This is a genomic window from Maribacter sp. MMG018, from assembly GCF_018100785.1.
GTDB lineage: Bacteria > Bacteroidota > Bacteroidia > Flavobacteriales > Flavobacteriaceae > Maribacter.
Genome location: NZ_JAGJEC010000001.1, coordinates 1,672,472 through 1,903,157 on the forward strand (window position 1 = coordinate 1,672,472; position 230,686 = coordinate 1,903,157).

A 230,686-nucleotide genomic window follows, 5' to 3' on the forward strand; every position below is an offset into this window, starting at 1 on the left:
GTAAAAATAGTACGTTTTTGTGTGAAATTTTTTCTGTATAAAAATGTAAGAAGACAAAATAGCACTAGCCTTTGATGATGTGCAAAATAGTAATTTTTTTGTTAAAATTTTAACATGTATTTAGTTTTATATATATTTAAGAATATTATATTTTATAGTGTTTGAGCGCGTTTATTGGTCCTATTTTTTATTTTTGACCCGGTAACAATAGCTTCTGTTTACTTTAATCTAGTTTTCCTACAATTATCTATTTTTATTTTATTTTGTTCAGAATCAGAATGTTGTGTTAGGCTTTTCAATTCTGTTTATTCCGAATAAATTCTTTGATGATAATGGTTGGCTTTAGTTCAATAAGAAGGTCTGTTTTTTATAGTGTTAAACTATTACGATGCATCACAATGCTATTTAATTCTGCTGTCAATTTTAGATTTATCTTTTTAGGGTAAAATGACCTGAGGTTTTTCTTTTCGAATAGACGCAATAATCATGGCATGGTGAGAACATAGACTTGTTTAGGAGTTAAAAGTAAATAGCGGCATTTTTATAGGGTTTGTTGATCAATATCATATTTCCTTTTTACCGTACTGACTAGTTTTGGCAATACTATTTTAAGATAGGTGTAAAATGAGAGACAGTTCAAATACCATAATTTATGTAATAGCCGGCATTATTATACTTCATTTTGTTGTCGGTATAATTTGGCTCGCTATTAAAATGAACAAGAAAAAGGAAGATTAAATTCTCTCTATGCCGTTATTTTAAAGGTTTTTTTCCAGCGTTAGCAATTCGGTATATGGGTCGCCTTTCAATCCCAATAATTTTGCAAAGGCCGGTTCTGTTTTTATCCCGTCCGCCTTTAATTTTTGTATTCGTTGTTTAAAGTCCGTTCCTTTTTGGTTTAAAATGTGGTTTTCGATAACCATATGTCGATAGGCGTTTTGCTTTTCGGTCGGAATGTTTTGGCCAAAAATCTCAAATACAAAATTATCGGTCTTAAACTCGGCAACAGTTGATTCTATTCCGTTTTGCTTTTTAGAGTATACCTTAAAGTCCTTTTTTTCGAAAAACTGTTTTGTTAGGTACCGTGTAAATTCGAAATGATCCTTACACTCACATATAATATCTAGATCGCTTTCGGGGGTGTCTATACCGATAGGGATCGTTCCGGTTAGGATCGGATCATATTTTTCGAGTATTTCAAAAATTTTATGTTTTTTAATTTCAGAAAAAGCGAGTTTCTGTCTTTCGTTCCCGCGTTTTAAATATTCGATATTTCTAAAATTTTTGATCAAACTTCAATGTTCTTTTACGTTATGTTTAACGGTTTTGTGCATAAAGCATGGTGTATAAAAACCCTTTTTTTCTAATTCGCACGGGGCCGAACATTTCTGTTGGCGTAGCTGTTTTTTCTTAAAAAGCCCATTTCAAAAACTTGAAGAGTCTCGCCGATATAACAAAAAAGTTGGTTTGCTACCCATGGGCCCAGTGCTGTGTACCTTGTGGTACATGGCCTTTATTTGTTTTCTTTGTGATACTTTTTAAGTATTTTTCTTAGTCGATTGCCAGACTCTTGGTCAAAAGACCCGTTGCACTTCAAATTATTATGGTTGCAATAATCCATAAATTTTGCATAGCTCTCCGAGTTATGTCTTATAATTTTAGCATAGCCGGGTATAGTGTCCATTTTCTGATGGTGTATTTTGTTATCGCGAAAAGTATAGACGATTTTAAATGCTCTTACTTTTCTTTTTAGGGCAACATCAAGATAATTGCTGTTTTCTTCAATTGTGGTAACAGTTGTTCCGTCAGATGTAATATCCAATAGCTTAATATGCGAATCAAGTTCTTTTCCCCATAAAATGGCATCCATCAATTTCTCTTTGTTTTCTATCTCCTTATTGCCGTCGATAAACATTTCAAAATAATCTTTGTCGGTTAGGGCATCTACCTTTTTAAGGTCATACGTATTTCTGGCCTTTATATACGATGTAACAATGTCCTCGTTCTTCAATGATTGAAAACCGGTGGTAGCGCACGAAACAAATACTAAGGTAGCTATCGAAAAAAGTGATTTAAAAAATCTAGTTGTCATATTTTAAGAATTAAAAACAGTGGCACCACTATGCGTAGTTGCGCAATTTGTAATTGACCTGGCTGGTATGTACCTCCGTGAACATTTAAAGATGTTTTCGGAAGCGGGTGATAACAAGCGTTTTTTTACTGCTATTGTCAGCGGTTTTTATTTTAAATATTGCAATGTGTTCACCATTTCAAACTTCGGACTTCTTTTTATAAACTCTCGCAAAAAAGCAGTGTGGGCCGTTCCCATAATAATAAAGACCCTGTCGTTTTTTGTCATAGGAATCCGGTTCAGGTTAGAATATATTTTCATATTCCTATGGTAAAATAGCGCTGCGTTATCGGCACCTTCAAACCCATCGTCTATTCCCACGTACAGCAATTTGTCGGCATTGGTGTTTATGGAATAATCTAGGTGTACGGGCTCATTGATTAGTTTTAATTTTTCTAATAAAGACAGTTGGTCGTAGTTCTTCTCGCGTTTCGCAATTTCCGGATACTCTTTAAAAGGCTCGTTCGTGAGCTGCAAATATGTTTTTGGGTCAATAGAGTTTTCTAGATCCGGACTGTTTTCTATAAAATCGCCCACACTGTAATTGTACCCCATATGGTTGTCTATACCATATATTTTTTTCACATGGCTCAACCTGCCTACGTCAAATCCTATCATGCTACTTTCACCATAATTGGTGTTAAGTATGGCCGGGTCGCTTAAAAACTCTTGATAGGCCTTGTTTATTTCGTCATTATATTTTGGTAGGTTTTCAATACATATTATTGTGGGCTTAAACTCGGCCAGCATTTTAGAAATTTCCCTGATCTCTTTCTGTGCTTCCTCACTTTGCTCGTCAAACTCCGTTTTGTTGGCATCGGGCGTATATCCAAAGTGAAATGTTCCAAAATTTAGAACTTTTATCTTGTCGTTCTCTTGGGCCAGTGGTATTGGATCTTCTATATCTTGTGTTTTGTTTTCTGTGTTACAGCTAAAAAATAAGACGCATAAAAGTAAAATAGTTTGTTTCATTATCTTTTTTGATTGTTATGGTTTTGCTGGGTTTGGTGCGAAGGCACTCCGTCTGAGAAGGCGACCACGGGCAGCGGTATTGGCCTGTTTTCTTATAACGATCGGGCCAATGCTTGGTTTGTTATATTTTTTGGTTTTACGACTGTATAAATATACACAGACCTTTTTATTTTGCCCAAAGTAAGGCATTGTGTTCCGGCTTTGTGGTGGGTGGTTGTGTTGTACACTTGCGTGTTTTATTTTTTACATAGCTATGTAGTGCCCCAAAATACAATCGACAACATTATAATGTTCTAGAAATTAGAATTAAGAACCTTTGGGCCTAAAATACCAATGTTTCGGGTGAAGAAAGCATTTGTTGGTTTTTTCACCTCGATTCTTTGTTATCTGGTGGCTTATCTTACCACTTGTTTAAATTCTGAACAAATCTTTTCAATGCTATTTCCGTGTTCTTATCCGATATTTTATGGTCTTTCCCTATTTTACCTTTTACGCCTTGGATCAAGAGAGTTGTTTCGTCCGTAAATTTAGTTTGTACGGTTTCCATTATCAATTTCAGTTCCTCGTGTCCTTTTTTACCACTTGCCGAAGCCGTAATAAGTCCAACTGGCTTGTCAGAGAAAACAGTTGTAGATACGCACCATTCAATCATATTTTTTAAACCACTCGGAATACTGAAAACATATTCAGGGGTACAAATTATAATTCCGTCTGCATTTGCAATTTTATTTCGAAAATCAACAATTTTTTTAGGTACATTTTTGTCGGTCAGTTCCGTTTTAAAATGTGGTAATTCGGTCAGGTCATCTATGATCTCTAAATCGAAATAGGCCGTATCCAATTCCGCTATCCACTTTAGAATTGACAGATTTGCAGAATTTCGACTGGCACTTCCACAAATTCCGATTATACGTTTCTTTTTTTTCATTCAATTCGTATTCGAGTAGTTCTCTCAGCTTGTTGTCAACGGCTCGGCTATAATTGGTTACGTACGTTGGTACTAACTTTTGCAAGCATATGTTAAGTTAGAAAATCTGCAAGACTTTTTAGAAGTAGGCGAGAAAGGCACCATTACTTATAGCCATTGTTTGTACGTTCGTATTTCTAGCAATTAATGTCCACTATCGATTAAAGCTCTTTTGTGTGCAGCTGATAACAGCTTATAAAATTTTTCGTCCCTATCTTTAAACCTTTCAAGTTCGCTGGGCACGTTTTTATATTGGGGGTGAATCTCATTAAAAAAGAAGTAGAAAAAAGACTCAATTTCTTCATCCGTACATTTCTTCAATAGTTCATAGGCCAAATCGGTTTTTTTCAAAACAATAGGTCTTAAATTGTGCTGAAAGTAATTAACCGCATCGGCATCCCAATAACCATCAATGGAAATATTTATCCATTTTTTCATTTGTTGACTTTCTGATATACTATCTATTGCGAATAAAGCCTCTACGTATTCAAATCCATCGTAAAGAGGGGCTTCTTTTCCATTTTCAAATCCGAACATTTTTAAAAAGTCCTCAAACGAATCAGGAAACAATTCGAAATATTTTTTTTGGGCCTTTAAACTCTTGTCCTTTTTTAGTTCCATTAGCGCATTTTTCAACTCTATGGATTCTACAGACTGTCCGTTTACTTGACAAAGAAGTAAAAGAAATATGATAACTATTGTATTTTTCATAATGGGTATAACGGTTGGGTAATGAATAGTACGGGATTTAAAAGTAGTGGATTTTCGATAAAGGATTTGGCGGACCTGCAAATATGATTTTAACTTTAAATTTGGCAACTAATTGTCCGTAAGCTATATATGTTGTTGTCCTTTGGCTTTTTTGCTGATTGTTTCCAATGTTTCGTTCACAAAATCTGTCTTTCCAAGTACGTAAGCACCTCTGTCGTTCTTAAATTTAGTTGCTAATTCGAGTTTTAGTTTTTCATACTGTTTCGCTCTTTCAAGGTTTGAGTTTAGATAGTCTCGAAAGTCAATTTGTTTCCACATTATATTATCTTTTGGACACATATGAATATGAAAAATCTGCTCTTTCTTTCCATCAACATTGTATCCTTTTCCGAAAGATGAATAAGCCTCAATATTTTCTCTTGCCGGTACCACAAAATGAGTATAGCCTAATTCCGTAAAATTCGCGATTAGATTTTCGTCAAATAGCCTTTTTTTTGGGATTTCTATCATTACATCGATGTATGGTTTTGATTTTATACTCGGAATTGATGAACTGCCAAAGTGCTCAATTCGTAAGATTGTTTCATTTCCCACCTTATCAATAATTCGTTTTCTTTCGTTTTCGTAAATGATTTTCCATTCAGGATCGTGGTCAACCAATTTAATCGGAAAGAGTCGATTCCAATCCTCTTTGGTTAAATCATTTAATGTCTTTTTCATTGGTGATTTCGATTATTTTTTTCAGCTCGCGCACAATGGTTGGTATTAAGAATAGTAGCGTTTTTGCGTGTGGTGAACTACCGAAGGAAGTTTAAATGTAGCAAATATGCAACTATCTTTGTTTTAGTACTAAACCGAATTTATTTTTATACATTGCTGTAAACGGTTATTTTTTCATTTTATTCATTTCGGAAATCCGTTTTTTATACATTCCAATAATGGAGTCAGGATTCCAATTTTCGTCTTCTGTTTTTCCGTGTCCTAACGAAATATAGGTCATTAACTGTCCATTTTCGAAAAAGAATTCGCAATTCCATTTCATTTCTGCAAATCCATTTTTTGGATTATAATTTTCCGTTTCTTTTGCGTATCGTAATTTTCCGTTCAGTTCAAAATAAACTTCTTGATAAAAGACTTCATTTTCATAAGATTCAATTCTGATAATTCTATTTCCATTCTCCAATTTACAAACACTCCAAATTTCAGTTTTCCCATTAAATTCCGAAACTCCGTTTTCAGTCCAGAATGGTTGACATTCCGAATAGTTTTTCATTAATTCTAAATTGACTTTTTCTCGGAAATAATCTTCTTGAAATTCGTCGTCTTGGGCAAGTATAAAATTACTTGTCAGAGTTAAAATTACAATTGCAAATAGGTTTTTCATATAGGCACAACGGTCTCGGGTATGCGTGGTAGCGGATTTTTACACACTAACTTTTCGGATAAACACAGACCTTTTTTATATTTACTTAAATTCGTTTTAGCGATTAAACCGCTGTTTTTTTATATACGTTGTTAGTTACTGGCATTATTAGATTTATTTACTTTTTTTAAGATATTTGGATCCATATTTTAGTGAAAAATAAGTTAGTCCAATATATAATCCAAAAGACTAATTTACCAAATATTTGGCCTATTTCATTCGCGCTCAAATCCTGAGAGTATATCTTGCCTAAATCCAAAATCGCGGTCAAAAACGACATAAATCTCCCTAAGAAAGCTAGAATTAAAATTGTCCCAATTAGTAATAAGATTATTCCAAAAATTTTCTTCATAGTTTGTGCCTAACGGCTCTGTATATGAAAAGTAGCGTGTTTGTGTGCGAGGATTTTAAGTGAGGAAAATCCCTAGCAATTAATTCATAGGTTTTGTTAGCCTACGAGCTTTTTTCTTGAATAACATAGCCAAGATAATAATCCAAAAAATTCCATGTGTTAAGTATTTGTAGCTATCGGGAATCAATCCATTAGAATTCAGAATTAGACAAAAAACCGACAGTACCACAAAGGTTACTTTTAAAAAATCAAGTAGTGTTTTAGTTTTTTTTCTGAGAAAATGATACGTATAAACACCAACTATAATTAAAAAAGCAAGACTCGAATAAGAGTCAACAGAACTGATTTTTATAACCTCAAACTCAACCAATAAGTTTATACCCAATAATGAGAGGAAAACGATTCCAACTGTTATAATAAAAACATTAAACTTCTCTGTCAAAAATGAACTTTCATAGAATAAGAACAGAATTGCAACCAAAAGTGTTAGTTTATAAATGTTCTTAAAAAGATAGTCATAATCTTCGCTTAAATAGCCCAATCGGATTAAAATAGATCCAAGAGTACAAATTACCAACCCTGACGGAATTCCATATTTAAATATTTTATTTTTCATATTTTGGAGGGTATTTAGGCTAACGGTTTGGCTATGATTTCGTTGCGAGGATTTTCAGAAGTAGGCGAGAACAAGCAATGAATTATAGCCATTGTTGGCAATAGTTTTAGTTTCAGTCAAAATTTATTCTGTTAGTTTAACTTTTAAATTTCCGTCCATATTGTCATATCCAGTTACTTTTCCATTCTGGAATTCAACAGAACTTAATCCGAAATACATTGTTCGAAATGGTCCGATTTCATTATAACTACTTGGATTTCCCATTACTTCTATTACTTTTTTTTCAGTAGAGCCAAGTGTAAAATAATCGTTGTTCTTAACCCCTTCGGATTTAACTGACTCAACGTTTTTGGAATTATTTTTTAAATCAATAATTTCTTGTTCCAAAAGTCTATTTTTTTCTTCGAGATTCTTTATGTACTCCTTTTCAGATTGATTGAATGAATTACAGCCTACAATCAGAATAAGCAATGGAAGAATTAAACAAATGCATTTAATAATATTTTTCATTGATTTAAAGTTTTAATCATTTTCAAGCTCTGATTTCAAATTACACACAACGGTCTCGGGTATGCGTGGTAGCGGATTTTTACGCACTAACTTTTCGGTTTGGCACAGACCTTTTTTATATTTACTTAAATTCGTTTTAGCGATTAAACCGCTGTTTTTTTATATACGTTGTTAGCAACAGTTTTTTATTATTTCAATCCTAATAACTTCTCAAGTTGTTTCTCATGTTTAGCATAAGAAGAACGTCCAAGTTGAATCATTTTTCTCAATTTCTTTAAATCCGACTCCAGCATATTTGTTCCATGTTTTGGTTCTGGAAAAGAATCACTTATCCGTAACATATTCAGGTTTGGAAATAAGAGCTTTGATATAATTGTATTACTGTTTGTGTTGGCAGTCAAAACCTTTTCAACGAAATTATAAATGCCAAATAGCTTTAAAAACTTGTGTTTTATTCCAGATGATTTTTCGACATATTGTCCAACTCCTACATTTAACAAGTTAATATTAGACTCATCATAGTTTAATGCTTTATATGCATCTATCATAGAATATAAAGTCGAGTTATTAGCTATAAATCCACCATCTACAACTTCAATTTCTCCATGATTTTCGGTTTTGATTTTTACTTTTTCAAAAAAAGGATATGCTGCACTTGAACATCTTAAAGCGGTTTCAATTGTACAGTCAAAACCAGGTTTAAATGACTGTTTCATTCCATGCGCTTGTTGAATGTCTGTTTTAAAAACTAAAGGCATTTGAGTCTCAAAGTTCAATGCTACAATTCCAATGTTTGTTTTAAAGGCATCGAATTTTTGCGAACCAAAGATTTTAAGAGCTTCTTCCTGTAATGCTTTGCTTCTCCCTCCTTTTGAATTCTTATTCATTATTTTGGGGATTAAGGATAGATAAAGCTCTTCAATTTCGGGAATCTCGTAGCCAAGTGCAATTAGTGCCGCAATTATTGAACCTGTGCTTGTTCCAAACACTAAACCAAAATGTTCATGAAGAGGACTTCCTAATCTTAACTCAAGTTCTTTTAAAACGCCAATAGTATAAACTCCTTTAGAGCCTCCACCATCTAAAACAAGTATATTTAATTTTTTATCGCTCATTAATATTCATTCCAGAATTTAATTAATTGGGTAACAAAAGTTGTTGCGTCAGCAATGTTCCATTGTTGGTCTTCGCTACCAAAAAGTTTCCTTTGTTCATTTTGAACTAAATAGGTCGCCATAGTTCCATCATTATTATCATTGTAAAATTGATTTATTATGGAAACCATAATGTCAGAATAAGTGCTTTTTCTGTAGTTTGAGTTTTTAGAATTATACATTAAGCACTCCAGAAAATAAGATGGTGCTAATTCTTTTGTAATGTAGCCTCTGTTTACCATTGTTGCTTTCATATTCTTTAATACTCTTACAGAAGGCTTGAAATTTCCATTTGTGTTCTCTTGTCGGTTTTTTAAACTACCATTTTTTAAGTGGACTTTTGGATAGTTTATAATCGTGTTTTGAGGTACATCATGTTCTGTTTTAAAAATAATTCCCTCGATATAATCTGACTTATTTAATGACGAATATGAATTATATTTTCTGTATGGATTGCACACAACCACATCACAATCAAGTCTACTGCCATCTCCCTTTACAACAACAGCTTTATTACCAATCTCCACATTGTTGTCACCATAGCACTTTTTTAATTGTTCAATAACTGCTTTCTTAAAAGAGGCTAATGAATATTTTGCATCATCATAGTCAGAATCAAATTGTCTTTTTTGTTCTTGTGTAAGTGCTGACAAATTTTTTGAAAAAATTGAGCGAAATTCAACAACTAAATCGACATCACTATTGCCGTAAATATTTGTATAATTTGGATAGGAACCTTGCAGATAAGTTACATAGTTTACATCGTCATTCCAACTCACTTTCTTAATACAATTTTCAACACTTTTGTGAGTAGCTGCCGAAGATTGAACTGCTCCTTGATTCGACCATGTTTGTAATTGTCTTTCAGGTATTGCCATGTTTGTCTTAAATTGTTGCTAACAATTGTGTAAAGCAACTAGTTGCTTTACATCTTTTTATGCGTAATGTATTCAATAGCAATACATACACGTGTTCTATACGGTTTTAAGGTGTACTATACGTATAGTATACCGTTTTAAACAATCAGAAATTTAAACCAAATTAAAATAATTTAAAAGAAAAGTATTACAGAAAGGCGTAAGATCCACTACAAAGTACTTTGGTTAGGGTATTTGTATGGTTTAAGATAAATGGCCCCGGAGACGCCCGAGCGTACAGAAAAGGTCTTACAGACCTTTTTAGCGAAGGGGCGAGTTGGCGGGTTGGCCTTCGAAGCCCGTAGGCGAAACAAAAAAACTACGCAAAAGGGGGCTTTTAAAAGTTGTGTCTAATTGTAATTGAAGCGTTATGAGTTTCAAGAAATTTAAAATATGGTAAAGACATTATCTCGAACGCTATTGATATAAACGAGATTTGACTTATGACTGCAAAAGGATTCTTTCTACGTGTGTTATTAAGTAGGATTAATGCCTTCAATTTATAGAGCTAAGAAAAATCGTTTGGTCTCTAATTCTACAAATACAATAACAATTGGTTGATACTGATTTATATTATTGAAAAAACCTTAAATTGGTTTTAAATTATTAATTATTACATATGGTATTTAAGAAAAACACAAATTATTCTATATAAAGATATATATATGATATTTGAGGGTGGTTTCTGTTTTAATATTGATTTATGATATTTTATCGATTACCGATTGTAAAAAACTATAAAAAAAGTTTCCTGAAAATACATCTAATCCTTTAAAAAAAAGTATGTCTATTTCCAATATCAATGACCGACGAAAATTTCTTAAATCGTCAACTGTAATAGCTACAGGAGCCTTCATGTCCCCTTTATTTGGTAAAACAACACATCAAATTGGCCCAGAAACTGAAGTTTATGCCTTTGACGATAGTAGAATAATTGGTCACGGTGATTTCAAATATCGTATAAACAAAGAATGGGGTACCCAAAGCTTAAGCAAGTACCCTGTTATGGATTGCCATGAAATGGTTCAGGATAAAGCGGGTCGTCTATTGCTTTTGACCAACCATCCCAAGAATAATATTATCATTTACGACAAGTCGGGAAAGGTGTTGGATACATGGACATTAGGCCTAAAGGGTGCACATGGTTTGACCTTGTCTCAAGAAGGTGGTAAAGAGTACTTATACATTGCTACGACCTCTGACCACAAGGTTTTTAAAACAGACCTTAACGGTAACGTAATTATGGAGCTTGGCTATCCCAAGGAAACGGGGAAATATGAATCGGAGGAAAAGTATCATCCTACAGAGACGGCTATAGGGCCAAATGGAGATATTTATGTCGCGGATGGGTATGGTCTAGATTATATTATTCAATATAATTCAAAAGGGGAGTTTATTCGTTATTGGGGAGGTAAAGGTGATCAAAAGGACAATTTTGATTGTTGCCATGGCATTACTTTAGATGACAGGGACTTTGGTAATCCATGTTTGCTGATTACATCTAGGTCTAAGCAAGAATTTAAAAGATTTTCATTGGATGGGCGTCACCTTGAAACAATTCCATTACCTGGATGTTGGATTTGTAGACCGGTGATAAAAGGTGAATATTTATATTTTGCGGTGCTTGTTACAAAAACTTGGGGCGAGTATGATGGGTGTATTGCCATATTGGATAAGGACAATAAGGTAATATCCTTTCCTGGTGCCGATGCTCCGGTATATCAAAATGGGGTGTTAAAAGCACCTGATTATGATGATTTGTCCTTTTTAAATCCACATGATGTCTGTATTGACGATGATGGTAATATTTATGTAGCGCAATGGATGTCTGGAAGGACTTACCCTTATAAGTTGGAAAAGATTTAAACAGGTAAAAGATGGAAATTTTAAATACGCTCATTCAAGAAGTCATATCTTTTTTAGGTATTGCCAATGCTTGGGATATTCTGGAAAAAGGTGATTATGAAGCCTTTACAACCTATGAAGGTATAACTTCGCTGATATATCCTATCATTCCTTTGTTATTGATTTTAGAATTTGTCTTAGGTCTGATTTATAAAAAACCAAGTACAAAAGTTTATAAAGTCAACTTTTTGATTTATGTATTCAATAGATTCGTAGGTAGGTTTATTGCTATAGCAATGGTCACTATTTGTATTGGAATATTTCAAAAATATGCTATCGTTCAAACCAAGATGACTTGGTATTGGTTCATATACGGGTATATTGTATGGGAGTTCGCCCATTTTTTATACCATTATTGGGGGCATAAAGTTCGTATCTTATGGTGTTTGCATTCTACTCACCATGCGCCTGAAAGTATGAATCTATCGGTTACATATGCCCACTTTTTCTTGGAGGCTCCCTATGCTGATACAATAAGGACAACAATTTGTATTTTGATGGGAATACAACCAGAAATGTTGTTCTTGATAATGTTTATAGATGGAACTTATGGGGCTTTTATACATGTCGGAGATAATCTTATTAAGAACGCTAAATTTGGCCCGCTTAATAAATTACTTCTTACTCCTTCTCATCATCGTGTACACCATGCCAAAAATCCACTATACATGGATATGAACTTTTGTAATCTCTTAAATATTTGGGATCGTGTTTTTGGAACGTATCAAGAAGAGAAAGATGATATTTCCATAGAATATGGTATAACCAGAGAAATGAATTCGGGTAGCTTTATTGATGTGTATTTTGGAGAATTTATTGCACTTTATAAAGATATTTTAAGGGCACCTCGATTGACAGATAAAATTATGTATGTTTTTATGCCTCCAGGTTGGAGTCATACGGGAGAACACAAAACATCAGAAGTTGCCAGAGAAGAGTTTTTAAAGAGTAAAGTTAAGGTTGCCGATTTTAACAAGTGATATTACCCTTAAAGTTTTGTAACAGACCTCTATTAATATTATAACTGGCCTAAACTTTTTTAGTTAGAGAAACTGGGCAAATAAATGTTTGATTTTAGACAAGTATGTCGTCCTGAAATAATAGTATAGCAAGACTAAATTGAAACGTTTTGTGCATGACATGAAACTTGCGGTATACTTTTTAAATGTAGTCTACAGATTTGTTATTAAATACGAGGACTCTTTGAAAGGAATTAAAAGTAAATTTAGCTGGATACACGATATTAACTTAATCTCAACATAAACGCGATATAAAAAGGCATAAAAACACCCGACCTCTATGAAATCGGGAGTAAATTCGGCTGTTTTGTTGGTAAGTAGCAGATAGTCAAGTTATATAGTGGAGTCGGAGACGCCCGAGCGTACAGAAAAGGTCTTGCAGACCTTTTTAGCGAAGGGGCGAGTTGGCGCGTTGGCCTTCGAAGCCCGAGGGCGGAACAAAAAAAAGCACCCTAAAGGTGGCTTTATACCGGAGCGGGGATTACCTGCGGTGTTCCCTTGAGCTTCCGTTCTGCAAATACAACTGCCTGTCTTTTTAAGCCAGGTGCCTAAAAACAACAAGACCCGATCAAGTGAACTTGTCGGGTCTATTTTATTTTTATTCACAACGCAGTTGTGAGTGATCGTGGAGCCGGAGGGATTACCTGCGGTGTTCCCTTGAGCTTCAGTTCTGCAAATAAAAAACCACGAAGCTATCGCTTCTCGTTTTGCCTTTTATATCATTTACAAAACTTTGTTTTGACATTTTATAAAACACAAAACCACGCCTTTAAGCGTGGTTTCTTGAGTGATCGTGGAGCCGGAGGGATTCGAACCCTCGTCCAAACAAGCAACGCCAGTGCTTTCTACATGTTTAGTTTCTGCTTGGTTTTCGATGTACACCTGACCAGAAACTGCCTAATGTACACTTATCTTCTTAAGGTTTTAGTGGTACCGCCGAAGCAAGCGGGTACCCTTGTGTTGACTTTTCTGGTGCTCCTAAATGAATCGCCGTCAACAAGGGCTATTCAGGAACATCTCGCTTCCCTACCTTGTAGAGACGAGGCTAATCTTACTATGATTCAGATTAAGCGGCAAGAGCGTAATTATTTTCGCCAATTAAAAGTGTGAAGTATGATATTAACGAGCTGTACCCCAGCGCTCGACATGCTTACAATGCCATTGGTCTCGCTGTCAAAACCAGTCGGCCCCAATATGTTAAAGAACTTTTATCTTTCTGGATCTTCCCGTAAAAGAAAATCCAGGGCAGCAAAACTAACAAAAGTTTGTGAACCGATATAATTCCTTTTACATTTAGACAATAATTATACCAAATTAACTCAATGAAGTTCGGAATTATAAGAGAACGTAAAAACCCGCCCGATCGCAGGGTGGTGCTGTCTCCCAAGGCATGTCAAAAAGTCTTGAAAACATATCCACAGGCCGAAATTATTGTAGAACCGTCACCCATTAGGGCGTACGATGACGACAGTTACAAAGAGGTCGGTATTGTGGTGGCCGATAAAATGAACGAATGTGATGTGCTGCTGGGGGTAAAAGAGGTGCCCATAGAGGCCCTGATACCCAATAAAAAGTATTTTTTCTTTTCGCATACCATTAAAAAACAGCCTTACAACAAAAAGCTGTTAAGGGCCATCTTGGATAAGAACATAGAGCTATACGACCACGAGGTCATTACCAATATCAAAGAACAACGATTGGTCGCCTTTGGTAGGTACGCCGGTATCGTGGGGGCTTATAACGGGTTTAGAACGTACGGTCTTAAATATGGTTTGTACGAGTTGCCAAAAGCGAACGACCTTCCGGATCAAGCAGCGTTGATATCGGAATTGAAAAAAATAAAACTACCGAATATAAAAGTACTTTTGACCGGTAGGGGCAGGGTAGGTAACGGCGCCAGGGAAATGTTGGACGGTATGGAAATGAGAAGGGTCAACGTTACCGAATACTTGGAAGAAGAGTTTGACGAACCGGTATATTGCCAGATAGATACCGGGGAATACAATAAGAGAAAAGACGGGGTGCGTGGCAACAAGGCCGATTTTTTTGCCCACCCAGAGGAGTATAGATCTAACTTCTTTAGGTTCGCCAAAGTGTCGGACCTATATATTGCCGGGCATTTTTATGGTCAGGGGGCGCCCTATCTTTATACCCGCGAAGATGCCAAACATCCAGATTTTAAAATCAAGGTAGTGGCAGATATCAGCTGCGATATAGATGGGCCCGTGGCCTCTACCATCAGGCCTTCGACCATTGCAGATCCCATTTATGGCTATGACCCCGAGACCGGGGAAGAAACCGATTATAGAAAAGAGTCGGCCATTGCCGTTATGGCGGTAGATAACCTGCCCTGCGAATTACCTAGGGATGCCAGTGAGGGTTTTGGAGAGGCTTTTATGAAAAATGTAATCCCTGCTTTTTTTAATGACGATAAAGATGGGGTGTTGCAACGTGCACGTATGACGCAGCAGGGCAAACTCACCGAGCGTTATTCTTATTTAGAGGATTACGTTTCCTGATTTTTAATACCTAAGAAGAATGTATCTAGGGGCATTGGTTAGTCGATGTTTACTTTATAGGTAACGATCGGTCGGGTTTTTGGTGCGGTGAAGCATCCCAATGCCTTTAGTTTTAGGTCTATGGAAGTTTTTCTGTCTAGCGTCTTTACCAATAATCGTTTTGTTGTTCCCGCCTCAATTTCAAATACCGGAGAACTGTTGTAAAACGTATAGTCCGACGCATTTTCAAAAAGTAGGTCACTGCTGGTGATGTTGGTCAGGTTTACTTCCAATACATTGCTTTTTCCGGCATAGGTAGCGTTTTCTATAGTGATGCTTGCCTTTAACAAGGGCAATAGAAACTCTTCTTTACCTACCAAAAGGTCGTTGTAGACGGCTACCGTTCTTCCTGCGAACAGTGCCTCTTTTAAAGAGGATAGGTTTTTCTCTTTCGCAAAAACCAAGGTAATGGGCCTATTGTTTCCTTTTTCGGTATAGTCCCAATCTATAAGTCCGTGTATATCACTGGTACCCATAATGGTAAGATTGTTCTCCAAGGCCAGGGCCAAAGACTCTTCGGCGTAATCGGTGGTGTTGATAACCTCGATACCATGTAGTTCACCTTTTTTGATTCTTTCTTTTTGAAAATCGCTCAAGATCGGATTTCCCTGTGGATTTTGGGCATACCACGCCGGATGGTTCCAAAAAACAAAGGCGCCCTGTTTTTTTGCTTCCGAGAAAGAATCTTCGGCCTTGTCTTTTAATACCTTATTGGCATCTGCTATAAAAACGGCATTGTTGTGTCCCATGGGGGCACTTCTGGTAATTTCTGAACCGTGTACGATTAACAGGTCGTGGTCTTTGGCTTCTTTTAAGGCTATTTCGTAAGACCGGTTTCTGTTCGGGTGTGGAATATCTTCTTTATGTGGTTGGTACTCTAGATGCTCTGTTAGAGAAATAACATCCAAATTGTCCCTAAGTGCTTCGGTAACCCTAATAGTGGGCCAAACTTTACCATCCGAAAAAACCGTGTGCATGTGTAGGTCGGTTTTAAGGCTCTTATAACCAAGTATATCCGGAAAACTCAAAGGCCTAGAACTACTATGGGTATGATACTGGGCATAAGTTGTTACGGATAGAAGAAGAAATAGACTGGCAAGCGTGGTTTTCATGGTCGGATATTTTTTCAAATGTACTATTTGATATTCTTCAGTATGTATTTCTATATTTAAGAAATGGTAAATATATAGTGAATATGAACCCTGCCGAAAGTTACATTTTTGATCAGCCCGAACCCTACCGGGAAATTTTATTGTACCTGCAATCCGTAATCGAAAGAAATGTGCCCTCGGCCAACTTAAAATATAAATATAGATTGCCCTTTTATTATGTGGAAGGAAAACCTTTTTGTTACATGAATGCCTCACATAAAAAGCGTTATGTGGACTTGGGGTTTTGGAACGCCGCCCATTTGACGGCCCATTTGGATAAGCTAGAGGATAAGGATAGAAAGGTGATGAAATCGCTCAGGTACACTTCTTTGCAAGAAATAGATGAGCAAGTATTAATAGACGTGCTGTGTGATGCCTATGCGGTAAGGGGAAAAGGATTTTATAAATAGATATAAGATATTCTTATTCTTGTCAAGAATCCCTTTGGTTGGGTTTTACCCTGTACTTAGCCAAGGTGGCATCCATATTCAAGATAAATTGGGTGCCTTTCAATAGGTCTTCCAAAAGATCTAGTTTTTCTCCTTCTACCTTTAAACAGATATCGATAGACGGGTTAGAGCACCATATTTTGTTGCAGGGGTTGCCGCCGCAATCCAGACAATTACAGGGTTGCCCGGTACCCGCTACAATGTTCAACAAATGTGCTATATCTCTTTCGCTCATAAAAATACCGATAGAGTCGACCACCAACTGTATTTTGCAGTTGGGGTTTGGGGCATCTTCTAAAAGCAGCGTGGCACCATAGTTATTTTCGTATATAGTTTCCATGATCATTGATTTTTAGCTGTTTGTACTGTAGGCTTCTGTTGCTTGTTCATTTTATAGAGAACCCAAAAACCGGTAAGGGCCAAGAGAATCCAAAAAACATCTATGAATAAAATTTGCTCTAACCTTTTGGAGTAACTGACCCATAACCAATTTCCGGTGTATATACCATTTACGATAGGTATGGCCAACCCTAAAATACTTCCGGATAGCAGGCTGTATTTATTGGTGAAATAGTTGTCCTTTTTTAGAATGAACAAAATACTGATCAGTAGCCATCCTATAAAAAAGAACTTATAGAGCATGCTCATTCCTGCTGGGTTTACTACTTGCACCATAATAAACGAAAGGGCCGTTATGGGGTACATGCTCAGGCAAATGGCCAAATAATACCTGACCACACCTTCGTTGAACTTTCTTTTTTTAAGGGGGATGTTTTTTTTGTCCCTGGCGGTGAGCCAGATCAAAACACCGCTCAGGATCACGAAGCATCCTATAAGGCCCATTATAAAAGAGATGATGCGAAGGCCGTAACCGCCATAGTCCCCAAAATGCAACCTAAAGAATATGCCTTTTACAACATCTAGGTACGATGTTTTTAGGGTAGGGTCTTTAACGCTATGCACGCTCTGGTCCGCTACCTTAAAAATTGTATATCCGTAACCGTTCAGTTTGTCCTTATAATCGAGGTTTCCACTGACCGAAACATGCATGTTGGTGTCCCCGTAATTAAAAATATGAACTTCGGTCACCTTAAAGTCTTTCCATTTTTTCTTAACCCGATCAACATAGTCGTTAATGCTTACGGGGGTAGGTAAGGGGGTGTTGTCGAATGCAAATTCTGGATGCGAATATTCCAGGTCTTCGTACAGTTTTTTATCGTCGCCATCGTACAGGGCAAGTACACTAGGGGCTACCAGTAAAAGCTTTAACATAAAAAAGGCCCCGGTAACGGCATATACGAATTGGAAGGGAAAACCGATAACGCCCAATGCGGTATGGGCATCGGTCCATAAGGTCTTTAGCTTGGCCCTTGGCCTAAAAACATAAAAGTTCTTAATAATCTTGTCCCAATGAACAAGGATACCCGTAAATATGGCAAAAAGAAAAAAGAAGGCTACAAAACCCGATAGGTAATACCCATAGGGGTGCGGTAGTTGTGCAAAAAAGTGCAAACGATATAAAAATTCACCTAGCGTATAAGAACTGGCATAGTCCGTAGTTGTATTGTCTTTGGTGTCTAGATAGTAAAAAGATCCGGCAGCAAGGTCTTTTGAGAGCAAGGTGTCTTTTGAAGCTCCTAGATTTACCCCGATACGCTGCTCGTTATAGTAATGTCTTAACTCTATATCTCTACCGAATAGGGACTGTTCTTTAGATAGGTTGTTAACGGTCTCATCTAGATCCACCGTAATTTCATCCGGTGCCTTAACGGTATGACCCCTTTCCCAATTCACGATTTCATCCCTGAAAAAGGCAAAGGAACCGGTGAAAAATATGACATAAAGGGCCACACTTATTACGATACCGCTAACGGTATGTAAATGAAATAATATGTTATAGGTTCTTTTGCTCATTATACGATCGGGTTTAACGATTTTCCATAAAACATAATGATCGCCAATATGGCGGACGCCAGTAGGTAAATGGCCCATATACGCCAACCATTCTTGGCCAGGAAGGCAAATATCATAAGGGCGGCCCAAAGTATAAAAGAGGTATAGGTGCTGGTGATGATTACATCTACATGGTTGAACCAACTGGCAATGGCCAAATGAAAAAAGATGGATACCATAAACCCGCCAATGATGGCGGCCGTAATTTTAGAAAACCGGGACCAGAAAGATGGATTTAAATATTTGGGATTGGCGGGCATATTAAAACAATAAAAATTCACAGATGAGACATGAGGCCAATACCACACTTACCGTTTTATAGGTAATCAGTTTTAAAGGCTGTAAGAGGATAATAAGACTTGCAATGGTCATTAGTATTATGGAAAAAGTGAAAATACCCGAACCCCAGCCGTAGCGTATAATAGATAGTGTACAACTTGCTAGCAGGGCCATACTTCCACAAATATTGGCCAAGAAACTATGTTGTTGTCCCCAGCTTTCTATCTTTAATGTATTGGTGATTTCCTGTCTTTTAGAAGTGGAGTAACACAGGTAAAACCCTAAAAAGGTGAGTGAAAGAATTAACGCTATCATACAAGTGGCTTATTGGTTTATACAGTAAGTGGCACAGTGCCAGATAAATTCATATTCCTTTCCGTTATAACTACCGGGAACCCGCTCTTCAAAGGTTGTTTCCATGGTGTATTTAGCCTTCCAAGGTAATAAAAAGTGCACGATTCCCTGCGCATCGGTTTCTATGGTTTTGCTCCATAGGTCCGACACATATATCTTAAATTCGTTCTTGGCCAATGGCCGCCCTTTGTAAAATACCTGTAGTCTTATTTCTTCGTTATCGCTGTTCAGTTCTTTGATAGCGATGCCTTGGTCGTTGGTTATTTTTGTATCGGTGAAAAGGGTACCTACCTGAACCTTTGCGGTGGCATGGTATTGGGGTTTAAAAATTCCGAAATCCCATTTCGTATAGTCTAATACATCAATTTGGTCATTGTCTAGGGCTACGGTATAAGTTCCATTGGTATTTGGGGTAAAGTAGGCTACGTAATGGTCTTTTTGGGCCGTGGTCTTTAATGTGGTCCGGGATCCATCGGGCAGCACAAGCCATAGTTGAAAATTTGATACTTTCGGAAAATTATCACCCTGTACGGTTTCTATAACACCGTAGGTATATTCCCCATAATAGACCCTTACTTCTTGTTCTTGGCCTATGTTGCCCGTTCTATCGGTTTCTAGCCAGAGGTAATGGGCAAAAGAAGGGGTGGCCGTTATTACTAGTAAAGTGATGGTGGTTATTAATTTTTTCATTTTTTTTCTGGTAAGGCAGGTTCTTGGTATTCGCCAAGAACCTGCCGATTAAACTAACTCAAATACTAAACTTGAACTTAACAAAGTCTTTAAAAGTTATAGGTTAGGGAGACCCTACCGTTGATTCCGGGTTCAGATTGCCAGTAGAGATAACTACCGTAATTGGCCCCGGCATACAGGTATTCGTCCAATATATTGTTGATGTTCAACTGTACCCTAAAATGTGGGTTCTGCCACGAAAGCGCCCCATCTAACCTAAAATAGTCCGGAAGGTCGGATTGGTTGTCGGCCGCCCAGGCCCATGTGGAACGATCTACCTGGTACTGGTACCCCATAGAGATACCAAAACCTTTCAGTTTACCGATTGGATCGAAACTATAGTTGACCCATCCGTTGGTCACGTGCTTGGAATGGCCGGCCTGTAGATCGCCCGATTTGTCCTTTACATCGGTGTTGGCATAGTTAAGGATCAGGTTTAGGCCCGTGGCTATTTCCCCTTGCAGGTCAAATTCGATTCCTTTAGATTCTATTTCGCCCGAGTAAATACTGAAATTGTCATTGGGGTAGGCGGGGTCTCCAATCAATATTTTATCCTTGTTGATCTTGTACACCCCGAGCGAGGTTCGCAATCTTCCGTCAAAGAAACTGCCCTTAAGCCCTCCTTCCAGATCTTTCCCGTTTACGGGGTCGTTCAGTGCTTCGCCCGAGGCACTTATACCGCTTTGGGGCAAAAAGGATTGGTCGTAAAGGGCATAGAAGGTCAACGAAGGAATAATGTCTGCGCTGATTCCTATTCTTGGGGTGACCACATCATCGGTTTCGGCCTTGCCCTGGGTGTACAGATGAGAGTACCTGCCCGCGAGGGTAACCCTGATTCTTTCTTCGAACAAGCCTATTTCATCTTGTGCGTAGTATGATCTTAAAATGGAGGCGCCGTAAGGTGTTCCGCCGTTTCTTTCCTGTATCGGTAGGCTGCGGTTAAAGTTTGTGGCCGGACTTTCGCCGTACACGGGGTTGTAGATGTTAAAAGGTGTGGAGGTATCGACGATGGATAGTTCGTTCCAATCGGCCCAATAGCTCTTGTCGCTATAATCGAACCCGCCCATTACCTTATGGCTCAGCCCAAGGGTGTTGAACTGGCCGTTGACGTACAGCTGGGCATATTTTCCTATAGATAAGGCATCCCATTTAGAGGTATACCTCACCGCATCGCCGTTTTCGGCCATTGAGATCAGCCAAGTCGAATTGCCCACTTGATCGTACCTTAGGTAGGCCAATTGCCCATGAAGACTCCAGTTTTTAGAAAATTGATGGTCTAGGTTGGTAAAAAAGGTAACCTCTTGTATATCGGTTACGGGGTAGTCGTTGTTGGTAAATTTAAAATCCCTGTCCAAACTGGCATACCCGGCATCGGAGGGTGCAAAAATGTAGGCAGATCCTATGTACGACTCGGCCTGTTGCAGGTTCATTTCGGTAGTGATGGATGTTTTATCTGAGAACCTGTAGGTAAGTGAAGGGGCAATACCGTAACGGGTAACATCTTCGTTGCCCCTATGTGAGTCGCTCGTTTGGTACATGGCATTGAACCTTCCCAAAAGCTTTCCGTTTTTAGATAATTTTCCGCCCACGTCTACCGTTCCCCTATAAAAATCGAAGCTTCCTGCGGTTATAGAGGCATTGGCTATAAAATTTTCGGTGGGCTTTTTGGTAACTACATTGTAGAACCCGCCCGGTTCACCGGCGGCCATCATAAAACCTGCGGGGCCTTTAACAAATTCAATGCGTTCTACGGTGTTCATGTCTTCGGATAAAGGCCCCCAAGAATCTTGTACGTTGATACCGTTTCTAAAAGCCGGAAGGCGAAAGCCCCGCATATTTATACGTGCAAAATGACCCCAATGTTCTAGCATGGTAACCCCGCTTACGTTTCTTGTCAGCCCGTCCATGATCGAGGTTACCTGTTGGTCTTTTAAAAGATCGTCGCTTATTACCTGAATGTTCTGAGGTAGTTTTACCAGTTCGGTCTGCAGTCTTAGTGATCTAGAAGGTTCCCTTTCTAGGTATTTGTTTTTATGGCCCTTAACAACGACCTCGTTGAGCTGTTCCTGTTTTTCGGAGAGTACCATCGGTTTTAAGGTCGTTTCTTTATTTGCGGATATCGTAACGGGTATGGTTTTAGAGTCGTACCCGATCATAGAAAAGGTAAGTGCGTATTTGTCGGGCGCTATATGTTGTATGTGGTAATTGCCATTGGTGTCGGTAGTGGTGCCCAGACTGGTTTTTATAAGGGCAATGTTTACGTTCGGCAAGGGCTGGCCCTGTGGGTCGGTTACCGTGCCCGATATGCTTCCCGTTTGCGCCATTGAAACGGATATGCCGAAGAGTAAAAGCAATATTGTATAAAAATTCTTCATATAAAATTAGTTATTTTTAATTAGTCTAAATAAGTTTGAAGCGAAATTAAGGAGATGTGCTCAATAAGAAATGACGTAAAATGGTAAAAAAAAGACGTGATTTTAAGAAGGTGAACAAGGTAGATTTAACATTGTCGAACAAAGCCATTTATGAGGAAATCGGGGAGCTTTCCGAAACAAAAAATGTTAATGAGACCAGGGTCGATACCTTTGGAATTAAGAGCATGTATGGAAAAGGGAACGTGACCCGTATAGGTTTTGAAGATATTACCATCGTTATATGTTCGTTTAAATTGGGCTGTGATCTTGTTTTTAAACAAAGGTTTAGTGAAGACTTTGTAGCGTTGTGTTTTTTAATGGATGGTGAAAAGGTTGTTTCTGTCAGGGATTTTGGGGATGTTTTTTTCGAGAGTGGCGATGCATACATGGCCCGTATGCGATGTTTTGATTGTGATTGTAAAATTGCCGCCCATAGACCTTGTAAAGAAATGTGCATTAAACTGTCCGCATCCTTTTTGGCCAAACACGGGTTCGAAAATGATATTATGGTCAAAGAGTTTGTAGACGACAACTTAATAGTGCCCATTACCAATGAGGCGCTCGCGATTATAGAATCTATTGAGCGATTAAATATAGGGGGTGTCGCCATGAGAATATTTTTAAAGGCAAAGGTTTTTGAGCTATTGGCGATTCTGGTTTCCAATTACAAAAGTGGGGGTGTGGGGCTAAGTGCGTCAATTGGCAGTAACCTGTTAAAAAAGCTATTTACCGTAAAAAGGATAATTGACGAAAATCTAAAGATGAACTATTCAGTAAATGGACTGTCTCGAGAAGTGGGACTTAACAAAACCATTTTAGATCGAGAATTTTTAAGGGTTTTTGGTCTAACGGTACATCAATATAGTATTGCACAAAAGATTAAAAAAGCACAATCACTATTGTCAAATACAGATCTGCCCATTTACGAAATTGCAGAGGAAATAGGTTATAAAAATGCGACCCACTTTTCTGCGGCATTTAAGCGCGAGGTGGGTATGGCCCCAAAAAATTATAGAATAAACTCCCTTGATTAGCTGTAGGGTAAGGTAACTTGTAGCCGTTGTTACGTGAATGTTGGCTAAAACTCGTTGATCGTTTTTCGTATGGCTACCAAATTGGTCAATAAGCCCTTAAGTAAGCCTAGGTCCAGCATATTGGCGCCATCACTTTTGGCGTTGGCACAATCAAAATGGGTTTCTATAAAAAGTCCGTCCGCACCGGCAGCGATACCTGCACGTGCCATGGTGCCGATCAAGGCGGGCCTGCCTCCGGTAACGCCCGACGATTGGTTGGGTTGCTGTAAAGAATGGGTGACGTCCAATACCACAGGTGCATACTGTTGCATGGTAGGGATGCCCCTAAAATCTACGATCATATCTTGATACCCGAACATGGTACCACGATCTGTAATGATAGCTTGTTGGTTGCCCGTTTCGGTAACTTTGTTTACGGCATGCTTCATACTCTCCGGACTCATAAACTGTCCTTTCTTTATGTTTACCGTCTTTCCGGTTTTTGCAGCGGCGACCACCAAATCCGTTTGTCGTGCGAGAAAAGCGGGAATCTGTAGTACATCTACATATTCGGCCGCCATGGTGGCATCTTGTTCGGTATGAATATCCGTAACCGTGGGTACATGAAAAGTCTCGGATACCTTTCTTAATATTTTCAAGGCCTTTTCATCTCCGATACCTGTAAACGAATCTAACCTACTACGGTTGGCCTTTTTAAAGCTCCCCTTAAAAACATACGGAATCTTAAGCTCGTCGGTAACTTTTACGATATGTTCCGCAATGCGAAGTGCCATTTCTTCACCTTCAATGGCACAGGGGCCAGAAAGTAAAAAAAAGTTATTGGCATCGGTATGTTTTATTTGAGGAATTAAAGAAAGGTTCATACACTAAATTTTTTAGATGCAAAGATACTATTTTAAGCAGCTTTCTGTTGTATATAGGAACGTTTGTACGTACCCAATCTTAAAAAAATGAACCTACTGAAGCATATAACCTGTGTTTTGTTATTGATTATGAGCTTTCAAATGAATGCTCAATTTGGTAAGAATTGTGAGTTAAGGCAAATGAAGATCAATCTTATAAACCCGGGCTTTGAGTATGAAATGGCCTTGGGCGCGAATACTACATTCGATGTAAAGGCCGGTTTACAGGTAGCCCTGGATCCATTGTTGCCAGACGTATATGAGGAGTTGGCATTTTTGCCTGCCGTAGCCGCACAATACCGGTATTATTACAATTTTGAGAGCCGCCAAAGAAAAAGAAGACAGATCTACGGTAACTCGGCCAATTACATAGCACCTGCGGCCGCCGTCTTTTTTCCCGGTACGCGTACCATAGAAAATGAAGTGGTGAAAGGCGCTTTTGGTTATGCGGGGTTGGTTACGGGATTGCAACGTAGCTATGACTCGGGATTCAATTTTTCTGTTGATGTGGGGGCCGCCTATTACGCGGGGCAATTTGAAGGGGCTATCTATCCGGTGGCCAATCTTAGTATTGGTTGGATCATCAGCGAAAAGCGATGGTGCGTGGGACGGTAACTTTTATACTTTATTTCTTAATATTTCATTAAATCAGCTGGTTACCTGTTATTAAAACTTTAGTTTTAAATGCAATTTCAATCCGACCATATGAGGAAAATTACGCTGATACTCCTGTTTTTTGCCGTTCAAATAGTACAGTCTCAAGTAAGGGGGATAACCGAAAAAGGCTCCGGACTCATAAATTTGGAACAACATCAGTTCAAGTTCAATTTTTTTAACCCCGGCATTAGTTATGAATTTGGATTGTTCAGAAACCAAAGTGTTTCGGTAGATGTTGGCCTAGGGGCCGCCATATATGAAGAAGGTTATACCTATGGTTTGGCGTTGAACAATAGATATAGATACTATCATAATTTTAATAGGCGTTTGCGAAAGGATAAAAATGTTTCTGGAAACTCTGGAAATTACATAGCGGCCGCACAGGCCATTTTCTTCTCGCAAGTACGGCTTGCCACAGATATCAACGGGCCGGATGATTTTAATCTAGGCTTCTATGGTATGGTCTACGGTATACAACGTACCTATCCGAAAGGGTTTAATTTTAATGCAGAGCTAGGTGCCGGTTATTATAAAGGAGACGGTGTGCCCAGTGGATATGGACCTATGGTGAGTTTTAAGTTTGGATGGGTGGCTACCAAACGAAAATCTAGAAAGCCTGTCTTCGATTAAATTCCATAAAGCGTATTATCAACGAAATTAGGGCGGTTTTGGGGCTTTAGACATAGATTGGCCTTGGTTCGGGCATGGGTAGGATAAAAAAGTAGCTCTGGGTTTAAGGAACACTCTCAAAATCAATAAGATAAAAATAACATAAGATTAAGTGTAGCTATTATAATTTGAAGTATCTTTGCACGCTTAAAATAGACCTTATGTCCACTACAAAGAATATTGCGATCATTGCGCACGTTGACCACGGTAAGACCACCTTGGTAGATAAAATAATGTACCACTGTAGCTTGTTTCGTGAAAACGAGAATACAGGTGATTTAATTTTGGATAATAACGATCTGGAAAGAGAACGTGGTATTACCATTACTTCTAAAAACGTTTCTGTCGTTTATAAGGATACTAAGATTAATATTATAGACACTCCCGGTCACGCCGATTTTGGTGGTGAAGTGGAACGTGTATTGAATATGGCAGACGGTGTTTTGTTGCTAGTGGATGCTTTTGAGGGCCCCATGCCACAAACACGTTTTGTATTGCAAAAGGCCATCGACTTGGGTCTTAAGCCCTGTGTGGTCATCAATAAAGTGGATAAGGAAAACTGTACACCGGAAGAGGTGCATGAAAAGGTATTTGACCTAATGTTCGAATTGGGTGCCGAAGAATGGCAATTGGATTTTCCTACCGTGTACGGCTCGGCCAAAAATAATTGGATGAGCGAAGATTGGCAGAACGAAACCGATAATATCGAACCTCTTTTGGATATGGTGATCGAGCACATACCCACCTTTGAGCCAGAGGAAGGAAATACACAAATGCTGATTACCTCTTTAGACTATTCCTCTTTTACAGGTAGGATCGCCATTGGTAGATTGCAACGTGGCACCTTAAAAGAAGGGCAACCTATTTCTTTGGTAAAAAGAGATGGTAGTATCGTAAAATCTAAAATTAAGGAGCTTTTTGTTTTTGAAGGTCTTGGCCGTAAAAAAGTAAAAGAAGTGGAGACAGGTGATATTTGTGCCCTTGTAGGTGTAGAAGGATTTGAGATCGGTGATACCGTTGCAGATTTTGAAAGCCCAGAAGGTCTACAGACCATCGCCATAGATGAGCCTACCATGAGTATGCTCTTTACCATTAACGATAGTCCATTTTTTGGTAAGGACGGTAAGTTTGTTACCTCTCGCCATATAAAGGAACGTCTAGAGCGCGAATTGGAGAAAAATTTGGCCCTAAGAGTAAATGAAACCGATAGTGCCGATAAATTTTTGGTCTTCGGCCGTGGGGTATTGCACCTTTCTGTATTGATCGAGACCATGCGTAGAGAAGGCTATGAACTACAGATAGGACAACCACAGGTTATTATTAAAGAAATCGACGGTGTTAAATGTGAGCCTATTGAGTTCTTGACCATCGATTTGCCAGAAGAAGTATCGGGTAAGGCGGTAGAGATGGTGTCTATGCGTAAAGGAGAAATGACGAGTATGGAAGCCAAGGGAGATCGTATGGTATGTGAGTTCCAGATTCCATCAAGAGGTATCATCGGATTAAGAAACCAATTGTTGACCGCAACGGCAGGTGAGGCCATTATGGCACACCGTTTCTTGGAATACCAACCTATGAAAGGCGATATACCACAACGTCAGAACGGATCTTTGGTTTCTATGGAAACCGGTAAGGCAATACCTTATTCTATCGATAAATTACAGGATAGGGGTAAGTTCTTTGTAGATCCGGGAGAGGATATCTATGAAGGTCAGGTAATTGGTGAGAACTCTCGTGGAGATGATATGACGGTTAATATTACCAAAACCAAAAAACTTTCCAATGTTCGTTCTTCGGGTGCCGATGATAAGGCCAAGATCGTACCTGCCATTAAATTCTCTTTGGAAGAGGCGTTGGAATATATTCAGAAAGATGAGTATGTTGAGGTTACGCCCAAGCATTTAAGGTTGCGTAAAATTTTCCTTACCGAGAACGAGCGTAAACGAAACAAAATAGCATAATCAAGTCAATAATTAAGAAGCCCCGATCTGATCGGGGCTTTTTTTTTGCCTCAATTCTTGGTGTATAATGTTGATTTTGTTGTAATTGGTCTGGCTGTATTTTTCTTGTAGGCCATTTTACGGCCTAAATGTTAAAACATCATTAAAAAAAAGGTAAAAAATTAATAGTTTTTTTTCTGTTTTTGCATAATAACAACGCTAATGGTAGCAGTTTCATAATAATGTTGTAGGCTTCAACTTTCTTCTGAAGTAACTTGTTTTTTTGACTAATTTAATGACAACAAACAACTGAAATTCAACAAAAACTCAACCAAAAAAAACAACATGCAACTAAAAGGAAAAAAAGTACTGATTACTGGTGGTACTAGGGGAATCGGAAAATGTATGGTGCAAGAATTAATTGATCAAGGTGTAACGCATATTGCAATTATTGCCCGAGACAAAAAAAGTATCAAAAACCTTTCTGAGGAGAACGAGGGTGTCGAGTTTATCCGTGTAGCGGGCGATGTTGGTAATATTGATGTGCTAAGAGAGGCCGCGGCCCATATAGAGGATAAGTGGGGAACTTTGGATATTTTGATCAATAATGCAGGGGTGGTTTCCGCCGGACCTTTAGAAGATCTACCGGATGAGGAAATTTACGATCAGGTAGCGGTTAATTGTACCGCCGTACTATTATTGACGAAATACTGCATTCCCTTGCTAAAATCATCGGAAGAAGGGGCCATTCTGAATATATCTTCTGGTATGGGACTGATAGGAATGCCCTTTTATGCCGTCTACGGTAGTACCAAGGCTGCCATACGTCAATTTTCGGATGCTATGAGAAGAGAACTGGCTCCTTTTAACATTAGTGTAACCTGTGCTTTTCCAACGGCCACGGCCACCGATATGATGCAAAAATTTAATGGTATGCAAATGGATTCACCCGAATTTGTGGCAAAACGTGCTATCGAAGGTATGGTGAACAAAGAGCTGCATGTCATATTCGGAGGTGAAAAACGTGTGAAAGAAAATGTACTTAACTTTGAAAACCCAGAAAAAATGGACGCTGAAATTGCCAAGCTCTACGAACAAAAAAAAGAGGCAAGTTTAAATCACAAAGCAATGTAACAATTGCCAAGGGTATAAAAAACAATCAAATATAATTTATGAAAAACAGATATTCTTATGCCCTTTTGGCGCTAATGGCCTTTATGGTTTTTTCTTGTAATGAAAAACAAAAGCCTAAACCCGAAAAAGTGAAGGCGGAGGTTAAAACGGCCAACAACCCAGCTATGGTGCCCCCGGCATGGATTCGTAAAAGAGTAGAAAAAGCACAGAAAGAATTATTGAAGACAGAGGCCGGTTCCATTTTATGGAAAGGTATGGAAGCACATGGTGGTTTGGCTACATGGTTTGGAAATGGAGCTTTAAGTTTTAGGTTTAAATATATGCCTTTGGATGGTGGAACGGTCAGGGATAGTTACCAGACCATAAATACCTGGAGCAACAAAGCAAGGCATTATAGTGTAAAGGACAGTACGGATCAGTTTGGATGGACAGGAGAAAAAGCGTGGATAAAGACTAAAGACAGCACTAGTTTTGCCTATGACACCAAATTTTGGGCATTGACACCTATTTATTTAATGGGGCACCCTTTTGTTCTTGATGGTGAAGGGGTGAACCTAGAGCTTCTGCCACAAACGGAATTTAAAGGAAAGACGAACGATGTGGTCAAAGTAACCTTTGCCGCCGGAACCGGAGATGCCCCCGACGATTATTATATATTACAGTTCGATGCCGAAAGTCATTTGTTGACGGCGACAAGGTATATCGTATCATACCCGGAATACTTTAAGGATGGTGGGCACGCTCCTGAAAAAATCATGGAAGTAGGAGAATTGGTAAGTGTAGATGGTGTGTTGTTGCCAAATTCGTTAAAGACCCACTGGTTGTCCGATGAAGGTGGACTGGGCGAACATATTACCACTATTGAGATAACCGATATAAGCTTTGTAAAAGAATTGCCAGAGGACTTTTATGAAGTTCCTGAAAGTGCCAAAATATTGGAATAGGAATATAAGGCCTTGGCCATGGGTCAAGGCCTTATATTTTATATGTTGGCCGCTATACCTTAGGGGCTTTATGAAGAGTGGCTGCCGCGGCACCTATAATGCCGGCATGGTTTCTTAATTCTGCAGCGATAACAGGTGTTTCTATCTTGATTTTATTCTTGAACTGGTCAAAATCCTTAGAAGCACCACCTCCTAGAATAATAAGGTCTGGAGAAATAATAAGTTCTACATAACGCAAGAACGTATTAAAGCGTTTTCCCCATTTAGCATACGAAAGATCTTCTCTATCTTTCGCCGAACCTGCCGCCCAAAGTTCTATCTTTTTATATTTTTTGTACGGAATCTGTCCCAATTCAAAATTAGGGATCAATTTACCGTTAAAGAAAGCTCCGCTTCCTAAACCGGTTCCAATGGTAATCATAACTACAAGTCCTTGTTTCCCTTTTCCGATGCCGTAGTTCATCGTAGCATATCCTGCAGCGTCGGCATCGTTGATGACCGTAAAATCAAGTCCTGTTTTTTTCTCCAAGAGCTCTTCTACGTTTACGCCCAACCAACTGGGGTCTAAATTTCCGGGAGATTTGCAGATTCCTTTTTTTATGATCGTAGGAAACCCGCAACCAACTTTTCCCTTATAATCAAAATGCTCGACGATTTCGGCAATAACATCTGACATTGCCTCTGGGGTTCTCGGTTTTGGGGTCGGTAGGCGAAATCTTTTCGTTAACATTTCTCCGGTCTCTACATTAACCAAAGCTCCTTTAATACCAGAACCACCTACATCAATACCAAGTATAGTCATTTCAAAAGTTTAGAATAATCACAAAGAAACAAAAAAGATTTGGCTCTGTGAATTTTGATTTAGAACCTGTTTTATATAGAAAATTGCAATAATTGTGCACGGCAAAAATAGATATAGGGTCTTTTTGTGTGCCCCAAACGGTTTCTGTTACTGTAATTTTATAATGTTCGTAATGGTATTGTACTCTATTTTGTTCGGAGTCTCTTTTAACTCGGAATTGTAGGTAATGGCGAATAACAGCCCTACATTTTCACTGCCGCTAAAGTCGTATAGTTTTGATGCCTCTTCCGTGATTTCCTGAAACTGGTAGGTATCTCCTTCGTAGGTAGAAAAGTAATACACGCCATTTTCATATTTATCGAAAAGACCGTTCAATTTCATGGTTTCTTGGGTAGCACTTCCATTTAAACCAGATAGGGCAAATGTTAATATCAGCAATATTGTTTTCATTTTAGTGAATTTTTAATGTAAATAGTGTTTAAATATAAATTAGATATCATCGGTATAACACCCAAAACAGGTATCATAAATAAAAATGACTCTTTCATATAACAAGGTTTTGTACCTTTTTATTTTATGATCTGTAATAATTGTTTTTTTGAATAATTTGGTGGTAATAAGATTCTTTGGCCGCTTGAACCGAATGTTCTTTTTATCTTTCAAATGGACATTTTTTAACTAAACTCTAAACCGGAAGTATTTATAATGAATTTAGCACAGAGATTGGGTTTCCCCGAAAACACCAAATTATTGATGGTACACGCAGATGATGCCGGGCTTTCCCATTCTGAAAATAGAGCTACCATGCAATCTTTAAAAAACGGAATGGTAAACTCTTGCAGTATAATGGTTCCGTGTCCGTGGTTCTACGAAATGGCGGTTTTCGCCATTGATAATATGCGATTTGATTATGGGGTTCATTTGACATTGACCTGCGAATGGCAGCATTATAGGTTTGGGCCCGTATTGCCTGTAGATGAGGTTCCCAGCTTGGTAGATGATCATGGTTTTTTCTTTAAAAAAAGAGAACAGCTAAGAAAAAATGCCAAAGTCGAAGATGTAGAAAAAGAGCTGAGGGCACAAATAGATAGGGCTATTGAATTTGGACTGAAACCTACGCATTTAGATTCGCACATGTACAGTGTTGGGGCAGACCCAAGATTCTTTGAGGTGTATAAAAAATTGGGCAGTGAGTATAAGATGCCGGTAATGATCAATCCCCAATTAATGCAAATGGTCGGGCTGGATGTAAGAGCGAACATCGATACACATGATTTCGTGGTAGATAAAGTCCATTATGCTGTATATGATTATTTTGAATCCGGAAATATGAAGCAGTATTATTCAGGGGTTTTTAATGATTTGGTGAACGGTCTGAACATTGTTTTGATACACCCAGCCTTTAACGATGAGGAAATGAAGGGGATTACGGTGAACCATCCTAATTTTGGTGCGGAATGGAGGCAATTGGATTATGAAAGTTTCACCGACCCGGAAAATATGGCCAAGCTAAAAGAGCACAATATACAATTGGTTACTTGGAGAGATGTAAGAGCGGTGCTGCCCTTTTAATTTACTACTTATTATTGGTAATTGGTTCAAAACCAACATGATATTCTTTTGTAAATAAATTTCTGAATAGAAATTTCACTAACTTGTGTACCTACGTACAAGGAAGATGTGGGCTTCGTAGCCGTTCATATTATGGTACTCAGTTTTTATTGACACCATCTAGTTAAGTAGATAACCATTAAATATATCATTATGAAAAAACTAGTAGCAGAATTTATTGGAACGTTATGGTTGGTGTTGGGGGGATGTGGAAGTGCCGTATTAGCAGCGGGGTACCCAGAATTGGGAATCGGTTTTGTTGGGGTGGCCATGGCCTTTGGTCTAACGGTACTTACGATGGCATATGCCATAGGACATATTTCTGGGTGTCACTTAAATCCGGCAGTATCCGTTGGTTTATGGATAGGTGGCCGTTTTGATAAAAAAGAGTTAGTGCCCTATATTATTGCCCAAGTATTGGGGGGTATTGCAGGTGCAGGTATTTTGTACCTGATCGTGAGCGGTAAACCCGGATTTGATATTGGAGGCTTTGCGGCCAATGGATACGGAGAGCACTCTCCCGATGGTTATAACATGGCTTCGGCGCTTATCACCGAAATTGTAATGACCTTTATGTTTCTGATAATCATATTAGGGGCCACCCATTCAAAGGCTCCCAAGGGGTTTGCCGGTCTGGCGATTGGTTTGGGACTTACCTTGATCCATTTGATCAGTATACCTGTAACCAATACTTCTGTAAACCCGGCAAGAAGTACCAGCCAGGCATTGTTTGTAGGAGGGTGGGCGACAGAGCAGTTGTGGTTGTTTTGGGCAGCCCCGATCGTCGGTGCCATTTTAGCCGGTTTGGTTTACAAGTTTATTTCTTCAGAAAAATAGGTAGAACTAAAAACTACAGTATATAATAACAAGATAGTGGAAGTAGATTGCTAACTACATAATTTGGCTATCAAAACAACTGTTTTTAAGAATAGTAAAGAGGGGGCGTAATTTCTGGCCCCTCTTTGTTTACGGATAAAAAGTTAAAGTCCTTTTTGTTTCTAACCAATTGTTTAGTTTTGCTGTGTATTATAAAAAATGGCAAGAAAAAAGAAATATGATGAAGCCGAGGTCGTAGAGAGGGCCATGAACCTTTTTTGGAGAAATGGGTACGTAAATACCTCTATGCAGATGCTCGAAAAGGAAATGGGGATCAATAAGTTTTCTATCTATGCCAGTTTTGAGAACAAACACGGATTGTTTCTTAAATGTTTAGAACGTTATAAAACTAAGGTTAGAGGTATACTGGAAAAGTTGAAAAATGCGAACAATGGGGTAGCGGATATCAAACAATTTTTCTACGATTCTGTAAGTTCCGATTTTAAAGACGACCATAGTAAAGGCTGTTTTATTACAAACACCTATAACGAGTTTTCTCAAATAGAAGATCAGGTTATCAAAGAACAGGTAAATTCATTTATGACCGAGCTTAAAAAGCTGATTATCGAAAAGCTTAAGATGCATAAGGGCAAAGATGAGGAAACCATTGTAAGGGAAGCCAATTATTTACTATTGGCCAAGCATGGTTTAGCGGCGGCCTCTAGGGTGAATACCGAGAAAGAAATTGAAGATTACATAGAATTGACCTTTAAGAATATCTAACATTTTTTTTATCTTAAAACTAAACGATTGTTTAGAAATAACGAATAATAATAAATTAAAAATAGAATAGCATGACGACATTAAAAGTCCACAACATTGAGACGGCTCCCGAAGGAAGTAAGGAACTATTGGAAAAATCACAAAAGGCATATGGCATGATTCCCGGTTTGCACGGTGTATTGGCCGGGGCGCCAAAAATTCTTGAGGCCTACCAAACATTGCATGGGCTATTTACAGAGACTTCTTTCAATGAGGAAGAATTGACCGTGGTATGGCAAACCATTAATGTAGAGCATGCATGTCATTATTGTGTTCCTGCACATACGGGAATAGCAAAAATGATGAAAGTGGACGACGCCGTTACAGAGGCATTACGTAACGAAACACCTCTTAACGATCCAAAACTAGAGGCATTGCGTACCATGACATTGACGATCGTTAGAAACCGTGGGCATGTAACCCAAGAAGACCTAGATGCTTTTTATGCGGCCGGTTATGGCGAGGCACAAGTGTTGGAAATTATTTTGGGCCTATCACAAAAAACAATCAGCAACTACGTAAACCATATTGCCAACACTCCCGTAGATGCCGGTTTTAAAAAGTTTGCATGGTCAAAAGAGAATGTAGTTTCATAGGTGACTACAGGTTGATTGATTGTTATGAGCCTTCCGTTTATTCGGAAGGTTTTACCAATATCCAAAATTAGTTGACAGTGAATTAATACCCTTTTTACATGAAAGAAAAATTAAAAATAGATATTGTATCCGATGTAGTGTGCCCTTGGTGTACCATTGGTTTTAAACGACTACAAAAAGCTATTTCTGAATTAGGTATCGAGGACCAAGTCGAAATCGAATGGCAACCTTTTGAGTTAAATCCCGATATGCCGACAGAGGGACAGAACATTATAGAGCATATCACTGAAAAATATAGGGCTACTCCCGAACAACAGAAAGAGTCGCAAGAGCATATGACCGAAATAGGAAAGGAACTGGGTTTTACCTTCGATTATTTTGATGAAATGCGCATGGTGAACACCTTCGATGCACATGTTTTGTTGGATTATGCCCATGCTTTTGGAAAACAGACCGAATTGAATATGCGGTTGACGACTGCTTTCTTCAGTGAACGAAAAGATGTTTCCGATAGAAATGTGTTAAAACAGGCTTTATTGGATGTGGGTCTAAATGCCGAGGAGGCACTGGCTGAACTGGATAAAGAGGAAGCACGCTATAACATAAGAAGCAAACAAGGCTATTGGAAGAATATGGGGGTCAATTCGGTACCAACCATTGTGTTCAATAACAAAAGTGGCATTACCGGAGCCCAGCCCGTGGACACCTTTAAACAAGTACTTTCAGAATTTATCGCCGAACAATAATAGTATATGGAAAATAGAAACGCTGGGGAGTTGAATGCCCTATTGGACATAAAGCGAAAGGCTGGTGCCGCAAAATTTACCGAAGAAAAAAATAGAATCTATGCCGCCGGCATTAAAAGTGTAAAAGATTCTGGAGTACTGGACAGGGCATTGAACGTGGGCGATAAAGCGCCCGATTTTACTTTAAAAAATGCCTTGGACGAGCCGGTCGGTCTATACGAAGAACTAAAAAACGGACCTGTAGTAGTAACGTGGTATAGAGGGGGATGGTGCCCTTATTGCAACATTACCTTACATTATTTACAAGATAAATTGCCCGAATTTAAGAATGCCGGGGCTACGTTAATAGCGATAACACCCGAATTGCCAGACAATTCACTGAGTACCTCCGAAAAACACAATTTGGAGTTTACCGTATTAAGTGATGTTGGTAATAATGTTGCCAAAGCATATGGGGTGGTATTTAAACTTACCGATGAGGTGGCCTCCATTTACGAAGAAGCGTTTGGCTTGCATGGGGTAAATGGGGACGACAGCAATGAATTGCCTTTGGCCGCCACTTATGTGATAGACACCGACGGCATTGTGCAATATGCTTTTTTAGACGCGGACTATAGAAAAAGAGCGGAGGTGTCCGAAGTATTGGCGGCTTTGAACAACTTGCCATAAGAGCCTAATAAGAAAACTAGTTAAAAGATCGGTCTTGGATTACTAAGTCGGTATGTGTACAAAAAGAACAAATTCTAATAATGAAAAACAACAGAAGAAAATTTATAAAAAACTTGGGACTAGTTGGTGCAACAGGTGTAGTAATGCCTAATGCCGCAATCGCCGGTACGCAAGAAAATAAGAATGATATGGCAGACAAAACAAGACCCAAAGTATTATTTTTTGATGTAAACGAAACCCTTTTAGACCTTACCGATATGAAAAAACAGGTAGGAGAGGCCTTGGAAGGAAGGGAAGATCTGTTATCGCTTTGGTTTACGACCATGTTGCAATACTCTTTGGTTACCACGGCAAGTGGGCAGTATGAGCATTTTGGATATATAGGTGCGGCAGCATTACAAATGGTAGCGGCCAATAATGGTATTACACTTACCGAAGAAGAAGCTAGAAATGTCATAGTAAAAGCATTGCGAGGTTTACCGGCGCATCCAGAAGTGAAAGAAGCTTTGTCACTATTAAAGGAGGACGGATACAAACTTGTATCATTTACCAACTCATCTAACGAAGGGGTCAAAAAGCAATTTGAAAGTGCCGGATTAACGGCCTTTTTTGATGAAAGGCTTAGTGTAGAGGATATTGGGAAATTTAAACCTTTTACGGATGCCTATGCTTGGGCAGCTCGCAAAATGGGGTTGAAACCGGAGGAATGTATGTTGGTCGCCGCCCATGGCTGGGATGTTGCAGGAGCACTCTGGGCTGGCTGGAGAGCGGCGTTTATTGGTAGACCGGGGCAACAAATATTTCCGTTGGCACCAAATACAGAAATTTCGGAGCCCGATTTAAAAAAGGTGGCGGATATTTTGGTTACCTATAAATAACCGCTAAAGAATTGAAAAACGGCAAGTACGATTCTTGTACCATATATGTATGGGATATTCGTAGACCTGGTTGTTAATGGGGGCCTTTTTGTTGTTCGTCATTATAGGAATATGTTTTTACGCGTCCCCTTTTTTAATCGACTCGCAATGAGTATGTTTACTGTGTAATAGCTGTATTGTAGTGGTCCGCAACTCGTGGGTGTTTATACAGAAAAGCGGAAAGCATGCATAGAAATATTATTTACTTACTTCTTTTTGTGGTATTCGTACAGGCAAGATTGGGGGCTCAAGAGCAGGATATATATATTAAGGCGGGGCAATTTTATGACAGTAAGAACAATGAACTTCTTAAGAACAAGGTAATACGGGTAAGCGGAAAACAAATTGGGTCCATTGAGGATTTTGATAAACTGCCCAAGAATAGTAGGGTGGTGGACCTTTCCGATTATACCGTGTTACCGGGTTTGATAGATGCACATACGCACGTTCTTTTTTCTCAGGATGCCAATGTTGATTTTAGTGAGCATAGCGTGCAGTCACTTACCATGGAAAGGGACGGGCTAAGAACCCTTCGTGGAGCCAAAAGGGCCAAATCGTATTTAGATGTGGGCATTACCAGTATAAAAGACCTAGGGAATTCCGGTCTTTTTTTGGATGTGGGACTTCGCGATGCCATTAATGAAGGTACGATAGAAGGGCCGCGTATTTTTGCATCCGGACCTATTATGGCTGCTACGGGCGGACAAATATATGGGGTGTTGCCCGATCATCAAGATATCATAGATTTAGAGTATAGGATTATAAAAGGCGTGGACGACGCCAGAAATGCGGTTAGGGAACACGTAAACCAAAACGTAGATCTTATTAAGATCTGTGCGGACAACCTGCCCAACAACACTCGTCTTACGGTCGATGAAATAAAGACCATTGTTGAAACGGCCCATTCGTATGGTCTTACCGTAACGGCGCACTGTGTTACCGATGCATCCGCAAGAAATGCCATATTGGGTGGGGTAGATGGTATTGAACACGGGTTTAACATAGCCGATTCCACATTGGCTCTAATGGCACAAAATAAAGTGTTTTTAGTGCCCACGGAAAACAGTAGTGCCTATATGGATACCTATGTGCAATTGGCGGGTTACAAGAAAGAGAATACGGGTTGGATACCCAAATATATGGGCAATATGAAAAAAAGGCTCATAAAGGCCTTGGATGAGAAGGTAACCGTGGTGGCTGGGTCCGATAATTATACCGATATTGGTACAACACGTGGAGAATCGTCCAGAGATATGTTCCGTACCTACTTTGAGGCGGGTATGAAGCCTTTGAATATTCTACAATCGGCAACGTATCTTTCTGCATTGAGCCTTCACAAAGAAAAGGAAATTGGTTATTTGACCGAAGGGGCAAAAGCCGATATCATTGCGGTAAAAGGAAACTTGACAAGCAACTTTGTACAGACAATGGAGAATGTCGTGTTCGTAATGAAAGAAGGCCATATATATTTAGACAAGGCACAATAGTTTTCGTTGTCTTATGCGTATTTAGTTGGGTGCTCGTAATTTAGTTGTCAACCCTTTATCCCTTGTAAAAAAGATCAACGGGTTGTTTTTTACACGTTATCAAGAACATTGGCTGGTTTTCGTGTACCGCTGTTATTTCTAAAAGACCGTATTCCTTAAATTCCGACATTACCGATGCCTTGTCGTAATAGTAAATTTTAGCTCCTTCATGAAATTCGTATCGGTCTTCACCAACCCGTTTTCCCTTTCCATAATTCGGGGCTTCTTTTGTGATGGCGGTAAAAACCATGAGTCCGTTATCGGTCAATTGATCGTAGCAATCTTGGATCAATTTTTTTCTTTCGCTCTTGCTCAACAAGTGAATAAGGGCATAGCAGAAAATGCCATCGTATTTGTTGTTATCAAAAGGCATATCGGTTACCGAGCCATGGTAAAGGCTTATTTGGCTACCGTACTTTTCTTTGGCCAGTTCAATAGCTGTTTTCGATATTTCTATTCCGGTAACCGTTAGCCCGTTTTCTATAAAAGGTTGTGCATTTCGGCCATAGCCTATTCCGGGAATTAGAACGTTCTTTACTTTATTTTCAACAAATAGGTCCTTCGTCAATACGGCGGAATTTGCAGGTTTTGAACCCCACATTTTTTGTTTGTCCCTAAAAGTGTCTTCCCAGAATTCGTCCATATCAATTACATATTTTGTCTTCTAATATTTGGCATTTTATTCCTTCGGATTTTAGTTGTCGTAAAACGGAATAGGTATCGATAAAAGAGCCTTCCATTCTTAAAACCGAGTGCCCACAGGGGTATGGGGCATTAAAATCTTCCAAATCAAAATTGACCTCTAAATCTGGATGGTCCTTTTTTAATGATGCGAGCACCTTGTTCGCATCACTCTCTAATCGTATGTCGGTTATAAATACTTCTACCATTTTAAAAAGATTCTTCTGTCAGTTCGTTGTTTAACATGGCACCCGTAACGTTACCTCCATAGACCGCCGTAGCTACCGATCGGAACATAGAACTAGCGTCGCCACAGGCGAAAATACCTGCTTGCGTTGTTTTATACATAGGGTTTACTTCTATATATCCGTTTTCTGTAATGTTACAGCCCAGTTCTTGCGGAATAGTCGTGTTTTGTTCAAAGGGGATAGCGGCATAGGCTGCCTCAAAATCTTCTTTGCTACCATCATTAAAGATGAGGGTTTTCAACTGCCCGTTCTCGTGTTTTATTTCCATAACTTCTTTTTCGATGATGCTAATCTGGTTACGTTGTAGCTTGGACATTTGCTCTGTATTAAAGTCAGGTTTTCCAGCAGTTATAATAGTAATGTCATCGGTTAGGTTTTTTACCAATTGTGTTATATGAAAGGCTCTTTCCCCATTGGCCAAAATGGCGGTTTTCTTATTTCTTATTTCATATCCGTGGCAATAGGGGCAATGTACGACCGAAATTCCCCAACATTCGGAAAAGCCCTTTATATTGGGCATTATGTCTTTGATGCCTGCGGCAAAAACCAGTTTTTTAGCCGTAAAAGTATCTTTGTGCGAAGTGGTGATTTCAAAACCTTCTGAAGTTCTCTTTCCATTAATGGCAAGTCCGTCATAAAATTTTACACGGTCGTATTTTAAAACTTGTTCTTTTGCCAGATCTGATATTTGCTGTGGCGAGTTTCCATCTTGGGTCAGAAAATTATGTGAGTGGGGCGTTTGGCGATTGCAGGGTTTGCCAGAATCGATGACCAAAGTTTTTCGTAACGATCGCCCTAAGGTCAACGCTGCTGAAAGTCCGGCGTAGCTTCCGCCGATGATGATGACGTCAAATTCGTTTTTATCCATTTTGTTGTTGTATTGTGCAAAGAGCGATAATGGGCCGGGTAGTGTAAGTGCTAAACCTGAAACTCCCAATAGCTTATGTACGTCTCTTCTTGTCATTAGATTCTATAAATGCGAAATTGTCGCAATAGTGATTTTGACAAATATACATGGATTTTGTATTATTGCAACTTATTCGCAATAAATAATGAACAGAAGAAATACACCTACTAAGGAAGCGGTGCTTAATTTGCTTTCAAATTCGAAAAAAGCATTAAGTCAAGATGCCATAGAAAAGCAACTCGACATTAAGATAAACAGGGCTACCATATACCGGGTATTGAATAGGTTCTGTGAAGACGATATGGTGCATAGGATCGTAGCGGAAGATGGCAAGCAGTATTTTGCCATTTGTAAAAAATGTGAGAAACCCGAAGATGTGCAATATCATTTTCATTTTCGGTGCTTGTCTTGCGACACTATAGAATGTTTGCAGGTTCCGGTAAACTACGCTGTTCCCAACGGATACCGGGTGCAGGGCGCCAACTGTGTTTTAACGGGCACGTGTAGCGATTGTTCGCAGGTAGTTGGGTAGAAGAAGGTGTTTGATTTGTAAAGTCTTTAAAATCGGTATTTTATATTTAAAAGAAAATATCGTGGTACTATTCTATAACTTGTTTCGTTTCTCTGAAATTCAGAGATAAATACATCTCTGAATTCGGTGATGTTAAATACGTTGTTAGCGGACAATCTATAAGAAAACCTGCTTTTTTTAGGATTGTAATTTAAGGTGGCATTGGTAAACAAATAGTTTTTACCGTTTATGGAATAGTAGCTGTTTTGTAGCTTAAATAGCCATGGGTCCGATAACTTTAAAACCGCATCCACATTGCCTTCCAAGTAATCGTTTGTTGAGGTTTGGTTGTCAAATTGCCCCTTAAGGTGGTTGTACTGAAATCCGAATTTGAAGTTTATTGGTAGTTTAAAATAGGTGGTGCCTTGTACTCTATAATTTGCATCATAGTTAATGACTTCGTCTATAATGTTGTTTATGGTTATTGGGGTGTTGGACCACGATTGTTGCATACTTATTTTGAAGGAGCTGGAAATTGCTTTTAAGTATCTTGTTATACCTAAATTGTAGTTGGTGAATTTGGCTCCATCGATAATTTGATATTGATTAAAATTTGTACGTTCAGAAACGATCGTGTTTGCCCCATAGCTGTTATCGGCAAAACTATGTACTAAGAAAGAATTGATTAGAAACTGTTTTTTGTAATTGTTAAAGGTGTAGAAGAAACCAAAACTATGATTGTTGGTTTGTTGTATACTGGTAGCACCTTTGTTGAAAGTTCTATAATTTTTAATGATAAAGTGTTCCGTTAAATATTGGGACTGGGGTAAATTGTTCTGATAACTGTAGCTTACACCTAAATTTCCCATTTTTGTTTTACTGGTATAAAGCTTAATTTTTGGGTTGATAAAAAAGAATTCATTTTTGCTATTGTTCAAGTCTATATAGTTTTTAGAAATACTTAGCGAACTACTTATTTTAAACAATCTAGAAATGTCATAGTTGTACTTACCTGTGACGGCAAGTTTAGAGTTTTTGTACGCCATATCGTTAGATAGGGTATCTATTGGTGCTTGGTCATCAAACCTAAAATTAGTTTCAATTTTATCATTGTCCACTGTTGCGGAAAGTTCTATGCCATATTCTGATTTTCTTCTTTTTGTAAGCAGTTCAGATTGTATACCGTAATAGTTGCGCGGAGTATTGTTGGTTTGATGAATGGTTAGCTCTTCATTATTGTTAAACAAAGCACTAAGCGTATTGGGTTGTATTGTGTAATCTTGTTTGGTGTTGTTGATGCCAAAATAGGCATAGGTCAATAGAAGTGTGTTGTCCGTGATTTTTTTTGTGATATTGAAGTGGTTGTAGATATTATGATTTTTATCGTCTTGGGTCTGTAAAATTTGATCGTCGTTAAAGATTAGATCGCTTCTTGTTTTTGTGGGGTTGTTCTCAAAAGTAAAGTCGTAGACGAGATAGGTGTTTTTTTTGGAGTAATGTTTTAGTTCAACTTCGGTCGAAAAATACAGGTCTTTGATGTTTATTGCGTTTTGTTCGGAGAACTGGATGGCATTTGGCTCTATAAAATATTCTGTTAGGTTTTTGTGTTGTTTTTTAATTTCATCATATGTGAAGTATGTTAAGCCTCTTACCTTGGTTTGTTCGGAAAGATTACTGACAAAACTCAAGGAATTTAAAAATGAGTTGTTAAAAATATCTTCGTTGTTCGAAAAATTTGAAGATGAAACATTATCGATATCCACAAGTGTATTATTGGTTTTTTCGATTTTTTTATCGGAGTTGAAACTATGAATGTTCAACCTCTCTGTATTTTCAACCTGTTCAAGGCTCTTATTTCCTATACTGTTGGCATTGCTAAGGTTAAAAAGTTTTAGTTTCTTTTTTAATAGGCCGATATTAATTGTAGAGTTGTAACGATTATTGGATCCATAACCTAAATCCATGTTGCCGAACCATACATTTTTTTTATTCTCTTTTAACTTCAGGTTCAAGGCTACTTTTTCAGATTCCTGAAAATTTTTTAAAATAGGATTATCCTCAAAATTGTTAAGTATCTCAACTTCGTCAATGTAGTTGGCATCTAGGTTTTTTGTCAGTAATTTATACTTGTCGTCAAAAAGATCGTCCCCTTCAATCAGAAGCTTGTCTATAGTTTTGCTGTTAACCTTGATATTGCCGTCAGATGCTACTTCTATTCCCGGAATTTTTTTTAGCAAGTCCTCGACCACACTTTCCGAACCATCTTCAAAAGCGGAAACCTTATAGGTTATGGTATCGCGTTTTACCTTTATTTTTTCCCAAGCTTCTAGCACAACTTCGTTAAGCTGTTCTACTTTTTCTTTTAAGACAAAATTTACGGTATATGCCTTTTCGTTTTCAATTGTAATTGTTTTCGCTTGTTCTTGAAAACCTAATATATTGGCAACGATCTGTAGGTTAGGGCTCTTTTTACTGTCAAAGTTAAATGCTATCTCAAATGCTCCCTTAGAGTTTGAATATGTGTAGGCTATTAGGTCATCTTCTTGATATAGTACTATTGTTGCATTTTGGATCGGTTCATTTTGGATCGAAGACAATACGCCGGCAATTTTATATTCTTGTGCTTGGCATATATAAGAGATGATAAACAAAAAGAATACTTGAAATTTGGTCATTTATTTATCAAATATTTCCATAAAATAGTTTTTCATTGGCATTCTATTTTCTGTGGTCTCAATGGCATCATAACTCTCCGCGACCATTCTACCGTTTTGAATGTTTTTTTCATGAAGATTTTTTAATACGTTTTTATACTCTTCCAAGGTTATCCAATTGTAACTGTTGTTTTCATGTTTTGGATTCGGAGGGGTGATTTTTATTTTTTTATCCAAGGGATACTGTATGGATTTAAAATAAAAATAGACTTCTTTATCGGTGTCGTAGGCTTCTAGTATTAATCCTGGCAACCCCTGTAATTTCCACGGACCATACGGTAAAGGAACAGACAGGGTAAACCAAGCCGTGTATTCTCTTCCCCTAAATGTGCCTATTGCTTTTATACATTCAAAATTTCCTATTCGCTTTTTTTCCTTTAAGATTTTCCATGCTATTTTGGGTATTTTTTCTTTTACATAGCTATACCCTTTATTGCTAGATAACATTTGATCGTTTAATGCTGCATAGACTTCATAACCCTCTTTAGAAGTTCTCTTGGGTTTTACGAACACATGGTCTTTATCCTTTTTTATTACGATGGGTTTGTTGACAGCCCCACCTTCTAAAGATTCTTTGGCATATGTATATTTTGAATGTTCGTTATTAAAGATTAAGACTGCGTTGTAATCAACACCTATTGGTGCGCCTAGCCCCATACTTTGTTTGTGACCGTAATGTACTATGCCTGTTCGGCTTTGAGGATAAAGGGGTAAATGGAATATGAATAGAATACTAAAACTTAGAAGTAATCTCATATTTGTGCTTTTTATAAAAGCGGTTCTACAGTTTTATTTATGTATGTTATCGTGTGGATGAAATGTTTGCATATGCCTCTAATTTAACAAATACGAACAAAATGCAAAAAAACACCTACAAAATATAAGGCCTTGGTCAATAGGTTGTTGAAAATGGTTTTGGTTGCTTAAAATTGGGTGTTCGCTATAAAAAAGCCCTTAGAATCGCTTTGTCAGATCTAAGGGGCAGAAGAATAATTTTATGGCAGAAGAAGAAACAGGTTTGGTTTTGGGGCAGGTTCTATATTCGTTTAAATTTGGCTTTACATCTTTTCAAAAATGTTTTTGGCCGCTCGTATGGCCCCTTCCATATAACCGCCATATTCGGTTGCGCTTTCGGTACCTGAAAAGAACAATTTACCCTTCATGTAGTTTTCTTGCAGTAGGGGATGACCGTTGTTTTGGTGTGGTCGGTGAACGGTCTGGTCTTCACTTATCACAAACTCGTCCGACCAAATCTTATCAAAATAATTCACGGGATGTAAGGCTTCCTCGCCCATGAGTTCCGATAATTGCTTCAATACAAATTCCTTTCTTACTTCTTGCGAATACGATGCCGCACCCCCGTTTAAAAAGCCCGTAAAACCATATTTGTTTTCTTCAAAGTTGGTATGGTCGTACATTTCCGTGACAATACCACAGTGGCTGAACAACATGCCCGAATAGTCTTTCTTTCTCCAGAACGGTTCGGCATATTCCAATACAAATTTTATGGACCCTGCCATCCAGGTTTGAACGCTTGGCAAAATGTCGGACACCGCCTCTGGCAATGGGGGCGAAAACCTAATTTGCGAGCCCGCCAATTGGGGGGGCAAGCACAGAACCACTTTATCGGCATGCAACTTTTCCCCTTGCCCAGTCTCCACCAACAAGCCATTTTCATGTTCGGTAACCGCGGTAACTTTTGTGTTTAGATGTATGTTTTTCGGATTCAGTTTTTCTGCCAGTGCATCGATGAGGTTTTGTGTACCATCTTTTAACCGGTACGAGGGGGCTTCGGCTTCGGGTACAAAAAACTTTTGGGGCGGCTCAAACGATTTGGTCTGAAACAAGGAAATGCCTTTTGAAAACTGCGGGTATTTTGTAAGTCCCAGTTCATCGATGAGGGAAAGCAAATTCCCGTGCATATCGGAAAACCACGTGGCGCCCAGCTCCAAAGGAGTTTCCAAGCTTCCTTTTAGGGTTTGTATGCGTCCGCCCAATCGCGACGATGCTTCAACAACTGTTGCCTCTTTATTGTTTTTGGTCAGTAAATAGGCCAAAGTCAATCCGCTCAATCCTCCACCTACGATTACAATCCGTTCTTTCATGTATTCATTTTTTAAGGCCTAAAAGCCACGGCAAAAATACGACAGCTTTATATTACATACCTTGTCTCGCTTTGCGGTATTTGAAAATACGGGTACGTTTACTCCATAAGAAGGGCTAGCGCAAGCGTTCTTCTTATTGGGTCATTTGAAAGACGATATCTTGATATACCTGGGCATTTCCCTTTTTTAGGTATTTTGTTTCCATAGCGCCGCCCATGGCCAAAACGGGGGCGAAGGTGAATACTTCATGCTTGCCCAGACCCCCAAATTCAGCGATCGCTTTTTTAAACAATGATTCCCTTAACCATTCTTCCCTGTTTTCATCGTTGGTAATAAAGTCGGTAAAGAACGACTCAAGGCTCCATACCAAGGTCTCTATTTTTCGGTATTGAATGTCTATCATACAGACATCCTCATCGGTTTCCGTCAGTTTTCTATAATAGAACAATTCACCAAAACCACTGATCGCAAACGGGACATAATTTTCCACTTCCTTCCCCAACCAGGTCCATAAAGAAGTTTCAAAATCTTTGGGGTTTACCAAGGTGATCAATCCGTCGTCGTATTTTTCAAAACCGTTCGATTTCCATAGATCGATCAAATATGGGGACACTTTGTGCTTGTATTCCTCAATGATATCCTCAGGTACGGGAACGGTAGTCCTTTTTGTTCCCCCCGTTTCGTTGTTCTTTTCAGTGTTTTTATGGAATAGTTTTTTAAAAAAGCTCATTTAGGGATTGATTTTGGGTGAAGCCTTGTCTTAGCGGCATGTTGTATTATTTAAATGTTCCAGGGGCGGTTTTATTGTCCTTAGCGTCCAAATTATCCGATTCGGTAGTTTGTTTCATGAGGCTATTTACCAGATGGTCGGCTTTTCTGGTGGTTTCGGGCAACCTGTATTTAGGACATAGTTCCAAGACCAAGGAGGTGGCGAATTCTAAATTCACCTTGTGCCCTATACTTACAAAAACCGGTTTGGTGTCCTTTTGGGTTCTAAGAACATTGCCGACTATCTTTTCTTCGGAATATAAGGGAACGGCGGAACCTCTTCGGGCTTCCAATTCCTCTTGGGCCCAAACGCCGACCAGTCGTTTTTTGGCACACCCTATGGTCGGTACATCCAACTTAATACCCAAATGGGTCGCCATACCTACTCCCTTTGGGTGGGCTATGCCGTGCCCGTCACAAACAATAAGGTCCGGCTTGATCTTTAAATGATTGTAGGCCTCTATTAGGGGCGGAATCTCCCGAAACGAAAATAGGCCGGGCACATAGGGGAAGGTAATGTCCATCTCGTGGTAGGCTTCCTCTACCACTTCTAAGGTGTCTTTTTGTAGTACGACGATCGCACCGATCATTGGGTGTGCGCTTTCGTTATAAGCTACGTCCACTCCGGCAACGAAGCGTATCTCCCCAGGCAGGCAGTTTTCCTTGATTACCTGTTGCCTCAATTCGTTCTGTTCAACCAAATAGGGCCATAAATCCTTATCGTTGCCGTTCCAATCTTTTTCCATTCTATAGGTACTTCATAAATCGTGAATGCATTATTTACTCAAGGTCACGGGGCCAATATTATTTTTTGCGTTTATCGGCTTTAGTGCATACATCCCATATAGATCCGGCTGTTTACGATAAATGCCTTGTCGGCATATTTTTTTAAACGCACCAATTTCTGGTCCGCCTCTTCCTTGTTATCGGTGATGGCCGTGACCAATGCCATGGTGTTTTCCCTTGTTTTCTGCCCTTCGGTGTAATAAGCCAAATACTCCAAGCTTAAAGTTTCTGAAGGATAGCGCCTTATAAAATATTGACCGGCATAAATTTCATCTTCATCGTTTTCGGGTAGGCAAATACGGTTTTTCTCTTGGTTAAAACCCCTTCCCATGGTATCTATCTCTATTTTTAGCTTTTTGTGCAGGTCGAACATTTTTTGCCTTAGTTCAAAATAGTTTTGCGAAGTGTCAGATACCACAACATAGGCGTTCATATATTCCCCTTCGGAAATTGCTTGTGCACTGGAGTTTAAGGTCCCTAATAAAAAGAGCAATAAAATGTAGATCTTGTTCATATTAGAATAACGTATTTGATGGGTTCTTCTTATCCGTTGATTCGTATCGGGTAGTTTTGACCATTAATTTAAACTTTCTTTTTTAACCGGGATGAGGGGCTCGATGTACTTAAGACTTGTTCACGATTTTTAATATAAGTAGCACCACCTGGGCGATTACGCACAGCGGAAGCAGGATCATATAGAGCCATAATATGGCCCCGGGGCCGTTCTCGTCCCACATGTTGCCCCCTTTTGGGGTATTAAAATAGGCATAGCAAATGGGGAGCAGATATATAATGGCATTTAGGATCAAAAGGCCGTTGAGAATCAGCTTTCTTTGGGTGTTGGAATCGTTAACAAAAAGCAAGGCAATACTCGAAATCGGCAGGATCAGAAATAGAATCAGTGCAATCATATTTTTCATCTTAATGCAAGCTTAGTTCTTCTACGATAAGAACGATTGTTTGGTCAAAATTGTTTTAAGACGGTTCGCTATAAGTTGATCTGGCAGTCGATTTTTATCGAATTTCCCTTGTCATCGTCGGTGACCAAGGCCACTTTATATGTACGGGGTCCTATTTTATCGGACATGGTCACGGATTCTACCTTTAACGGTTCCCCGATATTCGGAATTCTGGTCGACCTGTATGAATTAAGCACCTTATGGTCAACGATGGGGATCGTACCGATAAAACTGCCCAGTATCTCCCCGTCGTCATAGGAGTTGGACGAGTTTTCTACCGAAGCGGTAAAGATGATCAGCGAGGAGTCCTTTAAGATGGTAGCCCCCGAAAAGCCAGACTCCATTCCATTGATCTTTGGTAGGGTAAATTCGGTCAACACTGGCTTAGGAAAAGGCGCGGAACCCTCTAAATAGGCCAAAAAATCTTTATAACCGAATTCAAAAATGATGTTTTTACCCCGGTTGAAAAGATAGATCTTATCATTTTGGTAGGCGACGGCCTCTATGTTGAGGTCTTCGTTTTCCATTGCTTTCAGCGCTCTCAAATTATCGTAGAAAGGGGAAATGTTATAGGTTTTAATGCGAATGCTATCTTCCAGAAAAATATGAACAAAGACATCTCTTTGAGGTGATTTTGAGCCAGACCCAAAGACGACCATTTCGTGTGGGCCGATCATTTCCATTGATTCAAAATCGGGCTTGTCCGTTTTTGGTATCCTACCGTTATTTGTCTCTTGGGCGGCATGGATCTGTGATTTGGAAACGACCTCGTTCTCGGTGTTGAGTTGAAATAGAAACGGTGAGTCGTCACCAATGGCATAAAAGTGGTTTTCGACCGCAACAATACCCGAGCCACTGGGAAAGTCTTTTATGGTTTTACTGTTTAGAACCTCAATGGCCAAGGGGTGGTTTTTACAAGAAGCCATGATCAAGATCAAGGCCAATAGTAGAATGGTTCTTTTCATTTTTATTTTCCAATTTTCTACAGCTAAAATACATATTGAAAGTAGGAAGACCTGACGAACACCTGTAAAGCTTTGCTAAAATCTATGATGTGTACTGTTCTTAATGCCGATGGTGAATATGGATCGTATGGTGGGTGGTGTTAATGCCCTTTCAGGTGGTTTAAAGGGATTTTTCCTCGTGTGTATTAGGCTGGTGTGATACTTAAAAAACATAACCGCTTAAAAAAGCGGTTATGAAGGTCATTGTTTTCCATTATTTTGGGGTTGAACAAGGGCTGCCATTGTTCTACACCGTTTGCTGTTCGTATCTAATAAACCGGTGTTGCATAGGCCTCTACGGTTTTCAAATCTTCTTTATACTCCGCTACAAAGGCATCAATTTGGTCTTTGGTAATACCAGGAACACAAATAATATGGGCAATATTATCTTCTGAGGCCAATTGATATTTTGAACATATGTTATCACTAGGTTTGTCGAATACAATGGTCAAAGCTTGTGGGTTTCGCCATACGTTAATGCCAAGTTCTTTGATTTTTTTCTCGGCATAGTCGGCTATTTCCATTGATTCTTTTACTCTTTTCGCCAAACCATCTTTGCCATGTTCTTGAATAAATTTCCATAAAAACAAAGGTGTTAACCCATTTCTTGATCCTGTAATCGTGGTATCTAACGTGCCAACATAGGAAACGGAATTTACAATGCGGTTTCTATGTTTTCTTTTTACCAAAACAACGCCACAGGGTAGGGGACTACCAATAAATTTATGGCCAGATATGGCAATGCTATCTACACCTTCTAAAAAATCAAATTTAGGTTTAGGCTCCCTAAATGGAGCTATACAGCCCAAAAATGCGGCATCACAATGAATGTAATAATCTTTAATGGAATACTTTCGAATTGTTTGTTTGATCTTGTCTAAATCGTCAATAGCCTCTTTCATGGTACTACCTATGTTCAAAAAGAATATGGCAGGTCTGTGCCTGTTCATTGACAATAACATTTCTAGATCTTCGTAATCTATTTCTCCGTTGTTTTGACTGCGAACAACAATACTGTCAATATTCAAAAGGTGTAAATTCTTTTTAACGCTATAGTGCGAAGCTTCACTGTAATATACAATTGGATTTCGAAAACTTTCCCTTGCTAAATAAAGCCCGTACAGATTGCCTTCGGTGCCACCATTGGTTACATAGCCCCACGCTTTTTCCATGTCCGTAGACAAAATATCGGCAAAAAATGCAACGACTTCTTTTTCAATGCTTTTTGTGTTGAATAAAAGTGTAGAAGGTGATTCTGGGTCGCCTATATTGTTGAGGCATACGTTTAAAAATGGCGCAAATTCTCTATAATCAAAATCTTTTGCCAAGGGGTAGCCCAAAAAATTCTTTGAATTCTCATCTATCTTTTGATAAATCTCTTCTATCAATTTCATATTTTAATTATTATTTTCGACTATAAAATTATATTTAATTAGTCATTTAGTCTATTAGAATGATTAATTTGGTATATATAACTATATTGAAGAAATATGATAGTTGAAACAACTTTAGAAGTGATGTTCACCGACTATTAATGGTTAGAAAAACTATGCAAAAAATAGATAGAATTGATTTGGAGATACTTTCAGAGCTTCAAAGAGACTGTAAACAACCGATTAAGGTGCTTTCTGAAAAATTAAACCTTTCTATAACCCCTATTCGTGAAAGAATTAAAAAGTTGGAAGCCTCTGGAGCCATCGATAAATATGTTGCTGTTGTAAACCCAAGGGTTTTAGGAAAAGGACTCACTGTGTATTGTATGGTAACTTTGGTAAAGCACCAAGAAAAGTATTTTGAGGAATTTGAAGAATTTACCTCCACACTGCCTGAAGTTGTTGAGATTGTATATGTAAGTGGATCATATGATTATTTGTTGAAATTGGTATTGGACGATATGAAGGATTTTGAGAATTTTATTGTGAGGAAAATTTCTCGGTTAGATGTTATTTCAAACATTCAAAGTTCGTTTGTAATTCATCAAAAAGATAAGAAGCTTTCTTTTTTATAAATGGGGTGGAACATAGTTACATGTGTACAATTACACAGATACCTCTTTATTCGAATATAAGAGCCATAGCTAGTGCTACCCAAACCCGCATGAATATAAAAATTCTTACAATGCTGTTCTTGAAGAAAAGCCCAGTTCTATTAAAAAGATGTGGTTTTGTGTTCGGTAGAAGAGGGGGTAAAGGGTTTTGTTGAACATCCCCCGCCCTTGTTGGCTAATCGTTTTTTATTCAAGTTCTTTTTTCTTCATTGGAACTTTTATAAACTCATAAACCAATGGATATTTTTCTTTTAAAATTTTGTCTATTTCTTGATTCCTATAATCGTACTTACTCATATATTCTTCTCCTAAAACTTCTTCAATTATGTCATTAATATACCAATCCTCAAGATATTCTTTGTTTTCGTATTCCCAATGATTTATTACTGATTTGGGAATATTTAAATCGTCATTGCTAATATTAACTCCATCTTTTCTGATTTCGTCAACTTCTATGTAAATATTATAATCCCTGTTGAAGGTTTCGAGAGTTTTGTTTTTAAGAATCTTTTCGTTGGTGTAGCTTGCTTCCCAATATCTGACAACTGGTTTTGAAAACGGGCTAGTTGTTAAACACCAAGATTTATCTAATGCAGAATAAATTGATGAATATATGTCTTCTTCGTCTTTTTCATTGATTTTTGCCTCAATTTTATAGCCAAACCTTAGTTGTTCAATTTTACCTTTTAAAGGTGTTAGTCTAAATCCAAGATTTACGTTTCTTATTCCACCAGAATAACTATAATATTCTTTGTCAATTCTCGCAAGCTCAACTTTGACGTACTGTTCTATAGAATTCTCTTCTTTATACTTTTTCCAGTAATCTGAAATCGAGTCCACTTTTTGTTCATAAATTCCATATTTTTCATTCCATTCTTTTTCAATTCGTTCGTTTACCGGTTTGAAGTAAACTGTGTCAGAAGAAAATTTTGCGAAGTCAAACACTTGTTCATAGGTCAAGTCCGCAAATTTAACTTTTTCCATATCCGTTTTTAAAATTGTATCTCTTATGTAGACAATATATTCGTATGTGTCTTTAAACAAAGAATCGCTATCTATTGATTCTTTAAGTTCATTAACAGTCAAAGGTTCAAAAATTGGTTTGTCAAGATGAGAATTACAGCTAAAAAGTCCGATTGCTGTAAATAGAAGTAATAATTTTTTCATCCTTTATGTTGGTTAGTTTTCTTTTTGTTCAAATTACTGGTAACAACTGTATATATGTACAATTACACATACCTTTTTATTCTGGTATAAGAGCAATAGCTTCAGCTACCTCAAACCCACACGAATATAAAAGTTCTTACAATTTTGTTCTTACAGAAAAGCGTAATCCTTTTAAAATGAGGTGGTTTGTGTTTATTTGGTTTTCATCATTTTTAAAATGCTAATTAGTATAGCTATACCTGAAATCACAGTTAGTAAACTAACCATCAATTCCATGAAATTCAGTACATAATAATTTTCATAAAAACTTATCGTAATCCTTTTTCCGCCAAAAATGTGTGTCACAAGTAAAATTGAAAACAATAGTATCTTTTGTTTTAAATTCATATCTAAAAATTTTGACTATTAAAAAAGGCATTGAAATAAGTGTAATTATCCATTACAATATCATCAAAGTTGACATCTTTTAATTTCTTTAGCCAAACCCATACGAATATAAAAATTCTTACAATTTTGTTCTTACAGAAAAGCGTAATCCTTTTAAAATGAGGTGGTTTTGTATTCGGTAGAAAATAGGCTCTAGGTGGTGTTGTTTTAATGATTTTGTAAGGTCTCAAATACTATTTTCCAAGAATCATCCGATTGTCTTTTCCAATTAATAATATAGGTGCCGGTGTTTTTAATGGTATCCAAACTTTCTTTATTAATAAAAATTTCATTAAAAGTGTTGTAAGATATGGCCATGTCTTCCGAAGGTATAATTGTGGGCCTTCCGCGGTGAATGAGCTGTACATCGTATTTTTTGTAGATCTGTTCCCATTGTGTTATTAAAGAGTCTTTGGTCAAATTTTGAATGGGCGAATCTGGGTAAATAGCTACGTAGTTGTCCGCATAAAAATCTATCCAATCGTACTCGAACCTTTCATAGACGGCGTAAAGGCTGTCTACCTGCTCGGTTATTATGGCCGTTATCTCAGCGTCGGATGTTTTGGTAACGGGCACGGGCTTTTCATCATTTTGGCATGCGATGATTACAAATGTAAGTAGGATCAATAGTGCGAATCGTAATTTTAGGTTTTTCATACTGGTTTGTTTTAATGGTCCGTAACAGAACGTGGTTGTTGTTGTTAAGTTACTGATAATTAGCGATATGAAGAAAAAAATATAAAGGGGAACCAACAGGCGGTTTTGGTAAGAAGCCATCATCAATATCAAGGTTGAGAGTACTAGGGGGCAATTTTATTTTTAATGTAGGGTTTTACCACCCTCAAAAATGCATATTGAAAATTGGAAGCCCTCGCAAAGACCCATTAACCTTAGGTTAAAATTATGGTGAACATATAAGACCGGTGGGGCTATCGATAAAATGGTCTATTCTTAATAAAAAAGAAAGTGGTTTAAGTATACGGCCCAAACCACTATTTCTTTTATACGCTTTAGCTATTGGTATTAGACAAAGCTAATTCCGTATTTAGCGCAAATCCCCGTTACTTTTTCAAAATCTGGCGGTCCTTCCGGAAGTGCTGCCAATTCTTCGAACATGCTTTCTATGCCTGCCGGAAAAGCGGATGCGATCATTTTTGCCTTTTCCGTTCCGACCACCTTCCAAGAATGTGGTTTCCCTTTTGGGGCAAAAGCTATGTCCCCTTTATTTAGAACGGTCGTTTCTCCATCTACCATTATTTCGACCTGTCCTTCTATAACCCTGAATATCTCATCTTCCTTGGTATGAATATGAGGTGGAATTCCTATTCCTGGATCAACATTGGAGACCCATTCCATTATTTGGTTGCCCGTATCACTACCGATGAGTTTGTGGGTCTGTATATCGCCGATTACGTTGAATACACTTCCTTGGTCATCTGTGACAATTTTAGGTATGGCTTCATTTGATGCGAACACATCGTTATCGTTTGTTTGACATCGCGTCATTAAAGGAAACATGGTGAAACCTGCCACCAGTCCCGAAGTTTTAATAAATTCTTTTCTGTCCATGATTATGTTTTTACGACAATTTATATGTAACCTATTGACGTAACAATGTGAAAATCACGGTAAATACATGGATTTTGCGAGCAGTTAACTTTTTCTGAGGGCCGAGGGGGTCATTCCTGTGTGTGTCTTAAAGAAATAACTAAAATAATCAGGGGAAGAAAAACCTAGTTCAAAGCTGATTTCCTTAATGGTCTTGTCCGAAAACTTTAATGCGTGCCTAGACCTCATGAGCAATTGTTCTTTTATGATACTTTTTGAACTTACGCCCAGCACCTCTTTTACACATTCATTTAAGTATTTTGGGGAAAGGTTAAGAAGTTCCGCATAATCGGCTACCTCATGTTGTTTGTCTATATGCTTGTCTACCAGTTTTTTGAATTTATAGACGACATTCGTTTTCGAATTGTTGTTAGATACTACCGATTTAATGTTGCATTGTCCGTCGCAGTAGACAAAAAATGTGTTCAATAGCGATAATATGGCATCGTCTTTATGGTTAAGGTGCGTGCCTAAAAGCTCATCTATCATTTCTAAGATGGCCTGTGTTCTTTTTTCAATACCTGGGCTCAGTTTAAACAAGGGAATCTCACCTGAATTAAAAAGCCTTATTTTATTGATGTGAAGTTTGCTTAAAATAGGATTGTTCAAAACCTCATTGGACAAGTACAGTACATAACCGGAAGAAGATGGAGCGTCTTTCTTGAAAATCTTCCATTGATATTGGGGGTCTAGAAAAAAAATGGAATTCGATACATTTTTATAGAGAACACGATCTATTTCAATTCCTTCTACCTCATTCTTGATCCAACAAACGGCATATGCGTCACCGGGTTGCTTTAAAGTAGTTTCTTTGTTTATTTGCGTAATGTTAATAGAATCGGATCTCATACGGTATTAATGCCAATGCAAGGTGCTGTGCCTTAACGTGTTCGGTACTTCAATACTGACTAAGTTACATAAAAAGAATATACAGGGGCACCGATCGGGCGGCCTTTTACTGTATATATGCGCATTTATTTCTTTATACCGTCTAAAAGTAATTTACGGCATAGGCCGTACGGGTTTTGTATGTATTGTAATAAAAAAGGCACTGTATTGTTACAGCGCCCTTTACTGAAAAATAGTAGAACCTAACTAACTTATAATTATACCCCGAACTTATAGCCAAAAGTGACCAATAGGGCCGTATTTTTTAACACATTGTTCTCGTTGCCCGAAAAATCCAAAAAGCCGCCTTCATACGATAGGCCCAATTGAATTTGATCGTTGAAGAGCACTCCAAAGCCTACATTTAGGCCAAAATCAAATGCCTTTACATCTTCGCCTATCGTGTAGGTAACGTTTCCTTGTTTGGCCCCTATGGGCATTGCTAGGTAAAATCCCGAAGCGGCGTAGAAAGACCCCGAGCGGCCCAATTCAAAAATGTTATATCGGGCACTGAGTGGCATTTGTACGTAGACCATGCTTAAATTATCGCCCGTGGTGGATGCCCCTTTTTTTGCGAGCGACAATCCAGAACCCAGATAAAGATCGTCGGTAATGTCGAACTCAATGGTACCGCCCAGCTTGGCACCTAAAGTTCTACCGTAAAGGTCGTTTACATAGGTATCGGGCGAAACGGCATTGCTGAGTCCCACACCGGCCTCGATTCCGAAAATTTGGGCATTAGATGAAAACCCTACCAATGCCATTACTACAACAACTAATACTTTTACAGAATTTCTCATATTTTAGTTTTAATGTTTACGGATGTTCGTGTTCTCGAAAACCCCGATTATTTATAGGTAGCAAGGTATTGGAACACTGTAGGTTATGAAATACCGTGTTATTTGTATTTTTTTCTACCTGATTTCCTTTAGGAATGTATTTCGCGAGGTCAAAAAAAGCCCCACTGTAACAAGGTGGGGCTCCAAACAATAAACCAACTTAAAACTATGTTTATTCCCCTCGATAATCAGAAGGGCCAAAAACCCCATTTTCTGCGATAACGAGCGGTGCTATATGGGCACCATATCTAAACAGGGGGTTTAGCCATAGTGTCTTACCGGTATTGGCATCTATGGCCATTAACCCTACATTGTTGTTCGGATCCGAACTATGGAAAAAATCGTGGCCATACGTAAACAAAATACCGTTTGCGTATACGGGGCTATGCGCTACGCTACTATTATTGTTGTGCCATAACCGTTCTCCATTTTTTAGGTTTACGGCAAAAGGTCTGGCACTGGAGGTATCAGCATTGCTAGAACCATTGTCATAATTGCTATAGACGACATTCTCTACTATCAACGGGCTCCATAGGGTATTTACCCCGGTAGCAACCTGCCAGATATTCTTTTTGGTACGTATGTCTATGCAATAGAGCACCGACCGCTTCTCTTGATCGGCCGGTACGGCATTTACGACCAGTTTGTTTTCTGAAACAGCGGGAGTTCCCACTTTTTTCGCCTTAAACTGCCAGGTGATTTCAAAAGTTTCCATATCAACGATATAGAGGTTCTGGGCAGGTAAATAAAGGGTGTTTTCCACAAACAAAGGGGTTCCGGATATTTGGTTCGGTAATTCCCATTTTTTTAATAACCGGCCTGTTTCCTTATCTAAAATATGAAGATAGGCCGGTAAGTCGCTTATAAAACCCTTGTCGGAAAAAACATAAACCTTGTTGTTACGCACTATAAGTGTGCTGTTATCGTTTAAGATATCATCTAGCTCCCCATTTGGCTCAGTGCTATAGTGCCATTTTAAATCACCGGTGGTTTCCTCTACGGCTACGACCACGCCCGATCCCCCAGATGCATAACATACACCATCGGCACATACAGGTTGGGTGGCCCCGATCGTGCCAAAATTGTATTGAAGCATATATTGTTCCCATAAAAGGCTTTTGTTGTTTATGCTCAAGGCGTTTATAGAATTGTTGTCCGAGGTTACATAGATCGTACCGTTCTTATAATCGGGCATTACCTGAAGGTCGGTAAGATCGGGAAAGTTGTAGATAGATGTTTCTTTTCCCGTTTGGGCATTTACCGTATACACGGTCTCATCTTGTGCGGCTATTAAAAAACAATTTAGATCTGCTTTGCCAGATACCAATGTCCGCCCCATTTTGGGGTTGCTCACTTCTCCCTTTTTATTGTATTTGGTACGATTACAGCTATTGCAGCCGATCAAGAAAATGGTTGTGGCGGACCAAAGAAGAATGTTTAAAAACCTTGTTTTCATTTACTGTACCTAATTAGATATCTGCCGCCTTTATACGGTAGTACTATACACCGTATAGGGGGCGTTCTTAAAACTTGAAAAAGAAACGGAGTTTGTAAAACCCTTGGTTTTGCTTACCCCGTTTCTGGCCAGTGTAGCTGTATAGCTATTTTTATGATCCGTCATTTAATATGACTTCTCAGTTCTTTATAAAACTCCAAGCGATCTTTGGAAAGCCGTTGGTCTTCTGCTCCCCAAACAATTCTGTTCTTGAGGTTTTTGTTTACTTCTTCCAAAAAATAATAGTTGTTGCCTGGATGGTTAAAGTCTATATCAGAAAGCGATAGTACTTTAATACCATGAAAATAGGCTTCGGCCTGTTCTGTGGAGAGCGGTTTCAACTCTACGGTCGTATTGGTAATGGAATTGGTATGGAACAACTGTCCGTTTTCTAGAAGAATGTAGGTGTCCACAGCTCCTGTAACACCATCGCCATTGCCAAATACCAATTGTTTGTCCGGTAATTCTTTAGAAGAATATTGTTGTGATCTGCATCCCAATAACAAATAAAAAAGTAAACTGAAAAATAGTAGTGTCCATTTCATTTATTATAAATTAGATCTGTAAAAGGCCTAATGCAACATACTGTTACCATGTACTATTTTAGGTCTTTCATGGCTATTGTGATCAATAGCGTTCGGTATGTTGCAAGTTATTTTTAAAAGCATGACCAAGAAATACCATGATCAGGGTATTTTTTTCTACTGGTTTTCCGGTATATTGGTAGGGTGTATTTATAGTGCGGTATAGTTATGGTATATTGGCTAATGATAAATTTAATCGATTAAATGCGTGTAATTGTACTTGTTTTTATTCTTTTTCTGCCGTTTTTGGGTCAGTCGCAAACGGGGCGCGAAACACGTATAGACAGTCTTGAAAATGCCCTGAAAATGGCGGAACACGACACCACACGTGTTCTTGTTATGAGCGAGCTGGCCAGAAGCTATGGCGGTGTGGATTCCGTAAAGTGTTTTGAAAATGGTTTTAAGGCGATCGCACTAAGTAAAAAGATAAATTACTTGAAGGGTATGGCCGATGCGAATATTAACGTAGCGGGTGGTTATCTGGATTATTTTGATGTTGAAAACGCCAAAAAGTATTTTGAGATAGGAAACAGTTTGGCCGATAAGCTCATTGTTAAAGACTCTTCGAAGGCGAATATGAAAATATGGCTGCGAGGCTACTATAATTTAGGGGTGGCATACGGCTATGAAGGCAATGTGGCCAAAGAAATTGAATTGGCGGCAAAGACAATACCCATTGCCCAACAAATGGGCGATAAGATGTTCGTAGCCAACGGCAACACCAATCTGGCCATAAAATATAGTAATATGTCGTTGACCGATAAGGGATACGAGATGTTCAAGATCAGCCAAAAACAGTTTCAGGAAATAGGTTCGCCCGAAGATATGCTATACCATAGCCTCGCTTTTTCTTCGTGTTTGGCGAGTATGGATTCTTTAGATCAAATGAAATCTGTGCTTGATATTGCAAAAACAAACCTAGACAAGATTCCCAACTCGTTCTATCGGGGGCCTTATTATACAGAGTTAGGACTCTATTATGGAAGGGTAGAGGAATATGACAAGGCCTTAAAGGCACTTGATAGGGCGTATGATTTTTACAAGGATAAAAAGACACATTACTACTTAAAATTGCTCTATCAACGGTATGCCAAAACCTATGAAAAAATGGGCGACTATAAAAAGGCGAAAGAGTACACTTTAAAATATGTCAACTTTTCCGATGACCAACATTCCTTTACGGATAAGATCAATGCTTATTTTATGCTGGCGCGATATGAGGCCAAGCTGAATAATTATGAGGATGCCTATAATTATTTGCAGGGTTATGTAACTGCCATAGACAGTGTTCGCGTAACGGAATTGGGCAACGACATGCAAAAATTGGAGGTACGTTATAAGACGGCAACCAAAGAGAAAGAGATCTTAACGCTTAAGAACGAAAAGACCGAAACGGCCCTTGCCCTAGAAAAAAAGAGGTCGCAGACCTATATGCTCGGAGCCATAGCCAGTATTCTTGCATTGCTTTTGTTCATTGGGTTTTATGCGTACAACCAAAAACTTAGAAGGGCGCGTAAAAAGGAAGAGCAGCGCGAAGCAGAGGTGTTACTTTTAAAACAAGAGCAACAGAACAAGATATTTTCTGCCATGATAGAGGGTCAGGAAAAAGAGCGAAAAAGGCTGGCCATAGACCTGCACGACGGTTTGGGCGGAAGGTTGTCCGGTATTAGTCTAAACCTCTCTAAACTAAACAAGGACGAGCCGAAAGAATACCCGAAAGCACAATTACAAAAAGTGATGAAAGATCTTGATGATTCTTTGGCAGAGCTGCGCTCCATTGCCCGTAATATGATGCCGGAAACTTTGGTGAAATTTGGTTTGCAGGCAGCTCTTAAGGATTATTGTAGTAGCATGACCGGTAGTGGTACCAAAGTAACCTTACAGTTCTATGGAACGGAAGAAGGTATTAGCCTAAACCAACAAGTTACCATGTACCGCGTTATTCAGGAGTTGATCAACAACGCCGTTAAACACGCCAAAGCTTCTGAAGTATTGGTGCAATATATGAGAGATGGCAATAAGGTAGATATCACCGTAGAGGATAACGGTGTGGGCTTTAAAAAAGAAGATATTAAGGACAAGGAAGGTGGTATGGGGTTATTAAACCTTAAGACAAGGGTAGCCTATTTAAAAGGCGACCTAGAATTTCAGTCAGAAGAAAATGAAGGAACCACAGTGAATGTTCAAATTAAACTAGATGCAGCATAAACCGATACAGATATTAATAGTCGATGACCATCCTATGGTGATCGAAGGCCTAAAAACCTTGCTGAGCGATGATGACCGTGTGGCCGTCAAGTGCCATTTTATGAACGGTACCGATACACTTTCGTTTTTAGAAAAGGACACGGTCGATGTTATTTTGTTAGATGTAAACCTACCCGATATCAACGGGGTAGAAATGGTGCCCAAAATATTGGATATTAGGGCGAACATTGGCATTATCGGACTTAGTACCTATAGCGAACCCAGTATCATCAATCAAATGATAAAAAACGGGGTAAAGGGATATTTGCTGAAAAATGCCACGGCCGATGAGTTGGTGAATGCCATTTCGCAAGTGCACCAAGGTAATTTCTATTTTGGGAGCGAAGTTCAAAAAATATTGGTCGATTCGGTAGCGCAAGAAGGTAACGAACTGCCAAAGCTTACCCGAAGGGAAAAACATGTACTAACCTTGATCGCCGACGGAAAAACCACCAACAACATAGCCGAAGAGCTCTTTATTAGTCCACTTACCGTAGAGACCCACAGGCGAAACCTGATGCAGAAATTAGAAGTTTCCAATGCGGCATCACTTATCAAAGTAGCTGTAGAAAAGAAATTGATATAGTTGCCGTTACTTAAAAAATGCCTTTACCGAGATAGGGTTTTCTATCGCTAAGGTATTCTATAAATATACCGTGTAATGATACCCGAATACTGCAAGGTAAGGTGGTAAACCTTGCCCAAAAGGTATGATATTGGTCATTTTAGGCACCATAGTATTACGTTACATTTGATTGGCTTGGCATCGCATTATATAGGGCGTAACCGCAGCAGTTATGTTCTGCGATTCTTTATGTGGCCGATATTTTTTGTAGAAAAAACCAGACTATCGCTATAGGTAGTATAAATTATAGAAAACAAGACCTGAATGTATAGTAAAGTAATTTTTCCGTTTTCAATATTGTTTTTACTACTCTTGTCCTGTAATCAAAAGGATGCATCGATAACCCCTGAGATTAGGGATATAACCGAAAGTGTCTACGCATCGGGCTTTGTAAAGAGCAAAGATCAATACGAGGTTTTCAGTAAATACAATGGCGTTATAGAAAAGATTTTGGTAGAAGAGGGGACGCATGTAAAAAAGGGGCAGGCCCTTTTTCAATTGGACAATGCGGATTCTAAAATAATGACTGAAAACGCCAGGCTTTCTTCCATAGCATCAGACTTTAAAGTGAATGCCGATAAATTGGAAGAATTGGAAAACAATATTGTATTGGCAAGAAAAAAGCTTGCCAACGATTCTTCAATGTATGTTCGGCAAAAAAGACTATGGGCCAATAAAATTGGTAGTAAGGTAGATCTTGAACAAAGGGAATTGAATTATCAAAATTCGAAACTTGCCCTGAAAAATGCCAAAATCAGGTACGATGATGTAAAGCGCCAGCTACAGCTTGCATCCAACCAAAGCAAAAACAATCTGCAGATTGCGGAACTGCAAGAAGATGATTATGTGATCAGGAGCGAAGTGGACGGGGTAGTGTATAAAATAGATAAAGAAGTAGGGGAGCTCGTAAATGGTCAACAGCCCATTGCCGTCATAGGTTCCGATGAATTTATTGTTGAGTTGACCGTTGATGAGTTGGACGTGGTAAAAATAAAGAAAGGACAGCAGGTTATAATTAGAATGGATAGTTACGGGTCTGAGGTGTTCGAAGCACATATTACCTCTGTAGACCCCATGATGGACGAAAGAACGCGTTCGTTCAATACTGAGGCCGTTTTCGATAAAAAGCCAACGGTACTGTATCCTAACCTTACGGCAGAGGCCAATATTGTTGTTCAAACAAAACAAGATGTATTGACCATACCAAGAAATTATTTGGTAAACGATACCACCGTGTTGCTGGAAAGCGGAGATGTAAGAAAGGTGGAAACAGGCTTAATGGACTATAGCCTGGTGGAGATAAAAAATGGTATTGACGAGAATACCAGAATAGTGTTACCAGAGCAGTGAAAACAAGACACATAACAGAAATTGCAGGGGCGCTTTTGCTCGCTCGGTGGAAACAAACTTTGGTAGCCGCCGTGGGGGTAACCTTCAGTATTGCCCTTTTTATAACCTTATTGGGCTTTATGGAGGGGTTGAATCAATTGTTAGACGGCCTAGTGTTGAACCGTACGCCCCATATTCGTTTGTATAACGATATTAGGCCATCTGATTATCAGCCTATTGACTTGTCCGAAGAGTATAAACAATATTACAACTTTGTAAGTTCTATAAAACCTGCGAATTCACGTAAAGAGATTCATAATGCACAACGGATCATCGAAGATTTAAGAAAAGATCCATTGGTACTAGGGGTGGCGCCCAAGATAACGGCACAAGTTTTTTATAACCTCGGCAATGTGGATGTAAACGGCATCATTAACGGTGTGGATGTGGAACAGGAAACCAAGTTGTTTTCCTTTAGCGATTATGTGACGCAAGGCAATTATTATGATCTAAAGAATGTTGCCAATAGTATTGTTCTAGGAATAGGCGCGGCCAATACCATGATGGCGAAAGTGGGTGACGTTATTACCGTGACCACGACCGAAGGAGAACAGTTTACACTTAAGGTAGTCGGTTTTTTTCAGTCGGGTATTTCTGAAATTGATAAGACCCAAAGCTATGCCAGTGTAGCTACCACACAGAAATTGTTAGGGGAAAGCAGTAATTATATTAGCGATATTCAGGTGAAACTGAAGAATATGGATCTGGCCCCTTCTTTGGCTCCCCAGTACAAACAAGTATATGGGGTAGATGCGGAAGATATACAAACGGCCAATGCCCAGTTTGAGACGGGTAGTAGCGTGCGTTCCATTATTTCATATGCCGTAGGGCTTACCTTGTTGATCGTATCCGGTTTTGGGATCTATAATATTCTGAATATGTTGATCTATGAAAAAATGGATACCATCGCAATACTAAAGGCTACGGGGTTTGCAGGTTCGGACGTTAAGAAAATATTCACGGCCATATCATTAAGTATCGGTGTTTTTGGAGCGATAGCAGGGGCGATTTTCGGATTTCTCTTTTCAAAGATCATAGATGCCATTCCGTTTAATACCGATTCGTTGCCCACGATAGAGACCTATCCGATAGATTATGGTGTACAGTATTATATGATTGCAGTGTTGTTTGCCTTGGTCACTACCTATTTGGCAGGATGGTTTCCCGCAAGAAAAGCAAGTAAAATTGACCCTGTAGAGATTATTAGAGGAAAATAATGGAGAATAATATAGTATTAGAGGCCCGTGCCATATATAAATCGTTTTACGATCCTGTTAAGATAGATGTATTAAAAGATATATCTTTTAATGTAAAACGGGGAGAATTCGTGTCGGTCATAGGAAAATCAGGATGCGGAAAATCTACCTTGCTCTATATTCTTTCTACAATGGATACCGACTATCAGGGAGAGCTTCTTATAGATAACATAAGTATGCACGGAAAATCTGAAAAGGAACTTGCCGCCATCCGAAACGAAAAAATAGGTTTTGTTTTTCAGTTTCATTACCTGCTGAATGAATTTACGGTATTAAAGAACGTGATGCTTCCCGGTTTTAAGCTTAACAAGTACAATGAGGCCGAGTTGGAAAGCAGGGCGCTCTCTTTATTGAAAGACTTGGGCATAGAGCATTTGGCACATAAAATGGCACATAAAATATCTGGGGGAGAAAAACAACGGGTGTCCATTGCCCGGGCCATGATCAATGACCCCCTTATAATCATGTGCGACGAGCCTACCGGTAATTTAGACAATTCGAATACCGATATGGTTTTCGACATCTTCAAAGAACTGACCGAGGTGTACCATAAAACACTATTGGTAGTGACCCATGACATGACCTTTGCCCAAAATACGCAACGCACCATAGAAATGGAGGATGGTAGAATAGTGCCATAATCTATTTTTTCAAATTTCCATGTAATTCAAGAACGTATGTAGCCCATATTCGTGATAGTGTATATAGGTGGTATGATCGCAAGAAAATTAAATTGTTACTTTTAGAGGTGAAACTGTGTTACTTTTTTAACACTCTGTGATTATTTGGTCACATGAAAAAAACGAACATCAAATACCGTTTAAAAAATGAAAAGAATTCTACTAACTGCCTTAATGTCGATTTACATATGGCCTTGTTTTTCACAGGCCATTCTGGAAGATGAAAGATACGTGCCCGAAACAGATCCGCTTGTACTTGAAAAATTAGATCAATGGCAAGACATTAAATTTGGGCTCTTGATGCACTGGGGGCCATACAGTCAGTGGGGTATTGTTGAGTCTTGGTCCATTTGCCCGGAAGATTATGGTTGGTGCGAGCGTAAAATGGGTAGTAATCCACAGAATTATACCGAATACGTAAAAGAGTACGAAGGACTCAAAAAAACTTTTAACCCAACAAAGTTCAATCCCCAAAAATGGGCTAAAGCGGCGAAGGAAGCAGGCATGCGGTATATGATATTTACCACCAAACATCATGATGGTTTCTCTATGTTCGACTCAAAGTACACCGATTATAAAGTTACCGATCCCGAATGTGCCTTTAGTTCAAATCCGAAGTCGAATATTACGGCTGAGGTTTTTAATGCCTTCAGGGCCGAAGATATGTGGGTCGGGGCTTATTTTTCTAAACCAGATTGGCATCACGAAAACTATTGGGATCCTTATTTTCCGCCATTTGATAGAAATGTAAATTATGATCCGGCTTTATATCCTGAAAAATGGGAAAAATATGTGCAGTTTACCCATAACCAATTAATGGAATTATTGACAGATTATGGTAAGGTAGATATTATTTGGTTAGACGGGGGCTGGGTAAAAAAGAGGGATCAACAAAATCTAGAGGAAAACTATGCGGAAAAGTTTGCCGAGAATACTGCTGGCAACGGTTTTATTAAGCATAGAATGGTGTCTCAAGACATTAGAATGGACGAGTTGGTAGCAAAAGCACGTAAAAAGCAACCTGGTTTAATTGTGGTGGATAGGGCGGTTTACGGTAAAAACCAAAATTACCTTACACCAGAAAATAGAGTGCCGGAGAAAGAGCTTCCCTACCCTTGGGAATCTTGCATCATATCTGGAGGAGGATGGTCTTACACCCCGGATGCAACTTATATGACGGGGTATCAAGGAATACAGATGTTAGTGGATATTGTGGCCAAAGGAGGGAATCTTCTTCTTAATATAGCACCCTCCCCAGAAGGGGAATGGCAAAATGGGGCCTATAATTTACTTTCGGAATACGGAGATTGGATGAAAGTGAACGCCGAGGCAATATATAATAGTAAGACACTTGCGCCTTACAAAGAAGATAATATATGTATGACCCAACAAGATAATGGCAACACCTATTTTTTCTATATGGCTAAAGAGAATGAAACTAAAATTCCTTCTGAGATAACGGTCCGTTCTCATCAACCAATTAAAAATGCTACCGTACAGTTGTTGGGAGATGATACCTTGTTAAAATGGAAAAACACGGGTGAAGGGTTTACGGTAAAAATACCGGAGAAATTAAGAAAAAACCCGCCTAGCAATTATGTTTGGACGATAAAAGTTTCTCAAATAAAGAGGTAGTAGCTGTTTTTTATAAAGATTAGGTGTAGCAAAACCTAACAGATGTATTAATTGCCCATAACCTTAAAATTGAAATTTTTTTAAAAAGAACAAGTTTCTGTAGGCTGTTGGTTTGGCAATTATCGGGGCTTTTTTTGATTAAAAAGAAATCGAAGCCTATCAATAATATCAATACGGTAATTGTATTCTTTACCTTCCTCAATTGTACGAATAAATGCTATTTTTAGTTTTGTTCCACCTGTAATCAGGGGGCTATTATAGTGTGTTGTGAGTGATATGACACCTGTAATAATCATCGTTCAATTAAAATAGTATCAAATCGTATGTCGCATAAAGATTCCGAAGAACAGCGTTTGGCTGTTGGGGATACCTATAAAAATTGGAAAAGATGGGGGCCTTATCTTGCGGAAAGACAATGGGGTACCGTAAGGGAAGATTATAGTGAAGATGGGAACGCATGGAGCTTTGTGGATCACGACAAGGCGCGAAGCAATGCCTATAGATGGGGAGAGGAAGGTATTGGTGGTTTTTGTGATTCTAGAGAAATACTTTGTTTGGCCCCTGCATTCTGGAACGGTAAAGACCCTATATTAAAAGAACGTTTGTTCGGACTTACAAATAATGAGGGCAACCATGGGGAAGATGTAAAAGAACTATATTTTCACCAAGCATCTACACCTACACATTCCTATGCAAAGTATCTGTACAAGTATCCCCAGAAAAAATTTCCGTATGCCGATCTGGTAAGAAAAAATCGCTCTCGTAACAGAAATGAGCCCGAATATGAGATGTTGGATACCAAGGCCTTTAAAAGAAGTGCTTATTTCGACTGTTTTATAGAGTATGCAAAGGCAGATGTAGACGATGTTCTAATGAAGGTTACGGTTGCCAACAGAGGGGCAAAAACGGCTACGGTACATGTGCTTCCACATTTGTGGTTCCGTAATTTCTGGAAACATAACAAACGGTTTGAGCGCCCCAATATGAAGGCTATTTCAGATAATTGCGTACAGTCTAGAAGTGTAAGAAATGGCAGGTATTACCTGTACCATGAAAATGGGGAACAGCTCTTTTGTGAAAATGAGACGAACAATAAACGAATTTACAATGTACCCAATGAGGTGCCGTATGTAAAAGACGGCATTAACAATTATGTAATAAACGGGGAATCTACGGTAAACCCAGAAAAGAACGGTTCAAAATTTGCCGTATGGCATAAGTTACGTCTTAAGCCAGGGGAGGAGAAATCGGTAAAAATTAGGCTTAGCAAAAAAAAATTAAAACAACCTTGGGAAGAATTCGATACAATTTTTGAAAATAGAATTGAGGAGTGTAAAGAATTCTATGAGGGTGTTTTGTCTAAAAAGAAACTGTCGGAAGCTCATAAAGAAGTAGCGAAAAAGGCCTTTTCAGGGTTGTTGTGGAGCAAACAATTCTACTATTATGATGTGTTTAAATGGCTTTTTGGAGGACCAGGAGAACCAAAACCTTATCGTACTAATGCCAGAAATTATAGTTGGCAACATTTGACCAATCGGCATGTAATCTCTATGCCGGATAAATGGGAATACCCATGGTACGCCGCCTGGGACCTTGCCTTTCATATGGTCTCTTTTGTAGAGATAGATCCTTATTTTGCGAAAGAACAGTTGTTGTTGGTGCTTAAAGAGAGCTATATGCATCCCAATGGGCAAATACCGGCCTATGAGTGGAATTTTAGCGATGTAAACCCTCCGGTGCATTCATGGGCGGTATGGAATGTTTATGAAAAAGATAAACAGCGTACGGGGGTTGGCGATACCTCTTTTTTAGAAAAATCCTTTCAAAAGCTATTGCTCAATTTTACGTGGTGGGTAAATCAGAAAGACAAAAGTGGCACGGATCTGTTCGAAGGTGGTTTTTTAGGATTGGACAACATTGGGGTCTTTGATCGAAACCATATGCCACCGGGCATAAATAGAATGCAGCAAGCGGACGCCACCAGTTGGATGGCCATGTTTACGTTGAACATGTTGCGAATGTCATTGGAATTGGCGGAGACCAATAAAGTATATGAAGAGAATGTCGCAAAGTTTTTTAGACATTTTTTAAATATAGCTTGGGCCATGCACCATATCGGAAAAAAGGACATATCGCTTTGGGATGACGATGACAATTTTTATTACGATGTGGTGGAAATGTCCAGCGGAATTACAAATCGTTTAAAAGTAAGGTCTTTGGTGGGCATCATTCCTTTGTTTGCAGTTGAGATTATTCATAAAGATCTTTTCGAGGAATTGAAGGATTTTCGACAACGTGCCGCCGAAATAGTTAGAACAAGGCCCGATCTTGCGTCTTTGATATCCAATATAGAAGAAACGAACGATGAGGGGAATTATCTTTTTTCTATCATGCGCGGATTTCGGTTAGAGCGTTTGTTAAGACGTATGTTGGATGAAGACGAATTTCTTTCCGATTATGGTATACGTTCCTTGTCCAAATATCATGAAGAACATCCGTTTGTTTTTAAACATCATGGGCATCATCAAATTCAATATGAATCTGGAGAAAGCCGGTCCAGTATGTTCGGGGGGAACTCTAACTGGCGGGGTCCTATTTGGATACCCTTAAATTATATGATCATTCAATCGTTACGAAAATACTATACTTTTTATGGGGATAGTTATCAATATGAGTTTCCTACGGGCTCTGGCAATAAATTAAATTTGAAGGAAATTGCCAATGAGCTCAGCAAACGATTGATAAAGCTTTTTGAGAGAAATGAAGATGGAAGGTTTCAATACCATTCCGAAGGTGAGGACAATCTTTTTTCCACCGATGAGCATTTTAGGGGTCAACACCTTTTTTATGAATTTTTTGACGGCGACCATGGTAAAGGTCTAGGTGCGTCTCACCAAACAGGTTGGACGGCCCTTATTGCCAATATAATTATGGAGATGGACTAAGAATGGTCTATGCGCGATCCGCATTTCCGGTCTGGGATACCTCTTCTATAAGGTTCGCTACCAAAGCGGTCCATCCCGTCTGATGCGATGCTCCCAACCCACGTCCGTTTTCACCATGAAAATACTCATAGAATAAAACCAGGTCCTTAAAATGGGGATTTTGATAATACTTCTCGTACAGCTTGTTTATGGGCCTGTTTCCATGTTCGTCCAGATCAAACAGTTTTATCAATCGCTTGCTGAGTTCTATACTCACTTCCATTAAATTCAACTGGTTATCGGTACCGGTGGGGTATTCTACCGTCATGTTACCATTACTATATTCATAATACTCTTGCAGCGCCTTTATAAAAAGATAGTTCATGGGCATCCATACGGGACCTCGCCAGTTAGAGTTGCCACCGAACAAAGAAACCGTAGATTCGGCCGGCTCGTAGTTAATGGAATAATCTACCCCGTCTATTTTTATTTGATAGGGCGTTTCGTGTATTTTAGATAAAGAACGAATGCCATACGGACTCAAAAATTCTTTCTCGTCCAAAAGGCTTTTTAACAAGGGGCGCATTCGGTCTTTGGGTACCAATGAAAGCAGTAGGTCTTCACCGTCGGAGTATTCCTGTATCACTACATATTTTAAATTCTCCATTCTGTATTTTTTGAACCAAAGTACACTTGCCTTAAATTTCGGGAATTTGTTAAGGGTACTGCTCTTTAGGTTTAGAACGGCTGCAATGGATAACATACCTACGATAGACCTAACCTTAATGGTGGTAGATCGGCCGTCTTCCATGACCAACCTGTCGTAAAAGAAGCCTTCTTCATGGTCCCATGTGTTTACTTTGTCGGAATCCATTTTGTTGAGGGCCTCGGCAATAAAGACAAAATGGCCAAAATATTTAGTTGCCATATCTTCATAGGAATCGTCCTCGCTGGCAATTTCCAGGCTCATCTCTAGCATGTTCAAACAATAGAGGGCCATCCACGCCGTACCATCTACCTGTTCTAAAGTGCCGCCACCGGGTACACCGTGGCTACGGTCAAAGACCCCAATGTTGTCCAAGCCCAAGAATCCACCCTGAAAAACATTGTTTTGATGACGATCCAAACGATTTACCCACCAAGTAAAGTTTAAAGACAGTTTGTTGAACATGCGTTTTAGAAACGAAATATCTCCCTTACCATTTTCTTTACGGTCCGTCTTAAATATTTGTAGGGCGGCCCATGCCTGTACCGGAGGGTTTACATCGCTAAAATTCCACTCATAGGCCGGTATTTGACCGTTTGGGGCCATATACCATTCTTTGGTGAACAATAACAATTGATCTTTGGCGAACTCCGGGTCTATCAATGCAAAAGAAGCGCAATGAAATGCGGAGTCCCAAGCGGCATACCAAGGGTATTCCCATTTGTCCGGCATGGATAGTATATCATGGTTCCGTAGGGTTTTCCAGCTACTGTTTCTACCCTTTAAACGTTCTTCTGGCGGTTGAGATGTTTTAGAGTCCCCTTTCAGCCATCGTTCTACTTCGTAGTTGTAATATTGTTTGCTCCAAAGAAGACCGGCAAACGCCTGGGTTAAAATTTTACGTTCCTCAGTGGTAGCCTTGGGCGCTATATTATTGTAAAAAAGAGCGCATTCTTGGCGGCGGTCAATCAGTATGTTATCGAATGTACTCCCAAACGGGTTTGCTATATTTTTTTCCGATAAGCGCAATTTTACGGTAATAGATTCTCCTCCCTTAAGTTCTCGTTTGTACAAAGGGGCGAATTTAGTGCCATGGTCGTTTTGTGTGGCCAAGGCGTAGTCGCCGGAGATTACCGCTTTATGAAATAAGTCTTTCTTAAAGGGGTGTTTGTTCTTTTGGTTATAAACCGTTTCCCTATTTGTCTCGTTTTCGGTAAATAACAGATGGTCGGCATCTTCAAAATACAAGTTGTAATTACCGGTGTAAGGGTGGTCTATATGTACATATTTACTGTTGTCCCGCTCTTTTTTGTTTATGACGGGTTTTTTGGACATGTCTTTAAATGTCCAATGATTTCTCATGGTCAGCGTAGGCAAGAGATGAATTTCTGCCGCACTTTTGTTTCTGTTGGTTATAGTGATCTGTATCAATAGATCGTTATCGTCCGCTTTGGCGTATTCGGTAAATACATCAAAATAGGCATCGTTGTCAAAAACACCTGTATCCAATATTTCATATTCAAGATCGTACCTATTGCGTTTGCCGTTTTCGTCCACCAATTCGTTGTACGGAAATTTGTTCTGTGGGTATTTGTACAAGTGTTTCATGTACGAATGGGTGGGGGTATTTTCTAAATAGTAATACAGCTCTTTTACATCTTCCCCGTGGTTTCCTTGTGGACCGGTAAGTCCGAACAAACGTTCTTTTAATATAGGGTCTTTACCGTTCCATAGGGCAATATTGAAACATACGTTACAATACCGGTCAGAAATGCCCGCTATACCATCTTCCCCCCATCTATAGGCTCTGCTTCGGGCATGGTCATGCGGAAAATAGTTCCAGGCATCACCGTGTGCGCTATAATCTTCCCTTACGGTGCCCCACTGGCGTTCACTCAGGTAAGGGCCCCATTTTAACCAATCTTTTTCTTCGTTTTGGTGTTGGGCCAAACGCTCTTTTTCTATATTTTTCATAGGGGTTTCAGATTTGAAAATGAAAAGAGGAGACTTTTCGTATTACCGGTAAAAAGTTGGTTATACGGCTCTTTGTACAACCTCAAAAACACGATTGGCGTCGCACTTAATAGTTTTTGAAGGGTATTTTAATATAAGTGCATAGTCATGCGTGGCCATCAATATAGTTCTACCGGATTTGTTTATTTCTTGTAAAACCTTCATTACCTCTACACTGGTTTGGGGGTCTAGATTACCCGTTGGTTCATCTGCCAAGATCAATTCGGGGTCGTTCAATAACGCCCTGGCTATGGCAATTCTTTGTTGTTCGCCGCCAGACAATTCGTGGGGAAACTTGAATCCCTTTGTTTTCATGCCCACTTTCTCGAGAACTTCTAAAACTTGTGCGTCCATTTTTGATTGGTCCTTCCATCCGGTCGCCTTAAGTACGAACAACATGTTCTCGTTAATGTTTCTGTCGGGCAATAACTTGAAATCTTGAAAAACGATTCCGAGTTTTCTTCGTAAAAACGGAATATCGCTTTCTTTCAGTGTCTTTAAATTAAAATCTACGATATGTCCCTCTCCTTTTTTTAAGGGCAGGTCACCATACAACGTTTTCATAAAGCTACTTTTGCCACTTCCTGTCTTACCTATTAGGTAAACGAACTCACCTTTGGTAACTTGTATGGTTACATCACTGAGTACCAGGCTTTCTTTCTGAAAAATGGCAGCGTCCTTTAATTCTAAAACTGTCTCTTGCATAGCGTTTTTGTTGATATAAAAGTAATAAGTTCCTCTCGATAACAAGGAAACGTTTATTAAATTCTTTTCTTTTGTAGTCGCAATTTACATACTTAGGTACAATATTTGCCGTTATGATGTTGTAATACTACGGTAATTCAAAAATAGTCAGAGAACGCTATGTTTAAAAAAATCACCGCTTTTTTACCCATGTTAATGGGGGTAGTTTGGGTAGGTATCGCCCAAGAATCCAAAATTTATACACACGAACAAAAAGATTTTCAAGACGCACTTGCGCTGTACAATAATGAGCAGTACCAAGCGGCACAGACAATCTTTAACAAGGTAAAATCCACCACAAAAAATGAAGAGATTGCGGCAAATAGTGCCTACTATGCCGCGAATGCCGCAGTACGCTTAAATCAGCGTGGTGCCGATCGGCTCATGGAAGATTTTGTGGAGAAATACCCAACGTCCACCAAACGTAATTCAGCCTTCGCCGATGTTGCCGAGTATTATTTTGAAACCGGTAAGTACCCCTATGCCTTAAAGTGGTATAACAAAGTGGACCAAAGTGCACTCTCTCGGGGTGAGATGGACAAGTTTAACTTTAATTATGGTTATTCGCTCTTTTCCTCAAAAAAAACGAAGGAAGCGGAACGTTATTTGGAAAAGGTGACCACCTCACCGGTATATGGTTCGCAGGCTAAGTACTATTTGGGGTACATTGCGTACCAAGAAGATGATTATGACGCGGCCAACCAACGTTTTGATCAAATAACGGATCAAACTGTCTTAGAGGAAAAGTTGAGCTATTACCAAGCTGACATGAACTTTAAGTTGGGGAAATTCGAGGAGGCCATAGCCTTGGCAAAAAAGCAATTGCCCAAATCGAATAGGACGGAAGTTTCTGAGCTCAACAAGATCATAGGGGAGAGCTATTTTAATTTAAAACAGTATGACAATGCCATCCCTTATTTAAGGGAATATAAGGGCAAAAGAGGAAAATGGAACAATACCGATTATTATCAATTGGGATATTGTTATTACAAACAAGCGGATTATGCAAATGCCATAGCACAGTTCAATAAAATTATAGGAGGTACCAACAGTGTTTCGCAAAACGCATACTACCATTTGGCGGAATGTTACCTTAAGCAAGATAAAAAACAAGAGGCGTTGAACGCTTTTAGAAATGCTTCACAAATGGATTTCAATGCCGAAATTCAAAAAGACGCTTTCTTAAACTATGCCCGTTTAAGTTATGAGGTAGGAAACGCCTACGAACCCGTACCTCAGGTTATCACCAATTACTTGGATACGTATCCGAATGATGAGCATCAAGAAGAAATGCAGACTTTGTTGGTAGATTCTTATATCACGTCCAAAAATTTTGCAGGCGCTATGGAACTCTTGGAAAAAAATAAGAATTACGCCAGTAAAGAAACCTATCAAAAGGTAGCTTACTATAGGGGGATAGAACTTTTTATGGAGACCGATTATGACGGGGCCTCCGAGAATTTGGGAAAATCGTTGAACAGTGCCGTAAACGAGACTTTTAAGGCAAAGGCAAGTTATTGGAAAGCGGAAGCGGATTATCTTTTGAACAGGTTCGATGAAGCGGTGGTAGGGTTCAAGGCCTTTAAGCAAAGTACCGTAGCTTCTACATTGGCGGAGTCTAAAGATGTGGATTATGATCTGGCCTACGCTTATTTTAAGCAAAAAGATTATAGCAATGCCATTACCTATTTTAGTGCTTTTACCAACTTGAACAATGTTGAGGTAGAAAAATTACATGACGGTTATTTAAGGTTGGGCGATAGTTATTTTGCGACCAGTAAATATTGGCCTGCCATAGAAACATATAACAAGGCACTGGCACTTACAGGTCCGGAAAAGGACTATGCTTCTTATCAGAAAGCGATGAGCTATGGTTTTGTGGGCAAATCGGATAGTAAGATAGAAAGTTTGGAGAACTTTGTATCACAATATTCAAGATCTAGTTTTAAAGATGATGCCTTGTTTGAACTGGGCAATACCTACATTTCGTTAGGACAAGAAAATAAAGGGTTACAGGCTTATGATAGGTTGATAAACGAATACAAGGGCAGTTCTTTGGTGCCCCAGGCTTTGATGCGTCAGGGACTTGTGCATTACAATGCCAGTAGAAACGATGCTGCATTGGCCAAATTTAAAACGGTCGTAAGAGATTATCCAAAAACGCAAGAGGCTATACAGGCCGTAGCAACGGCAAAATTGGTATATGTAGACCTTGGTCGAGTAAACGAATATGCCGATTGGGTAAAGGATCTTGATTTTGTACAGGTGACGGATACCGAATTGGATAACGCAAATTTTGAATCGGCCCAAAAACAGAATATGGAGGGCAAGACCGAAGCTGCCATAAAAGGATATAAAAACTACATTGAAGAGTTTCCGAACGGTCTTCATGCACTTGATGCCAATTTTAGTCTGGCACAGCTTTATTTCGGAAAAGGCGATAAAGATGCCGCCCTGCCATATTATAAATATGTAGCGGATAGAACCACGAGCGAATATGCCGAACAGGCATTGACCAGGGTATGTGAAGTCTATATCGGAAAACAGGATTATGACACGGCATTGCCATATTTGTTAAAGTTGGAAGATCAGGCCAATATTCAACAAAATAGAACTTTTGCCCAGTCCAATTTAATGAAAGGCTATTATGGGCAAAAGAATTATACAAAAACGTTGGAGTATGCTGATAAGGTGTTGGCCACTTCCAATATAGACGACCGTATAAAAAGTGATGCGCAGATCATGATCGCAAGGTCGGCCATTGCCACAGGTGACGAATCAAAGGCAAAATCGGCTTACACTAAAGTATTGGGCATTGCCTCCGGGGCCACTGCGGCAGAGGCTCTTTACTATGATGCCTATTTTAAGAATAAGGAAGGAGATTTCGAGTCTTCCAATATTTCTGTACAAAAATTGGCAAAAGACTACGCTACCTATAAGAAATGGGGCGGTAAAGGTCTGGTGCTTATGGCGAAGAACTTTTACGCCTTGGAAGATGCTTACCAAGCTACCTATATTTTAGAGAGTGTTATCACAAACTTTGAACAATACCCAGAGATAGTAGCGGAGGCCAAAGGTGAACTGGCCATTATCAAATCAAAAGAATCACAAAGCAACTCTTCAGTAGATCCAAATTAAAATTAATGTACCATAGTAATAGAACACATATGTACAAAAGCATAAAATCAGTATTGGCGGTAGGAGCGTTTCTTGTAAGTGCGCAATTCATGGTTGCACAAGAGGAAAAGGAAGATTTGGGAACAGAAACTGTTACCGTGACAAAAGCATATACCCCTACGGTGTCCGATGCCTTTAAGATAAAATCGGTGCCTAATCTTAACGATTCTATCGTATTAAAAAAGAAGAAGATTACCTATAATATTTTCTCGGTGCCGGTAGCCTCTACCTTTACACCTTCAAAGGGAACGGCCTCTAAGGTAGAAAGGGTTCCGCCACCTGAGTTGTTCAATTCCTATGCGTCTGCAGGTCTGGGTAATTATGGGAATACCACGGCCAAATTTTATACCACCAGAGAACTGGATAGGGACGAAAATCTGGATATTGGTTTTAACCACAATTCATCAAGAGGTGATATTGATGGCGTTCAGTTGGATAATATTTTTTCGGATACAAAATTGGATGCTTCATATAGTAAAAAAGACAGAGATCTTAGTTGGGGTGCCGCGGTTGGTCTACAGCATCAACTGTACAATTGGTACGGACTTCCCGAGGGCGTGTACGATGATGCTACCGTCGATGCTATAGACGAGCGTCAGAATTATTATATGGCCGAAGTGGGTGGTCACATTAATGTAGAGGAGTCTTTCTTTAAAAGGGCCGACTTTCAATATAGAAGGTTTTGGGATGCAGTAAAATCCGGGGAAAATAGGGCTGTTTTGAATACCGCGCTCGAATTGCCTTTGAACGAGGAGGTTCTTAGAATAAAAGCGAAGGTAGATTATGTTGGTGGAGATTTTGAGAACGCCAGTATTAATAGTACCACAAATGATCAGGGTATAAAATATAACAACCTACAGGTAGGTGTAAATCCTAGTTTGGTTATGTTGAGGGATGATCTGTCGTTGAACTTGGGGGTGAACATTGTGTACGGAATGGACCTCGAAAATAGTGAAAGTAACTTTTATATCTATCCGGCGGTAACGGCATCCTATAGGTTAATGGATGAGACCGTAATTGCCTATGGAGGTGTAGAAGGCGAGTTGCGCCAAAATTCCTATTATGATTTTGTAGAGGAAAACACGTATGTTTCGCCAACTTTGAGCATAGCACCTACAGATAGTCAATACAATGCCTATATAGGTTTAAAAGGGCAGTTGTTGCCAAACCTTAGCTATAATATTAAAGGTTCGTACACGGCAGAAAACAATAGTCCGTTGTTTACCTTAAATCCACAGAACAATTTTAGGGACGATGAAAAGGGATATTATTATGGCAACTCTTTTGATGTGTTTTATGATGATATAAAGACTATAGGTATTTTTGGGGAGCTTAATGTAGATGTGAACAGAAACTTTACCTTGGGTGTAAATGCAGCGGTCTATGATTATAATACAGAGACCGACAATCCTGCCTGGAACCTGCCCAACTTGACGGGTTCGCTGTTTATGGATTACCAGATCGGGGAAAAATGGTACATGGGAGCCAATTTATTCTATGTTGGTGAAAGGGACGATTTTGCTTCTGTGGCAGAAGTGGGTGTTACACCTTCTGAATTTCCTGCTACCATGATTACTTTAGATGGTTACTTTGATGCCAATGCCCATGTAGGATACCGTGTGGACAACCAGTTGTCCATCTTCGTAAAAGCTGCCAATATTGCCAATAATAATTACCAACGTTGGGCAAACTACCCTGTACAAGGCTTTCAGATTCTTGCTGGAGCCACCTATAAGTTTAATTTTTAGGGGCTTTCTGATTACCGAGGTATAGCATAGGTTATATTTTCTTACTTTAGGGATGATGGGCGCATCCCTAATAATATATGGTCGTTGTTTAAACCGTTTAATGGTTTTTGGGTTCTTGTTATTGAACCATGTTGGTAATGCGCAGAACCTTATTGAAAATCCCAGTTTTGAAAATTATATCCAATGCCCACAGACATTGGGCAATCTTAAAAAAGACCTTGTGGACTGGAATGTGCCGACCCTGGGTTCTACCGATTATTTTAATGGTTGTAGCCAGGCAATGGGAACACCAAAGAACTTTAATGGGGAGCAACCCGCAGATTTTGGGGTAGGTTACGTAGGTCTCTATTTGTATGCCCCCGATGATTATAGGGAGTATTTACAGGGTACGCTTACGAAAACCTTAAAAAAGGATGAGGTGTATAGGCTTTCCTTTTACGTAAGTTTGGCCGAGCGATCTGACTTTGCCATTAGGGAATTCGGTATTTGTTTTTCTGAGGTTCCCATTCAGGTGCAGACCACTAAAACCTTGTCTAAGATGCACCTTTCAAAGGTGCCGGGTGATGTGTCCAATTATCTGGAGATAAAATATGACGATTTTTATTCGGACGAAAAAGAATGGGTCAAGGTAGAAATAGAATTTGTGGCAAAAGGAACGGAAAATTATCTGGTTATCGGAAATTTTAAGGACAATAAGAGAACCCGAAGGTTCAAGACCAAAAGGTCGGGTACCAAAGGGTCTTACTATTATTTGGATATGGTTTCGTTATATGCACCTTTGGCCGATACGGAAGATGAACAAACCTTTGAACTGAATAAGGAACATACCTTTAAAAATGTACTTTTCGATTTTGATGACTATGATCTACTGCCCAGTGCTGTAGATGAGTTAGAGGAAATATTGAGGTACCTGTCCGTGAACACGGACTTAAAAATTAATATATCCGGACATACCGATAATATCGGGGATGAATCATACAACCTTTTCCTGTCGCGAAAAAGGGCACGCGCCGTAGCTGTGTATATGATGGGCAAAGGCATATCAAAAGAACGGATTTCTTATCAGGGACTAGGAAGTTCACAACCTATATCCACCAATAAAACGGCCATGGGGCGGCATAAAAATAGACGGGTGGCCTTCGTTATCAAGGCACCATAACATTAATAATCGGAATATGCCGTTGGGTAGAGAAGAAAGATGTCTGCCTTGTTCATATTGTTTTTATAGTGCTCGTCATTTTTTAAGGCCGTCCATTTATCCGAAGCAAAAAACTTTTCCCACAATGCATCTCTTTGTTCCATATTGGCATATGTGGTCATATACATCAAATTGGGCATTTGTGAACCGGAAATAACTTCTGCGTAAAAAACGGCATTGGCACCAATACTTTCGAACAAGTCTACTTCGCCCCCTACATTAAACATAGCTACTTTGTTTTTATAAGTAGCCTCTGTAGGCGATTCGTAACTTCTTAGTTCGTAAACCCGTTCGGATCTAGGGGTAGATACTTGGCTGGGCCTCATATGGGGCATTTCTGAAAACGCTCGCATTAAGGTAGAACTTATTCTTTGGTAAGGCGGATCATTGTACTTTGCCGTTATATATTCTTTGCCGGCAGAAAGGTGTCCTTTGTCCACGGCAATGGAGGCTTCCAGTTTTTCGAACTGATCTAAAGAGGTGAACGGAATAAGCACATAAATTCTATCGGCTTTTGTAAACTTGTTTTGCCGTACCTTGAAAACGCCGATATTTTTAATGCCCTGTCTTTTTAGTGCAGGCAAATAGGCGTTCTTTAAATAATTATCGACCCTGTTTTCTTGGTCTTCATTTTTTATGAGGTAGGTCTTTAATTCGTAAAATTCCCTTTTCTTTTCTTGGGCGTGGCCAATGCAAGTGAACAAGAGTGTTACAATAATTAATGTTCTGGTATAATTTAATAGGGGATTCATCGGGTAGTTGGTTTTTGTTGTAAAGAGGTAAGGTACGTATTTTGAATGACCTTCTGCTGGCAACAGAGTGCTTTTGTTAAAAAAATGGACAGCCCTATTTTTTCGAGGACGTTGGTTAAAACGTACTTTTGCAATTAGCGCATACCATTATGTCCAAACCTTCCGGTTATCATATTATAGACCCTGCAAAAAGTCCTGTTTTTTATGGCTACATTATTCTTGTAATAGGTACCATAGGCATTTATTTTAGTATCCCAGGGCAGACCATCGGGGTCTCTGTCTTTACGGATCCGGTGAAAGATGCGCTTGGTCTTTCTAGAAATCAATTTAGCAATGCCTATATGATAGGTACCATAGTTAGCTCTTTGGTCATAGGGCGTGCGGGTATTTGGTTTGATAGATATGGGGCCAGATACGTAGCTTTTTTTGCTGCTTTAGGGCTTGGGGTCACCTTGTTTCTTTGCTCATGGTCGGCGCATATGAGCGATTATATAAAAAGACTTTTATCCGTTGATACTTGGGTGGTTCCGTTTTCTGTGATGACCATATTGTTTTTTATGCTACGTTTTGCGGGGCAGGGGGTTTTGACCATGGCCTCTAGAAACGTAATCATGATTTGGTTCGATAAGAATAGGGGCAAGGTGAATGCCATTAGTAGTGTGGCCCTTTCTTTTGGTTTTTCATCATCGCCCTTATGGGTAAATGCGTTGATAGATAACAATGGCTGGCAACAGACCTGGCAATATCTTGGGGTCGGATTGTTGGTTTTTAGTGTATTTGTTTTTCTTTTCTATAAGATTTCGCCCGAATCACATGGCCTGTTGCCCGATGGGGCAAAGGCAGTTTCTACAAAAGAGGAAAGTAAAAAAGAGGTTCGTAAGCAATTTACGCTGAAGGAGGCAAAACGTACAAGGGCGTTTTGGATGTATGGACTTACCCTAGCTTTTAACAGCTTTTTTATTACGGGACTTACCTTTCATGTGGTCTCGGTTTTTGATAGTGAAGGTTTTCCTAAAGAAGATGCTATTTCTATTTTTCTACCCGGTTCTGTAGTCGCCGTTACGGTATCTACGATCTTTAATTTTTTAAGTGATTACCTGCCGTTGAAATTGTACCTATATTTAATGTTGCTCGGAGGGTTTTCTGCCTCTTTAGGATTTTTGTTGTTGTCCACTAGTGCTGGAGTACCCATGCTCATTGCGGGTTTTGGAATTTTGGGAGGTTTCTTTGCGGTTTTAAATGCTGTGGCATGGCCCCGATTTTACGGTAGAAAACATTTAGGTAGTATTACCGGTAAGATCATGAGTTTTTTGATATTGGCAAGTGCACTGGCCCCAAGTGTTTTTAGTCTCTGCCTGTCAACATTCGGGTCATATAGGTTGGTAGGATATATAGGGTTGGTCTTTTTACTGTTCTTGTCCATAGGGGCCATAAAGGCCGATAACCCACAATAATGTCATTGTTGAAATAGGAGTTTTAGATAATGAAAGGATTAAGTATATTTAAAAAATAGAAACGGACTACCTTTACAAAAAAAATGTAATGGACTTAAATTTAGCGGTATTGATAGATGGAGACAACATTCCATCCGCATACGTAAAAGAAATGATGGAGGAGATTGCGAAGTATGGCAATCCGACAATAAAACGTATTTATGGTGATTGGACCAACCCTAGATTGGGCAAGTGGAAGAATGTATTATTAGAAAATGCCATAACCCCTATTCAGCAATACGGATATACACAAGGTAAGAACGCTACCGATTCTGCAATGATCATCGATGCTATGGATATTCTGTATTCTGGTAAGGTGAATGGTTTTTGTCTCGTTAGCAGTGATAGTGATTTTACGCGTTTGGCGACAAGGCTACGTGAAGCAGGTATGCAGGTATTTGGTATTGGGGAGCGCAAAACGCCCAATCCGTTTATTGTGGCCTGTGACAAGTTTATTTATATCGAAATTTTAAAGAGCCAGTCAGAAGAAGAAACGTCTAATAGTAATGCCAATGTCGGCAATGCCAAAAACCAGGTCGATAAAATTACCCCAAAGGATATAAAATTTATAGCCACGACTATCGAGGATGTTGCCGATGATGACGGATGGGCATTTTTAGGTGATGTGGGTAGTCTCTTGCAAAAGAAGCAACCAAATTTCGACGCTCGTAATTACGGATTCCAAAAATTGACGCCCCTAATCAATTCTATCCCTAATTTTGAAATCGATAGAAGGGAAGATTCTAAAGGAAAAAATAAATTGATCTATGTAAGGATCAAGGAAAAGAAAAATCATAAATCAAAAAAATAAAGAATTTATATTTTTTCGTAGATCTATAAAGAACAGGGGTAGAGCTTTGTACAGTTACTTCTTTTCTTGAGTAAGAACCAGCTGTTTAATGAAGTGCAATATTAGGAATATCAAAGTTTTAGAACATCGTATATTCTGTATTTTTCTATCTTGTGCGACAAAGCTAACCATTGTTATGAAAAAGAATCTTGTTAAAATTGTTTGTGCATTAATGTTGTTCTTGCCATTGTCCAATATGTATGCATCTACAGAAGATAAAGTGTTTTGTGTCTTCGATAATTTTGTTCTTTTAGAAGATAGTCCCTTGGGTGTTTGGGTTTATTCCGTTTCCGGTGCCGACCCCGAGTATAGTAATGGTGTTCTGTACATAGAGGAAAAAGAAAAAGAAACGTATAAGGTTTTTGTCCAATTAAAGAATGGAACATTAACTGGGCAAGATGTAGAAGTGGATGGTAATACGGTGAAATTTGGTATGAACATAGAAGGGGTAGAACGAGTCGTAGTGGAGTTAGAGGTAAATGGAAACCTCATAAGAGGGGAAGTCTATACTTCTCAAGGGCCATTAAAAATAGAAGGAAAAAGAAAGTTGCCTCCCAAATAGATGAATAGCCCCCTTTAGAAAATATTTAGTTTCCCAAGATCATTGTGTTTAAACTAAAATGTATTGTTTTGAAAAAATTACTTTTTTTATCCTTTATTGTTTTGTCCAGTTGTGAGCTCTTTAAGGAAGAGGTCGATTTGATCGTTATAAATGCTACGGTGTATACGGTAGATGAAAATTTCTCTACAACGGAAGCATTTGCTGTCAAGGACGGTAAGTTTTTGGCGGTTGGTACCACCGATGATATAAGAAGCACCTATACCGCAGACCAAATAATAGATGCGGACAAAAGAGCTATTACCCCAGGGTTGATAGATGCCCATTGTCACTTCTACGGTCTAGGGCTCAACCAGCAAGTGGTAGATTTGGTAGGTGCCAAAAGTTTTGATGAGGTTTTGCAAAGGGTTATAGATTTTCAGGCTAGTACGCCAAAACAATTTATTAGAGGTCGGGGTTGGGATCAGAACGACTGGGAGGTAAAAGAGTTTCCCACAAAATACGAATTGGATTCTTTGTTTCCTGACACACCTGTGGTTTTGGGGCGTATAGACGGTCACGCATATTTAGTAAACCAGAAAGCGCTTGATATGGCGGGTATAGACTGGAAAACAACTGTTGAGGGGGGTGAAATCGTAAAACAATGGGGTGGAAAAATTAATGGTATTACCGGGGTTTTGATAGACAATCCCATGTCTTTAATAGATAGTATAATGCCGCCACCGACCAAAGAGGAAAAAATTGCTGCCCTAAAATTGGCCGAACGTATCTGTTTAAACCATGGGTTAACTACGGTAAATGATGCGGGAATAGATCGTGAGACGATAGAGTTGATCGATAGTTTGCAGCAGGCTGGGGAGTTGTCTATACGGGTATACGCCATGGTAAGTAATAACCCGGATGAGGTAGATTACTTCATCGAAAAAGGACCAATAAAAACAGAAAAATTAAATGTTCGCTCCGTAAAGGTGTATGGAGATGGGGCACTCGGGTCTAGAGGTGCCGCATTAAAAGAACCTTATTCCGATAAACCGGACCATTATGGAGCCATGGTAACCCCTGTGTCCGAAATTATGGACTTGGCCGAAAAACTGGCCGAATCGGAGTATCAAATGAATACACATGCCATAGGGGATTCTGCCAATGCGGTCGTTTTGCGTGTTTATCATGATGTGTTACAGAACAAGCCGGATAGACGATGGAAAGTGGAACATGCTCAGGTTATAGACCATCCGGATTTTGATTATTTTGAAGATGGTATCATCCCTTCTGTGCAACCCACACATGCAACAAGCGATATGTATTGGGCAGCTGACAGATTGGGGGAAGAAAGGGTGCACGATGCATACGCATATAAGACATTGTTGAACAAGGCTGGTATTGTAGCGTTGGGAACCGATTTTCCTGTAGAGCAAGTTAGTCCGTTTCTCACTTTCTACGCAGCGGTGGCGAGAAAGGATACGGAAGGATATCCTGAAGGAGGATTTCAGATGGACGATGTGCTTAGTAGGGAGGAAGCTTTGAAAGGAATGACAATTTGGGCCGCATATTCCAATTTTGAAGAGAATGAGAAAGGTAGTATTGAAGTAGGTAAATATGCCGATTTTACCATTTACGATAAAGATATGATGAAAGTACCTTTAGAAGAGATTCCTACGATTAAGGCGCAACAGACGTTTATAGACGGTAAAGTGCGTTAAATAAAAACCCCGGCCTTGGCCGGGGTCTTCATTAAAATATATTATTGGTAATTAAAAGGTGATAGGAACTGCAACTCTTGTTTTGTCCCAGCCCATTACCATTTCTGTACCTCCATCTATCTCTTTAAAAGCAATGGAAAATTCTTCTAAAGAAGAACTGTCAGATCCACTAGGTACGGTCACGCGTACTACATCTGCATCTTCTTCGTAAAAATAAGAACCCCATTGGTTCAGGTTTTTGTTAAGGATAACGGTCCATTTTTCTTTTCCAGGAATAGTGAACATGGCGTAAGTACCTGCTTTAATATCTTCGCCTCCAAAATTAACATCCTTATAAAAAGTGATTTCAGGAGCTTCGTTGGCCCCTGTTCTCCATACTTGACCTACAGGAGCAAGTTCTGCCAAAGAACGGTTTTTAAGTTGTGGCCGACCATAGATCACACGAACTACTTTGTCCGATATTTTGTAATCTGTAGGGTAGGAAGCCATATCCATAGGGCTCTTGTCAAGACCTGAAAATTTTTGGGCATTTACGTTCGTCGTAACGGTCAATGCTGTAAATAAGATGGTAAGTGCAAGTAAATTTTTCATAAATCGATTTTAGTTTAAAGTGTTCCAAAGCTAAGCAGTTAGCCTAGTTTATTTTGATAAAAAGTCGTTAAAATTTTTAGCCCTTACAGAATGCTTGATAATTTTTAAAAAATAGATAAATATATTTCAATTGTTATTTAAAAAGTAATTTTAAGTTATTAATTGAAACTATAATAGTTAATTGTGTTTTATATATGAAACTATAAACTCATATTTGTATTCAAATTGATATAAATATATAATTATGTGTGGAATCGTATGTGCATTTGATGTCAAGGAAAGTACAGAAGTATTGAGACCTCAATTGCTGGAAATGTCGAAAAAAATTAGACATAGAGGACCGGATTGGAGCGGAATATATGCGGATGAAAAAGCTATTTTGGCCCATGAGCGTTTGGCTATTGTTGACCCGGCTTCCGGGAAACAACCTTTATTGAGCACCGATGGAAATTTGGTGTTGGCGGCAAACGGTGAAATATATAATCATAGAGAGTTGCGCAAGCAGTTTGAAGGTACGTATGATTTTAAGACGGAATCTGACTGTGAAGTGATTTTGGCCCTATACCAAGAAAAAGGTGTCGATTTTCTAGATGAGATGAACGGTATTTTTGGCTTTACCATTTACGATGCTGCAAAGGACGAGTATTTTGTTGCCAGGGATCACATGGGTATTATTCCATTGTATATGGGGTGGGATCAAAACGGAACTTTTTACGTAGCGTCTGAGCTAAAGGCTTTAGAAGGTACGTGCACAAAAATAGAACTGTTTCCTCCGGGGCATTACCTGCATAGTTCCGATGGTGAGTTGAAAAGATGGTATACTAGGGATTGGATGGAGTATGATGCCGTTAAGGATAATGAAACAAGTATTCAAGAAGTAAAAGAGGCGTTGGAGGCAGCGGTACACCGTCAATTAATGTCAGATGTACCTTATGGTGTTCTTCTATCGGGCGGTTTAGATTCTAGTGTTACTTCTGCCATTGCAAAAAAGTATGCGCAAAAGAGAATTGAGTCGGGTGATACCAAAGATGCCTGGTGGCCACAATTGCATTCCTTTTCCGTAGGTTTGGAAGGTTCACCAGATTTGGCGGCCGCACAAAAAGTAGCCGACCATATTGGTACGGTACACCATGAGATCAAATTCACCATTCAAGAAGGTCTGGATGCCATTAGGGATGTGGTTTATAACTTAGAGACCTACGATATTACTACGATCCGTGCATCCACGCCAATGTATTTAATGGCAAGGGTCATTAAATCTATGGGTATTAAAATGGTGTTGTCCGGAGAAGGGGCCGATGAGCTTTTTGGAGGATACCTTTATTTTCACAAAGCGCCAAGTCCAAAAGATTTTCATGAAGAAACCGTACGTAAACTAGATAAGTTACATATGTACGATTGTTTAAGGGCCAACAAGTCTTTGGCCGCATGGGGTATAGAAGGTCGTGTTCCGTTTTTGGATAAAGAATTTATGGATGTAGCCATGAGGATCAACCCTAAGGATAAAATGATCAATGGTGAAAGAATGGAAAAATGGGTAGTTCGTAAGGCTTTTGAGGATATGTTGCCAGAAAGTGTTGCTTGGAGACAAAAAGAGCAATTTTCCGATGGTGTGGGCTATAGTTGGATAGATACGTTAAAAGAGTTGGTAGAGGCAGAAGTAACCGATGAGCAATTGGCCAACGCCAAGTTTAGGTTTCCTTTACAAACCCCTACAACCAAAGAAGAATTTTATTATAGATCAATTTTTGAACAACATTTTCCTTCAGATGCCGCGGCATTGTGTGTTCCTCAAGAACCTTCGGTAGCGTGTAGCACAAAGATAGCCTTGGAGTGGGACGAAGCGTTCAAGAACATGAACGATCCATCTGGTAGGGCGGTAGCCAATGTGCATGACGATGCTTATGTAAAATAAGCTTCACGGCACGCAAGATTCTGTTTTCCTGTTTTAAAGGTAACAGGGCAGTTTTTATTTTTTAATTAGTCCTAAAGAGGTGTTAAGCAATTGGCACCTCTTTTGTTATATGATATTTGGGACTATATGACCGATAATGGATACGCTGGCCAAGAAAAAGTACTGCGATTCATATAGAGAAAGGTGTCTGTGTAATTTTCCACAATTATTGTTGATAACTTGATGGTGCTAAAAGCTTAGAAACGTCAGATTCTATGGGGTATTCAGTATATTTGTAAGATTGCAAAATTTGAAGTTAAAACAATCTTTAATTTATGAGCGAAGAAGCAAATAAAAAGCAATATTCAGCGGATAGTATACAGGCGTTGGAGGGGATGGAGCATGTGCGCATGCGACCATCTATGTATATTGGAGATGTAGGCGTCCGTGGATTGCATCACTTGGTTTATGAAGTGGTGGATAACTCCATAGATGAAGCTATGGGAGGGCACTGTGATACTATCAGTGTAATAATCAATGAGGATAATTCTATAACTACCAGAGATAACGGAAGGGGTATTCCTGTAGACCTTCATAAAAAAGAAGGTGTTTCCGCTTTAGAGGTGGTAATGACAAAAATAGGGGCCGGTGGTAAATTTGATAAGGACTCCTATAAAGTTTCTGGTGGTCTTCACGGGGTCGGTGTATCTTGTGTAAATGCCTTGTCCGATCATTTGACCGCTACCGTTTATAGGGATGGCGTTATTTGGCAACAAGAATATGAAAGGGGAAAGGCGCTATATCCTGTTAAAAGAATAGGGGAAACTACCGAAAGGGGTACCGAGGTGACCTTTCATCCGGACAATACCATTTTTACCCAGACGATCGAGTATAGTTATGAAACTTTGTCGAATAGGATGCGTGAGCTTTCTTTCTTGAACAAAGGGGTTAAGATCACTATAACCGATAAGCGTCAGAAAGATGAAAAAGGGGAGTATGTTGGTGAAACCTTTTTCTCTAACGAAGGTCTTAAGGAATTTGTTCGATTTTTGGACGGTAACCGAGAGTCTTTGATACAGAACGTAATCTCTATGGAGGGTGAAAAAAACAACATTCCAGTAGAGGTTGCCATGATTTACAATACTAGTTACACAGAGAATTTGCATTCTTATGTGAACAATATTAATACCCACGAAGGTGGAACGCACTTGTCCGGTTTTAGAAGGGGGCTTACCACTACCTTGAAGAAATATGCCGATGCAAGCGGTATGTTGGATAAATTAAAATTTGAGATTCAAGGAGATGATTTCCGTGAGGGATTAACGGCCATAGTTTCGGTGAAGGTGGCCGAACCTCAATTTGAGGGGCAGACCAAGACCAAACTAGGGAACAGAGAGGTTTCTTCGGCTGTAAGCCAAGCGGTATCCGAAATGCTTACCGATTATTTAGAAGAGCACCCAGATGATGCCAAGGTAATAGTGCAGAAAGTAATATTGGCCGCTCAGGCTAGGCACGCAGCTACCAAGGCAAGGGAAATGGTACAGCGTAAAACGGTGATGAGTGTAGGTGGCCTGCCCGGGAAACTGTCCGACTGCTCAGAACAAGATCCAGCACTTTGTGAAGTGTTTCTCGTAGAGGGTGACTCTGCGGGTGGAACTGCAAAACAAGGCCGGGATAGAAATTTCCAGGCGATTTTGCCTTTACGAGGTAAAATTTTGAACGTTGAAAAGGCCATGCAACATAAGGTCTTTGAAAATGAGGAAATAAAGAATATCTATACCGCACTTGGGGTAACCATTGGTACAGAGGACGATAGTAAGGCGTTGAACCTTGAAAAATTACGTTACCATAAAGTAGTTATCATGTGTGATGCCGATGTCGATGGTAGCCATATTGAAACACTGATTCTTACATTTTTCTTCAGATACATGCGAGAATTGATAGAGGGAGGGCATGTTTATATTGCGACACCACCTTTATACTTGGTTAAAAAAGGACAGAAAAAGCAATATGCTTGGTCAGATGAAGAAAGGGACGCTATTGCCGATTCTTATAATGGTAGTGTAAACATCCAACGATACAAAGGTCTTGGAGAGATGAATGCGGAGCAATTGTGGGATACTACTATGAATCCGGAACACAGAACTTTACGTCAAATAACTATTGAAAACGCCACAGAAACAGATCGGGTATTTTCTATGTTAATGGGAGATGAAGTGCCTCCAAGGAGAGAATTTATAGAGAAAAATGCTGTCTACGCTAATATTGACACATAAAAATCACTACTTATACAACAAAAACCTGCGTTCATAGCGCAGGTTTTTTAGTTTTAGATAAAACTTAGAATATGAAAGGTTTATGTACCCTAGTTTTATCATGTAGTTTTTCGGTTGTATTCGCCCAAGCGGATTTTAACGATGTGTTTGCTGCCGGAGTTGAAGATGCGGAAAAATTCGCCACCGATTATACGGCCCCGCTTTCAGAAAGTGTGGTGTATAATTTTGCTACTGGTTGGTATAATACCGCCGATGCAAAACCCTTGGGGGGATTTGAAATTTCGTTGGTGGGTAATATTACCGGCTTTAAAAATAAAGAGGATAAAAGAACCTTTTTATTGGATCCCAATGATTACGAAAATTTAGATTTTGTTGAAAATCCAGGAGTGGCAAGAAATGTTTCTTCCGCTTTGGGCGATATTAGTGGAGTAGAAGTTTTTGTTGAGGGGCAAGTCGCAGGTTTTAATGTAAGGGAAGAATTTGAGTTGCCTTCTGGGCTTTCGGGTGAGGGAATAGATTTTGTTCCTTCGGGGTATCTGCAGGCTAGTGTAGGATTAATTAAAGGTACCGAGATTAAAGCTCGTTTTCTTCCAAAATTGGAGTATGAAGGGGCGAAGGTAGGCTTGTTAGGTTTTGGATTGCAACACGATTTCACAAAACTTCTTCCAGCGGATAAATTGTTGCCCGTAGCCATATCGGCCGTAATAGGGTATACTGCCGTGAATGGTGATTATGATTTTTCGGATGCGGACCTAATAGAAGGCGAGGATCAGCGTATAGAGGCAAAGATAAATACTTGGGCTTTTAATGCCGTGGTATCGACCAGACTTCCTGTAATCAATTTTTATGGAGGTCTAGGTTATGTTACGGGCAAGTCAACTATGGATGTTTTAGGGACCTATGTGGTCACCAGGGGTCCGTTTTCTTCGGAAACCTATGTGGACCCGTTTTCCATAACAAAAAAGGTAAATGGGGTTACGGGTAATATTGGCGCTAAATTGAAACTTGGGTTTTTTAGGATCAATGCCGATTATACCCTCGGAGAGTTCAATACCTTTAATTTTGGACTAAACTTTGGGTTTAGATAAAACCGTAATTGCAAAGAAAGATATTATAAACATGAAGAGCCTGCCCAGATTGCTCCGAACAGACTCTTTCCCATGGCCCTGTTAAAATTGTTTATTCCCTAATGGCGATATCATCGCCATCAATTTGTTTTAGTAGAATATTTTCGTCAGATGTTACAATTTTAAAGGTTTGATGGGGAGTATTTTCCAGTCCTCTATATTCAATTGTGTATGTGTCACCTTCTTTAGACCATGCGAAATCTGTTTGTAAGGTTATTTCGTTTCCTGTTATTTCGTGATACCTGCCTAAATAAACATCGTTGAAGATCCACTCTTTTCGAATGGTTGTTTTTGCGGTAGTGCTAGTAACTTCGGTTTTGGCCTGGGACCAAATGCCTATAATGGGGTCATTGTTCTGTTCTATCCGAGAACAGTTGGCAGTAAAAATAATGGCACAGATAGCCATTAATGAAAGCAACTTTTTCATTGTTAAGTAGGTTTTGTTCGGATTTGGGGTCCATAGCTATAAACGGAGTCTATTATTCGTTAGTATTAAAAATCGACGTATGGTCGTTATTTTTCTGTTTCTTCGTTGAACTGCTCCTTTTTTTAACGAATCGTATGTTTTTGTCTTTTTTGTAAAAGCATATTATCACATTTTATTAGCAGGTTGAGTTAATAAAATTTGTTAATAATTGAGTATTTTTGAAGAGCTAAACATTTAACGTAAGATCATTCATCTTATATAGAATTAATTCATAAAAAAATAGATACATGAAAGTTACAGTAGTTGGTGCAGGAGCGGTTGGAGCAAGTTGTGCGGAATACATCGCCATTAAAAATTTTGCATCTGAGGTAGTAATATTGGATATTAAGGAGGGTTACGCCGAAGGGAAGGCCATGGACCTAATGCAAACCGCATCTCTTAACGGTTTTGACACCAAAATTACAGGTAGTACCAGTGATTATTCAAAGACGGCAAATAGTGATATTGCAGTAATTACTTCTGGTATACCAAGAAAACCAGGTATGACAAGGGAAGAATTGATCGGTATTAATGCCGGTATTGTCAAAACTGTTTCCAGTAGCCTTATAGAGCATTCACCGAATGTTACTATAATTGTGGTTAGTAACCCAATGGATACCATGACATATTTGGTGCACAAGACCACCAACTTGCCAAAAAATAGAATCATCGGAATGGGAGGTGCCTTAGATAGTGCACGTTTTAAATACCGATTGGCAGAAGCAATGGAAGCCCCGATTTCGGACATTGATGGAATGGTAATCGGAGGCCATAGTGATACGGGAATGGTTCCTTTGACCTCTCATGCAACAAGAAATAGTATTCGTGTTTCTGAGTTTTTATCAGAAGAAAGATTGCAACAAGTTGCCGAGGATACCAAAGTAGGAGGAGCTACATTGACAAAATTATTGGGAACCAGTGCTTGGTACGCTCCAGGAGCGGCAGTTTCTGCTTTAGTGCAGGCGATTGCTTGTGACCAAAAGAAAATGTTCCCTTGTTCTACTTTATTGGAAGGTGAATATGGTTTAAATGATATTTGTATAGGTGTTCCCGTTATTTTAGGTAAAAACGGAATAGAACAAATCGTAGACATACCATTGAGCGATGCAGAAAAGAACAAAATGCAAGAAAGTGCCGCTGGTGTTAGTAAGACCAATGGTCTTTTAGAGTTGTAATCTTTATATCGTATACATTTAAGAAACCCTTTATAGCGCAGCTATAAAGGGTTTCTTTTTTTTAATAACATATATTTCAGGTACATATATTGTAAAAAATATACTACCTAGCATATTTTTCTTTTTATATTTGCCGCATGAATGCAAAATGGTGCGTAAGTACGCTATTTATTATTCTAGCCTTATTGGGGCTAAGTCAAGAGCAAAAGAAAGCTTCTAATCAACAAATTTCATTAGAATTTGCAGATGTAGAATTGGCTTCGGAAACTGCTCATGATGAGGTTTTGGCCGTAATAACAAAGAAATTACTGGTCTTAGGTATTGATGCTATCGAGGTAATTGAAAATGATGGCAGACAACTGAGCATTCGTTATTACAGTGACTTAGATGCGGATAGTGTTAAGGAATTTCTTTCTGACGAAGATAAACTGCCCCTATCCAATGAAGAAGAGTCCCCTTCAGATTACCCAAAAGAGCAACTTCCTGAAAAGTATAGTATAGTAGTATCTGACCTGCAGCAACAAACCGATCATGGTATAGCTTTGACCGGGACGCTTGTTTCGATACAAAAGCAAGACGATAACAGAATTTTCAATCCGGTAATTCTACCGTTTGATCATACATTTGTGTTTGAGCAAAACGCTATTGTAGACGTAGCTTTTAGAATACATACGAACCTTTCAATAGCAATTGATAACACTTCACCAACAATTCCGGAAGTAAGGGCGGGACCTTATGCCTATGGGAATAGCTAATTCCTAACATAGAATTTCACTAAGGAACAACGTATTTACCTTTTGTAAAAATTATGGCCCTTAGTTTTTAAATGCATATAATCGTAATCAACATAAATTAAATAAACTAATAAAATGCAAAATAAAGGACTTATAAAGCTCTTTGCTTTATTATTCGGGTTAGTTAGTATCTACCAGCTATCCTATACTTTTATTACCAACAAGGTTGAAAAAGAGGCGGCATTGTTTGCCGCAAGTCGTATCTCTGAATCTGAAGATAACTACGTTTCCAAAAGGGAAGAGTTGGAGGCCAGTTATTTAGATTCTATAGGTAATAATCCTATTTTGGGCTATACCACTTATAGCGAAGCCAAAAAGAAAGAGCTGAACAAAGGTCTTGACCTTAAGGGTGGTATTAACGTAACGCTGCAGATATCTGTAAAAGATATATTGAAAGGGTTGGCCAACAATACCAAGAACCCTGTTTTTAACAAGGCTTTGGCCGATGCGGATTCAGCTTCTAAAAGTAGCGACGATACGTATATCGAACTTTTCTTCGAGGCATTTGACAAAATTAAGGGTGATACCAAATTGGCTTCTCCAGATATTTTTGCAAATAAGGGATTGAGCGACGAGATTAATTTTCAAATGTCTGACGATGAGGTGAAGCCTATTATCAGAAGAAAGATAGACGAGTCCGTTGTTTCTGCATTCGAAGTACTTAGAGAGCGTATCGATGGTTTTGGTGTAACCCAACCAAATATTCAAAGAGAAGGTAATTCTGGACGTATATTGGTAGAATTGCCGGGAGCTAGAGATATTGCCCGTGCGCAAGACCTACTTTCAAGTACGGCACAATTAGAATTTTGGGAAACCTACAAACAGAGCAATCCTAGTTTTAGTACCTTTTTGATCCAGGCGAACGAAAAGCTAAAAGAAATCGTTAAGGTCGATAAGCCTGAGCAGGTAAAAGAAGAATCGGAATTGGATTCGTTATTGTCGGATGTTTCTGCAGATTCTTTGGAAATGGCATCACAGGTGAATCCATTATACGAGTTGTTGATTCCTGCTAACCCTGGAACACATGCTATGTTTCGTGCGGCCATTAAAGATACCGCAACCATCGGTTCTTATTTGAGAATGCCTGAAATCAGAAGGTTGTTACCTGCCGATATTCAATTTACAAAATTTGTTTGGGAGCGCCCAGCTACCGAAGATACAGAAGTAATAGACCTATATGCACTGAAATCGAATAGAGAAGGTGTGCCAAGAATTAGTGGAGATGTGGTCAGTGATGCCCGTGCAGACTTTGATCAGTTCGGTAAGCCTGCCGTATCTATGACCATGAATGCCAAAGGTGCCAAAGAATGGGAAAAACTTACAGGAGACGCCTATAATAACCAAACAGGTATTGCCATCGTATTGGATAATAAAGTGTACACGGCTCCAGGAGTTTCTTCAGGACCTATATCTGGAGGTCGTTCAGAAATTACAGGAAATTTTACAGTAAACGAGACCAAGGATATATCCAATGTTCTTAGAGCTGGTAAATTGCCTGCATCTGCTGAGATCATTCAGTCAGAGATCGTAGGTCCTTCATTGGGGCAAGAAGCTATCGATAGTGGTTTTATGTCATTTGCCATTGCCATGTGTATCGTATTGTTATGGATGATCTTTTATTATGGTAAGGCGGGTGCTTTTGCCGATATAGCTCTTTTGTTGAACATTCTATTAATCTTTGGGGTGTTAACAAGTTTAAATGCCGTATTGACGTTGCCAGGTATAGCGGGTATCGTGCTTACAATTGGTATGTCGGTGGATGCCAACGTACTTATTTTTGAGCGTATCAAAGAAGAATTGGCCAAAGGAAAAGGTAAGAGTCAAGCGGTTGCAGATGGTTTCGGAAACGCGCTTTCTTCTATCTTGGATGCCAACATAACAACAGGTTTAACGGCGATAATTTTATTCATATTTGGATCGGGGCCTATTAAAGGTTTTGCAACTACCTTATTGATCGGTATTATAACCTCGTTGTTTACGGCGATTTTTATTACCAGGTTATTGGTAGATTGGTATATAGATGGTAAAGGAAGAACTTTAGAATTTACTACCAGCATTACCAAAGGGTTGTTCCAAAACCTTGATATCGATTTCTTGGTAAAAAGAAAGATAGCTTATGTGCTTTCAAGTATTTTAGTGGTTGTTGGGATAATCTCATTGTTTTTTGGTCCGGGTCTACAACAAGGCGTCGACTTTATAGGTGGGCGTTCTTACACGGTACGTTTTGAGAAGGCCGTGAATCCATCTGAAATAGCATCTGAATTGAATACCGTTTTTGGTAGTGGAACCAATGTCAAAACTTTTGGTGAGGCAAATCAAATTAAGATTACCACTCCTTATAAGGTAGACGTTGAAGGTATTGAAGTAGATACGGAGATTCAGGATAAACTATATAATACCTTGCAAAAATATCTTCCGGACGGACTTTCTAAAGAAGAATTTACTGTTGGAAGTAGCGATAAGTCGATCGGTATTCTACAATCTGTAAAAGTAGGGCCAACGATAGCCGATGATATTAAGAACAACGCATTTTTGGCGATTCTTGGTTCTTTGGCGGTGGTTTTCCTTTACATATTGTTCCGTTTCCGTAGATGGCAGTTCTCTTTAGGTGCCGTTGTCGCAGTTTTCCATGATGTTATGATCGTATTGGGGGTATTCTCTATTTTAGGAAAAATAATGCCTTTTAATATGGAGATAGACCAAGCATTTATTGCGGCGATATTAACGGTAATAGGTTATTCGTTGAACGATACCGTGGTAGTGTTCGACCGTATTCGTGAGATTATCGCGGAGCGCGGATGGAAAGGTGGCGATAACATTAATTCCGCTATCAATAGTACTTTGGGTAGAACTTTAAATACCTCTCTTACTACCTTGGTAGTGTTACTGGCAATCTTCATTTTTGGAGGTGAATCGTTAAGAGGATTTATGTTCGCAATGATAGTAGGTGTGGTCGTAGGTACCTATTCATCTGTATTTATTGCAACACCGGTTATGTACGATGCCTTGAGTAAGAAAATTACAAAAGACAGGGCTTCAAATTAATTAGAGGTCAAACTAACATTCAATAAAAAAACGGCGTTCATTAGAACGCCGTTTTTTATTGCAAAAGTTTGTTTTAGGGAATATGAACGGTTCCGGTAGAACCATTGGCCGATGTTGTTAGCTGAAATATTTTTGAGGGCTTAAGGCCTGCTTCTTTACGGTGGCTTACAAAAACGATAGCGGTATTTGATTCGTCCGCCATTTTATTGACAAGGGCAACTAGAATTTTAGCCGAATAATCGTCCATACCACTTGTAGGTTCGTCCAATATTAATAGTGGAGGGTGTTTTACCATGGCACGTACGGTCATAATCAATCTCTGTTCCCCTAAAGAAAGTTCATTGAACAGTACGTTGCGCCGCTCCCATAAGTTTAATAGAACAAGCCATTGTTTTATGATTCTTTTCTGTACTTCTGTAGGGGTGGTGTAAAGACCAATAGAGTCTGTTAAACCTGAAATTAGCATATTTTCTATAGAATGCCTGCCCGAGAACTTATCGGTCATTGCAGGCGAGAAATAGCCAATCTTATGTTTTATTTCCCAAACACTTTCGCCGGACCCTTTTTTGTTTCCGAACAAATAAATGTTTTGCCCAAAAGCTTTGGGATTGTCCCCGGTAATCATGGACAACAATGTTGTCTTGCCAGATCCATTTTTTCCAATAAGTTGCCAAAATTCCCCTTTGTTTATTTCCCAATCTATGTTTTTGATAATCGTTTTGTCTCCATAGGAGACAGTAACATCGGTGAACCTGATTAGGTTGTTACTTTCTGTAGAAATAGTGTCTATAGGGGGTGGTATGGTACCTTTGAATAAATTGGGGTCTATATTGTACTCTTCCGCTATTGGGTTGTTCAATACGGTAAAATTGCTTTTTTCTAATTTGCCATACTTGGTTATAAAGGGAAGCATGTCCGATTTTCTACTAGCAAGTTGTATGAAGCCAATATTCTTGGAATGGTCCGTTAAAAGGCGCTTAAGCTCTTCTTGAAAATCGGTATCTAGATTGTCAAACGGATTGTCAAGTATTATATAGTCGGGAGATGTCTTTAATATGTGTGAAAAGAGCGCTTTTTTTTGCTCTCCACTAGACATCGATTTTAATGATTGGCCCGAATCTGATAAAAGTCTGGTGCCATGGCGTTCCTCTTCATCTATAAACCGTTTTAACGCAATAGGTGAAAACAAGGCTCCTTTTAAGGTCTTATAATTTTTAAAATTTTCTAACTCGTTATTTTGCACAGCTTTAATGAACTGTGATTTGTTTGATCGATTGTCTATAAAAATGCCCCAATGCTCCATTTTTTAACGGTCTATTCTGTATATATGAACAGGATTATTTTTATAGGTGGTTGTTTTATCTATCTGCATACCTATTTTTAAGGCTACTTTTTGTGAAGGAAGATTATCTATATGGATAATGGATATTAAATGTGTGGCCCATTTCTTTTTAAAAGCAAGCTCCTTACATTTTTTTGCAGCTTCATAGGCATAACCACTTCTCCAATATTTGGGCAAAATGGAATAGCCTATTTCCAATTCTTCAGTGCCATCGACCTCTTGTACCAGTAGTCCGCACATACCTATTAGGGCTTGTGTTTTATTGTCTACCAAGGCGTTCATGGCCCCTTGGTCGTTGTTATATCTTTTAAAAATACCCTTAAACTGTTGTTCGCATGCTGTTTTCGGGTCTTTTGGTATGCCCGACCAGTATTGTGAGGAAGCCGTATTTTGGTGAAAGGGTAGCCAATCGGTATAGTCAAGAGGGGTAAATTTTCGAAATAATAACCTTTGGGTCCGCTCGCCTTCCAAAAGATACTTCATGATGCTATTTTCGTGTGTAATCGATTTTATCCCCGACCTTAATTTTCCATGTATCGGAAAGACCGGCATTGATTTCTAGCACGTATTGCACCGGTACCTGAGAAGAAATACCATCTTCGTTCAGCGGTTCCGCATTTTTATGGATACTTGCTATTTTTAGGTTTTCGTCTATATAAATTATGTCTAGCGGAAATTCCGTGTTTTTCATATAGAACGAATGCATGGCTACATCAGAAAAAATAAAAAGCATTCCTTGCTTGTTTTCCATTCCCTTTCTGTACATGAGGCCTGTTTGGGTTTCGTAGTCCGACTCTGCAATTTCGATATCTATTTTTGTTAACAACGAATCGGTTTCGGCCCTGTAAATGGTTAATTCTCCCTCTTTTGTAAAACTTACGGGCTCGGTCTTTATTACTTTTTTTTCTTCTTGTTTACATGAAGAAACAAGAGATGTGGTGCAAACTGCCGTTGCGATAAGGTAAAAATAATAGGTTCTCATAAAAGCCGGTGGTTAATTTTTCACGGGTCTGAACATTAGGAAAAGGCCAATTAATATGAACGGGATGCTTAACCATTGCCCCGTAGATAAAAGCCCTAAAGATTCTTCGAATCCACCTTGGCTCTTCTTAACAAATTCTACGAAGAAACGTATGGTCCAAAGCAATACCAAGAATACACCAAGTAAGTAGCCTAATTTATTCTTTTTGTCCGTTTTCCAGTATAGGTAATAGAGTAGGATAAATACGAAAATATAGCATACACCTTCATAAAGTTGGGCAGGATGCCTATATGGTATTTCGGCCAAATATTGTGAAAACTTAGGGTTGTTCTCAATGGCATCGTATGCAGCGTTCAATGTTTTTTCTTTTGTAATGGCCAAGGCTTTAGAGGGGTGTAGGTCATCGGAATCACGTATGAACCTTGTAGCGAAAATAAAAGACTCGTCTACTACTTTTCCGTTGATTTCTGAATTAAAAAAGTTGCCCAAACGAACACAGAATGCACCTATGGAAAAAGGGACCACCATACGGTCTAGAATCCATAACAGGTTAAATTCAGGATATTTTCTGGTATATAACCACATGCCAAGAATAACACCTATAGTGGCTCCATGACTGGCCAAACCGGTAAAACCGGTGAACTCATAACCGTCAACGAGCCCAAAAAGCAAGCTTCCGGTGTCACTTTCCCTTATAGGAAGTAGAATTTCTACCAAGTGATTTTTATAATATGGCCAATCGTAGAATATGACGTGTCCCAATCTGGCACCTAACATGGTTCCTAGAACGGTATGTATAAAAAGCGAATCTAATTGTTCTATTGACTTTTTTTCATTGACGAATATCTTTTTCATAAGATACCACCCCAATGCGAAAGCAATAATCCACAGTAAGTTGTAATATTTTATTTGAATGAAGCCAATATTGAATAGGGTTTCGTTGGGATTCCAAGTAATTCCTAAAAAGTGCATATTAATTATTTTGAGGAGCTAAGATACGCAAATACGATAGATTAAATTATACGAAATAGAACGCTATTACTACCATTTGTACAAATTATTACGGAACTGGGTCATAACCTTTTCCTCCCCACGGGTTACAGCTAAGAATTCTTTTTATGGCCAACCATCCGCCCTTGAACAGACCATGTTTTTTTAAGGCCTCTAAAGTGTACTGTGAACAGGTCGGGGAATATCTACATGTGGCTGGGGTATAGGGGGATATGACCAATTGATAAAATCTGACCAATAGAACAAAAGGGGCGATCAATATTTTTTTAAGGGAAAATTTCAAAGCAATTATTTGGGACACTAAGTTAGGGTAAAATATTGTGCTTTAAAACAAAAAACCCGTATGGTGACATACGGGTTTTAGGCAAATTAAATGTAACAACCAAAATTACACGCCGACCCTGATCGGTTCCAATTGCTTGGCCTCTTCAGGTGTATAAAGTCTTGATTTTACAATAAAACGTACACCGAGGGGAATTTCCAACGAAAAACTGGCCCCTCTACCAGGAGTTACATCAATTGTTAACTGGGTGTGTTTCCAGTATTCAAATTGATCTTGTGAAATGTAAAATTCACAACCTTCAATAGTGCCAAGCCAAATATCGTTGTCATCGATCATTAGTTCTCCTTTTTCAAAACACATAGGAGATGATCCATCGCAACATCCTCCACTCTGATGGAACATTAATTCCCCGTGTTCTTCTTTCAGGTCTCTAATGACTTCGGCCGCTTCATCGCTTACAAGTACTCTTTTTACTTTCATCTATGGTTTTTGATTAAAAGAATCCCATGGCTTTTTTATCGTAAGAGATAAGCATGTTTTTGGTCTGACGGTAGTGAGCAAGCATCATTTTGTGGTTTTCTCTACCGATACCGGATTTTTTATAACCTCCAAAGGGTGCATGGGCAGGGTATAAGTGGTAACAATTTACCCAAACTCTACCTGCCTTTATGGCTCTAGGTATGGTGTATGCCTGGTGATTGTCTCTTGTCCAGACACCGGCACCAAGACCGTAAAGGGTGTCATTGGCGATTTCTATAGCTTCGGCTTCGTCTTTGAAAGTAGTAACACAAAGTACCGGACCAAAGATCTCTTCTTGGAAAACACGCATTTTATTATTTCCCTTAAGAATGGTAGGTTGTATGTAATAACCTCCTTCTAAACCTTCGTTATATGCCTGGGCTCCACCGGTTAGTACTTCACATCCTTCTTCTTTTCCAATTTGTATATAGCTTAGTATTTTTTCGAATTGATCGCTTGAAGCTTGTGCGCCCATCATGGTATTAGGATCCAATGGGTGCCCCATTTTAATAGCTTTGGTTCTCTCTATGACCCTTTCTATAAAAGCATCAAAAATACTTTCTTGAACAAGCATACGAGAGGGGCACGTACATATTTCACCTTGATTAAGGGCGAACATATTGGCGCCTTCTATACATTTATCGAAAAACTCGTCGTCGGCATCCATGATACTCTCAAAAAATATGTTTGGCGATTTGCCTCCTAGTTCTAGGGTTACGGGAGTAATGTTTTTTGAGGCATATTGCATGATCAATTGCCCTGTTGTTGTTTCGCCTGTAAAGGCAACTTTGTTTATGCGTGGGCTAGAGGCCAAAGGTTTACCTGCTTCTGCACCAAAACCATTAACTATATTAAGAACACCTGCGGGCAGTATATTTTCTATAAGCTCCATTAAGACCAATATACTTACAGGGGTTTGTTCGGCTGGTTTTAAGACAACACAGTTACCTGCGGCCAAAGCCGGTGCCAATTTCCAAACGGCCATAAGAATAGGGAAGTTCCATGGTATTATCTGTCCTACCACGCCAAGTGGCTCGGTGATGTTCAAGGCGACGGTACTACTGTCCAATTCGCTTACAGAGCCTTCTTCAGCTCTAATAACACCTGCAAAGTAGCGAAAATGATCAACGGCCAATGGTAAGTCGGCCGCTCTGGTTTCTCTAATGGCCTTACCATTGTCCCATGTTTCCGCTCTGGCAAGTATCTCTAGGTTTTGTTCCATAACATCGGCAATCTTCAGTAATAGGTTGCTACGTTTTGTTGCCGATGAATTGTTCCATGAAGGTGCAGCTTTCCATGCGGCATCTATTGCTTTTTCAATATCTTCCGCTGTTGATCTTGGAATCTTTGTGAATACTTTACCGTCTACAGGAGAGGTGTTTTCAAAATATTCACCTTTTACGGGAGAGGTCCATTTGCCCCCAATAAAGTTCTCGTACTGGTTCTTAAATTGTGGTTTTTGTAGCACATCTTGTGCAACTGTTGCTGTATTGCTCATATCTAATTAAGGATTTAAAAGTTAAAATTCAGATTTGTAAACCAATATGTGATTTTTGGTTTTTCTAAAAGTACATTAGGGTATTTTGAATAAACTGAAGAATTCTATTAATAATGTGAACAATTCTATCATTACTTGTTATTATGGTTTTTTTAAGGGTATTTTTTTGTAAATTTCATAATCATTAAATAATTAAAGTTAGATAATGCTAAAGCTGTCAAATAGTTTTTTTAAAGAAAGAAGATTGGAGAATATGGTTGAAAATCAGACTTCTTTTACTTTAAAAAATGCCGCAATGCATGTTTTTGAGACCCATAAAGAGGCGGAACGGGTGCTTTTACAGTTTGATCAACCCGTCTTGACAAGTATGATAGAGGGTAAAAAGGTAATGCACCTAAGAGATTATGAATCTTTTGATTATCTGCCGGGCGAGTCATTGATATTGCCTGCGAACGAGACCATGTATATAGATTTTCCGGAGGCAAAATCGAAAAAACCTACACGTTGTTTGGCCATTGCTATTTCTGAAGAGAAGATCAAGAATGTATTGCAGTTTATGAACGAAAGTATGGCCAAGGACGATAAGAAGGAATGGAGCCTGATGGATTATAATTTTCATTTTGTCAACGATCAGGGTATTTATCAAATACTGCAACGGCTTCTTTTTTTGTTTTCGGAAAACCATCCTTCCAAAGATTTTTTTGTCGATAATATGTTGCGTGAACTGATCATTAGAATATTACAGACAAATGAGCGTAAGATTTATACAAATTCTCAAATGTCCATCAATAGAGACAATAGGTTATCGCATGTGATCAGGTATATAAGAGAGCATTTGTACGAGCCTTTACATGTAGATGACCTAAGTAAAATGGCATATATGAGTCCGTCTCATTTTTATAGGGTGTTTAAAACGGAGTTAGGTGTTTCTCCTATCGAGTTTATAAACAACGAACGAATTAAATTGGCCGTGGGCCTATTGCAGAACCCCGATCTGTCTATTAAAGATGTTTATATGCAATGTGGGTTTGAGAGTAGGTCTTATTTTAATAGGGTCTTTAAAAATAGGCAGCAACAGTCCCCTGGTGAATACCAGGCGAATATCAAGAAAATAAAATACCAGATATAATTATAGGCTATAGGTAGTTCCCTCTTTTCCGTCTTTTAACTGAATACCTAGATCGGCCAATTGGTCCCTTATTTTATCGGAGGTCGCAAAATCTTTATTTTCCCTAGCTTCTTTACGCAGCTCTATTAAGAGTTCTACCACACCACTTAGCTTTTCCGAATCAACATTGGCACTTTGTTTGTTTTCCAGACCAAGTATATCAAAAGTAAAATCGTGCATTGTTTGTATCAACAATTCCTTGTCGCTGGCGGTAATGGTTTCAGATCCTTCTTTTATTAGGTTGATGTGTTTTACGGCATCGAACAGTTTTGCAATAAGAATAGGCGTATTAAAGTCATCGTTCATCGCATCATAACATGACTGTTTCCATTCTTTTACATTAAAATCGGTAGCTTTTCCTTCTGGTAACGATTTAATGGAGCCAATGGCTTCCATAAGCTTGTTGAATCCTTTTTCCGAGGCTAACAGGGCATCGTTGCTAATATCTAAAATACTGGTGTAGTGCGCCTGCATCATAAAAAATCTCACCATAGATGGGGAAAAAGGCTTGCTTAGGATGTTGTTCTCACCTGAGAATATTTCTCCAGGGAGTATACTGTTACCTGTGGATTTTGCCATCTTTTTACCGTTTAAGGTAAGCATATTGGCATGCATCCAGTATCTAACGGGAGATTGGCCATTACAAGCTTCCGCTTGGGCAATCTCACATTCGTGGTGCGGAAATTTTAGATCCATACCACCACCATGTATATCAAATGTTTCGCCCAAGTATTTTGTACTCATGGCGGTACATTCTAGATGCCATCCCGGAAATCCGTCTCCCCATGGAGAGGGCCATCTCATAATATGTTGTGGTTCGGCTTTTTTCCAGAGCGCAAAATCTTGAGGACTTTTTTTGTCGTCCTGTGCGGCCAATTCGCGGGTGTTCGCGATCATGTCCTCTAACTTTCGGCCGCTAAGTTTACCATATTCATGGCTTTCGTTGAACTTGACAACATCAAAATATACAGAGCCATTTCTTTCATAGGCGAAACCTTTTTCAAGAATTTCTTTTATGATTTCTATTTGCTCTATAATATGGCCGGTCGCCGTAGGTTCTATACTGGGGGGTAGAAAATTGAATTTCTCTAAGATATTATGGAAGTCAACTGTATATCGCTGTACCACTTCCATAGGTTCTAATTGTTCTAAGCGTGCTTTTTTTGCAATCTTGTCTTCTCCTTCCTCTGCATCGTCCACCAAATGTCCGGCATCCGTTATGTTACGTACATAACGAACATTGTATCCTAAGTGTTTAAAATACCTGAAAATCATATCAAAGGACATGAAGGTTCGGCAATTGCCCAAATGAACATTGCTGTAGACGGTTGGTCCACAAACATACATTCCTATGTGCCCTTCGTTTAAAGGAACAAATACTTCTTTTTTACCGGTAAGTGAATTATGTATTTTGATAGTTTGCTGCTGGTACAGATGCATTGTTGTGGAAAGGATTAAAATTTGGTTTCCATGTTAATATATTCGAGGAACTCGTTTCTTACGCCTTCCTCTTTGAATTTTCCTCCATATTCGGCAGTAACGGTACTACTTTCTATATCTCGGATTCCCCTAGAGTTTACACAAAGATGTTTTGCATCTATAACACAGGCAACATCTTCCGTACCCAAGACCTCTTGTAGCTCACGAACAACTTGTATGGTAAGGCGTTCTTGAACTTGGGGTCTTTTTGCATAATAATCAACGATCCTGTTCATCTTTGAAAGACCTACCACAGAACCTTTTGAAATATAGGCCACATGTGCACGACCAACAATTGGTAATAAGTGATGTTCGCAGGTAGAATATAGGGTAATATTCTTTTCTACCAGCATTTCGCCATATTTGTACTTGTTGTCAAAAGTGGATGATTTTGGTTTTTTATCCGGATTTAATCCGCCAAAAATTTCTTTGACATACATTTTTGCTACCCTGTGCGGGGTTCCTTTTAAGCTATCATCGTCTAGGTCCATGCCGAGGGTCAAAAGAATGTCTCGAACACTATTTTCGATTCTTTCCATTTTCTCGTCATCACTAAGGATAAATGCATCCTTTCTTAACGGAGTTTCTTCAGATGAGGAAATGTGATCGTCTCCCATCTGTTCAAACTGTTCTTCCAATGTACCCTCTATTTTCATTTGAAATAAACTTTAACAAGGGGCAAAGATATACATTATATCGCACTTTATAATATTTCAAGGGTCTTACACAACATAAATTAGTGTTAAGGTCAAGTGGCCGTTATTTTTGTTTTTATTAATTATACGGCCTTATATGACACGTTTTAGTGTTGCTTTTTTAATTACATTCTTTTTTGGTCTTTATATCGCGGTTGCCCAAGTTTCCGCCGATTGTGCCAATGCTATCCCAATATGTAGCAATACCCCGATAAACGGGGGAACCAATGGGTATGGTGTAGATGATTTTAATGGGGCCTCTATATCTGGCTGTATAAAGCAGGGGTCAGGTACCATAGAGTCCAATTCTGCCTGGTATCGTTTTAAGACGGGCGAGAGTGGTGAATTGGGGATCAATATAGGCTTTGATGTTTCTGAGGATTGGGATTTTGCACTGTACAAAACCGATGGCTGTAATAATTTAGGGGAGCCCGTACGTTGTAATTATTTTGATAATTCGGATAATAACACGTATACCGGTTTCGGGGAAGACCCGACAGGTGTCGATAACTTTCAATATGATGATTACCTGCAAGTGTCGCCGGGTGAGGAGTATTATCTGTTCATCAATAATTACAGCAATAATAATTCGGGGTTTTCTATACAGTTTTCAGGTACTATTTTTGTCGAATTTCCGTATACCGCTTTAGATTGCTCTATAGTAGATAATTTGTTAGGGGCGCCAATGGCGGTGTGTGGGGGTGATTCTGTAGAGCTCAATGCTACAACAGCGGATGCCGTTGGTTACGAATGGTATATGGATACGGGTAGTGGCTATCAGCGTCTTCTTTCAGAAAACGGTCCAACGTTACAACCTATGGTTTCTGCAATGTATAGGGTAGTGGTTCTGGTACCGTCCGGTTTAAACCTTGTTAGCGATGTTCAGGTAGCTTTTTCTAAAATGCCCATTACCGAATCTGTGAGTGACGAATGGGTTTGTTTGGATGGTGATATTTTTGATTTGTCCGCCAAGGCCGAGGAGGCATTGGGGGGTCAAAGTCCAGATGATTACAGAATTAGTTTTCATAGAACTATGTTAGATGCCATAAACGGTATTGATCCTTTACCGAATAACTATGTGCCCAATTCCGCTTCACAGACAATTTATATTAGAACTACTTCCTTAGAAAATACAAACTGTTTTGATGCTTCCGAATCATTTACGATCTATGGGGTCGCAACTCCTGAGTTGCGTTTTCCTACCGAAATCTACATATGTGAAGATGTTCCTATGGCGACCATAGGGCAAGAAATTTCAAATAATGGGTATGATTATTCGTGGAGTACAGGGGAGACCTCTTCTCAAATAACCATTGATCAAGCAGGTGTTTATACCTTAACGGTCGTTAATGCACAAAGTGCTATCAGTTGTATGGCCGAGCGTTCGGTGACAGTGGTTTTTTCTAAACCTCCGGTTATTTCGAATGTAGAGATTAAATATGCGGATGATGATAATACCGTTACCATATTGACCGAAGAAAGTGGCTATTATGAATATCAACTGGACGATGGTACTCCCCAAGATCAACCGGTGTTCTATAATTTGTTTCCAGGAATACATACTGTGTCGGTTACGGATCTAAATGGTTGTGGTACCGATGTAGAGGAGTTGGTTATTGTTGGTTTCCCTAAGTTTTTTACCCCGAACGGAGATGGTGTGAATGATACATGGAAAGTTGGTGGACTTGCTGTTTTAGAGGATCCAGAGGTTACCATTTATGATAGGTACGGTAAATTATTGTATCAAATGAGGGGAGATGGCCCTGGTTGGGACGGTACATTTAATGGAGTGCCAATGCCGTCTGCCGATTATTGGTTCAAACTTTCGTATACCGATGCCGATGGTCTAACGAAAATAGCAAAGTATATCAATAGTCATTTCAGTATCAAGCGATAAGGGAAGAGTAGGTGTGTCGTTTGTCGATTAAGTGCATAAAAATCCGTTGTAAGATACTAAACTGACACTAATAAAGTTATTATATACGTTAAAGTATAAATAGCCCCACTTAATTATGCGAACACTTTTTTGTGTAACCTGCTGTATGTTCCTGTTTTTATGGGACGCTAATGCCCAGAATTCTCCGGATTGTAGAACCGCTATACCTGTTTGTGCCGATCAGCCTATTATGGGCTTGGCCGATGGGGGAGGGGATATTGAAGATTTTGATCCTGAGGTGATTACCCAGACAGGGTGTTTGGAGAAAGGTAGCATTAGTTCTGCCAATATAGAAAATAATACGGCATGGTATGTTTTTAGGGCGGGCACCGAGGGGCAGGTCGGCTTTGATATAGAGGCACTGCCGTCGGGGGGCAACAGCACGCCTACAGCTGAATGGGATTTTGCGGTTTATGGGCCCTATGACGAAACTAGTGGAGAAAATTTCTGCTCGATTATTGGGGACCCTACCTCAGAACCTATACGCTGTAATTATGAAGTAAACGATACCAATTTTACGGGAATAGGCGTAAATCCGGAAAGTGGACAAGAAGGCGCCCCTTTCTTGATTGGAAGCCAGAATACCTATGATGAATGGCTTTATGTACAACCGGGTGAAATCTATTATATCCTAATAAATAATTTCAATACTAATTTTGATGATGAGGCAGAACCTTTTATGTTGACCTTTACCGGTAGTTCTGTAGATGAGGATCAAAATTCTGCCTTGGACTGTTCTTTACGGGATGAGTTTTTAGGTTTTGATATTGCTGCTTGTGAGGGGGATCCCGATATTACCCTCAGTGCACTGAACTCACCTGTAGGTAATGATATTGCCAGTGTAGAGTGGACGGTAGATTATGACGATGATGGGGTTGTTGACGATACTTTAACGGGTTCTGGTCCTTTTGGAGCCGAACTGGTAGTGGCCAGCCCTAATTCGGGCAGGTATTTTGCGACCATTACTACAGGTCTTGGTTCTCCGCCGACCGTTGCCGATGAAGGGGGTATACTAATTACTTTTTATGGTGTTCCAGAATTAGATCCGGCCAACCCTGTTACGATTTTAGATACAAATCTATCGGTAGACCCTGATAGAAATGATATAGAATTTAATGTTTTGGGTAATGGGGATTATGAATATGCCATCAATGGCGGTACTTTTCAGGACGACCCTATATTTAGAAATGTGCCACCGGGTATAAATACGGTAATCATAAACGATAAAAACGGTTGTGGTACCACTGAGCCTATTGAGTTTTTGGTGGTTGCATATCCGAAGTTTTTTACGCCCAATGCAGATGGTGTTAATGATGAATGGAATATTAGAGGGATTGAAACGTTAACCGATCCTGTTGTTTATATTTTTGATCGCTACGGAAAGTTGCTGAAACAATTAGGAGCTGCAGAAGGTTGGGACGGCACCTATAACGGAAGACAAATGCCTTCTACGGATTATTGGTTCCGTTTTGAGTATCAAGAAGAAGAGGCGGGTGTGTTGGTGGCCAAAACGCGAAAGACACATTTTGCATTAAAGAGATAAAAAAAAGGGGCGTTGAACAACGCCCCTTTTTTTGCAATTCTTTTTTCTTTTAAAAGTTTATGGTGTAGCTAAGGGTAGCATTGGTATTTACCCTATTGATCATTGCCGGGGTGGTAATGCCGGTGTTGAACAAGCTTTCGTTTACATCTTGCTCGGTTCTATTGATGGCAAGATCCAATCTACTGCCTCCAAAATTAAAACCGACTCCTGTTGAGAATCCGTTCAGGTCATCAATGGTAGACCCGTTTGCATATGGGCTTTGTTCGAACATATAGCCACCTCTAAGGCTAAACATGCCAATTCTGTATTCACCTCCCAATCTAAAGGTAGAAACGGCGCTTAATTCACTGGATACTTGATCGTTTACGCTTTGAAAATTAACATCGTTTTTTGGGCGCAATTCGGCCTGTGAAAAATCTTGATAACCGTAATCAAAACTTAGAAGTCCGTTTTTGCCGAAAACAACGGCCAAACTTCCGGTCACTTTTGCCGGTGTTTTAATAGTATAGGTATCAAAAAGGTTTACAATATCAAAATTGATATAACCTATATCTTCATCCGCAAGATCCGAGTTGATCCTTTGAGAGAAATCATCTGTTAAACGATACCAGGTTGGTGATTGGTAACTTCCTCCCAAACGCACATATTGGTTTAGTTTGGCAATTGCTCCTATACTAAAAGAAAACCCATTTCCCTCTGAATGCAAATAATTATCAAAGGTAGTACGCTGTATTTCGGAACCAAGATCATAGCCGGTTTCGGTAAATTCGTCATACTGGTCGTAAACAATACTATGAAAATTTAAAGAAGCTCCTATATAAAGGTTGTCTCTATACTGTGAAGCGGCATTTAAAGTAAACTTACTATTGTACCCGGTAGTATTTCGTAAAAATTGTTGGTTTACATTAGTATAACTGGCGTTGCTTACATAATCTGTATTGCTATCCTCTGGGCTTAGAGGATCTATAATACCTCCATAATAGCCCAAGAAAGCTTGCTGGTCCCCAAAACCTTGGGTGGCTCCAATATCTAGATAGGCATTTTCTATATATTCACCTTGTTGTCTAAGAATAGCTCCAAAGGGCACTCCTTGGGCGAAATCAAGAAAATAATTATCTATACCCTGGTTACTGTTGCCCGAGACGTAAAATTCATCGTCAAAATTATCTATTACATCATAGTTAAAAGCAAGAGTAAATTTTTTCCAATCCGAATTATCATTGGTGTTTTTAAAAACAAAGGCCCCTCCAATTTGGTTGAAGTCAAGATCGTTTACAGTGGTATTATTGAGTCTGCCAAAATATGAGGCATCGTTGTCTCTGTGATAATTAGTGGCCGATATAGTAATTAGGCTGTTGTTGAAAACCGCGGATCCGGCAGGGTTTATATTAAGGGACGATAAGTCTCCTCCCAGCGCTCCAAAGGCACCTCCCATGCCCTGAAACCGAGCGGTCCCCTGAAGACTTTCCGTTCCATACCTGAGAATGTCGTTTATATTTTGGGCGTTGCCTATAAGACATAGGGATAACATGATGAAAGTGAAATATCTTTTCATTTGTCTTTTCTTTAATCTTTAATAAATTCTAGAATGATTAATTGCTTCGCCCACTCCTTCCAGAGGAAGAGGATCTTGAGCTACTACTTGAACTTCTTACACTGCCACTAGAGCCTCTTGAGCTACTCGAACTTCGTCCGGAACTATAGCTTCTGCTACTGCTAGAACTGCGTCCAGAACTGAAACTTCTACTGTTAGAACTGCGCCCAGAGCTTCTATAGGTGTTTCCGCTCTTGCTGCTTGAACTCCGGTATGTAGAGGTTCTTGGTATTACGGTTCTACTTGTTCTTCCGGTGGTGGTAGATCCACTTCTGTAAGAATTTGTTCTAGAAGAACTATTGTACTTAGGAGTTGTTCTTGTGCTTCTGCTTGTTCTATATGCCTTGTTCTGGTCAACTCCAACTGTTCTTCTGTAAGTTGTAGAGTTACTACGAGCTGTAGTAGAACGGGTGTTTGCAGAACTTCTGCCAGAAACGGTACGCGCGGTCGTACTTCTATATCGTGGCGAATTGCCTCTAGTTGATACATTGGACCTTCCTCTTAGGGCGGTTGCAATACCACTGTTATTAGAGGTTATGCGGTTATTATAATAACCACGGCGAGTTCGGTTATTTGAATAGACGTAGTTGCGAGCATAGTTACGGCCATAATAAGGGTAGCCCCATCCGTAGGATGGATACCAAATATTGCCATAGTATCCTACGTAACCATAATAGCCAGACCATCCCCAATTGCTCCATCGGTTCCATCTGTTCCATCTCCAAGGGTTGTTCCATCCCCATCCATAGCCATAGTATGGGGTGTTCCATCCCCATCCATAATATCCGCCCCAGTTGTTCCAACCGTTGTTGTAAATATTAACGCTTATATCGGTGGTGTTGTCTCCCCAACCCCCATAACCCTGATAATCGTTTTGGTTGTCGTAATAATCTGTCAATTGATCTTGGGGAATGCTGTCGTTTTGGTAATTACTGGAATAAGAGTCTACATCCGTAAAAATTTCGCTATCCAATATTTCGTCATATTGATTGGCTTTTTGACCAAAATATTCAGAATAGGTATTGGAGTCATCCTGTATTTGTGTATTGTTCTGTCCTTGTGGATTTTGTTCAACAATCTTCGTCGCGCCATCGGAATAAATACCGTCGTTATCGTAGTAGGAAACTGGTTGGTAAGAACCGCAAGAAACCACCAATAAGGCCATTGTGGCAACCACTGAAGGGTAAAAATACTTTTTGTGGGGTATAGAATATATCATCGGTCTAAAATTATATTGTTGAACATACTAAAAATAACTAGTTTTACCGAATTATTTTCTTTAATAAGCACAAGTTTTGTGCCAAACTCCGTACAATGGGTAAAAAATTAACGAAACGAAGCGAAGACTATTCTAAGTGGTATAACGAACTGGTGGTAAAGGCAGATTTAGCCGAGAACTCGGGTGTAAGAGGTTGCATGGTAATTAAACCTTATGGTTTTGCCATTTGGGAGAAGATGCAGGCCGGATTGGATAAAATGTTCAAGGAAACAGGGCATGAGAATGCTTACTTTCCTCTTTTTATACCTAAATCATATTTAAGTAAAGAGGCAAGTCATGTAGAGGGGTTTGCCAAAGAATGTGCTGTGGTGACCCACTATAGGTTAAAGAATGCAGAAGATGGTAGCGGAATAATCGTGGATCCCGAAGCAAAATTGGAAGAAGAGCTAATTGTAAGGCCTACCTCTGAAACCATTATTTGGGATACTTACAGAAAATGGGTACAATCGTATAGAGATTTACCTTTATTAATAAACCAATGGGCCAATGTTGTGCGTTGGGAAATGCGAACAAGGCTCTTTTTAAGAACCGCCGAATTCTTATGGCAAGAAGGGCATACCGCCCATGCTACGGAAAAAGAAGCCATAGCGGAGGCCGAACAAATGATGAACGTTTATGCCGATTTTGCCGAGAACCATATGGCCGTACCGGTAATTAAGGGAGTTAAAACTGAAAGTGAACGTTTTGCCGGAGCAGTGGAAACTTATTGTATAGAGGCATTGATGCAAGACGGAAAAGCCTTGCAGGCGGGTACGTCACATTTTTTAGGACAAAACTTTGCAAAGGCCTTTGATGTGAAATTTGCGAACAAAGAAGGGCAAAAAGAATATGTATGGGCAACCTCATGGGGTGTTTCTACTAGATTGATGGGGGCATTGGTAATGACCCATAGTGATGATAATGGTTTGGTGCTGCCTCCTAAATTGGCGCCGATACAGGTGGTAATAGTGCCTATTTATAAAGGATTGGAACAGTTAGACACCATCTCTGAAAAAGTTATGCCATTTGTAAAAGAGCTTAGAAAGAAAGGTATTTCTGTTAAATATGATGATAGAGATACCCATAAACCTGGTTTTAAGTTCAACGAGTACGAACTTAAGGGGGTGCCTATTAGATTGGCTATTGGAAAGAGGGATATGGAAAATGGCACTTTTGAAGTTGCCCGAAGAGATACCTTAGAGAAAACAATAGTACCAATGGATGAGGTTATCTCTAAAATAGAATTTTTGTTGGAAGATATTCAGAAGAATATCTATAAAAAAGCACTGGGTTATAGAAAAGAGCATATAACAGAAGTCGAGACCTACGATGAGTTTAAAAAAGTTTTAGAGGAAAAAGGAGGTTTTATTTCGGCACATTGGGATGGAACACCGGAAACGGAAGAGCTTATCAAACAAGAGACAAAGGCTACAATTAGGTGCATTCCGCTAGATTCTAAAGATGAGGAAGGTAAGTGTATCGTAACGGGAAAAAGCTCTTCAAAAAGGGTGCTTTTTGCCAAGGCGTATTAAAAGATTTCAAAAAAAAATAAATGGGTGTTGCGATAGTGAAAAATAATTGTATTTTTGCATCCGCAATTACGTAAAGTAATGGCCCGTTCGTCTAGGGGTTAGGACGCCAGGTTTTCATCCTGGTAACAGGGGTTCGATTCCCCTACGGGCTACTGGAATAAGGAATGTAGTATTCCGAATTGGTTTAATGGCCCGTTCGTCTAGGGGTTAGGACGCCAGGTTTTCATCCTGGTAACAGGGGTTCGATTCCCCTACGGGCTACTTGAGTAAATGGGTTAATAGGGCCCCATAAAAATATAATAAGTTAAAAGATGGCAAATCACAAGTCGGCATTAAAAAGAATTAGAAGAAACGAAGCGGTACGTTTACGTAACAGATATCAGCACAAAACTACACGTAACGCTATTAAAAAGTTGCGCGCAGAGGAGAACAAGAAGGATGCGGAGGCTCTTTTGCCAAGTGTTGTTAGTATGATCGATCGTTTGGCTAAAAGAAATATCATTCATAATAACAAAGCTGCAAACTTAAAAAGTAAGCTTTCTAAACACGTAGCTTCTTTATAGTCAGGTGTTATAAAATATAAAAAGCCTTCCTTTTATTAGGAAGGCTTTTTTTGTTGCTTCTTTTTTCTTCTGGTGGTTATGGAGGTAATTACCTAAATGCCATTCTTCTTCCTTTTAAAAAGCCGATTATGAAAAGAGTGTACATAATCACGATAAACACTTTTAATACTGATTTGAGATTATACTTTGCCCATATATCATAATTGGTGTACCCGATTACAAAAAGAATCGGGAAAACTAAATGAAAAATAAAAAGGGCAACGCTGACCCAGAACATGAGGTTGTACGCTTGGTAAAACTTATGGCCCTGACGAATCATATTTTTAAAATATAATACTATGCATAAAACCAAAAGCCAGGCACTGAGCGCTATGGCGTAAAAAAGATTTGTTTCTACTGGGTTTTGGAACAGTAGGCTGACCGCATATGCCAAAAAGGCGATTACGGCTCCTGTAACTATCCATTTTTTGTATTTTTTGTTATCTATAATAAACCAATATACCTGGAAGAAAAAACCAAAGAATATTATAGCATAAATGTTGTAAATAACTTCGTTTACATTGCTGTATTTTAAATTTTTAAAAAAAGAAATGTCGTCGTAGTTCCTGACTAGAAAACCTAAGACTTCATTAAAAAAGGTATATGTGATGATTATCGGAAAGTACTTGAGGGCCGTGTCATAATATTTTCTGTAAGTAGCAAGCGATATTATTAAAGTTATCGCATACCCGATCATGAAGTAGTTCTCCTTTATAAAAGTCCATGAAATCATATTGTAGATAATTAAAAGTCTGTTTTTGGAGGCGGACCACTCTGACCAAAATTAAGAGCAAGACTTTTAGAGGTTTGTAAGTTTGAATTTAATGAAAAACCGGCATAGGCTTTTTGTTTTTTGTTATGTGATGCTCCCAATCCTTCTTTAGAATCATCTTTCCAATCTCTTATCAATGCAGCTTTACCATCACCTGCGATATAAAATCCATAATTGGTTCCTTGCATTTCTAAGGTGGGGACTATAAATATGGAATTCTGTCTTTTGTGAATTACCTTTTTGCCGTTCGGAAATTTTTCTTGATCAGGGTAATTGGCGTAATACAGGCGTAATTTGGTAATTTTTTTAACCCCTGCCTTTTTAGCTTCTTGTTCTACGTAATCGATATATTGTTTAATCGTCTCATAGTCAAAATCCACATAACGCGACGGTTCGAATTTTTTTTCTGGTGCTCTTTCTTTGGTCTCGTATTGCACTATAGGGTTGACCCTATGTTTAGAATAGTTGTCGTAAATAACATTTGCTTCCTTTAGCGAGATAATGTTGCTAGGGGCTTCAACTTCGGGTGGAGCAGGGGAATCGTCATGGTGCTCTTTTTTTTGGGGTTGGTTACAGCTTGTAAGAAGTAGGACGGCTAGACTGATGCTTGCCGCTGTGGTCAAAGTAGATAATGATTTTTGCATTTTTCTTTGTTTTTTGATGGGTTGTTAATGAAAATAACATCAAAGAGTTGGGGAAAAATCTTTGATCTTATAAAGATATTAAATTAAAGGCAGTGTTTTAAAACAGTTTTCTGAATGTCAAAAAGTTATGGATGGACAAAAAAAAATCCCGATTCTTTTTAGAATCGGGATTTTATACTAATAAAAAATGTGTGTTTTATTGGTTCATGGTCATCAAGAACTCTTCGTTGTTCTTTGTTTGTTTAAAGCGTTGCTCTATAAATTCCATGGCTTCTACCGGGTTCATATCCGCAAGGTATTTGCGCATAATCCACATACGTTGCAACGTGCTCTCGTCCAACAACAGGTCGTCGCGTCTTGTGCTGGAAGAAGTAAGGTCTATTGCCGGGAATATTCTTCTGTTGGCAATTTTACGGTCTAATTGAAGTTCCATGTTACCGGTACCTTTAAATTCTTCAAAGATTACCTCGTCCATCTTAGAACCTGTTTCTGTAAGTGCAGTGGCGATAATCGATAGGGAACCACCGTTCTCGATATTACGGGCGGCACCAAAGAATCTCTTAGGCTTGTGAAGCGCGTTGGCGTCAACACCACCACTTAGAACCTTACCGGAAGCTGGTTGAACGGTATTGTATGCTCTTGCTAACCTTGTGATGGAATCTAGTAGTATGACCACATCATGGCCACATTCTACCAATCTTTTTGCTTTTTCCAAAACAATGTTTGCAACCCTTACGTGCTCGGTAGCTTCTTTATCGAAAGTAGATGCAACTACTTCTCCTCTAACATTTCGCTGCATGTCGGTTACCTCCTCTGGTCTTTCATCTATCAATAATATAATTTGATAAACTTCTGGATGGTTGGCGGCGATTCCGTTGGCGATGTCCTTTAAGAGCATCGTTTTACCGGTTTTGGGTTGAGAAACGATCATACCTCTTTGGCCTTTACCGATAGGGGAGAACAAATCTATTATTCTTGTAGATATGGTGCTCTGTCTTTCTGCAAGATTAAATTTTTCTTTTGGAAAAAGAGGGGTAAGGTGTTCAAATGAGACTCTGTCCCTCACTACTTGCGGGTCTATTCCGTTGATCTTGTTTACCTTGATCAATGGAAAATATTTTTCACCCTCTTTTGGGGGTCTTACGTTACCTAATACGGTGTCGCCGGTCTTAAGGCCAAACAATCTAATCTGTGATTGCGAAACATAAATGTCGTCAGGGGATGATAAATAGTTGTAATCCGATGATCGCAAGAAACCATATCCGTCTTGCATAATATCTAAAACACCTTCACTTGCGATAATACTGTCGAACTCGTATTCAGGTTCTTTGTACCTGTTTTTTAGATCCTTGTCAAAATTGCTTTTGTCGTAATTGTTGTTACGCGAGTGGTTTTGTTTTCTGTTGTTTTGGTTTTGGTTTTTGTTTTGCTGAGAACCCTTTTGGTGATCTCTTTTGCTATTGTCGTTATCGTTGGCTCTTGGTCTTGGGCGAGGTTTTCTAGGTTCGTTAGACTCCGCCTTAGGTTCTTCTGAGTTGGCAGGTTCCGCTTTTTTTTCGGTTTTTTCTCCTTCCTCCTCTTTTTTAATAACCTTTCGCTTTGTTCTTGCTTTTGGTTTTGGCTTGGGGGAATTTTCGGTTTCTGCAGAAACAACCGTTTCCGTAGCCTTTGGATTTGCAGCCTGTAGGTCCAAAATTTGGTAGACCAAATCTAATTTTTTTAGACTCTTGAATTTGGGAACGTTAAGTTCTTTTGCTATTTCCTGAAGTTCAGGTAGCTTTTTTGATTTTAAATCTGAAATCTCAAACATTAAATATGTAAATAAGTTATATGTATTTTAGAAATTATAAGAAGTATTCTAAATTAATGGATATTCGGTAAGGAAAGATTTCCTTAATGGTAAGTGTTTGTCATTACAACGACACAATAATACAAATTATTTTCAAAAATAGGTGGATAAATTTTAAAAAGACCTGTATTTTTGCCTTACAGAGCATAAAAAGAGTATGATTCAAAGAATACAGAGCGTATATTTAGTGTTGGTAGCCCTTATTTCGGGTATCTTGCCATTCTTTGTAAATTTGTGGTCAGATGCAAGAGGAGAGGAGATTTATGCAAAGAATGAAGTATTGGTGTCTATAATATTTTATGTGATTGGAGCGTTGGCATTATGGACGATATTTTTATATAAGAAGAGAAAAAACCAGTTTGTGATAAACCGGTTGAATATAATATTGAACCTTTTTTTATTAGGACTTTTCGTTTATCGGTCGCTAAATTTATCCGGAGAGACTTCGGTTTCTGAGAAGGGTATTGGGATGTTGATTCCTGTATTTTCTATCGTTTTTTTAACCCTTGCCAATAGGGCAATAAAGAAGGATGAAGATCTTGTAAAATCTGTTGACCGTCTACGTTAAACCTAACATCTTAGTAGTATTAGTGCGTAAAACCCGGGGTAGTTTCCGGGTTTTTTTATTTTCATCGTTTGCCTAGTTCTATCACTTCCAGATTCTTAATGTCTTCACCATCGATTACAAAACGCAGCATGGTTCTAATCTGATGAAACCCGTGTTTTCCGCAAGCACCAGGATTCATGTGTAGAACACCCAGTTTCTTGTCCCACATAACCTTGAGTATATGCGAGTGTCCACAGATAAATAATTTTGGGGGGTTTTTTTGAATTTCTGGTCTGGTTGTGCTGTTGTATTTTGGTGGGTAACCACCAATATGGGTGATCCAAACATCCACACCTTCACACATAAACCTATTGTTCAAAGGAAATTCTTTTTTGATAACATGGTTGTCTATATTGCCGTAGACTGCTCTTAACGGTTTTAAGGAAGAAAGCGTATCGGTAACTTCTAGCGATCCAATATCACCTGCATGCCATATTTCATCGGCTTGTTTTGCATATTTTAAAATGGCATCATCCATATAAGAATGTGTGTCCGATAGTAGCAGTATTTTTGTCATATGGCAAATATGGGCAATTAGGAAAATGTGCTCCTAATTTTGCTTTTAATATCTTTGTGATCCACAAAACTAATGTATCCTTTTGAGATATTTTGTTCAATTTTCATACTTCGGTAAATCCTATCATGGGTGGCAAAAGCAGCCAAATGCGTTAACGGTACAAGAAGTTCTAGAGGGCGTCTTCACCAAATTGTTGAGGAAAAAAATAGATTTGGTAGGTGCGGGCCGTACAGATACCGGGGTACATGCCAAAGAAATGTATGCGCATTTTGACATTGACCAAATTACCGATATACCCAACTTAATTTATAGGGTCAATGCTTTCTTGCCCGATGATATTGCCGTAATGAATATTCTGTCTGTGCACGCCAATGCACATGCCAGGTTTGATGCGGAAGAAAGATCGTATGAGTATTTGATCAGTCCCAGAAAAGACCCTTTTTATAAGGATAGTGCACATTATATAAGGTTTCCTTTAGATTTGGACGAAATGAACAATGCGGCCAAATTACTTTTGGGAAGACAGGATTTTGAGTGTTTCTCAAAGTCAAAAACAGATGTGAAGACATACTTCTGTGATGTAAAATCCGCTATTTGGACAAAGGAAGAGGGAGTCATTGTTTTCAGGATCACTGCAGACCGCTTTCTTCGAAACATGGTGCGGGCCGTGGTAGGCACACTTTTAGATGTGGGAACCGGTAAATATCCAGTTGACAATGTTAAGTCCATCTTAAAAAGTAAAGATCGCTCCAAAGCCGGAGTTTCTGTCCCTGCAAAAGGGTTATATTTGACCTCTGTTAAGTACCCCAATACGATTTTTGATAATGAGCAGTAATAACACAGGTAAAGCTTTTGATACGCGTCTTTTTAAGCGTTTAATGGCGCATACACGTCCTTATCGACTCACCTTTTACGGAGTGGCCCTGGCAGCTATTTTGCTATCGGCCTTTGCCGTATTGACCCCTGTGATATTGAAGAAAATAGTTGATGAGGCTATTAAGAGTAGCGATGGGGAGATGTTGTTGCACTTGACCATTGCCATGTTGGGCGTATTGATAGGCCAAGTGGTAAGTCAGTTATGTTTTAATTATTATGCAAACTGGTTAGGGGAATCCGTTATTAGGGATGTAAGGGTAAACCTGTTCAAGAAGATGCTCGGGTTTCGAATGAAATACTTTGATAATTCTTCTTTAGGCGTACTGGTTACTAGGGCAGTGGCAGATATGCAGCGTATCGGTGAGATATTCAGTCAAGGTTTTTTTGTGATAGTCGCCGACTTGTTAAAAATGTTGGTGGCCGCAGGTGTCATGGTGTACATAAACTGGAAATTGGCCTTGATCGTTTTTGCTGTCTTACCGATTATTCTTTACGCCACCAGATTATTTCAAAAGGCAATGAAAGTCGCTTTTACAGAGGTAAGGGCAGAGGTGTCCAACCTAAATTCATTTGTACAGGAACGAATTACGGGAATGAAGATAGTGCAGTTGTTTACCCGTGAAAAAATAGAAAGTGAAAAGTTTAGAAAAATTAATGAAAAGCACCAAAACGCTTGGTTAAAAACGGTTTGGTACAACTCTATTTTCTTTCCAATAGCCGAAATCGTTTCTTCGATCACGGTTGGTTTGGTCGTATGGTACGGCGGATTGCAAAACGTTGCCAATATTTCTGATGATGTCGCGGGTACTGTTTTTGCTTTTATAATGTTGATAGATTTGTTGTTTAGGCCATTACGTCAAATAGCCGATAAATTTAACACCTTGCAAATGGGTATGGTGGCCGCCAATAGGGTTTTTAAAATTTTGGATACGGACAGTTCTATTGATGATTTGGGTACTGTGGAGAAAGAAGAGGTAAGGGGAAGTATCGAATTTAAAGATGTTCGGTTTGGCTATTTAGAGGACGAAGAAGTGTTGCACGGGATCTCGTTTAGTGTAAATGCTGGGGAAACCGTGGCTATTGTTGGGGCGACGGGAGCCGGTAAATCCACAATAATAAACTTGTTGAACAGATTTTATGAAATTAATTCAGGTACCATACTGGTAGATGGTATCGATATAAAGAACTACAAGTTGGCTTCGTTAAGGGCTCACATAGCAGTGGTGTTGCAAGATGTTTTTCTTTTTGCGGACACTATTGCCAATAATATCTCACTAAAAAATCCGTCGGTATCCGTATTAGATATAGAGCGAGCGGCTAAAGCTATTGGCGTAGACGAATTTATCACCAGTTTACCCGATGGTTACGATTATAACGTAAAAGAACGTGGTACTATGTTGTCTAGTGGGCAAAGGCAGCTGATCGCATTTTTACGTGCCTACGTGAGTAAGCCCAGTATTTTGGTGTTGGACGAAGCTACCTCGTCTATAGATACCTATTCTGAACAATTGATACAGAGGGCTACCGAAAAAATTACGGAAGGTAGAACCTCGATAGTCATTGCACATAGGTTGGCTACCATTAAGAAGGCGGATAAGATCATAGTGATGGATGCCGGTAAAATAGTGGAGATTGGTACGCACCAAGAGCTTCTGAAAAAAGATGGCTACTATCGCGGTTTGTACGAAGCCCAATTTTTGGCAGAAGAAGTTGCTTAACGGTTCTTAGATTTTTGTAGGCTTAAAATCCTCTAGGTTAATTGTCCCAAGAATCAGCATTATAATGGGGAATATCATTGACAGGCTAAAGTACATGATGGTAAAAAGTGTCCAAAAAATAAATATTTTGGACCAAAGCTCTATCCCTTTTTCCTTTGATACTCTTTTTATAACAAATGCCGTGTATAAATACATGAATAACAGGGCGATCAGACTAAAAAGACCATAACCATCAGGTTTGAACAGAATTATTATACAAGAAGGAATAAAAATGGACAAGGAATAATGGGCCAAAGAATAAATGAAAACAATTGTTCTTTCAGAAAAATTATATTTCTTTTCTCTAAAACATAACCACCCGGCTGCAGACATCATTGGTATAAAAAGTATAAACAGAAGGGCGTGATAGTCGTACATGGTGTCCATTAATTTCTCTTGGGCTATGCTGGTAGTACCCGAGCCCAAAAAATCAACATTAATGTCCAGTTCAACTTTTTTTATCAGAAATACCACAAAACCGGAAAGTGTTATGGATATACCCAAATAACTTATTGGGTTAAGGTACTTTCTGCGAATCCCTTTTATGTACCCTTCGGCTACCACTTCTGGTTTTGTAAATAGGTGTATAAATGTTTTTAGAAAAGTATTTTCAAGATTAAAATAGCGTTCTATGATATCTCCCCATAAACTTTTTACGGTAAGTCGGTTGCGTATTACTTTGGCGCCACAGTTGGGACAGTAAGAATAATCTGTTCGCAAGTTATCGTTACAGTTCTTGCACACCATTAGGTCAAGTCCTTTTTTATCATAGCAGCTAATTCATTCAAGGAATTATATTTTATAAACTCTCCGTGTTTAATATATGAAATTAAACCTGTTTCTTCACTTACTACCAAACATAGGGCATCTGTTTTTTCTGAAATACCAATGGCGGCCCTGTGTCTTAACCCGAACCTTAATGGAATGTTCCGTTCGTTGGATACAGGTAAGATGACCCGTGTGGCTACGATAAAATTGTCGACTATGACCGCTGCACCGTCATGCAAGGGGCTGTTTTTATAGAAGATACTTTCAATGATGGGTTGTGAGATTTCAATATTCATATGGTCGCCCGTATTTTTTATGAAATCCAATGAGTTGCCCCTCTCTATTACCAAAAGGGCACCTGTTTTAGAAGAGGCCATTTTCTCGCAAGCTTTTAAAATGGCATCAACATTGGTGTTGGTACCTTCGCCTTCTGGTTTTAAAAATTTAAAGTGTTTTATAAAATTTCGTTTGTTCGCAAAATTGGTGGACCCGATCATTAAAAGAAATTTTCGGATTTCTTGTTGAAAAACAATGATTAGGGCAATAAGACCTACTTGCATAAAGGCACCAACGATACTGCTTATCATCTCCATGCCCAAAAGTTCTGTAAGCTTCCAGAAGGCCCAGACAATGACAATTCCTATAAAAATATTGATAGCGACCGAACCACGTACCAACTTGTACACGTAGTAGAGAAGTACGGCCACTAAAACGATATCAAGTATATCGGTAATCTTAAAGTCGATAAAATTCAAAAAATCCAAGTAAAGCCGTTTGTGTAAAATTAACAAAAATAGACACACAAAAAACTACTTAAACATTAAGCTGTTAATTGTTCGTGGATCTTTATGCACTCCATAGCTTCTTTAACATCGTGAACCCGCAGAATATTAGCGCCCTTTTCCAGGGCTAGCATATTTAGTGCCGTAGTGCCGTTCAGGGCCTTTTCTGGCTCTGTACCCAGTAATTTGTAGATCATTGATTTTCGGCTAACACCTACCAATATAGGTCTGTCGGTTATTTTTAAAAGATCTAATTTGTTTAATAGCTCATAGTTTTGTTGTAATGTTTTAGAAAATCCGAAACCAGGATCTATGATAATGTCTTTTATACCTAGCGATGTTGCTTTGTCCATTCGTTGCGAAAAGAAAAAGAGGATATCTTTCACCAGATTGTCATAATCGGTATGTTGTTGCATTGTTTTGGGGTTTCCGCGCATATGCATCATTATGTACGGAACATTGTATTTGGCAATGATGGTCAACATATCCTCATCCAATAGACCAGACGAAATATCATTTATTACAGCGGCCCCCATTTGGATCGCCTCTTCTGCAACCTTACTTTTAAAGGTGTCTATGGACAATAGGGCATTCGGAAACTCTTTTAAAACTAGATTTAAGACGGGTAGCAATCTTTTAAGCTCATTTTGGGTGGTAACTTCTTCGGCGCCCGGTCTAGAGCTGTATGCGCCTATATCTATGAATGTTGCTCCGTTTGTTAGCATGTTTTCTACCTGCTTTAATACGCTAGCATCGTCTTTGTATTTACCGCCGTCGTAAAAAGAATCGGGGGTGATGTTGAGTATGCCCATAATTTTGGGCTTGTTCAAATCTATTAGTTTTCCCTTGCAATTAATGGTCATGTGTTCTATGTTGCTTAATAGATTATTACTTTTAAGTTTAAAGCGTCAACTTTGATGGTTACAAAATTTTAAGCGAAATTTACACAAATTAGAAAGAATCACATGCAAAAAACCGGGGAGCAGTATGATGCTGTAATTAAAGTCTGCCGAGAGTTATATGAGAAAAAGATGCGAGATTATGGCTGTGCATGGCGCATTTTAAGGCTACCTTCTCTTACAGATCAAATATTTATAAAGGCTCAAAGAATAAGAAGTCTTCAAGAAAACGAAGTAAGAAAAGTAGATGAAGGGGAGGTGTCTGAGTTTATAGGCATAATCAATTATGCTGTAATGGCGTTGATCCAACTGGAACTCGGGGTGGCCGACCAACCCGATCTGACCCCTGAGGAGGCTATAGACCTATATAAAAAGCACATAGCCGTTACAAAAGAATTAATGCTCAACAAGAATCATGATTATGGTGAGGCATGGAGAGATATGAGGGTAAGTTCACTGACCGATCTGATACTTCAGAAGCTATTAAGGGTCAAACAAATCGAGGACAATAAGGGAAAAACATTGGTGAGCGAAGGAATAGATGCAAATTATCAGGATATGATAAATTACGCTGTTTTTGCCTTGATACATTTAAAATTAGGAATAAAATAATAGGCTTTTATGAGGTATATATTAGGTATAGTCAGAATTTTTGTAGGAGTATTATTTATTATCAGTGGTTATATAAAACTGAACGATCCCGTTGGGTTTTCCTTTAAGTTGGAAGAATACTTTAGTCAAGGGGTTTTGGATCTTCCTTTTTTTGAACCTTACGCTTTGGCTATTTCTATTTTTGTTGTTATTCTAGAAGTACTATTGGGGGTATTGTTGATTGTTGGTTATAAGGTGAAATACACACTTTGGAGTCTTCTGGGCATGATAGTATTCTTTACCTTTTTAACTTTTTATTCCGCATACTTTAATAAGGTTACCGATTGTGGGTGCTTTGGTGATGCCATTAAATTAACACCGTGGGAATCTTTTACCAAAGATGTGGTTTTGTTGGTACTTATATTACTATTGTTTTTTGGTAGAAAGTATATAAAACCCCTTTTTAGGCCTTTCACCACAAAGGTCATAGTGGCACTTTCGTTAGTGGCCTGTGTTGTATATGCCTATTATGTATTAAATCATTTACCGGTAATAGATTTTAGACCGTATGAAATCGGAAAAAATATCGAAGAAGGTATGGGCGTACCGGAAGGGGCCCCAAAACCTGTATATGAATATGCGTGGAAATTTAATATAAACGGTAAAGAAGAGGTGATCGTTACCAATGGTGATTACCCAACAGTAGAGGGGGAGTTTATTGGCGTAGAGACCGAAGAGATCCAGAAGGGGTATGAGCCTCCCGTGCACGATTTTACGATAGAACAAAATGGAGAGGATTTTGCAGCCGGTTTGTTGCAAGAACCCAAGCTGGTAATGGTAATTGCATATGATCTGCGCAAATCTGACCTAGATATGTTCGGTCAAATAAAAAAGGTTACCGATGAAGCATCCGACAAGGGTTATAAGGTAATAGGAATGTCGGCTTCTTCTTTTGATCAAACCAATGAACTCGTTAAAAAGTATAATCTTGGTTTTGACTTTTACTTTACAGATGAGACAACCTTAAAAACAATTGTAAGGTCAAATCCGGGAGTGCTTGTTTTAAAGAAGGGTACCATAGAGCAAAAAGTACATTATAATGATTTGGACGAGTTAGTGTTCGATTGAAATTGTACCATAATAAGAATTATAAATTAGAAACATAAGATAATGAGAAGTAAAATAGTTGCAGGAAATTGGAAAATGAACAAGAATTTAGAAGAAACGGAAACTTTGTTGACGGAATTGTCAGGTAAGTTGCCAGATTCTGATGCTGAGGTTATGGTGGCTCCCACTTATGTAAATTTATCTGCAGCGGTTCGTAATCTTGAAAACTCTAGTATTCAAGTTATTGCCCAGAATATGCATTTTGCGGAAAGTGGAGCCTATACAGGTGAGATTTCTGCGGATATGTTGTTGAATATAGGTATTGATACCTGTATAATTGGGCACTCTGAAAGAAGAGCGTATTTTGGGGAGACCGATGAAATCTTGGCCAAAAAAGTGAAAACGGCCTTAAAGAACGGTATCAGGGTAATGTTTTGTTTTGGAGAAGAGTTAGAAGACCGTAAGTCTGGAAATCATTTTAAAGTAGTGGAAAGTCAATTAAAGAACGCTCTGTTTTCTTTGGATAAGGATGCATGGGGCAAAATTATTTTGGCATACGAACCTGTTTGGGCCATTGGTACGGGAGAAACGGCCTCTCCCGAGCAAGCACAAGAAATGCATGCCTTTATTAGAAAAACTATTGCCGAAGCTTTTGATGCTTCTATTGCCGACAATGTTTCTATATTATATGGTGGTAGTGTAAAGCCTGCAAATGCAGCTGAAATTTTTTCTAAACCAGATGTAGATGGTGGACTTATCGGTGGAGCTTCTTTGGTGGCGAACGATTTTATAGATATTATCAAAGCAATATAAGTACAGAACAAAGGAAAATTTATTTTTTCAATTATATGAACAAAGGGTATCTTCGATACCCTTTTTTAAATTGTTTTAAATGAGTAACACTATTTATATAGAATACCGGTTTAAAGTGGCACCGTTACAACCTGCTTCCGATATTCTTATTGCCGAATTGGGAGAACTTGGTTTTGAAAGTTTTGTTGAGGAAGAAACAGGTATTTTGGCATATATTCAAAAAGAAGATTGGAACAAAGATATTCTCCAAGATTTGCATATGCTCCAAAATCCTAATTTTAAGATAGAATATTCCGTAAAAGAAATAGAACAAGAGAACTGGAACGCTACTTGGGAGCAAAATTTTAAGCCCATAATAGTAGAGGATACATGTATGATAAGAGCGCCTTTTCATGAAAAGAAAGACGTTGAATACGATATTGTCATAGAGCCCAAAATGAGTTTTGGTACCGGACACCATGAAACTACCCATATGATGTTGCAGCACCTTCTGTCTTTAAATCTACGCGATAAAAGTGTTCTTGATATGGGGTGCGGTACCGGTGTTTTGGCAATTTTGGCGGCAAAGCTTGGGGCGAACCCGATAGATGCCATTGATATCGATAATTGGTGCTATTTAAATGCAAAGGAGAATGTAGAGAGGAACAAGGTAGAATTTATTCAGGTTTTTGAAGGTGATGTTAGTCTTCTAGGGAATAAAAAGTATGATGTTATTATTGCGAACATCAATAGAAATATACTTCTTTCCGACATACCGGATTACAGAACTTGCTTAGAAAAAAATGGAATTCTGTTGTTGAGTGGTTTTTATACAGAAGATCTACAATTGATTACCGATAAGTGCTCGGAAGTGGGTTTAAAGTTTGAAAAAAATCTTGAAAAGAATAATTGGGTTGCAGCAAAATATGTACTTTAGAGATAATTAAACAGAAAATGATGAGCACTAAAGAAAAAATTTCCGAAGAGCTCCTTTTAGAGGAAGAAACGGTAAAACAAAATGAAATTGTACTGTTTAATGATGATGTGAATACTTTTGATCATGTCATTGATACATTGATCGCCATTTGTGATCATACTCCAGAGCAGGCCGAGCAATGTGCTTTAATAGTACATTACAAAGGTAAGTGTACCGTTAAAACCGGTGAGTATAGTGATTTGGAACCACGTTGTTCGGCGTTGTTGAACGCGGGGTTAAGTGCCGAGATAATATAGGTGTTACTACTCTTGTCGGCCAACCCTCTTCTGACTTATAAACATGTACTTTTTTAGGTTCTCTTATGATATGGCTCTATATTAGGTGTATATACATAAATATAAAGGCCATTGCAAAACAGAGGAAAACTAAAAAAATTAAAAAATTTTGAAAGATAAAACTAAACAGTTCATTTAGTTTCTTGACTAATTTTGGGGTATGCACAATAGTTGGTTTTGGTAGGGGTAAAGATGAATTTTTATAACATTGTAGTGTAAAAAAATGGGTAAAAGGATAGATATAAAGGATAAGAGACAATAGGGTGTTCAAAACAATTGTCGGAAAAAAAATAAAGGCCCCTTCTTTTAAAAGAAGGGGCCTTTATTTTTTATAGATTACAAGTGCTAATTATGGTTTTAAGCACAACTTAAGAACAAGAATCAATAAATATTTAAACTAGTGGAACACCGTTTAAACGTTTTTCGATTTTTTTCTTTTTCTCTGTTAGACGTTTCATAACATCCATTAGGTTAGCATCTTTTGTTTCTTTGTAAACTTCGTTAATACTCAATATTAAAGCTTTTGCTTCCCTGGATGCCTCCACTCGGTCACTGGTGGACATATTGCTCATTTTTCGACTTTCAAATTCCTGAGCTTTTTCAAGTAAATCCATTAATGTTTTTTTTCAAAGTTAACATAAATATCAAATTACGCAATTCTTTCTCAATTGGATGTAATTATAGTACTATTTATATAACATATTTATGATGATTTTAACTAAAAATAGTAATTACTGGGTAAAAATATTTTCTAACGAGGTACAAGTTTTTGTGCATTCAGGCAATTTCGTCTAAAATAGGTGATTTTAGACCATGTTTGTGAGATGTTTTTTTCTACAAGACATGCGTAAACGTACCTTATTGTTGGTCAAATTTTAAAGATAAAACCATCTTCTACTTTTCTGCGATACTTTTCTTCATCGAATTTGAATAAAAAAGCGCCTTTCTTGGAAGATGACATATCTTTTTCATTTAGTTTGATCAAAATGTCCAAAGAATTAAATTTATTGATGAAGTTACGTTTGTCCAATTTTTTGTCTAAAATGGCTTCGTATAGTTTTTGGAGTTGGCGCATGGTAAATTTTGGGGGCAATAGTTCAAAACCTATAGGCTTGGTAAGTGCCCTTCTTCTTAAACGAGATATTGCCTTCTCTACCATAAGATGGTGGTCAAATATTAAAGTTGGCGCTTCCTTTAAGCTGAACCACTGTACGGGGTTTTGTTTTAAGAGTGCCTTATCGTGGGTGGCAATATCTATCAAAGCATAATAAGCGACCGATATGGTTCTTTCCGCAGGGTCACGATCAACCTTTGAGAAGGTATACAGTTGCTCCATGTAAATATTGTTAAGCCCGGTCAAATAACGTAGTATTCTGGTAGCCGCTTCATCTAAATTTTCTTCTTTTTTAAGAAAACCACCAATAAGCGACCATTTGCCTTTTTCTGGTTCAAAGTCTCTTTTTACCAATAATATTTTTAACTCTTCTTGATCAAAACCGAAAATTATACAGTCCAAGGCGAGTAAGACCTTGTCTTCATTTTTGTAACTGCTAAGAACCATTTATTTTTTTGTATGCGGACAAATTAACAATAAATATAAATTTATGAAAGCTCCCTAAACAATAATTTAATTTGAAGGGAAAGGCGGTTGCGGGGAATAAGTGTTTAAATTACTCTTTTGTATTTATCTTGAAAGTCAAAAGGCATTTTTTTAAGTGATTTTGTTTAACGAAGTAGCGTTTTTTGTAAAAATATAAAAATGGATTTTTAATTGTTAATGCGCTATTAGAATAAAAATATTTTTTCCCTCCTATTGCATTGTTGTCTTTGGTAGGTTGCTCAATTCGTTTAAGCAGTTAGAAAAGATGCGACCACAATCATTAAAAACATTTCTAGTTGTGCATTGTTTATGATGGGTTACCGTTAACGCGAGTGGCTTAATTCTTTGGTTTAAAAGTGTAGTGTAGGTAAAACCTGTGTCGGTTAGTAAGTAGGTCCATAAGTAATTTTCTATAAAAAATAGCCTTGTCCTACAACTCAAAATATTAGGTTTTAGAGGTTATTTTGTTGAATCCATAAATTATTAGTGTTAAAATAAAACATATTTTAAAAATTGCTTGTTTTTTCCATAATTCTTTTCTTTATTTACATGTGTATTAATTACACTTAATATTGTTATATGTCTGTTTGACATTAGAATCTATAATTAAACTTTGATTCAGTTTTAATTTATTAATGGATTTTAGGATTGGAAAATGGGTAATTAGTTAGGGTAGTTGTAGTTAATTGAAATACGGGATAGGAAGTTTTCGCATCAGGTAAATGCATCAGAAAATTGATATAATCTTGTCATCCAAAATTTTTAGATGGGTGATTGGAGTGAAAGGTAGTTTGTTGAGTTAGTTACATATGGGGCATTTCAAAACATTTTGTTGTGTCCCTATTTGTTTTGAACTAATCGTTGAAAATTAATAATGTAGGATGATATGAAAATAGTAATGAGAGAAGTAAAAGATTAATTATTTAGGTAATAATCTGATAATGAATATTATATGCCGTTGTGTTATAGTCGTTGTTCCTAAGTTCTTAGGGTAGTTTTTTTCGTTGGTTACTATTTTTAATAAGTGCGAAATAATAAAGTGTAATTGTAACACTTTATAAATTTCAATTACTTATATTTACTCCGTAAAATTGAATTATAGTATGAAAAGGTTTGTTATTGGCTTGGATTATGGTTCAGATTCCGTTAGGGCCGTACTAATTGATTCGGAGAACGGTAAAGAAATCGCTTCAGAGGTACATTGGTATAAGAGGTGGAAAGAAAAGAAATATTGTGATCCGTCCATTAATCAATTTAGACAACATCCGCTTGATCATATAGAGGGGTTGGAGTTTACTATAAAATCCGTCATGGATAAGAGTAAGGTAGACTCAAAAGATGTTAAGGGCATATGCATAGATACTACGGGATCTTCTCCCATACCGGTAACCAAAGATGGCACTCCCTTGGCCTTGGTAGATGGTTTTCAAGAGAATCCGAATGCCATGATGGTACTTTGGAAAGACCATACAGCTATTAATGAAGCCGAACGTATCAACCAATTAGCGGAAAGTTGGGGGGGAGAGAACTTTACAAAATACGTAGGTGGTATCTATTCTTCTGAATGGTTTTGGGCGAAGATAGCCCATGTTGTTAAAGAAGATGTGAAGGTGAAGAACAAAGCATATACTTGGATGGAGCATTGTGATCTAATGACCTACATTCTTATAGAAAATAAAGACTTACGGTCTTTTAAAAGAAGTAGATGTGCTGCCGGTCATAAAGCAATGTGGCACGAGAGCTGGGGAGGATTGCCTCCTAAAGAATTTTTAGCGTTGTTAGATCCATATTTGGCGGATTTAAGAGATAGTTTGTACGATGAGACCTATACCTCTGATGAGGTCGCTGGCAATCTGAGTAAAGAATGGGCAGATAAATTAGGCCTGACCACAGATACCGTTATAGCGGTCGGCACATTTGACGCTCACTCAGGGGCGGTCGGTGCCAGAATAACTGAAAATGCCCTTGTTAGGGTCATGGGTACTTCTACTTGCGATATTATTGTGGCAGATGCAAAGGCTGTTAATGGTAGGACTATAAAAGGTATTTGTGGTCAGGTAAACGGTTCTGTTATACCTGATTTGATCGGATTAGAGGCAGGGCAGTCCGCTTTTGGCGATTTACTGGCTTGGTTTAAAGAACTGCTTGCTTGGCCTATTGATAACTTGGTGATGACCTCCGATATTTTGTCAGGTCAACAAAAAGAGAAATTAAAAGATGAAGTCGAAAGCAAGTTCATGGCCGAACTCTCCATCGCGGCCGAGGCTATTCCATTGTCGGAGAGTATACCAATAGCACTGGACTGGATCAATGGTAGAAGAACCCCGGATGCGGACCAAAATCTTAAAAGTGCAATTTCAAATTTGTCACTAGGTAGTAAGGCTCCCCATATTTTCAAAGCTTTGGTCAATGCCATTTGTTTCGGTTCAAAAAAGATAGCGGACCGTTTTCAAGAAGAAGGGGTTAAAATAGATACCGTTATTGGTATTGGAGGAGTAGCCAGAAAATCGCCTTACATTATGCAAACCTTGGCGAATGTGATGAATATGCCCATAAAAGTGGCCGCTTCGGATCAGGCCCCTGCTTTGGGAGCTGCTATCTATGCAGCTGTAGCTTCTGGTATTTATTCTAATGTAGTGGAGGCAAGCGCACAAATGGGTAGTGGATTTGAGGCCGAGTATCACCCGCAAAAAGAAACCACAGCTATGTACCAACAATTAATGGACTCATATACGGACTTGGGCAATTTTGTAGAAAGTTCAATTAAAAAAACTAAATAATATGGGGTCAAAATATAAAGAACTTAAAGAAGAATGTTTTGAGGCTAATATTGAGCTTAACGACCTAGGTCTGGTTATTTATACTTTTGGTAATGTAAGTGCTGTAGATAGAAATAGTGGTGTTTTTGCAATTAAACCAAGCGGCGTGCCCTATGAGAAGCTTAGACCGGAAGACATTGTGGTATTGGATTATGACAATACTATTGTAGAGGGTACGATGAGACCATCTTCCGATACTAAAACTCATGCATTGCTTTATAAAAATTGGAGCCATATAGGGGGTATAGCCCATACGCACGCAACTTATTCGGTAGCCTGGGCTCAAGCACAGAAAGATATTCCTGTTTTTGGGACAACACATGCCGATCATTTAACGGCAGATATACCTTGTGCCGAACCAATGAAAGATAGTCTTATAGAAGGAAACTATGAGCATAATACAGCAATACAGATTATTGATTGTTTCAAGGAAAGGGGATTGTCCTCCGAAGAAGTAGAAATGGTTTTATTGGGCAACCACGGGCCGTTTGCTTGGGGAAAGACCGCAGCAAAAGCTGTGTATAACAGCAAGGTTTTGGAGACCGTTGCGCAAATGGCGTACCTGACACTTCAGATAAACCCGAACGCACCAAGATTAAAAGAAGCCTTAATAAAAAAACACTATGAGCGTAAGCATGGTAAGAATGCCTATTACGGTCAACAAGAACAATAATAAATATACGAAATCGAATATGATTGAAAAAGAAGTATGGTTTGTCACGGGTAGCCAGCATTTATATGGTCCTGAAACACTTAAGCAAGTAGCTGAAAATTCTCAAGAAATTGTCAAAGGCTTTAATGTTTCCAATAATATTCCGATAAAAATTGTTTATAAACCCACCGTTAAAACTCCTGCTGAAATAACGGATATCTGTCTTTTGGCAAGTTCAACAAAAAACTGTATTGGTATAATTGCTTGGATGCATACTTTCTCGCCAGCAAAAATGTGGATAAAAGGGTTAAGTATGTTGAATAAACCGCTATGCCATCTACATACACAATTTAATGCTGAGGTGCCTTGGAAATCTATAGATATGGATTTTATGAATCTAAACCAGTCTGCCCATGGCGATAGGGAATTTGGCCATATGATGACCAGAATGCGCAAGGACAGGAAAATTATTGTTGGGCATTGGAAAGAGGAAAGACTTCAAAAAAAACTTGGTAACTGGGCTCGCGTAGCCTTGGGGTGGGATGAATTTCAACATCTAAAAGTGGCAAGGCTAGGAGACAATATGAGAGAGGTTGCTGTAACCGATGGCGACAAGGTAGAGGCCCAATTGAGATTTGGGTTTTCGGTCAATGGCTATGATTCCTCTGATGTGGTAAATCACATAAAAAAGGTAACAAAGGAAGAAGTGGATGCCCTGCTGGAAGAGTATGGCAATCTGTATGAATTAAGTAAGGATTTACAAATAGGGGGAGCTAAAAGACAGTCTTTGGTAGATGCGGCAAAAATTGAATTAGGCTTAAGGGCTTTCTTGGATCAAGGTAGCTTTAAGGCATTTACGGATACTTTTGAGAATCTTGGCGAATTGAAACAATTGCCGGGTATTGCTGTTCAAAGGTTAATGGCGGACGGTTATGGTTTTGGTGGTGAAGGCGATTGGAAAACTTCTGCCTTGCTAAGAGCTTTAAAAGTGATGGCCACAGGTCTTAACGGGGGAACTTCTTTTATGGAGGATTATACCTATCATTTTACCCCCGAGAAGTCGTATGTAATGGGATCGCATATGTTGGAAATATGCCCTTCGATAGCTGATGCAAAACCTTCTTGTGAAGTACATCCCTTAGGAATTGGAGGGAAAGAGGACCCGGTTCGCTTGGTTTTCAACGCCCCAGCCGGTCCGGCCATTAACGTATCTCTGGTAGATCTAGGAAATCGTTTTAGGTTGGTGGTCAATGAGGTAGAAGCAGTAAATCCTATGGGTAAATTACCTAATTTACCCGTTGCACGGGTATTGTGGGACCCCAAACCCGATTTAGAGATTGCCGCTACGTCTTGGATCTTGGCGGGTGGAGCCCATCATACAGTATATACGCAGGCTTTGACCACTGAGTTTATCGAAGATTTTGCGGAAATGGCAGGAATTGAGTTGGTGGTGATAGATAAAAATACAACTGTCAGAGATTTAAAAAATCAATTAAACGCCAATGAGGCCTATTATCATTTGTTCAAGAATAATCTGTAAAATCCATAACCATGAAACCATTCGTTAAATTAAGTTATTCGATTATCTTACTGGGAATATTTGTTCTTAACGTTAATTGTAAACAGAAAACCATGAAGAAAAGTAACGAAGAAGTATCGGTGCCTAAAACAAAGCCGATAAGTATCGAAAGAAATGATTTTGGTGTAACCAATGAAGGGCAAAAGGTAGAGCTGTTTACTTTAATAAATAAAGGAGGGGTATCTGTTGATATAATCACCTATGGTGGCCGTATCACTTCTTTAAAGGCTCCCGATAATAAAGGGAAGATGGAAAATGTTGTTCTTGGGTTTGATAATTTGGAGCAGTATGAAGAAGAAAATCCATTTTTTGGGGCATTGGTAGGGCGTTACGGCAACCGAATAGCGAAAGGGAAATTCACTTTGAATGGCACTGAATATACTTTGGCAAAGAATAACGGCGAGAACAACTTGCACGGAGGAATAAAAGGTTTTGATAAAGTCGTGTGGCAAGTAGAGGGTACGGAGGAATCCGATTCCTATGTTTCTTTAAAATTAAGTTACCTAAGTAAGGATATGGAAGAAGGTTTTCCGGGGAACCTAACAACCGTTGTTACCTATACGTTGAACAAGGATAATAGTTTAGATGTTCTGTACGAGGCTACTACCGATAAAACTACTGTGGTGAACCTTACACAGCATTCTTATTTTAATCTTTCAGGTGATTTTTCACAACCGATTTTAGACCATGAATTGCAAATTGCAGCCGATACATATGTTCCAGTCGATGGCGGGTTGATTCCTACGGGAGATTTGGCCTCTGTTGAAGGAACTCCTTTCGACTTTAGGGAACCGAAGCTTATAGGCAAAGATATTGATGCTAACGACGAACAGATAAAGTTGGGCGGTGGTTTTGACCATTGTTGGGTTCTTAAGGGGGCTGAAAAAGGGTATCGTTCGGTAGCAAAGGCATACCATCCAGGTACGGGGCGTACGCTGGAGGTTTTAACGACAGAGCCCGGAATACAATTTTATTCAGGTAATTTTTTAGATGGAACACTACCTGCTCCAAATGGGGGAACTTATGCTAAAAGAAGTGCCTTTTGTTTAGAGACCCAACATTACCCGGATTCACCTAACCAACCTGGATTTCCTTCCGTAGTTCTAGAGCCAGGTCAAAAATATAAGACTAAAACAACCTTTAAACTAGCAACCAAATAACCAATTATTATGAAACAATTAGATACTTTAGATTGGATAAGTATATCGTTATACTTTCTACTTCTAGTGGGTATAGCCATTTGGGTTATCCGTAAGAAGAAGGCAAATACAGAAGACTATTTCCTGGCAGGAAGAAATGTGGGATGGTTTGTAGTAGGGGCTTCTATATTCGCATCCAATATTGGTTCTGAACATGTTGTGGGGCTGGCAGGTACAGGGGCAAGTAATAAGTTGCCTTTGTTAATTTATGAGATACAGGCTTGGGTGGTCTTGATCTTGGGCTGGGTGTTTTTACCCTTTTATGCCCGTAGCGGTGTATTTACCATGCCCGAGTTTTTAGAGAAGCGGTTTGATGCGCGCTCTAGATGGGTACTCTCTATCTTTTCCATTGTGGCCTATGTGCTTACGAAAATATCGGTAACCATTTATGCTGGTGGCGTAGTGGTCTCCGCATTGTTGGGCATAGATTTTTGGACGGGTGCCATTGCCACCGTATTGTTAACAGGGGTGTATACCGTTTTGGGTGGCATGCGTGCCGTTGTATATACAGAGACTTTGCAGGCCGTACTTTTGATTATCGGTGCAGCTGTGCTAACTTTTATAGGTTTAGATAAAGTTGGTGGTTGGGGCAGTATGGTAGATACCTTGGGTCCTGAATATTTTAATATGTGGAGACCGGCAACAGATCCAGATTTTCCATGGCCTTCATTGTTGATTACAAGTACCATTGTGGGTATTTGGTATTGGTGTACAGATCAATATATAGTACAACGGGCATTGACAGCGCAAAACATTAAAGAGGGTAGGAGGGGCACTATTTTTGGGGCCTTGCTTAAACTTTTGCCCGTATTCCTGTTCTTGATACCGGGGGTAATCGCCCTTACATTAAAAATGAGGGGAGAGTTACATTGGGAAAATGCAGATGAAGCGTTTCCTGTATTGATGAGCAATTTGTTGCCCTCAGGCTTAAGGGGATTGGTAGCGGCAGGTTTATTGGCGGCGTTGATGAGTTCGCTTGCCTCGGTCTTTAATTCATGCTCTACATTGTTTACTGTGGATATTTATAAAAAGCTGAAACCGAATGCCCCGGAGAAAAAATTGGTCAGAACCGGACAGATAGCTACGGTTTTTGTAGTGATTATCGGAATTATTTGGATTCCTATCATGGCAAATATTTCTGGGGTTCTTTATGAATACCTGCAAAGTGTACAGTCTTATATAGCCCCTCCGATTACGGCGGTCTTCTTATTGGGTATTTTCTATAAAAGAATTAATGCCACAGGTGCTTTTGCCACATTGATCATGGGTATCGTTGTAGCGTTTTTAAGAATTACTTTAGAGCTTACCAAAGGCAATTTTGATACGGATAGTTTTCTGTATCAATTGGGCGATATGAACTTTTTAAGCTTTGGAGCGTGGTTCTTCCTGTTCTGTATCCTATTTATTATAGTCGTAAGTCATTTAACAAAGGCCCCGGATAGGGAACAGATCGTTAATTTGACTTTTGGGACCATCACAGAAGAGGAAAAGAAAAACAATAAGAGTAGTTACTCTTGGGTAGATATCGCTATTTCTGTAATCGTGGTTATTATCGTAATAGGGGTAATGATTTTCTTTAATGGAAAATAAAAGGATTATTAAGAACCACTAATATCCAATTATATACGAAAAACCAGGCTTATGGCCTGGTTTTTTTCTTTTAATATAGGGAGTGTTAATACACGATTACTATGTGTTAACCTCTAGATATCTTAAAATAGCTTCTATCAAATAGTAATCACCATATGTTAATGGGACATCTATTTCTGTTTTGTTAGGCATATTGCCAACACCATGTTTTAACAGGAAACCGCCGTTTTCGCCATTGTTGGCTATATATTCTGGGGTTGATAGCTGTTGTAATATTAATTCGGCATTGTGCAGGTATTTATCTTTTGGGCCAACCTCGTCAAAGGTACTGAGTTCTAATAGTGCCGAGGCTATTATAGCAGCGGCCGAAGAGTCTCTTAAGGCATTTGGTATTTGTGGAGCATTAAAATCCCAGTAGGGTATTTTATCGGAAGGTAAGTTCGGATGGTTTAAAATATAATCGGCGATATTTTCGGCAAATCGAAGATATTTTAGATCACCGGTTTCCCTGTACATAACCGTGTAACCATAAAGGCCCCATGCTTGGCCTCTGGACCAAGATGATTCATCTGCAGCTCCTTGATTTGTTATTTGTGATTGTACCGCACCTGTTTTTTCATCATAAATCACCACATGATAAGAACTGTAATCGTCTCTAAAGTGATTGTTCATTGTTGTATTTGCATGATTTACGGCGATGTTGTAGTAAGTACTATCATTAGTGTGCCTTGTGGCCCAAAAGAGTAGTTCTAAGTTCATCATATTGTCTATGATGGCAATCAGGTCGCCTTCGTTACCTTTGTTCCATGGGGCATTGTCCCATGATCTAATGGCCTTTACTTTGTCATTGTACCTAGTGGATAAAGATTTGGCACTGTTCAGCAAAATTTGCTCATATTCCTTATTTTCTTGCATTGCGAGGGCGTTTCCAAAACTGCAATACATCATAAATCCCAAATCATGGGTAGAGGAGTTGAATTGCTCTTTTTTTAGATGTGCCATAGATTTTTGGGCCTCTTGTTTTAATGTGGGGGCTCCAATACCTTTATCCAAAAGAAGTAGGCTTCCTGCATAAAACCCACTGCACCACCAATCTGAACCGCTTGTCTCTAGTTTGTTTTTCTCTGAATTATAGGTTTTGGGAAATTCTCCTTTTCGCAGTTGATCGGCCATGTATTTGTATTGGGCCACTCCAGTATTTAAGACATTGTTCAAAGTACTTTTTAAATGGGCATTGGAAGCAGTGGTAACAATACTTTTTACAGGTTGTTTTTCTTTACATGAAAAAAACAAAAGTGCAGATATAAAAATGAAGAGGTATGGTTTAGTGGTCATAATAAGTTTTTTACTTTTTGTTTAGAGGAGCCTAGGCCTTCTATGCCAAGTTCTACGACATCTCCGGGTTTTAAATATTTAGGAGGATTAAAGCCGAGGCCAACCCCAAAAGGGGTGCCGGTAGATATGATGTCTCCAGGGAGCAAGGTCATATAATGACTTATATAGCTAACTATATGAGAAACATCGAAGACCAGATCGGAGGTATTGCTTTTTTGCATCGTTTCACCATTTACTGTTAACCATAGGTCTAGGTTGTGGGGATTCCTTATCTCGTCTTTGGTAACAATATATGGCCCAATAGGGGCGAAGGTATCACAACTTTTACCCTTTACCCATTGTCCATCACGTTCCAATTGAAATTCCCGTTCACTATAATCGTTGTGTAAAATGTATCCGGCTACGTGCTGCATTGCGTCCTTTTTTGCCACATAACTTGCTTTTTTTTCTATGACCAAGGCCAATTCTACTTCCCAATCTGTTTTGGTACTTCCCTTTGGAATAATTAAATCATCATTAGGACCTACAATGGCAGAGGTGGCCTTAAAAAACAGTACAGGTTCTTTTGGTAGGGGCATACCACTTTCTTCCGCATGTTTGGCATAGTTTAATCCAACACAAACTATTTTAGAGGGTCTTTTTATTGGGGGGCCTATTCTGTCTTTCTTATTGAATCTAGGTAGTTGATGTTCTTTCTTGGTTAGATACGACTGTAATTTTTCAAGACCATCGTTACTAAAAAAATCCTCGTCAAAATCTTTGGTGCAACCTGATACATCCACCCAATCACCGTTAGGTAGTTCTACGCCTGGTTTTTCGTTTTCAATATTTCCTATTCTAATAAGCTTCATTAACGCTAGTTTATTTGGTCTATTAAGTTAATGAATACGATGTGGATAAAAGAAGTTAGCTATAATAAAGTTGGTCTCTTTAAGGGGATAAAGGGTAATACTTGACTTAGTGAAGGTTTTCTATAGTTATATGGATAAAAGTTAGATGGCAACTTGACGGGGATTTTGCTTATAAAAAGCCTAATGACTTAATGGGAAAAGTGTACATAAAACAAAAAACCCCAGTAAATACTGGGGTTTTTTGTTTTATAAGTAGTGACCTCGACAGGATTCAAACCTGTAACCTTCTGAGCCGTAATCAGATGCGCTATTCAGTTGCGCCACGAGGCCATTTTAAGCTATTTTATCAATAGCGGGGTGCAAATATATTTCTTTTTACATTTACCACAAAATTAAGACCCTTTATAATACATGGATTTTAAAAGCTATATAAGAGATGTACCCGATTTTCCTAAAAAAGGTATTGTTTTTAAAGACATAACTCCCTTACTTCAAGACTATAAGGCTTTAAAAGCTGCTTCGGAATATTTAGTGGATGGCCTACTTGAAACCAAAATAGATAAGGTAGTAGGTATGGAAAGTAGGGGCTTTCTTTTTGGGCCTATGCTGGCCGAACGACTGCAGGCCGGTTTTGTACCCATTAGAAAACCTGGCAAATTGCCCTATAAAACTTTGAGCGAAGCTTATGACCTGGAATATGGTACCGATACTTTGGAAATTCATATAGATGGTGTAGAACGGGGAGACAAAGTATTGATTCATGATGATGTGCTCGCTACTGGCGGAACAGCAATGGCTGCAGGTAAATTGGTGGAGAAATTAGGAGGCGAAATTGTTCAATTTAGTTTTTTGATAGAACTTTCTTTTTTAAAAGGAAGAGAAAAGATAAAATCTCACCCGATTAATTCTTTGATAACATATTAAGATATGGCTTTGGTGGTAACAAAATACCGCCAGCCAATAATGGCCAATTGCAATTTACTGGCCTTTGATAGATTTAGCCCTCTTTTTGAGTAGGAGGGAAGCAAAGCCTTGTTCAATGTTGCCAAAATCTTGAAGAATGTCTTTTTCAAAGAAAATGATTTTGACAAACATACAAAATTGAAAGCGATTCCATTGTCTACACAATATATTGCTGCTTAAGGGGAATGTAGCATCTATTGCTCTTTCAGGTCTGTTTACTGGTTATGGTCCGTTATAAACAAATTCGTTTTTCGGTATTAGACGTATTGCACAACAAGCGTTATGAGGAGTAAGAGAATAATTTTTAATAAGGTGATCATCTATATGGTTTAAGGTTGATGAAATTATTGTTTCAATCTAAGTTTGTGTAAGATATATAGGATGAATGCCTTGCTACAAGAGATTTTAGATAAATTAATATTTTTGAATACAAAAATGTAAGTTAAATAATGAATCTAGTTTTTAATTGTAGGTGTCGCTCTTGTAAAATGTTTTAATATGGAATTTAAAATAGGGTGTATTGTTTATTTCTAATACATATGAAGGGGGCTATAGTGAATATTTTCTGTTTTGTAGAGCTGTTTCGTTGTAAAAATGCTCTATTCGCAACGTTTCGTTATTTGTAAAAATAAAGAAGCCGCTACTTTATATAGCGGCTTTTTTAAAACAGTTTTTTTTGAGACCGATAATTTATTTTTTAGTGGTTATTTCCACGACCCCATTTTTAGCCTTTTTACCATATATTTTGATGGCGTAGTCTCCTTTTAAAACATTCATCGAGGCAATATTATTTGGATTAAGTTGGTTTGCTTTCTTAGATGAGCTCTTTTTTCCGTCTATAAAATATAGCGGTTCTTGGCCGTTTATAGAAATATAATTTACAAAGGCCGAGTCGTTTTCTCTAATCTCGATTATTTCTATATCATGCTCTTCTTTATTTGAGTCAATGTCCTTTTTTGTGGTTATCTCCATAACGCCATTTTTAGCCTTTTCTCCATATTTTTTAGTAGCGTTATTGCCTTTTAAGACATTCATCGAAGCAATTTTATTTGGATCAAGGTCATTTACGTCTTTAGTGTTGCTTTCTTTTCCGTCAATAAAGAATAATGGCTCCTTGTTATCTGGAGACTTATATGTAATAGAACTGTGCTCTTCGGTTTCCGTCATTTCTTCAACTTCGTATTCTTTATTCCCTATAAAAACAGTGTGGTTTTCAGGGTTTATTACTACATATGTAGGTGATATCGTATCGGTATCTAGATTTGTGGAAAAGCTGTTACTGAACTCATTGGCACTATTTTTTCCTCCTGAGATGTCTAGGGACAACGCCGAGATTTCCCCATTCTTGTTTCTTACCGTCGTGTAAGAGAAATCTATTTTCTCTTTTGCTAGGTCGTTTTTAATTTTGATAAGTTCTTGGTCGGTCGTGGTCTTGGTAATGACTATCTCAATACTTTTTTCAGTACTGTTATTAGTAGTAAGGTTTTCAAATTTGTAGTCGTTTTTAATATTGAAACTTAAAAGGAACAACGCCAAAAAAGGTAAAATAATAAGGCTTTTTAATGCTCTTGATTTTTTTGAAGGATGTTGATTGATCATGACAATTCGTTTTTTGATTAATGAATTAAAAAATGGATTTACTATAGATATATTGCCTTGGCCGATTACCTGTTTTAAAAGAAAATATTGATATTCCTTTTTGTTGATATGCAATTTGCAGGTGTTGGCATCTGCCAAAAACTCTAAGTTTTCTTTTATGGATTTTCTGTACAGCCAAGCAATTGGGTTGAACCATTGTAATGCCAAAAACAGCTCCATTACTATAATATCGATGGAATGGTATTGGGTGGCGTGTACCTTTTCATGGTCTAGTATGGTATCCAATTCTTTTTTCGAATGAAGGTTTGGGTTGTAAACGATCCACCTAAAAAATGAAAATGGAGAAATATTTTTATCGGTGGTAATATATAAGTTGTTCTTATTGGCGTTTTTGGTCCCCGAGATAATTAGTTTTCTAAGATGTTTTATTTCTTTGAACAGTCTATAAAAAAACAGCATGGCACCAAATGTATATATGAATGTAATACATGCGTAGGCGTAGTTAAGGTTCCAGCTTTGATTTACTGTGGTGGTGGCAATATTTGTTACGGAATGTTGGGAAGCTAGTTTTAAGATTACTGTTTTTGTAACATGGATCAGCGGTAATATTGTAGAAATAATGATTCCGGTAAATAGGAATATCCTATTGAAAAAGAAAAAGGTTTCCTTTTTTAATAGGAGTTGATACACACCATAAAATAGTATTAGTACACCACCAGATTTTAGAAGGTAGATTAAAAATGATTCCATTTACTTACGTTTTTCAATTAGGTCTATTATCTCTTGAAGTTCTTCAACCGATATTTTTTCCTCCTTTGCAAAGAAGGATACCAGATTTTTGTATGAATTATCAAAGTAGTCCACAATACTAGCGTTCACGAACTTTTTACGGTAACTCTCTTTAGAAATTATTGGGTAGTACCTATGGGTCTTACCAAAAGCTTCGTGGGCTACATAATTCTTGTCCTCTAAATTTCGTACAATAGTAGAAAGTGTGTTGTAATGGGGTTTTTCGCCTTCTATCTCCGACATTATTTCCTTTACAAAGGCCTTTTTTAAGCGCCAGAGTATTTTCATTATCTCTTCTTCCTTGTTTGTTAGTTTCTGCATTATTGAATAATGTTTCTTCGAAAATAAACTATTTTTTTAGTTATACAACTATAAAAATAGTTATTTAACTATTTTACTCGTTTTTAAAGCTTTTTTGTCGGAGGGGTAAACCAAGACCGTTCTGTTATATTTGCAATCAAATAATTGTTATGCATAATTTTCTTTTTGTAGTGGCCGGTTTGGTATTGCTGATAGCGGGCGGTAACTGGTTGCTGAAATCGGCGGTAGATCTATCGTTAAAATTGAGTATACCAAAAATTGTAGTGGGTATGACCGTGGTGTCTTTTGCAACTTCGGCACCAGAGTTAATTGTAAGTGTAAATGCGGCCTTAGATGGTTTTCCCGATTTGGCCTTGGGTAATGTAGTAGGGTCGAATATTGCTAATTTAGGACTCGTCTTGGCGGTTACCATACTTTTAAGTCCTATTAATGTAAGTAGAAGTTTTTATACTACAGATTGGCCCGTGATGATGTTGGCTTCTGTGCTTTTCTTTTTCTTTATATATTTTGATGGTGTTCTGGTGCAATACGAAGGTATTGTTATGGTTGTTTTTCTTTTTCTGTTCTTGGTATACCTTCTTCGTTTTCAGAAACCGGCTGTTATAGATCTTGAAGATGAGCCGGATGTAATGTTACCTACCTATAAAACGGTACTTTTTCTTGGATTGGGAGGTGTTTCGTTATGGGGCGGTTCAGAATTATTGATTAATGGAGCTGTGGGCTTGGCTACGGCGTTTGGTGTAAGTGAGCGTGTCATTGCTATTACCATAGTATCCGTCGGCACGAGTATTCCTGAGCTGGCGGCCTCGGTGATAGCTGTAATAAAGAAGGAAAAGGCCATCTCTTTGGGTAATTTGATTGGATCCAACATTTTTAATCTTTTGGCCGTTCTGGGCATTACATCTATAATTACCCCGGTAAAGGTAGTGGACCAAGGTTTGTTGTCGAGTGATATTTTTTGGATGCTCGGAATTTCCTTCCTCATTTTGCCGTTGGTCTTTTTTCCGAAAGGTCTTCGTTTGGGCTGGCGAGATGGTTTGTTGCTTATAGGTATTTATTTGGGCTTTGTGTATAGCACTATTGGTTAGTGTAAACATATATTTAAGATATAAAAAAGCGCCTTGGAAATTTCCAAGGCGCTTTTCATGATATCAACAATTAATTAAAATTATATGTTGGCAGATTTAACTGTCTCAACAATTCTGCCTGCAATTTTATATGGGTCGGCGTTAGATGCTGGTCTTCTGTCTTCCAACCATCCTTTCCAACCACTTTCAACAGTTGCAATAGGAATACGGATAGAAGCTCCACGGTCAGATATTCCGTAGCTAAAGTCAGTAATGGCCGCAGTTTCATGAAGACCTGTCAAACGTTGGTCGTTAAATTCACCGTAAACCTCTATGTGCTCTTTAACAACGGGTCTGAACGCTTCACATATTTTTTCATAGGTAGCTTGATCGCCACAAGTTCTTAAAGTAGAGTTGGAGAAGTTGGCATGCATTCCAGAACCGTTCCAATCCATATCCTTACCTAAAGGTTTTGGGTGGTACTCAATGTAGTAACCATAAGATTCCGTTAGCCTGTCTAATAGGTAACGTGCAACCCATAACTCGTCTCCTGCCAATTTAGCTCCTTTGGCGAACAACTGAAATTCCCATTGTCCACAGGCAACTTCTTGGTTTATTCCTTCAAAGTTGATTCCGGCTTCTATACATAAATCGGCATGCTCTTCAACAATATGTCTTCCGTGTGTGTTTTTTCCACCAACAGAACAATAGTACATTCCCTGTGGGGCAGGGTAACCGCCTCTTGGGAAACCTAATGGAAGTTCTGTGGCGCTATCCATTATAAAATATTCTTGTTCAAAACCGAACCAGAAATCATTATCATCATCATCGATCGTAGCTCTACCATTAGATACATGTGGTGTTCCGTCCGCATTAAGAACTTCGGTCATAACCAAGTAACCGTTTTTTCTTGCTGGATCTGGGAACAATGCAACAGGCTTTAATATACAGTCAGAAGAACCACCTTCGGCTTGTCTTGTGGAACTGCCATCAAAAGACCACATAGGACAGTCTTCTAATTTTCCGCCAAAGTCGTTCACCACTTTGGTTTTACTCCTCATGTTTTGGGTTGGGTAATATCCATCTAACCAGATGTATTCTAATTTTGTTTTGCTCATAATGTGATCGTTATGTTTAAATGAAAAAATGACAAACAAAAATACCTTTTTTGTGGTATTATATTCATTTTTTAGGGGGTAAATCTCGAAAAAATGCAATAATTATGTTTTACCCCCATTTTTTAGTGGGTATTTTGTCAAATAGTTATTTTTGCAACGTAATTTTGACAAATTAATAATACGAAATACTATGTCCATACCCAGATTTGATGCAATTGCTCAAAGTTTTCAAAGAGAAACTATTTCCGTAGAGGAAAAAGGAAGGCGTTCAGAAATTTTTGGCGTCAACGTTTTTAACGAAGCAAAAATGCTTCAATATTTGACCAAAGATGCCTATGAGAGTTTAAAAGGGGCAATTTTCTCGGGATCTAAGATAGATCGTAAAATAGCGGACCAAGTAGCGGAGGCAATAAAAGGATGGGCCATATCAATGGGGGCTACTCATTATACCCATTGGTTTCAGCCATTAACGGGTACTACGGCAGAGAAGCACGATGCATTTTTTGATCTTACCGTAGATGGTATAGCATTAGAAAAGTTTGGGGGTGGACAGTTGGTGCAACAAGAGCCCGATGCTTCCAGTTTTCCAAATGGCGGTATCAGAAATACATTTGAAGCTAGGGGGTATACCGCTTGGGATCCTACTTCACCGGCTTTTATATATGGTACAACATTATGTATACCTACCATATTTGTTTCGTACACAGGGGAGGCACTAGATAATAAAGCTCCATTGTTAAGGGCGTTGAGCGCTATAGATGAAGCGGCCACCAACGTTGCCAAATATTTTGATAAAAACGTTGTCAAGGTAAACGCTACCTTGGGATGGGAGCAAGAATATTTTTTGGTCGATAAGGCATTGGCGCATTCTAGGCCCGATATTATTTTAACCGGTAGAACCTTGTTGGGCGAGGCCGCTGCAAAAGGCCAGCAATTAGATGACCATTATTTTGGTGTAATACCAAGACGAGTGCTGAGCTTTATGAGCGATTTGGAAAAAGAATGTACCAAATTGGGTATTCCGGTTAAAACAAGACATAACGAGGTGGCTCCTAACCAGTTCGAACTGGCGCCCGTATTTGAAGAGGCGAACCTTGCCGTAGACCATAATCTTTTATTGATGGATGTAATGGATAAAATTGCCGATCGTCATCATTTAAAAGTACTTTTTCATGAAAAGCCCTTTTTAGGGGTCAACGGTTCGGGCAAGCACAATAACTGGTCATTGTCTACAGACACAGGGGTTAATCTGTTGAGCCCTGGTTCTACACCTATGAAGAACCTGCAGTTTCTTACCTTTTTTGTGAATACGATAAAGGCGGTTGATACGTACGAAGAGTTGTTAAGGTCGTCTATAGCCTCGGCCGGTAATGATCATAGATTGGGGGCCAATGAAGCTCCGCCCGCAATTTTGTCCATTTTTATAGGTACGCAACTTAGTAATGTACTCGATGAATTGGAGGGTGTTTCAAAAGGTAAACTGTCACCGGAAGAAAAGACGGAATTAAAGTTGAACGTAGTGGGCAAGATTCCAGAAATTCTTTTGGACAACACCGATCGTAACCGTACTTCTCCTTTTGCGTTTACCGGTAATAAGTTTGAGATGAGAGGGGTCGGCTCTAAGACCAATTGTGCCAAACCTATGACTGTTCTTAATACAATTGTGGCCAAGCAGTTAAAAGATTTTAAGAAGGAAGTAGATGTGTTGATAGATAAAAAGGGCCTAAAAAAGGATGAGGCCATTTTTAATGTATTGCGAGAATATATCAAAACCTCTAAAAGAATCAGGTTCGATGGTGACGGATATAGCAAAGAATGGGAAAATGAAGCGCTAAAAAGAAAATTAAGTCATAACAGAAATACTCCCGATGCCTTAAAGGTATTGTCGTCAAGTGCCAGTATAGAACTCTTTAAGTCTATGAAGGTGATGAGCGAAGTAGAGTTGATGGCAAGAAAGGAAGTGGAGCTGGAGGCTTATGTGATGCATTTACAAATAGAAGGTAGAATGTATGCGGAACTTGTATATAACAGTGTGGTTCCGGCGGCCATTGCCTATCAGAACAAGTTGATAAAAAATGTTACCGGTCTAAAAGAGATTTATGGTGCGGCGCATAAGAATTTTACGGTTATACAGTTGGCAATGATAGAGGAGATAGGGGAGTACCTGACAGGATTGAAAAAAATGACCGATGCTTTGACCGATGCCCAGAAAAAGGCCAATGCAATAACCGATACTGAAAAAAAGGCTATGGCATATTGTAATGATGTTAAACCTTATTTTGACGATATTAGAAATTATTCTGACAAACTAGAAAAATTGATAGAAGATCAGCTGTGGCCACTTACAAAATATAGTGAGCTTCTGTTCATCAAATAAATATTAAAAATAAGAATCGACTTTTTTGCCTGAAGAGCGCTTTGGGCTTGGAGTTTCGTACAATTACTATATTTTTGCCACAAATACCAACTTATGTCCTCATCCCATAGCGAAAGATACAATCAACGGGGCGTTTCTGCCTCAAAAGAAGATGTGCACAATGCCATTAAAAACATAGATAAAGGCCTGTTTCCAAAGGCTTTTTGCAAAATTGTTCCTGATTATTTGACCGGTGATGAGGATTATTGCTTGGTTATGCATGCCGATGGTGCAGGTACCAAATCGTCTTTGGCCTATATGTACTGGAAGGAAACGGGAGATTTGTCGGTCTGGAAAGGCATTGCCCAAGATGCGTTGATCATGAATATTGATGATTTGATCTGTGTGGGGGCTACCGATAATATTATGCTTTCGTCTACCATAGGAAGAAATAAGAATAAAATTCCCGGAGAGGTCTTATCGGCGATCATAAATGGCTCCGAAGAATTGATCAAGGAGTTGGAAAGCTACGGTATTACCATAAAATCTACCGGTGGTGAAACTGCAGATGTCGGAGATTTGGTAAGAACAATAATTGTAGATTCTACCGTAACCGCAAGGTTGAAAAGGGAAGATGTAATAGACAACGCGAATATTAGCGAAGGGGATGTAATCGTGGGGTTTGCTTCTTATGGCAAGGCAGATTACGAGAGTGAATATAATGGCGGCATGGGCAGTAACGGGCTTACATCTGCCCGACATGATGTTTTTGCCAAATATCTGGCCGAAAAATATCCGGAGAGCTACGATGCCGAAGTGCCGACAGAATTGGTGTATTCGGGGAAAGTAAAATTAACGGACGAGGTGGAGGGTTCTCCTCTAAATGCAGGAAAATTGGTGTTGTCTCCTACTAGAACATATGCTCCCATCGTGAAAAAAATATTGTCGAAATACAACAAAAAAGATATTCATGGTATGGTTCATTGTAGTGGTGGGGCGCAGACAAAAATTCTTCATTTTATCGACGAGTTACATATCATAAAAAACAATCTTTTTGAAATACCGCCCTTGTTCAAATTAATTCAAGAACAATCGGGTACGGATTGGAAAGAAATGTATCAAGTTTTTAATTGTGGTCATCGTCTTGAAATCTACACGAACAAAGACACTGCGCAAGATTTGATATCTATAGCCAACAGTTTTGGGGTTGAGGCTAAAATAATAGGAAAAGTAGAGGCTTCGCCGACCAAAAAACTTACTATCGAAAGCGAATACGGCGTCTTTGAATATTAAGGCATACGAATTGCCCAATAACTGCGTTCTTTTATTATAAATGTCAATGTCTTGCTATGGAAAGAAAACAGTTTTTAAAAAGTCTTGGGGCTGGAGCGGCTTTTGCCGTTACTTTTCCTTGCTTGGGGAGTTGTTCAAAAGATGATGGGGTAGAAGGTGATATTGTCGAAGAACCCACGGGTGTGGATTTTACAATAGACTTAACCTCTCCCGAGGCCGCCGATTTGGCTGAAAATGGTGGATTTATTTTAAAGAATTTAGTGGTCGTGGCCAGAAACCTGGAAGGCAATTTTGTAGCCGCAAGTCAGGTTTGTAGCCATCAGAGCTATGATGAAGTGAGGTTCGTGGATCAAGAAGGCGGATTCTTTTATTGCGATGTTCATGGATCACGTTTTGCACAAGACGGTAGTAACCTTAACCAGGTAGATAGTAAAACGCCAAAGCCATTAAAAATCTATCAGACAGCGTTGGAAGGTAATATTCTCCGTGTATTCGAATAATCATGATTTTAGTTCCCAAATCTAATAACCTTGAAACAAAAGTTTCCTTACTTTAATAATGCGATTAATTTTATGGGCTTGACCGCTTGGGGTATCTTGTGCTCCACCGTGGTTGCACTTGGGCAGAATGTTTCACTTTTAAATGTAGATAAGTGAAACGACAATTAACTGTATTTTTTATATTCTTTACATTCTGTGTTTTTGGGCAAGAAAAGAATTACTTGACCGTAAAACAGTCTGTGCCGCTAATGGGTGGTTCAATTGAAATTACCGTGGTTTCAGAGAACGAAGATCTAGGGTACATAAATATTCAAGAAGCTGCAGGTGAAATAGGAAGAATAGAGAAACTGATTTCTTCTTGGGACCCAAATTCTGAAACTTCCCTGATCAATAAGAACGCTGGTGTAAAACCGGTTTCCGTAAGTTTAGAACTTTTTAAACTTATAGAAAGATGTAAACAGATTTCTGAAATTACCAATGGAGCTTTTGATATTACATATTCATCTTTGAACGATGTTTGGAAGTTTGATGGTTCTATGACATCAATGCCTACTAAAGACGAGATTGACAATGCTATGTCAAAAGTAGGATATCACAATATAATTTTAGACCCTAGTAATAATAGTGTCTATCTAAACAAAAAGGGTATGAAAATATCTTTTGGGGCTGTAGGAAAAGGGTATGCGGTAGATAAGGCCAAAGAGCTGTTGGTTTCTAAACAGGTAATAGCTGGTGTTATAAATGCATCTGGTGATATAACCACATGGGGAACAAAGGCAAGTGGCGAAAAATGGTTGCTGGGGATTGCCAACCCAAATAACCGAAAAAAAATATTTACTTGGTTGCCGTTGTTGGAATCATCAGTGGCAACGACCGGAAACTCTGAAAAATTTATAAAGATAAACGGGGTAAAGTACAAAGATATTCTAGACCCTAGAACGGGTTATCCTATTAAGAAAACCATTCAAAATGTGACCATTTTCTCAAAAAGTGCAGAGCTATGTGACGCTTTGGCAACGGCTATTATGGTCATGGGCAAAGATGCGGGTTTGTCGTTGGTAAACCAACTAGGCGGCACAGATGTTATAATCGTGGATTCTAACAATACCTTGTATAAAAGTGATGGTCTTTTGTTGGATAAAATACCGTAAAATTTACGACGGTAATTTTCTTGCCTTATAGAAGTAGCTTTAATTTATAGTCGTCTTTTTTAATAATTTCAGAATATCTTCCATTAAATGTTGCGATAGCGTATGGTCATTGAATTTTGGTTTTGAGACATGAATGAAAATCAAAACTAGATTTATTTCAAATTAAAGGGATCAACAAATTTGTCGTAATTTCGCAAGACAAGTGAAGTAAGCACATGATAGATAAGTTAAACATTGTAAAACAACGTTTTGATGAGGTTTCCGATCTCATTATTCAACCCGATGTTATTTCGGATCAGGTTCGTTATGTAAAATTGACGAAAGAGTATAAGGATCTTAAAGATCTAATGGCAAAGCGTGATGAATATCTGGAATTGACCAATAACATTGCCGAAGCCGAAGAAATTATTGCAGATGGTAGTGACGAGGAAATGTTGGAGATGGCTAAAATGCAATTGGAAGAAGCTAAATCGAAACTACCTGCACTAGAGGACGAAATTAAATTAATGCTGATCCCTAAAGATCCAGAAGACGCAAAAGACGTGGTTATGGAAATTAGGGCAGGAACAGGTGGTGACGAGGCTAGTATTTTTGCCGGTGATCTGTTTCGGATGTATACAAAATACTGTGAAAGCAGAGGCTGGAAAACAAATGTGATTGATCTTAGCGAAGGTACAAGTGGAGGTTATAAGGAAATACAGTTCGAGGTAACGGGCGAAGACGTTTATGGTACTTTAAAATTTGAAGCCGGAGTCCATAGGGTGCAAAGGGTGCCACAGACAGAGACCCAAGGTAGGGTGCATACGAGTGCAGCAACGGTCATGGTATTGCCCGAAGCAGAGGATTTTGATGTTCAAATAGATCCCAAGGATGTTCGAATCGATTTTTTCTGTTCTTCGGGTCCTGGTGGGCAGTCGGTGAACACGACGTATTCAGCTGTGCGCTTAACCCACATTCCTACAGGTCTTGTAGCACAATGTCAAGATCAGAAATCGCAACATAAGAACAAGGATAAGGCCTTTCGTGTATTGCGTTCAAGATTATATGATCTAGAGCTTGCCAAAAAGCAAGAGGAAGATGCCGCAAAAAGAAACTCTCAGGTCAGCAGTGGCGACAGATCGGCAAAAATTAGAACGTATAACTATCCTCAAGGTAGGGTTACCGATCACAGAATAGGGCTTACGCTTTATGATCTTTCCAATATCATCGATGGGGATATTCAAAAAATAATCGACGAGCTAAGTTTGGTGGAAAATACCGAGAAATTGAAAGAAGCTTCCGATATTTTTTAATTAGACCTTCAAAAACCGGTTTTCATTGCTATTTGACTTGTAACGGGTTTATATACAACACTATGACGACGAAAGATTTAATTGAACAGATACATAAAAAGAAATCTTTTCTATGTATCGGCCTTGATACGGATTTAGACAAGATACCTTCTCATTTATTGGATGAAGAAGACCCTATCTTTTCCTTTAACAAAGCTATAATAGATGCTACACATCACTTATGCGTCGCGTATAAGCCCAATATCGCATTTTATGAGGCGTACGGTATAAAGGGGTGGCAATCTTTAGAAAAGACTATCGATTATTTAAATACCCAATACCCGGAGCAGTTTACCATCGCCGATGCCAAACGTGGTGATATCGGTAATACTTCAACAAGATATGCTAAGGCCTTTTTTGAGGATTTAGCTTTCGATTCTATCACTATCGCCCCATATATGGGAAAAGATTCGGTAGAGCCCTTTTTGTCATTTAAAAATAAGCACACCATTCTTTTGGCCCTAACCTCCAATGTTGGTGCTTTTGATTTTCAAACAAAGAAAATTGAAGGTGATGAACTGTACAAAGAGGTGTTGAAGGTTTCTAAAACTTATAAAGGGGCAGAAAATCTAATGTATGTGGTCGGTGCAACGAAAGCCGAATACTTATCGGAAATTAGAGAAATAGTGCCAGAGAGTTTTCTTTTGGTTCCTGGGGTAGGCGCACAAGGGGGTAGTTTAAAAGAGGTTTGTAGATATGGCATGACCAAAGAGGTAGGTCTATTGGTAAACTCTTCCAGAGGTATAATTTATGCCTCGAACGGAAAAGATTTCACTATTGCCGCCCAAAAGAAAGCTGAAGAACTACAAATGCAGATGCAAGAGGAACTCAACAATTTAAAATAATCTATACTAGGCTTTCTAAGGCCTTTTGAAGTTTCTTTGCCTTTTGTTCAAAAAAATCGCCCAATTTTGTATTGGTATGCTCAATATTAGAGGCTTTGTCCAAAAAATTTTGGTATTGATATTCTAACATTGTCACGGCATCTGCCTTTGCCGTAATTGGGGTAACCGATCCTACTTTGCAATATTGCTTTTCCATAATAATAATTTGTTCTTACAAATATACGTGCAGAACAGGGTTTTGGATGTTGGTAGGTAGTGTTATACATCTAATAATGATGTAATTTGTCTTTTTTTTAACATTAACCTCGTATTATCTTCAAAAAGAGGGGTGTTAGCATATAATTATGATATCAGCAGGTTTACATTAAGAAAAGAATCTATACATTGTACGCTGCATTAAATTTAAGCAAGGCAAGAACGCATACATTGTTAAATTATACGAAGTACATACATGGGGAATCTAATACGTGGGTCACGTTTGTTCATGGTGCCGGTGGAAGCTCTTCTATATGGTACAAACAAGTGCGAGAGTTTAAAAGATACTATAACGTATTGTTGTTAGATTTAAGAGGACACGGCGGTTCGCAATCAAAACCAAAAGACTCGTTGCAACCGGATTATACTTTCGATGCCGTTACCGATGATATTTTAAGGGTAATCGATCATGAGTCTATAGATAAATCTCATTTCATAGGTATATCGTTGGGAACGATATTGATAAGGAATCTTGCAGAACATCATCCGCATAGGGTAGAGAGTCTGGTTATGGGAGGAGCTATTATGAAAATTGATCTTCGATCTCGTTTTCTAATTCGTTTAGGTACTTTTTTTAAGCCGGTAGTACCCTATTTATGGTTATATAAACTTTTTGCTTTTATAATAATGCCGCATAGAAACCATAAAGAATCACGAATGCTGTTCGTTAATGAAGCAAAGAAACTCTGTCAAGATGAGTTTGACAGGTGGTTTAAGCTTACGGCAGATGTACGACCTCTTTTAGAAGTTTTTAGGCTTAAGGATATTGGGGTGCCCACTTTGTATATAATGGGAGAGGAAGATTATCTCTTTTTGCCTACGATAAAAAAGATTTCGGCCGATCAAGAGAATGCAAACCTTTTTATTATTCAAGATTGCGGACATGTCGTAAATGTTGAGCAACCAGATTTGTTCAATAGAATGGTAATCGGGTACTTTGTTGGAATGGAAAACCATGCGCAAAGTGTAATGGCATAGCCCAGGATCATAAATAAAAGAGAAAGTCTCCAAATAAAAAAAACCGATGCTCCCATCGGTTTTTTTAACTAACTAACTCAAAAAATACTAACTCAAAAACTGAAAATAAGAATTTTGCTCATGTAAAGTATCAGGTGAATAAATAGTTGATACTTAAATTTTTAACGTATTATAGATAGATATATTGTTGTAAATGTTAAAAAAAATATTCTTAATCCTGTAGGGCGAAAACTTTACGCAGTAAATCCGTTGTTCTTGATGATGCTTTGGTCCTAATTTCCTTTTCTTCCAGTGCGATCATTGTAAAAACTCCTTCCAATGCCTCATTGGTAACATAATCCGTTAAATCTGGATTTACATCGTTTGTAAGGGGGATAGAATTGTACTTATTGATCAAGTTGCTCCATATTTTATCTGCCCCTACTTTTTCAAAAGACGATTTTATCACGGGGTTAAATTTGCTGTAAAGTTCTGTTTGTGTTTTATCCATTAAATACGTCGTGGCGGCTTTGTCATCACCCAGCAATATAGATTTGGCATCGTTGAACGACATTTCCTTTACGGCGTTAACAAAAATTGGAGTAGCCTCTGAAACGGCATCTTCAGCGGCTCTGTTCAGAACCTTTAGGCCTTCATCCGCTAAATTTCCAAGGCCAATATCTCTCAATGTTTTGTCTACTTTGGCCAACTCGTCGGGTAATAAAACTTTTACCAGTTCATTTTTGTAAAAGCCATCGGTTTTGGTCAGTTTGCTTACTTGTTCTGTAATGCCTTTGTCCAATGCGGCTTTTAATCCATTTGCAATTTCTTCGTTGCCCAAAGTGGTGCCCGTAGGTAATTGGTTAACTACTTGTTGCAACTCGTTACAAGATACCACCATAAATAGTGTAAAGACGAAACTTAATTTTTTTATCATGTTCTTTAAATTATAGGATACTAAATAGGGTTACGAGAAAATCACCGTTTTATTGTTGTAGACCATCGTTTTTCTTAATACATGTAATTTAACGGCTCTTGAAAGTACTATTTTTTCAAGGTCGCGACCCTTGCTTATAAAGTCTGAAATGGTATGGGTGTGCGATACGGTGGTGACATCTTGTTCTATGATCGGTCCGGCATCTAGCTCTTCGGTTACATAGTGGCTTGTTGCCCCAATAATCTTAACGCCCCTTTTAAAGGCAGCATGGTAAGGCTTTGCTCCGGCAAATGCGGGTAAAAAAGAATGGTGGATGTTTATAATTTTGTTAGGGTACTCATTTATTAATGTACTGCTTACTATTTGCATATATCTTGCAAGTACAATAAAATCTATCTTGTATTTCTTTAATAGGCTTAATTGCTTCGCTTCATCTTCTTCCCTGTTTTCCTTTGAAAAAGGAATGTGGAAATAGGGAATGTTAAACTGGTCCGCAATATATTTTAGATCGGGATGGTTGCTTAAAATAAATGGGATTTCTACTGACAGCTCACCAGAATTGAACCTGCTCAACAAATCATATAGACAATGATTGTATTTAGAGACAAAAAGTGCCATTTTCGGTTTAGATGAATCTGTATGTAAGCTCCATTTCATCTTATAGTTAGTGGCCAACTCTTTTTCGAAACTTTGTTTTAAGGGACCTAAATCGAAGCCGTCTCCCTCAAAATCGCTTTCTAGCCTCATAAAAAATACATCGTCAGATTTGTCAACATGTTGATCCAGGTAAATGATGTTGCCATCGTTAGCGTGTATAAAACTGGTGACAGAACTGATGATTCCCTTTTGGTCGGGACAATTAATAAGTATGACTACTTTCAAATCTTGAAGTTTTAGGCTTCAAAAATAACTCATAATATCATACAATATTGTGACTTGTATGCATTACCAGTTGAAGTGCCTAAAAATATTGATAAGCCGTATTACCTTAAAGATTTTTTCCATTTACGATAATGCTTCCTAAAGCTCTTTATTTCTGATCGTAGCAGATTAAGGTATTCTATTTCTTTGACCCCGTCTTTTTCAAGACCGGTACAATAAGAGTTTATATTTCTGATCATAATGTTTATGAACGAAATACTTTTTAAACGCTCGGTGCTGCACTTCGAGGATTCGGCAAGCGCAATTTTTTGAGGTATTAAAATACTGTCGGTTAAAATAGAGTTTGCCATAATATCCCGTAGGCTATTAGATTCGTATAGTCTAAGCAAATCTTTGTTGAATGTGACATAAGAAGCTATCTCCCTGCTAATTTTACAAAGTTCAAGGGCTTTTTTGTATACAGGAATATGTCTTAGATTTTTGTTTGACACGTTCAGTTCTATTTAATGGATGACCATATAAAATTACCACAGAATATTCATATTTGACTTTTGATTAGAAAGCTATTTTGTAATTTTGCTTTCGATACTAAATATTATTTTTAATTTAGGGTATGAGTGTAAAGATAGATGAGTTAAATTGGAGGATACTTCAAAAACTACAGAGTAATGCTAGAGAATCCTTTGCGAATATTGGTCGTGCAATCGGATTAACGGCACCGGCCGTTGGTGAACGTGTAAAAAAAATGGAGGATTTGGGTGTTATAAAGGGGTATCATGCAGAGGTTTCACATTCCCTTACCGGGCATCAACTACAGGCGATCGTGACATTAAGGGCTTTTATGGGGAAGTTAAAACCGTTCTTGGCTTTAGTACATACTTTTGATGAGGTCGTAAATTGTTATAGGATTACAGGAAACGAAAATATTGTAATGGAAGTGGTTCTCAAGGATCAATTTCATCTAGAAAGATTTATAGATAAGCTGATACAATATGGGGAAACCAGAACCAATATTGTTCTTTCTCAAGTGATTTCCAATGCCCCAATACTTAAAGTTAAGAGCGATTTATAGGGAGTTGTGATAATTGACGTAAGTTTAATCGGCCGATCTAATAAATTTATAACTCTATAAATGGTTACTTTTAGTCATAAGTTTTTGGCTAGATTTTTGATGTTCTCAATTATATGAAAAAATACGTATTTATATTTTCGCTGTTGTTGCCTCTTGTTACTTTTTCGCAACAATTAAAACTTGCTAAAGGAGCTGTTAACGATAGTTTGGTGGTAAATGGTACAGAAGAAACTTTTGCTCTTTATCTGCCATCATACTTTGAAATGTCTAAAACATGGCCCGTATTGTTTGTTATGGATATGAAGGGTAGGGCGAAACAAAGTATTTCTATGTTTAGGGAAGCGGCGGAAGAGGAAGGTTATATTTTGGCGGGGTCAAATAGTACGAGCGATACCTTAAGTCTTTCAGAAAATGTACTTGTTGCCAATAGAATGTTGAACGCTGTTTATCAAATGGTCCCTATACATAAAGAGCGTAATTATGTTGCGGGTATAGGCGATGGTGGTAGGTTTGCTTCTTTGTTGCCAACGTTTATAAAAGACATTAACGGGGTTATTGTCTGTGGCGCATCTATGGCTAATGTCGAAGTGCTCAGTTCTAAGAATCCGTTCTATTTTATAGGTATAGTTGGTAGGGGAGATTACAATTACCGAGAAGTGCTGCAAACAAAACAGGTGTTGGACAGGTTAAAGTTTTCTAATCTGGCCATGATTTTTGAAGGGGACCAACAGTGGGCACCAAATAGCGAGATTTCGCGGGCCTTAAGAATCTTTAGCTTGTCTGAAATGGCAAAGGGACATCTTGAGAAAAATGATAGTATTATCGAGAGTTTTTATAAAAGTTCTTTGATCAGGGCGAACAATTTATTTTCTGAAGGAAATCCTTTATTGGCCGATAACGTTTTAAAAAATACGATTCAGGTGTATCACCCCTTTGGCGATTTAGATTCCCTTAAGACCATCAGAAAATCATTACGTCGTAGTAAGGTTTACAAGGATGGAAAAAGGAATCAAAACAATTATTTTTTAAAAGAATCTTTGATAAAGGAAGATTATAATTATTACCTGGAAGAGGATATAATGACCTATAATTATAATAATTTGGGATGGTGGAATTTTCAAATGGAAGAACTGGACAAGATGAAGGAGAGTTCCAATAAGTTCGAAAAGAGAATGGGAAGTAGGTTAAGAGGCTATGTTAATGCTTTAATTTCCGATAATATTAATTTGATATCTGGCGATAAGGAGGTGGATGTAGAGGCGTTGAACTTTTTATACATGCTTAAGACGATTACGGAACCTAAAAACCCCGACGGTTACCTACATGTTATATCGCTGAGTTCTAAAATTGAAGATTTTGGTACGGCCTTGTTTTATTTAGAGGAGTTGTTAAAAACGGGATATAAAGATAAACAGAAGCTATATGCGTTAGAAGATACCGCTCTATTGCGGATTACCCCAGAGTTTAACGAGTTGGTATACAAATACCTAAAAGATGCGCGGTACGATGTAATTGAGGAATAGACCTTTTTGTTTATGGGTTGTATAGAATATATGTTGCTAATCGTTTGTCTTGCGGTATTTCTTTATAAGATGACAGTTGTCAATGTTAAACACGCAGATTGCGTATTTTTGTGGTAAATATTATGACAATGAGAATACATATATTGGCAACCGTTTTTCTGGTCCTATTTCTGATAGGTTGTAAGGGTGAAAAAAAATATCACGATGAGCAAAAAGATGTTCAGGTAGAGGTGGTAACAGATAAAATTGCGGATATACTTAAATTTCAACACCAGCTTAACGAAGACTTTAAAGACCCGGACAAATCCCCTTTGCCCGATAGGTATCGTAAAGATTTTGAAGGACTTGATTTTTTTGCTCCTGACACCAATTATATTGTACGGGCGCGTCTGGTCAGAACGCCCAGTGCCCTTCCTTTTTTAATGTCTACTACTGGTGGTGAAAAATCTAAAGAAATGGTATACGGAGTGTTGAAATTTACCTTGAACGGGAAAAATTTTGAACTTCAAGTTTATCAAAATGAAGAACTTATGTTAGAAGATGGGTATGAGGATTATCTTTTTCTGCCATTTTCAGATCTTACCAATGGAAATGAAACTTACGAGGGAGGCCGTTATTTAGATTTAAGAATTCCTGAGGGTGAGGAGATTACGATAGATTTCAATAGAGCCTATAATCCTTATTGTGTCTACAATAAGAAGTATTCGTGTCCTATCGTTCCACCGGTAAATAATTTGAAGACCAAGATTTTGGCGGGAGTCAAAAAATTTGATAAATAGTAAAAAACCCGACATTTATGTCGGGTTTTTAATGCTAAAAACTATAAAATCAATTGTGTAAGAATTCTTAAAAAGAATAAACAGCGGCCAAAACAAAGGAAGATAAGCTGCTCATAGCTTCTCCGTCACCATTTACGAATGTTGTGTCCTCTGAAGTGCTGTCCAATCTTAATTCTGGCTTAATGATCAAGTCACCTATTGTGGCACTACCTGTTAATGTTACGGCAAAGACACTGGCGTCACCGTCAGCATCAGAGGAGCCGATGGCACCAAAGAAATCGGTTTCGGTAAAGTACTCGCCCCTTAACCCGATAGTAAAAGTGTCGGATGTGGCTAACTGTGGGTATACCGCGACCCCTGCAAAACTGCCTATGTTGTCATCTTCATCTCCACTAAAATAAGCGGCGTTTAATCCAAGGAAAAAAGAATCGGACAAATCAAACCCACCTGTATAGTCTATTTCATATGAACCATTGTCTATCAATAGGTTTGCGTATTGTCCGCTGTAACCTAATTGTAGACCGTACGCATATTGCCCTGTTGGGTTAAACTCGGTCAAATCTGTAGGGTTCATCACGGCTAGCATCAAGCTGAAATCGTCTGATATTGCGAAATCTGCCTTTAGGCCTGTGTGTGAAAACGGACCGTAGGAGAACAGGTAAGATGTACTGTAGTTAAAGTTCGCTACCGGAGAAATTACTTCGTAACCTAAGAAAGTATTGAAGTTACCAAAAGTTAATGTAACGGCGTCCGATACGTTCCAGTAAGCATATAACTGGTTTACGATATCACCTGTTGCGGAATACATGGGGGAGGCGAATATGGCATCTGTACCTCTTGGGCCAAATACCAAGTCGGCTACAAATCCGACTTTTTCCCCTTCATAGGTTGCTACCACATTGGCCATGCCCAAAGCAAAACCGGGCAAGTTTGCAAATGAACTTCCTGGGGCTTGGGCGTCTACGCCGTTACCGGCATTTAGATTGGCTCTGTAATAAGCATCTATAGATCCGCTTAAACTGAACTTTGGAGAGGTTTCCTCTTCTTCTTGGGCAACGACTGCCGCAATAGAAAAAAGGAAAATTGTGCTAAAGATTAAATTTTTTACGAATTTTGTATTTATAATCATTTTCATAAGTTTAAATTTTAAATCCTGGGAGGGATTGTATTTAGAAAAATTATTTAGATTTTTTGAAGAGGTTATTGTACGGAGCGTTCTGCAAAACGCTCCGTTTTTATTTTCTTCTTATTTGTCGTTGGATATATGTTCAGGGTAACATTCTGTACCGTGTTCGGTTAAGTCCAATCCTTCGATTTCGTCGTTTTTAGAAACCCTAAGACCTATCGTTTTCTTCAATATGATCAACACTACGAAAGTGCAGAAAGCGGCCCAAAGAATATAGGCTAACGATCCATAGGTCTGCACCCATAGAAGTTTGGCTCCGCCACCATATAAAAGACCTCCGTCCAAAGCAAATAAACCTACGAGCACGGTGCCTAAAAAGCCACATGTTCCGTGAACTGAAATTGCTCCTACTGGGTCGTCTATCTTTAATTTCTTATCTAAAAACTCAATGGAGATTACTACTGCCAATCCACAAACAAGGCCTATTGCCAATGATCCATAAGCATTTACTGCACCACAACCGGCCGTTATGCCTACCAAGCCTGCAAGAGCACCGTTAAGTGTCATTGATAGGTCAGGTTTGCCATATCTTAGCCATGTAAGTACCAATGCTGAAATAGCACCGATCGCTGCGGCCAAATTTGTATTGATAATAACGCTTCCGGCGGCAATGGTATCATCTCCTCCCCATGCTAACTGGGATCCTCCGTTAAATCCGAACCATCCTAACCAAAGAATAAATACACCGAGCGAACCATACATCATATTGTGTCCGGGGAGTACTTTAACTTCACCATCTACATACTTTCCAATTCTAGGCCCCACCATTATAGCGGCTACTAAAGCGGCACCACCACCTACGGCGTGTACTACGGAAGATCCTGCAAAATCGACAAAACCGGCAGTGTTTAGCCATGCGTCGTCGTCAAATGGCCAGTACCAACTACCTGAAATCGGATAAATCAAGGTGGTCAATACAGCGGACAGAATTAAATAAGTGGAAAATTTCGTTCTTTCTGCTACAGCACCAGATACAATTGTGGCGGCAGTTGCGCAGAAAACAGTCTGAAAAAATAGGTTGTACCAATCTGTGGCGCTAAAAAAGAAATAGCCTTGATCAGATGGGCTAGATCTGAATAAACCTCCCAATACCAAGTCGCTGCCATACATAATGCCATAACCTACGGCCCAGAACATGATAGAACCTACCGCTAGGTCCATTATATTTTTCATAATTATGTTACCGGAATTTTTACTTCTGGTAAAACCAACTTCTACTAGGGTAAACCCAGCTTGCATAAAGAAAACCAAAATGGCGGCGATCGTTATCCATAACGCGCCCATATCTCCATTTATAGCCTCCAGCGCTTTATCCATCGATTCTTGTGTTACTTCAGTCATAATAAATTTTTTTAGTTAGTTGATTGGTTAATTGATTCCTGCTTGACCGCTTTCTTTGGTCCTAATACGATAGGCTTCAATAACATCTGAAACGAATATCTTACCATCTCCGACATTTCCGGAGTACGCTGCTTCTAAAATGGTGTCAACCGTTTTTTGTGTAAATTCATCGGATACGACTATAGAGAGATATCTTCTTTGAATATCTGTAGTGCTATACGATATGCCACGATATACATGACCTTGTTTTTCATTTCCAACCCCTGTTACGTCCCAGTAACTAAAGAAGTTGACCTCGATTTGATGCAATGCCGCCTTGACCTCGTCAAACTTGGATTTTCTGATAATTGCCTCGATTTTTTTCATTGTTCTAAATTGTTTTTGATGTCTCAAATGTATGTTAAAATATTTAACACCCTATTTTTTTAGGGGTGTATGATATGATTTTTATGTATATGTCAAATTATACCCTATAAAATTATAGGTATAAGTGTTTATTTGATGTTATTTTGAGAATGTAAGGGTGCGAAATTGTGGGTATAGGGGTGTAAATTGATAATTATGCAGTAATTAGCAAGTAATATTTGGTAATTGTTTAATAAATAGGTAAAAAGAGAATAAACTCTGTAATTTTAAAGAAGAAGTGTTGAAATGTTAGAATTATAACATTTTGCTGATCCATAGGCCTGCAGAAATGGCTAGGATGCCTAAGATTACACTAAATCCCACGTAAAGGGACATATATAGTATGGAGTGTTCTTTTAAGAGTAAGTTACTCTCAAGGGCAAAAGTGGAAAAGGTTGTAAAGCCTCCACAAAACCCAGTGGCCAACAATAGGGTTTGATTCTCTGATAAATAATTGTTCTTTAATGAAAGACCGATCAAGAGGCCGATTATTAAACAGCCAACGACATTTACTAAAAAAGTGCCTAAGTAAAAATTATGGTAATAGTTATTTAGGGATTTGGATATAATATAGCGAAGAAAACTGCCTATACCTCCACCCATAAAAATTAGTAAAAACTGTTTCATACCTTGTAAAGGTAAAAAACTATACAGCTTTCTTGTAGCTGGATGTAATTAAATCTATAGGGTAAATAACGGTATTTGTGCTTTCTGAAATATTGGCTGTAGGTTTTTTCATCTTTTTGCTTATATTTTTCATACTTGCAATGACCATAGCCACATTTAATCCTATTAATACCAGTAAAATTGTAAAGAATGTCATCATAACTAAAAGCCCCTTTATAGATGCATAACGCAAAATTACGCTATTTGTTATATTATACGAGGAAATCCTTTTTTTTGTTGTGAAAGCTTTAAGATTTGTGGTGAACGTAAAATATTGGCTATTTCTTAAAGAAATACTTAATACAAAAGAGGGTTATTATGAATATTATAAAGAATATTCCTACCCACTTAACACCTTTGTAATTTTTTTTGTGAAGTTTTAGGTCTTTTTTGTAAGTAAAGACAATAATAAAGAAAAAAGAGACTATAAATAGGATGGCAAAAACAATTTGTCCGGTGCTGAACATATTTTATATTTTTACGCAAAGCTAATCTATAAACTAGAATTACGTAAATGAAAAATAAAATCAATGCTGTTCAATTGTTTCACGAATCTTTTGGATTGGGAATTTCGCATGAAATGAAGGCAGATTTAGGTGAGGCAAAAAATAAATTGCGATTTAACCTGATGGATGAGGAGAATAAAGAATATCTAGAGGCGGCTACCAATAACGATATGGTCGAGGTCGCCGATGCCTTGGGCGATATGCTATATATATTATGTGGTACGATTTTGGAACATGGCATGCAATATAAGATAGAAGAGGTCTTTAATGAGATTCAAAAAAGTAATATGAGCAAATTGGGAGCGGATGGTAAACCCATTTATAGGGAAGATGGAAAGGTCTTGAAAGGGCCCAATTATTTTAAACCCGATATCGCCGCTATTTTAGAAAAATAAACGAAAATAGAAAAGGGCCTCAATGAGGCTCTTTTTTTATTCTGTCACTTTAAAACGCCAGCCATATTTATCTTCAGATTTATTGTACTGTATGTCAGTAATTAATTTCTTTAGTTTTGTGGCGTAGCTATCATTTAACTCTGGCAGGTCAAAATCTGTTTCGTTATACCCGAAACCTGCAATTGGGGATATGACCGCTGCCGTACCGGCACCGAACATTTCCTTAAGGGTTCCGTTTTTTGCAGCATCAACAACTTCGGTTACCGTAATTTTCCTTACTTCTGTTGGGATGCCGTTGTCTTTGGCTATTTCTAAGATACTTTTTCTTGTGATACCGTCCAGAATTCTATCACTTGTAGGCCCGGTGATCAAAGTGTCGTTGATACGGATAAATATGTTCATGGCGCCGGCCTCTTCAATATATTTATGCTCGGTGTCATCGGTCCATATAACCTGATTGTATCCTTTCTCTATAGCTAATTGAGTAGGGTAAAATTGACCTGCATAATTACCTCCGGCCTTTGCGTAACCAACCCCTCCGTTCGCGGATCTTGAGTAGGTCTGCTCTATCAATACTTTTACCTTTCCAGAGAAATAAGAACCGGAAGGGGCACATGCGATAATAAATTTGTATTCATCTGCAGGCGATGCATGAAAACCATTTCCAGATGCAAAAATAAAAGGTCTGATGTAAAGAGACGACCCATCATTGGTTGGAATAAACGCTTGGTCCAATTTTAAAAGTGTGGTGAGTCCTTCCATAAAATAGTCTTCCGGCAGTTCCGGAATGGCCATCCTTTTTGCCGAAATATTCAATCTCTTATAATTATCCAAAGGTCGAAACAAGAAAATATCTCCCTTCTCGTCCTTGTAGGCCTTCATACCTTCAAAGATAGATTGGCCATAATGGAATATTTTAGATGATGGATCTAGGGTTATTGGTTGATAGGGAACAATTTTTGGTGTTTGCCAAGAGCCATTTTTATAATCACAGACTAGCATATGGTCTGTAAATACAGAGCCAAATTTAAGATTGTCAAAGTCAACTTGGTCAATTTTAGAGGTTTTTGCCTTCTCTACTATAATGTTATTGATCTCGGTACTCATCTAAATTATAATTTAATTGATTAAAATTAATCAATTATCCCAATCGCCACTTCTTTTTTAGTTTAAAAATGACCAGTTTTGTAGTTCTAACTTAATTTTTATGCAATATGAAAGGTTTTAACATTTTGATCGTGTTTTTTATGATAAGTTTTGCCTGCATGGGGCAGGATACGTCTGTAACTAACTCTTTTGGAGAGAAGATAAATGAAAAGAATGCTATTAGCTCTGCCGCAATGAAAGAAAAATATACGGCCATGTCCATAGCAGATACCTTAAATACCAAGTTTACGGGCAAAGTACAAGAAGTTTGTAAGGTGAAGGGATGCTGGATGAAATTGAAGTTGGACGGTGGGGAAGAAACCATGGTAAGGTTTAAGGATTATGGTTTCTTTATGCCAAAGGATATCGAAGGTAAAAAAGTGGTTGTCGAGGGCAAGGCTTTTGTCGAGGAAATGAGTGTTGCCGACCAAAAACATTTTGCCAAAGATGGTGGTGCTTCAGAAACAGAGATAGCAAAAATTGTAAAACCTAAAAAAACATATGGGTTTGAGGCCAATGGTGTTTTGATATTGGAGTAGTTTGGAAAGGGAGATCATAACTACGGGAGACGGTTCCAAAACAATCCATATAAAAGATTGGGACGAGCAGTATCATTCTAAACATGGTGCCGTACAAGAGGCGTATCATGTTTTTATCAAGAATGGACTGGATTTATATAGAGACCAAGAACTTCGAATTTTAGAAATAGGTTTTGGTACGGGGCTCAACGCGTTTATAACCTTGTTAGAGGCGGAGGCAAGAAAACTGACCGTCAGTTATACAGGGGTAGAGGCGTACCCAGTATCGGAAGTGGAGATTCGGGAGTTGGACTATGTGAAAAAATTGGACGCTACCCCCCGTAGTAGAGAATTTGAATTGTTGCATAGTGTACCATGGAACGAAGAGGTAGAAATCAATAATTGCTTTTCGCTAACGAAGGAAAAGAAATTTTTTGACCAGATAGAGAATACGAACGATTTTGATCTTATCTATTTTGATGCTTTTGGCGCAAGGGTGCAACCAGAATTGTGGACAGTGCAAATTTTTGACAAGATGTATAAGTCTCTAAAGCAAGGTGGGGTATTGGTCACTTATTCCGCAAAGGGAAGTGTACGGCGCGCTATGCAAGAAGTAGGTTTTGTTGTAGAAAGATTACCGGGGCCTCCTGGAAAAAGAGAGATGTTACGGGCCTGTAAGTAGTTGCAATGTAGTTGTTTGAGGTTAAAATTTCTTAAAAATCAATTCGCAGTGTTAAATCGGCATTAAACATGCTATGTCCCTTCTTGTAAACCGATATCTTTGTCGTATGAAGATATTGATAACTGGGGCGACAGGAATGGTTGGGCAAGAATTGGTATCCCAATGTCATGAAAAAGGATACGACGTCAATTTTCTGACGACAAGCAAAAATAAATTGGTTTCAGAACCAAATTATAAGGGATTTTATTGGAATCCCGAAAAAAAGGAAATTGACCTAAGATCCTTTGAGGGGGTTTCGGCAATTATAAATTTGGCGGGTTCCAGTATCTCAAAACGTTGGACCAAACAGTACAAGAAAGAGATTCTTGCCAGTAGAGTCGATTCTTTGGATACTTTGTTGTTGGGTATATATCAACTTCAAAGACACAATATTAAAACTATTGCTACGGCATCGGCAATAGGTATTTACCCCAATTCACTTTCCAATTACTACACAGAAGAGGAAAACAATGTAGACGATGGTTTTTTGGGTATGGTGGTTAAGAAATGGGAAGAAAAGGCGGATGAGTTTAAAAACTTGGGACTGACGGTTGCTAAAATTAGAATCGGATTGGTGCTTTCGGATAAAGGTGGCGCCCTGCCAGAAATGGCAAAGCCTGTTAAGAATTATATAGGGGCTGCTTTTGGTTCTGGTCTTCAGTGGCAATCATGGATACACTTGTCGGATTTGGCGAGGATTTTTCTGTTTGTTGTAGAAAATGAAATAGCCGGTGTTTTTAATGGGGTATCGCCAAACCCTGTGACCAATAGTAGATTGGTGAAAGAAATTGCCAAGGTGATGGAGCGCCCGTTAATTCTGCCAAATGTTCCGAGGTTTGCTATGAAAGTTGTTTTGGGCGAGATGTCAGAGTTGTTATTTGCTAGTCAGAGAGTTAGTAGTAAGGCAATCGAGGAAGAAGGTTTCTTGTTCCATCATCAGAACGTATGTTCTGCACTAGAAAATATATATGGTAACAGCAGTGATGAGAGGTCACACAATACGGCTAAAGACTATGTTTCATAATCCTGCTTAAAAATACTTTAGTATCTAAGAATCCGCTTTTGGCGGATTTTTTTATAAACTTTGGTGACATTTTGACATTTTTAGAGATTTGGCAGTACTTTTGCCGACTCAGATTCTGAGATTATTATATTAAAGTAATAGAAATGAGCGATAAAGATAAAATCGAAAAAATAGAAGAGGAAGAATTAGAGCAAGAACAAGAATTAGGGCAACAAGAAGAATCGGAGCAAAAAGATCAAGATGTTAATGATGGAGAAGACGCTCAAGAACAAGAAGAAAACGAAATGACAGAAGAAGAGCGTTTACGGGAAGAAGTCGGAAAGGAAAAAGATAAATTTTTAAGACTTTTTGCAGAATTCGAAAACTATAAAAAACGTACATCAAAAGAAAGAATGGAGTTGTTTAAGACGGCAGGGCAAGAGGTAATTGTGTCTCTTCTGCCTGTTCTGGACGATTTTGATAGAGCCTTAAAAGAACTTTCCAAATCTGAGGATAAAGAAATGTTCAAGGGTGTTGAACTGATTAGAGGTAAATTTAGAGAAACGCTTAAGTCTAAGGGGTTGGAAGATGTTGAGGTTAAAGCAGGAGATGCCTTTGATGCGGATATTCATGAGGCGATTACCCAAATTCCCGCACCTGATGAAAAAATGAAAGGTAAGGTCGTTGATGTAATCGAAAAAGGCTTTAAGTTGGGAGATAGAATTATAAGACACCCAAAAGTTGTAGTAGCAAACTAAAAAAGCAATATGAAGGAAGATTTTTATGAAATTCTGGGTGTAAGCAAAAATGCATCTGCGGCAGAAATAAAAAAGGCCTATAGAAAAAAGGCCCTGCAATACCATCCGGATAAGAACCCAGGGGATACTAAAGCTGAGGAGATGTTCAAAAAATCTGCCGAGGCTTATGAAATCCTTAGTGACCCCGATAAAAAAGCGAAGTACGACCAGTTTGGCCACGCTGCATTTGAAGGCGGTGGCTTTGGTGGTGGAGGTATGAACATGGATGACATTTTCAGCCAGTTCGGTGACATATTCGGAAGCGCTTTTGGTGGTGGAGGCTTTGGTGGTTTCAGCGGTTTTGGCGGTGGACAGCGTAGGGTAAAGGGAAGTAATCTGCGCATTAGGGTGAAACTTACCTTAGATGAAATAGCCAATGGAGTAGAGAAAAAGGTTAAGGTAAAGAGAAAGATACAGGCAGAAGGGGTTACTTATAAAACTTGTACTACCTGTAACGGAAGAGGCCAGGTGACCAAGATCCAAAATACAATTTTAGGAAGAATGCAAACGTCTGCCACTTGTAGTACTTGTGGTGGTAGTGGGCAGATTCTGGATGGTAGGCCAAGTGGTACGGATGCACAGGGTTTAAAGGTTGTAGAGGAAACGGTCTCTATAAATATTCCGGCCGGTGTAGAAGAAGGTATGCAGTTAAAAGTGCCCGGAAAAGGTAACGATGCACCTGGTAATGGAGTACCTGGTGATTTATTGGTCGCAATAGAAACCCAAGAACACCCTACCCTTAAGAGAGAAGGGGATAACCTGCACTACGATCTTTACATTAGTATTTCAGAAGCTATTCTCGGTACATCTAAAGAAATTGATGCCGTTGGAGGTAAAGTGAGGATTAAGTTAGAGTCAGGGATTCAGTCTGGTAAGATCCTAAGGTTACGGGGCAAAGGTATTTCTAGTTTAAATGGTTATGGAAGTGGCGACTTGTTGGTGCACGTAAACGTTTGGACACCAAAAGAACTTAATAAAGAACAGCGAGATTTCTTTGAACGTATGCAGGGGAACGAGAATTTTGAACCCAAACCGGAAAAATCGGATAAATCGTTTTTTGAAAAAGTAAAGGATATGTTCTCTTGATTTTCAATAAGTTATGTTTTTAAATAAAAAACGTATATTTGAGATAATATTGGGAGACCGATATTAATTTTCTTTTTCATAGCAATTTTTTTCCCATCCTTGATTCTTTTTTAAGGGTGGGTTTTGTTTTTATAACTGTTTAGGCAAGTTTTTGCCAAAAAATAAGGGCTTCGAAAATGCTTTGAAAACAATTCAATATCTTTGAACAAATTGCTTACATGAATAATATTTTGGTAGCGAAAAAGGTCACCAAAAAGTATGGTGATCATACTGCCCTTCAAAATGTTTCTATAGAAATTCCAAAGAACAGTATATACGGTTTATTGGGGCCTAACGGTGCAGGTAAGACAACATTGATCCGGATTATAAATCAAATCACATATCCGGACCAAGGGGAGGTCTTGTTTGAAGGAGAGCCTTTGAGACCGGAACACATAGCTAAAATTGGATATCTGCCAGAGGAACGGGGACTTTATAAAAGTATGAAGGTGGGGGAGCAGGCTCTGTATTTGGCCCAATTAAAAGGATTGTCCAAAAATGATGCTAAGCAGAAATTAAAATATTGGTTCGATCGTTTGGAGATTGGGGATTGGTGGAACAAAAAGATCCAAGAACTTTCAAAGGGAATGGCACAAAAAATACAGTTTATCGTGACGGTTTTGCACGAACCAAAACTGCTTATTTTCGATGAACCTTTTAGTGGTTTCGATCCCATTAACGCAAATATTATCAAAGACGAGATTTTAAGGTTGAAAGACAGCGGAACCTCTATAATATTTTCTACCCATAGAATGGAATCCGTAGAAGAATTATGTGAGTATATAGCCTTGATCCATAGATCTGAAAAAATATTGGACGGTAGGTTGTCCGATATTAAGAAAGCATATAAGAACAATATATTTGAAGTGGGGATAGAAGCTGCGGAAACAGAAAATTTATTGTTTGAGCTAAAGGATAAGTTTAAGGTGCTTTCCTCTGATGTTGATACCGAAGAGAATCAGTTGAATTTTTCGGTACAGTTGCCTTCGGGAGATTCTGGAGCGCTGCTTAATTTGTTGGGCACCAAGGGGAACATCAATAGCTTCATAGAAACGATTCCTTCCACAAACGAAATTTTTATACGAACCGTAGAAAACAAAGGTATTGCACATGAGTAAGCTACCATTGATCATTAAGCGCGAATATTTGGCGAAAGTCAGAAACAAGTCTTTTGTGATAATGACTTTTCTGAGCCCTATTCTTATGGTGGGTATGATCGTGCTTATTGCCTATTTGACCGAATTAAACGATAATGAGAAGAGAATCATAGCCGTGTTGAACGAAAGTGATTTTTTTAGCAATGAATTTTTAACTTCGGAAACAACGTCTTATGTCAAGTATAAAGATATTTCCCTCGAAGAGGCGAAAGATTCTACAATGAATATGGGCTACTATGGCTTGGTCTATATACCAGATGAGGACAACTTGCAGAAAGTGGCACAACGTTCTTTTTTCTACAGTAAAGAATCTCCTAGTACGACCGTTCTGGAAAAACTTGAAAGAATTTTTAAAGAACGTCTAAGGCAAGAACGCTTACGTGAACTGGGAATATCGGCCCGTGATTATGCCGAAATGGATAGTAAATATGAGCTGAACATATCAACTTTTGATGGTGAGCATAATTTAAAGGGCCTTAACGAGATCAAGGCGGTAATTGGTGGTGGTTTCGGGTATTTGATCATGATGTTCATAATCATTTATGGAGGGTTTGTAATGCGAAGCGTTATTGAGGAAAAAACGAGCAGAATTATAGAAGTGATCATTTCTTCCGTAAAACCTTTTCAGTTGATGCTGGGTAAAATTATTGGCACCTCTTTGGCCGGAATAACCCAGTTTGCCATATGGATCGTTTGTGGAGGTATATTACTGTTCGTGGCAATGGCCATTTTTAATATAGAACCTTCTACCCTTACAGATAGTGGGGTGAGCGGTGGTATAGGAAATGGAGCCAATCCTATTTTGTCTTCTGCCGATACTACCATGCAATTGTATGCGCAAGAAATCTTCGATATTCCTTGGGCCATGTTACTGTTCTTCTTTATGGTATATTTTGTTCTAGGTTACCTGATATATAGCTCTATTTATGCGGCTATCGGGGCGGCCGTGGACAACGAAACAGATACACAACAGTTTATATTTCCGATAATATTGCCGTTAATGTTGGCTATTTATGTGGGCTTTTTCTCTGTATTCAGCAATCCCCACGGACCCATAGCAGTAGGCTTCTCCCTTTTTCCTTTAACATCGCCTATCGTTATGCTAATGAGGCTTCCCGGAGGCATTGGAGAAGGTGGTGTTCCAATTTGGCAATTGGTATCCTCGATCTTGATTTTAATAGCTACCTTTATTGGTATTGTTTGGTTGGCGGCAAAAATTTATAGGGTAGGTATACTTATGTATGGTAAAAAACCTAGTTATAAAGAATTGCTTAAATGGCTTAAGTACTAAATATGGCTCAAGAAGAGGCTGAAAAAATCAAAGAGATTATAGAAGATAACATCTGGGGGTCTATTAAGGATTTTTTAGAACTTGGATTTAGATTCACCAATGGGGATAAATCTATCAACATTACCATTGGCCTATTGCTGTTGTTGATAGCAGCCTTTATTGTAAGCAATTTTTTATTGGGATTGGTACGTAAGTTCTTCACGCGGAAAATGGAGAGCGATGATAAGTTGAAGTTTATTAGCGTCTTCAAGTTTATCAAGTATGTGGTATATATTGTCGTAGTACTCATTACCATGAGTGCGGCGGGTATAGATATTACCATTCTTATTACCGCTTCCGCTGCATTGTTCGTTGGTCTTGGCCTGGCCTTGCAAGAATTATTTCAAGATATTATTGGAGGTATTTTTATTATCATAGATAAATCTTTAAGAGTAGGTGATATTATAGAGATAAACGGTAGGGTGGGTAAAGTTTTTGAAATTAAACTTAGAACCACCAGGGCAATAACCAGAGACGATAAGGTTATTATTATTCCTAACCATCATTTTATAAGCGATATAATATATAATTACACCCAAAACCATAAAACTACGCGCGAGAATATAAAAATAGGGGTGGCCTATGGTAGTGATGTGCAGTTGGTGACCAAGATTTTAGAGACCGTAGTAGAGGGCCATAGAGGTATTTTAAACAGTCCTAAGCCTTTTGTTACCTTTGATGATTTTGGTGATTCCGCATTACTTTTTTCCTTAAACTTTTATATAGGGGATAGTTTTTCCGACCCAAGAATAAAAAGTGAGTTGCGTTATAAAATAGATGCCGAGTTTAGAAAGAATAATATTAGCATACCTTTTCCGCAAAGAGATGTGCATATCTACCAAAAAAAATCTTCTCAGTGATGACGAAAACTATGATTGTGAATGAGAAATAAAGGAAAGCTACTACTTTATTTGCTTTTAATGGCATGTTATCTAGGTATTTCCCAAACTCCCGATGTTTTTAGGGCAGAATATATGTTGATGCCGCGCAACAGCTCTAATGTTGAAACATCTAGGATAAAATTGTTGGCAAACATACCTATTCCGGTGAGGGATAAAAAAGATTTCATTATTATAGGTAGTGAGTATAATAGGTACAACTTTGAGGTGCCGGAAGGATTGTTTGAAAATTCTGATGATCTGAAAAAACTACATGTGTTGGATATTAATCTGGGCTATGTCTATAAAATGACCGAAGAATGGCGGTTGGTAGGGGTGGTGACCCCCAGATGGTCATCTAATTTTGTGGATGACCTGCAAGAAGAAGATTTCAATATTAATTATACGGCTGGGGCCTATCAAGATAAAAAAAATGTGGATAAGCCTTATAAACTGGTCTTGGGAATATCCTATAACTCTAGTTCCCCTGTGCAGGTACCATTGCCCGTGCTATATTTTGAAAAAAGATTTCACCCCGATTGGGCGTATGTATTGGGGGTTCCGAAATCGGGGCTCAAGTATTTTACCCCAAAAGGACATTTTTTTCAAGCCGAGTTGTTCGTAGATGGTTATTATGTCAATATTCAAAATGATATTTTACTTTCGGGAAACAATTTGTCGACAGATATTTCACAAACGGCATTATTATTGGCATTGGGTTATCAGTATAAAATAACAAAAGATATGTCGTTATACTTTGTAGGAGGACACACCCTTTTTCAGAATGGGGCTTTAAGAGACGACGAGAGAAAAGATATTTTTACGTTGAACGATGAGGCCGGATTGTATTTTAGAACAGGTTTTCGAATAGGAATTTAAAGATAAATTATGTCAAAGATTTTAGTAATAGAGGATGAAGCTGCTATTAGAAGGGTTTTGGTTAAAATTCTTTCAGAAGAAAATAGTGGATATACCCTTGAAGAGGCCGAAGATGGACTTAAAGGCCTAGAGGCTATAAAGGGCAATGATTATGATCTTGTGCTGTGCGATATTAAAATGCCAAAAATGGATGGTGTAGAAGTGTTGGAGGCAGCCAGAAAGATCAAGCCAGAGATTCCCTTTATTATGATTTCTGGTCATGGAGATTTGGATACCGCCGTAAATACGATGCGTTTGGGAGCCTTTGACTATATATCAAAACCGCCCGATTTAAATAGGTTGTTGACAACGGTACGAAATGCCTTGGATAGAAAGAGTTTGGTCGTTGAGAATAAACACCTGAAAAAGAAAGTAAGTAAGAACTATGAGATGATCGGTGAGAGTGAAGAGATTACCATTATCAAAGACATGATCGAAAAGGTAGCACCAACAGATGCACGTGTACTGATCACAGGTTCTAACGGAACTGGAAAAGAACTGGTCGCACATTGGATTCATGAAAAAAGTGCACGTAGTAAAGGACCTTTTATTGAGGTGAACTGTGCGGCGATTCCCTCAGAATTAATAGAAAGTGAGCTTTTTGGTCATGTAAAAGGAGCTTTTACCTCCGCCGTAAAAGATAGGGCCGGAAAGTTTGAGGCCGCCAATAAGGGAACTATTTTTTTAGATGAAATAGGTGATATGAGCCTTTCTGCACAGGCAAAAGTGTTACGTGCTTTGCAAGAAAGTAAAATATCAAGAGTAGGTACCGATAAAGATATAAAAGTTGATGTACGCGTTGTAGCCGCCACAAACAAAGACCTTAAAAAGGAAATTGAAGAAGGCAAATTTAGAGAAGACCTTTACCATAGGTTGGCCGTTATTCTTATAAAAGTACCTTCGTTGAACGATAGGCGAGATGATATTCCTCTTTTGATAGAACATTTCTCTAAAAAAATAGCGGCAGAGCAAGGTATAGCAATTAAAAAGTTTTCGGATAAGGCGGTAGAATTGCTAAAAACCTATGATTGGACCGGTAATATTAGGGAGCTCAGAAATGTAGTGGAGCGTCTTATTATTCTAGGGGGCAAAGAAGTGTCAGAAGATGATGTAAAGCTTTTTGCAAGTAAGTAATACTAGTGAAAAAGTAATTACTTGGTCTCACAAGTGCCAATTTTAACAAGTGCTTTGGCCGTAATTTCTTTTGTTCTTAGGTAGTAATATTTTTTTCCTTCAGACAGGTCGTCCCTAAGAAGTTCGTTTTGGCATTGGTCTATGATGTCTACTACAAAAGCTCTTGCTTCCTTACAATTTACCGTTTCCACTACCTTGTTTAGCGAGTTTTTATATTTCGCCAAAGAGCTGTCGATTTTGTTGTAAATAGTAGGTGTGGGTTTTCTCTTTATTAAAGTAGCCTCATTGTTGGTGCTGGTAGAGTTTATAGCTATTAAATCTTTCTTTTCTTTATTTTGATGTAAATGGTGGTCTTCAAGAGCGTTTAAACTTCCCATTATGTTCTCTAAAGACTTTAAAAGCAAGATCCGTGTACTGTCCAAATCGGTGGCCTTGGTCGCCAGTTTTAGGTTTGATAAACCTCTTTTTAAGTCTTGTATGGCATATTCACAACCACATTCAGTCAATTTTTCTTGTGACTTTTCAATAGCATTTATGGCTTTGTAGGCATGGTAGCGCACAATGTTGATATCAGAAATGTCAAGGGCTTTTTCTGTTTGGTTCTTTGCAAAGTCGATATTGGCACCTGCATATTGGCACTCACTACCAGTCTTAAAAGACGAGAAAAGAAAGATAGAAAATACGCAGCATAAGACTATGTAGTACTTGTTCATCTGTATTGTAGGTTAAAGTGTAAAATATGGGACTTTTACAATGGTAAAATTAATAATAGATTTAGTTTAGGAACAACTTTTTCGATATGTCACATTGAAGAGTCGTTTATTGGGGTAAATGGTCCATATCATCAGCTGAACTGTTATTTTTTTAACATTTAAAGTGTAGTTCAACGATATATACTTTATATTTCCTTTATGGATTATATAAAAACTGATAAATATAGGGTCGCAGATAGTGTGAAAATTTCTGAAGTACCTACCTATGAGGATTTCGGTAAATCCGAAAAGCGATTAAAAAAAGATTTAAGCAAAATAAGAAGAGAGCTGGGTGAATTTCAAGATACACTGTATGCGCATAACAAGTATAGCGTACTTATATGTTTACAGGGTATGGATACGGCTGGTAAAGACAGTCTTATTAGAGAAGTCTTTAAAGACTTTAATGTAAGAGGGGTTCAGGTTCATAGTTTTAAGGTGCCAACAGAACTGGAGTTGGACCATAACTATCTTTGGCGCCATTATTTGGCGTTACCTGCAAAAGGTAAATTTGGTGTGTTCAATAGAACGCACTATGAAAATGTTCTGGTTACTAGGGTTCACCCAGAGTATATTTTAAACGAGAGAATACCCGGTATACATGAGGTTGATGATATTGACCAAAAATTCTGGGACAAACGTTTTGAACAGATCAATAACTTTGAAAGGCACCTACATGAAAACGGGACTATAATCTTTAAATTTTTCCTTCATTTGTCAAAAGAGGAACAGCGGCAAAGGTTGTTAAGAAGGCTGGCAGTAAAGGAGAAGCACTGGAAATTTTCTCCCGGAGATTTAAAAGAAAGAAAACTATGGGACCGATATCAATATTGTTACGAAGAGGCCATTAATAATACCACCAAAGAACATGCGCCTTGGTATATTGTACCATCGGACAGTAAAAAGGCAGCAAGGGTTATCGTTGCATCTATTTTGCTTAAAAGGTTAAAAAAATACAAAGATATAAGGGAGCCTATGTTGGAAGATAAAATATTGGCTAATTTAGTTGACTATGAAAACCAATTACAGAGCGAGAAGAATGATTAGATTAGTTGTTTTATGTGTGTTGCTTTTTCAATTTGGATACTCTCAAAGTACCGACGAAGAACAACTCGATAAAATTTATAAAACAGCACTTACGCAGGGCAAATCATATGATTGGTTAAATTACCTGTCCAATCAGATAGGGGGTAGGCTGTCCGGCTCTATACAGGCGCAGCAAGCCGTTGATTATACCAAACAAGAATTAGATTCTTTGGGGCTCGATCGTGTATGGCTACAACCCGTAATGGTGCCCAAATGGGTACGGGGTACACCGGAGTTTGCTTATTTTGAGACCTCTCCGGGTGTTACTACCGATGTACCTATCGTAGCTTTGGGCGGTTCGGTGGCTACTCCTCAAAAGGGAATCAAGGCTGAGGTCGTTGAGGTGCAGGGGGTAGAAGAATTGGCCAAATTGGGTACAGAGAAAATAAAGGGAAAGATAGTTTTTTTTAATAGGCCTATGGACCCTGCTCAGATTAATACTTTTACAGCTTATTCCGGTTGTGTGGACCAAAGATATGCCGGAGCTAAAGAAGCTGTTAAATATGGAGCCCTAGGGGTGATCGTAAGGTCTATGAACTTGCGTTTGGACGATTATCCGCATACGGGCAGTATGTCGTATGGAGATTTACCGGTGAGCGAGAGAATACCTGCGGCCGCTATTAGCACAAATTCAGCAGAGCTTTTAAGTACAGCTCTTAAATTGAATCCGAAAATCCAGTTTTATTTTAAGCAAAACTGCAAACAGTTCGATGATGTTAAATCGTACAATGTGATCGGTGAAATAAAAGGTAGTACCCATCCCGATGAAATTATTGTAGTTGGAGGGCATTTAGATTCTTGGGACCTAGGGGATGGATCTCATGATGATGGTGCAGGTTGTGTTCAGAGTATGGAGGTTTTGCATTTGTTCAAGAAATTGAACTATAGGCCCAAAAGAACCATTAGGGTGGTCTTGTTCATGAACGAGGAGAATGGATTGCGAGGTGGTAAAGAATACGCAAAAGTGGCAAAGAACAATAAAGAGAAACATATTTTTGGTCTGGAAAGCGACTCTGGAGGTTTTACGCCCAGGGGATTTTCTTTTGACGGGCCGGATGCAGCTTTTGAAAAGATATTGGGTTGGAAAAAACTTTTTGAACCTTATCTAGTTCATATGTTCGAGAAAGGCGGCAGTGGTGCCGATATTGGGCCTCTTAAGAACGATGCTATAATGTTGGCAGGTCTTAGACCGGATTCGCAGCGTTATTTTGATTATCATCATGCAGAGAACGATACGTTCGAACATGTAAATAAAAGAGAATTGGAACTTGGCGCGGCGTCAATGGCGGCGTTGGTTTATCTGGTCGATAAATATGGAGTATCTGCCCAATAGACGGGTGTAGCTCTATTCTTGTAGAAGGTTAGGGAAGAATGTAGTAGACGATAAACTCCTAACTTTTCCATACCTTTGCGCCTCATTTAAAAATAGTAAAATGGAAGACGGAATTTATGCTAAGTTCAATACCACCAAAGGTGAGATATTGGTAAAACTTACTTATGATAAGACACCTGGAACAGTTGGTAATTTTGTGGCCTTGGCCGAGGGTAAAAGAGAAAATTCAGCCAAACCTATTGGAGAGCCCTATTACAATGGATTGAAATTTCATAGGGTAATCCCTGATTTTATGATTCAGGGCGGATGTCCTTTAGGAACGGGAACGGGAGATGCAGGATACAAGTTTGATGATGAGTTTCACCCTGAGTTAAAGCATGATGCCCCAGGGGTACTGTCTATGGCCAATGCCGGTCCCGGAACCAACGGAAGTCAGTTTTTTATAACTCATGTGCCGACTCCTTGGTTAGATGGTAAACATACTGTTTTTGGTAATGTTGCTTCTGGGCAAGAGGTTGTCGACAAGATTGAACAAGGTGATGAGATAGAATCGTTAGAAATAGTAAGGGTAGGTGAAGAAGCCCAGAAATGGGACGCAATGAAAGCCTTTGAAAAATTTGCTTCTTCAAGAGAGGAACGTTTGGCGGCGGCTAAAGCTGCGCAAGAAGAGGCATTGAATAAAGTAGCTGCCGGTTTTGAAAAAACCGAATCGGGTCTTCGCTACAAGTTGATTCAAAAAGGTGATGGTGTAAAAGCTGAAAAAGGAAAAAAGGTATCGGTACACTACGAAGGATCCCTCTTAGATGGTCAGGTTTTTGACTCTTCATATAAAAGAAATGCACCTATAGATTTTCAGTTAGGCGTAGGGCAAGTGATTCCTGGATGGGATGAAGGTATAGGGTTGTTACAGGTAGGGGATAAAGCCCGTTTTGTAATTCCTTCCGATTTAGCGTATGGTAGTGCCGGTGCAGGTGGAGTAATACCTCCGGATGCTACATTGATCTTTGATGTAGAGCTAATGAACGTGGGGTAGACCTTAGTTTTTTAAGACAAAAATATATAACACCTTGATAATTTTTATCAGGGTGTTTTTATTTAGCCTTGTTTAAACTAAAGAGCAACAAGGCAACATTTAGAACTACTAGTAATAAAATGATAAATAGAAAAATAGTCATATGGTCAAATTAAGGTTATGGCCTGTTTTTTTAATAGAAACAGCCACACCTTAAAAAACCCTACTTTTCAATAAAAGAATTAATGTTTTTTACGAATAATACTAGCAGCTAAGATGGCAACGTTCAATAACACAAGAAAAAGTAGAACTCCAAGAAATGTATTCATAGGTCATTTGAATTAATTAGATGGGGGAAGTCTAAGTTTATGATTAAGATTCAAAACCTATAAAAGGTTGCGTAAAAAATTTAAAAAATTCTTCAGCGGATTTTTTTCAATAAAAAACCCGAACATATCTGTCCGGGTTTTTAGAACTATAAAAAAGTTAAATCGTTACCTAGTCAACAACTTTCACATTAACGGCGTTTAATCCTTTTTTACCTTGTTGTAGTTCAAATTCTACAACATCACCTTCTCGAACTTCATCGATTAAGCCAGAAATGTGTACAAAATGATCTTCGTTTGAACCATCTTCAGTGATAAAACCATAACCTTTGGAATCATTGAAGAATTTTACTGTTCCTTTACTCATAATAGAAAAATTATATATTAATTAAAGCGCGAAGATAGTGTTTAAATATTTAATAGATAGTATTTTATAAAGTTATATTATGAGGTGAACGATTTGTTAATGACCATTATTTCAAACTTTTACCGTTTACGCGGTAGGGTCGGGGGTCATTCTTAGATATGGTTTTACCTCGTCTACTCCTTTTTCAAACATTTCCTTAGCTTCTTCGGTCGGTATGGCCGGGCTTACCACTACATCTTTTCCATGTTCCCAATTAGCCGGTGTCGCTACTTTATGATAAGCGGTTAATTGTAAAGAATCTATTACCCTTAATAGTTCATAAAAATTACGGCCTGTAGAAGCAGGATAGGTAAGAATCAATTTTACGGTTTTGTCCGGAGCTATAATAAATACAGAACGTACTGTTAAATTGTTGTCCGCATTGGGGTGGATCATATCATAAAGGGTAGATACCTTTTTGTCCTCATCCGCAATTATCGGAAAATTTACGGTCGTATTCTGTACTTCGTTGATGTCTTTGATCCATTCTTTGTGCGAAGCGGCTCCATCAACGCTCAATGCTAACATTTTAACGTTCCTTTTGTCGAACTCGGGCTTAAAGTTTGCCGCCGTACCCAATTCTGTAGTACATACAGGGGTGAAATCTGCAGGGTGCGAAAATAAGATACCCCATGAATCTCCTAAGTAGTCATATAGGTTTATCGTACCCATAGAACTGTCTGCTGTAAAATCCGGTGCTTTGTCACCTAATCGTATTGTTGCCATTTTATTTGAATTTAATTACCCTACAAATTTAGTAGATTATCATGGATCTTGTTGTTCTCTATGGTTAAAAGTCTATTAAAGTTTATATTTGAAGAATGGAAGATCTTGAATATTTGCGCTATCCCATTGGACATTTTGAATGCCCCGATGAGGTAACGGAAAATAATATTGATGCTTGGATCTCGGATCTGGAGGCCTTACCGGGCAAACTTCGAGGATTGGTGACGGGCTTAACGCAGGAGCAGTTAGATACATCTTACCGTTCTGGTGGGTGGACTGTGCGACAAGTGGTGCATCATATTGCCGATAGCCATCATAATAGTTATACCAGATTTAAGTGGGCCTTGACCGAGAACGAACCTTTGATCAAGGTATACCAAGAGAAAGAATGGAGCTCTCTGCAAGATGCTAAAACTGCTCCTATAGAGTTGTCTTTGGTTTATTTGGATGCCTTGCATGCAAAACTTGTTTTTTTGTTAAAAAACCTGACGCAAGAAGAGTTAGAGAAGGTTTATTACCATCCTGAGGGGAACACAAGGGTTTCTGTAGCACAAAATATAGGCAAATACGCATGGCATGGTAACCATCATATGGCCCATATTGGTAATTTGTTGAAAAGAAAAGGTTGGTAGTTTAAGAAGCCTTCCATTTTATATTACAACCAATACTTGGTTTTTGTAGTTCGTTAATTTTGGTTCCTTGTATCAGTGAATCCATGGCCGCACTTAAATCGGAACCGGTCAAATCGATACCGTTTCCTGGTCTAGAATCGTCCAGCTGGCCTCTGTACACCAACTTCATGTCCGAATCGAACAAATAAAAGTCGGGGGTACAAGCGGCATCGTACGATTTGGCTACTTCCTGTGTTTCATCATACAGATAAGGAAACGTATATCCTTCTTCCTCGGCTTTTAATTTCATCAAATGCGGTGCATCTTGGGGATACTTTTCAATATCATTACTTGAAATAGCAACAAACTTTATCCCTTTCTGTTGGTAAATTTTGGCCAATTCAGAGATTTTGGGGTTTACATGAACAACAAAAGGGCAGTGGTTACAGATAAACATTATTACGGTGCCCTTTGGCCCTTTTATCTCGTTCAGTTCGATCATTTGGTCACTAACAGTATCTTTTATTTTAAAATTGGGGGCTATGGTTCCCAATTTTAACATGTTGCTTTCGGTTCTTGCCATTTTGTGTGTAAATAAATTCAAAGTTATAATAAAATGATAATCTATTGTTATTTATGGCGGCTTGCTCGCCTTAACGATTATCGATATAGGTTATATTATAGAGAGAAGAGGTGCATGCAACGTGCCTGTAGTTTATATGTATTGAGCTCTTAGTCAGGGGGTATGAAAATAAAGAATTGTTGATGTCAATGAATAGGGGGTGGTTTCATTAGAAAAATATTATCTTGGTATTTGTCTCCATTGGAAACGATATTTTTTGGGGACAAATTATTGGTGTAGCATTCATTTAAGATAAAGATATTTGACAGAAAATTTATTGGATAACGTTCAGATCAATTTTGATAGCGGGGCTCTTTGGACAATGAACATTGTTTTGGCTTTTGTTATGTTCGGAATAGCATTGGAAATTTCTGTAAAAGATTTTAAACAACTTTGGCAAGGCCCGAAACCTGTTTTGGTAGGTGTTGTAAGTCAGTTTCTTTTGCTGCCGGCACTGACTTTTGTATTGGTCTGGATGATAGAGCCATACCCTAGTATTGCTTTAGGTATGTTTATGGTGGCCGCCTGCCCTGGAGGTAATATCTCTAACTATATAACACATTTAAGTGGGGGTAATGCAGCTTTGTCTGTTTGTTTAACTGCCATTGCCACCTTATTGGCCATAATTATGACCCCTTTTAACCTTCAGTTTTGGGGTTCGTTTTATGAGCCCACTTCAAAGCTGCTGGCATCTGTAAATATAGAGCCTTTAGAAATGGTGAAACTAGTGGCATTGTTGTTGGGCCTGCCTTTGGTTTTGGGGATGTTGGTAAATAGATGGAAGCCCGTCATGGCTTTAAAAATGGCTAAAGTATTTAAAATAGCTTCTTTAGTGTTCTTTGTGTTTTTGATATTTCTGGCCCTTTTTAAGAATAGGGAAATATTCATGGATTATATTTTGTATGTTTTTTGGATCGTTTTGCTGCATAATATACTGGCGTTTGCAACAGGTTTCAGTGTTTCTAAAATATTCTTGTTGAGCGATAAAAATGTAAAATCAATTACGATAGAAACAGGAATCCAAAATTCTGGTTTGGGACTTTTATTGATATTTACTTTTTTTGACGGTTTGGGGGGAATGGCACTTTTAGCTGCCTTTTGGGGGATTTGGCATATAGTATCTGGTCTTTTGTTGGCTAGTTATTGGAGTATTAAACCTGTTGAGGATAAAAAATTAGTGTGAAGAATTTTATTTATAACCTAGTTAAGCTCTATGTAAAAACGGGGCTTCATACCCATCACAGAAAAATTGAAATTACTGGTCTGGAGAATGTGCCAAAAAATAAACCGGTACTTTTTTTACCAAACCATCAAAGTGCTTTAATGGACGTACTGCTGATTGCGGTAGATTGTAATAGAAAACCTTATTTTCTTACCCGTGCAGATGTTTTTGGCAAACCCTTGTTGAATTATATTTTTAATTATTTCAGAATGATTCCCGTATACCGTATGCGGGACGGGAGAAACACTTTGAGTAAAAATGATTTGATTTTTAATAAGTGTGCCGAAATATTAAATGCGGGAGAGTCCATAGTAATGTTTCCAGAAGCCAATCATAACCTTAAACGTAGGGTTCGGCCCTTGAGCAAAGGGTTTACAAGAATACTTTTTAGGGCTATGGAGAGAAACCCAGATCTGGACATACAAATTGTACCGGTAGGATTAAATTATAAGAATGCTACCAGTTTTCCAGACTCGGTAGCCATTTGTTATGGAGAGGCCATTCCCTTAAAACCCATGTATCTAAAAAACGATATAGTAAAAACGGAAAAAGAGGTTAAAGAGAGGGTAGTAGATAATCTAAAGCAATTAACAACACATATATCTTCAGAGAAGAACTATGATGAAATAATCACATATCTAAACAAGCAGAAGGCAGATTTCTTAAAGCCGAACACAGTAAACCAATTGGTGGCTAATATTAAGCCCGGTAATTTGCCAAGTACGACCATGGTAACTACGAAACAAAAAAAATCTTTGTTGTATCCCCTTTTTGTGTTGTTGAATTTACCTGTATGGGCCTTTTGGCATTATTTTATGAAACCAAGGGTTTGGGAGTTGGAATTTACGGGGACATTACGGTTTGCAACGGCCTTGTTAGGGTTCACGGTCTATTGTGTGGTTTTATTGATAGGCTTTTCCTTATGGGTAAGCCTTAAGGTCGCAATACTGATCATAGCGGCTATTTTTCTATTTGATTGGATGTATATAAAATATCTGGCCCGTTCATAGAATGCCGATATAAAAAGGTACAAAAAAAAGGCTCTTGATTTTCAAGAGCCTTTTTTTCATTTTTAGGAAAACGATTAAATATCGTCGAAACTTACATCGGTAAAACTACCGCTAGAAGTTTCCGGGCTTGTTGCATTAGTTGCTGCCGGCTCCTCTTTTTTGAAGTCTTTTTGGTGTCTTTCAGAAATTACCTCAGTGCCTTTTTCATTAATAATAAATTCCATCATTTCTTCTACATTTTCCTTGAAGGCCTCAAAATCCTCTTTGTAAAGGTAGATTTTATGTTTTTTGTAATGGAAAGAACCATCTTCATGAGTGAATTTCTTACTTTCTGTGATGGTTAAATAATAATCGCCTGCTTTTGTGCTTCTTACATCAAAAAAGTAAGTCCTTCTGCCTGCTCTTAAGACTTTAGAGTGAATTTCTTCTTGATCCATTAAATCTCTTTCGCTCATTTCCTATAATAATTCTATGGTTAGTCTACCAAAAATGAAAAAAAAAAAACTATTCAACAACAATTTTTTAATTTTCTTTACCAGATAGTTGATTCTCGTAAAGTTCTTTATAGTAGCCTTCCTTAGAATTTAATTGGTCATGAGTACCTTCTTGTATAAGTCGGCCGTCTTCTAAAACCAGTATTTTGTCAGCATTTTTAGCGGAAGAAACCCTGTGGCTTACAATAAGGGTAGTCTTTTCTTTTGAGGCCTTTTTTAAATTGGACAGTATTTCTTCTTCCGTCTCTGTATCTACCGCAGATAGGCAGTCGTCAAAAAGATATATTTTCGGATTTTTCATAAGGGCGCGGGCTATGGAGACCCTTTGTTTTTGACCTCCGCTCAAGGTAATGCCCCTTTCGCCCAGAACGGTATCGTAACCTTTACTGAAGCCAATAATATTATCATGAACAACGGCTTCTTTTGCAATGGACATCACTTCCTCGTCAGAAGCATCTTGTTTACCGAATTTGATATTGTTCTTTATACTGTCCGAAAATAAAAAGGCTTCCTGCGGTACCGCCCCTATACTTTCTCTTAAGCTGGTCAGGTCTATTTGCTTTATAGGTATGCCGTCTATTAGAATTTCACCAGAACTAACATCGTATAACCTTGCGACCAGATCGAGTATGGTAGATTTTCCTGAACCTGTCTTGCCTATTATAGCTACGGTCTCACCGGCATTTATCGTAAAAGATATGTTTTTAAGGGCTGTAATCTCAGTGTCCTCATAGGTGAAGCTTACATTTCTAAACTCTATTTTGCCTTTAATGTCCTTCAGTTGTATAGAACCATTTTTAAGTTCAGAATCTTGTTTCAAGAATTCATTTATTCTTTTTTGGCTAGCTTCGGCACGTTGTACAATAGATGTTAACCAACCAACAATGGCCACGGGCCATGTGAGCATATTTACATAAAGAATAAATTCTGCAATAAGGCCCACACCTATTTCTCCCCTTAAATATTGCATGCCCCCGATATAGATGACCAAGATGTTGCTGATGCCGATCAAAAGAATCATTAACGGAAAGAACCAAGCGTTCACCCGGGCCAGGCTCATGCTTTTATTTTTTCCTTCATCGGCCAATACTACCAACTCTTCATTGGTCTGTGGCTCAAGGGCATAAGCCTTTATTACAGAAACCCCTGAGAAAACCTCTTGTGTAAAGGTCGAAAGTGAAGAAAGGTATTCTTGAACTATGGTACTTCTTTTATGTATTACCTTACTTATCTTATATATCAATACGGATAAAATGGGAAGTGGAATCAGGGTGTAGGCCGCCAGCGTTGGGGCTTTTATGAACATTAAGGGTACAAGGCAAAAAAAAAGGGTAAGTGTTTGTATACCGTACATAATTGCAGGACCTGCGTATAATCGAACTTGGTTAACATCTTCACTGATACGGTTCATTAAATCACCCGTTCTATTTTTTTTATAAAAATTGAGACTTAATTTTTGATAGTGGTCAAAAATCTCATTTTTTAAGTCATATTCAATATAGCGAGATACGTTGATGATAGTTTGACGCATTAAAAAAGTAAAGAAACCAGAGAGCAAGGCGGCGCCCACAATAATTAAAATGTACTCTAATAAGAATGACTTGGCTTCGGTCTTGGCTATTTCTGAATTTATAAACTGCTCTACCACTGTAATGGTCTTATTTACGTAAGACGGCATTACAAGTTGAAAAAGTCTTGCGATTATGGTAATAATGATTCCAATAAACAGCTTGGGCCAGTACTTCTTAAAATATTTGTTCAGGTGCCTGAGTTCCTTCATGCAAAAAAGCTAAGTAGCAAAGTTAAATTTTAGATTTGCCAAAGATAGGTTTTTGACTATAAATCAAGTGTTATAAATAACCTAAGATAATTATGAATGCGGTTTGTTGTCGATATTAATATAGAAATGGACGAAACTTAAAAATAAGATGGGAATGGTTTTGTGGCACTTTAAATAGATGCTTACTTTTGCGCAGAAATAATCAATCATAACAAAAGTTCTTTAACATGCTTACAAGAAGGCACATTAGGGTGAAGGTAATGCAGTGTATTTACGCCTTGATCCAATCCAAGGATGATTCCCTGCAAAAACAGGAAAAATTTTTAAAGGTAAGTATAGAGAACACATATACACTTTATTTGTTGTGGTTAAGCCTTTTTGTTGAGATACAGAAGAGAGCGTCCGAACAGTATAGGCTTTCTGCCAAAAAATATCTTAATGATACAAAACAAAATTATCCGAACGAAGAAAAATTCATAAAGAACGGATTGCTTCTTCAACTGGGGCAAAATCAATTGTTGAAGGATGAGTTGTCTAAAAGAAAATTGGACAACTGGTATTTGAACGAGGAGTACGTAAAACTTATTTACAAAGCTATCGTAGAAAGTGATTTATATGATGAATATATGTCAAAACCAGAAAGTAGCTATAAAGAGGATAAAGAACTCATAATAGAGCTTTTTAAGAATATAATCGCCCCTAACGATAAGATCTACGAATACTTTGAGGACGATAAACTTACATGGATTGATGATATTCCTATTGTAAACACCTTTATTCTTAAATTATTCAAGAAGGCCAAGGGAAATGAATCTTACGGGTACTTTTTGCCTAAACTGTTGAAAGATGATGAGGATATGACCTTTGCCAACAAGCTACTTTCCAAGACATTGTTGAAAAATGACGTTTTTGAAAAAGAGATAGAAGGTAAGACACCAAATTGGGACAAGGACCGTATTGCGGAGGTTGATTCCATTCTCTTAAAAATGGCGATATGCGAACTTTTAGAGTTTCCTTCGATTCCGGAAAAAGTTACGATCAACGAATATCTTGAGATCGCAAAAGAATATTCTACCCCTAAGAGCAGTATTTTTATCAATGGTATTTTAGATAAACTTACCAAAGAATATAAGAAAGATGGGAAGCTAAATAAACTGGGTAGGGGGCTGTTATGAAAATATTTTCTAATTTTGTGCGAAATATAAAAAAAATAAATAATGAAAAAAGTAGTTTTTGCCCTTAGTGCGGTAGCGTTATTTGCTTTTACTTCCTGTAAAGATAATGCATCAAGTAAAATTAAATCCGATAATGTTGCAGAGGCAGCAGCCAGAGATGAGGCGGCCAAAGCGTTACCAGTTATGTCATTTGAGAAATCGGAACATGATTTTGGTACTATCGAACAAGGTACACCACAAGAAACCGCTTTTAAATTTACAAATACAGGTAATGCCCCGTTGATCATAACAGATGCGAAAAGTAGCTGTGGTTGTACAGTGCCAAATCCTCCAAAAGATCCTATTGCACCAGGGGAGTCTAGTGAGTTGATCGTTAAGTTTAACGGTTCTGGGCAAAACCAGGTTACAAAAACCATAACGGTTACGGCAAATACGGAAAAAGGTTCTGAAGTTCTTAGAATTAAGGCTTTTGTAAACCCTAAAGGAGCAGCTCCACTAGGACCTGTTAAGTAAGTTTTAATTTAATATATATTTAGATAATGGGTGATATAGGACAGTTTCTTCCAATGATTTTGATATTTGTGGTCGCATATTTTTTTATGATCAGACCTCAAATGAAAAGACAAAAGGATGAGAAGAAATTTGCAGCGGAATTAAAACGTGGCGATCGTGTAATAACTAAAAGTGGTTTGCACGGAAAAGTTGTGGAATTAAATGATAAAGACTTTTCATGTGTCTTGGAGACTATGGCAGGTAAATTAAAGTTTGATAGATCGGCCATATCAATGGAGATGAGTAAGAAATTATCCGCTCCCGAGAAAAAATAGCTGAATTTTTAAAGTATAAAAAAGCACCAATTTTAAAGTTGGTGCTTTTTTTATGGGATAAAATAGGGTCATCTATATTTATCGTTCAATCCTCTGCCTTCTATAATCATAGGTAAGATTTTTGCAAGCCTGGAAGTTTTTGTTTTTTCCTGTTTGGCACTGGTAATATATTCGATATACTCCTTTTGCTTATATGGCGTTAGAGAATTGAAAGCCTGTTTTGTATCTGGGTTATCGATAAAGGCATTGCTTAATAGTGAAGGTATCTTTGGTCTGGATGTGCGTTCTTTTTTTAGGGGAGTCAGTTCTATTCCCTTTCGCTGATTTTCTATAGCCTCGTTGATATAGGTGTCAAGAACAGTTTTGTCTATCTCGTCTATTCCGTTGAACTTCCAGTGCCTCATAGCCTTGGTTTTACCTTTTTGGGCATTTTCCAATACTTTATGGGGGTCTTTTAAAAAGACACCGTTAAAGAACCAGATACCAAAGTGATTTTTAAACTTACATATGGCCAACACATTTTTATTGTTCAGTGTGTAGGTGGGGAAACTCCATTTAAAGGTTTCTTCCAAATCGGTTTTTAATACGCGATCCCTTAAAAGGGAAATAGCTTTTTTATAACGATGCTCTTCATTATAATAAGCTTCGATTTTTTCCGATTTTTCCATGATGTTAGCTTTTGGCAGCTGTAAGTTCGCAAATTTTGACGATAACTTCAACGGCCTTCTCCATGCTTTCTACGGGCACATATTCGTACTTGCCATGAAAATTATGGCCGCCAGCAAAAATGTTAGGGCATGGTAGTCCCATAAAGCTGAGCTGAGACCCGTCTGTGCCTCCTCTTATAGGTTTTATGATAGGTTCGATGCCTATCTGTTTCATGGCCTGTTCCGCTATTTCGACAATATGAAAAACGGGTTCTACCTTTTCTCTCATGTTGTAATATTGGTCTTTGATCTCAATGCTGATAGCATTGGCATGTGTTTTATTTAGCGTTCGAACGATGTTTTCCAATGTGGTTTTGCGTTCTTCGAACAATTGACGGTCGTGGTCGCGAATAATCAGTTCTATTTCAACATTTTCTATGGTTCCGGTAAAATGATGTATGTGAAAAAAACCTTGTCGGCCCGAGGTTCTTTCGGGTACTTCATTTTTGGGGAGTAGCGAAACAAGCTCATTACCTATTAAAATGGCGTTGACCATTTTGTTCTTTGCATAGCCCGGATGCACACTTTTTCCCGTAATCGTGATCTTGGCTCCGGCAGCGTTAAAATTTTCATATTCCAGCTCTCCAATTTGACTTCCGTCCATCGTATAGGCCCAATCGGCGCCAAATTTTGCAACATCAAAATTATGGGCTCCCCTTCCAATTTCTTCGTCGGGGGTAAACCCTACTTTAATGGGGCCATGTTTTATTTCTGGATGAGCGATGAGGTATTCCATGGCCGAGATTATTTCTGCGATTCCGGCCTTGTCATCGGCGCCCAGCAGGGTAGTGCCGTCTGTAGTGATCAGTGTTTTGCCTTTGTATTGTAATAAATCTTCAAAATAATCGGGAGATAGTACAATGTTTTTTTCTTTGTTCAGTACAATATCTTTTCCGTCATATTCAGAAATAATCTGCGGATTAACATTTTTTCCCGAAAAATCGGGGGAAGTATCAAAATGGGAAATGAACCCAATAGTGGGTACGTCATGATCAACATTACTGGGCAACGTAGCCATTATATAGGCATTTTCGTCAATATGTACGTCTTGCATGCCGATCTCGGTAAGTTCTGATACGAGTTTGTTGGCAAGGTCCCATTGTTTTTCCGTACTTGGGGTCGTGTCCGATGCAGGGTCACTTTGGGTATCTATTTTTACATAACTGATAAAACGATCAACGATGTTTTTCATATACTGGATTTTGAATCAAAAATAGGTTTTAAATTGTATTTTCGTACCTAAGAAAAGATTGAAAAACGATATGATTTTTTTAAAGAAACTCTTTTTAGGGGTATTATTTATACTATTTTCAACGACATTAATGGCCCAAGAAGATTGTGTTTTGGGGGTCGGTTTTACCGATGATGCCATTCTTATAGATGTTTTTCAGATGAGTGAGATGCAACAAAAGCAACTGGCCGATTTTAAGGGGGAACTGAAGCATAGGAACGAACTTTTAAATGCCCAATTAGAGGATATTGCCACGCGCCACCCACAAAGTACGGTAGAAGAGCTTACCGAGTTGGCTGGTAAATATAATGGTATCATGGACAGTATGCGATTGGTGCAGGCAACAATAGATAAGAGGGTTTTGGCTACTTTTAATCAAAAACAATATGATCGGTATTTATCTTTATGTAAAGAGGCGAACCGTACACCGTATGTAGTGGAGCCTAAGGTGTACGGCGACAGTATCATAAAAAAACAATGATTTCTATTTTTGATCATATTTTGTCTAATATCAAAAAAGTATATCCCTTTCAGTTCGTATTTTTGCCGCAAACCAAACTCGCATGTACAAATCCTTAATTCGCCCTATTTTCTTTTTGCTTGATCCCGAAAAAGTTCATCATATCAGTTTTTCTTTGATCAAGATTTTTTCGAGAATCGGTGTTTTAGGTTTGTTAAAGCCAATGTTCGTATTAAATGACAAACGATTGGAGCGTGAGGTCTTCGGAATTAAGTTCAAAAACCCGGTTGGTTTGGCAGCAGGTTTTGATAAGAACGCCGTACTCTATAACGAATTGTCGAATTTTGGGTTTGGTTTTGTCGAAATAGGGACCCTAACACCAAAACCCCAAGACGGGAACCCCAAAAAAAGACTGTTTCGGTTAAAGGCCGATAATGCTATTATAAATCGCATGGGTTTTAACAATGAAGGGGTGGCCAATGCGGTGGCACAATTAAAAAAAGAACATAAAGTTCTGATCGGGGGTAATATCGGTAAGAATAAAGTAACTCCGAACAGCGAGGCTGTACAGGATTATCTGATCTGTTTTAACGCCCTGTACGATTATGTAGATTATTTTGTTGTAAATGTGAGTTCCCCCAATACCCCTGGGTTACGAGAGTTACAGGATAAGGAGCCGTTAACGGCTTTGCTGATGAGGTTAGAAGAGGAAAACAACAAATTGTCCGCTGAAAAAGGAGAAAAACGGAAACCTTTACTATTAAAGATAGCCCCTGATCTGACCAATGATCAATTATTGGACATTATCGATATTGTAGAAGATACAAAGATCGATGGGGTAATAGCTACGAACACTACTATTGAGCGTACAGGTTTAAAATCTGACCAATCGTTATTGGCAGAAGCGGGGGGACTTAGTGGAAAGCCCTTAAAAGATAGAAGTACCGAGGTCATAAGGTTTTTGGCGGAGAAGAGTAATAAGGCATTTCCCATTATTGGGGTTGGAGGTATTCATTCTCCACAAGATGCATTGGAAAAAATAGATGCCGGGGCAGATTTGGTTCAAATTTGGACAGGCTTTATTTATGAAGGTCCCAGTTTGGTAAAAAAAATAAACCAAGCCATTTTAGATAGGGCTTAATAGCCGCCCTACTGCTCAACTTGGTTTAAATACATTGCATGTTGCTTAATGTTTGGTCCAATAATCTATAACCAGTACATCGTCTAAATGAGGGCCAAGAACATCGCCAAACGCTTTGTGGTCGGGGTGCGGTAAGTAAACTGCACGATCTTCCTCACTTTTAAACGTTAGAAAAAAGCTATGGGTAAAACCTTTGTCCAGACCTTCGGGACTATTGTTGGTACCCCATTCATAACCATAAATTTGTGGAATTTTTGAAGGTAATGCGGAAAAAGCTTTTTCTACTTTCTTAATATCGGATGGGGAGGTGCCCTCTTTGAACTTGAACAAAACAACGTGTCTTAAAACACTGTCGTTGGCTTGTGTCATATTGCTTTCTACCATTTTATTGTTGGTGTATTTGTCATATGTCTTAAAGCTAAATAAGGTAAAGGCCAGTAAGGCGAAAGCTGCTATAAATTTGTATTTCATCGGTTTATATTTTCTACAAGATAAGGAAAATACAATTAGCTTATTATTCGTAATTTTCTGCAATCTATAAGAATGTAAAACACGTTGGATTATTCTATATTACTTGCTTTTTCTTTAGCTACCGCTACCTTGGCCATTGCTCCCGGACCTGATAATATTTATGTGTTGGTGCAAAGTATTTCTAATGGCAAAAAATATGGATTGGCCACGGTGGCCGGTTTAATGACCGGTTGCTTGGTGCACACTTCTTTACTGGCCTTTGGGGTGTCTGCCCTGATAAGGAATACCCCATCTTTGTTTTTTGGGATAAAGGTTTTTGGGGCCGTTTATCTACTTTATTTGGCGTATCAGGTTTTTAAGAGTGATGGAGATATATATCTGGACAATGTAGGGAAAACCGATAAAAAGCTGATTACCTTATATCGCCAAGGATTTGTCATGAACGTTCTAAACCCTAAGGTCACTATTTTTTTTCTTGCATTTTTTCCGGGATTTTTATTCTCCAAAGAATTGGATAATGTGGTTCAATTTTATGTATTGGGCCTGCTTTTTATTTTGGTTTCGTCCCTTGTATTCGGGGCCATAGCTTTACTTTCTGGTAGTATAGGTGACTTTTTGAAACAAAACGGAAAAACAGGTTTTTATCTTAAATGGTTACAAATAATAGTTTTTGTTAGCTTAGCGTTTTACCTGGTGTTAGGTGAGTAGTATTGTTGTCAATTTTGCTTTCTTGTAAAAGCTAGTTTGTATTTTTACATATATATGTCCGACACAAAAGTAAAATTAATAGAATGCCCTAGGGATGCCATGCAGGGCATTAAGGATTTTATTCCTACAGAGGATAAGGTCAGGTATATTCAGTCGTTGCTAGGCTGTGGCTTTGATACCATAGATTTTGGCAGTTTTGTTTCTCCCAAGGCCATACCACAAATGGTGGATACGGCAAAGGTTTTGTCAATGTTGGACCTGTCAAAGACCAAGAGTAAACTTTTGGCCATTATTGCAAACGTACGTGGAGCGCAAGATGCCGTGCAACATCCGGAAATAGATTACCTGGGTTTTCCATTCTCGATTTCAGAGAACTTTCAAATGCGTAATACCCATAAAACCATAGCACAATCGGTAGAAACGCTGCAAGAAATCTTCAATATAGCCGATAAGGCAAATAAAGAGGTAGTTACCTACATATCTATGGGCTTTGGAAACCCTTACGGAGACCCTTGGAATGTGGAGATAGTAGGGGAGTGGACAGAGAAATTAGCCTCTATGGGCGCTAGAATATTATCCTTGTCCGATACCGTAGGAACATCGGACGCCGAAACTATCGATTACCTTTTTACTAATCTGATACCTAAATATCCGCATATAGAGTTTGGTGCACATTTACATACTACCCCTACCAAATGGCACGAAAAGGTAGATGCGGCCTACAAGGCGGGATGTAGAAGATTTGATGGAGCGGTTCAGGGCTTCGGGGGTTGTCCTATGGCTAAAGACGAGTTAACGGGCAACATGCCAACAGAGAAACTTCTTTCTTATTTAACAGAGCAAAAAGCTGAAACGGGCGTTAATTGGATGGTCTTTGAGGCGGCCTATAACAAGGCTACTGAGTTGTTCTCAAAATACCACTGATTTTTTATGAGGTAGGGTCTTATGGTCCGGTTGGTGTATCAGGTTGTTTTATTGTCAGTAACAGTCTAATTTTAATTGTCCATTTTCTTCAAATTCACTCAACGGTCGATCTAAGGAGGTTTGCGTGCTTTTTTCTATAATATCCAGAACGGCATTTTGCATTTGTATAGACCCACAGACCATAACATGGCCGCCGGTAGAAAAAGTATCCAGCACCAAGGTTAGATTTTCTTTGATTAAGTCTTGAACATAATTATTGGAATTTTCTCTGGAATAGGCAACATGTAATTGGGTTAATTTATTCGATTTAAGGGCATTGTCCAATTCGTCTTTATAGATTTCTATGGATTTTTTGTTTCTGACCCCTAAAAATAGATGAATGGGAATATGTTTTTTGTTTTCATGTAACATGCCAAGAAACGGGGCTAATCCTGTTCCGTTGGCGATTAGTATTACCACAGGCGATATTTGGGGAAAATGAAATTTCTCGTTCTTGTTGATGTACACCGGTATTTTAGTGTGTATTTTCAATTCGTTTAAGTAATTGGAGCAGACGCCTAAATCATGCTTTTTTATACTTAAGAGGATATCATCTTTGATTCTTGCGATGGAATAGGACCGCTCTATCCCATCTTTATCGGGTATAATGCCCGCTAGATCACCAGATTTAAAAGACGGTTTTTTTTCTGGTCGTAATTTTAATAGAAAGGTATTGTCCCCGTTCGGACTGGTTTTTTCTACTACTTTAAAAATAGATGGTTTTGAGGGTTTCTTTTTGATGATTGTATTTTCCAATTGAATCTGCAACCCGGTTTTTTCAGACCATTTTTTGGTCCAACGGTGAAAATCGATAGAATTTTGATTGTTTATTTTATGAATAGGCAGTGTTTCTTCAAAACCATCTTTTTTGCTTATTAAATGGTCTATTTCTATTGCATAGGCACAATAATTGGGGTATTGTTTAGAACCAAAACCTACTACAGAATATTTTAGTTCGTTCAAGGGGGAGATGGTTTCAAATTTGGACTTGAATTTTCTGGCATTGCTCGTAGACTCACCATGGCCGTAGGTGGCTGCTAAAATAATCAGATGTTCGGCTTTGTTATAAGTAGTGTACTCGTTCATATGCGCCATATAAACTGTTTCTCCCGCATTTATCAGGGCTTTTTTTAATTGTTTGGCAAAGTTGAACGTAGAACCGGTTTCCGAAGCCACCAAAATAATATGTGTAGATTCATCTTTATGGGTTGCGGCAGTGTCTATTTTGGTGTTATTGACTCTTTTTCTCCACATTATAAACCCTGAATAAATGAAAAAGAGTATAGAGATGCTCACTATAAAAAGCACTATGGACCATATGATAGATCCTTGCCCTGTATGTAAAACCAAGCTCCACTGCTTGGCCAAAAAACTGAAAGGGTAATATACTTCGCTTAGTATTTCACCTGTATATTGATGTACGTATAGTTCTTTGTCTTTAAGTGAAATTTCAAAATAGTCCTCAGGGTCTTCTGAAAACGGGAAGTTCACGAAACGGACTTCATGCAGGTTTAGCTGCTTTAGCAAGGCAAGATCGGCAGGTTTTTTGTCCAGGTCTATCTTGGTTTCTGATATTGATATTTGATGTTTAAGTCGGTTTAATGGTAGTAGATTAAATTTTTCAGCCGAGAGATAGACGCCGGTTACAGAGACAATTATAATCGGAATTAAAGTCCATCTACCAAAAACTACATGGTAGTACATTTCAAAGTACTCTTTCTGTACTTTAGAAAATAAACGTAATACCCCCCCTTGTCTTTTTATGATCAATAAGAGTCCGGTAAAGGCGATAAGACACAATAAAAGAGAGGCAATGCCAACAAAGGCCCGCCCTAAACCCTTTAAGAACAAAGAACGGTGCAAGGTTCTTGTAAAGGAATAAATAGCGGATTCGGGTTTTGGGCTGCCTAGGTTGCCCCCAGTTAAGGGGTCTATGTAGATGGTCTCGTTATTTCCCTTGTTCGTTACTAAGGAAGCGAGTACGAAATCATTTTCATCTACCTCTATACTGAGAACTTCATCGTAGGTACTGTTCAAGACGTCAATGGTCTGGGCCAATGAGATTTTTTCAATATCGTGCGTACCATAGGGTAATACGGCCTTTTGGATCGGCTCAAATGATAAGATGAGCCCAGTGACCGATGCTAGAATTAAAAAAAGTGATGAAATTAAGGCCAAAAGTAAATGGCTGTACCTCCAAATAGATAGGGTCATAAACCTTTTTATTGTTGAATCATACGTATGTATCGTATGAAACCTTTGCCTTCTATTTTTGAGTTTAGATTTTCTTGGGTAAGGTCGAACTCTACATCATCTTTGTAATATTCTTGGTCCTCTACGGCAGACTCGAACCTGATTTTATAGCCCGAATCAATTTTATCTTCAGGTATGTGGAGAATTGTCATTTTACGTTGTCCTCCGGTAACCGTTTCACCTGTAATGGCATCGATGTCGGGTCTCTTTTGGCCGTAGTACTTTTTCCACCATTCTTCAAGGTCGCGGTACCATTCATTGTCATCTCCTTGTACATAAAGTGTTTCTATATAGTCATTGTTCTTATCTAAAATAGATACTACTATATATGCACCTTCTCCAGTGTAATTGGTCAGCTGTATCATACATTTATAGTTGATGTTTTTAGGTGGGATGGTAAAAGCTCCTAAAACAAAAATTAAACCTATGGCTACAATTAAATTTTTTATATGTGTTTTCATGTTTTTTCCGCTGTTGGCATATACCAACAATTTTCTATAATTGATAATGTATGTGTCTTAGAACTAAATTTTTGGGGCTACTTTAGAAATGTTAAACCTATTCCATGTTTTTTTAATTGCTCGTTTTCATTCGCCAAATCATAGACACTTTCTTCAAAATCTGTTTTTATGTTTTTATCCGCTCCTATTTTAATAAGGTATCGTAAGATATCATCATTTTTAGAGGTCATGGCGGCTATATGTAAGACAGTATTGCCATCGTTGTTTTTTTTGTTGATGTCAATGTCGAATTCTTCTAGGCGTTTTAGTAGCTCAAGGTTGTTTTCTTTGGCGGCCAAATGCAGTAACGTATTTCCGTTGTTTTGGGTCTTGGTTAAGTCCAAGCCATGTTTTTGTAACAAGTTAAGTTTGCTTTCGAAAATTTCTGGATTCTTGGCATTATAATTTCCAAGAAGATAAAATGCTAGACTATTCCCCTTCTTGTCGGTCGTATTGATATCCGCTCCTTTTTCCAGTAAGAAATCGATAACTTCAACCTTGTTTTTGTCAACGGCCATAGCTAGGGCAGAGCGTCCGTTCTTGTCATGGGCGTTAATATCCTCAACATAGTTGAACAAATATTTTACAACCTCTAAGTCGTTGGTTCTTGCGGCGTTCATAAATGGCGTTGTCCCGGATGCATCCTGTTTTTTTACATCGACACCGTTTTCAATAAAAAACCTGTAGGTGTCAATATCTTTGTTGCGACCAGAGATATAATGAAGAGGGGTTTTACCTTCCTTATCCGCAATATTTACTGGTATACCCAGTTCTTTTAGGTATTTATACACTTCCAAAGTGTTTTGGGTGCGCCTTGTACCTTGGCTGGCTAGAAGCATGGCATTACCACCTTTTTTGTTGATAGTGTTATATGGAAGCCCTTTTTCTACCAATTTCTTTAACACCGGAATGTTTCCGCCTTTGACCGCATAGTTGAAAATACCGTTTTCATATATGTCTATACTATTTATGCTAAGTCCTTTTTCTACAAAATAATCTATGATTTCAAAGTCTTTCGCGAAAGAAGCTGCCAATAAAAGGGCATTGGCCCCATCATGATTTTTTTCGGTTTTTAGGTCAGCACCATTCGCCAATAGAAAATCATACATTTCAGTGTTTAATTGACCTGTTACGGCAGCAAAATTTGCAACGGAATACCCATGGCTATCTTCAATATTTACCTTGGCCCCCTTTTGTACCAAGTATTTTAATATTTCCAAATTGCTGGTGTTAGCAGCCCAAAAGGCATAGGTTCGACCGTCATGGGTCAATTTATCCACATTGTTTCCTTCTTTGCCCAACAAATATTTAATGGTACTGTTGTCCGTTTTTGCCAATAGGGCAAAACAAACAGGGTCGAACATAGAACTTGTTAGCTCGGTTGGGTCATTGCCTGCGGCAATATCTTTTTCGATTTGCTCTATTGACGGGTTTGTTTTCCAATAATTTCTATTCAAGAATTTATTCTCTTGAGCCGATGTTAGGGTCGTTATGAATAAAAAAAACGCGACGGTGTTTATGATCTTATTTCTCATTTTTTTATTGTGTTACAAAGGAATCTATAATGGACTCTATCTTTTTGTCGGTAGTTACTTCATCATCAAATAGATGTTTGTACAATACTTTGTGGTCTACTTTTTCCTTTAGTGTCAAATCTGTATTTCGTGCAAAAACCTTATCCCACTTAGCGCGCACCAAGGCCCATTTGTCTTGGTTTTCCTTCCACCAGTCAGAAGCGGCTTGGCAACGTTCGTCAGGAACCCTTACGTAGGTGTTATATCCTTTTTCTTTTGCCAATACTATGTCTTCCTTGCCGGACTCTCTTATTATTTTTTCATTGTCTTGGTCGTGCACCCAGCCGTTATCGGTAATTTCATGGCGGTTCCCTCTCATGGTAAGGTTGTAGTCGCCACGGGTCGTATACTCTCTTCTAGGTAATGGGGCCGGGGTGGTGTTTTCCCAGAAACTTTTACCGTCTACATGTACCCATGTCGCCGAGCCTTCATAACGTGGACTATCATCTACCTGATATACTTTTTGTGTCCATTGCCCTTTTATTTGAGAAGGATCTTCCTTTTTATAGGTCCATTCGTTGTCGGCATTATATAGGTAAAAATCAGTGTTCTCGTACAACCAATCTTGTCTCCAATGTTTTACGATCATAGGCTTAGATGGGTTGCCGACTTGCAGTAAGTGCTGTATCGATATTTTATCGTCTTCATCGGTTACCAATTGAGCCCATTCCAAGCCCTTGTCAATTTTTGTTTTAGATGGACGATATAAAGAATCGTTGCTATAATTGAATGTTTCCGCAAAATTGAAGGTTACTTCAAAACAACCGCACATGCTCTTAATGGCGTCTTGGTCTTTTTGTTTTTTGTTCTCGGCATTTTGTGCGAATGCGGTGATACCGGTAAACAATACGAGGTATAGTAGTCTTTTCATTATCATGTTACTCTTTAAGTATTAGAAATTCGAAAGCAAAAATATAAATTTAATTTAGATTGAATAAAAATAAGGGACTATATTTGCTCAAAATTATTAGGAATGAATCTAAATAAGGTTTTTGTATCTGTTCTTCTTTTTGTTTGTGCGGCTGTTGGTTTTGCTCAGAAGTACGAAACTTCCAAAGATTCGATACTTGTACAAGATCTTGATGAGGTGGTAGTCACCGCTACCCGAACAATTAGGCAAATGTCTTCGTTGCCATTACCTGTCACCTTAATAAATAAAAAACAACTACAACAGACCGGTGTAACCCGTTTGGATCAAATATTAAGAGAACAGACCGGAGTAATTTTAACTCCCGATGCCACTACGGGAGGAGGCGAAGGGGTACAAATGCAAGGTATCGCTTCAGATTATATTTTGGTACTGATAGATGGTGTACCTATGGTGGGGAGAAGTTCAGGTAATTTGGACCTGAGTAGATTCGCTATTGGCAACGTTAAGCAAATTGAGGTGGTAAGGGGGCCTTCTTCCAGTCTTTTTGGGTCCGAAGCTTTAGGAGGGGTCATCAATATAATAACGGAAAAACCGACAAAAGAGATTTTCTCCGGAGAGGTATCTCACCGCATCGCAACGTTTAACAATCAGAATACGAACCTTAGTTTAAGTCAACGGGCCAAAAAATTTGGCTATTCGATATTTGTTGATAGGTTAAGTACCAATGGTTATGATTTGACGCCTGACCAAGAAGGGCAGACCGTAGATCCGTTCTTTAATTATACTTTTAATGGGCGGGTGTATTATGATCTAGATGATAAATGGAAGTTTTTTGCCTCAGGCCGTTACTTCTTTCAAGAATTTGATGTGGCATCCGGGGCCAGTGAAGAAAAGGATGGCAATGCACAGTTAAAAATAGACCATAAGGTTTCCGATAAAAGCAACTTTCAATATGAGTTGTACTATACCAATTATATAACCGATGAAAGTTCTGTCGATGCCGATAATGGTGAAATATTATTGGAAAACGATTTTAACCAAAAACTGTTAAGACCTGAAATACGCTATAATCTGGCATTTAAGGAAAATAACACTTTAACTATTGGTGGGGGGTATAATTTTGAAATACTTACACGCTCTTTATTTTCTGACAAGGTTACTTTTGACTCCCAATATTTATATGCCCAGTACGATTTTAAGCCCTTGGAGAACGTAAACGTAATTGTGGGCGCCAGGTTCGACCATCATAGTGAATACAATTCACAATTTAGTCCAAAAATCTCTGCAAAATATGATGTAACCCCATCTTTCGCCATCAAGGCATCGGTAGGTAGTGGGTTTAAAGCGCCCGATTTTAGGCAATTATATTTAGATTTTACCAATGCCGTCGGCGGAGGTTACTCTGTTTTTGGTAAAGAAGTGGAAGAGCAAGGTATTCAACGATTAGAGGACAATGGTGAAATTGCTACGTTACAGGTTTCTCCAAATGAGTTGGGCGAGCGCTTGAATGCCGAGAGTTCGGTAGGTTATAATCTCGGATTTGTTGTAAAAAAGGGAAAAGTAAGTTCTGAGCTGAACTTTTTCAGAAATGATTTTAAGAACCTTATAGATACTAGGATATTGGCCTCTAAAACAAATGGTCAGAATGTATTCGGATATATAAATAGGGAAAGTGTTTATACCCAAGGTTTGGAAGTTGATATAAAATATAGGCCTTTTCAAAATCTAGATCTTTCTGCCGGATATCAATTACTATATGCCTACGATAAAGATAAAGAAGCAGAAATAGACAACGGGAATGTATATGCCCGAGATTCAGAGACGTTACAAACGGTGAGTGTATCCAGGTCCGATTATTTTGGATTGGAAAACAGGTCGCGTCACACGATTAATTTCAAGGTTTTCAAAGAAATTCCTGCATGGAATGCAAATGCCAACTTAAGGATCGTCTATAGGAGCAAGTTTGGTATGGCAGACCGTAATGGTAATGATATTTTGGACACTTTCGATAATTCTTTTGTCGATGGCTATGCCTTGTTAAACCTCACTGTTGCCAAAACCTTTCATGATCATTTTCAACTTCAGGCAGGGGCTTTGAACCTTTTAGATTACCAGGGGTCAAACCCATTGGCCGCTAGCGGTACAGAAGTTTTAATTAATCCGGGAAGACAATTATTCACAAAACTTAATATTAAATTTTAAATACCATGAAAACCACATTAAAGTTATTTAGCTTACTATTTATTTTTACGGCATTTGTTAGCTGTTCCGATGACGATGGCGATTCGGCTTCGGAGTTCGTTATTACAGAGGTTTCGCCAACTTCGGCAACCGTAGGGGCAGAAATCGTTATTACAGGAACAGATTTCCCTACCGATACTTCCGATATTTCTTTGACTTTTAATGGTGTTGAGGCTACTATCGTTTCTGCTACCAGTACAAAAATTGTTGCTACGGTACCGTCCGGTGCTTCGACCGGAGAGTTACTATTGGTTGCTAATGGTTATACAAAATCGTTTCCTACAGATTTTACAGTGCTATCCGATTTGGTCTCAGAGACGGTAAGCAACTTGGAAGCGCCTCAAACAGGAGGACAAGGAGAGCCTGTTGGAGGGCCTTTTACAAAATTCAGTTTCGAATCAGGTGCCGTAACCGATAGTGAAACCGATTGGGACATTGCCTTTAGAGGAACTACTATTGCTGTAAATGGAGGAACTGCTACCGGTACCGAAGATGAACCTGTTCGCAATGGTGAAGCAGGGGTTTCTATTGAAAGCGGTGTTTTCTCTGATATCACAAGTGCTGAGGGTCTTACTTTTACTCAAGATTCGGAAGGAGCTTTTGCCATCGCCACAGGGAGCGATAATGGCTGGTATAATTACAATTCCGCAACCTATACTATTGCGCCTATACCCGGAAAAATATTAGTGTTCCGTACGCATGACGGTAAGTATGCAAAAGTGGAAATCATAAGCTATTATAGAGATGCACCAGCGGAACCGGATCCTTTTTCAGACGAATCTAGGGTATATACATTTAACTATACCTATAATCCGAATGAAGGAGAGACGGCATTGGAATAGGTGGTAATATTATAGATTTAATGAAAATCCGGCTACGTAATAAGTAGCCGGATTTTTTTTTGGAGAATGGTACTATATGGCGAGTCTTTATGATAGATAGTGTTGGGATCCCCCCCCCTGCGAACTGTTCCAGTGTAATTTTGTTTTAAATCAATCTAAATATAAACAATTGTTTTTCAGTTATTTATATTGTTTCTATCTGTTTTTTCTTTTAAGTTTAATATGAATCAAAAAACAAAATGTTATGTCGATAAGATTAGGTAATAGTTGTGTTAACTGCGAAAATTTGATAGAAGGAAACATATGTAAGATCCATGCTGTCAAAGTGGGAAATAGTTATACATGCGATAGTTTTGAAATGAAAGCGACCCTCAAGGATAAAGAAAATTGTGTGAGCTGTGTACGCTATGAGACCAGCGATTGTGCCAATCCACAAAAAGCGGCTCCGGGTATGTCATGTAGCCATTGGGCTCCACAAAATGCTACCGCCTAGATAAAAAGGGTGTTATATGAAGAACCTAATAAAGTGCGTTCTCATTGTACGAAAGTTTAATATAAAGCTATGTACTTTTCTATGCCTTAAAACCAATTAAAAACACTATATTTGCACGCAATTAAATCCTTAATTGCTATGCAAGCCCACCAAAACAAAATACTAGGAGAAGGTCTTACTTACGATGACGTACTCTTAGTTCCTGCGTACTCCGAAGTACTACCTAGAGAAGTTAATATTCAATCGAAATTTACTAGAAACATTACCATTAATGTTCCTATCATTTCTGCGGCCATGGATACCGTTACCGAATCGCGTATGGCCATTGCCATGGCACAAGAAGGTGGTATCGGTGTATTGCATAAGAACATGACCATAGAGCAACAGGCCTTAAAGGTTCGTAAGGTGAAGAGAGCGGAGAGCGGAATGATCCTTGATCCCGTTACCATGCCATTGAACTCTAAGGTAAAGGATGCCAAGGCTAATATGAAAGAGCATAGCATTGGAGGTATACCCATCGTTGATGATGAAGGTAAGCTTATTGGTATTGTAACCAATAGAGATCTACGTTTCGAAAAAAATAATAATAGACCAATTGCCGAGGTAATGACCTCTGAAAATTTGGTGACCGCCGGTGAGGGTACTTCGCTCTCGGAGGCTGAAGATATACTGCAAGAACACAAAATAGAAAAGCTTCCGGTTGTAAACGCCGACAATAAATTGGTCGGACTTATTACCTTTAGGGACATCACGAAATTGACACAGAAACCAATTGCCAACAAAGATCAATATGGTCGGTTGCGCGTAGCCGCCGCTATAGGGGTTACCGGTGATGCGGTAGATAGGGCGGAGGCCTTGGTCAATGCCGGTGTTGATGCCGTGGTTATAGATACCGCACATGGCCATACCAAAGGGGTGGTTTCGGTATTAAAAGAGGTAAAAAGTAAATTTCCAGAGCTAGAGGTTATCGTAGGTAACATTGCGACTGGTGATGCCGCCAAGTATTTGGTGGAGGCTGGTGCAGATGCTGTGAAAGTGGGTATTGGCCCTGGGTCAATATGTACGACCAGGGTAGTGGCCGGTGTAGGTTTTCCACAATTTTCAGCGGTATTGGAAGTTTCAGCGGCAATAAAAGGGTCGGGTGTACCTGTAATTGCGGACGGTGGTATTAGATATACCGGCGATATTCCAAAAGCAATTGCTGCCGGAGCCGATACAGTAATGTTAGGATCCTTATTGGCAGGTACCAAAGAGTCTCCTGGGGAAACTATTATTTATGAAGGTAGAAAATTCAAAAGTTACCGTGGAATGGGCTCTGTAGAGGCCATGAAGCAAGGTAGTAAGGATCGTTATTTTCAAGATGTAGAAGATGATATTAAAAAATTGGTTCCCGAAGGTATCGTTGGGCGTGTGCCCTATAAAGGAGACCTGTTCGAAAGTATACATCAATTTATAGGAGGTTTACGAGCAGGTATGGGCTATTGTGGTGCCAAGGATATTAATACCTTAAAAGAGACCGGGCGCTTTGTGAAAATAACGGCCAGCGGAATCAACGAAAGTCATCCGCACGACGTTACCATTACCAAAGAGTCTCCTAACTACAGTAGGTAATATTTACAGTTTAAGATTTTAGTTGCTGGATCTATCGATGTTTTTGTGCAGTGTTTGTACACGGCGCAAATCATCGGCGGCCTGCCATACCTTATTTTTTAAGGATGGATTAAGGTCTGGGTTTTCCGACAGATAGTTCTCTAGAATTTCATAAGCATCCGCAGAGGTGTAATTGCCAATGGTGCTGCTTAACCATCTTTTTGGAAAGAAAATGTCTCCGGTTTTTTGGATCTCATCCAACAGGTCTAAACTTGCCCTAAGGTATTTTATAGATTTTTTTTGATGTAAAGGGTGGTTTATATTGTTCATGGCAGTAACCGTCCATGCTTCTTTGGCCCTGTTTTTTTCCTCTTTTAGCGAGGCTATAAAATCGTCTTTTATTTGCTCTTCTGCAGACAAGGAGGGTAGCAGGTAGTCGAATCTTTTTAGTTTGTCAGGATTTGTAATGGTCTTCTTTGCGATAGCAAGAATTTCTTGTTGTTCTGGATGACCATACAATGCAAGATCCATGGCCATTTGTGTAAAATCATCCTGATTTAGCCTTAGGTCGGCGATTTCAACATCTTTGTTCCATACTTTATATAAAAGGGCTCTGGAATCACCTTTGTAGGCCAACGATTTAAAGGTAGAGAATAAGGTCTTTTTTATGTTTGGTGAAATATCTTTCCGTTGTAGTTCTGTCCATAATTTTTTGGTAACGGCCTCTTGTTGTTGTAATCGGTCTTCTGGTGTCAGGTACTTCCAAAAGATAGATCTTAGGTAACCGGAAACAAGATTTGATAATAGTTCGTTTTTTTCTCTATATAGGGCCTCTGAATAAAAATCTAGGATCGTTACGGGGTTTATGGTGCCGTTAAGGGTGTTCTCGTAGGCATTAATGTATAGAGAACCTCTGGTGACCTCGTCTTCTAAATAGTGTATGTTTTTAAGGGTAGTGGAGCGCAACGGAAAAACCCCATAGCCCATTCCGTTAGAGTTATATATGATAGCCGTGGGTTTTTGTTTTCCAATGGCTTCCGAGAGTTCTAAGGTGCCATTTTTCATGTCTACTTTGAACACCTCTTTTTTGTTCTTATAGATAAAAGTGAGGTCAAAGGTTTGGGGCCAAATATGGTCTGTACCATCTTCGGCCATTTGCTTTATTTCAAAAGAAGCGATTTCTCCTTTTGGGGTATAGGTGATACTGTCCGTAAAAATAGGTCTACCAGCACTGTTTACCCATACTTGGCTCCATTTCAAAAGATCTTCAGTAGTGTTTTTGTCCAGAATTTGAATTAGGTCGTTCCATACCGCATTCCCATTTTTATAGGTGTCTATATATTCCTGAATCCCTGTTTTAAAACTCTCTTTGCCCAAGACCATTTCCAATTGGCGCATCATTATTGGCGCTTTGTTATAAATGATGCTGCCATAAAGCGATCCTGCATTGTTAAGGTTTTCAAGGTCTTGTCTAATCGGGTTGGTACCCTTTGTTCTATCCTCGCCGTAGGCTCTTGGGTAATGACTTGCCATAAAAGCAAGTTCATGGTTAATTTCAGGAAATGCCGGATTTACTATTTTGTCGGCCATAAAATTGGCAAAGACTTCTTTCATCCATACATCATTGAACCAGTCCATAGTCACCAGATCTCCGAACCACATGTGCGATGTTTCGTGGGCAATCAGTTTGGCCCTCCCTAATTTTCTGTTCGTAGTGGCACTTTCGTCCAAGAAAAGGGAGCTTTCTTTGTATTGGATGGCTCCTACATGTTCCATGCCTCCATATTGAAAACCGGGAATGGTGGCAAAATCCAATTTTTGAAAAGGAAAAGCATGGGCCGTATATTCTTCTAAAAATGATTTTGATTGTTGGTGCAACTCAAATATATCGTTGGTGCTATAGGCTACTTTGCTGGAGTCGGTTTCCCTATATAACATGGTCATGGGAAAATTATCGATGTTCTTTTCTGCGGTGTTAAAAACACCTGCTACAAATGAGAACAGATAGGTGCTCATTTTGTCCGAAGGGGCAAATTGATGTGTTATAAAACCATTTGTTTCTTGTTGGTCCGTTTCTGGAGCGGCACATAACACTTGCCAATCTTTAGGAGCAGTGATATTTAGTATGTAGGTAGCTTTAATATTGGGTTGGTCAAAACATGGAAAAAGTGTTCTGGCCCTGTCGGGTACCAATAAGGTATAAAGAAAATCATCGTTTCTATTTAATGAAAGCTCACCTGCCAAGAAATCTATTTCGATGACATTGGTGCCTTTTTGTAAATAAGTTGGGGAAATTTCGATATGCTCATTTTTATGAACCATGTCGATCTCCTTGTTATCGATAGTTATCTTTTTAAGATGGTCGGAGTCTTCTTTGAAATCTAGATATAACGGAGCGTTTAGGTCGTTGATAGTGAGCTCCAATTTTAATTTGGATGGTATGGGGTCGTTTTTAGAGTCAGGTATGTTAAAACTTAAATTGTAAATAACATCTGAAACTTGCACTTTTCTTAATTCTGCAAGTTCTAGCGGAACGCCATCCGCTATTTTAAGGCTGTCGGAAGTCTTGTTGTTACAACTGCACAGTAAAAATATGGCTAAATAGAAAAAGTAATAGGGTCGCATAATTGTTTGTGTTCGATAGTGTATCAAACACGAAAATTAGGCAAATACTTAAGCGAATACAAGGGTATTGTGCTTATTTTGTTGAAGGGCCATAAAAAAAACGACCTACTCATGGTAGGCCGTTATTAAAGAATTATTTTACTTGACCGGAATATGTTTTCCAATCTTTTTCTTTATAGATATTATCTCCGAAATATCTGGCGATGTTTAAGAAAGGTTCTGGTTTTTGATATCCTGGAACCGGAGAAAGCATGTTCATCTCCTCATCTAAAAAGATGGTGGTAGGGTAACTTAACCTGCCCTGCATAAGAGCAGCGGCCAATTCATGATAGCCTTTTCTACCGGATGGAACAAACTTATAGGTCTTTCCTTTAAATTCTATAGGGTCCGGACCTTCGCCATCCAATTTTACCATATAGTAATTCTCTGACATGTATGCGGCCACTTCAGGATTTTGAAAAGTATCTTTGTCCATTTTCTTGCACCAACCGCACCAATCGGTGTATACGTCTATAAAGACCTTTTTAGGGTTCTTGTCGGTCGCTGTATGTTCTACGGCCTCTTCCCAGGTGAGCCAATTTACCTCTTGGGCATTGCCCTGAAAAAATAAAAGACCAAAGACAAGAACAAGAATATATTTAGGGTTCATAGTAAAAGTAGTTTTAAAGCATTTGTTAGGGTTAGTCTCATAACTATATCAAAACTAACGATTTTTTTCTCTCTTTATTTTTAAAGTATGGTTGGTTTTACTTGTTTTAAGTGGATAAACCGGTTGAAAATAAGGTGGGTGAGGATAAAAACGCTTTTATTTTAAGCAAAGGATATTGCCTTAAAGATGTAATTTTTTGAGGATTTGTTAGTACAGATGATGAAAGTATGTTTGTAATACTTGTTAAGGGCGGTAAATAGAACCCTATAAAAGGCCAAAGGCCACGATTGTTATTCAACCGCGACCTTTTTGTTTTTTGGGGCAAATAGCTCTTTGTGGTCTACTTGGTTTCTGATGAGGTCATCAAAGGTTTCTCTTTCCCTAATAAGGATGGCCTTGCCTTGATGCCAAAGAACTTCTGGTGGTCTAAACCTGGAGTTGTAATTGCTGGCCATAGTAAAACAATAGGCCCCTGCGTTTTTAAAACATAGAATGTCCCCTTCTTTTATTTCATTGATCCTTCTGTTGCTCGCAAAGGTATCTGTCTCGCAGATGTACCCTACCACAGAGTAGTAACGCTCACGACCGTTTGGATTGGAAATATTTTCAATGGTATGAGAAGCGCCGTACAGCATGGGTCTTATTAAATGGTTGAAGCCAGAATCGATACTGGCAAATACCGTAGAGGTAGTTTGTTTGACCACGTTTACCTTAGCCAAGAAAAAACCGGCCTCACTGACCAAAAATTTACCAGGTTCAAAGGCCAAGGTCAAATCTTTACCGTATTCTTTACAGAACTCGTTGAAACGAGAACCTAATTTTTTCCCCAGCTCTTCTACATTGGTTTCTATATCACCTTCTTTATAAGGTACTTTAAAACCACTTCCAAAATCTATAAAATCTAGATTTTTGAAGTTTTTGGCGGTTTCAAAAAGAATTTCAGAGGCATATAGGAAAACATCGATATCTAAAATATCACTACCGGTATGCATGTGAATACCGTTTATGTTCATTTTGGTCAATTCTACAATACGCAACAAATGTGGTATTTGATGTATGCTGATGCCAAATTTAGAATCGATATGACCTACGGAGATGTTAGAGTTTCCCCCGGCCATAACATGCGGATTTATACGTATGCAAACAGGTATGTTCGGGTGTTTGCTTCCAAACTGTTCCAATATGGACAAGTTGTCTATATTGATTCTCACCCCAAGTTTTGCCGCTTCTTCTATCTCTTCCAAAGAAACCCCGTTCGGTGTAAAAATGATACTTTCTGGCTTAAAACCAGCTAATAGTCCCAATTGTACTTCCTGTATTGAAACGGTGTCCAAACCACTTCCTAAACTGTTCATTAATTTAAGTATGGTAATGTTGGACAAAGCTTTGGCGGCATAGTTAAGCTTTAACTTCTTTACTGAGCCAAAAGCCTTTGTTAATCTATCGAACTGTGAGATAATTTTTTCCGAGTCATAAACGTATACAGGGTCTCCGTATTTCTTGGAGATTTTTAATAAATCCGAGGTGTTCATTATAATAGCTTTTGCGCAAAGCTAGGGCTATGGTTGGTTTCGTACAAAAAAAATAACTTAAAAATAAAAAATACAACAAAATGTGATAAATATAACAATTAATAAAGGGAATACTTTGTTCTCTTGTAAGAGGTTTGTATTTTTAGAACTATGAAATTACCATTGTTTCCATTAAAGTCGGTTTTTTTTCCGGGCGAAACTGTTCCGTTGCACGTTTTTGAGCCCAGATACAAACAATTGATCAATGACTGTAGGTCGGAGGCCATTACATTTGGTATTCCGGTAGTTATAGACAATAAGTTGGAGTACGGAACAGAGGTGCAACTGGTAGAGGTCGTGAATACCTATAAAGGTGGAGAGATGGATGTTTTGTGCGTGGCCCGACAGGTGTTTAAGATGGTCTCTTTTGAAAATGAGATGAAAGGTAAGTTATATGCAGGCGGAACGGTGGCACTGTTAGATTATGATTATATATCTGAACCTAGTTTTAAGATGGCAGTGATCAATAAAATACAGGAACTGTACGATGTGATGGAAATTTCTTCTCCCGGTATTGAGTTCGATAAGTACAATAGTTATGTACTGGCCCATAAAATAGGACTGTCGTTTAGGCAAGAATACGAATTATTGCAAATGCACAAAGAAATGGATAGGTTAACATATATCTACAATCATTTGCTGGCTACCATTAAAATATTGACCCAGGTAGAAAGAACCAAAAAACGGATAGAGCTGAACGGGCATTTCAAGAATTTTGATCCTTTGGACTTTAATAATTTGGAAATTTAATCCTATTATCTATTGATCAATGTTTAATTTTTGTTGTATTATTTGATAATCTCAAGGTTCTTTGATCAATTAATCATTGATAATTTTCTATTATTACCGTGTCTTTCCTATTTTTGCCAACAAATAAAACTACCATAACATATGAACCTTCACGAGTATCAAGGAAAAGAGATATTAGCAAGCTTTGGCGTTCGCATTCAAAGAGGAATTGTAGCACATAATGCAAAAGAAGCAGTTGAGGCTGCTAAAGAACTGACAGCAGAAACAGGTACGGGATGGCATGTAATAAAGGCACAGGTACATGCTGGTGGTCGTGGAAAAGGAGGCGGTGTAAAGCTGGCAAAGAATTTAAAGGAAGTTGAAGAGATCGCAGGTCAGATCATCGGAATGAACTTGGTAACGCCTCAGACTTCTGCCGAAGGTAAAAAGGTACACCAAGTATTGGTTGCCGAAGATGTGTATTATCCAGGGGATAGTGAAACCAGCGAGTTTTATATGTCCGTTCTATTAAATAGGGCTACAGGAAGAAATATGATCATGTATTCTACCGAAGGTGGTATGGATATAGAGGAAGTTGCGGAAAAGACGCCACATTTGATCTTCACCGAAGAAATTGACCCTGCTACGGGGCTATTGGGTTTTCAAGCAAGAAAAATTGCTTTTAACCTTGGTCTTTCAGGAACGGCTTTTAAAGAGATGACAAAATTCGTTTCTGCACTATATAAAGCATATGTTCAGAGCGATTCTAGTATGTTTGAGATAAATCCGGTATTAAAAACTTCGGATGACAAGATCATGGCCGTAGATGCCAAAGTATCCATAGACGACAATGCTTTATACAGAAGAAAGCAATATGCCGAAATGCGTGACCTTCGTGAGGAGAACCCGATTGAAGTAGAAGCACGTGCGGTAGGTCTAAACTATGTGGATTTGGATGGTAACGTTGGTTGTATGGTGAACGGTGCCGGTTTGGCAATGGCCACTATGGATTTAATTAAGATGGCCGGTGGAGAGCCAGCCAACTTCTTGGATGTTGGTGGTACGGCAGATGCCAAAAGGGTAGAGGAAGCTTTTAGAATTATTTTAAAAGATCCGGCCGTAAAAGCTATCCTGATCAATATTTTTGGAGGGATCGTACGATGTGACCGTGTAGCGCAAGGTGTTGTAGATGCCTATAAAAATATGGGAGACAGTATAAAGGTTCCTATAATTGTGCGTTTGCAAGGTACAAATGCCGAAATGGCAAAAGAGATTATAGATAATTCTGGTTTGGCGGTACATTCGGCCGTTCAATTCCAAGAAGCAGCTGATAAGGTTAAAGAAGTATTGATGTAACTCTATAGAAACATCATCTATAATATGTAAAAAGGCAATGTTTTATTAACATTGCCTTTTTTGCGTTTAATTGAACAAAATATAGATTTTCGTATTTTATATACAACTCTTGCTGCGTGGTGTTTCTTTATTTTTAATCTTTTTTCGGTATTTAACAGATAATATCTGTCCATCACTTTTTAGATTTTTTCTGGTTATTTAAGGTAAATGTTAAGCGTTTAAAATAACGGTTAAACATTGTTTTACACGTTTTATGGATCATTTATCATTTTACCTTTGATCTGTCGGAAGACAAGATGATTTTAGTGAAATAAATGTTAAAGCGACTATTTGTTGTAACATTCTCTTTTTTGAGGCGTCTTTTTAATAAATCATCATCAATCTATTATTAATCAATCTCCATTTTATGGAGGAAAAAACAAAAAGTCATGAGAAAACTAAGTTTAATTATTGTAGCTGCAATGCTATTGTCAACAGGAAACATTTTAGCTTCTGATATCGATGGGGTTAAACCATCTAAGAATCTTTCTGCACAAATCACAAAATTATTAGAGGATAATTCATTTACGGATGAAGAAGCTGATTTGATAGCTCAAGTAAGATTTACTCTTAATGGGGAAGGAGAAATAGTGGTACTTTCAGTTGATACTGACCATACAGATCTAGAACGATTTGTAAAAAGCAGACTTAATTATAAAAAGGTAGACGTTTCTAAAGTAGAAGAAGGCAAATTATATACTGTGCCGGTTAGAATAGCTTCTTAAGAGAGAAACATAATATTTAGAAAATCCTGAGGCATTCAATGTTCTCAGGATTTTTTTTTGTTTTTATATTTAACCGGGTCGATAGCCCTGTCCACTTTTTTAATTTGCTTGTCCTTAAAAGAAGCTCTTGGTTTCTTTTTCTCCGGAGCCATACCTTTTAATAATACTTCGCCGGGATTTTTGGGATTGTCTTTTGTTCCCCTTAAATGTATGATCAATCCGTTTAAAAAGTTTCTCAAAATTTGGTCTCCACACTCCATATAGTTGGGGTGGTCTTCTTTTCTGAAAAATGCACCGAGTTCGCTTTTAGAAATTTTGAAATCTACCAACTTAAGTATATCTACGATTTCATCATCCCTTAGCTTCAATGCTACTCTTAGTTTCTTAAGTACATCGTTGTTCGTCATTGTTCACAAATTTGAGCGCAAGTTATCACATAAAATCAAGAATTGGGGAAGTATTGGTGACATAACCTATAAATCTATTATTGCTATAGGTTGTAAAGACTAGATGAAAGGTATTAAAATTCCGATTTTGATTTTTCAAATATTTAACTTTTTGAGCAAAAAGTGTGAAAATAAGCTCTTTATCTAGAGAAGGATCCATTGCTCGATTTTTGTATTTCGAGATTTTGTTATGAAGCTAGTTTTGCACTCGCAAAAATTAATATTAGCTTATGAAGTCCCCAATTCTTATTTTATTTATGGTCGTAGTCTTGTTAACTTCTTGTTCTAAAGATGCGAACGAGGTGTATGAGAAAGTAGCCCTTACAGCCACAACCTCAGATATGGAAGAGCAAATTTTAGATCTTGTAAATGAGTACAGGGTCAGTAAAGGTTTAGTTGTGTTAGAGGTCAATTCGGCCGCTAAAAAATACGCTACTGCCCATAATGAGTATATGATTTCTAAAGATGAGATTAGCCATGATAATTTTTTACAGCGAGCATCTGATCTTTCCCTTGAAATAAACGCTATACATGTAGCCGAGAACGTTGCACGTGATTTTGATACGGCAGAAGAGGTATTTAATGCCTGGTTGTTAAGTGCTGCCCATTTAAAGAATATAATAGGAGATTTTACGGAAACAGCTATTTCGGTAGATACCGATGCGGAAGGTAGACAGTATTTTACCCAAGTTTTTATAAAATAAAAACAGTAGTAGTTGTATTGCTAAAATCAACAATTGGCATTGTTAATTAGCCCTGTTGTAACCAACGGGGCTTTTTTATGCTGCATATCTTTTAATTATAAGAAAGTATCTTTTCTCTCATTTTTTTAGTGAAACATTAATCAATTCGATTATTTTTTGTAAGAAAATTCTCTGAATATTATAGGTGTGTAGTTGTGAAAAAATGCATTTTATCGATAAAATGAGGTATTTAATCGATAAATGTAAGCGATTTGTCATATATATAAAGCAGTTAGTACTAAGTAGTAGTATTTTCCGTTTTCTTTGTAAGAAAAAACTTATAAATTAAAAAAGATGGAGAAAACCTACTTTCAAAGTTCCTTATTAAAATTTCTTGTTTTAATAATTTTTTTAGGGTGCTTCATAGGAAATTCACAAACTACTGTCTATGCGGAAAACATTGTTGGAGAAAGTAATGTAGACAATTCCAACCTTTCTATTGATAGTAACCTTCTGACGAAGGCGGAAATTCGAGCCAACTCTGGGCTGGTTGCAGGGTTAGGGTCGTATTCAGGATTTTTAGAGTTGCAGTTTCCCTCAACTTTGCCAGCCTTTCAAACAACTTACACAAAAATAGAAACCGAAGATGGTTTGCTGACTCCTTTGCTCGGAGGTAGCTTAGGTGGTTTGTTATCCGATGTGGTAGGGGTGGTTTTAATCGGGAACCAAGAATTTAATGTTCAATTAAAAAATGGGTCGACCGTTGTTTCTGAAGAAGATTCGGGTACGGTAAATTCTTTTTCAACAGATGAGGTAAAGGTTGTTATGGATAAGAATGAAGAATACTTTATTGCGGCCTCTCCAAGTATGCCTTACAATAGAATAAGGATTACAAATAGGACTGGAGGATCTTTATTGGGATTGAGCAGTACCAAGAGATTGGGATTTTATGATTCATTTTATGTAGATACTACAAACGATTGTATAGGGGCGGAGTATACTTCGTTTTTTGGAAGCGGCCTTACTCTAGATCTTCTTGGTCTAGGAGGGGCAGGGGTAGATAATCCGCATTTGGCAATAGATGATGACTTGGATACCTATTCTAATATAGGTCTGGGGGTAATAGGGGTTGCTGCGAGTATAGGGCAAACTTTCTACTTGAATAGGCCTTCGGTAGCAGGCGAGGTTTTTTACCTTAAGGTAGGTGTTGATCCGGATCTTGTACAGGTCGGTCTTTTGTCAAATATTCAGTTGAGTGCAAAAAATGGGTCCTCCGCAGATGTGGATAACCTGTCTTTGTCCAGTCTTTTAGATGTAGATTTACTGGGGCTTTTGGGAGCCAATGGTACTGTAGATATACCTTTTACACCTTCTTCTTCGATAGATAGAATAAGTTTAGAACTTTCATCATTGTTAAATGTTAGTGTAAGTCAGGGTATACAGGTGTATGGTGTTTATAATGCTCCGATGTTACCTGTCCTTGACGCCGGAACCGAAAATGCAGCTACCTGTCCAGGAACTTCCGCTAGTTTAATAGCAACGGTACAGAACCCTTCAGAAGAAGAGTTAAGGTGGTATGATGCGGCCGAAGATGGTAATCTTTTGGTTACGTTGTCATCCGGTGAAGCATATGTAACTCCCAATTTAACGGAAACGACTACGTATTATGTAGCGGCAAAAAATACTAACTGCCCATATGAATCGCCAAGAGTGGCCGTAAGGGTTACTGTTATAGATCCCCCAACGGCAGATGATATTGATGTTGCTCTAAATACCACTTGTAATGCAGGTGAGATGCAGTTTGTTCCTTCAAGTTCCATTAGTGGAGATTTTAACTGGTACTTGGATGCCAATGGAACAAACCAAATTACTGACGGCTTGGTTTCCAATGGTATTACATATACGGTTGTCGGAGATGGGTCATTGATTATTGGTGGTCTGACCGATAGTAATGTGGGGTATAGTGTGTATGCCAGTTTAGAGGAAAGTATGGCTTCTTGTGCGAATGTGGCGGGAGACTTGAAAGAGGTAGAGGTTACATTGGAGGACAATGAGCTTAATGCATTGATTACACTAAATGTGCTAGACTCTATTTTAGATTTAATAGATGTTACAGATGGTATTGTTAGCCCGTCCTTATCCGAAATGATTACCGTTTGTGCAGGTAGCAGTATTGATCTATCGGCTTCTATCGGTGATAGTGAAAATAACGAAATTCGGTTATATGACGCTGCTATAGGAGGAAATCTATTGGCAACGTTAGATTCTGGTGAGATATTCGATACCGGAAGCTTAGCAGCTTCTACCACCTATTATTTGGCGGTAGGTAGAGAAGGGTGTTCTTTAGAATCTTCAAGAGTGGCGATAAATGTAAATGTTGTTTTGAGCATTACTGCCGATGACATTGATGTTACCGGAGCGGAAGATAGTGTTTGTAGTTCAGGTGATGTGGTCTTGATTCCTTCAAGTGATATAAATGGAGATTTTCACTGGTATTTAGATGGTGATGCCCTCAATGAGATTACCGATGGTCTAACGATAGGCGATGTTACTTATAATATCTCCGAATCTGGTATACTTTCTGTTTCGGGGCTTGCGGGTGGTACGTCGAATAATTTTTATGCCGCCATAGAAACGGAAGGTGGTACATGTGTGAATGCGCCCGGTGATTTAAAAGACGTAGTGGTGTCTGTTGTTGATTCTAGTTTGGATGCCCTTATCAATTTAGATACATCATTGACAATTGAGAATCTTGTCGATATAAACAATGGCGATACGGTTGTTACTTTAGAAGGTTCGGTTTCCGGTGATGCCAATGAAGGGGATACGGTGGCCATTCAGGTCAATGGACAGGAATATACGGGAGTATTGGATTCCAACCTTGATTTTGCCATAGATGTTGATGGCCTTGATATATTGCAAGATGTAGATTCTATTATAGAAATTACCTTAAACGGAGGAATCTGTACCATAACAGATTTAATACCGCTTCCAATTCCAGAATTACCTACAGATGTTGTCGATTATGTATTCTGTGCTTTGGATGATCCTACTGTTGCGGATTTGGAACTATTGGTTGATAATGGGGTGTTTTTTGATGCACTTGTAGGAGGAAGCCTATTGGATGTAAATGCTTCTTTGGTAGATGGAGGGTCTTATTTTCTAGGACTTTTGAATATTCCCATAGACATACTTGCAAGGGTGCAGATCAATGTTGATATCATAGATGTACCGATGGCAACGACCGATAGTGATTTTCAATCGTTCTGTTCCGATACCGATCCAGTGGTTGGTGATATTCAAGTAAATGAGGCCAATGTTGTTTTTTATGATAGTGCTACCGGTGGTAATATTTTAGACCCGGGCGTGGCGTTAACCAGTGGCGATTATTATGTGGCCCAAACAATGTCTTCTTGCGAGAGCGAAGATAGGTTGTTGATAACGGTAGAAGTTTTGGACGGAGAGCCGGCAACCTTGGCAGGGCAAATAGAAAATGCCTGTGTAGATAGAAGTTATACGTACAATACCGATGAAGGTAAGACAGATTATGTTTGGACGGTCATTGGTGGTACCGTTATAGATGGCGGTCAAAGTACAGATGATTTTGTGAGTGTAGTCTGGACTAGTATGGAAGAGGCAAGCGTTGCGGTTTCTTATTCCGATGCCGCCGCCTGTGAAGCATCAAAAGAAAACCTATTAGAGGTAGAAGTGGTTCGTTGCGGTGAAATATTAGGAGAAGATTTTTGTCTATTGGTATTCAATGTGTTCTCGCCGAACGGAGACGGATTTAACGATTATTTTGAGATACAGTGTATCGACAATTTCATTGACAATACGGTTACCATCTACAATAGAAACGGTAACAAGGTATTTGAAACCGCTAATTATCAAAATAATTGGGACGGTATCGCCAATGTAGGTGGTGTTTTAAACAAGGGTGATCATTTGCCCTCCGGCACCTATTATTATGTGATCCACCTTCCAGAATTAGATAGGGATGTTGTTGGTTGGTTACAATTGGCCAGATAGTCCACGCTTAAAATTCGTCCAAACTTTTAAAATAAATAACATGAAAAAAAATATATATAATATCAAATACTTAGTATGCTTTGTTTTTGGCCTAAGTATGGTAAATTCTTTTGCACAGCAAGCACCACAGTATACCCAATATATGTACAATACAGAGGTTATTAACTCGGGTTATACCGGTTCTGCCGGTAAGCTTGCCGCAAGTTTGCTGTATCGTTCGCAGTGGGCGGGTATAGAAGGGGCTCCCGAAACACAGAGCTTTGCTGTACATGGTTTGGTTAAAGATAGGATAGGTCTGGGGTTAACGGCCATTAACGATAACCTAGGGGCTTCAAATACTATTCAGATAAACGGTAATTTTGCCTATCACCTTCCGACAGGTGAGAATACCAAGTTGGCATTGGGAATAAATGCAGGTCTGGATATCTTAAATATAGATTGGTCAAAAGGAAATATTTCAAACAACCTAGATCCCGTTTTTCAGCAGAACCTAAATGAGGTAAGGCCTATCGTAGGGGCGGGAGTATATTACTATAGCAGTAAATGGTACTTGGGCGTTTCCAGTAACAACTTGTTGAATTCAAAGTTATATAACGACGATTCTGCCACGGTAGTAGACCGTAAAAGCCAATATTATTTTATGGGAGGGTATGTTTTCGATTTGTCCTCGACCGTGAAGTTTAAGCCAGCAGTGTTAACAAAACATGTATCGGGCTCTCCTTTAACGGTAGACGTGTCCGGTAACTTTCTGCTTCAAGAAAAAGTGGCATTGGGTGTTGCCTATAGGTACGACGATGCCATAAGTGGCTTGGCCGGAATATACCTGTCCGATAAATTCTTTCTTGGCTATGCCTATGATTACTCCGTTACAGGGTTGCAAAACTATAACGACGGTTCACATGAGATAATTTTAACCTACAATTTGGATGGCTTGAAGAAAAGAGCCCTATCTCCAAGATTCTTCTAAAAAATAAGACCATGAATTTAAAACTACAATATACAATTATTGCTTTAGGTTCTTTTTTGATGATGCAGGGCCAAACCAAGGAAGCACGTGCGTTGACCTATTTTGAGGATTTTAAGTTTGATAAGGCTATTGAGCTTTATTCGGAAATAGCCCAAAAAAGAACCGATGAGGAAATACTACAAAAGCTGGCCGATAGCTATTTTAATATAGGTAACTATACCCAGGCCAAAGATTGGTATGCAAAACTCTATCTTCTTAAAGGAAAGGATGTTGGAGAGAACAATATCATAAAATTGGTACAATGCCTAAAAGCAGGTAACGATATACAGCGTGCAGATGAGGTGTTGCTGTCCTTTTATAAGGATAAAGATAGGTTGGACATGATTTTGGCGCAACAAAAGAACTTGGATAGCTTATTGCTAGAGGAGCCTGCTTTTGCTATAAAGAACGTACCGTTCAATAGTCGAAAGTCCGATTTTTCCCCCGCCTTCTACAGAGATAATAAATTGGTGTTTTCAAGTACGCGAGATAGCATAAAGGCAGGAGGTAAAATATACCCTTGGAACAATCAACCTTATCTAGATCTTTTTGTGACCAACACAATGTTCGATGAATTTGTGCCCGAAAAATTTGTGCAGGGCCTTTTGTCCGATTATCATGATGCTTCCGTGGTGTTCGGTAAAGATATGGAGACTGTTTATGTGACAAGAAACTACCTAAAAAAGGGCAAGTTAAAGACAAATAACGAAGGGCTTTCCAATATGCAAATAGTAAGGGCCGAAATTTTTAATGGAGAATTGGTGAACAGTACGTCTTTATCGTTTAACAATATCGAATACTCCTGTGGGCATCCTGCTATAAGTACAGATGGTAAGTATCTGTATTTTACCTCCAATATGCCCGGCGGCTATGGGGACAGCGATATTTATGTGGTCTCTTTGTCCACGACCGGAGAGGTTACTTCCCCTCCCATGAATTTGGGGCCTTCTGTAAACACAAAAGGTCGGGAAATGTTTCCGTATGTAGTTAACGATGTATTGTATTTTGCGTCAGACGGACATTACGGAATGGGCGGTCTTGACCTGTTCAAATCAAAGATATTCTCAAAAGACGAATATTCGATACCATTGAATATGGGAGCCCCGTTTAATAGTAATATGGATGATTTTTCATTGATTAAAGATCCGGTAACCAATACGGGTTATTTTGCCTCTAATAGAATGGGGGGTATGGGAGACGATGATATATACTATTTTGAAAAAGTAGCTCCGACCGATTGCTTGGTGTATTCGGGTTATGTGTTGAATGAAACAACGAATGAGCCCATTGCCAATGCCAACGTTGAGTTGAAAAACCCTGAAGATGGTTTGATAGAAATTTTAAAGACCGATGAAAAGGGGTATTATGAACTGTCTTTACCCTGTAATAGACGCAATAGAATGGTGTTTTCGAAACAGAGGTTTTCTGAAAAAACAGTTTTTGTTGCAACGACCGAAAATCCTGAATCGGATTCGGAAAACAATATAGTGTACCTGACCCCCTATGATAGCTTAATCGTAAAAGAGGGCGATGTAGAGAAAATAAAGGTAGACCCAATTTATTTTGATTATGATAAGAGCGATATAACCGCGAGAGCGGAAATAGAGTTGGAAAAAGTATTGTTCGCAATGAACGAGTTTCCCGATATCAAGATCAAGATAGAGTCGCATACAGATTCTCGTGGATCGGATGATTATAATCTTAGGTTATCGGATGCCAGGGCCAAATCCACTAGAGACTATCTCTTTTCTAAGGGCATAGCGCTTGATCGTATAGAAAGTGCCATTGGTTATGGAGAAACTCAACTAAAGAATAAATGTAAGAATGGTGTTAAATGCTCTGAACAAGAACATTTGATAAATAGAAGATCCGATTTTATAATTCTTAAGAAGAAGAAAGACGAACTGGTAAAACAGACTTTCGATTAAGAATGGCAATGGCTGTAATCTAACTGGATAATTGGCCCTGTCACTTACAGGGCCAATATTTTTTACAAAAAAGAAGAACGTAATTAAGCAATTGGAAAAGTAATGTATGGACTGTAAGAACGAAAAACGTAATATTGTTTCTGGAATGTTAATGGCTGCGACCGTAGATAGTACTTTAAAAGAATCGGAATATGATTTTTTGTTAAAAGTTGGAAAGCACTTGGGTCTAAGCGAAGAAGAATTCAATGCTCTATTGAAGGAACATAGGGTCTATGTTTTGCCAGCTTCTATCTCAGAATGCATAATTAAGTTTTACCGATTTGTATTGTCTTACTATGATCAAGGAAAAAAGATAGATTACAAAAACATAAGAACATTGTATCAAAAGGGAGTGGAAATGGGCTTAAATCCCAAATCTGTTAGAAAAACACTCTATAGTATATACAAATCGTCAAAGTCCAATTTATCGTCAAATAATGTCAATGATTTTTTAAGTGTTAATTAGTTATAAAATTAAGCCTTGTTAGGACTTTTTTAAGATCTTGTACTCCAATAGGTTATTTTGTAGCTTTTTGCTATTCTTTATCCTGTTTTAAATAGCTTTATAACCAATAGGTAGTATCAAAATGAGTACAAAAAAAGAAAAATTGAGTATTCTTTCTGAAATGATCGCTTTTGCCAGAATAGATAATACCTTAAAGCGATCGGAATACGATTTTCTTTTTAATGTAGCCCAACAATTGGAGATCAGTAAAAAAGAGTTCGATTCTTTGTTCAGCAAAAAGGTAGAACACGTAATACCAAAATCGCAGGCCGATAGGTTGGTGCAGTTTAATAGGTTGATCTTGCTCATGAACGTTGACAATAGTAATGATCTTACCGAGATAAAACGTTTACACGATATTGGATTGGGAATGGGGTTGCCGCCCGCTGCAATAGAGCAGGTTTTGGCCATTATGCACAAATACCCCAACAAGATCGTTCCCCCAGAGGTACTCATCAATATTTTTAAGGCTTACGATAATTAATGTAAAGAATACCTCTCTTTTGCTTTACTCTCCTTTATAGGGTCTCTTACCATTTGTGTAGCACTGTTGTAGTGGCTATACCATGCTTTTTTTATTTATGGCGTCAGTTCTCTTGTATTTTATATGTCAAATTGGTCATGGTGCCTTGGACGATAATTGATTTTAGCTTATTAAAAAAACACAAAAGTGTCAATATGTCATTTCAAATTTGCAAAAAAGCGACATATTGTCTTGTTTTGTGGGTTGGTATAGGATTTGTCTTTGGTTAGGCGTAACAATGTTTAATCAAAAAAAATATATAGTTATGAGTTTAGTAAAAAGAAACGACGTTTTATTTCCTTCATTGATGAACGAAATTTTTAAACCTGATTGGTTTGGCGGAATGGAAAACTTTGGTACTAATGTTCCTGCGGTGAACATTAAAGAAGGGGAGAAAGAATTTGAAATGGAACTAGCGGTTCCCGGTAGGTCTAAAGAGGATTTTAATATTGAAATAGATGATAGTCTATTGTCAATTTCCTCTGAGGTAAAATCCGATAAGGAAACAAAAGAAGATAATTATACTAGAAGGGAATTTAGTTATTCTTCCTTTAAAAGATCTTTCACTCTACCGGATTCTGTAGACAGTGATAAAATTAAGGCTACTTATGAAGATGGTATCTTAAAATTTACATTACCTAAAAAGAAAGAAGCTTTACCAAAACCAAAAAGAATGATATCGTTGTCTTAATAAGAAGAGACATAAATCCTATAATTTGGATTTTGTAATAGTTGAATAGTTGGTTGGTTAGGGCGCCTTGAGAAATCAAGGCGCTTTTTTTATGTTCGTAATAGGTCCAAAGGCTTTTGAAAAAAAAGTAAATGTTAGAACAAGACCTCAATGTTTCAAAACCTATTTCTCAATATTTTTTATTTAAAGATCCGCTCTGTTGCGTTCAAATTTTGTGTCTAAAATTATTCATGAAAATAGGGTAGTGGACGTTTCGTTTTCATGATTTTGTTTTTTGATTTTTGCCTGTTGGAATCAACCTGAGTTCGAGGTGATTTTTTGGCATTTTGCCGAAGGGGTGTACTGCATTTTTTTATCTCTAAAAATGTTGTAAATTCGACATGGTTTCAGCAAGTAATTTCTCTGTGCTCTACTAAAATTGAGAAACGGCTTCAGCGTTAAAAACCGAAATTTTTTTTAGAGGCGTCCGCACGTATTAAAAAGTATTTTGATTCCTGTTTTTTTCTGAAAAATAAAGAAAACAACAAATTTAGTCTAATCTAAAAATATTTATAAATCACTTTTATTCAGATTTTTACAGGTATTTATGTTTAGTGTTTGTTTATATTTTTTAAAAAGAGGCACATGAATCTTTTTTACGGAATATTTTTTAATTTTCTTGTTCTTGGAGTGCTTTTATTTCGTCTCGTAGTTTTGCGGCTTGCATAAAATCGAGTTCTTTTGCCGCTTTTTCCATCTCCTTTCTTTTTTCCCTGATCAGTTTGTTGATCTGGTCTTTTGTAAGGTATTCCAAGTCGGGTTCCGCAGCTCTTAATTCTTCCTTTTTAAAATGGTATGTAGAGACTGAATTTTGAACTAGCACACTGTCAAGATTTTTGTTCAATGCTTTGGGTACAAGGTTGTGTTCCGTGTTGTAATTTATCTGTTTTTCCCTTCTGTAATTTGTCTCGTCAATGGTTCTTTGCATGCTGTCCGTTATCTTGTCCGCATACATGATCGCCATACCGTTTAAGTTTCTTGCAGCTCTTCCTACCGTCTGTGTAAGTGATCTGGTATTACGAAGAAAACCTTCTTTGTCGGCATCTAAAATTGCTACCAACGATACCTCCGGAAGATCCAGACCTTCTCTCAAAAGGTTTACGCCGATCAGTACGTCAAAAATACCTTTTCTTAGATCTTGCATAATCTCCACACGTTCCAAGGTGTCTACATCACTATGAATATATCTACACCTAACACTTATTCTATCCAGGTATTTGGCAAGTTCTTCAGCCATACGTTTGGTAAGTGTGGTAACCAATACCCTTTCATCTTTTTCTACCCTTTGGTGAATTTCTTCCACAAGGTCATCTATCTGGTTGAGGCTTGGCCGTACTTCTATGATCGGGTCCAACAGGCCTGTGGGTCTAATAATTTGCTCTACATACACCCCTTGGCTCAGTTGTAGCTCATAATCTGCTGGGGTGGCACTTACATATATTACCTGATTTTGAAGTGCCTCGAACTCTTCAAATTTCAACGGTCTATTGTCCATGGCGGCCGGTAACCTAAAACCATATTCTACTAAATTTATCTTTCTTGAGCGGTCTCCACCGTACATAGCGTGTACTTGTGGAATGGTTACGTGGCTTTCGTCTATTACCATCAAATAATCGTCCGGAAAGTAATCCAATAGGCAGAAGGGCCGTGTGCCCGGTTCCCTGCCATCCAGATACCTGGAATAATTTTCGATACCGGAACAATAACCAAGTTCCCTGATCATTTCAAGGTCGAAGTTTGTACGTTCCTCCAAACGTTTTGCTTCCAAGGGTTTTCCGATTTCCTTAAAATAATCGAGCTGTTTTACAAGGTCGTCCTGTATGCTATGAATAGCGTTTTGTAGCACATCTTGAGAGGTGACGAACATGTTTGCCGGATATATGTTCAAGTTTTCGTATACCTCCAGCACTTTATTGTTAAAAGGGTCGAAAGCTTCTATTTCCTCTATTTCGTCCCCAAAAAAATGAATTCTAAATGCGTGGTCGGCATAGCTCGGAAAAACATCGACAACGTCTCCCTTTACCCTAAAGTTTCCATTTCTAAAGTCTGCTGTTGTCCTAGAATAGAGACTTTGTACCAATTGATGCAAGAATTTGGTTCTAGAGATTATTTGGTCTTTTTGTATAGAAATAACATTTTTTTGAAATTCGACCGGGTTTCCGATACCGTAAAGGCAAGAAACCGAGGCGACCACTAAAACATCACGTCTTCCCGAAAGTAACGATGAAGTAGCACTGAGCCGTAATTTTTCGATGTCCTCGTTTATAGAAAGATCTTTTTCTATATAGACCCCACTTGTAGGAATGTAGGCTTCAGGTTGGTAATAATCATAGTACGAAACAAAATACTCGATAGCATTATCCGGGAAAAATTGTTTGAATTCGGAATATAACTGGGCGGCCAAGGTCTTGTTATGGGCAAGCACCAAAGTAGGTCGTTGCACTTTCTCTATAACATTGGCTATCGTAAAGGTCTTTCCAGAACCCGTAACACCCAATAATGTTTGGTATTTTTCCCCTGTTTCCAGACCGGTCGTCAATTCTTTGATGGCGTTTGGCTGGTCCCCTGTCGGACTAAATTCGGATACTACTTTAAACTTCATTCAATAAAAGTACAAAACACTCCTTGTAATAGTATTTGGAAAATGGGTTAATTGCAGAAAATGAATCTAGTTTGTGGGTTATAGATCCCGTTTCTTGAGCAAGGCGTAGGATAGGTAAATAAATATGCCGGTCCAAGCCATCACTATTGCGATCTCGTACCAATGTACTTGGTAATTTAGATTGATATGTTCACCTACCTGATCTGCTACCGTTTGTACGGCTTCCAATCTGGTAAAAGGCTCTTTAATCAAGTTGAACATGGATTGTAAAGGAAAGAAACCCATAATTGTCTCCGTGGTATCCCCGTCAAACAACTTCCAGCGTATCAGTCCTCTAATAATGCCTTCCAATATTTGCCATAGAATTAAGAACCCAAGGGCAAAAGCGGAACGTTTTACCAAAATTCCTAGAAAAAGACAAAAAGAAAAGAAACCCAAAAGTTTAAAGAAAAAGGCCACGATGAATTCCAGATCTGAAAATATGATGGAGAGTTCGTCATAATCCGAATACACCAACCCTAGAATTAACGATACTACGAATACGAATATGGTAGAAATCAGGGCGAAGGAAACAACGGTCAAGAACTTGGAAAGAATAAACTCCTTTTTAGAAAGCCCGTCTATCAAGTTCTGTTTTATGGTTTTATTACTATACTCGTTCGCCATCATAGACACGATCACTATGGCGAGAAATAATTTAAAAAAAGCGGTAATAAAGGTGTTGAAATGCCAGATGTAGGGAAAATTGAAAATACCTATTTCCGCCATGTGGAACTTAACGGGACCTATATCGAATTTTATGGCCGCGACCAGCGCAATAGAGGTCAATATAAAAAAGTAGGATATGATCAAGACCTTGCTGGCCCTATTGTTCCAAAGTTTTATAAATTCTATTTGTAGTAAACGTATCATTTCTTGGTCGGTTAGTTTGATTGATTTTTGGTCAAGGTCAAGAATTGTTCTTCTAAGCTTTCTTTTCTTTTGATCAGGTGCGATAGTACAATACCGTTTTTATATAAGGATTCATTGAGGTGTTTGGCGTCCATTTCTTCTTTTAGAAAAGCGGTAATAAGGCCGTTTTCTTGTTTGACCTCAAGAAAACTGGGGTTGGACCTTAGGTTGGAGGCCAACTTTTCCATATCATCACATTTTAATTCAAAAAAACCATGGCTGGCCAACATGCCATCTACACGGCCGGCATATAGTTTTTCTCCTTTTCGGAGTATAATTACATGGCTACACACTTTTTCCACTTCGTCCAATAGGTGAGAAGCCAACAAAATGGTAGTTCCTTCAGCGGCTATCTTGGTGATTATTTGGCGTATTTGGTGAATTCCCTGTGGATCTAACCCATTGGTAGGCTCGTCCAAGATTAAAATTTCGGGATCGTTGAGTAGGGCAGAGGCAATGGCCAAGCGTTGTTTCATACCTAAAGAATAGGTCTTAAACTTACTGTTCTTACGGTCCAGTAAACCTACCAGTTCCAGTTTTTCCTCAATTTTATCTTCACTAACCTCTTTTATCTTGCAGACCAATTTTAAATTTTGGACTGCTGTCATATAGGGGTAAAAATTAGGCCTTTCAATAATGGCACCAACTTTTTTAAGGGCTTCATGGGTAGAAACGGAGCCGTCGAACCAATGAAAATTACCACTTGTTCTATTGACCACGTTCAATACAATGCCCAATGTGGTGGATTTGCCACTTCCGTTAGGGCCCAGAATGCCATAGACATTGCCTTTTTCTATAGTAAATGATAAATCCTTAACGGCAGTTAGGTGACCAAACTTTTTGGTAAGGTTGTTTACGGTTAGTATTGTGCTCAAAGCAAGTAGTTTTTGATTGATTCTACTTACTTGACGAGAACAAGAAGGTTTTGTTACAGAACCTTATAAATTAATTTAGTTTCACCCTGTAGGTCGTATTTCTATTGGTGATCACCGTTTTAGGTCTTCCTAGGGTAATTACCGTAGGATCATCGGGTTCCCCATCACCGTTGCTATCTACATCGGAACTGTTATTGGGGTCATCGGATGTATCGGAAATACTAAACCCGTTGGGTAACAAAGCCTGAACGGTAGCTGTATTGGTTACCCTTAAGCTACTAAGTTCTGGGTTTGTGATACTATGTGTAAGTGTAAACGTTGCAGAATTGGACGGTGCCAATGATGCGACCGATGCCGGACTGATACTTCCTGAATCTGCCATGGGGTCGGTTATGGTTACATTGGTTAATGTAGAGGGGCCGTTATTGGTAACGACCAATTCATATGTAATCTCTTCTCCTAAACTGTCATAGGAACCATCAGGAGCTGGTAAGGCCACTTTTGTAAGGGTAATCTCATTGTTCGAAATTGTCAAGGTTTCACTAAGGTCGTCCGATGTGATGTTCGCATCCACCTGATCTTGGCTGTTGGAAACGGTATTAGTGTATGATGAAACAGTAGAATCAAACGGAAGCTCATCCGCTTGAACTTCTAATACAAGAGATACCAATTCACCTTGTGAAAGCGTACCTATGGTCCATTCGGGAGCAGTCCAGCTACCAACACTAGGGTTAGCGGACAACAACGTTAATCCATCGGGAATAACATCGGTAATCTTAAGATTAGTAACATCATTGATACCCAAGCTTTCTACGGTAATCGTGAATTCTACAATATCACCTTCTAAAATAGTATTCTTATCGGCCGTTTTTTTGACTACGATATCCGGTAGACAATAGTAAGCCGCTATTGGTTGTGAATCATAGGTGCAGCCGCCTTTGGTAACTCTAACATAGTAATCACCTGCTTCGGTTGGGGTGTAACTTGACAACGTAGCTCCTGGAACTATAGTACCGTTTTGAAACCATTGATAGGCATCGTAATTGGCATCTACCACCTCTATTACAGAACCTGGCAAGCAACCACCACCCGTAATCTGTAAATCTACCTCCGGTACAGTATCGAAGCCCGAGAAATATCCTGCGACTCCACGTGCACCATTATAGCCAAAGAAGCCAACTGCAATCGGTCCCGTAGATTCTACACTAACATCTCCCGTCAAATTGGGAATATAAAAAGTTTTCCATAAGCTTGTCCCTGCCACGGATGAGGAGCTAGGAAGAGTCACCGTTCCCGTGTCATCGGTTACTACAATATTCGAATCGGGTGTTGAGGTCGAAGCGATTATAGTGATACCTCCAGAAATTGTTGTGCCGGCAGCATCCGTTATATTCGTGATGTTGTCCATGGTATCAGGTAATAGGCAATTTACTGGGGCAACAAAATTCAATCCTTGGGTATAAACAGCACTTGAGCCTGCCAAACATTGATAAGCATATACATCTTTAGATGTGCTTACGTACATGTTGGCGCCCACTGAATTAGAAGAGTAATAGCTGCTGGGAATTTCATAAAAATCCCCATTGTTGATCGTTGCAATGGCTGTGGCAGATCCATTGACATAGATTTCCGTATTATTTTGGGTTCCGATGATAATCGGAAATTCCGTTGGGCCCGTTGTTCCACCTTTACCTCTTACGAAAACGTATTCTTTTCCGAGTTTGTCTTCTGGCACTGGTTGGTCTATCCCAGCATCCCTATTGGAAGAATTGGCTTGTCTACCATAGTTCAAAGATCCATTACTGATTACGATGTCTTTGTCGGACTCTATTGAAGCACCTATCCAGCCTTGGCTTTGTGCAGTTGAGAATGTATTGCCCAGATAGGCTTCAAATACGAATGATTCATTTTTATTCAATGTAATTTCATAGGAATCGGCCGTTATCCCTGCTGAGTCACTTCCCAAACGAAAGACACAATCTGGGTCATAGCCGGATAGTTTTACCTTTGTGCCATCTTCCGTAGCCATAATACCTAAGGTATTGGATTTTGATAGATGTGTGCCAAGGTTGGGAACACCGCCCCATTTAAAACGAGTTCCCATGGCGGCTCTACCTTTTGAGGTTAACGATGCTCCTTGGGAACCGGATACCCCTCTGTAATTTACATAGAACTCTTTGCCGCTCGGGGCCTCAAAACGTAATCCGCTATTTCTTAAAACGACACCTGTACTGTCATTTACAACTAAAGTTATATTATTATCTCCGTTGGCAAGGTTATAGGTAACAGGAGTAGTCTTTGATAAAGAAAAAGTAGTAAGTGGAGTAGTGGAAGTACCTAAATAGGCATTAACGGTGAAAGCCGTTGTTTCCGGTGTAGATAGATAAATCGCTTGTTGTTGAATAGCTTGGTTGTTGCTTCCTTGTTTTAATGGGGGCAAATAGTGTAAATCACTTAATTGGGCATATCCATTTATAGCACATAAAAAAAGGAGTGCTAATACAATTCTATTTTTAAAAAATGACATATGACTCAATATGGGGAATTTTTTACTTTAATTTTCAAAGTAAGACCATGTATTGTGGTTGTACAATAGTTTGTTGTATACCGACGGTGTAGTGTTGTAAAAGGCCTATATAGCATTATTAATGCTATACTAAGTATAAGAACATTTTTCTTGTAACTGTCTATAGTATAACCAAAGAAGCCATCTTTTTTAAGATGGCTTCTTTGGTTGAAAAAGTATTTGGTTATCTATACAGGGTGAAGTGGCCAACGAACTCCCGTTCATCTTCTTCTCCGTTCAATTTTATGATATACCAGTAATCCCCGGTAGGTAATTCTGAATTGTTATAGAATCCGTCCCAACCGTCTTGGTTGTCCTTGAACCTATATACTTCACGTCCGTACCTATCGAAAATTGTGATAAATATATCAGGGAATATCTCGATGTTGATAGGTGTCCAAATATCATTTTGACCATCACCATCGGGAGTAAAGAAGTTAGGTATTTCTATATCGATGAACTCCATGAAAATCGTTGTAACCGATTCACAACCATTGGCATCTACAACCCTTACCGTATAGGTGTCAGTTCTTCTAATATAGAACGTGTTGTCGTCCCCGTTGTCTTGGTCGTCAAAATAGAAGGTGTATCCTTCTTTTCCTCCGGTCGCCACAGCGGTTATTTCATTCAGGTTTTCTTGAATCGCTATCAACTCTAAAGGTTCAAAACCTTCTACTTCAAATTCCAACATGTTTATACATCCGTTGGAGTGTGCAATGGTGATGTAGTGACTACCTGGTGTTAAATCCCTGAAATCAGCTTCTAGCATATAATCGTTAGGGTCCGTTGAGTCTAAGGCATACATCACTTCAGAGGAAACGGTTTCGTCCTCTAAAACAAGGTCGATATAATTGTTTGGTGTATCACCGGTGCATTCATATACCACTTCTACGGACGCATTTAGGTTGGCCCCGTTCTCTATTCTAATGATATCGTTCAGGGTACAGCCGTTGGCATCTTTTACAAAAATGATATAGTCACCACTAGGCAATGAGTCAAAGCTTAATCTATCTTGAACAAAATCTGCATCGTCATTACTATTGATACTGGTGCTGTAGGGTGCCGTTCCACCAGTTATGCTGACAGAAATGGTACCATCTTCGTCACCCGCACATATTTCGGGCGTGGCGGTTAAAGTAACATCAAGGGGAGATGGCTCTGTTATCGTAAACTCAACAAGCTCGTAACAACCGTTACTATCTTGTACGATGATAGAATAATCTCCAGGAGAAAGCGCATCAAAGATGTTTTCGTCATAAAACTTATTAAGGTTAGGGGTAATGGCGAATTGATAATCTCCCGTACCACCTGTTACATCAATTTGAACGCTACCGTCATCCGCACCATTACAGCTTACATCGGTTACGGTAGGCACCACTACCAAAGGATCAGGTTCTGAAATAAAGATCTCTTCAGAGACAATTTCACAATCCCTACTTTGAACTCTTACATAGTATGTTCCGCTTGGAAGGTCGGTAAAAGTTCCGTTGGTCTGGTTGGCCCTTATTTCCGTAGTCAAGGCCGCATCGGCAAATAATGCATATTCGTAACTGCCAAGTCCACCATCGGCATCTGCAATGATCACGGCCGTACTATCGCCCGAACAATTGATTTTTGCTGCGGTGGTGTCCAAGGTCATTGTAAGATCTTCAATTTCGTTTACGGCTATTTCGTTCGAAATTACAGAGACACAATTAAAGTCGTCTTTAACAAAATAGCTGTAGGTACCAACAGGCATGTTTTGGAACAGATGGGTATCTGTACCATTGATCTGGTTCATGCTATTGTAAGTAATACCATCCTCGCTCCAAGTGTAAGGGGCTGTTCCACCAGAGGCAACAAGTAATAGGTCTGCGCCATCAAGACAGCTATTGGGGCTATCGGTAATTAAAATAGCATCTACCTGTATTGGATCTTCGATTTCCACAATTGCGGTTTCGTATTCGCAACCAATATCGTCGGTAACACTAATACTATAGAAGCCTGCGCTTAGATTAAGGAAATCTGGACTTGTCTGTGCTGCGGAATTACGCAATAGCGTTGTACCCGCCGCATCATCATAGGTGTTAAGGCTATAACTATAATTAGGTATTACATTTCTTGTTGGGTCAATGGTAAATGAAACAGATCCATCGGTATCACCGGTACACTCAAGTTCTGTATTGGTAATGGTACCGGTTATGGCATCTGGCTCTATAAGTTCAAAGGCACTAGTGAAAATTTGTGCACACCCAAGGGCATCGGTGACCTGAACGTTGTAAGTACCGGCCTCTAATCCTTGGAAAAGATGTGCGTTCACCTGTGTGATGTCGTATGCGGAGCCAGTGATGGTGTTCTCCAAATGAATGTCATATAAGGCCTCGCCTCCAAGAGGGGTAATTTGGGCCGTTCCCTGACTATTGGAGCAACCTACGCTGGAAGTATCTATAGTATCCAAAGTTAATGCGGCAGCCGGTGTCGTAATCGTAAAAGTACGTTCTTGGCTACATTCTGGGAATGCAGCTTGTACCGCTCTAACAATATAATTACCTGCAGCTACCGGTATTGCGGCAGATGTTCCTGTTCCAGAGAAAGTACCGTCATCATCGGTTCTTGTGGTCGGAGTACCATCGGCATTTAAAATTTCCCAGTCAAAGTCACCTGTATAGGTAGCATCGGCAAAGGTTATTTGTATACTGCCATCTTCACCATAACAGATAACATTGGACAGTACATCTACTGTAATGTCAAAAGTATTGGGCTCTTTTACAACATGTTCCGTTGTAATTGAACATCCTGTCGTCGTATTGGTTATCTCAATGGTATGGGTACCCACTTGTAGATCTGCGAAAATATTTGACGCTTGGGCAGTACCCGAAGGTAATAGCCTATATTCATAATTTCCAGGGTTCGACGTATAGGTATTGTTGTTGGTTACCACATCAACCCTAATTTCTTCTCCTGTGTTGGTGCTTGAACAGCTAATAGGTGTAAGCACATTTGTCGAAGCTGAAACCAATGGGTCATAAGAGTTAACGGTAACCGTTTGTTCGGCAGAGCATCCGGCATCATCAAATACACGGACAATGACATCACCGCCGGCATAATCCGTATAGGTATATGTGGGACTTGTTCCACTTTGTAAAATTGTACCAGTGGCAACATCTTCAAACTCATAACGTGAATAGGTGTTACTACCTCCGGTTATACTAGTTTTATCTAAAACAATAGTTGCATTGTTTGTAGTATTATCCGATGTACAACCAAACTGGGTTACATTTGGTGTAGCAAATGCTACTACATTTGGCTCCCCTACCACTATAGACGATCTAGTGGTTACACAACCGTTTGGCCCTGTACCTATAACATCATACGTGCCTGCAGCGAGGCCCTCAAAACTATTTGAGGTAGTGTTGAAGGTGGCACTTGCCGGACTTAAGACGTAGCTCAAAGGGTTGTTGCCGTTGTTTATTTCCGTTATTTTGATGGCGCCATCCGAGCCTCCATTACAAGTAACGTCTGTTGGGGTTGCCGTGAAGTTTGGTTGAATAGCGGGGGGTACCTCTACAGTGAACGTTCTAAAACATTCTGGTGTAGATGTGTTTGCATCAAAAACCTGAACGGTATAAGTATCTGCAACTGTTACCACTGCGCTAACAGATGTTGTAAATGCTGTTCTGGCAACAATTTCTGTAGCAGATGAATTTTCAATCCGATACTCATAATCTCCAGAACCTTCTGATGCGCTTATTAAAATTTCTGCATCATTGGTACAACCTAAACTTTCTTTTAAAGTTGCAGTAGCTTGTAAAGTGGGGAAAACTTCTGTAGCGAATGAATCTGTACAACCATTACCATCTTTTACAAAAACAGTATATGTACCCACAGCTACATTATTAAACACACCTCCGTTTGAAACGTAATTTGCACCACCATCTATAGAATATACAAGTGTAGCAGAATCTCCAAGTGTTGTATTAACAGTTACAGTTGCAGTAGTACCGCAATTATCTACATCAACACCATCTATGGTTGGATTAGCAGCTAATGACATATTAATTGTTCCCAAAGGATACTCGCAGCCATATTGGTCGCTTATACTTACCGCATAATCACCAGCTACAGAACCTGCAGGAATTTCTAAAGGATTATCTGGTGTACCAGTAGCAATTACTGTTGCAGAAGGATCTGTTAGAGTAAATGTATATGTACCTCCACCACCTGCGATATTTTCTACAGCTATAAGTCCAGGACTAGCACAAGTAATATCTTCTAATTTACTTAAAGTT

Annotated in this window: 211 protein-coding genes, 3 tRNA genes, 1 other RNA gene and 1 pseudogene (1 of these 216 only partly in view); 110 read left to right on the forward strand and 106 right to left on the reverse strand. The window is 38.6% G+C overall.

Features of this window, described 5'->3' with window-relative positions; genetic code table 11:
• Positions 1-758: 758 nt before the first annotated feature.
• The 11 genes from J8L85_RS07120 to J8L85_RS07170 form a co-directional block, all read right to left on the reverse strand.
• A complete protein-coding gene (locus J8L85_RS07120) occupies positions 759-1,292 on the reverse strand; it encodes a DUF4269 domain-containing protein (RefSeq protein WP_247656573.1) in 534 nt (177 codons plus the stop codon).
• Positions 1,293-1,513: 221 nt separating this feature from the next.
• Positions 1,514-2,092, reverse strand: coding sequence for a nuclear transport factor 2 family protein (locus tag J8L85_RS07125; RefSeq protein WP_211015896.1), 579 nt, complete (start codon positions 2,090-2,092; stop codon positions 1,514-1,516).
• A 147-nt stretch (positions 2,093-2,239) separates the two neighbouring features.
• Complete coding sequence (locus J8L85_RS07130; protein ID WP_247656574.1) at positions 2,240-3,103, reverse strand: DUF5694 domain-containing protein; 864 nt, start codon at positions 3,101-3,103, stop codon at positions 2,240-2,242.
• A 400-nt stretch (positions 3,104-3,503) separates the two neighbouring features.
• Positions 3,504-4,031, reverse strand: coding sequence for an NAD(P)H-dependent oxidoreductase (locus J8L85_RS07135; RefSeq protein WP_211015898.1), 528 nt, complete (start codon positions 4,029-4,031; stop codon positions 3,504-3,506).
• A 183-nt stretch (positions 4,032-4,214) separates the two neighbouring features.
• A complete protein-coding gene (locus tag J8L85_RS07140) occupies positions 4,215-4,781 on the reverse strand; it encodes a hypothetical protein (RefSeq protein WP_211015900.1) in 567 nt (188 codons plus the stop codon).
• A gap of 123 nt (positions 4,782-4,904) precedes the next feature.
• A complete protein-coding gene (locus tag J8L85_RS07145) occupies positions 4,905-5,501 on the reverse strand; it encodes a GrpB family protein (RefSeq protein ID WP_211015902.1) in 597 nt (198 codons plus the stop codon).
• A 166-nt stretch (positions 5,502-5,667) separates the two neighbouring features.
• Positions 5,668-6,165 carry a hypothetical protein gene (locus J8L85_RS07150; protein WP_211015903.1) on the reverse strand — a complete coding sequence of 166 codons (498 nt, stop codon included), beginning with the start codon at positions 6,163-6,165 and terminating at the stop codon, positions 5,668-5,670.
• 470 nt (positions 6,166-6,635) lie between these two features.
• Positions 6,636-7,172, reverse strand: a complete 537-nt coding sequence (locus J8L85_RS07155) for a hypothetical protein (protein ID WP_211015905.1) — start codon at positions 7,170-7,172, stop codon at positions 6,636-6,638.
• A gap of 123 nt (positions 7,173-7,295) precedes the next feature.
• Positions 7,296-7,682 carry a hypothetical protein gene (locus J8L85_RS07160; protein WP_211015907.1) on the reverse strand — a complete coding sequence of 129 codons (387 nt, stop codon included), beginning with the start codon at positions 7,680-7,682 and terminating at the stop codon, positions 7,296-7,298.
• Between the two features lie 188 nt (positions 7,683-7,870).
• Positions 7,871-8,797, reverse strand: a complete 927-nt coding sequence (locus J8L85_RS07165) for a patatin-like phospholipase family protein (protein ID WP_211015908.1) — start codon at positions 8,795-8,797, stop codon at positions 7,871-7,873.
• A complete protein-coding gene (locus J8L85_RS07170) occupies positions 8,797-9,714 on the reverse strand; it encodes a nucleotidyltransferase (protein WP_211015910.1) in 918 nt (305 codons plus the stop codon). The genes J8L85_RS07165 and J8L85_RS07170 overlap by 1 nt, the downstream gene beginning before the upstream one ends.
• 822 nt (positions 9,715-10,536) lie before the next feature.
• Between J8L85_RS07170 and J8L85_RS07175 the strand changes: the two genes are divergently transcribed.
• Positions 10,537-11,619: a 6-bladed beta-propeller gene (locus J8L85_RS07175; RefSeq protein WP_211015912.1), complete on the forward strand. Its 1,083-nt coding sequence runs from the start codon at positions 10,537-10,539 to the stop codon at positions 11,617-11,619.
• 11 nt (positions 11,620-11,630) lie between these two features.
• Entirely contained in the window at positions 11,631-12,638 is a 1,008-nt protein-coding gene (locus J8L85_RS07180) for a sterol desaturase family protein (protein ID WP_211015914.1), read from the forward strand.
• An 830-nt stretch (positions 12,639-13,468) separates the two neighbouring features.
• Here the strand turns inward: J8L85_RS07180 and ssrA are convergent.
• Positions 13,469-13,868: a transfer-messenger RNA gene (ssrA, locus tag J8L85_RS07185) on the reverse strand.
• A gap of 131 nt (positions 13,869-13,999) precedes the next feature.
• On the opposite strand from ssrA, the gene J8L85_RS07190 reads away from it, so the two are divergent.
• Positions 14,000-15,196, forward strand: coding sequence for an NAD(P)-dependent oxidoreductase (locus J8L85_RS07190; RefSeq protein ID WP_211015916.1), 1,197 nt, complete (start codon positions 14,000-14,002; stop codon positions 15,194-15,196).
• Positions 15,197-15,234: 38 nt separating this feature from the next.
• Here the strand turns inward: J8L85_RS07190 and J8L85_RS07195 are convergent, their stop codons facing one another.
• Positions 15,235-16,347, reverse strand: coding sequence for an Sb-PDE family phosphodiesterase (locus tag J8L85_RS07195; protein WP_211015918.1), 1,113 nt, complete (start codon positions 16,345-16,347; stop codon positions 15,235-15,237).
• 83 nt (positions 16,348-16,430) lie between these two features.
• On the opposite strand from J8L85_RS07195, the gene J8L85_RS07200 reads away from it, so the two are divergent.
• Positions 16,431-16,796, forward strand: coding sequence for a DUF1801 domain-containing protein (locus J8L85_RS07200; protein WP_211015920.1), 366 nt, complete (start codon positions 16,431-16,433; stop codon positions 16,794-16,796).
• A 22-nt stretch (positions 16,797-16,818) separates the two neighbouring features.
• Here J8L85_RS07200 and J8L85_RS07205 read toward each other — a convergent pair whose 3' ends face one another.
• The 6 genes from J8L85_RS07205 to J8L85_RS07230 form a co-directional block, all read right to left on the reverse strand.
• A complete protein-coding gene (locus tag J8L85_RS07205) occupies positions 16,819-17,175 on the reverse strand; it encodes a hypothetical protein (RefSeq protein ID WP_211015922.1) in 357 nt (118 codons plus the stop codon).
• A 2-nt stretch (positions 17,176-17,177) separates the two neighbouring features.
• Positions 17,178-18,749, reverse strand: coding sequence for a PepSY-associated TM helix domain-containing protein (locus J8L85_RS07210; RefSeq protein WP_211015924.1), 1,572 nt, complete (start codon positions 18,747-18,749; stop codon positions 17,178-17,180).
• Complete coding sequence (locus J8L85_RS07215) at positions 18,749-19,048, reverse strand: hypothetical protein (RefSeq protein ID WP_211015926.1); 300 nt, start codon at positions 19,046-19,048, stop codon at positions 18,749-18,751. Before J8L85_RS07215 ends, J8L85_RS07210 begins: the two co-directional genes overlap by 1 nt.
• A gap of 1 nt (position 19,049) precedes the next feature.
• Complete coding sequence (locus tag J8L85_RS07220) at positions 19,050-19,382, reverse strand: hypothetical protein (protein ID WP_211015928.1); 333 nt, start codon at positions 19,380-19,382, stop codon at positions 19,050-19,052.
• Between the two features lie 9 nt (positions 19,383-19,391).
• Positions 19,392-20,111, reverse strand: coding sequence for a DUF4198 domain-containing protein (locus J8L85_RS07225; RefSeq protein WP_211015930.1), 720 nt, complete (start codon positions 20,109-20,111; stop codon positions 19,392-19,394).
• A gap of 89 nt (positions 20,112-20,200) precedes the next feature.
• Positions 20,201-22,525, reverse strand: a complete 2,325-nt coding sequence (locus tag J8L85_RS07230) for a TonB-dependent siderophore receptor (RefSeq protein WP_211015932.1) — start codon at positions 22,523-22,525, stop codon at positions 20,201-20,203.
• An 80-nt stretch (positions 22,526-22,605) separates the two neighbouring features.
• Here J8L85_RS07230 and J8L85_RS07235 point away from each other — a divergent pair, with 80 nt between their 5' ends.
• The gene (locus J8L85_RS07235) at positions 22,606-23,598 is read left to right on the forward strand and encodes an AraC family transcriptional regulator (RefSeq protein ID WP_211015934.1); all 993 of its coding nucleotides are present in this window, start codon (positions 22,606-22,608) and stop codon (positions 23,596-23,598) included.
• 44 nt (positions 23,599-23,642) lie between these two features.
• Here the strand turns inward: J8L85_RS07235 and kdsA are convergent, their stop codons facing one another.
• The gene (gene kdsA, locus J8L85_RS07240; protein WP_211015936.1) at positions 23,643-24,461 is read right to left on the reverse strand and encodes a 3-deoxy-8-phosphooctulonate synthase; all 819 of its coding nucleotides are present in this window, start codon (positions 24,459-24,461) and stop codon (positions 23,643-23,645) included.
• Between the two features lie 87 nt (positions 24,462-24,548).
• Here kdsA and J8L85_RS07245 point away from each other — a divergent pair, with 87 nt between their 5' ends.
• The 5 genes from J8L85_RS07245 to J8L85_RS07265 all read left to right on the forward strand — a co-directional run bounded on the left by J8L85_RS07245 (position 24,549) and on the right by J8L85_RS07265 (position 29,844).
• A complete protein-coding gene (locus tag J8L85_RS07245) occupies positions 24,549-25,115 on the forward strand; it encodes a hypothetical protein (protein WP_211015938.1) in 567 nt (188 codons plus the stop codon).
• A 90-nt stretch (positions 25,116-25,205) separates the two neighbouring features.
• Entirely contained in the window at positions 25,206-25,787 is a 582-nt protein-coding gene (locus tag J8L85_RS07250) for a hypothetical protein (protein WP_211015940.1), read from the forward strand.
• Positions 25,788-25,987: 200 nt separating this feature from the next.
• Entirely contained in the window at positions 25,988-27,787 is a 1,800-nt protein-coding gene (gene typA, locus J8L85_RS07255; RefSeq protein ID WP_211015942.1) for a translational GTPase TypA, read from the forward strand.
• Positions 27,788-28,111: 324 nt separating this feature from the next.
• A complete protein-coding gene (locus J8L85_RS07260; protein ID WP_211015944.1) occupies positions 28,112-28,900 on the forward strand; it encodes an SDR family oxidoreductase in 789 nt (262 codons plus the stop codon).
• Positions 28,901-28,938: 38 nt separating this feature from the next.
• Positions 28,939-29,844, forward strand: coding sequence for a hypothetical protein (locus tag J8L85_RS07265; RefSeq protein WP_211015946.1), 906 nt, complete (start codon positions 28,939-28,941; stop codon positions 29,842-29,844).
• Between the two features lie 52 nt (positions 29,845-29,896).
• Here J8L85_RS07265 and ppgK read toward each other — a convergent pair whose 3' ends face one another.
• Positions 29,897-30,646, reverse strand: a complete 750-nt coding sequence (gene ppgK / locus J8L85_RS07270) for a polyphosphate--glucose phosphotransferase (RefSeq protein WP_211015948.1) — start codon at positions 30,644-30,646, stop codon at positions 29,897-29,899.
• A gap of 147 nt (positions 30,647-30,793) precedes the next feature.
• Positions 30,794-31,096 carry a hypothetical protein gene (locus tag J8L85_RS07275; RefSeq protein WP_211015950.1) on the reverse strand — a complete coding sequence of 101 codons (303 nt, stop codon included), beginning with the start codon at positions 31,094-31,096 and terminating at the stop codon, positions 30,794-30,796.
• 255 nt (positions 31,097-31,351) lie between these two features.
• On the opposite strand from J8L85_RS07275, the gene J8L85_RS07280 reads away from it, so the two are divergent.
• From J8L85_RS07280 to J8L85_RS07315, 8 genes are all read left to right on the forward strand, one after another.
• Positions 31,352-32,218 (forward strand): polysaccharide deacetylase family protein, encoded by an 867-nt coding sequence (locus J8L85_RS07280; RefSeq protein WP_211015952.1) that lies wholly within the window; start codon positions 31,352-31,354, stop codon positions 32,216-32,218.
• Between the two features lie 192 nt (positions 32,219-32,410).
• Positions 32,411-33,094 carry an aquaporin Z gene (gene aqpZ / locus J8L85_RS07285; protein ID WP_211015953.1) on the forward strand — a complete coding sequence of 228 codons (684 nt, stop codon included), beginning with the start codon at positions 32,411-32,413 and terminating at the stop codon, positions 33,092-33,094.
• A gap of 198 nt (positions 33,095-33,292) precedes the next feature.
• Positions 33,293-33,856: a TetR/AcrR family transcriptional regulator gene (locus tag J8L85_RS07290; RefSeq protein ID WP_211015954.1), complete on the forward strand. Its 564-nt coding sequence runs from the start codon at positions 33,293-33,295 to the stop codon at positions 33,854-33,856.
• Between the two features lie 71 nt (positions 33,857-33,927).
• The gene (locus J8L85_RS07295) at positions 33,928-34,491 is read left to right on the forward strand and encodes a carboxymuconolactone decarboxylase family protein (RefSeq protein ID WP_211015955.1); all 564 of its coding nucleotides are present in this window, start codon (positions 33,928-33,930) and stop codon (positions 34,489-34,491) included.
• Between the two features lie 98 nt (positions 34,492-34,589).
• Positions 34,590-35,237: a DsbA family oxidoreductase gene (locus J8L85_RS07300; RefSeq protein WP_211015956.1), complete on the forward strand. Its 648-nt coding sequence runs from the start codon at positions 34,590-34,592 to the stop codon at positions 35,235-35,237.
• A gap of 6 nt (positions 35,238-35,243) precedes the next feature.
• Positions 35,244-35,906 carry a peroxiredoxin-like family protein gene (locus J8L85_RS07305; RefSeq protein ID WP_211015957.1) on the forward strand — a complete coding sequence of 221 codons (663 nt, stop codon included), beginning with the start codon at positions 35,244-35,246 and terminating at the stop codon, positions 35,904-35,906.
• An 80-nt stretch (positions 35,907-35,986) separates the two neighbouring features.
• A complete protein-coding gene (locus tag J8L85_RS07310) occupies positions 35,987-36,784 on the forward strand; it encodes a haloacid dehalogenase type II (protein ID WP_211015958.1) in 798 nt (265 codons plus the stop codon).
• A 224-nt stretch (positions 36,785-37,008) separates the two neighbouring features.
• Positions 37,009-38,310: an amidohydrolase family protein gene (locus J8L85_RS07315; protein WP_211015960.1), complete on the forward strand. Its 1,302-nt coding sequence runs from the start codon at positions 37,009-37,011 to the stop codon at positions 38,308-38,310.
• A gap of 55 nt (positions 38,311-38,365) precedes the next feature.
• Here the strand turns inward: J8L85_RS07315 and J8L85_RS07320 are convergent, their stop codons facing one another.
• Genes J8L85_RS07320 through J8L85_RS07330 form a run of 3 tightly spaced genes read right to left on the reverse strand, consistent with a single transcriptional unit; the run spans position 38,366 to position 40,242 of the window.
• Entirely contained in the window at positions 38,366-38,992 is a 627-nt protein-coding gene (locus J8L85_RS07320; RefSeq protein WP_211015962.1) for a class I SAM-dependent methyltransferase, read from the reverse strand.
• A 1-nt stretch (position 38,993) separates the two neighbouring features.
• The gene (locus tag J8L85_RS07325; RefSeq protein WP_211015964.1) at positions 38,994-39,239 is read right to left on the reverse strand and encodes a hypothetical protein; all 246 of its coding nucleotides are present in this window, start codon (positions 39,237-39,239) and stop codon (positions 38,994-38,996) included.
• Between the two features lies 1 nt (position 39,240).
• Positions 39,241-40,242: an NAD(P)/FAD-dependent oxidoreductase gene (locus J8L85_RS07330; RefSeq protein ID WP_211015966.1), complete on the reverse strand. Its 1,002-nt coding sequence runs from the start codon at positions 40,240-40,242 to the stop codon at positions 39,241-39,243.
• Positions 40,243-40,330: 88 nt separating this feature from the next.
• On the opposite strand from J8L85_RS07330, the gene J8L85_RS07335 reads away from it, so the two are divergent.
• Positions 40,331-40,717 (forward strand): transcriptional repressor, encoded by a 387-nt coding sequence (locus J8L85_RS07335; RefSeq protein WP_211015967.1) that lies wholly within the window; start codon positions 40,331-40,333, stop codon positions 40,715-40,717.
• 26 nt (positions 40,718-40,743) lie between these two features.
• Here J8L85_RS07335 and J8L85_RS07340 read toward each other — a convergent pair whose 3' ends face one another.
• The 10 genes and pseudogenes from J8L85_RS07340 to J8L85_RS07380 form a co-directional block, all read right to left on the reverse strand.
• Positions 40,744-43,371 (reverse strand): carboxypeptidase-like regulatory domain-containing protein, encoded by a 2,628-nt coding sequence (locus J8L85_RS07340; protein WP_211015968.1) that lies wholly within the window; start codon positions 43,369-43,371, stop codon positions 40,744-40,746.
• The gene (locus tag J8L85_RS07345; RefSeq protein ID WP_211015969.1) at positions 43,372-44,166 is read right to left on the reverse strand and encodes a GLPGLI family protein; all 795 of its coding nucleotides are present in this window, start codon (positions 44,164-44,166) and stop codon (positions 43,372-43,374) included.
• A gap of 302 nt (positions 44,167-44,468) precedes the next feature.
• Positions 44,469-45,257: an NAD(P)/FAD-dependent oxidoreductase gene (locus tag J8L85_RS07350; RefSeq protein WP_348771742.1), complete on the reverse strand. Its 789-nt coding sequence runs from the start codon at positions 45,255-45,257 to the stop codon at positions 44,469-44,471.
• Positions 45,258-45,278: 21 nt separating this feature from the next.
• Positions 45,279-45,518, reverse strand: a pseudogene (locus J8L85_RS18100) (FAD-dependent oxidoreductase); the annotation flags it as partial.
• Positions 45,519-45,648: 130 nt separating this feature from the next.
• Positions 45,649-46,245, reverse strand: a complete 597-nt coding sequence (locus J8L85_RS07355) for a T6SS immunity protein Tdi1 domain-containing protein (RefSeq protein WP_211015971.1) — start codon at positions 46,243-46,245, stop codon at positions 45,649-45,651.
• A 46-nt stretch (positions 46,246-46,291) separates the two neighbouring features.
• Complete coding sequence (nfi, locus tag J8L85_RS07360) at positions 46,292-47,029, reverse strand: deoxyribonuclease V (protein WP_211015972.1); 738 nt, start codon at positions 47,027-47,029, stop codon at positions 46,292-46,294.
• A gap of 80 nt (positions 47,030-47,109) precedes the next feature.
• Entirely contained in the window at positions 47,110-47,583 is a 474-nt protein-coding gene (locus J8L85_RS07365; RefSeq protein ID WP_211015973.1) for a hypothetical protein, read from the reverse strand.
• Positions 47,584-47,692: 109 nt separating this feature from the next.
• Positions 47,693-47,989 carry a hypothetical protein gene (locus J8L85_RS07370; RefSeq protein ID WP_211015974.1) on the reverse strand — a complete coding sequence of 99 codons (297 nt, stop codon included), beginning with the start codon at positions 47,987-47,989 and terminating at the stop codon, positions 47,693-47,695.
• 68 nt (positions 47,990-48,057) lie between these two features.
• The gene (locus J8L85_RS07375) at positions 48,058-48,993 is read right to left on the reverse strand and encodes a hypothetical protein (protein WP_211015975.1); all 936 of its coding nucleotides are present in this window, start codon (positions 48,991-48,993) and stop codon (positions 48,058-48,060) included.
• Positions 48,994-49,301: 308 nt separating this feature from the next.
• The gene (locus J8L85_RS07380) at positions 49,302-50,426 is read right to left on the reverse strand and encodes a histidine decarboxylase (protein ID WP_211015976.1); all 1,125 of its coding nucleotides are present in this window, start codon (positions 50,424-50,426) and stop codon (positions 49,302-49,304) included.
• Between the two features lie 155 nt (positions 50,427-50,581).
• On the opposite strand from J8L85_RS07380, the gene J8L85_RS07385 reads away from it, so the two are divergent.
• Positions 50,582-51,040, forward strand: a complete 459-nt coding sequence (locus J8L85_RS07385; RefSeq protein ID WP_211015977.1) for an Lrp/AsnC family transcriptional regulator — start codon at positions 50,582-50,584, stop codon at positions 51,038-51,040.
• Positions 51,041-51,265: 225 nt separating this feature from the next.
• Here J8L85_RS07385 and J8L85_RS07390 read toward each other — a convergent pair whose 3' ends face one another.
• The 8 genes from J8L85_RS07390 to J8L85_RS07420 form a co-directional block, all read right to left on the reverse strand.
• The gene (locus J8L85_RS07390) at positions 51,266-52,246 is read right to left on the reverse strand and encodes a hypothetical protein (protein ID WP_211015978.1); all 981 of its coding nucleotides are present in this window, start codon (positions 52,244-52,246) and stop codon (positions 51,266-51,268) included.
• A gap of 594 nt (positions 52,247-52,840) precedes the next feature.
• Positions 52,841-53,329 (reverse strand): hypothetical protein, encoded by a 489-nt coding sequence (locus tag J8L85_RS07395; protein WP_211015979.1) that lies wholly within the window; start codon positions 53,327-53,329, stop codon positions 52,841-52,843.
• Positions 53,330-53,695: 366 nt separating this feature from the next.
• Positions 53,696-54,241: a cupin domain-containing protein gene (locus J8L85_RS07400; RefSeq protein WP_211015980.1), complete on the reverse strand. Its 546-nt coding sequence runs from the start codon at positions 54,239-54,241 to the stop codon at positions 53,696-53,698.
• Positions 54,242-54,325: 84 nt separating this feature from the next.
• On the reverse strand, positions 54,326-55,129 hold the full coding sequence (locus J8L85_RS07405) for a helix-turn-helix domain-containing protein (RefSeq protein ID WP_211015981.1): 804 nt from the start codon (positions 55,127-55,129) through the stop codon (positions 54,326-54,328).
• Between the two features lie 257 nt (positions 55,130-55,386).
• Positions 55,387-55,968 carry an outer membrane beta-barrel protein gene (locus J8L85_RS07410; protein WP_211015982.1) on the reverse strand — a complete coding sequence of 194 codons (582 nt, stop codon included), beginning with the start codon at positions 55,966-55,968 and terminating at the stop codon, positions 55,387-55,389.
• Positions 55,969-56,179: 211 nt separating this feature from the next.
• Entirely contained in the window at positions 56,180-57,463 is a 1,284-nt protein-coding gene (locus tag J8L85_RS07415; protein ID WP_211015983.1) for a PQQ-like beta-propeller repeat protein, read from the reverse strand.
• Between the two features lie 30 nt (positions 57,464-57,493).
• Positions 57,494-57,628: a hypothetical protein gene (locus tag J8L85_RS18060; RefSeq protein WP_282103020.1), complete on the reverse strand. Its 135-nt coding sequence runs from the start codon at positions 57,626-57,628 to the stop codon at positions 57,494-57,496.
• A complete protein-coding gene (locus J8L85_RS07420; protein ID WP_211015984.1) occupies positions 57,625-58,047 on the reverse strand; it encodes a hypothetical protein in 423 nt (140 codons plus the stop codon). The genes J8L85_RS18060 and J8L85_RS07420 overlap by 4 nt, the downstream gene beginning before the upstream one ends.
• A gap of 243 nt (positions 58,048-58,290) precedes the next feature.
• On the opposite strand from J8L85_RS07420, the gene J8L85_RS07425 reads away from it, so the two are divergent.
• From J8L85_RS07425 to J8L85_RS07455, 7 genes are all read left to right on the forward strand, one after another.
• Positions 58,291-60,294: an ATP-binding protein gene (locus tag J8L85_RS07425; RefSeq protein ID WP_211015985.1), complete on the forward strand. Its 2,004-nt coding sequence runs from the start codon at positions 58,291-58,293 to the stop codon at positions 60,292-60,294.
• On the forward strand, positions 60,284-60,919 hold the full coding sequence (locus tag J8L85_RS07430; protein ID WP_211015986.1) for a response regulator transcription factor: 636 nt from the start codon (positions 60,284-60,286) through the stop codon (positions 60,917-60,919). The genes J8L85_RS07425 and J8L85_RS07430 overlap by 11 nt, the downstream gene beginning before the upstream one ends.
• 303 nt (positions 60,920-61,222) lie before the next feature.
• Positions 61,223-62,308: an HlyD family efflux transporter periplasmic adaptor subunit gene (locus tag J8L85_RS07435; RefSeq protein WP_211015987.1), complete on the forward strand. Its 1,086-nt coding sequence runs from the start codon at positions 61,223-61,225 to the stop codon at positions 62,306-62,308.
• Complete coding sequence (locus J8L85_RS07440) at positions 62,305-63,564, forward strand: FtsX-like permease family protein (protein ID WP_211015988.1); 1,260 nt, start codon at positions 62,305-62,307, stop codon at positions 63,562-63,564. The genes J8L85_RS07435 and J8L85_RS07440 overlap by 4 nt, the downstream gene beginning before the upstream one ends.
• Complete coding sequence (locus J8L85_RS07445; RefSeq protein WP_211015989.1) at positions 63,564-64,244, forward strand: ABC transporter ATP-binding protein; 681 nt, start codon at positions 63,564-63,566, stop codon at positions 64,242-64,244. Before J8L85_RS07440 ends, J8L85_RS07445 begins: the two co-directional genes overlap by 1 nt.
• A 186-nt stretch (positions 64,245-64,430) precedes the next feature.
• Complete coding sequence (locus J8L85_RS07450) at positions 64,431-65,918, forward strand: alpha-L-fucosidase (RefSeq protein ID WP_211015990.1); 1,488 nt, start codon at positions 64,431-64,433, stop codon at positions 65,916-65,918.
• 323 nt (positions 65,919-66,241) lie between these two features.
• Positions 66,242-68,863, forward strand: a complete 2,622-nt coding sequence (locus J8L85_RS07455) for a glucosidase (RefSeq protein ID WP_211015992.1) — start codon at positions 66,242-66,244, stop codon at positions 68,861-68,863.
• A gap of 7 nt (positions 68,864-68,870) precedes the next feature.
• Here J8L85_RS07455 and J8L85_RS07460 read toward each other — a convergent pair whose 3' ends face one another.
• Positions 68,871-71,522 (reverse strand): glucosidase, encoded by a 2,652-nt coding sequence (locus J8L85_RS07460; RefSeq protein WP_211015994.1) that lies wholly within the window; start codon positions 71,520-71,522, stop codon positions 68,871-68,873.
• A gap of 60 nt (positions 71,523-71,582) precedes the next feature.
• Positions 71,583-72,266 carry an ATP-binding cassette domain-containing protein gene (locus J8L85_RS07465; protein WP_211015996.1) on the reverse strand — a complete coding sequence of 228 codons (684 nt, stop codon included), beginning with the start codon at positions 72,264-72,266 and terminating at the stop codon, positions 71,583-71,585.
• Positions 72,267-72,425: 159 nt separating this feature from the next.
• Between J8L85_RS07465 and J8L85_RS07470 the strand changes: the two genes are divergently transcribed.
• The 3 genes from J8L85_RS07470 to J8L85_RS07480 all read left to right on the forward strand — a co-directional run bounded on the left by J8L85_RS07470 (position 72,426) and on the right by J8L85_RS07480 (position 78,389).
• The gene (locus tag J8L85_RS07470; protein ID WP_211015999.1) at positions 72,426-75,443 is read left to right on the forward strand and encodes a tetratricopeptide repeat protein; all 3,018 of its coding nucleotides are present in this window, start codon (positions 72,426-72,428) and stop codon (positions 75,441-75,443) included.
• Positions 75,444-75,472: 29 nt separating this feature from the next.
• A complete protein-coding gene (locus tag J8L85_RS07475) occupies positions 75,473-77,230 on the forward strand; it encodes a TonB-dependent receptor (protein WP_211016001.1) in 1,758 nt (585 codons plus the stop codon).
• Between the two features lie 100 nt (positions 77,231-77,330).
• Positions 77,331-78,389, forward strand: a complete 1,059-nt coding sequence (locus tag J8L85_RS07480) for an OmpA family protein (protein WP_211016002.1) — start codon at positions 77,331-77,333, stop codon at positions 78,387-78,389.
• Positions 78,390-78,391: 2 nt separating this feature from the next.
• On the opposite strand, the gene J8L85_RS07485 is transcribed toward J8L85_RS07480, so the two are convergent.
• Positions 78,392-79,180: an NIPSNAP family protein gene (locus tag J8L85_RS07485; protein ID WP_211016005.1), complete on the reverse strand. Its 789-nt coding sequence runs from the start codon at positions 79,178-79,180 to the stop codon at positions 78,392-78,394.
• A gap of 128 nt (positions 79,181-79,308) precedes the next feature.
• Between J8L85_RS07485 and J8L85_RS07490 the strand changes: the two genes are divergently transcribed.
• From J8L85_RS07490 to J8L85_RS07505, 4 genes are all read left to right on the forward strand, one after another.
• Positions 79,309-80,634, forward strand: coding sequence for an MFS transporter (locus tag J8L85_RS07490; RefSeq protein WP_247656575.1), 1,326 nt, complete (start codon positions 79,309-79,311; stop codon positions 80,632-80,634).
• Positions 80,635-80,722: 88 nt separating this feature from the next.
• Complete coding sequence (locus J8L85_RS07495; protein WP_211016007.1) at positions 80,723-81,484, forward strand: NYN domain-containing protein; 762 nt, start codon at positions 80,723-80,725, stop codon at positions 81,482-81,484.
• 175 nt (positions 81,485-81,659) lie between these two features.
• A complete protein-coding gene (locus J8L85_RS07500) occupies positions 81,660-82,085 on the forward strand; it encodes a hypothetical protein (RefSeq protein WP_211016008.1) in 426 nt (141 codons plus the stop codon).
• Between the two features lie 68 nt (positions 82,086-82,153).
• Positions 82,154-83,782, forward strand: coding sequence for an amidohydrolase (locus J8L85_RS07505; protein ID WP_211016009.1), 1,629 nt, complete (start codon positions 82,154-82,156; stop codon positions 83,780-83,782).
• 51 nt (positions 83,783-83,833) lie between these two features.
• Here J8L85_RS07505 and J8L85_RS07510 read toward each other — a convergent pair whose 3' ends face one another.
• Positions 83,834-84,373, reverse strand: coding sequence for a DUF2911 domain-containing protein (locus J8L85_RS07510; protein ID WP_047246115.1), 540 nt, complete (start codon positions 84,371-84,373; stop codon positions 83,834-83,836).
• A 244-nt stretch (positions 84,374-84,617) separates the two neighbouring features.
• Between J8L85_RS07510 and asnB the strand changes: the two genes are divergently transcribed.
• From asnB to J8L85_RS07525, 3 genes are all read left to right on the forward strand, one after another.
• Entirely contained in the window at positions 84,618-86,288 is a 1,671-nt protein-coding gene (asnB, locus tag J8L85_RS07515; protein WP_211016010.1) for an asparagine synthase B, read from the forward strand.
• A gap of 314 nt (positions 86,289-86,602) precedes the next feature.
• Positions 86,603-88,543 carry a DNA topoisomerase (ATP-hydrolyzing) subunit B gene (gyrB, locus tag J8L85_RS07520; RefSeq protein WP_211016011.1) on the forward strand — a complete coding sequence of 647 codons (1,941 nt, stop codon included), beginning with the start codon at positions 86,603-86,605 and terminating at the stop codon, positions 88,541-88,543.
• A 71-nt stretch (positions 88,544-88,614) separates the two neighbouring features.
• On the forward strand, positions 88,615-89,631 hold the full coding sequence (locus J8L85_RS07525; RefSeq protein ID WP_211016012.1) for a DUF6588 family protein: 1,017 nt from the start codon (positions 88,615-88,617) through the stop codon (positions 89,629-89,631).
• Between the two features lie 91 nt (positions 89,632-89,722).
• Here the strand turns inward: J8L85_RS07525 and J8L85_RS07530 are convergent, their stop codons facing one another.
• Positions 89,723-90,097: a hypothetical protein gene (locus J8L85_RS07530; protein ID WP_211016014.1), complete on the reverse strand. Its 375-nt coding sequence runs from the start codon at positions 90,095-90,097 to the stop codon at positions 89,723-89,725.
• 287 nt (positions 90,098-90,384) lie between these two features.
• On the opposite strand from J8L85_RS07530, the gene J8L85_RS07535 reads away from it, so the two are divergent.
• The 3 genes from J8L85_RS07535 to secDF all read left to right on the forward strand — a co-directional run bounded on the left by J8L85_RS07535 (position 90,385) and on the right by secDF (position 95,150).
• A complete protein-coding gene (locus J8L85_RS07535; protein WP_211016017.1) occupies positions 90,385-91,311 on the forward strand; it encodes a malate dehydrogenase in 927 nt (308 codons plus the stop codon).
• Positions 91,312-91,448: 137 nt separating this feature from the next.
• Positions 91,449-92,066 carry a hypothetical protein gene (locus J8L85_RS07540; protein ID WP_211016019.1) on the forward strand — a complete coding sequence of 206 codons (618 nt, stop codon included), beginning with the start codon at positions 91,449-91,451 and terminating at the stop codon, positions 92,064-92,066.
• A 114-nt stretch (positions 92,067-92,180) separates the two neighbouring features.
• On the forward strand, positions 92,181-95,150 hold the full coding sequence (gene secDF / locus J8L85_RS07545; protein ID WP_211016021.1) for a protein translocase subunit SecDF: 2,970 nt from the start codon (positions 92,181-92,183) through the stop codon (positions 95,148-95,150).
• 73 nt (positions 95,151-95,223) lie between these two features.
• On the opposite strand, the gene J8L85_RS07550 is transcribed toward secDF, so the two are convergent.
• The 7 genes from J8L85_RS07550 to J8L85_RS07580 form a co-directional block, all read right to left on the reverse strand.
• On the reverse strand, positions 95,224-96,453 hold the full coding sequence (locus J8L85_RS07550) for an ATP-binding cassette domain-containing protein (protein ID WP_211016023.1): 1,230 nt from the start codon (positions 96,451-96,453) through the stop codon (positions 95,224-95,226).
• 3 nt (positions 96,454-96,456) lie between these two features.
• The gene (locus J8L85_RS07555; protein ID WP_211016025.1) at positions 96,457-96,975 is read right to left on the reverse strand and encodes a GNAT family N-acetyltransferase; all 519 of its coding nucleotides are present in this window, start codon (positions 96,973-96,975) and stop codon (positions 96,457-96,459) included.
• 4 nt (positions 96,976-96,979) lie between these two features.
• Positions 96,980-97,474 carry a DUF192 domain-containing protein gene (locus J8L85_RS07560; RefSeq protein ID WP_211016027.1) on the reverse strand — a complete coding sequence of 165 codons (495 nt, stop codon included), beginning with the start codon at positions 97,472-97,474 and terminating at the stop codon, positions 96,980-96,982.
• 12 nt (positions 97,475-97,486) lie between these two features.
• The gene (lgt, locus tag J8L85_RS07565; protein ID WP_211016029.1) at positions 97,487-98,446 is read right to left on the reverse strand and encodes a prolipoprotein diacylglyceryl transferase; all 960 of its coding nucleotides are present in this window, start codon (positions 98,444-98,446) and stop codon (positions 97,487-97,489) included.
• An 88-nt stretch (positions 98,447-98,534) separates the two neighbouring features.
• Positions 98,535-98,774 (reverse strand): membrane protein insertion efficiency factor YidD, encoded by a 240-nt coding sequence (gene yidD, locus J8L85_RS07570; RefSeq protein WP_211016346.1) that lies wholly within the window; start codon positions 98,772-98,774, stop codon positions 98,535-98,537.
• 99 nt (positions 98,775-98,873) lie between these two features.
• Positions 98,874-99,248, reverse strand: a complete 375-nt coding sequence (locus tag J8L85_RS07575) for a DUF779 domain-containing protein (RefSeq protein ID WP_211016031.1) — start codon at positions 99,246-99,248, stop codon at positions 98,874-98,876.
• A gap of 13 nt (positions 99,249-99,261) precedes the next feature.
• Positions 99,262-100,785, reverse strand: a complete 1,524-nt coding sequence (locus J8L85_RS07580) for an aldehyde dehydrogenase family protein (RefSeq protein WP_211016032.1) — start codon at positions 100,783-100,785, stop codon at positions 99,262-99,264.
• A 205-nt stretch (positions 100,786-100,990) separates the two neighbouring features.
• Here J8L85_RS07580 and J8L85_RS07585 point away from each other — a divergent pair, with 205 nt between their 5' ends.
• The gene (locus J8L85_RS07585) at positions 100,991-101,914 is read left to right on the forward strand and encodes an AraC family transcriptional regulator (RefSeq protein ID WP_211016033.1); all 924 of its coding nucleotides are present in this window, start codon (positions 100,991-100,993) and stop codon (positions 101,912-101,914) included.
• Here J8L85_RS07585 and cysS read toward each other — a convergent pair whose 3' ends face one another.
• Together cysS and folE are read right to left on the reverse strand one after the other, a co-directional pair.
• Positions 101,915-103,393 (reverse strand): cysteine--tRNA ligase, encoded by a 1,479-nt coding sequence (gene cysS, locus J8L85_RS07590; protein WP_211016034.1) that lies wholly within the window; start codon positions 103,391-103,393, stop codon positions 101,915-101,917. It lies immediately after the preceding gene.
• A gap of 14 nt (positions 103,394-103,407) precedes the next feature.
• Positions 103,408-104,088: a GTP cyclohydrolase I FolE gene (gene folE, locus J8L85_RS07595; RefSeq protein WP_211016035.1), complete on the reverse strand. Its 681-nt coding sequence runs from the start codon at positions 104,086-104,088 to the stop codon at positions 103,408-103,410.
• Between the two features lie 136 nt (positions 104,089-104,224).
• Between folE and J8L85_RS07600 the strand changes: the two genes are divergently transcribed.
• Together J8L85_RS07600 and J8L85_RS07605 are read left to right on the forward strand one after the other, a co-directional pair.
• Positions 104,225-106,024, forward strand: a complete 1,800-nt coding sequence (locus tag J8L85_RS07600; RefSeq protein ID WP_211016036.1) for a T9SS type B sorting domain-containing protein — start codon at positions 104,225-104,227, stop codon at positions 106,022-106,024.
• 145 nt (positions 106,025-106,169) lie between these two features.
• On the forward strand, positions 106,170-107,606 hold the full coding sequence (locus J8L85_RS07605; RefSeq protein WP_247656577.1) for a T9SS type B sorting domain-containing protein: 1,437 nt from the start codon (positions 106,170-106,172) through the stop codon (positions 107,604-107,606).
• 49 nt (positions 107,607-107,655) lie between these two features.
• On the opposite strand, the gene J8L85_RS07610 is transcribed toward J8L85_RS07605, so the two are convergent.
• Positions 107,656-109,161: an outer membrane protein transport protein gene (locus tag J8L85_RS07610; protein ID WP_211016038.1), complete on the reverse strand. Its 1,506-nt coding sequence runs from the start codon at positions 109,159-109,161 to the stop codon at positions 107,656-107,658.
• Positions 109,162-109,198: 37 nt separating this feature from the next.
• Positions 109,199-110,419 carry a hypothetical protein gene (locus tag J8L85_RS07615; protein WP_211016040.1) on the reverse strand — a complete coding sequence of 407 codons (1,221 nt, stop codon included), beginning with the start codon at positions 110,417-110,419 and terminating at the stop codon, positions 109,199-109,201.
• 95 nt (positions 110,420-110,514) lie between these two features.
• On the opposite strand from J8L85_RS07615, the gene proS reads away from it, so the two are divergent.
• From proS to rpsT, 4 genes are all read left to right on the forward strand, one after another.
• Complete coding sequence (gene proS / locus J8L85_RS07620) at positions 110,515-111,990, forward strand: proline--tRNA ligase (protein ID WP_211016041.1); 1,476 nt, start codon at positions 110,515-110,517, stop codon at positions 111,988-111,990.
• 80 nt (positions 111,991-112,070) lie between these two features.
• Positions 112,071-112,142, forward strand: a tRNA-Glu gene (locus J8L85_RS07625).
• Positions 112,143-112,179: 37 nt separating this feature from the next.
• Positions 112,180-112,251 (forward strand) — tRNA-Glu (locus tag J8L85_RS07630).
• Between the two features lie 50 nt (positions 112,252-112,301).
• Positions 112,302-112,553, forward strand: a complete 252-nt coding sequence (rpsT, locus tag J8L85_RS07635) for a 30S ribosomal protein S20 (RefSeq protein ID WP_211016042.1) — start codon at positions 112,302-112,304, stop codon at positions 112,551-112,553.
• Between the two features lie 88 nt (positions 112,554-112,641).
• Here rpsT and J8L85_RS07640 read toward each other — a convergent pair whose 3' ends face one another.
• The 3 genes from J8L85_RS07640 to rho form a co-directional block, all read right to left on the reverse strand.
• Entirely contained in the window at positions 112,642-113,325 is a 684-nt protein-coding gene (locus tag J8L85_RS07640) for a hypothetical protein (RefSeq protein ID WP_211016043.1), read from the reverse strand.
• 11 nt (positions 113,326-113,336) lie between these two features.
• Positions 113,337-114,008, reverse strand: coding sequence for a hypothetical protein (locus tag J8L85_RS07645; protein ID WP_211016044.1), 672 nt, complete (start codon positions 114,006-114,008; stop codon positions 113,337-113,339).
• A gap of 196 nt (positions 114,009-114,204) precedes the next feature.
• A complete protein-coding gene (gene rho / locus J8L85_RS07650) occupies positions 114,205-115,818 on the reverse strand; it encodes a transcription termination factor Rho (protein ID WP_211016045.1) in 1,614 nt (537 codons plus the stop codon).
• Between the two features lie 196 nt (positions 115,819-116,014).
• On the opposite strand from rho, the gene J8L85_RS07655 reads away from it, so the two are divergent.
• A complete protein-coding gene (locus tag J8L85_RS07655; protein WP_211016046.1) occupies positions 116,015-116,425 on the forward strand; it encodes a DUF4293 domain-containing protein in 411 nt (136 codons plus the stop codon).
• A 61-nt stretch (positions 116,426-116,486) separates the two neighbouring features.
• On the opposite strand, the gene J8L85_RS07660 is transcribed toward J8L85_RS07655, so the two are convergent.
• Positions 116,487-116,981, reverse strand: a complete 495-nt coding sequence (locus J8L85_RS07660) for a metallophosphoesterase family protein (RefSeq protein WP_211016047.1) — start codon at positions 116,979-116,981, stop codon at positions 116,487-116,489.
• An 82-nt stretch (positions 116,982-117,063) separates the two neighbouring features.
• Between J8L85_RS07660 and truA the strand changes: the two genes are divergently transcribed.
• Together truA and J8L85_RS07670 are read left to right on the forward strand one after the other, a co-directional pair.
• Positions 117,064-117,816 carry a tRNA pseudouridine(38-40) synthase TruA gene (gene truA / locus J8L85_RS07665; protein WP_211016048.1) on the forward strand — a complete coding sequence of 251 codons (753 nt, stop codon included), beginning with the start codon at positions 117,064-117,066 and terminating at the stop codon, positions 117,814-117,816.
• Positions 117,806-119,575, forward strand: a complete 1,770-nt coding sequence (locus J8L85_RS07670) for an ABC transporter ATP-binding protein (RefSeq protein WP_211016049.1) — start codon at positions 117,806-117,808, stop codon at positions 119,573-119,575. The genes truA and J8L85_RS07670 overlap by 11 nt, the downstream gene beginning before the upstream one ends.
• A 6-nt stretch (positions 119,576-119,581) precedes the next feature.
• Here J8L85_RS07670 and J8L85_RS07675 read toward each other — a convergent pair whose 3' ends face one another.
• Genes J8L85_RS07675 through folP form a run of 3 tightly spaced genes read right to left on the reverse strand, consistent with a single transcriptional unit; the run spans position 119,582 to position 122,027 of the window.
• A complete protein-coding gene (locus J8L85_RS07675; RefSeq protein ID WP_211016050.1) occupies positions 119,582-120,361 on the reverse strand; it encodes a DUF3667 domain-containing protein in 780 nt (259 codons plus the stop codon).
• Positions 120,361-121,146, reverse strand: coding sequence for a diadenylate cyclase CdaA (cdaA, locus tag J8L85_RS07680; protein WP_211016051.1), 786 nt, complete (start codon positions 121,144-121,146; stop codon positions 120,361-120,363). Before cdaA ends, J8L85_RS07675 begins: the two co-directional genes overlap by 1 nt.
• A 56-nt stretch (positions 121,147-121,202) precedes the next feature.
• The gene (gene folP / locus J8L85_RS07685) at positions 121,203-122,027 is read right to left on the reverse strand and encodes a dihydropteroate synthase (RefSeq protein WP_211016052.1); all 825 of its coding nucleotides are present in this window, start codon (positions 122,025-122,027) and stop codon (positions 121,203-121,205) included.
• Positions 122,028-122,129: 102 nt separating this feature from the next.
• Here folP and J8L85_RS07690 point away from each other — a divergent pair, with 102 nt between their 5' ends.
• The 5 genes from J8L85_RS07690 (at position 122,130) to J8L85_RS07710 (ending at position 125,786) form a co-directional block, all read left to right on the forward strand.
• Positions 122,130-122,675, forward strand: coding sequence for a DUF1599 domain-containing protein (locus tag J8L85_RS07690; protein WP_211016054.1), 546 nt, complete (start codon positions 122,130-122,132; stop codon positions 122,673-122,675).
• 9 nt (positions 122,676-122,684) lie between these two features.
• Complete coding sequence (locus J8L85_RS07695) at positions 122,685-123,782, forward strand: BT_3928 family protein (protein ID WP_211016055.1); 1,098 nt, start codon at positions 122,685-122,687, stop codon at positions 123,780-123,782.
• Between the two features lie 42 nt (positions 123,783-123,824).
• A complete protein-coding gene (gene tpiA / locus J8L85_RS07700; RefSeq protein WP_211016057.1) occupies positions 123,825-124,574 on the forward strand; it encodes a triose-phosphate isomerase in 750 nt (249 codons plus the stop codon).
• A gap of 79 nt (positions 124,575-124,653) precedes the next feature.
• Complete coding sequence (gene prmA / locus J8L85_RS07705; protein ID WP_211016060.1) at positions 124,654-125,490, forward strand: 50S ribosomal protein L11 methyltransferase; 837 nt, start codon at positions 124,654-124,656, stop codon at positions 125,488-125,490.
• Positions 125,491-125,510: 20 nt separating this feature from the next.
• Complete coding sequence (locus J8L85_RS07710; protein WP_211016348.1) at positions 125,511-125,786, forward strand: ATP-dependent Clp protease adaptor ClpS; 276 nt, start codon at positions 125,511-125,513, stop codon at positions 125,784-125,786.
• 431 nt (positions 125,787-126,217) lie between these two features.
• Here J8L85_RS07710 and J8L85_RS07715 read toward each other — a convergent pair whose 3' ends face one another.
• Positions 126,218-126,439, reverse strand: coding sequence for a hypothetical protein (locus J8L85_RS07715; RefSeq protein WP_047246077.1), 222 nt, complete (start codon positions 126,437-126,439; stop codon positions 126,218-126,220).
• Positions 126,440-126,693: 254 nt separating this feature from the next.
• Positions 126,694-127,386 carry an NUDIX domain-containing protein gene (locus J8L85_RS07720; protein ID WP_211016062.1) on the reverse strand — a complete coding sequence of 231 codons (693 nt, stop codon included), beginning with the start codon at positions 127,384-127,386 and terminating at the stop codon, positions 126,694-126,696.
• A gap of 1,142 nt (positions 127,387-128,528) precedes the next feature.
• Here J8L85_RS07720 and J8L85_RS07725 point away from each other — a divergent pair.
• The 5 genes from J8L85_RS07725 (at position 128,529) to J8L85_RS07745 (ending at position 135,264) form a co-directional block, all read left to right on the forward strand.
• Positions 128,529-130,205, forward strand: a complete 1,677-nt coding sequence (locus J8L85_RS07725) for a ribulokinase (protein ID WP_211016064.1) — start codon at positions 128,529-128,531, stop codon at positions 130,203-130,205.
• Between the two features lies 1 nt (position 130,206).
• Entirely contained in the window at positions 130,207-130,917 is a 711-nt protein-coding gene (locus J8L85_RS07730; RefSeq protein WP_211016066.1) for an L-ribulose-5-phosphate 4-epimerase, read from the forward strand.
• On the forward strand, positions 130,889-132,436 hold the full coding sequence (gene araA, locus J8L85_RS07735) for an L-arabinose isomerase (RefSeq protein WP_247656611.1): 1,548 nt from the start codon (positions 130,889-130,891) through the stop codon (positions 132,434-132,436). Before J8L85_RS07730 ends, araA begins: the two co-directional genes overlap by 29 nt.
• Before the next feature lie 92 nt (positions 132,437-132,528).
• Positions 132,529-133,635: an aldose epimerase family protein gene (locus J8L85_RS07740; protein WP_247656578.1), complete on the forward strand. Its 1,107-nt coding sequence runs from the start codon at positions 132,529-132,531 to the stop codon at positions 133,633-133,635.
• Between the two features lie 9 nt (positions 133,636-133,644).
• Positions 133,645-135,264, forward strand: a complete 1,620-nt coding sequence (locus J8L85_RS07745) for a sodium:solute symporter (RefSeq protein WP_211016070.1) — start codon at positions 133,645-133,647, stop codon at positions 135,262-135,264.
• A 99-nt stretch (positions 135,265-135,363) separates the two neighbouring features.
• Here J8L85_RS07745 and J8L85_RS07750 read toward each other — a convergent pair whose 3' ends face one another.
• The 3 genes from J8L85_RS07750 to J8L85_RS07760 form a co-directional block, all read right to left on the reverse strand.
• A complete protein-coding gene (locus J8L85_RS07750; protein WP_211016072.1) occupies positions 135,364-136,599 on the reverse strand; it encodes a glycoside hydrolase family 88 protein in 1,236 nt (411 codons plus the stop codon).
• Complete coding sequence (locus J8L85_RS07755) at positions 136,596-137,450, reverse strand: fumarylacetoacetate hydrolase family protein (protein WP_211016075.1); 855 nt, start codon at positions 137,448-137,450, stop codon at positions 136,596-136,598. Before J8L85_RS07755 ends, J8L85_RS07750 begins: the two co-directional genes overlap by 4 nt.
• 256 nt (positions 137,451-137,706) lie before the next feature.
• A tRNA-Arg gene (locus J8L85_RS07760) sits at positions 137,707-137,780 on the reverse strand.
• Positions 137,781-137,861: 81 nt separating this feature from the next.
• On the opposite strand from J8L85_RS07760, the gene J8L85_RS07765 reads away from it, so the two are divergent.
• The gene (locus tag J8L85_RS07765; RefSeq protein ID WP_211016077.1) at positions 137,862-138,374 is read left to right on the forward strand and encodes an adenine phosphoribosyltransferase; all 513 of its coding nucleotides are present in this window, start codon (positions 137,862-137,864) and stop codon (positions 138,372-138,374) included.
• Here the strand turns inward: J8L85_RS07765 and J8L85_RS07770 are convergent.
• The 3 genes from J8L85_RS07770 to J8L85_RS07780 form a co-directional block, all read right to left on the reverse strand.
• Positions 138,371-138,523: an SsrA-binding protein gene (locus J8L85_RS07770; RefSeq protein WP_211016078.1), complete on the reverse strand. Its 153-nt coding sequence runs from the start codon at positions 138,521-138,523 to the stop codon at positions 138,371-138,373. The two genes, J8L85_RS07765 and J8L85_RS07770, sit on opposite strands and share 4 nt — an antisense overlap.
• A 580-nt stretch (positions 138,524-139,103) precedes the next feature.
• A complete protein-coding gene (locus J8L85_RS07775; RefSeq protein ID WP_211016080.1) occupies positions 139,104-140,762 on the reverse strand; it encodes a M56 family metallopeptidase in 1,659 nt (552 codons plus the stop codon).
• Complete coding sequence (locus J8L85_RS07780) at positions 140,763-141,122, reverse strand: BlaI/MecI/CopY family transcriptional regulator (protein WP_211016082.1); 360 nt, start codon at positions 141,120-141,122, stop codon at positions 140,763-140,765. It abuts the gene before it with no gap.
• Between the two features lie 149 nt (positions 141,123-141,271).
• Between J8L85_RS07780 and J8L85_RS07785 the strand changes: the two genes are divergently transcribed.
• Entirely contained in the window at positions 141,272-142,210 is a 939-nt protein-coding gene (locus J8L85_RS07785; protein WP_211016085.1) for a calcium/sodium antiporter, read from the forward strand.
• An 80-nt stretch (positions 142,211-142,290) separates the two neighbouring features.
• Here J8L85_RS07785 and J8L85_RS07790 read toward each other — a convergent pair whose 3' ends face one another.
• Entirely contained in the window at positions 142,291-143,307 is a 1,017-nt protein-coding gene (locus J8L85_RS07790) for a glutamine synthetase beta-grasp domain-containing protein (protein ID WP_211016087.1), read from the reverse strand.
• A 190-nt stretch (positions 143,308-143,497) separates the two neighbouring features.
• Here J8L85_RS07790 and J8L85_RS07795 point away from each other — a divergent pair, with 190 nt between their 5' ends.
• The 6 genes from J8L85_RS07795 to pyrF all read left to right on the forward strand — a co-directional run bounded on the left by J8L85_RS07795 (position 143,498) and on the right by pyrF (position 150,783).
• The gene (locus tag J8L85_RS07795) at positions 143,498-145,684 is read left to right on the forward strand and encodes a glutamine synthetase III (RefSeq protein ID WP_211016088.1); all 2,187 of its coding nucleotides are present in this window, start codon (positions 143,498-143,500) and stop codon (positions 145,682-145,684) included.
• A 93-nt stretch (positions 145,685-145,777) separates the two neighbouring features.
• Positions 145,778-146,956, forward strand: a complete 1,179-nt coding sequence (locus tag J8L85_RS07800; RefSeq protein ID WP_211016090.1) for an AIR synthase related protein — start codon at positions 145,778-145,780, stop codon at positions 146,954-146,956.
• Between the two features lie 56 nt (positions 146,957-147,012).
• Complete coding sequence (locus J8L85_RS07805) at positions 147,013-147,456, forward strand: Rieske 2Fe-2S domain-containing protein (RefSeq protein ID WP_211016093.1); 444 nt, start codon at positions 147,013-147,015, stop codon at positions 147,454-147,456.
• Between the two features lie 152 nt (positions 147,457-147,608).
• Entirely contained in the window at positions 147,609-148,607 is a 999-nt protein-coding gene (locus J8L85_RS07810; RefSeq protein ID WP_348771733.1) for an FAD:protein FMN transferase, read from the forward strand.
• A 215-nt stretch (positions 148,608-148,822) separates the two neighbouring features.
• Positions 148,823-149,899 (forward strand): peptide chain release factor 1, encoded by a 1,077-nt coding sequence (gene prfA, locus J8L85_RS07815; RefSeq protein ID WP_211016095.1) that lies wholly within the window; start codon positions 148,823-148,825, stop codon positions 149,897-149,899.
• Positions 149,900-149,961: 62 nt separating this feature from the next.
• On the forward strand, positions 149,962-150,783 hold the full coding sequence (gene pyrF, locus J8L85_RS07820; RefSeq protein WP_211016097.1) for an orotidine-5'-phosphate decarboxylase: 822 nt from the start codon (positions 149,962-149,964) through the stop codon (positions 150,781-150,783).
• A gap of 1 nt (position 150,784) precedes the next feature.
• On the opposite strand, the gene J8L85_RS07825 is transcribed toward pyrF, so the two are convergent.
• On the reverse strand, positions 150,785-150,979 hold the full coding sequence (locus J8L85_RS07825) for a hypothetical protein (RefSeq protein ID WP_211016099.1): 195 nt from the start codon (positions 150,977-150,979) through the stop codon (positions 150,785-150,787).
• A gap of 230 nt (positions 150,980-151,209) precedes the next feature.
• Between J8L85_RS07825 and J8L85_RS07830 the strand changes: the two genes are divergently transcribed.
• Positions 151,210-152,016, forward strand: a complete 807-nt coding sequence (locus tag J8L85_RS07830; RefSeq protein ID WP_211016352.1) for an alpha/beta hydrolase — start codon at positions 151,210-151,212, stop codon at positions 152,014-152,016.
• A gap of 211 nt (positions 152,017-152,227) precedes the next feature.
• Here J8L85_RS07830 and J8L85_RS07835 read toward each other — a convergent pair whose 3' ends face one another.
• From J8L85_RS07835 to J8L85_RS18005, 3 genes are all read right to left on the reverse strand, one after another.
• Entirely contained in the window at positions 152,228-152,932 is a 705-nt protein-coding gene (locus J8L85_RS07835; protein ID WP_211016101.1) for a DUF4197 domain-containing protein, read from the reverse strand.
• 30 nt (positions 152,933-152,962) lie between these two features.
• A complete protein-coding gene (gene purU / locus J8L85_RS07840) occupies positions 152,963-153,814 on the reverse strand; it encodes a formyltetrahydrofolate deformylase (RefSeq protein ID WP_211016103.1) in 852 nt (283 codons plus the stop codon).
• Between the two features lie 101 nt (positions 153,815-153,915).
• Positions 153,916-154,164 carry a hypothetical protein gene (locus tag J8L85_RS18005; protein WP_247656579.1) on the reverse strand — a complete coding sequence of 83 codons (249 nt, stop codon included), beginning with the start codon at positions 154,162-154,164 and terminating at the stop codon, positions 153,916-153,918.
• A 263-nt stretch (positions 154,165-154,427) separates the two neighbouring features.
• Here J8L85_RS18005 and J8L85_RS07850 point away from each other — a divergent pair, with 263 nt between their 5' ends.
• The 3 genes from J8L85_RS07850 (at position 154,428) to J8L85_RS07860 (ending at position 157,188) form a co-directional block, all read left to right on the forward strand.
• Entirely contained in the window at positions 154,428-154,886 is a 459-nt protein-coding gene (locus J8L85_RS07850) for an Lrp/AsnC family transcriptional regulator (RefSeq protein ID WP_211016108.1), read from the forward strand.
• A 113-nt stretch (positions 154,887-154,999) separates the two neighbouring features.
• The gene (locus tag J8L85_RS07855) at positions 155,000-156,409 is read left to right on the forward strand and encodes an alpha/beta hydrolase (protein WP_211016110.1); all 1,410 of its coding nucleotides are present in this window, start codon (positions 155,000-155,002) and stop codon (positions 156,407-156,409) included.
• 128 nt (positions 156,410-156,537) lie between these two features.
• A complete protein-coding gene (locus J8L85_RS07860) occupies positions 156,538-157,188 on the forward strand; it encodes a DUF1684 domain-containing protein (RefSeq protein ID WP_211016112.1) in 651 nt (216 codons plus the stop codon).
• Positions 157,189-157,255: 67 nt separating this feature from the next.
• Here J8L85_RS07860 and J8L85_RS07865 read toward each other — a convergent pair whose 3' ends face one another.
• The 4 genes from J8L85_RS07865 to crcB form a co-directional block, all read right to left on the reverse strand.
• On the reverse strand, positions 157,256-158,323 hold the full coding sequence (locus J8L85_RS07865) for an outer membrane beta-barrel protein (RefSeq protein ID WP_211016114.1): 1,068 nt from the start codon (positions 158,321-158,323) through the stop codon (positions 157,256-157,258).
• A 111-nt stretch (positions 158,324-158,434) separates the two neighbouring features.
• Positions 158,435-159,715, reverse strand: coding sequence for an ammonium transporter (amt, locus tag J8L85_RS07870; protein ID WP_211016116.1), 1,281 nt, complete (start codon positions 159,713-159,715; stop codon positions 158,435-158,437).
• 27 nt (positions 159,716-159,742) lie between these two features.
• Positions 159,743-160,081, reverse strand: coding sequence for a P-II family nitrogen regulator (locus J8L85_RS07875; RefSeq protein ID WP_211016118.1), 339 nt, complete (start codon positions 160,079-160,081; stop codon positions 159,743-159,745).
• 294 nt (positions 160,082-160,375) lie between these two features.
• Positions 160,376-160,747, reverse strand: a complete 372-nt coding sequence (gene crcB / locus J8L85_RS07880) for a fluoride efflux transporter CrcB (RefSeq protein ID WP_211016120.1) — start codon at positions 160,745-160,747, stop codon at positions 160,376-160,378.
• A gap of 553 nt (positions 160,748-161,300) precedes the next feature.
• Between crcB and J8L85_RS07885 the strand changes: the two genes are divergently transcribed.
• Positions 161,301-161,687 (forward strand): nucleoside triphosphate pyrophosphohydrolase family protein, encoded by a 387-nt coding sequence (locus J8L85_RS07885; protein ID WP_211016121.1) that lies wholly within the window; start codon positions 161,301-161,303, stop codon positions 161,685-161,687.
• Positions 161,688-161,723: 36 nt separating this feature from the next.
• Here J8L85_RS07885 and J8L85_RS07890 read toward each other — a convergent pair whose 3' ends face one another.
• The gene (locus tag J8L85_RS07890; RefSeq protein ID WP_211016122.1) at positions 161,724-162,794 is read right to left on the reverse strand and encodes a branched-chain amino acid aminotransferase; all 1,071 of its coding nucleotides are present in this window, start codon (positions 162,792-162,794) and stop codon (positions 161,724-161,726) included.
• A gap of 107 nt (positions 162,795-162,901) precedes the next feature.
• On the opposite strand from J8L85_RS07890, the gene J8L85_RS07895 reads away from it, so the two are divergent.
• The 10 genes from J8L85_RS07895 (at position 162,902) to J8L85_RS07940 (ending at position 172,414) form a co-directional block, all read left to right on the forward strand.
• Positions 162,902-163,372, forward strand: coding sequence for a DUF4920 domain-containing protein (locus tag J8L85_RS07895; RefSeq protein WP_211016123.1), 471 nt, complete (start codon positions 162,902-162,904; stop codon positions 163,370-163,372).
• 1 nt (position 163,373) lies between these two features.
• Positions 163,374-164,033, forward strand: a complete 660-nt coding sequence (mnmD, locus tag J8L85_RS07900) for a tRNA (5-methylaminomethyl-2-thiouridine)(34)-methyltransferase MnmD (protein ID WP_211016124.1) — start codon at positions 163,374-163,376, stop codon at positions 164,031-164,033.
• 106 nt (positions 164,034-164,139) lie between these two features.
• A complete protein-coding gene (locus tag J8L85_RS07905) occupies positions 164,140-165,096 on the forward strand; it encodes a TIGR01777 family oxidoreductase (protein WP_211016125.1) in 957 nt (318 codons plus the stop codon).
• Positions 165,097-165,239: 143 nt separating this feature from the next.
• Entirely contained in the window at positions 165,240-165,833 is a 594-nt protein-coding gene (locus J8L85_RS07910) for a nucleotide exchange factor GrpE (RefSeq protein WP_211016126.1), read from the forward strand.
• Between the two features lie 9 nt (positions 165,834-165,842).
• Entirely contained in the window at positions 165,843-166,958 is a 1,116-nt protein-coding gene (gene dnaJ, locus J8L85_RS07915; protein ID WP_211016127.1) for a molecular chaperone DnaJ, read from the forward strand.
• Positions 166,959-167,176: 218 nt separating this feature from the next.
• On the forward strand, positions 167,177-168,115 hold the full coding sequence (locus J8L85_RS07920; RefSeq protein ID WP_211016129.1) for an ATP-binding cassette domain-containing protein: 939 nt from the start codon (positions 167,177-167,179) through the stop codon (positions 168,113-168,115).
• Positions 168,108-169,445: an ABC transporter permease gene (locus J8L85_RS07925; protein WP_211016131.1), complete on the forward strand. Its 1,338-nt coding sequence runs from the start codon at positions 168,108-168,110 to the stop codon at positions 169,443-169,445. Before J8L85_RS07920 ends, J8L85_RS07925 begins: the two co-directional genes overlap by 8 nt.
• A 2-nt stretch (positions 169,446-169,447) precedes the next feature.
• On the forward strand, positions 169,448-170,344 hold the full coding sequence (locus J8L85_RS07930) for a mechanosensitive ion channel domain-containing protein (protein ID WP_211016133.1): 897 nt from the start codon (positions 169,448-169,450) through the stop codon (positions 170,342-170,344).
• A 21-nt stretch (positions 170,345-170,365) separates the two neighbouring features.
• The gene (locus J8L85_RS07935) at positions 170,366-171,241 is read left to right on the forward strand and encodes a DUF6268 family outer membrane beta-barrel protein (RefSeq protein WP_211016135.1); all 876 of its coding nucleotides are present in this window, start codon (positions 170,366-170,368) and stop codon (positions 171,239-171,241) included.
• Positions 171,242-171,250: 9 nt separating this feature from the next.
• Positions 171,251-172,414: a sigma-54 dependent transcriptional regulator gene (locus J8L85_RS07940; RefSeq protein WP_211016138.1), complete on the forward strand. Its 1,164-nt coding sequence runs from the start codon at positions 171,251-171,253 to the stop codon at positions 172,412-172,414.
• 17 nt (positions 172,415-172,431) lie between these two features.
• Here J8L85_RS07940 and J8L85_RS07945 read toward each other — a convergent pair whose 3' ends face one another.
• Complete coding sequence (locus tag J8L85_RS07945; RefSeq protein ID WP_211016140.1) at positions 172,432-173,127, reverse strand: hypothetical protein; 696 nt, start codon at positions 173,125-173,127, stop codon at positions 172,432-172,434.
• Positions 173,128-173,325: 198 nt separating this feature from the next.
• Here J8L85_RS07945 and J8L85_RS07950 point away from each other — a divergent pair, with 198 nt between their 5' ends.
• The 3 genes from J8L85_RS07950 to J8L85_RS07960 all read left to right on the forward strand — a co-directional run bounded on the left by J8L85_RS07950 (position 173,326) and on the right by J8L85_RS07960 (position 176,618).
• Entirely contained in the window at positions 173,326-174,213 is an 888-nt protein-coding gene (locus J8L85_RS07950) for a PPK2 family polyphosphate kinase (protein ID WP_211016142.1), read from the forward strand.
• Positions 174,206-175,585, forward strand: coding sequence for a M20/M25/M40 family metallo-hydrolase (locus J8L85_RS07955; protein WP_211016144.1), 1,380 nt, complete (start codon positions 174,206-174,208; stop codon positions 175,583-175,585). The genes J8L85_RS07950 and J8L85_RS07955 overlap by 8 nt, the downstream gene beginning before the upstream one ends.
• A gap of 100 nt (positions 175,586-175,685) precedes the next feature.
• The gene (locus J8L85_RS07960; RefSeq protein WP_211016146.1) at positions 175,686-176,618 is read left to right on the forward strand and encodes a peptidylprolyl isomerase; all 933 of its coding nucleotides are present in this window, start codon (positions 175,686-175,688) and stop codon (positions 176,616-176,618) included.
• A 477-nt stretch (positions 176,619-177,095) separates the two neighbouring features.
• On the opposite strand, the gene J8L85_RS07965 is transcribed toward J8L85_RS07960, so the two are convergent.
• Positions 177,096-177,290, reverse strand: coding sequence for a cold shock domain-containing protein (locus tag J8L85_RS07965; protein ID WP_013304911.1), 195 nt, complete (start codon positions 177,288-177,290; stop codon positions 177,096-177,098).
• A gap of 126 nt (positions 177,291-177,416) precedes the next feature.
• Positions 177,417-178,055, reverse strand: coding sequence for a peroxiredoxin (locus tag J8L85_RS07970; protein ID WP_211016148.1), 639 nt, complete (start codon positions 178,053-178,055; stop codon positions 177,417-177,419).
• 95 nt (positions 178,056-178,150) lie between these two features.
• Between J8L85_RS07970 and J8L85_RS07975 the strand changes: the two genes are divergently transcribed.
• Positions 178,151-178,687 (forward strand): YfiT family bacillithiol transferase, encoded by a 537-nt coding sequence (locus J8L85_RS07975; RefSeq protein ID WP_211016150.1) that lies wholly within the window; start codon positions 178,151-178,153, stop codon positions 178,685-178,687.
• A gap of 1 nt (position 178,688) precedes the next feature.
• On the opposite strand, the gene J8L85_RS07980 is transcribed toward J8L85_RS07975, so the two are convergent.
• Positions 178,689-179,249 (reverse strand): thioredoxin family protein, encoded by a 561-nt coding sequence (locus tag J8L85_RS07980; protein ID WP_211016153.1) that lies wholly within the window; start codon positions 179,247-179,249, stop codon positions 178,689-178,691.
• Positions 179,250-179,550: 301 nt separating this feature from the next.
• On the opposite strand from J8L85_RS07980, the gene J8L85_RS07985 reads away from it, so the two are divergent.
• Entirely contained in the window at positions 179,551-180,471 is a 921-nt protein-coding gene (locus tag J8L85_RS07985; protein WP_247656581.1) for a bile acid:sodium symporter family protein, read from the forward strand.
• Complete coding sequence (locus J8L85_RS07990; protein WP_211016155.1) at positions 180,468-181,520, forward strand: lysophospholipid acyltransferase family protein; 1,053 nt, start codon at positions 180,468-180,470, stop codon at positions 181,518-181,520. The genes J8L85_RS07985 and J8L85_RS07990 overlap by 4 nt, the downstream gene beginning before the upstream one ends.
• A 74-nt stretch (positions 181,521-181,594) precedes the next feature.
• Here the strand turns inward: J8L85_RS07990 and J8L85_RS07995 are convergent, their stop codons facing one another.
• Both J8L85_RS07995 and J8L85_RS08000 read right to left on the reverse strand, forming a co-directional pair.
• A complete protein-coding gene (locus tag J8L85_RS07995; RefSeq protein ID WP_211016157.1) occupies positions 181,595-181,975 on the reverse strand; it encodes a PUR family DNA/RNA-binding protein in 381 nt (126 codons plus the stop codon).
• A 67-nt stretch (positions 181,976-182,042) separates the two neighbouring features.
• Complete coding sequence (locus J8L85_RS08000; RefSeq protein ID WP_211016158.1) at positions 182,043-183,794, reverse strand: ABC transporter ATP-binding protein; 1,752 nt, start codon at positions 183,792-183,794, stop codon at positions 182,043-182,045.
• Between the two features lie 227 nt (positions 183,795-184,021).
• Between J8L85_RS08000 and nusB the strand changes: the two genes are divergently transcribed.
• The 3 genes from nusB to yajC are packed head-to-tail and all read left to right on the forward strand — an operon-like array spanning position 184,022 to position 185,796.
• On the forward strand, positions 184,022-184,969 hold the full coding sequence (gene nusB, locus J8L85_RS08005; protein ID WP_211016160.1) for a transcription antitermination factor NusB: 948 nt from the start codon (positions 184,022-184,024) through the stop codon (positions 184,967-184,969).
• 42 nt (positions 184,970-185,011) lie between these two features.
• A complete protein-coding gene (locus J8L85_RS08010) occupies positions 185,012-185,482 on the forward strand; it encodes a DUF1573 domain-containing protein (RefSeq protein WP_047246024.1) in 471 nt (156 codons plus the stop codon).
• A gap of 26 nt (positions 185,483-185,508) precedes the next feature.
• Entirely contained in the window at positions 185,509-185,796 is a 288-nt protein-coding gene (yajC, locus tag J8L85_RS08015; protein WP_047246023.1) for a preprotein translocase subunit YajC, read from the forward strand.
• Between the two features lie 68 nt (positions 185,797-185,864).
• On the opposite strand, the gene J8L85_RS08020 is transcribed toward yajC, so the two are convergent.
• Both J8L85_RS08020 and pepT read right to left on the reverse strand, forming a co-directional pair.
• A complete protein-coding gene (locus tag J8L85_RS08020) occupies positions 185,865-186,464 on the reverse strand; it encodes a DUF1801 domain-containing protein (protein WP_211016163.1) in 600 nt (199 codons plus the stop codon).
• A 4-nt stretch (positions 186,465-186,468) separates the two neighbouring features.
• Positions 186,469-187,695 carry a peptidase T gene (pepT, locus tag J8L85_RS08025; protein WP_211016165.1) on the reverse strand — a complete coding sequence of 409 codons (1,227 nt, stop codon included), beginning with the start codon at positions 187,693-187,695 and terminating at the stop codon, positions 186,469-186,471.
• A 70-nt stretch (positions 187,696-187,765) separates the two neighbouring features.
• On the opposite strand from pepT, the gene J8L85_RS08030 reads away from it, so the two are divergent.
• Positions 187,766-188,215 (forward strand): hypothetical protein, encoded by a 450-nt coding sequence (locus J8L85_RS08030; RefSeq protein WP_211016167.1) that lies wholly within the window; start codon positions 187,766-187,768, stop codon positions 188,213-188,215.
• Between the two features lie 82 nt (positions 188,216-188,297).
• Positions 188,298-189,335 (forward strand): quinone-dependent dihydroorotate dehydrogenase, encoded by a 1,038-nt coding sequence (locus J8L85_RS08035; protein ID WP_211016169.1) that lies wholly within the window; start codon positions 188,298-188,300, stop codon positions 189,333-189,335.
• Between the two features lie 45 nt (positions 189,336-189,380).
• Here J8L85_RS08035 and J8L85_RS08040 read toward each other — a convergent pair whose 3' ends face one another.
• Positions 189,381-189,806 carry a Dabb family protein gene (locus tag J8L85_RS08040; RefSeq protein ID WP_348771734.1) on the reverse strand — a complete coding sequence of 142 codons (426 nt, stop codon included), beginning with the start codon at positions 189,804-189,806 and terminating at the stop codon, positions 189,381-189,383.
• 84 nt (positions 189,807-189,890) lie between these two features.
• Here J8L85_RS08040 and J8L85_RS08045 point away from each other — a divergent pair, with 84 nt between their 5' ends.
• On the forward strand, positions 189,891-190,514 hold the full coding sequence (locus J8L85_RS08045; RefSeq protein WP_211016171.1) for a LysE family translocator: 624 nt from the start codon (positions 189,891-189,893) through the stop codon (positions 190,512-190,514).
• 54 nt (positions 190,515-190,568) lie between these two features.
• A complete protein-coding gene (locus J8L85_RS08050; protein WP_211016173.1) occupies positions 190,569-191,438 on the forward strand; it encodes a hydroxymethylglutaryl-CoA lyase in 870 nt (289 codons plus the stop codon).
• 54 nt (positions 191,439-191,492) lie between these two features.
• On the opposite strand, the gene J8L85_RS08055 is transcribed toward J8L85_RS08050, so the two are convergent.
• From J8L85_RS08055 to J8L85_RS08070, 4 genes are all read right to left on the reverse strand, one after another.
• Entirely contained in the window at positions 191,493-193,691 is a 2,199-nt protein-coding gene (locus J8L85_RS08055) for a PepSY domain-containing protein (RefSeq protein ID WP_211016176.1), read from the reverse strand.
• An 8-nt stretch (positions 193,692-193,699) separates the two neighbouring features.
• A complete protein-coding gene (locus J8L85_RS08060; RefSeq protein WP_211016177.1) occupies positions 193,700-194,191 on the reverse strand; it encodes a DUF2271 domain-containing protein in 492 nt (163 codons plus the stop codon).
• Positions 194,192-194,268: 77 nt separating this feature from the next.
• A complete protein-coding gene (locus J8L85_RS08065) occupies positions 194,269-195,765 on the reverse strand; it encodes an ankyrin repeat domain-containing protein (protein ID WP_211016178.1) in 1,497 nt (498 codons plus the stop codon).
• Between the two features lie 4 nt (positions 195,766-195,769).
• Positions 195,770-196,675, reverse strand: coding sequence for a DUF6607 family protein (locus J8L85_RS08070; protein ID WP_211016179.1), 906 nt, complete (start codon positions 196,673-196,675; stop codon positions 195,770-195,772).
• Positions 196,676-196,777: 102 nt separating this feature from the next.
• Between J8L85_RS08070 and J8L85_RS08075 the strand changes: the two genes are divergently transcribed.
• From J8L85_RS08075 to guaB, 4 genes are all read left to right on the forward strand, one after another.
• Complete coding sequence (locus tag J8L85_RS08075; RefSeq protein WP_211016180.1) at positions 196,778-198,877, forward strand: TonB-dependent receptor; 2,100 nt, start codon at positions 196,778-196,780, stop codon at positions 198,875-198,877.
• A gap of 5 nt (positions 198,878-198,882) precedes the next feature.
• Complete coding sequence (locus J8L85_RS08080; protein ID WP_211016181.1) at positions 198,883-199,758, forward strand: IPT/TIG domain-containing protein; 876 nt, start codon at positions 198,883-198,885, stop codon at positions 199,756-199,758.
• 244 nt (positions 199,759-200,002) lie between these two features.
• Entirely contained in the window at positions 200,003-200,251 is a 249-nt protein-coding gene (locus J8L85_RS08085) for a hypothetical protein (protein WP_211016182.1), read from the forward strand.
• 138 nt (positions 200,252-200,389) lie between these two features.
• Entirely contained in the window at positions 200,390-201,862 is a 1,473-nt protein-coding gene (guaB, locus tag J8L85_RS08090) for an IMP dehydrogenase (protein WP_211016355.1), read from the forward strand.
• An 18-nt stretch (positions 201,863-201,880) separates the two neighbouring features.
• On the opposite strand, the gene J8L85_RS08095 is transcribed toward guaB, so the two are convergent.
• From J8L85_RS08095 to lysA, 3 genes are all read right to left on the reverse strand, one after another.
• Entirely contained in the window at positions 201,881-204,466 is a 2,586-nt protein-coding gene (locus tag J8L85_RS08095) for a M1 family aminopeptidase (RefSeq protein WP_211016184.1), read from the reverse strand.
• Positions 204,467-204,599: 133 nt separating this feature from the next.
• Positions 204,600-205,115: a DUF255 domain-containing protein gene (locus tag J8L85_RS08100; RefSeq protein WP_211016186.1), complete on the reverse strand. Its 516-nt coding sequence runs from the start codon at positions 205,113-205,115 to the stop codon at positions 204,600-204,602.
• A 290-nt stretch (positions 205,116-205,405) separates the two neighbouring features.
• A complete protein-coding gene (gene lysA / locus J8L85_RS08105) occupies positions 205,406-206,647 on the reverse strand; it encodes a diaminopimelate decarboxylase (protein WP_211016188.1) in 1,242 nt (413 codons plus the stop codon).
• Between the two features lie 150 nt (positions 206,648-206,797).
• Between lysA and J8L85_RS08110 the strand changes: the two genes are divergently transcribed.
• The 3 genes from J8L85_RS08110 (at position 206,798) to J8L85_RS08120 (ending at position 209,535) form a co-directional block, all read left to right on the forward strand.
• Complete coding sequence (locus J8L85_RS08110; RefSeq protein WP_211016190.1) at positions 206,798-207,436, forward strand: LON peptidase substrate-binding domain-containing protein; 639 nt, start codon at positions 206,798-206,800, stop codon at positions 207,434-207,436.
• Positions 207,437-207,577: 141 nt separating this feature from the next.
• On the forward strand, positions 207,578-208,771 hold the full coding sequence (gene sucC / locus J8L85_RS08115; protein WP_047246007.1) for an ADP-forming succinate--CoA ligase subunit beta: 1,194 nt from the start codon (positions 207,578-207,580) through the stop codon (positions 208,769-208,771).
• A gap of 428 nt (positions 208,772-209,199) precedes the next feature.
• Positions 209,200-209,535: a hypothetical protein gene (locus J8L85_RS08120; protein WP_211016192.1), complete on the forward strand. Its 336-nt coding sequence runs from the start codon at positions 209,200-209,202 to the stop codon at positions 209,533-209,535.
• A gap of 44 nt (positions 209,536-209,579) precedes the next feature.
• On the opposite strand, the gene J8L85_RS08125 is transcribed toward J8L85_RS08120, so the two are convergent.
• On the reverse strand, positions 209,580-209,942 hold the full coding sequence (locus J8L85_RS08125) for a DUF1456 family protein (protein ID WP_211016194.1): 363 nt from the start codon (positions 209,940-209,942) through the stop codon (positions 209,580-209,582).
• A 269-nt stretch (positions 209,943-210,211) separates the two neighbouring features.
• On the opposite strand from J8L85_RS08125, the gene J8L85_RS08130 reads away from it, so the two are divergent.
• From J8L85_RS08130 to J8L85_RS08160, 7 genes are all read left to right on the forward strand, one after another.
• On the forward strand, positions 210,212-210,685 hold the full coding sequence (locus tag J8L85_RS08130; protein ID WP_211016196.1) for a CAP domain-containing protein: 474 nt from the start codon (positions 210,212-210,214) through the stop codon (positions 210,683-210,685).
• A 333-nt stretch (positions 210,686-211,018) separates the two neighbouring features.
• Entirely contained in the window at positions 211,019-214,693 is a 3,675-nt protein-coding gene (locus J8L85_RS08135; RefSeq protein ID WP_211016198.1) for a gliding motility-associated C-terminal domain-containing protein, read from the forward strand.
• A 40-nt stretch (positions 214,694-214,733) separates the two neighbouring features.
• Positions 214,734-215,660 (forward strand): type IX secretion system membrane protein PorP/SprF, encoded by a 927-nt coding sequence (locus J8L85_RS08140; protein ID WP_211016200.1) that lies wholly within the window; start codon positions 214,734-214,736, stop codon positions 215,658-215,660.
• An 11-nt stretch (positions 215,661-215,671) separates the two neighbouring features.
• Positions 215,672-217,627 (forward strand): OmpA family protein, encoded by a 1,956-nt coding sequence (locus tag J8L85_RS08145; RefSeq protein ID WP_247656582.1) that lies wholly within the window; start codon positions 215,672-215,674, stop codon positions 217,625-217,627.
• A gap of 106 nt (positions 217,628-217,733) precedes the next feature.
• Entirely contained in the window at positions 217,734-218,132 is a 399-nt protein-coding gene (locus J8L85_RS08150) for a hypothetical protein (RefSeq protein WP_211016201.1), read from the forward strand.
• A 121-nt stretch (positions 218,133-218,253) separates the two neighbouring features.
• Positions 218,254-218,655 carry a TerB family tellurite resistance protein gene (locus J8L85_RS08155; protein WP_211016202.1) on the forward strand — a complete coding sequence of 134 codons (402 nt, stop codon included), beginning with the start codon at positions 218,254-218,256 and terminating at the stop codon, positions 218,653-218,655.
• 304 nt (positions 218,656-218,959) lie between these two features.
• A complete protein-coding gene (locus tag J8L85_RS08160) occupies positions 218,960-219,385 on the forward strand; it encodes an Hsp20/alpha crystallin family protein (protein WP_211016203.1) in 426 nt (141 codons plus the stop codon).
• Positions 219,386-220,034: 649 nt separating this feature from the next.
• Here the strand turns inward: J8L85_RS08160 and uvrB are convergent.
• The 5 genes from uvrB to J8L85_RS08185 form a co-directional block, all read right to left on the reverse strand.
• The gene (gene uvrB / locus J8L85_RS08165) at positions 220,035-222,026 is read right to left on the reverse strand and encodes an excinuclease ABC subunit UvrB (RefSeq protein WP_211016204.1); all 1,992 of its coding nucleotides are present in this window, start codon (positions 222,024-222,026) and stop codon (positions 220,035-220,037) included.
• A 78-nt stretch (positions 222,027-222,104) separates the two neighbouring features.
• Entirely contained in the window at positions 222,105-222,938 is an 834-nt protein-coding gene (locus J8L85_RS08170; protein WP_211016205.1) for an ABC transporter permease, read from the reverse strand.
• An 11-nt stretch (positions 222,939-222,949) separates the two neighbouring features.
• The gene (locus J8L85_RS08175) at positions 222,950-223,852 is read right to left on the reverse strand and encodes an ATP-binding cassette domain-containing protein (RefSeq protein WP_211016206.1); all 903 of its coding nucleotides are present in this window, start codon (positions 223,850-223,852) and stop codon (positions 222,950-222,952) included.
• A gap of 70 nt (positions 223,853-223,922) precedes the next feature.
• A complete protein-coding gene (locus J8L85_RS08180; RefSeq protein WP_211016207.1) occupies positions 223,923-226,379 on the reverse strand; it encodes a DUF11 domain-containing protein in 2,457 nt (818 codons plus the stop codon).
• A 223-nt stretch (positions 226,380-226,602) separates the two neighbouring features.
• Positions 226,603-230,686, reverse strand: partial view of a T9SS type B sorting domain-containing protein gene (locus J8L85_RS08185; protein ID WP_247656583.1) — the 3' end only. Its footprint extends 8,330 nt past the window's final position; the window shows 4,084 of its 12,414 coding nt (coding positions 8,331-12,414); its start codon lies beyond the right edge, outside the window; it ends in the stop codon at positions 226,603-226,605.

What these genes read in the sequence shown, in the direction of transcription:
- J8L85_RS07165 (WP_211015908.1), bottom strand. Translation starts at nt 8,797, where the DNA reads ATGAGCGATAAAAAATTAAATATACTTGTTTTAGATGGTGGAGGCTCT.
- J8L85_RS07850 (WP_211016108.1), top strand. Translation starts at nt 154,428, where the DNA reads ATGAGTGTAAAGATAGATGAGTTAAATTGGAGGATACTTCAAAAACTA.
- J8L85_RS07750 (WP_211016072.1), bottom strand. Translation starts at nt 136,599, where the DNA reads ATGACCACTAAACCATACCTCTTCATTTTTATATCTGCACTTTTGTTT.
- J8L85_RS08140 (WP_211016200.1), top strand. Translation starts at nt 214,734, where the DNA reads ATGAAAAAAAATATATATAATATCAAATACTTAGTATGCTTTGTTTTT.
- J8L85_RS07465 (WP_211015996.1), bottom strand. Translation starts at nt 72,266, where the DNA reads ATGCAAGAGACAGTTTTAGAATTAAAGGACGCTGCCATTTTTCAGAAA.
- yajC (WP_047246023.1), top strand. Translation starts at nt 185,509, where the DNA reads ATGGGTGATATAGGACAGTTTCTTCCAATGATTTTGATATTTGTGGTC.
- J8L85_RS07370 (WP_211015974.1), bottom strand. Translation starts at nt 47,989, where the DNA reads ATGAAAAATATGATTGCACTGATTCTATTTCTGATCCTGCCGATTTCG.
- J8L85_RS07755 (WP_211016075.1), bottom strand. Translation starts at nt 137,450, where the DNA reads ATGAAGCTTATTAGAATAGGAAATATTGAAAACGAAAAACCAGGCGTA.
- guaB (WP_211016355.1), top strand. Translation starts at nt 200,390, where the DNA reads ATGCAAGCCCACCAAAACAAAATACTAGGAGAAGGTCTTACTTACGAT.
- J8L85_RS07400 (WP_211015980.1), bottom strand. Translation starts at nt 54,241, where the DNA reads ATGGACAGAAAAGAATTTATTAAAACTTCGGGACTGGTGGCAGGTTTC.
- J8L85_RS07375 (WP_211015975.1), bottom strand. Translation starts at nt 48,993, where the DNA reads ATGAAAAGAACCATTCTACTATTGGCCTTGATCTTGATCATGGCTTCT.
- J8L85_RS07560 (WP_211016027.1), bottom strand. Translation starts at nt 97,474, where the DNA reads ATGAGAACCTATTATTTTTACCTTATCGCAACGGCAGTTTGCACCACA.
- J8L85_RS07215 (WP_211015926.1), bottom strand. Translation starts at nt 19,048, where the DNA reads ATGCCCGCCAATCCCAAATATTTAAATCCATCTTTCTGGTCCCGGTTT.
- J8L85_RS07125 (WP_211015896.1), bottom strand. Translation starts at nt 2,092, where the DNA reads ATGACAACTAGATTTTTTAAATCACTTTTTTCGATAGCTACCTTAGTA.
- J8L85_RS07140 (WP_211015900.1), bottom strand. Translation starts at nt 4,781, where the DNA reads ATGAAAAATACAATAGTTATCATATTTCTTTTACTTCTTTGTCAAGTA.
- J8L85_RS08040 (WP_348771734.1), bottom strand. Translation starts at nt 189,806, where the DNA reads ATGAAATACAAATTTATAGCAGCTTTCGCCTTACTGGCCTTTACCTTA.
- folE (WP_211016035.1), bottom strand. Translation starts at nt 104,088, where the DNA reads ATGAAAATAGAGGGTACATTGGAAGAACAGTTTGAACAGATGGGAGAC.
- J8L85_RS07825 (WP_211016099.1), bottom strand. Translation starts at nt 150,979, where the DNA reads ATGGAAAAGCAATATTGCAAAGTAGGATCGGTTACCCCAATTACGGCA.
- J8L85_RS07955 (WP_211016144.1), top strand. Translation starts at nt 174,206, where the DNA reads ATGATTAGATTAGTTGTTTTATGTGTGTTGCTTTTTCAATTTGGATAC.
- J8L85_RS08075 (WP_211016180.1), top strand. Translation starts at nt 196,778, where the DNA reads ATGAATCTAAATAAGGTTTTTGTATCTGTTCTTCTTTTTGTTTGTGCG.
- J8L85_RS08055 (WP_211016176.1), bottom strand. Translation starts at nt 193,691, where the DNA reads ATGACCCTATCTATTTGGAGGTACAGCCATTTACTTTTGGCCTTAATT.
- J8L85_RS07425 (WP_211015985.1), top strand. Translation starts at nt 58,291, where the DNA reads ATGCGTGTAATTGTACTTGTTTTTATTCTTTTTCTGCCGTTTTTGGGT.
- J8L85_RS08065 (WP_211016178.1), bottom strand. Translation starts at nt 195,765, where the DNA reads ATGAGAAATAAGATCATAAACACCGTCGCGTTTTTTTTATTCATAACG.
- J8L85_RS07710 (WP_211016348.1), top strand. Translation starts at nt 125,511, where the DNA reads ATGAGCACTAAAGAAAAAATTTCCGAAGAGCTCCTTTTAGAGGAAGAA.
- J8L85_RS07480 (WP_211016002.1), top strand. Translation starts at nt 77,331, where the DNA reads ATGGTTTTTGGGTTCTTGTTATTGAACCATGTTGGTAATGCGCAGAAC.
- J8L85_RS07445 (WP_211015989.1), top strand. Translation starts at nt 63,564, where the DNA reads ATGGAGAATAATATAGTATTAGAGGCCCGTGCCATATATAAATCGTTT.
- J8L85_RS07885 (WP_211016121.1), top strand. Translation starts at nt 161,301, where the DNA reads ATGAAAAATAAAATCAATGCTGTTCAATTGTTTCACGAATCTTTTGGA.
- J8L85_RS07945 (WP_211016140.1), bottom strand. Translation starts at nt 173,127, where the DNA reads ATGAACAAGTACTACATAGTCTTATGCTGCGTATTTTCTATCTTTCTT.
- J8L85_RS07190 (WP_211015916.1), top strand. Translation starts at nt 14,000, where the DNA reads ATGAAGTTCGGAATTATAAGAGAACGTAAAAACCCGCCCGATCGCAGG.
- J8L85_RS07135 (WP_211015898.1), bottom strand. Translation starts at nt 4,031, where the DNA reads ATGAAAAAAAAGAAACGTATAATCGGAATTTGTGGAAGTGCCAGTCGA.
- J8L85_RS07200 (WP_211015920.1), top strand. Translation starts at nt 16,431, where the DNA reads ATGAACCCTGCCGAAAGTTACATTTTTGATCAGCCCGAACCCTACCGG.
- J8L85_RS07935 (WP_211016135.1), top strand. Translation starts at nt 170,366, where the DNA reads ATGAGAAATAAAGGAAAGCTACTACTTTATTTGCTTTTAATGGCATGT.
- rho (WP_211016045.1), bottom strand. Translation starts at nt 115,818, where the DNA reads ATGTTTGAGATTTCAGATTTAAAATCAAAAAAGCTACCTGAACTTCAG.
- J8L85_RS08170 (WP_211016205.1), bottom strand. Translation starts at nt 222,938, where the DNA reads ATGATACGTTTACTACAAATAGAATTTATAAAACTTTGGAACAATAGG.
- J8L85_RS08100 (WP_211016186.1), bottom strand. Translation starts at nt 205,115, where the DNA reads ATGAACCCTAAATATATTCTTGTTCTTGTCTTTGGTCTTTTATTTTTT.
- J8L85_RS07460 (WP_211015994.1), bottom strand. Translation starts at nt 71,522, where the DNA reads ATGAAAAATATAGAAAAAGAGCGTTTGGCCCAACACCAAAACGAAGAA.
- J8L85_RS07280 (WP_211015952.1), top strand. Translation starts at nt 31,352, where the DNA reads ATGAATTTAGCACAGAGATTGGGTTTCCCCGAAAACACCAAATTATTG.
- J8L85_RS07230 (WP_211015932.1), bottom strand. Translation starts at nt 22,525, where the DNA reads ATGAAGAATTTTTATACAATATTGCTTTTACTCTTCGGCATATCCGTT.
- J8L85_RS08125 (WP_211016194.1), bottom strand. Translation starts at nt 209,942, where the DNA reads ATGACGAACAACGATGTACTTAAGAAACTAAGAGTAGCATTGAAGCTA.
- J8L85_RS07405 (WP_211015981.1), bottom strand. Translation starts at nt 55,129, where the DNA reads ATGAGATCCGATTCTATTAACATTACGCAAATAAACAAAGAAACTACT.
- J8L85_RS07720 (WP_211016062.1), bottom strand. Translation starts at nt 127,386, where the DNA reads ATGGTTCTTAGCAGTTACAAAAATGAAGACAAGGTCTTACTCGCCTTG.
- J8L85_RS08060 (WP_211016177.1), bottom strand. Translation starts at nt 194,191, where the DNA reads ATGAAAACACATATAAAAAATTTAATTGTAGCCATAGGTTTAATTTTT.
- J8L85_RS07645 (WP_211016044.1), bottom strand. Translation starts at nt 114,008, where the DNA reads ATGCAAAAATCATTATCTACTTTGACCACAGCGGCAAGCATCAGTCTA.
- J8L85_RS07655 (WP_211016046.1), top strand. Translation starts at nt 116,015, where the DNA reads ATGATTCAAAGAATACAGAGCGTATATTTAGTGTTGGTAGCCCTTATT.
- J8L85_RS07530 (WP_211016014.1), bottom strand. Translation starts at nt 90,097, where the DNA reads ATGAAAAAGTTGCTTTCATTAATGGCTATCTGTGCCATTATTTTTACT.
- J8L85_RS07690 (WP_211016054.1), top strand. Translation starts at nt 122,130, where the DNA reads ATGCAAAAAACCGGGGAGCAGTATGATGCTGTAATTAAAGTCTGCCGA.
- J8L85_RS07410 (WP_211015982.1), bottom strand. Translation starts at nt 55,968, where the DNA reads ATGAGAAATTCTGTAAAAGTATTAGTTGTTGTAGTAATGGCATTGGTA.
- J8L85_RS07780 (WP_211016082.1), bottom strand. Translation starts at nt 141,122, where the DNA reads ATGCAGAAACTAACAAACAAGGAAGAAGAGATAATGAAAATACTCTGG.
- J8L85_RS08160 (WP_211016203.1), top strand. Translation starts at nt 218,960, where the DNA reads ATGAGTTTAGTAAAAAGAAACGACGTTTTATTTCCTTCATTGATGAAC.
- J8L85_RS07745 (WP_211016070.1), top strand. Translation starts at nt 133,645, where the DNA reads ATGAAACAATTAGATACTTTAGATTGGATAAGTATATCGTTATACTTT.
- typA (WP_211015942.1), top strand. Translation starts at nt 25,988, where the DNA reads ATGTCCACTACAAAGAATATTGCGATCATTGCGCACGTTGACCACGGT.
- J8L85_RS07320 (WP_211015962.1), bottom strand. Translation starts at nt 38,992, where the DNA reads ATGGACGAATTCTGGGAAGACACTTTTAGGGACAAACAAAAAATGTGG.
- J8L85_RS07535 (WP_211016017.1), top strand. Translation starts at nt 90,385, where the DNA reads ATGAAAGTTACAGTAGTTGGTGCAGGAGCGGTTGGAGCAAGTTGTGCG.
- J8L85_RS07980 (WP_211016153.1), bottom strand. Translation starts at nt 179,249, where the DNA reads ATGGCAAGAACCGAAAGCAACATGTTAAAATTGGGAACCATAGCCCCC.
- J8L85_RS07390 (WP_211015978.1), bottom strand. Translation starts at nt 52,246, where the DNA reads ATGAAAAAATTATTACTTCTATTTACAGCAATCGGACTTTTTAGCTGT.
- J8L85_RS07150 (WP_211015903.1), bottom strand. Translation starts at nt 6,165, where the DNA reads ATGAAAAACCTATTTGCAATTGTAATTTTAACTCTGACAAGTAATTTT.
- J8L85_RS07525 (WP_211016012.1), top strand. Translation starts at nt 88,615, where the DNA reads ATGAAAGGTTTATGTACCCTAGTTTTATCATGTAGTTTTTCGGTTGTA.
- J8L85_RS18005 (WP_247656579.1), bottom strand. Translation starts at nt 154,164, where the DNA reads ATGGCAAACTCTATTTTAACCGACAGTATTTTAATACCTCAAAAAATT.
- J8L85_RS07420 (WP_211015984.1), bottom strand. Translation starts at nt 58,047, where the DNA reads ATGAAATGGACACTACTATTTTTCAGTTTACTTTTTTATTTGTTATTG.
- J8L85_RS07300 (WP_211015956.1), top strand. Translation starts at nt 34,590, where the DNA reads ATGAAAGAAAAATTAAAAATAGATATTGTATCCGATGTAGTGTGCCCT.
- J8L85_RS07925 (WP_211016131.1), top strand. Translation starts at nt 168,108, where the DNA reads ATGAGTAAGCTACCATTGATCATTAAGCGCGAATATTTGGCGAAAGTC.
- J8L85_RS07220 (WP_211015928.1), bottom strand. Translation starts at nt 19,382, where the DNA reads ATGATAGCGTTAATTCTTTCACTCACCTTTTTAGGGTTTTACCTGTGT.
- J8L85_RS07145 (WP_211015902.1), bottom strand. Translation starts at nt 5,501, where the DNA reads ATGAAAAAGACATTAAATGATTTAACCAAAGAGGATTGGAATCGACTC.
- J8L85_RS07960 (WP_211016146.1), top strand. Translation starts at nt 175,686, where the DNA reads ATGGAAGACGGAATTTATGCTAAGTTCAATACCACCAAAGGTGAGATA.
- J8L85_RS07335 (WP_211015967.1), top strand. Translation starts at nt 40,331, where the DNA reads ATGAACAGAAGAAATACACCTACTAAGGAAGCGGTGCTTAATTTGCTT.
- J8L85_RS07495 (WP_211016007.1), top strand. Translation starts at nt 80,723, where the DNA reads ATGGACTTAAATTTAGCGGTATTGATAGATGGAGACAACATTCCATCC.
- J8L85_RS07170 (WP_211015910.1), bottom strand. Translation starts at nt 9,714, where the DNA reads ATGGCAATACCTGAAAGACAATTACAAACATGGTCGAATCAAGGAGCA.
- J8L85_RS07500 (WP_211016008.1), top strand. Translation starts at nt 81,660, where the DNA reads ATGAAAAAGAATCTTGTTAAAATTGTTTGTGCATTAATGTTGTTCTTG.
- aqpZ (WP_211015953.1), top strand. Translation starts at nt 32,411, where the DNA reads ATGAAAAAACTAGTAGCAGAATTTATTGGAACGTTATGGTTGGTGTTG.
- J8L85_RS07160 (WP_211015907.1), bottom strand. Translation starts at nt 7,682, where the DNA reads ATGAAAAATATTATTAAATGCATTTGTTTAATTCTTCCATTGCTTATT.
- folP (WP_211016052.1), bottom strand. Translation starts at nt 122,027, where the DNA reads ATGACCATTAATTGCAAGGGAAAACTAATAGATTTGAACAAGCCCAAA.
- secDF (WP_211016021.1), top strand. Translation starts at nt 92,181, where the DNA reads ATGCAAAATAAAGGACTTATAAAGCTCTTTGCTTTATTATTCGGGTTA.
- J8L85_RS07835 (WP_211016101.1), bottom strand. Translation starts at nt 152,932, where the DNA reads ATGATAAAAAAATTAAGTTTCGTCTTTACACTATTTATGGTGGTATCT.
- crcB (WP_211016120.1), bottom strand. Translation starts at nt 160,747, where the DNA reads ATGAAACAGTTTTTACTAATTTTTATGGGTGGAGGTATAGGCAGTTTT.
- J8L85_RS07210 (WP_211015924.1), bottom strand. Translation starts at nt 18,749, where the DNA reads ATGAGCAAAAGAACCTATAACATATTATTTCATTTACATACCGTTAGC.
- J8L85_RS07365 (WP_211015973.1), bottom strand. Translation starts at nt 47,583, where the DNA reads ATGAACAAGATCTACATTTTATTGCTCTTTTTATTAGGGACCTTAAAC.
- J8L85_RS07675 (WP_211016050.1), bottom strand. Translation starts at nt 120,361, where the DNA reads ATGGTGTGCAAGAACTGTAACGATAACTTGCGAACAGATTATTCTTAC.
- J8L85_RS07315 (WP_211015960.1), top strand. Translation starts at nt 37,009, where the DNA reads ATGCATAGAAATATTATTTACTTACTTCTTTTTGTGGTATTCGTACAG.
- J8L85_RS07540 (WP_211016019.1), top strand. Translation starts at nt 91,449, where the DNA reads ATGAATGCAAAATGGTGCGTAAGTACGCTATTTATTATTCTAGCCTTA.
- J8L85_RS07855 (WP_211016110.1), top strand. Translation starts at nt 155,000, where the DNA reads ATGAAAAAATACGTATTTATATTTTCGCTGTTGTTGCCTCTTGTTACT.
- J8L85_RS07615 (WP_211016040.1), bottom strand. Translation starts at nt 110,419, where the DNA reads ATGATATATTCTATACCCCACAAAAAGTATTTTTACCCTTCAGTGGTT.
- J8L85_RS08070 (WP_211016179.1), bottom strand. Translation starts at nt 196,675, where the DNA reads ATGAAAAGACTACTATACCTCGTATTGTTTACCGGTATCACCGCATTC.
- J8L85_RS07725 (WP_211016064.1), top strand. Translation starts at nt 128,529, where the DNA reads ATGAAAAGGTTTGTTATTGGCTTGGATTATGGTTCAGATTCCGTTAGG.
- J8L85_RS07775 (WP_211016080.1), bottom strand. Translation starts at nt 140,762, where the DNA reads ATGGAATCATTTTTAATCTACCTTCTAAAATCTGGTGGTGTACTAATA.
- J8L85_RS07790 (WP_211016087.1), bottom strand. Translation starts at nt 143,307, where the DNA reads ATGAGCAAAACAAAATTAGAATACATCTGGTTAGATGGATATTACCCA.
- J8L85_RS07550 (WP_211016023.1), bottom strand. Translation starts at nt 96,453, where the DNA reads ATGGAGCATTGGGGCATTTTTATAGACAATCGATCAAACAAATCACAG.
- J8L85_RS08085 (WP_211016182.1), top strand. Translation starts at nt 200,003, where the DNA reads ATGTCGATAAGATTAGGTAATAGTTGTGTTAACTGCGAAAATTTGATA.
- J8L85_RS08095 (WP_211016184.1), bottom strand. Translation starts at nt 204,466, where the DNA reads ATGCGACCCTATTACTTTTTCTATTTAGCCATATTTTTACTGTGCAGT.
- J8L85_RS07395 (WP_211015979.1), bottom strand. Translation starts at nt 53,329, where the DNA reads ATGAAAAACCTAAAATTACGATTCGCACTATTGATCCTACTTACATTT.
- proS (WP_211016041.1), top strand. Translation starts at nt 110,515, where the DNA reads ATGGGTAAAAAATTAACGAAACGAAGCGAAGACTATTCTAAGTGGTAT.
- J8L85_RS07575 (WP_211016031.1), bottom strand. Translation starts at nt 99,248, where the DNA reads ATGAAAGTAAAAAGAGTACTTGTAAGCGATGAAGCGGCCGAAGTCATT.
- J8L85_RS08150 (WP_211016201.1), top strand. Translation starts at nt 217,734, where the DNA reads ATGGACTGTAAGAACGAAAAACGTAATATTGTTTCTGGAATGTTAATG.
- J8L85_RS07785 (WP_211016085.1), top strand. Translation starts at nt 141,272, where the DNA reads ATGCATAATTTTCTTTTTGTAGTGGCCGGTTTGGTATTGCTGATAGCG.
- J8L85_RS07970 (WP_211016148.1), bottom strand. Translation starts at nt 178,055, where the DNA reads ATGGCAACAATACGATTAGGTGACAAAGCACCGGATTTTACAGCAGAC.
- kdsA (WP_211015936.1), bottom strand. Translation starts at nt 24,461, where the DNA reads ATGAACCTTTCTTTAATTCCTCAAATAAAACATACCGATGCCAATAAC.
- gyrB (WP_211016011.1), top strand. Translation starts at nt 86,603, where the DNA reads ATGAGCGAAGAAGCAAATAAAAAGCAATATTCAGCGGATAGTATACAG.
- J8L85_RS07275 (WP_211015950.1), bottom strand. Translation starts at nt 31,096, where the DNA reads ATGAAAACAATATTGCTGATATTAACATTTGCCCTATCTGGTTTAAAT.
- J8L85_RS07930 (WP_211016133.1), top strand. Translation starts at nt 169,448, where the DNA reads ATGGCTCAAGAAGAGGCTGAAAAAATCAAAGAGATTATAGAAGATAAC.
- J8L85_RS07180 (WP_211015914.1), top strand. Translation starts at nt 11,631, where the DNA reads ATGGAAATTTTAAATACGCTCATTCAAGAAGTCATATCTTTTTTAGGT.
- J8L85_RS07380 (WP_211015976.1), bottom strand. Translation starts at nt 50,426, where the DNA reads ATGAAATTGATAGAAGAGATTTATCAAAAGATAGATGAGAATTCAAAG.
- J8L85_RS08180 (WP_211016207.1), bottom strand. Translation starts at nt 226,379, where the DNA reads ATGTCATTTTTTAAAAATAGAATTGTATTAGCACTCCTTTTTTTATGT.
- J8L85_RS08145 (WP_247656582.1), top strand. Translation starts at nt 215,672, where the DNA reads ATGAATTTAAAACTACAATATACAATTATTGCTTTAGGTTCTTTTTTG.
- J8L85_RS07715 (WP_047246077.1), bottom strand. Translation starts at nt 126,439, where the DNA reads ATGGATTTACTTGAAAAAGCTCAGGAATTTGAAAGTCGAAAAATGAGC.
- prmA (WP_211016060.1), top strand. Translation starts at nt 124,654, where the DNA reads ATGAGTAACACTATTTATATAGAATACCGGTTTAAAGTGGCACCGTTA.
- J8L85_RS07265 (WP_211015946.1), top strand. Translation starts at nt 28,939, where the DNA reads ATGAAAAACAGATATTCTTATGCCCTTTTGGCGCTAATGGCCTTTATG.
- J8L85_RS08155 (WP_211016202.1), top strand. Translation starts at nt 218,254, where the DNA reads ATGAGTACAAAAAAAGAAAAATTGAGTATTCTTTCTGAAATGATCGCT.
- J8L85_RS07295 (WP_211015955.1), top strand. Translation starts at nt 33,928, where the DNA reads ATGACGACATTAAAAGTCCACAACATTGAGACGGCTCCCGAAGGAAGT.
- J8L85_RS07580 (WP_211016032.1), bottom strand. Translation starts at nt 100,785, where the DNA reads ATGAGCAATACAGCAACAGTTGCACAAGATGTGCTACAAAAACCACAA.
- J8L85_RS07205 (WP_211015922.1), bottom strand. Translation starts at nt 17,175, where the DNA reads ATGGAAACTATATACGAAAATAACTATGGTGCCACGCTGCTTTTAGAA.
- J8L85_RS07800 (WP_211016090.1), top strand. Translation starts at nt 145,778, where the DNA reads ATGTCCTCATCCCATAGCGAAAGATACAATCAACGGGGCGTTTCTGCC.
- J8L85_RS07585 (WP_211016033.1), top strand. Translation starts at nt 100,991, where the DNA reads ATGCTAAAGCTGTCAAATAGTTTTTTTAAAGAAAGAAGATTGGAGAAT.
- J8L85_RS07795 (WP_211016088.1), top strand. Translation starts at nt 143,498, where the DNA reads ATGTCCATACCCAGATTTGATGCAATTGCTCAAAGTTTTCAAAGAGAA.
- rpsT (WP_211016042.1), top strand. Translation starts at nt 112,302, where the DNA reads ATGGCAAATCACAAGTCGGCATTAAAAAGAATTAGAAGAAACGAAGCG.
- J8L85_RS07670 (WP_211016049.1), top strand. Translation starts at nt 117,806, where the DNA reads ATGAGCAGTAATAACACAGGTAAAGCTTTTGATACGCGTCTTTTTAAG.
- dnaJ (WP_211016127.1), top strand. Translation starts at nt 165,843, where the DNA reads ATGAAGGAAGATTTTTATGAAATTCTGGGTGTAAGCAAAAATGCATCT.
- sucC (WP_047246007.1), top strand. Translation starts at nt 207,578, where the DNA reads ATGAACCTTCACGAGTATCAAGGAAAAGAGATATTAGCAAGCTTTGGC.
- J8L85_RS08020 (WP_211016163.1), bottom strand. Translation starts at nt 186,464, where the DNA reads ATGGAAAAATCGGAAAAAATCGAAGCTTATTATAATGAAGAGCATCGT.
- ppgK (WP_211015948.1), bottom strand. Translation starts at nt 30,646, where the DNA reads ATGACTATACTTGGTATTGATGTAGGTGGTTCTGGTATTAAAGGAGCT.
- J8L85_RS07910 (WP_211016126.1), top strand. Translation starts at nt 165,240, where the DNA reads ATGAGCGATAAAGATAAAATCGAAAAAATAGAAGAGGAAGAATTAGAG.
- lysA (WP_211016188.1), bottom strand. Translation starts at nt 206,647, where the DNA reads ATGAACACCTCGGATTTATTAAAAATCTCCAAGAAATACGGAGACCCT.
- J8L85_RS07430 (WP_211015986.1), top strand. Translation starts at nt 60,284, where the DNA reads ATGCAGCATAAACCGATACAGATATTAATAGTCGATGACCATCCTATG.
- J8L85_RS07345 (WP_211015969.1), bottom strand. Translation starts at nt 44,166, where the DNA reads ATGAGATTACTTCTAAGTTTTAGTATTCTATTCATATTCCATTTACCC.
- J8L85_RS07600 (WP_211016036.1), top strand. Translation starts at nt 104,225, where the DNA reads ATGACACGTTTTAGTGTTGCTTTTTTAATTACATTCTTTTTTGGTCTT.
- J8L85_RS07250 (WP_211015940.1), top strand. Translation starts at nt 25,206, where the DNA reads ATGAGGAAAATTACGCTGATACTCCTGTTTTTTGCCGTTCAAATAGTA.
- J8L85_RS07435 (WP_211015987.1), top strand. Translation starts at nt 61,223, where the DNA reads ATGTATAGTAAAGTAATTTTTCCGTTTTCAATATTGTTTTTACTACTC.
- J8L85_RS07660 (WP_211016047.1), bottom strand. Translation starts at nt 116,981, where the DNA reads ATGACAAAAATACTGCTACTATCGGACACACATTCTTATATGGATGAT.
- pepT (WP_211016165.1), bottom strand. Translation starts at nt 187,695, where the DNA reads ATGAAAAACATCGTTGATCGTTTTATCAGTTATGTAAAAATAGATACC.
- J8L85_RS07965 (WP_013304911.1), bottom strand. Translation starts at nt 177,290, where the DNA reads ATGAGTAAAGGAACAGTAAAATTCTTCAATGATTCCAAAGGTTATGGT.
- J8L85_RS07975 (WP_211016150.1), top strand. Translation starts at nt 178,151, where the DNA reads ATGGAAGATCTTGAATATTTGCGCTATCCCATTGGACATTTTGAATGC.
- J8L85_RS07730 (WP_211016066.1), top strand. Translation starts at nt 130,207, where the DNA reads ATGGGGTCAAAATATAAAGAACTTAAAGAAGAATGTTTTGAGGCTAAT.
- J8L85_RS07640 (WP_211016043.1), bottom strand. Translation starts at nt 113,325, where the DNA reads ATGATTTCATGGACTTTTATAAAGGAGAACTACTTCATGATCGGGTAT.
- J8L85_RS07920 (WP_211016129.1), top strand. Translation starts at nt 167,177, where the DNA reads ATGAATAATATTTTGGTAGCGAAAAAGGTCACCAAAAAGTATGGTGAT.
- J8L85_RS08135 (WP_211016198.1), top strand. Translation starts at nt 211,019, where the DNA reads ATGGAGAAAACCTACTTTCAAAGTTCCTTATTAAAATTTCTTGTTTTA.
- J8L85_RS07455 (WP_211015992.1), top strand. Translation starts at nt 66,242, where the DNA reads ATGTCGCATAAAGATTCCGAAGAACAGCGTTTGGCTGTTGGGGATACC.
- J8L85_RS07995 (WP_211016157.1), bottom strand. Translation starts at nt 181,975, where the DNA reads ATGAGCGAAAGAGATTTAATGGATCAAGAAGAAATTCACTCTAAAGTC.
- J8L85_RS07305 (WP_211015957.1), top strand. Translation starts at nt 35,244, where the DNA reads ATGGAAAATAGAAACGCTGGGGAGTTGAATGCCCTATTGGACATAAAG.
- J8L85_RS07450 (WP_211015990.1), top strand. Translation starts at nt 64,431, where the DNA reads ATGAAAAGAATTCTACTAACTGCCTTAATGTCGATTTACATATGGCCT.
- lgt (WP_211016029.1), bottom strand. Translation starts at nt 98,446, where the DNA reads ATGCACTTTTTAGGAATTACTTGGAATCCCAACGAAACCCTATTCAAT.
- prfA (WP_211016095.1), top strand. Translation starts at nt 148,823, where the DNA reads ATGATAGATAAGTTAAACATTGTAAAACAACGTTTTGATGAGGTTTCC.
- araA (WP_247656611.1), top strand. Translation starts at nt 130,889, where the DNA reads ATGCCTATTACGGTCAACAAGAACAATAATAAATATACGAAATCGAAT.
- J8L85_RS07290 (WP_211015954.1), top strand. Translation starts at nt 33,293, where the DNA reads ATGGCAAGAAAAAAGAAATATGATGAAGCCGAGGTCGTAGAGAGGGCC.
- J8L85_RS07510 (WP_047246115.1), bottom strand. Translation starts at nt 84,373, where the DNA reads ATGAAAAATTTACTTGCACTTACCATCTTATTTACAGCATTGACCGTT.
- J8L85_RS07310 (WP_211015958.1), top strand. Translation starts at nt 35,987, where the DNA reads ATGAAAAACAACAGAAGAAAATTTATAAAAAACTTGGGACTAGTTGGT.
- J8L85_RS07245 (WP_211015938.1), top strand. Translation starts at nt 24,549, where the DNA reads ATGAACCTACTGAAGCATATAACCTGTGTTTTGTTATTGATTATGAGC.
- J8L85_RS07385 (WP_211015977.1), top strand. Translation starts at nt 50,582, where the DNA reads ATGCAAAAAATAGATAGAATTGATTTGGAGATACTTTCAGAGCTTCAA.
- J8L85_RS18060 (WP_282103020.1), bottom strand. Translation starts at nt 57,628, where the DNA reads ATGACGGATCATAAAAATAGCTATACAGCTACACTGGCCAGAAACGGG.
- J8L85_RS07940 (WP_211016138.1), top strand. Translation starts at nt 171,251, where the DNA reads ATGTCAAAGATTTTAGTAATAGAGGATGAAGCTGCTATTAGAAGGGTT.
- J8L85_RS08050 (WP_211016173.1), top strand. Translation starts at nt 190,569, where the DNA reads ATGTCCGACACAAAAGTAAAATTAATAGAATGCCCTAGGGATGCCATG.
- asnB (WP_211016010.1), top strand. Translation starts at nt 84,618, where the DNA reads ATGTGTGGAATCGTATGTGCATTTGATGTCAAGGAAAGTACAGAAGTA.
- J8L85_RS07895 (WP_211016123.1), top strand. Translation starts at nt 162,902, where the DNA reads ATGAAAGGTTTTAACATTTTGATCGTGTTTTTTATGATAAGTTTTGCC.
- J8L85_RS07340 (WP_211015968.1), bottom strand. Translation starts at nt 43,371, where the DNA reads ATGACCAAATTTCAAGTATTCTTTTTGTTTATCATCTCTTATATATGC.
- J8L85_RS07260 (WP_211015944.1), top strand. Translation starts at nt 28,112, where the DNA reads ATGCAACTAAAAGGAAAAAAAGTACTGATTACTGGTGGTACTAGGGGA.
- tpiA (WP_211016057.1), top strand. Translation starts at nt 123,825, where the DNA reads ATGAGAAGTAAAATAGTTGCAGGAAATTGGAAAATGAACAAGAATTTA.
- J8L85_RS07805 (WP_211016093.1), top strand. Translation starts at nt 147,013, where the DNA reads ATGGAAAGAAAACAGTTTTTAAAAAGTCTTGGGGCTGGAGCGGCTTTT.
- cysS (WP_211016034.1), bottom strand. Translation starts at nt 103,393, where the DNA reads ATGCATCTGTACCAGCAGCAAACTATCAAAATACATAATTCACTTACC.
- pyrF (WP_211016097.1), top strand. Translation starts at nt 149,962, where the DNA reads ATGACGACGAAAGATTTAATTGAACAGATACATAAAAAGAAATCTTTT.
- uvrB (WP_211016204.1), bottom strand. Translation starts at nt 222,026, where the DNA reads ATGAAGTTTAAAGTAGTATCCGAATTTAGTCCGACAGGGGACCAGCCA.
- J8L85_RS07470 (WP_211015999.1), top strand. Translation starts at nt 72,426, where the DNA reads ATGTTTAAAAAAATCACCGCTTTTTTACCCATGTTAATGGGGGTAGTT.
- J8L85_RS07195 (WP_211015918.1), bottom strand. Translation starts at nt 16,347, where the DNA reads ATGAAAACCACGCTTGCCAGTCTATTTCTTCTTCTATCCGTAACAACT.
- J8L85_RS07555 (WP_211016025.1), bottom strand. Translation starts at nt 96,975, where the DNA reads ATGAAGTATCTTTTGGAAGGCGAGCGGACCCAAAGGTTATTATTTCGA.
- J8L85_RS08030 (WP_211016167.1), top strand. Translation starts at nt 187,766, where the DNA reads ATGATTTTTTTAAAGAAACTCTTTTTAGGGGTATTATTTATACTATTT.
- J8L85_RS07890 (WP_211016122.1), bottom strand. Translation starts at nt 162,794, where the DNA reads ATGAGTACCGAGATCAATAACATTATAGTAGAGAAGGCAAAAACCTCT.
- J8L85_RS07330 (WP_211015966.1), bottom strand. Translation starts at nt 40,242, where the DNA reads ATGACAAGAAGAGACGTACATAAGCTATTGGGAGTTTCAGGTTTAGCA.
- J8L85_RS07175 (WP_211015912.1), top strand. Translation starts at nt 10,537, where the DNA reads ATGTCTATTTCCAATATCAATGACCGACGAAAATTTCTTAAATCGTCA.
- J8L85_RS08130 (WP_211016196.1), top strand. Translation starts at nt 210,212, where the DNA reads ATGAAGTCCCCAATTCTTATTTTATTTATGGTCGTAGTCTTGTTAACT.
- amt (WP_211016116.1), bottom strand. Translation starts at nt 159,715, where the DNA reads ATGACTGAAGTAACACAAGAATCGATGGATAAAGCGCTGGAGGCTATA.
- J8L85_RS08035 (WP_211016169.1), top strand. Translation starts at nt 188,298, where the DNA reads ATGTACAAATCCTTAATTCGCCCTATTTTCTTTTTGCTTGATCCCGAA.
- J8L85_RS07605 (WP_247656577.1), top strand. Translation starts at nt 106,170, where the DNA reads ATGTTCCTGTTTTTATGGGACGCTAATGCCCAGAATTCTCCGGATTGT.
- J8L85_RS08080 (WP_211016181.1), top strand. Translation starts at nt 198,883, where the DNA reads ATGAAAACCACATTAAAGTTATTTAGCTTACTATTTATTTTTACGGCA.
- J8L85_RS07860 (WP_211016112.1), top strand. Translation starts at nt 156,538, where the DNA reads ATGAGAATACATATATTGGCAACCGTTTTTCTGGTCCTATTTCTGATA.
- J8L85_RS07485 (WP_211016005.1), bottom strand. Translation starts at nt 79,180, where the DNA reads ATGAATCCCCTATTAAATTATACCAGAACATTAATTATTGTAACACTC.
- J8L85_RS07695 (WP_211016055.1), top strand. Translation starts at nt 122,685, where the DNA reads ATGAGGTATATATTAGGTATAGTCAGAATTTTTGTAGGAGTATTATTT.
- J8L85_RS08000 (WP_211016158.1), bottom strand. Translation starts at nt 183,794, where the DNA reads ATGAAGGAACTCAGGCACCTGAACAAATATTTTAAGAAGTACTGGCCC.
- J8L85_RS08120 (WP_211016192.1), top strand. Translation starts at nt 209,200, where the DNA reads ATGAGAAAACTAAGTTTAATTATTGTAGCTGCAATGCTATTGTCAACA.
- J8L85_RS08110 (WP_211016190.1), top strand. Translation starts at nt 206,798, where the DNA reads ATGAAATTACCATTGTTTCCATTAAAGTCGGTTTTTTTTCCGGGCGAA.
- J8L85_RS07865 (WP_211016114.1), bottom strand. Translation starts at nt 158,323, where the DNA reads ATGAAAATGATTATAAATACAAAATTCGTAAAAAATTTAATCTTTAGC.
- J8L85_RS08010 (WP_047246024.1), top strand. Translation starts at nt 185,012, where the DNA reads ATGAAAAAAGTAGTTTTTGCCCTTAGTGCGGTAGCGTTATTTGCTTTT.
- J8L85_RS07740 (WP_247656578.1), top strand. Translation starts at nt 132,529, where the DNA reads ATGAAGAAAAGTAACGAAGAAGTATCGGTGCCTAAAACAAAGCCGATA.
- J8L85_RS07155 (WP_211015905.1), bottom strand. Translation starts at nt 7,172, where the DNA reads ATGAAAAATAAAATATTTAAATATGGAATTCCGTCAGGGTTGGTAATT.
- J8L85_RS07875 (WP_211016118.1), bottom strand. Translation starts at nt 160,081, where the DNA reads ATGAAAAAAATCGAGGCAATTATCAGAAAATCCAAGTTTGACGAGGTC.
- J8L85_RS07950 (WP_211016142.1), top strand. Translation starts at nt 173,326, where the DNA reads ATGGATTATATAAAAACTGATAAATATAGGGTCGCAGATAGTGTGAAA.
- J8L85_RS07905 (WP_211016125.1), top strand. Translation starts at nt 164,140, where the DNA reads ATGAAGATATTGATAACTGGGGCGACAGGAATGGTTGGGCAAGAATTG.
- J8L85_RS07415 (WP_211015983.1), bottom strand. Translation starts at nt 57,463, where the DNA reads ATGAAAACAAGGTTTTTAAACATTCTTCTTTGGTCCGCCACAACCATT.
- J8L85_RS07225 (WP_211015930.1), bottom strand. Translation starts at nt 20,111, where the DNA reads ATGAAAAAATTAATAACCACCATCACTTTACTAGTAATAACGGCCACC.
- nfi (WP_211015972.1), bottom strand. Translation starts at nt 47,029, where the DNA reads ATGGAAAAAGATTGGAACGGCAACGATAAGGATTTATGGCCCTATTTG.
- J8L85_RS07475 (WP_211016001.1), top strand. Translation starts at nt 75,473, where the DNA reads ATGTACAAAAGCATAAAATCAGTATTGGCGGTAGGAGCGTTTCTTGTA.
- nusB (WP_211016160.1), top strand. Translation starts at nt 184,022, where the DNA reads ATGCTTACAAGAAGGCACATTAGGGTGAAGGTAATGCAGTGTATTTAC.
- J8L85_RS07235 (WP_211015934.1), top strand. Translation starts at nt 22,606, where the DNA reads ATGGTAAAAAAAAGACGTGATTTTAAGAAGGTGAACAAGGTAGATTTA.
- J8L85_RS07130 (WP_247656574.1), bottom strand. Translation starts at nt 3,103, where the DNA reads ATGAAACAAACTATTTTACTTTTATGCGTCTTATTTTTTAGCTGTAAC.
- J8L85_RS07610 (WP_211016038.1), bottom strand. Translation starts at nt 109,161, where the DNA reads ATGAAAAGATATTTCACTTTCATCATGTTATCCCTATGTCTTATAGGC.
- J8L85_RS07355 (WP_211015971.1), bottom strand. Translation starts at nt 46,245, where the DNA reads ATGAGCTTTTTTAAAAAACTATTCCATAAAAACACTGAAAAGAACAAC.
- J8L85_RS07325 (WP_211015964.1), bottom strand. Translation starts at nt 39,239, where the DNA reads ATGGTAGAAGTATTTATAACCGACATACGATTAGAGAGTGATGCGAAC.
- J8L85_RS07765 (WP_211016077.1), top strand. Translation starts at nt 137,862, where the DNA reads ATGGATTTTAAAAGCTATATAAGAGATGTACCCGATTTTCCTAAAAAA.